We start from the raw sequence: 230,686 nt of genomic DNA, 5'->3' as shown, positions 1-230,686 counted from the left end.
CTGATGAATTAGCAGTAGATATTGTTCAGGAAAGCATGCTCCATGTCTGGCGATTAGGGACCAAACTTGAAACTGTCAATCATCTGGAAAGCTATATCAAAACCTTTGCAAAAAGAAGGGCAATTGATATGCTTCGCCGTCGTGCTGTAGAACAAAAGGCCGAAAAAACATTAGGCGGAAACTGGAAAGAAGAGCATAATGACACCGAAGAAGGAATTTTGCTAAGAGAAGGCCGAAAAATATTACAAGATGGTATTTGTTCTCTTCCTCCCCAACAACGTTTAGTTTATGAACTTTGTCAACAAGAGGGACTTAAATATGAAGAAGCCGCCCAACGACTGGGTATTTCTGCCGGCACAGTAAAAACTCACCTGAAACTTGCCATGAGATTCTTGCGGGAATACATTAAAAATCATAGCGATTTAGCTCCCTTGCTCATTATTTTCAAATTATTTTAATTTTTTTCAATTTCCATTACCCCGTTTCCTAATCCTGCACGACTTACTACAAAAGGGATATTAAATTGTTGTGACGTCCACATCAATTTTAAAACTGGAAAAATGGATCAGGATAGATTATCATATTTATTTGAGCGTTACCAGGCCGGACAGCTTTCGGAACAAGAACAGAAGGTTTGGTTGGAAGTATTAACTGACCCCAAACATCAGGAGGCCATTAATGAACTTGCCGAAGGTATTTTTGATCGACCCGATTTATTAAAATACCGGATGGAGGATGCTAAGGCAAAAGAGGTACTGGATCATATTCTGCTCCAGCCTCAGTTTTCTTCAACCCAAACTTATGTATTGTGGAAACGACTTGCGGGCGTTGCCGCCGCCATAACCTTTATTGCATTTGGGCTATACTTCTATAAATCTCAGGATCACAAACAGGGTGTTGAAACTGCAAAACATGTAAATGATATAGCGCCTGGAAAAATGGGCGCTACCTTAACGTTAGCAAGTGGAAAGAAAATTAAACTGAGCGATGCTCCTAATGGAGAAATTGCCAAAGAGTCAGGAATCAGCATTTCTAAAACTGCCGATGGACAGGTTATATATAAAGTAAATGCAACTCCTGCTGAGCTGAATAAGATCAATACATTATCCACAGCAAAAAGCGAAACCTATAGTTTAACCCTCCCCGATCAATCCAAAGTATGGTTGAATGCCGAATCGAGTCTTACCTACACCACCAATCTTCTAGAGAATGGAATACGACGGGTTAAGCTTTCGGGAGAAGCTTATTTCGAAATTGCCAAGGATAAAACACACCCTTTCATAGTGGAAAGTGATGGCCAGGAAGTTAAAGTATTAGGAACTCATTTCAATATTAACAGCTATGCCAACGAACCGGAGACTAAAACCACATTGCTGGAAGGAAGTGTTGCCGTTTCAACTTCGGAAGGAACAAAGCAGACTTTAAAACCTGGAGAACAGTCAACACTAAATCGTTCAGGCAAAATATCAGTGGAAACAGTAGATGTTGATTACGCTGTGGCCTGGAAAGAAGGTTATTTTCAGTTCGAGAATGAAAATTTAGAAAGCATCATGCGCAAAATTTCCAGATGGTATGATGTGGAAGTTGAATATAAAGACAATAAACTGAAAGAGCTGGTATTTGTAGGAACCGTGTCTAAGTACAAAAATGTATCACAGGTGCTGAAAAAACTAGAACTAACAAACGCCCTTCAATTTAAAATTGAGCAGAAAAGGATCATAATTAGTTTCCGCAACAAAAAGTAGGCATTCTTGAAAATCGATAATCAACCCTAAAATAGATAAACCATTAAACTCAATGTATGATTAAAGGAAAAATGTAAGTAAAAAAACGGAGTTAATAAGAGAAAGATCCGGAACGCTACCAACGTCCCAGATCCTTTGCTGATTTAACTAAAAAAGATTTTAACAAAATTTTCGAGTAACTGTGTGATGCTGCCAATCTGAAAAATAACAAGCACACACTTAAACCAGAATTATCCAAATGTATAAAATTTACACACAATTTTTATGTTGGCTTGCCCAACGTATGCTGTTGAACTTGAATTTGGTAGTACACCGAATCAGTGACGCAGACAGAAGAAAATGGATTATGAGAGCTAAACTCACTACTGTTTTATTAATTGCGGCAATGATGCAGGTAAGCGCTATGACGTTTGCCCAGCGGATTACCCTAAAACAAAACAATGTTTCATTAAGGCAAGTATTCAAAGAAATCAAGAAACAAACTGGTTATGATGTTCTTTATCAGAAGGAAACACTGAAGGATTCAAAACGTATTAATGTGCAGTTTTCGAATACCGCATTAAAAGAAGTGATAGAAAGATGTCTTGCCGGACAAAATCTTGATTTCACCATTGATGAGACAACTATTGTTATTAAAGAAAAGGAGCAATCCTCTTCCGTAGAGAATAGCATCTCCAATCTACTGCAGATAAGTGTTTCAGGTAAAGTGGTAGATGAAAACGGACTTGGCCTTCAAGGGGCTGTAGTAAAGGTAAAAGGAAGCTCAATATCAACAACAACCTCTATCAATGGAGATTTTACCCTGGCAAATATTGATGAAGGGGCCATTATACAAATTTCCTTTATTGGTTATATAACCCGCGAACGCAAGGCCGTTACGCAGTTAGGCACGATCAAAATGGAATTGGTGGTTGGCAAATTGAATGAAGTAACTGTCAATGCAGGGTATTATTCGGTTAAAGAAAGCGAACGTACTGGGAGTATTTCTAAAATCAACGCTAAGGATATTGAGAAACAACCTGTTTCAAATGTTCTTGCCACAATGCAAGGGCGTATGGCAGGAGTCGATATCATCCAGGATTCAGGAACACCCGGAAGCGGCTTTCAGATAAAAATACGGGGTCTCAACAGCCTACGGGAAGACGGCAATGAACCGCTCTACATTATCGATGGTGTGCCTTATTCTTCGGAAGTCATTGGATACTACAATACGACAAGTGGAATACCAACACCTACGAGTCCGTTGAACAGCATCAATCCCAATGATATTGAAAGCATAGAAGTCCTCAAAGATGCCGATGCAACCGCTATCTACGGTTCGCGCGGTGCCAATGGGGTAGTGCTGATTACCACCAAAAAAGGTAAGGCAGGAAAAACGAGCGTAACTGCTTCCGCATCTTCAGGAATTGGGAAAGTCACCAAAATGATCGATCTGATGGATACCCAGCAGTATTTGGAAATGAGAAGACAGGGTTTTGCCAATGACGGTGTTACCAACTATCCCGATTGGGCATATGATATTAATGGAACTTGGGATCAAAATCGTTATACCGATTGGCAAAAGGAACTTTTGGGTGGAACTGCTGTAATTGCCAATATGCAGGCGTCGGTATCAGGCGGTTCCGATTTAACCCAATATCTGATCAATGGTACCTACCACACTGAAACAACGGTACTCCCCGGTGATTTTGAGTATGATAAAGCAGCTGTACACTTTAGCATGAACCACAGGAGTGAGGATAATAAATTCAAACTCACTTTTTCAACAGGCTATACAGCCCAAGACAATTTACAACCAGAAACCGATATAAGCCGCACGGCTCGAAATCTGGCTCCAAATGCCCCTGCCCTGTATGACACCAATGGTAATCTTAATTTTGAAAACAGTACCTTCCAAAATCCATTGGCAGCGCTTCGTGGCATCAGTACTGCAAAAACTAATGATCTTATTGCCAATACTGTGCTGAGTTATCTGATGGCTCCAGATTGGGAACTCAAAGCCAATTTAGGGCTAACAGATATAAAGAATGCAGAACAGCGCCTCTTGCCATCGACTATGTATGATCCTGCCTATCATCTTGGAAGCAGCTACTCGGCGATGTTTTCCAACAATACCCAGAGAAAATCCTGGATTGTGGAACCGCAGCTTCGCTGGAGCCATAATTTCGGAATCAGTACAATTGATGTTCTGGTGGGTGGTACCGCGCAACAGCAAACTAGTTCACGGCTGTACCAGTTTGGGTTTGGTTTTGCCAGCAACAGCCAGATTACAGACATAGCCTCGGCCACGCAAAAATCCATTTATGTAAGTGATGAAACCCTATATAAATACCAAGCCTTTTTTGGAAGGCTCAATTACAATTGGGATCAAAAATACATTGTGAACGTAACGGGAAGAAGGGATGGTTCTAGCCGATTTGGCCCAGGTAAGCAGTTTGCAACATTTGGGGCTGTAGGCGCCGCCTGGCTATTCTCGAAAGAAAGTTTCCTAAAAGATAATGCAGTGCTGAGTTTTGGAAAGCTTCGGGCCAGCTACGGCAGTTCCGGCAGTGACCAAATAGGAGATTACCAGTATTTGGATACCTATATTTCCTCTGGTCTAAACTACAATGGTGCCATAGGTTTAGATCCCACTCGACTGTACAATCCGGATTTTAGTTGGGAAACCAATCGAAAACTGGAGACAGCAATAGAAATGGGGTTCTTCAGGGATCGCATATTTTTTACAGCCGCTTGGTATCGGAATCGGTCTTCCAATCAACTGGTAGGGATTCCTTTGCCAGGGACAACAGGATTTAGTTCTATTAACGCTAATTTAAATGCCACCGTTCAAAATATGGGGCTGGAATTTACACTGCGTACTCTAAATTTTGACCGCAACAGTTTTAAATGGACAACCAACTTTAATATATCGGCTCCCAAAAACAAACTACTGGCTTTTCCGGGACTCGAAGGCTCGACCTATTTCAACCGTTATGTTATCGGGGAATCGACAAGCATTGTAAAGACATATCAGTTAAAAGGGGTCAATCCACAAACGGGACTATATGAGGTGGAAGACTTCAATAAAGACGGTATGATTACCTCACTGGGAGACAAAAAGGTCATTATGGATCTTACACCGCAGTACTTTGGAGGTTTGGAAAATCAGTTTCAATACAAAAACTGGCAATTAAATTTTCTTTTCCAGTTTGTAAAACAAAAGAATTACATATATACTCCAAACGTTCCCGGTGGTAGTTTCTTCAATCAGAGTTCGGACATGACTAATGCATGGCAGCATGAAGGAGACCAGGTTCCTTTTCAGATGAATACATCGGGCGAAAATGGGGCAGCTGTAAATGCCTATTACAATTATTTGGACAGCAATGCCCCTATTGTGGATGCGTCCTACATTCGGTTAAAAAATATTGCGGTAAGCTATGACCTGCAGCTGCATGCCATCAAAGGGGTTCACTGTAAGCTGTCATTATTGGGACAGAATGTGTTAACATTTACCCCATACAAAGGGGGAGATCCAGAATTTAAATATACCGCATACCTGCCCCCTCTAAAAACAATTACCGCTGGCTTACAGCTTACGTTTTAACCTTAACAAATCTAGCCATGTTAAATACAACTATTTTAAAAAAATTACTTCATAAAAGTGTTAAAGAGATGAATAATAAAAGCTGTTTCCTGCTAATATTATGTCTGACACTTGGTGCCTGCGATAGCTTTGTGAAAGTGGATCTTCCCGCTTCGCAATTGTCGGCCAAAACCGTATTTGAAGATGCGGGAACGGCCAAAGCGGCTATGGCCGGATTGTATGCCAAAATGAGAGATGGCGGCTTGTTAACTGGAAATTTAAACGGTGTTTCCTGTAATCTTGGCCTCTACGCCGATGAATTTGATTACTACTACCAATATTCTGTCAGTAATTTTTATACCAATTCGCTATTTCCTGGTGAACTTGGGGTAAACGATACCTGGAATAGGAGTTACAATCAAATTTATAGTGCCAATGCGATTCTTGAAGGTTTGGACAATTCAACTACCATCGCAGCGGCGGACAAAAAACAGTTACAGGGGGAAGCCCTTTTTATAAGAGCCCTGCTTCATTTTTATCTAGTGAATCTCTATGGCGAGATTCCCTATATCAACACAACAGATCATCTACTGAACAGCAAAGTTTCACGAATGCCTGCCGATAAAATCTATAGCCTGATTGTAATGGACCTGAATAAAGCTGTTGAATTACTATCGGAGGATTATGTTTCATCTGAGCGCATTATTCCCAACCGCAGTACTGCCACAGCGTTTTTAGCACGGGTTTATTTGTATATGGGATTATATCCTGAAGCCTCGAATGCCTCCTCGGCAGTGATCAATAATCCACTGTATGTTTGGCAAACGGATTTGGATAAAATCTTTCTTAAAGAAAGCAGCACTACGATCTGGCAATTTATGCCAAACACCTCCGACAGCAATACTGCCGAAGGGAGCATATACATATTTACTTCAGGTCCGCCACCCATCGTGGGGATTAGGCCTGACTTGGTGAATTCTTTTGAAGTGGGAGATCAAAGAAAGACCCATTGGACTAAGGCGGTAACAGATGGGATCACGACTTGGTACCATGCCTTTAAATACAAACAGCAATCCACCACCCCGAGCTCTGTTGAGTATTCCATAGTGTTTCGTTTGGCAGAACAATACCTAATTCGCGCCGAAGCCAGAGCGTATCAAGGCAATCTAAGTGGAGCCAAAGAAGATTTAAACCTCATTCGAACTACAGCAGGACTTTCCAATACTACTGCGATTACTTTTGATGAGATTATAAATGATATTCTAAAACAACGTCGTTTTGAACTGTTCACAGAATTTGGACAGCGGTTTTTTGATTTGAAACGAACCGGAAAACTAGACGTGGTGCTATCTGCCTCCAAGCCGGGATGGAATACCACCGATAGTTTGTGGCCATTGCCTGCCCTTGAATTGAACTCCAATCCAAACTTGAATCCACAAAATCCGGGATATTAAAATCATTATAAAACCATGATTATATTCAAACGAAAAATTGACTTCGTAATCTCGAGTTTGGTGTTGGATCTATTTCTTTTAGTGTTGTTAGCCTGTCCCATACTGGGACAGGCACAACAAAAGAAGCCATTAAACGAAGACGATTACGGCAGGTGGGGAACACTGGAGGTAAAAGCCATTTCTGAAGATGGGAAATGGGCGAGTTATGCGATGCGGTATGAAAACCACAACGATACTTTATTTGTACAAAACATCGCTAAAAATAAAAGCTATGCCATCCCAAAAGGGACTGAGGGTAGTTTTGGAGGAGAGCAACTATTTGCATTCTTGATACCAGAGGAGTCCCAATTGAAAGTAATGCAGTTACAGACGGGCAATATAAAAGTATATGACAATGTCAGACGGTATGAATTGGCAAGTAACGGTCGGTACATTATCACTTTCAATAAAGGGTATAGTGAGAAAAGCTTGTTGAAGATATATAATCAAAAAGGAATAGCCATTGACAGTATCCTTGGAGTCACAGAATATGCCTTAAATGCAAGCAAAGATGCTTTAATTTTTGCCAGCAGGCTTCGGGAACATAGTGACGTTGGAATAATCTATTTTAAACAGTATTCCCGCGAAACGATATCGAAAGAAAATGCCGGCAAGTTTGCCAATTTTGTCTGGCAGCACAATGATAAGTCAGTTGCTTTTTTGAATGAAATTGACTCTGTCTCAAAAATAACTACGATTAATTATCTTAGAATTAGTGATAAGAAACTGTTTTCATTTGATTATTCCACTAAAGTAGGCTCAACCAAAAACATGTGCATCGGTTTCAAGAATTGGAACCAACCCCACGTCTCCTTTGATGGCACAAAAATTTTTTTTATGGTAGCTAAAAACAAGGATGCAGATTTACGAAACGATCCAAAAGCAGTCGAAGTTTGGAACGGCAATGATAAATGGTTGTATTCAGACAGGCAACGTCAGGAAACATGGGGGGATATTCCTAAACTGGCCGTTTGGTATCCTGAGACGGATTTCTATTCCCAAATAAGCGACAACGATTTACCTGAAATGATGTTGACTGGGCAACAGGATTATGCCATTACCTATAATAAATTTTCCTATGGCTTGCAGGCGAAATATTACGAGGAAGCGGATTTTTATCTTAGGAATATAAAAAACGGTTCCCAAAACCTGATGCTGAAAAAACAATCCGTTGACCCAAATCAAATGGGCTTTGATCCTTTTAGCAACAAAATACTGTATTTTAGGGAAAGTAATTGGTGGATATATGATCCTGTGGAAAAAACGCACACGAACCTGACCAAAAAGGTTACAACTAAATGGGATAATAACAGTTTAACCGATGCTCCCCATCAATTTGGAGCCTATGGCAATCCGGGCTGGAGCTCCGACGGAAAGAACGTTTTATTGTATGATGCCAATGATATCTGGCAGGTGGCTACTGATGGTTCTTCTTGCGAGCGACTAACCAGAGGACGGGAGAAAAACATGGTTTACAGGATAACTCCCATTGAATATGACTGGCGATCACAGAGTAACTACGACGGAAGGAAACCCACCATTTTCGATCTGTCCAAAGATCTGTTGCTCGAAGCAAGAAATACCGAAAACTGGTCAACAGGGTATTTTATTTACAATGCCCAATCGGGAGAGAAACCTTTGGTATATGAAGCCAGTAAAATAGATGAAATCCGCAAGAGTAAAAGCAGCAGTTATATTTTTCAGAATCAAACCTTCAATCAGTCGCCACGATTGGAATTCAGAAAGAAAAACGAGGCTGTTTCCAAAATTTTGTTTCAATCCAACAAGCAACAGAATGAGTATTCCTTTGGAAAATCAGAATTGCTGTATTACAGCAACAGTAAAGGTCAAACATTAAAAGCGGCGCTGTTTTATCCCGCTGATTATAATCCCACAAAGAAATACCCAATGGTGGTGCATATCTATGATGTGATGTCTGATGAACTTCATCAGTATGTCAATCCTAGTTTCTTGAACAGGGAGGGCTTTAATGTGACGAATTATACGCTAAATGGTTATTTTGTGTTAATGCCCGATATTGTATACCAGTTGGGAAACCCAGGAAGTTCGGCCGTTGATTGTGTAACAGCCGGAGTTAAAACGGTTGTCGACAAAGGTTTGGTGGATAAACATAAAATAGGTTTATATGGGCATTCTTTCGGGGGGTATGAAACCAATTTTATTATTTCACAAACTCCAATTTTTGCTGCTGCTGTTTCAGGAGCCGGAGTTAGCGACATCATTTCCTATTACTTTAATATCGGGAGGAATGGTCAATTTCAGACCGATATGTGGCGATTTGAAAACCAGCAGTTTCGTATTGGAAAGTCGCTGTACAAGGACAAAGAGGCATACTTAAGGAATTCTCCTATTATGCACGCAGAAAACATAATAACACCCCTGTTACTATGGGCAGGCAAAGATGACAGGATCATCCCCTGGAATCAAAGCATAACTTATTATCTGGCACTCCGAAAATTAGGGGTCAAAAATGAAATGCTGGTCTATCCTGATGAGGACCATTCATTGGAAAATCCAGAGAATCAAAAGGATCTCAGCAGACGAATGATGGCATGGTTTGACCAATTATTGAAAGGGGAAGCTAGGCTGGATTAGATCTATAAGGAGCTTCCTTTGAATAAAAAGAAGAACTGCATTGCCTTTCATTAAACGCGACGGGAAGCGAGCCACAAATTATCTTTAAAAGGGAGGCCAATTGCCTCCCTTTAGGATTTAAATTATATGAAGAAAGTCCTTATTCCATCGGGTTTTTTATTGACCTACCTGTTTGTTATCTACAGTTATCCATTCCGCAGGCTTTTCACCTTTCAAGTAATAATCAAACCACTCGTTGATGCGTTGCGTCAGGTCTTTTTGATTTTCCCGTTTCCACAAAGTGTGTCCTTCTTCAGGATAAACCAACAAGGTATGTGTTTTATTAAGCCGTCTTAAGGCCAGATAAAATTCCATACTTTGAAGATAATGGATGTGGCGGTCTTCTTCGCCAGTCCATCCCAATAGAGGAGTCTTTACATTTGCCGCCAACAAAACAGGAGAGTTTTTCAAATAACTTTCCGTATCCTCAAAGAGAGATTTGCCAATGCGTAACTGATCGTGCTCTGCACGATAAAAATCAGGAATCTTAAAAGTGACACCCACATAAAGATAACTACTAATGAGATCGGTCCAGGCAGAACCTGAAACCGCAGTCGCAAACCTATCGGTCTGGGTAATGATTAAATCTGTTTCATAACCTCCAAAGGAATGCCCAATAAGTCCAACTTTTTTAGGATCAACATCTCCTTTTGAAATGACAGCATCTACCGAAGACAGTACACATGAAGTGCCCGACTGCCCTACATTGGCAAGTTCAAATTCCATATCCGGAAGTAAAACGAAATACCCCTGGGTGACATAATTGGTGATGTTAAAACCATCCCCTGAATAAGAACTTGGGTTCTGGTAATCATTTAAATACTGGTATTGATGCTGATAGACATGCACTATCATGGGGTATTTTCTGCCCCTTTGATATTCAGCTGGATAGTAAAGAATGCCAGACAATTCCTTACCATTTACAGTATACCGTATCGGCTCAGCCGTACCCCAATAAAAGTGTTCCTGTTGGGCATTGGACTGTACAATTTCCTTTGGTGAGGTGGCATAAAACATAAGCCTTGGCGATACTTCATAACTTTGTTCCACGTACATGTAAGTATCATTGTTAGTTGCCTTGATAATCTGATTCACTTTCTTCTGCTCCCAAACCATAGGAACTACTCCATTTTTACGGCTCCATATACAGAATCCTGATGCCCCGGAATACCTGTCTTCAACACTCAAAATAATTTCGTTGTTTAACTCTAATGGTAGTTTTTTAGTGTCAATTTGATCTCTGTGATAGAGTGGTTCTGGAGTCATATCCTTAATTCGATATGTTCTTTGGATTTCCCTGCCTTTTGTAATTCGCTTTTTAATGTTGCCGTCAGGTGAGATTTGCCACAGATCATATTTATCGTACAGGATTATACTTTTGTCTTTCTCCGTCCATCCCGCCACACCATAAGGAGCAGGCTGTATTGGCATATCTTGATCCTGCCGAAAAAAAGATACCGGTATCGTTTTGGTGATATTGGTATGGGTGTCTTTTTCGACGTCATAGATCCACCAATTTCCTTCCTTGACATAGGCCAGAACTTTCCCGTCGGAGGATGGAACTGTTGAGTAGTCGCCTGAATATTTTTCGAGTACCAGTTTTCTTTTTCCGGTTGTCAAATCAACGATATACAGATCATACGGTCCATCGAAACTGTTTTGGGGCTCATAGACAACTGGATCATAAATAAAAGCATGTTTGTAATCTCCGCTAAGAAACCCTTTTGGAATTTTCCTGTCCGTAATCTGGATAAAGCGGTTGCTCTTCATAGACCATACCGCCATCTTATCACTCAGACTATATTGTCCATAAGTCTTCTTACGGTCAAAGACTTCTTTATCGGCAGCATTCCATACTTGTACGCTGCTTGGATCAATGGGGCGGAGCCTCTCGGAGTTTTCTTTGAGCCAGAAAAAAATGCGATCCCCATCATCCGATACTGTTAGCGTATTGGAGGTCACGTCTGAGATCTTCATATCTATGGGAAAGTTTGGTTGTGCCTTGGCATCAAAATAATTCAGCTTTTTGGTGACAGTACTATAGCTGAAAAGCTTAGGGTTATCAGATACATTTTGTATAAAGACAATAGTATTGCCTTTCCAGTTCAGATTTTGAAACGCACCATTACTACCTGAGGTAATGGTGCTTTTTTTTGTTTTTAATCCTAATTCTAAAAAACCGATTTCATTTTTACCAGTTGAATCTATAGCGTATAAGACTCCTTTGCGACTGGGTTCCAAACGCCAGGCATTTACATTGTGAATTTCTTCTACTGTATTTCCTTGTATATCTTGAACAACAAGATTATGTTTTTGATTAGCCTGTTTTTTCAGGATTAAGAGGAATTTTTCATTCTTTGAAAAAGCAAAATCAGTCACATCAGCTGTTTTTGTAATTACGCCGGTTGTCAGGTTTTGTACTAGTAATGTATCTCTGGCAATACAACCAAAGTAGGTTTCGCCATTAAAAACACCGTTTTTGGCATTTGGAAAACTATAGAGAGTGCTATTTTTTGTGCTTTTCACGAATAAGGTATCCTTTTTGGATTCGTCCCACCGTAAATAACTGGCCCAATTGCCATCATTAGACAGTTTTCTTGCCGTAAAATTACTCCAAAGAGCATAGTCGTCTTTAGTAAGCTGCTTATTGGGTTTATTCTGTCCCATTGAAGGAAAAGCAAGTAACAAAAAAATGAAACTAGAAAAGCCAATGAAAAAGTTTTTATAAACCAGGAGCTTGTCTGACAAGTAATTTATTTTAATAACCTGCATTTTGAGGTTCGAGATTTGGGTTAAGTAAAAGTTCAGATTCAGGCAGTGGCAGTAGTCGATCAGTTGACTTCCATTGTGGTTTGATTGGTGCTAACACCGCATCAAGTTCGCCAGTTCTTTTCAGGTCAAAAAAACGGTTTCCATATTCCGTAAAGAATTCCAGACGGCGCTGTTGAAGCACTTCCGCAATAATGTCTGCTGTGGTAACTGCATTTGAATTCCCTAGCCCTGCCAGATTGCGAATTTTATTTAAATCTTCTTTTGCACCAATAAGATCGTCCTGGTGCGCACGGGCTTCCGCTCTTATGAGATGTTGTTCAGCCATTCTCAGGACAATGGAATATTCCACAGATGTCCCTGTATTGGAAGCTTCTTTATATTTGTTCGCATGGTACCATGTATCAGTACCGTTTGTCACTGCTTTAATCCAATTTGATTTACGAAGATCATTATCACTAAACGCATCGATGAGCTGGTCACTAATTGCCACTGAAGGAGGTGGTCCTTCAACAAAAATAAATGTTCCTGCCTCGTAGGTATTGGCTCCTGCAATAGGAGGCATCAATTGCCAGATAGTAGACGGGCTATCTTTGCCGAATACAGTGCCAATATCTGAAGGCCAAACATATAATCCTGTTTGATTGAGCACAGCCGAAGCTGCATTCGATGCTTCATTCCATTCCTGTCTATAAAGGCAGACTCTGGCCAATAGTGCCTGGGCAGCCCATTTGTTCGGACGTACCCGATCTGCGCCTATGTATCCTTCAGGCAGTAATTCACTTGCCTTGAGTAAATCTGCCTTGATTTGTGCATATACCTCATTAATTGGCAGGCGATGCGCCACTTTGTTTTGCTGGTAATCTGTAGTTAGCAAACATGGAATGTCCCCAAAAGTATTAACGAGATAAAAATGAATTATGGCTCTAACAAACAGAGCCTCTCCCGTTAGTTGATTTTTATCGGAGATTTTCAGCGCATCAGATGATGCAACTCCTTCAATGATGGCATTGGCAGAGTAAATTTGATTATAGCTACTATTCCATAATTCAGCTATTTCCTGATCAGAAGCCAATAATGAATTCGTGTAGAAGTTGGACTGACCTGTGCCAGAAATTCCGTAATACATCAGTTCATCACTATAAAGTCCAAGTTCACATGAAATCCCCATAGGATAGCCTGTAAGTAACCCATGATCTCGGATATTTGCATAAATGTCAACCATGGCTGCATTAGCGGTGGTTTTGTCCTGAAACACATCTTTAGCTGTCAATTGCGAAGAGGGTAAGTCTACATTAGTAAAACTGTCACATCCCACCATTAAGAATAGCGCTATGAAATATATTGTCAATACTAATTTATTATCTTTCATGAGATTGATTTTAAAATTAAAAGGTGATTTGTAAACTTGCGGTAACTACTCGGAGAGGTGGCAAATAGCCCTCGGCGATTAATTCAGGATCCATTCCTTTATAGGGGGTTATCGTTAGCAGATTTTGCCCTTGCAGGCTAAGTTTGCATAAGATATTTTGGGTCCAGCTTTTTGGTACATCATAAGAAATGGAAACATTTTTTAAGCGTATGTAGGAAGCATCACCAATAGCGGCATCACTTTGAAAAAAGCGTGAGTTTGCGGTTCTTTTCTGCGTATTACTATTGCTGTAGGATTGATATGGCCCCAAATCGCCTGTACTCTGCCAATGTTCGGTAACGCCTTCGGGTTGATTAACCATAGTTCCAGGCATTCCCATTCTGTAATTTTCATTGGTAGCCTCCTGTTTTACAAATTGGAACAAAAAATCCAGTTGAATATTTCTGTAGCGTAGTTGGTTTTGAAATCCACCATAGTATTGTGGGCTTAAATTCTTTATAATTTGTTTATCATCTACAGCCGAAAATTTGCCGTCAACATTAAAATCTTCAAATTGATAAACTCCTGTATTTGGATTAAGTCCTGTATAGTGATAGACCTTTGTTATATTAATGGGTTGGCCAACTACATACTGGTATTTATAGGTGGAACCTTCAAGTCCAGGAAAGGAAAGCAACTTATTTTGTGCCCAAGTCAGGTTGAAAGTACTCGTCCAGCTAAAGTTCGTTGATCGGAAATTTGATGTTCGCAAGCTAAATTCGAAACCGCTGTTTTGGACCTCCGCATCTAAATTAGCCTGTATTTCCGAAAAGCCTGTTGTTCCAGGCAATGGTATTCCCACTAATTGGCTTGATGAGCGGTTGCGATACCAAGCCATGGTGGTAAATATCCGGTCGTTCCAAAATCCGGTTTCTAAAGCTAGCTCAAGTTTTTTATTGGTTTCCCAGCCAAAATCAGGATTAAAAAGGCGTGTAGGTTGTAGTCCGCCAATACCTTGATAAGTATTGCCAGAAGTGGCATAGGTATCCAAATATTGATAATCCCCAATCTGGTCGTTCCCTGTTATTCCGTAACTTCCACGTATTTTTCCAAAACTTAAGAAACTAAGATTTTCTTTTATGAATTTCTCATTTGAGAATAACCATGCTGCACCAATAGCACCAAAATTAGCATACTGTCTGCCTGGTCCAAATCGGCTTGATCCGTCCCTGCGTCCTGTGATATTTACTATATATTTTGAGTCCCAGTTCCAGTTTATACGCCCAAAAAAAGCTTGATATTTGTACACAGATTCATCACTGTTCAGAACATAGTGGTTAGTAGCAGAGGCTGGGTTTTCAATTAAACTATTACTTGCAAAACCTTCCGCCAGATTTACCAGTTGGTCGCCGTTTTGTTGTTGAAAAGTGACTCCTGCCAAAGCGTCTATTTTTCCTTTGCCAAAAACATGATTCCAATTGATTTGTGGTTCCGCAATCCAAGAATTCCGATTAACTGTATTTGTGAATAGAACTGACCTCTCGCTCCCCAACCCATAGGCTGGGTTATAGATTGTAGAAGGCTGTATATTATTTTGACTTTGCTGCAGATCGGTATAACCAAAGCTGGTCTTTGCTGTAAATCCTGCTCCTATGTCGTAGGAAAGCAATAAATTGGTGATCAGATCTTTTGTTTGTCCTTTAATTGTTCCTTCTAATTGGGCAAGAGGATTGTCAAAGGTGTTGTTTTCCCAGTTCAGGTTTCCCTCAGCATCATAAAGTGCGGGGGCATTTGGTACAAGGGTGATGGCAGTGCGGGTATAGTCTAGTGCGGGTAAGTTATTGCGTTGGATAGTGTATCCACCGGTAAAATTGATTTTAAATTTCTTATTCTCTGATTCGTGATTCAGATTGAAATGGCCATTGCCTTTAATATATTCAAAATCACCCGGAAGTACAGTAGTTTCCTTGCTGTAATTTCCACTTAAAAGATATTGGGTTTGTGAGTTACCTCCTGATACAGAGGTTTGCACGTTGGTGTAATTCGCAGTTCCTCCTATGAGTTCCTTTTGCCAGTTTGTATTTCGGTTTTGATCCCAAGTTCCGTTTACATCGTAGGCATTTGCGGGATAGTTGGTAACTCCATCATTGGCAAAAGCTTCTCGGCGCATTGCTAAATATTCAGGTGTTTTCATCACATCCATAAAATGGGCTACTTCGCCAAATCCCCTGGAGTAGTTAGCGCTAAAAGTGGCTTTGCCTTCTTTACCTTTTTTGGTGGTTATCAGTACCACACCATTAGCACCACGCGAACCATATATTGCTGTTGCATCAGCATCTTTTAATACCTCTATGCTGGCTACATCATTGGGGTTGATACTGTTCAAGGGGCTATTTTGACCCGGTATGTTGCCAGAGGTATACGTACTGCCAATATCCTGAGATGAATATGGCACCCCGTCGATGATGTACAGGGGGTCGTTACCTTCAAATCGAAGACTATTTTTTCCTCGGATTTCAATGGCGAAACCTCCTCCAGGCATTCCAGTGGTCTGTGTGACATTGACCCCTGGCAAACGTCCTTGCATTGTTGCAAGTACATTGGTCACTGGCTGCTTCTCTATCTCCGCAGCAGTTATTTTGGCAATACTGCCTGTGCGCTCGCTATCCTTTATCGAATAGTAACCAGCATTTACTGTTATTTCTTCAAGTTTATCCGATTTCAGAACTAATTGAATCCTATAGAAATTTTCAGTAACCGTTATTTCTTTGGTTTCATATCCTATGAATGAAATTACCAAAACAGCCTTCTTATCCACATTACTTAAAAAGAACTCGCCATTTTCATTTGTATTGGTGGCCATAGTTGTTCCTTTGATCTTTACATTGGCACCTTCCATCGGCATGCCCACCTCATTAAGCACAACACCACGTATATCAAAAGCGGTAAGGTGATCCATAAATCGTTCAAGCAAGGGAAATGTTACCTTGGTTACCACTACTGTTTTGTTAACCACCTCATATTCCAAAGGTTGTCCTTCAAAAACTTTCTTTAACACGTCATCAAGTTCAGCGTCTTTAACATCAAGGCTAACTTCTTTGGCATCCTGTAGTACCGTAGAATTAAATATAAAATCATAACCCGTTTGAGTACGAATCTGACTTAAAACATCAATTAGTGGTGCCTTCTTTTTAGATATAGTAATCTTCTGTGCAAAGGAACTTGCACTTACCTGAAGAATAGCCATGATTAAAATAAGAGTGGTTATTCTCATTATCAATAGGAATTTAGAAATACAGCGCGGTGGCTGCACCAATTTTTTTATGTAAAAACTGTACATTTGTTTAGCTTTTTAGTGATAGTGCCCTTGCATTTTCCAGATGATGGCACTATCCGATTTAAGAATATTTGAATTAATTATTCAATTAATCTAGGCTTAGTCATTCCAGCTCTAACTGGAATGACTATTTTGTTTTCAGATTAACTGTAAGTCAATTTTTTATTGCATTACAATTATCCTCCTTTCTTGAATTTTGAAATGAACACCTTCTGCTTGTTCAAGTAGTTTAAGCACCTCACTGATATTTTTATTTCTGGATATCTTGGCATAATAAACTTCATCGGTCACTTTACCTTCATATCTTACGTCGATATTATACCATCTCGATAGTTGTCGCATAATACTTTTTATATCCTCTCCTTTAAAGTTAAAGTCTCCATTTTTCCAGGCAATAACTTCTTCTATATCTGCATGTTGGTCAATTTGTATAGAATTACCTGATATATTTATCTGTCCCCCCGGCTTTAGTATTTGTGTACTACCTGTTGATTTTGCAACCACCCGAACAGAGCCTTCTAGCAAAGTAGTATGAACACTCATATCATCAGGATAATTGCTAATGTTAAAATGAGTACCTAAAACCTCAACAGTTTGTTCTTTAGATACAACTCTAAAAGGTTTAGTTTTATCCTTCGCAATTTCAAAATAGGCCTCACCTATGAGTTCTACTTTTCGCTCTTTGGTATCAAAAGAAGTGGGGTAAATTAAAATCGAAGCTGAGTTAAGCCATACTTTAGACCCATCAGAAAGTACTACTTGATATTGGCCTCCTCTTGGTATTTCTAGTTTGTTAAAAGATGGGGGAGAATCTTCATTTTGGGAGTCATTATACTTTAATAAACCGTCTGAAGTTTTATTCACACTGGTACCACCCTCGTTTGATAATAGTCCTGTTTTTGCTTCTTCTAAGGCAATTCTTTTACCATTGGCCAAGGTTAAAATAGCCTTATTACTTCCAGGTTTTACTTCTGCTAAGATTTTAGTATCCTCAGCAGTAATTTTTTTGTTGTGCTGATATAAATAAATACCACCACCAACGCTTAGGATAATGATTGCAGCTGCGGCAATTCGCCCAATAGATTTCCAAAGTGATTTAACCTTTGTTACATGAGAAATATCTTCTGTTAAGGATTTGAATTTTCGGAAGGACTCATTTACTTGAGAACTTGCTAACATATTCCCTAAACCATACACAAATCTCTTTGCTTCTTCAACGTCAGCTTGATTATTTGAATTTATATAGGCGTTCCACTTTTCAACATCGTGCGCGTTTGCATTGTAGCAATAATTGATGAATGTGTCATCTATTATAAGTTCTTCAATGCTATAAATCTTCTCCATCCTTTGTTTTTTTATAAGAGACGGAGGATGGAGTTCTTTTTACCAATGCTTTTTTTAAATAAACATAAATAAAAGTAAATCAGGGAGAAATTTGGAGTCTATGTTTTCATTTTCCATAATTTCTCTCATCTTTTTAATGCCTTCAAAAAGATTATTGTAAACACTTCGGGTGGTTAAACCGGTTCTCTCAACAATCTGTTCATTATTCAAACCTTCATAATACTTTAAAAAGATGGCAGTTTGACAACGAGGTGGTAATTGTTGAAACGCCTTTTCCAGCTTATTCTTTAATTCTACCCAGGATTGATTGTGCAAGATTCTGTCCTCAATAGAAGGATCTATTTCGTTTTGAAAGAGGTTTTGATTTAGATAGTTATATTTCTTGACATCTTCCCGATAATTATCAATTAACTTTCTTTTAAAAGAAGTTATCACGAATGACTTAACATTTTTTATTTCCTTAAAATTAATCTGCTTTTCTAGGAAAGCTAAAAAGGTTTGATTAATAATATCTTTCACAATATCCAGTTCAACACCCTGCTTTAAACCAACAAAAACCAAATAGTTATAATACTCTTTATATAAAGTATTTATAGTATTTGATTCAATGGTTTCATCAGGATTATTGCTTAAGACGTTCATTAACAATAGCATCTAAATGGTATAATTTCCTAAATAAAGTTTATTTATCATTCAAGGTCATAAAAGTATTACTATTTCTATCTTATTAAAATTTGATTTAAATGAATTCCCTTCTCAAAAAAAATACCCGGCACTTTTTAAAGTTAACCGGGATTTGATTTAGTGATATGAAAGAAAAGTTTTTGAATTATCAAAACCTATATCTAATAGACGTAAGGACTTCTCCTTTTTACCAACTCTTTTATTCTTTTTTATATTGATTTTTTCCATTCCAACTATTCTGCCTCCTAAAAGGTCTTAAAAACTGAATTGTTGACAAACTAGACACAGTTCTGTAAAGACAATCATTCTTTATTCGGCAAGGAACCTAGGCCATTTTCGGCCTGGAGCGGTAAGGCCTGCAGGCAAACTGGACGTAGTTCCGTCGGGAATATTCGGTCTGCTCTCGGTTCAACCGAGACGGAAGGCAAAAACTTTCATATCAATAAACCACACCCTACCTTACCCCCTATAAAACCCTTTCTTATGCATCACCGGCTCAGCCGGCAAATCAACCCTTATTTCAATCTCATCATACTCATAACAAACATCCTTCAGTACCTCTATCCTCCTGCCCCATTTCTTCGAATGTTTATTCTAAGTACAGAAAGGATTAAAAGTTATTTCCAGTTTTCTACAGAGTTAAAATAATACTAAAAATAGCACCTATAACTATTCCCATTCCTGCGCCTAAAGAAGTATTTCCAAAAAGAGCTCCAAAGGCTGAACCAAAAACGATTCCAAGACCAACCCACATGCCAAAACCATTTCCTGATTTGTTATCTCCAGTTTCTTTCACGATTGAAGTTTAGTTTTTACTTTTTTGTCACGTGTTTTGATAGTTACTGTGTTAGTCGTTACTATTACCGCCACGTTTTGCAGATTTGTAATGGGCGGGCTTTTCAGTACGAGTTTTCATTCGGAGAACCACACTTCCTCTAACCATGAAACTGTCTAAAGAGCCCCCCTATTTAAAATGTACTATTAGCAGTTTGTTTTTCTATTTTTTCAAAGGAAAATTAAACATCCAACGAATGCCATACTTGTCCAAACAGCAACCCCAAAGTGCTCCCCAAAATTGTTCTGCCAATGGTGCTAAATCAGTAGCTCCTTCTGATAGTGATTGGAATAATCTTTCTGTTTCTTCTCTTGTATCGGGCTCAAGACTAATTGTTGTGTTGTTTCCAATTTTTGTATGATGTCCCATACTTTCCAAATTGTCTGTACCCATAATTTCTACACCATTTAATGTAGGCAATGCTACATGCATAACTTTGTTTTTGTCTTCATCTGAAAGCGGTGGCATACCTTCTGGTGCAGGCATGTCGCCCATTTTCATGATTGGAGCAGAAAATTCAGTTTTAAAAACTGATTTGTAAAAGTTAAAGGCTTCCTCTGTTTTGCCTTGGAAGTTAAGATAGATTGATACTTTTGCCATGTTATTTGTTATTGAAATTTATTTTAAAATTGAGCTATTAATATTTTTTGCTGTTTATAATTTATTTGTCAATAATAATTTGTCTCGAGTTACCAAATCGTCCCTTGCAATGACAGCTAACGTTACAACTTGACGAAAGCCTGGTAATAATACCTGCGTCATTCTCCCAATAGGTAAAGTTATTAAATAGGTTTTTAGTTCAAAAATGCACAATCACCGTGCTTTGGGCAAGTGGTTGTTGATCAATGTTTTTATGGATACCAACCTAAATGAAGCATTTTAGATTTTATCTCAAATGGATAATTTCATAAAAGCCCCATAATTCAATATTCACATAAGGAACCTTGGCCAATTCCAGCCTGTGTGGCATGGTTAAAGGTGAATTGGATGTCCCGCTTCAACCGGGATCGGGAATATTCTGTCTGCCTGACCGCGGAAGGCAAAAGCTTCCATATCTCACAAATAAGAAGTAATAAAGTTGAACTCCACAAACCCTATGATCTATAAATGGCAAAAGCCCATCATTAAAAAAATGACAGGCATTTTGCGCACACCAAAATTGATTATATGAGAAGTTTAATCGGATTCAGTTTTACTAGTTTTTATTATCTATTGACAGAAAACACGTACTCACTTTTACTCTTATAAACTTCATCCGGCATAAGCACCGTTGAAGGAAAATTAGAATGGTTAGGTGAATCCGGAAAATGCTGTGTCTCCAGGCAGAAAGCGGTTCTGAAATTATCAGGACCATTGCGCAGTTTGTTCTTGCCCTGCATAAAATTGCCCGAATAAAACTGCAAGCCCGGCTCGGTAGTGTAAATACTCATTATAATGCCTGATTTATCGCCGCAAACTTCAGCAGCTGGCAATATCTTGCTTGGGTTCAATACATAATTGTGATCATAGCCCTTTCCAAATCGCAACTGGTCGTTAGTGGCGGAGATACAAAACCCGATCTTCTCAGCGATTCTGAAATCAAAGGGAGTACCTGTCACCGGTGCAAGCTCGCCACTTGGAATCAGGGTGGAATCAACCGGCGTATAACGGTCAGCATTGATCATTAGTGTATGATCCAGAATACTTCCAGAACCATTCAGGTTAAAAAAAGCATGATTGGTTAAGTTGACAATCGTAGGCTGATTGGTCGTTGCCTCATACGCTATCGTCAAGGCATTTGCCGAAGTTAGCACATAGGTAACCTTCGCATTCAGTTTGCCCGGAAACCCATTGTCACCATCAGGGGAGCTTAAGGTACAAACCAAGGTAGAATCATTTACTTTTTTCAGGGTCCAGTTTTGATACTGAAATCCTGTCTTACCTCCGTGAAGCGTATTCACCCCATTATTAATAGTAAGCTGATAAGATTCACCATTGAGCTTAAACTTTCCTTTAGCAATCCGATTGCCATATCGGCCAATGGTAGCTCCAAAGTAGGGTTCGGTAGCCTTGTCATAATCTGCAGGGTTTTCAAAACCGATTACAACATCCGTAAGGATCCCGTTCTTATCAGGTACTTTAAGACTCATCAGCCTGGCTCCGTTTTCACAGAATTCAGCCTGCATGCCTTGCTTATTTTCTATAAAGAAAACTTTATAACTTCCATCCCCATTTTTAGAATTTCCGTTACAGCTCATTAATGTAGCTGTCATTATGCAGAGGATTATAATTTTTATTTGATGTTTAAATGACTTCATCGTTTCTTGATTGTCTTAACTTACTCTCTATAAAAATCACAGGCTCCGAAGAGGGCGTCCGGAATCTCCACTTTCCAGATACCCTGACTAACCATCTCTCAATCGGTTATTACTTCAGAACATTTGATTACTACTTTTTACCAGCAGCTCAAACTATTTATGTTCATTGATCGCACCCTGAAAAGCAAGCTTTTCCTGTTCTGAAATACCTGCACCAAATTTCTCCAGGTAGGTTGTAGCAGCAGGCACAAACTCTGTCCATTTTTGTTCATTATAAAAAGTCACCGTTTTTGCTCTCAGGTACATTTCTTCGCCCGGCGCGCCGTATTTCATTACAGCATTACCAATCTCGTCCCAGCTGGCTTTCGCCTTCATCATTGGCTCCATATCCCCTTTAAAGATCATGTTCATCATGAGGATTGTATACATGCGATCACCTAAAACTTTCTTAAAGGCATCGGCATTGTCCTGCATAAATTTGAAACCCTGATCCTTGGTACTTTGACTTATTCTGGCTACCGTCCGCATGTCATCCTCTGGCAACGGTGTTTTTAACGCTTTAAAATACTCCTCAGTGAATTTAACCTTTCCTGCCTGGTCGCCGTTCTGACTGGCCATCATGATCAGTTTTTTCACAAATCCGATATCAGTTTTACCGGCAGCAAATTCATCCTGTGCATTTTTGTATAATATAGCCGGATCAGTTAAATCCGCATCAGTTGCTGTCACCTCAGGGATGGTTCCCATAACTGGATTTAAAGCTGCATGGATCTTTCTAAGTTCTGTAAAAGGGATTTTTACAATCTCCCGGTCATAGGTCATCAAACCATTTTGCTCGGTCTCCACATCAAAGGGTTGAGTATAGATAGAGCCCGACATACCCTCCTTCTGCAATTCCTCCAGCTTCTTGTTCATCCCCGCATATTTCAGTTTCAAGTCTGCAGGTTTTTCCTGTACATATCCCCAGGCTGCATCCGTACTCCACTGATGATCAGGAATAAACACTCCTATCCCTCCAAACTCCCCGCAAACCTGCGCTTTACCCTCCAACTTAATGGCATTCATTGGTTGCGGATAGCTGTGCACATCGGTCATATCGGCATTCACATAAGCATTGGGTGAAGGAGATCTTAATTGATCATTCACATACAAATTTTCACCACTATGACCATTCACAATACGTGTTGGATCCATTTGCTTGATCCAACTGGTCAGGCGCTCCTGGTCATACTGTCCCCATTTCTCATTAAATAAGACCCAGGTAGTAATAGAAGGAGAATTGTGCAGTTGTTGCAACATTTCTGCCCCTTGTTTTTCAAAAGCCTGCTTAGAACCCTCAGGCAAGCCCTGGTTAGGATTCACCATATCCTGCCAAACCAACATCCCCAACTTATCGGCGTGATAATACCAACGGGCAGGTTCTACCTTAATGTGCTTGCGGATGGTATTAAAGCCCATCGCCTTGATCGCTTTGATATCAAAGGCAAGTGCTTCATCAGTAGGTGCAGTATAAAGTCCATCCGGCCAGAAACCCTGGTCAAGCGTTCCCAAATTATAATAAGGTTGATTGTTCAGCATGATTCGCTCTACCCCTTTGCTATCCTTAGCCACAGAGATCTTACGCATACCGAAATAAGATTTCACGACATCCTTACCCAGTTTAGCCGTAAAATCATACAAGTAGGGACTGGCCGGAGACCACAGTTTCAGGTTTTTTACAGGAACCGAAATGATTTTATTAGCCATTCCTTTTATGGTCTTCCCTTCCACAGTCAACTCAACGGGTGATGAGGTAGCTGAATTGACTGTAATGTTCACCACCGATTTATCGACATCAGGATTAATGGTCAAACCGGTAATACTTGCCGCCGGAACGGTTTCCATCCATACCGTTTGCCAGATACCGCTGGTGGGTGTATAATATATATTTTGCGGGTTCAACACCTGCTTGCCATGAGGACCAATACCCTGATCAGATGGATCATAGACTTTCACCATTAACTCATTATCCCCTGCTTTCAATGCATCGGTGATATCAAACGAGAATTCAGTATAACCACCGGTATGACTGCCCACTTCTTTACCGTTCACAAAAACAGTGGCCTGCCAGTCAACCGCACCAAAATGAAGCAAGGTCCGCTCTGCTGCTTTGCTGCTCACATTGACGGTGCGTTTATACCATAAATTTTGCGTTGGCAATAGCATCTTCTTTACACCCGAAAGTGCTGATTCAATGGGGTAAGGCACTAATAGCTGCCCCTGAAAGGCAGAAGGTGTTGAAGCATCTTTTGCCGTAATGGCATAGTCCCACAAACCATTCAAATTCGTCCAGCTACTGCGTACCATTTGTGGGCGTGGATATTCCTTTAAAGCATTGGTAGGCGACACTTCCTTAGCCCAACGGCTTTGGATAGCTATTGGTTGCATTTTATAGCCCTCTTGTGCATATAAATGCTGCGAAAGCAAACATGCTGCTGTAAAAAATATTCTGATCAATTTCATTTCCATTAATTGATTAATTGGTTAATTATTTCTTGTATAGTATAAGTACTTATAGGTAAGATGAAACATCACTTGGCACTAAACTTATAAGTAAAACTGAACATAAAATATTGTTGCAAAACCGCCGATTGGGTATCCTCTATTATGTTCCCAACAGCCATCCTGCGTACGTTATTGTTTTGTTTAAGCAGATCGTAAACAGTGAGTTTTATTAAGCCCACCTTATTTCTAAAGAGTTCTTTTCCAATATTGGCATTCCACAGTAATGATCCTTTTTTGAACCCTTCGGGTGCCTGACTGTTATAATTATAACCGATAGAATTATCTAGTTGGAACACATTCGGCCATGTGATCCTCAGGTCGGTTTTTAAGCTTTGAATAACAAAATTTTGTTTGGGGATAGCATCAGTCTCGTAAGCTATACGGTTAATTATTGGCGAATAGCTTTGACTAACATCTATAATATTATCATAGTTATAAGTAGCTATTACTGAAGGGGAAAAGTCAAGGGAATTACTAATGGTATTTACACCATTTATAGAAGTAGTGTTGTGGCCTTGATTGGCATTTAAACCAAAAGTTATACTTTTTTGAACCGTAGGAGTCATCCAACTACGTTTAACTTGGGAATAAAAACGGAGCATGTTATTCCCATTAGCATTAATGAACGTATTTACCTGGCTTCCGTTTGCTTGATATTGTCCGGCAGATTGGATTTGGTTTTGTACTATCGTATAATTTAAACCTGTAAAAACCATTATGTTCTTAAATGGATCTATTAAGGTATAACCCAAATTAATGCTGTTATACAAAGCAGGCTTAAGATTTGGATTACCAATAACCACATTTAAAGGATTGCTATAGTCGGCTACCGGTTGCAATTGATTAATAGCAGGCTGTACCAAATAAGGAAGTACATCTAAACTTGCTCGTTGATACTTCGTTATTTGATAGCTGAGGTTTGCCGTTGGCAAAATGTTTGCACCCCGATACTTAAACTCCACACTCTCATCAAACAATTGATTATTAAGCTTGTACTGAATTAAACTAGCTCCTACCGTTGCTCTAAACTTTGCACCATCATAAGCTATTGACAGACCAGAGGTGGAAGTACTATTGTTACTTTCATAGGCAGTTGAGAGATCTGCATCAAATACTTCAGTACCCTCATCGCCGAGCTGATAGATACTTCGATCCATTTCATTCTTTTGCCATTTAATACCTTGTGAAAGAACGAGACCAATTTTTTTTGCCAGAGGCTCTGTATAAGAAACCTTAAACCCAAAATTGGAAATATTGCTATTTATGGCTTGCCGCTGATTTTGAATGGCGAGCGAATCGCTTTTCCCAGGTCTGTAAAAAGTATTTTGCGAATAGTTCAGATTATTTTGATTATCCCTGTTGACAGCGGGCTCTATATTTAGAGTAATAGAACGCCCCCGCTTTTTAAACCCATGAATAGCCATCCAATCTAAACTGTATAACAGGTAATTTTCGTTTCGTTGTAATTGCCCTAAACTATGGTTAAGACTTTCACCTGCAGAACCCGTGGTCGTCTGGTTACTTTCATTCTCAGCTTTCGTGTATCTGTTATCGAATGCCCCATTTAGCGACATGAATGTAGTTGGTTTAGGATTATACTCGAATTTCAAATCCGCGTGATGGGTATCGCCCCTATCTGTGGCAAGGGTACGATTACTCGTAAAAAATGAATTTGGCACTAAAAATTGTTGCTGCTCCCTTGTTGAAGACCTATCGGTAAAAGAGTTATTATAATTATAACTACTGGTTACCTTAAGATCTTTTTTCCAGGTATCACTATAATTTAAAGCCGCAAGTTTACTGTCGGTAATCCCATTTCCAGCATCAATCAATGTAAAGTTCTGACCAGGCATGCTCGAACCAAAACCTATTTTATTTACATTGTTGGCCGATCCAACTAAACCTAATTGTGTTTCCTTTCCAAAGCTGCTTAACATGCCTGATGTTTCGTATCTTTTGTCAGAACCAAGCCCACCGGTAACATTCGATACCGTTTTAATCCCGTTTTTCAGCTTTATGTTAAGCGTTTTGTCTTCGCCATTGGATTGCGCACCGGTAATGCTTTGTTCAATGGTTTTGGTATCCATTACCTGTATTTTGCTCACAATATCAGCCGGTAAACTCTGTAAGGTTATTTTCGGATCTGAACCAAAAAATTCACGCCCGTTTACCATTACCCTCGAAACCTTTTTACCATTATAGGTTAGTCCTCCACTGGGATCAATGCTCAATCCGGGCATTTTCTTTATCAGATCTTCTATTACGGCACCTTGTCCGGTTTTAAAAGCATTTGCATTAAATTCAACAGTATCGCCTTTCATTCGCACAGGCGTAACGGGTGCAAACACATTTACGGTTTGAAGCTCTATTCCGGTATTTAAAAGAATAATGCCCAAATCGCCATTTATTGGTTTTATACGTTTCACAAAAGGTGATGCACTAATGTGAGTGATCCGCAACACCAAACTATCGCTAATAACAATTTTTTTAAGCTTAAAAAAACCTTGGGCATCTGTTACACCCTGTGTTAATACTGTACCTTCTTTTGCTGAAATAGTGATCGTTGCCGCACTAATAGGGCTTCTATTGGCTGAATCCAGCACCTTGCCTTTTATTTCAACTCTTTGTTGGGCTACGGCCATACTCGTTAAGCATACCATAGCGATCAGGCTTACCACGAACCTTTTGCCAAAACTTCTACGTGTAAATTTCATTAGTTCTTAGTGGTTAGCGTGATCAATTTTAATAAACCTGGCCCAGGAGTTACCGGCTTGCCATTGGCATCTTTCTCAGCAGAAAGCTCTAATCCGTTTTCGATACCTTTTTTTACAGCCGGCACACCTTCTAACATCCATTTCGGTGCAGGCGCTCCTTTTAGATAATGGTCAAAAAATTGATCCATGCGTATAGTGTAATCTTTGGCAGCTTCTCCTAATACTCCATGAGTCTGGTTATCATATTGTAACAACCAAGCTCTTTTACCCAATCGGCGTAGGGAGAGGAACATTTCCAAACTTTGTGTAAATGGTACTGCTCCATCGCCTTTGTTATGCATCATGAGTAGAGGCGAGGTTACTTTATCGGCATTTAAGACAGATGTATTTTCTATAAACGCTGCTTGTTTATTCCATAAAGTGCCGCCCATTCTTCCCTGGCCCACCTCTTCATGATCCTGATTGGCATTTCCACCGTACCACAAATAGTTGTAGCCACTAATCAGATCTGAAACACCTGCCGCAGCCATAGCAGCAGCAAACATATTGGTGTGGGTTACGATATAATGGGTTTCATATCCACCAAAACTATGGCCCTGGATACCCATTTTAGTGGTATCAACCCAAGGGTAAACAGATAACATTTTCGCAGCTCCGGTAACAGCCTTCAATGCACTCTTACCTGGTTCGCCAACAGTATAATTAATATCAGGTGTATATACCAGGTATCCGTGGCTCACAAACCATGGGATATTAATTCTATCATTGGCCAATGCCGGTGCATGATAGAAATTCTTTTCATGGCTGCGTTTCTCGTAATAATCAAATATGATCGGGTATTTTTTAGCTGGATGAAAGTTCTCGGGCTTATAAAGAATACCTTGCATCGCCTCTCCATGCTCATCTTTCCAGCTCATTATTTCACTGGTTAACCAATTGTAATCTTTCTCAGGATAAGCATTACTTAAAGGCGTATACGTTTTAAAATCAGTAGTGATAAAAAAGTTGCGAGATTCGGCCGCACTTTGTCGGGTTGCGATCCAAACATTCGCATCACGAGCTTTCAATAATGGTGAGTTAGTTAAATATCCCCAATTATAGAGATATGGGCCCATTGTAAGCAGGGTCGGATCTTCTGTCTTATTTAATTTCAGATTGTAATAACCATTGTCCTTGTTATCCAAATTGAAAGCACACAACAAATAAATTCCTTTTTCATTGAGGTTTAAGGTTTGATCCTCAGCAAAGCGAAACACAATCCGGTTACGACGACCGTAGCCATTGGTCAGGTTTACAGGTTCTCTTTTTCCGGTAACATCAAACTTCCAGATATCACATTTATCATAAAGCAGAACAGCTTCATCATTCCCTATCCATGCAGCCACATCACCAAATTGACCCGGCTGTGGCGCAACATTGTCGTAGTCTTCATCAGGTTTAAGTGGAGCTACCTTGTCCGTAAGATTTACCGTTTTACCTGTAGCCAATTCGATAATAAAGCAATTCTGTTGATCCTTATCTCTCGCAATGATGTATTTACCACTTGGAGAAATGCCATGAAAGGTATCTAGAGCCAGATCAACAAAAGTGCGCTGACCGGTTCTCGTGTTTACCATATAATGTTTTTTCCCGGCACCTTTATTCCAATGGGCTTCATCTCCCATTCCGTTTTGGGTGGATAAGAAAATAAAATCATCTCCTTTTTCGCCTTTTACCGGCATCATCTTATCACCCTCTTGCTCCAATTGGATGATCTTTTTCGTAGAGAGATTTACTACCGCTCGTAATGGGACGTATTTTAGCGTTACCATGTACACATCAGGAGGAGTCTCCTCATACTGTTGCAATGACTGCAGCTTAACATCTGTATAGCTCCACACATCAACCTTAACTCCGGTAGCGGGTAAGGCAGTTGCCGGTTTCCGTTTTACGGTAAAGAAAAGTCGGGTATTGTCATTGCTGAAACGGTCGATCTGCTCTATGGCCATGCTGGTATCTACTCCCGCAGATTGGTTGTTCATTATTTTTGTGGCCTTGTTTTCAGCCATGCTGTAGGTATAAATTGTACGACCTATACCATTGCCCACCCTTTCGAGCACAGCAAAAGCCAGCTGATCTTCTTTCTTGTTAAATACATAATTGGTTGGGCCGAAACCTTTGAATATGGCACTTTGTTTACCTGTTCGAAGATCAACTAAGGATAACTGATCTTGTCCACCGCTATCCTTATCACCCGCAACACGTAATAACAAGTGGTTACCACTAGGACTAACCATAAAATCGATGATTCCAGTATAGGTTTGCTCTTTCCCGGTAGTCAGGTTACGGATCAATAAGGCTTTATCAGCAGTAGTTCTTCTAACCGCCAGATAGGATTGATTATCAACGCTAAAGATCTTGTATCCGCCCAAAATATTTGGAATGCTTTCTTTAACTGCACTGCCAAGTTGAACCAGGCAAAGGCTGTCTCGAAAGATAAAAATGGCAGTTTTGCTATCACTGCTAAATTCGGCGGCACTTCTGGTCTGGACTATTTTTTCCCACTGCCCATTTAGCTGCTTAATTACAAGTCTGTCATCCGGAGAATCATGATAAGGACTGCTCATTGAGTTATAAACGGCATACTTCCCATCATTGCTGATTTTAGCATTATGAACACTGGTCCAACTATCTAGTACATTAAAATCAACTGCTGGTTTTTGTGCAAAGCAATAGCTGATGCAAAAAAAGAGAAGCACTGTTAAATTTATTTTTTTCATACGGATAGGTGCTTTAATTGTTGATCGTTAAACCGGGCCCGGGCGTTACCGGCTTGCCATTAGCATCTTTCTCGGCAGAAAGCTCCAACCCATTTTTGATACCTTTTTCAGCAGCCGGCACACCTTCCAGCATCCATTTTGCAGCAGGAGCGCCTTTTAGGTAATGATCGAAAAACTGGTCCATGCGAATGGTGTAGTCTTTTGTCGCGGCCTCATTCAACAAGCTATGGCCTTCTCCATCATACTGTAATAACCAAGCCTTTTTGCCCAAACGACGTAACGATAAGAAAAATTCAAGCCCCTGTGTAAACGGTACGTTCCCATCGCCTTTGTTCGACATTAGTAGTAAAGGCGTAGTCACTTTATCGGCGTTTAGCACTGCCGAGTTTTCAATGTATTGTTCCAGATTTTCCCATAAATTACCGCCAACCCTGAGTTGTCCATGTTCTGTCATGTACTGCATGCTCACCGGACCGGAATACACATTGTATATGCTGATATAATCAGACACGCCTGATGCCGACATGGCCGCAGCGAAAATATTGGAATGTGTTACAATATAATTGGTTTCCAATCCCCCAAAACTATGTCCCTGCAAGCCCATTTTGGCCGTATCAACCCAAGGGTAAGACGAAAGCATTTTTGCTGCACCAACTACGGCTTTTAAGGCGCTTTTGCCTGCCTCTCCCTTTGCATAGTATACGTCTGGCGTGTACACAAGATATCCCCGGCTCACAAACAATGGAATATTGATCCTGTCTCTTGACAGTTCTGGCGAACGATAAAGGTTCATTTCATGGCTACGTTTCTCGTAGTAATCGAATATGATGGGGTACTTCTTATTGGGATCAAAATTCTCCGGTTTATAAAGCACGCCCTGCATCACCTTCCCATTTTCGTCTTTCCAGCTCATCAGTTCACTGGTTAACCAGTTGTAATCTTTCTCTGGATAAGCATTACTTAATGGTGTAAATGTTTTAAAATCTGTAGTCGTAAAAAAGTTGGCCGATTCGGCAGCGCTTTTTCGCTGAACAATCCAAAGGTTAGCATCGCGGGCTTTTAAAGGCGCAAATGCCGTTAAGTCTTTCCAATGGAACAAATATGGACCCATGGTAAGTTTTGTTGGGTTGCCAGGTTTATTTAATTGCAGACTGTAGAACCCGTTATCTTTATTGTCCTGATTAAAAGCACACAATAAGAGCGATTCGGTATCTTTTATCGGTGTGGTCCCATAATCTTTAACTATGCGAAGCATAATGTGATTACGGCGACCATAACCACCAGTGAGATTTACAGGTGCTCTTATACCTTCAGGATCAAGCATCCATATATCGTACTTGTCGCTCATTAAAATAGCACCATCATTGGCTGTCCATCCGGCGATTTCTCCAAATTCCGAAGGTTCTGGTTGTTCTCCGCTGTAATCTGTATTCACCTTGGGCAAGTGAATACTACCGGTCATATTAACCGTTTTACCAGTCCGTATATTTTGCACAAAGTAATCCTGCCCTGCCCTACCTTTTCCAATTACATACTTTCCCGCTGGCGATAAGCCTCGAAAGCCCATTAAAAGCAGGTCCAGGTTTTTACGGTTTCCTGTTTTAGTATCTATTTGGTGATAACAGACGCCAACACCACTATTCCAATAACCTTCTACCGCATCTCCAGTACCGGTACACACAAACAAATAATCATCTGTGATCGTTTCAGGGAAAAGCATGGGTTGATCTCCATCTTTTTCCAGATGGATAATCCCACCGGTTGCAAGGTTCGCTACCGCTGTGCATTCGCGATTATCTGACGCCACCAATGTAGGATCGACAGGATTTAACTGGTTCAGCTGTGACGATTGCAGTTTTACATCGCGATAGTTCCAAACATCCACCATTACGCCTGTAACAGGCTGTTTGGCAGCCGGTTTGGTTTTTACGGTAAAGAAAAGCCTGGTACCGTCTTTACTAAAGTTTGAAATGCGCTCAATCGCAAGAGTTGAGTCTATACCTGGTGATTGGCTGCTTATTGTTTTTACTGCACCGCCTGTTGCTGTGTATATATAAATTGCTCGTCCAATACCAATTCCTACCCTTTCCAAAACAGAAAATGCCAGTTTGTCTTCTTTTTTGTTGAACACATAATTGGTTGGCCCAAAACCTTTAAATATAGCTGTTTGCTTGCCTGTACGAAGATCTATCAGGGCTAATTGACTTTGCCCGCCACTATCCTTTCCACCAGCAAAATTCAACACCATTTTGCCGCCATCCGGGCTTAGCATATAATTAACTACACCTGTAAATAGTTGCTCTTTGTTGGTAACCAGGTTACGTATAATCAAAGGTTTATCAGCCGTTGCTTTTTGCAGGATCAAATAATGTTGATTTGCCAGGCTTAAAAACTTATATCCGAGTATGTTTGTTAGCTTTTCGACAGAGGAAGTACCCAGCTTAATCAGACAAATGGTGTCCTTTAGGATAATCGCGGTTCGGTTATCGTCGCTAAAGTCTGCAGGAAACCTTGATGAAAATGACTTTTCCCACTTACCGTCAAGCTGTTTTATGATACACCTGTCTTCAGGTGATGCCCGGAATATCGAATTGACTACACTATAAGTTGCGTATTTTCCATCGTTACTGATTTTGGCAGTACTCGCCGATTTCCATTTACCGATCACACTTTGGTCTACGGCAGGTTTCTGTGCAAAGCAAAAACTCGCACATCCAATCAATAACATTAATAATTTTAACTTCTTCATCATTGAATTATTTTATCGATTAAGAGACCTTTGCCAGGAGTTACAGGCTTGCCGTTTTCATCTATTTCGGTTGAGAGTTCTAACCCACTATCAATCCCTTTTTGCGAAGCAGGAATACCTTGCAGCATCCATTTTGGTGCAGGGGCACCTTTCAAATAGTGGTCAAAAAATTGATCCATACGCTGGGTATAATCCTTGGTCGCTTCGCCAATAATAGAATGAGCATGCCCATCGTACTGCAGCAACCAGGCTCTTTTTCCTAAGCGTCTCAGCGATAAGAACAACTCTAAACTCTGTGTAAAGGGCACACCTCCATCGGCTTTGTTGTGCATCATTAATAAAGGGGTGGTTACTTTATCAGCGCTTAATACGGCCGAGTTTTCTAAGTATTTGTCTTGGATATCCCACAGGTTGCCTCCCATTCTGCCCTGGCCAGTTTCTTCATGCTGTTGGTTGCTGCTGCCCGTATCCCATATATAGTTATAGGCGCTAACCGCATCAGACACGCCGGATGCTGACATTGCCGCGGCGAAAATATTGGTGTGCGATACAATGTAATTGGTTTCATACCCGCCAAAACTATGACCTTGTATACCCATCTTAGCGGCATCAACATAGGGCAAAGCCGATAACATTTTTGCACTGCCAATCAAAGCTTTAAGAGCACTATTACCAGGCTCACCAACCGTATAATGGATGTCGGGTGTATAGACCAGGTAGCCATGACTCACAAACCAAGGGATGTTGATATTATCCATAGCCATTTCGGCCTGGTGATAAACATTTTTCCTGTCGCTGAGCTTCTCGTAGTAATTAAATATAACCGGGTATTTTTTTGCCGGATCAAAGTTCTCCGGTTTATACAACACACCCTTCATGTCCCTGCCGTTAGCATCTTTCCAACTCATGAGATCACTGGTAAGCCAGTTGTATTTTTTTTCGGGATACTCTTTGCTTAAGGGCGTGAATTTTTTAAAATCGGAAGTGGTAAAAAAGTTGGCCGATTGGCTGGCGCTTTGCCGTTTAACGATCCAAACATTAGCATCCTTTGCCTTTACCGGTTTATCACCTCCGGCTATGTATGGCGAATAATATAAATACGGCCCCATAGTTAACAAGGCTGGATTACCCGGCTTGTTAAGCTGTAAAGTATAAAAGCCATTGTCTTTAGTTTCGGTGTTAAACGCACATAGCAAAATCGGTTCTGTTTCTTTTATAGCCTTTTTCGGGTCATCCTCTACCAAACGCAGCACGATCTTATTGCGGCGCCCGTAACCTCCGGTAACATTTACAGGCGGTTTTTTACCGGTAAGGTCCAGTTTCCATATATCATACTTGTCGTATAGTAAAGCGGAGGCATCATTTTCAGTCCAGGCGATAAATCCCAATTGTTCATGTGGCTTTGGCCCAACTCCATCAAAGTCTTCATCAATAGCTAACAGGGGCACATTAGCGTTAATATGTACTGTTTTACCGGTTACCTGGTCTATTGAGAAAAACTTATCTCCTCCTTTATTTGTCGCCATCATGTACTTGCCACCCGGCGATATCCCACGAATAGATAGTAAATCAAGATCAACCTTTGTTCTTTCACCTGTGCGGGTATCAACCTTATATTGCACTTTTGTAACACCCTTATTCCAGAAACTTTCACTGATGTCGCCCTCGGCTGTATAGGGGAACACGTAATTTTCCATTAGCTCATCAGGGAAAAGATGGCTTTTATCGCCAGGGATTTCCAAGCGAACTACGCGGCCTGTTGCCAAGGTTACTACTGCTTTTGATTCAGGAATACTGGAGTACTGCATCCAAAGTGGCAGAGGGCCACTTTCCAATAACTGCACCGTTTGTAATTTCAAATCACGGTAGTTCCAAACATCAACTTTTACCCCTTTGGCTTCCGAGGCTGGAGGACCTGGTTTTGATTTCATTGTAAAGAAAAGGCGGCTATCGTCTTTACTGAAATTGGTAATGCGCTCAATGGTCTCACCGGTTTCTATCCCGGGTGACTGATTGGCAACCACCTTTACCGCGCCCTTGTCGGCTGTGTAAATGTAAAAGGCATGTGCAAGTGCGCCGCCTGCTATTTCATATACCGAAAAGGCGAGCTTATCTTCTGCTTTGTTGAACACATAATTGGCTGGAGCAGTGCCTTTGAATATCACCACTTTTTTGCCGCTGCGCAGGTTGACCCATGTTAATTCTTCCTGACCACTATCTTTAGGACCAGGGGTACGCAATAACAATTTATCTCCGGCAGGGCTAACCATAAAATCGGTTATACCGGTAAAGCTTTGCTGTTTGCCTGTTGTGAGGTTACGTAGCAAGATCTCTTTTTCCATATTTGATTTCCGGATGACAACATATTGTTGTTTATCCAGGGTAAAGAGTTTGTACATTAATACACTGGTGATGTACTCAACAGATGACGTACCCAGTTTAATTAAGCATAAGCTGTCCGTTTGCTGTAAAAGAGCAATACGGCTATCACTGGTAAATTCAGCAAAACTTCTTGTTGGAAATGATTTTTCCCAGTTACCGTTAATTTGTTTAATAATGCATCTGTCTTTAACAGAGCCCCGAAACGGTGACGCTATCGCTGAATAAAATGCGTACTTACCATCATTGCTAATTCGGGAAGTATTAACTGTAGTCCAGTTATCGATTACACTGTAATCAAGAGCTGGCTTTTGTGCAAAACCATAGTTACCGCACAAAAACAATATAAATAGGATCGTAATTTTCTTCATGTCTATAGAGATTCCGGTCTTAATAATCCAACACCAGGTGTTATAGGTTTACCGTTGGCATCTTTTTCTGTTGAAAGTTCGAAGCCGCTATCAATTCCTTTTTTAGCAGCAGGAATACCTTCTACCATCCATTTTGGCGCTGGTGCCCCTTTCAGGTAATGATCAAAAAATTGGTTCATTCGGGTGGTGTAATCCATAGACACAGCCTCGCCATATAGTGAATGTGCCTGATCATCATATTGAAGTAACCAGCATGGTTTACCCAGTCTGCGCATGGATAAGAACAACTCCAGACCGTTAGAAAGAGGTATCACCTGATCATTCCGGTTGTTCATCATCAGCAATGGGGTAGTAATCTTATCGGCCCTTAATACCGCTGAACTTTCAATGTATCGTTCGGGATGTTCCCATAAGGTTGCTCCCATTCTTTCCTGTCCGCGCTCGGCAAAAGCCTGGTTGTTTGCACCACTACCCTTGCCATGCACATAGCTGTAACCACTAATCATATCGGCTATGCCACATGCAGAAACAGCAGCGGCAAACATATTGGTATGGGTGATGACATAATTTGTTTGCATTGAACCCCAGCTGTGTCCTTGTATACCTATTTTAGTGGTGTCAACATAGGGCTGTTTTGAGAGTAGTTCTCTTGCGCCGGTGATCGATTTTAGTGCACTTTCTCCTGATCTGCCTGGTATAGGATAACGTATATCTGGAGTGTAAACCAAATAACCCTGACTTACATACCATGGTATGTTTATGTTATCAGTTGATGCTTCCGGCAAATAGAACTTATGCAAATGATCCGTGAGTATTTGATAGTATTGGATAATAACAGGATATTTTTTAGCAGGATCAAAATTTTCGGGTTTGTACAATACACCCGGCATATTCGTACCGTCAACATCTTTCCAGCTCTTCAACTCTGAGGTAAGCCAGTTATAATTTTTTTCCGGATGAACCTCAGTTACCGGCGTAAAGGTTTTAAAATCGGTAGTTGTAAAGAAGTTCATCGACTCTGTTGTGCTCTCGCGACGGAGGAGCCAAACATTCGCATCTTTTGCTTTTACAGGCGGATCATTAGGATTGATGTAAGGCATGTAATACATATAGGGGCCCATGGTCAACAATTCAGGTTCGCCAGGTTTGTCTAGGTGTAAGTTGTAAAACCCATTATCGTGCGTAAGTTTATTATAGCCCGATAAAAGTATTGCTTCATTATTTTTAAAGGGACCAGTAACTCTTTGTGTTAAACCTAATTGAATACGATTTCGACGACCATAACCATTAGTAAGGCTTACAGGTGTTTTTTTAGCTTGAGGATCTATTTTCCAAAAATCATAACCATCAGAGATAATCAAAGCTTCATCATTTTCCGTCCAGCCTACAATACTTATTGCAGATGGTTTAGGTCCGGCACAATCATCTTCTTCATTCAATTTTGGAACAGGTAAACTGGCGGTTAAATTTGTGCCTTTGCCTGTTGCAGGATTTATTGAAAAAATATCAGGACTTTTGCCATCCGTACCAATTGTATATTTACCACCGGCTGATATCCCGGAAAAGATATATATCGAAAAGTCGATTTGCTTTCTTTCACCTGTTGTGGTGCTAACTGCATATTGAACAGGCACTGAAGTCTTGTTCCAGTACGCCTCGTCAAAATAGCCTGATCTTGTGTATGGAAACACATATTCATCTTCCAGACCCTCAGGCATAAACATAGTCTGGTCGTCTTCATTTTCAAGGCGCAGCACGCGTTTGGTATTCAGGTTTAGCACCGCGGTCAGTTCCTTTGAACCGGCTCCCATAGCTAACATAAATGGGTCGGGGGTGCTTTCCTCAAGCTGCATAGATTGCACTTTTGCATCGAGATAACTCCAAACATCAACTTTTACACCTGTAGCGGCGGCCGCCGGCGCGGGCGTTGGTTTCAGTTTTATAAAAAGTTTATTGCCGCCTTTATTAAAAAAAGTAATCCGTTCCAGGTTCATACCTGCTTCAACGCCCGGTGAATGGCTGTCTGCTACTTTTACAGTGCCAATACCACTTGTATAGCAATAAAAACCACGTTCAAGGCCATTCCCAACTTTTTCCATCCCACTAAAGGCCATTTTATTTTCTATCTTATCAAATACTATATTAGACAAGCCAATACCTTTGAATACTTCGGTCTTTTTACCGGTTTTAGGATCTAGTAAAACAAGTTGTTCAAGTCCGCCATTCTCTTTTGTGCCAGCAAAGCGAACTACCAGTTTAGTGCTGTTCGGGCTTACAACTATATCAACTACTCCTGTAAAACTTTGCTGTTTGCCTGTAGCCAGATTGCGCAATAGCATTTCATTGTCTGCTGCTTTTCTGGCCATCAGGTATTCCTGCTTGCCGGAACTAAACAACTTATACGTAATTACCTTTGGAATATATGCTATTGATGAGCCGCCTAATTGGACGAGCCACAAGCTGTCTCTTACCTGGCTAATAGCTAAACGGCTATCGGCAGTAAGTGTAACCTGTATCGATGGTATTTCACTTTTCCAGCTGCCATTAACCTGTTGAATTATCGTTTTATCTGTAGGAGCGCCATATATGCTGCTTGAAAGCACATATTTTACATACCGGCCATTATTACTAATCGCCCCGGAGCGCGTCATCGTCCAGTTTTTAAAGGTACTTTTATCTAAAACTGGTTTTTGCGCAAAACATGGCAAGCCCAGCAGCCCTAGCAGAGCCGTAAAATATAGTCTTTTCATGATTTTCAATTAGTTTTATTGAACGCCTTCGCCCCACGTAGGCTCACCCTTTTTCATTTTTTCGATGGTGGCCTTGTACGGATCTTCAAAAAATCCTTTTTTCAACTTGTAATATTTTTCTACAAAAGCCCGGTCTTGCGCAATGGCAAACTCTTCAGTAGCAATAGCTTCTTCCACCCTACCAAGTTTGTATAATAAGTTTGATTTGGTATCGTAGTATTGTACGTTGGGCTCTTCATCAAATTTTAATGATTGTTCGCTCCAACTCAGTGCTTTTTCTAAAAGCCACTTCTCATTGCTTTTTAAAAAGATCTCCCAAGCGGCAGCATTTACCTCAAATGATTCGGGAAGATTACGTTGCCCTGCTTTGTTAGGTTTTGGCGGGAATTTCTTTAAGTTTTGATCAAAAACTGCAGCGTATTTTTTCCAATCCTTTTGTGTTTTATAAAAACCAATTTGGGTTGATAAAACATACTTTTCTGCAAGTGTAGGATTATATTTTTTGCTGATGGTTGCTTGTATTGCTTTCCAATTTGGATTCAGATTAATAATTTTCCCATCCTTGTAGATATGATCATTTATTTCTTCATTATAAATAACCACTTTTACAACACTCGCCGCCCAACCTGGCATACCTAACACGCTATCAGCTAAGGCATGCTTTACCTTATCGGCATACATCAATTTAAAAAATCGATCTTTACTAGTAAGTCGACCTGCATTTCTGCTGATAAACTCCATATTGGCTTTAGTAAACAATTCATCATCACTTTTTTTGAAGAGGTAGTTATACATATAGTCGTTAATTAAGCTATCTCTAAGCTTAACATGACCCATATCATCAGCCGTGGCAATTAATGCAGGCATGATATCGAAATTCTTATCACCTTTTCTATAATTATTTACGGCGTTGGTATACTTGCTATAAAACTGCTCGTTTGGATTCAACGCATTATTTGCCAGCTTTAAAAAATCGTCCGGTGCTAAATACCCGGTTCCTTTATGCACAATGTTTCCATCAGGCGAGAAGAATAAATAGGTAGGCAAGGCCATAATCTTGTATTCTTTAGAAAGCTCTTCGGCAGTGGCATACCAGTTTTTAGTATGTTCGCTATCATTTGCTCCCTTATCTATCTGTGCTTTTACCGAGATAAATTTGCTGTTCATCACAGTCCCCACGTTCTCGGCCGTATATACTTCCTTATCCATTTGCTTGCATGGTACACACCAGGTAGCCATTACATCGATAAAAATGTATTTGTTTTCTGTCTTGGCCTTCTCCTTTAGTTGTTGTAAGGTTAACGTTTCTTCGAACTTTACACCTTTATCTTGTGCGATGCTCGCTGTAATTGCAAGCAACATCATAAGTATGATTGATCCTAAGGTTTTCATTTATACCAATTTTTCAATGGTTATAAAACTATCATGATATATTATGCTATTTATCATGGCAAATCATGATGATTTGTCTTGTTTATTTAAAATAGCCCGGTTATCACGGTATAATAACCGGGCTAATAATTATTAATAACCTGGGTTTGGAACTAATTTATTGTTCGCTTGCAGATCAAATAATGGTATTGGATAAAGAGCTTTTGTTGTAGCCCAAGTACTGCCTTTTAATAGGGCAGCTGCTGTCATTACCGCATCTATTTTGCCTGTTCTTTTTAAATCGAACCAACGGTGGCCCCATTCGGTGAACAACTCTACTTTGCGCTCCTGTAATATTGCGGACAGCAGTTCATCTTTGGTAGCTGCGGTTGTAGTTAATAAACCTGCTCTATTGCGCACAACAAGGAGGTCATTTTTAGCCTCTGTCAGCTTATTTAATTTCGCGTAAGCTTCTGCCCTGATTAAATATTGTTCAGCTAAACGCAATACGGTTGAATACTCGGAAGTAGGTACAAACTCAGACCCTATTTTGTATTTATTAGGATAATAATAGGTTGTAGCGCCTACCACTGCTGATCCAACCCAGTTCTCCTTGCGTTGATCACCAGCTTCAAAGCTATTCGCCAAACCATTGCTCATATAAACGATGTGCGAGAAATCGGGACCGGTAGCAGGTAATTTAAATATCATACCTTCGCCTGTATTGGCACTAAAAAAGCTACCCGTTGCCTGTATTTGCCATATCGATTCTTTGTTGTTTTTTACAAAAACGTTATTTAACGGTTCAATTCCGTATTGGGCGGTATTAGCAATAACTAGTGATGATTGTGCTACCGCATTGGCATAGTCTTCCTGATACAGGTAAGCTCTGGCCAATAAGGCTGTTGCTGCCCATTTGTTTGGCCTCACTCTTTCATCTGTTGCATTAAGCACATTGGCACCAACATAATCACTTTTCAATAAGCTTTGTGCCTCTTTTAGATCGGTAACGATTTGTGCCATAACATCATCCTTTGCAGTACGTGGAAGTTGTGCATTGGTTATGTAATCTGAGGTTAATATTAAGGGCACATCACCATATAGGTTAACCAAATGAAAATATAAAAACGCACGCATAAATTTAGCTTCGCCAAGTAATTGCGTTTTTACTTCCGGGTTTAACATGGTGGAATTATTTAAACCTTCAATAGCTGAATTACAGTTATAAACCAAGGGATAAATACTATTCCAAAACTCACCTCTTTCATTGTTTAAGGCATTTTGCCAATAGGCTCCAAGGGTTAAGTCTCCCGGGTTAAAAAGAGCAAGTTCATCAGCAGATAAGCCTACAAACACTGATGTTGTACCAATATTTGGCATTGAATAATCTGTTGAATTTAGCGTGCTCATTTTAGCTAATATCCCTGTTAATACGGCGGTAGCAGTGTTATTGCTGCTGTAAACTATAGTTGAAGTGGAGTTGGTATAGGGTGTATCTACTTCAATGAGGTTTTCGCACGACATTTGCACGGTACTGGTAAGAACCGTTAATGCCAATAATATTGTTTTCCTGCTATTTATATATTGTTTCATAACATGCTGTCTTTAAAATTTTATAGAACTGCGCGAACACCAAAGGTGAGAACTCTTAACGGAGGTAAAGAGAACTGGCTTTGGGTTTCAGGATCAAGGCCTTTGTACTTGGTAAATGTTAGCAAATTTTGCCCTTGAGTAAAGAAACGTAGATTTTGCATATGCCATTTATTACGCCAACTTTGAGGTATACTCCACGATAACGAAACATTTTCTAAACGGATGTAAGATGCATCGGTAAATACCACATCACTGAAGTTTGCAGCATAATAGTTCTGAAAAAACAGGCTGAAATTTTGGCTGTAACGCTGTATATTGCTTACGTCACCTTGTTTATGCCAAGCATTTAGTACATCAGCAGGCTGGTTACCGGTGTTCCCTGAAAATGCACCTGGCCTGTCACCTAAAATATTGGTATTCCTTCCTGTTTGTTTTACAAACTGAAACAATGCATCTAACTGGAAGCCTTTATAACTGAAGGTATTCTGTAATCCCCCATAAAATTTAGGATCAGTGTTAAATGGCAGGACACGATCTGTTCCGGCATTTGGCAAAGGTACCGTGTTGCCATCTTTATCAGCAAATACGTAAGCGCCGGTTGTTGGATCAACCCCTCTAAAGCCTAATACTAATTGCTGTGATAACGAACTACCTATCAGCAAATTACCGGCAGCAGAACTTTTGTCAATGTTTGGATAAGCAATCAGTTCATTTTTAGGAACGGTAAGATTCAATGAGGTTGACCAATTAAAGCCATTTCCCATTAAATTCATTGTAGTTAATGATAATTCCCAAGCTGTATTTTGTACGGTTGCATCGATGTTACGTACAACGACGTTAAAACCGGTAGAAACAGGCAGTCCGTAGTTACCCAACTGATTTGATGAACGATTACGGCTATAATTGGCATTAAGCAATACACGGTCCTTAAAAAAGCCCATGTCAATACCGAAATTTAATTTCTTAGTTTCTTCCCATTGTAATAACGGATTATATAATTGCGATGGTACTAAAGGATTTACACCAAGATATGGGTTAATTCCAAATGGTGTATTGTATAAGTCCATAAACTGGTAATCACCTATTTGGTCGTTACCAGTAGTACCGTAACTCGCTCTAAGCTTACCAAAACTCAAAAAAGAAGCATTCTTTTTGATAAATTCCTCGTTAGAGAAAACCCAGGCACCGGCTATAGAATAAAAGTTGTTGAATTGGTTTTCAGGTCCAAAACGGCTGCTTCCATCTCTGCGAATGCTTGCATTTACGAGATATTTATCACGAAAGTTATAGTTTAAACGACCAAATAAAGCATTGTATTTATAGGTTGCCGAAACCGAAGGAAAATAGTTGTTTAATTTTGCCGCCGCATGAACATCTTCTAATACCAGATCACTGGCATATCCTTCTCCACTAATCCTGTCACCGGTAGTATGTCGGTTTTCAAGTGTAGAACCCAGCATAGCCTCCAATTTACCTGCACCTATCAGGGCTTGATAATTCAGCTGAGGCTCAATGATCCAGCCTTGAATATTACTTTTCCCATACGTTGCACTTGGTGTTGAAGTTTTCTGAGCCTCAGGTGAGAGAGCACTTAAACGTCCTGAAGAAAATTCATCGGCATTTAAGTTGGTGAATCCAAAACTACTTTTAAGCTCCAGGTTACGCAACAATTTATAGCTCAAAACCGCGTTGCTTACCAGGTTGGTGGTTTTTACACGATAGATATTTTCATCAAAGGATAATGGATTTTCCCAGGTTGGCATTACCATACCAAAAATATTGGCTTGTTGCCAGTTCAATGAACCATCTGCATTTCTAAGAGCAGGCGCATTTGGCGCAAGTCTCATTGCCATACCAGTAAGATCGACCATAGGAATTTGGTTTTGATCGTACATATAGCTTCCGTTCAACTGAATTTTAAATTTTTGGTTGGTTGAAATATTGTTCAGATTGAAATGCAAAGAGGTTTTCCTGTCATTATCATCCGTTGGAAATACAGTGGTTTCGCTATGATACCCAGCTCCAGCTCTATAATTAATATTTGCATTACCACCTGTAACACTGGTTTGAAAATCATTGTAGTTTGCAGTACCTCCTAGTAATTCCTTTTGCCAATCGGTTTCTCTATTCTGGTCCCAGGCTCCATTAAGATCAAAATCAAAAAATCCTGGTCCGGGAAGACCATCATTTTTTAATGCCTCGTTACGCATTTGCAAATACTGTTTTGTATTCAGCAAATTCATACGCTTTGGAACTACACCCACACCACTTTGAAGATTCACCTCCACTCTGGTTTGTCCTGCTTTTCCTTTTTTAGTGGTGATCAATATTGCTCCATTGGCTGCACGGCTACCATAAATTGAGGTTGCATCAGCATCTTTCAATACATCGATACTCTCTATATCGCCGGGATTAATGAAACTTAAGGGATTACCTCCACCATACAAATTAATATCTACCGGATTAGGAGTTGAAGAGCCTAGTGTAGGTTGCAGGCCATTTACCAATTGTGAGGTATAAGGAACCCCATCAATTACATATAAAGGATCACTACCTCTAATCTGACTATTTTGCCCTTGCACGCGAACCTTTACCCCTCCACCTGAAAATCCTGTATTCTGAGTAACAATAAGTCCGGGTACACGCCCCTGCAATGCCAATAATGGATTACTAACCGGAGATTTGGCAATCTCTTCGGCTTTAACCGTGGCGATATTACTTGTGGAAAGACGACGGGAAGTGGTACCGTAAGCGATCACCTGAACCTCATCGAGTTTAGATTCACTATAGATCAAGGTGATAACAGCATCTTTTCTTGCAGCAAGCGCCTGCGCTTTGATCTCAGAAGTCTTAAAACCAAGAAAGGAAATAACGATTGTGGCATCCTCCGGAACAGATTTCAGTGAAAATGAACCATTCATATCCGTATTAGTGAATAGACTCATCCCTTTTACTTTCACTGTGGCGCCAGGTAGTGGTAAGCCCTTTTCATCAACCACTTTACCATTAACATCAATTTCTTTAATACGGACAATAAGCTCATCAATTAAATTAGGTTCCTTGATCTTTAAAGTCACATTTCCTGATTCGATATTGTAATCAACAGGTTGATTATCAAAGATTTTCTTTAGAGCGTCCTCGAAATCTACATTAGTGATATTAACTGTGACAGGTTTCGCCAGATTAAATACAGAACCCGGCACAATAAAGTCATAGCCGCTTTGCTTGCGAAGCTCAGTGATCACTTCTTTAAGAGGTGCATCAATTTTTGCAAGAGTAATTTTCTGCGCCATGCTAATGGCACTAACTTGCATCATAGTAGCGATTAGAATAACCGTGGTTAGTCGCATAATCAGCCAGATTTTATGAGATAAGCGACTCGCCTTACCCCGTTTAATGGTAATTTTTTGATACATTTGTCAAATTCTGGTTCATTGCATTTGCCTTCGGCCTCGTAAACTTGGGGCATTTGCGCTTTAGTTGATTAATTAAAAATGTGGCCAGTCTGAAACCAGGAGTATCCGCTTCTGGTTTTTTTGGCTCATGGGCTAAGCCTTTAAGATTGATTTCGTAATCGTTTTGTCATCTCTTGAATGATTTTAAGTGAACAAATCAGTTTAGTTTTCGTATTAACATTGGATGTAATAGTTTAGATCTGAATTATGGAAGCACATAAATCCTTCTTCCTTCAACCCTGAAGTGAACACTACCCGACGCTTCAAGCCTTGCCAACACACTGGAAACATTATCAAAACGAGACACAGAACCCCAAAAAGTTTCTTTAGTAATTTCCCCGGTATAAATCACTTCTACATTATACCATCTGCTGATGCTGCGCATAATTTCCTGAATACTCTGCTGCTCAAAAATGAATTTATTGTTCTTCCAGGCTACGGCTAGTTCAGCATCAACCGTTCTAACATGCAACTTTCCGCTTTGCGAAACTGCCTGATCTCCCGGTTTCAAAATTTCACTGTCATTTTCCGAAGTCAGTTTAATACTTCCCTCCAATAGTGTGGTTTTGCGAACCGGCTCATCAGCATAAGCATTCATATTGAAGTGGGTTCCCAAAACTTCCACTTCCTGATTGCCCGTCGATACGATAAATGGATGTGCTTTATCTTTGGCAACTTCAAAATAACCTTCACCGGTTAGCGTAACCGTACGTTTACCATTTTGAAGCAAATTAGTTGCATAGGTTAAACTTGAACCGGCATTTAACCAAACGGCCGACCCATCAGGCAAACGAACCTGATAGGTCTCTCCGTTGGCAGTTTTTATCGTATTTATTTTATTTTCATCAGAAGTATTTTTGATCTCGTAGACCAATTGCCCATCCGCAGCTTTAGTAATAATTACCCCCGCTTCATTTGCCAACTCACCATTAGTTGCTTCCGACAATCTGATCTTTTTCCCATTTGATAAAGTCAACGTAGCTCCTTGTTTTCCAGGAGCAATGTCATTCATGGCATAATTTGAGGAATTCTTCCCGCCCTCAAGCTTAGGTGACCTGTTAAAAAACCATACACCAATGGCAATGAAAGCCACAGCAGCAGCCGATGCTACCGCGTAACGGGGCCATAATCCAATTCGTTTAATTTTAATAGGTGCGGCGGCTTCGGTGCTTGTGAATATAAAGTTTAAGATTGTTTGTTTTTGTTCATCAGTTGCTTCCTTGCCAATATGATCCTGTTGATAGGCATCAGCCAAAAGGTCTTGAAGTTCATTAGTATATAAAGGATTGCTGGTGTAATCCCAAAGCTCATCAAGTTCATCAGGTGTAGCCCTGTTGTTAAGGTATAAGTTGAGTAACTCCTGAAGCCTGCTATTCATTTTCATCATCAATATTAATTTGGTTGAGATTTGTCTTAACCTTTTTTTAATATAGACACCAAACGCAATAGCTAAGGGTTAGTCCGGCAGTAATTTTTTTTTGAATTAATAGAATTTTAGCAAATTTTATTTGCTTAATGCCACAATAAGTAAAGGATAGAGTATGGCATTCTTGCGGAAATGTTCCCTGATTTTTGAAAGCGCTTTTTTCATATGAGCACGTACCGTTTCAGGAGAAATATTTAAAGCCTGAGCCGCTTCCTCATATTTTAGTCCCTCAATATGGCAAAGCTGATATACCAGCTTTTGCTGAGGAGCCAGGCTTTCTAATGCACCCTTTAAAACAAAAAGGGCTTGATTATAATCCAATTGCTGATCCGTAAGATTACAGGCAGTAGGATCTTCAAAATCTTCCGAATCAATCGGAACAACAGCAAGAGATTTTGCCTGACGGGCAATTTGACGCAACGTATTTAAAGCATGATTGCGGACAATCCTGCTCAGGTAGCCGCCAAAACTATCAACTTCTACAAGCTTCTCACGTACCGACCATATTTTCAGAAAAACATCCTGAACAATTTCTAAAGCAACATCTTCCGATTTTGTTAGCCTGATACTGAATAAAAAAAGGTTTTTGTGATAATGATTGAATAGTAACGTAAATGCACGCTGATCCCCTTCGGCAATTTTTGCCAATAACTCCTTCTCATTACTTAGGGGTTTTAATGTCATTATAGATAACTTCAATTTATGTTGGTAAGCGCAATGATAAAAATATTTAGGGAATAATAAGAACACTCCATCTCCAATATATTTTTTAAATTCAGTGGTTTATCAACAAACCACGTTCATCAAAATGATAGGTAGGCTTTAAAATCAATCAAATAATATGACCTTCACAACCTATTTATCCCAGCTTGAAGACATCTGTAAGGTTTGACAAAATAAACAACCTCATTTCTTGTTAAAGGCAAAAGCCCGTCATTAAAAAAATGACCGGTATTTTGCATATATCCTGGACAGTGGGCAAAACACTAAATAAATCACATTATACTTCATTTTCCGATTTGAATACTTCATCATCATTGGGATTAAATGGCCCCCCAAATTACATTCGGCTCTTAAAAATTGTCAGGCAAGCTTGATCTGTGTCTTTACTGTATTCACTGAAACATTCAGCTGATCAGCTATTTCGGCGTATTTCAACCCCTCGATATTGCTCATTAAGAATATTTTTCGGCGCTTTTCGGGAAGTTTATCAATAGCAGCTAACAGCTTTACTACACCTGCTCTTTTGGGTCAAGGGCGGCCTGCTCAAGAAAAGGATCAAAAGAAAAGGAATCTTCCGGTAACTGATCCTGGTATTTATTAAGGGTTTCTTTGGTTTTGAGGTAGTTTAAACTCTGATTTTTTACCGCCTTGTATTCATAAGCAAATGCGCATCGATTTTGCTGGTATCAGGTAAATTCCAAAGCTTAAAAAAAACTTCTAAACAATGTCTTTTTGTCACATCTTCATCTTTCACAAACGAGAACGAAAACTGACTAAGCCGTTTAAAATGCTGATGAAATAATGTTTTAAAATTATCTTCAAATAAAGACATGGTACTTTGGAATGGAAATCAGGATGAAAGCGCTAAAACTAAATATTCGGTTAAAAAAGAAAAAAATTCAAACAGTGCATTCTTTCGAAAAATAAGATGAGGTAAAAAGCAATAGCCATGAAATGCATTCATGGCTATGATCTATTTGTTGTAACTATGATTATCAGGAAACCTAATCTATTTTTTAGCCGGAGGCAGCAATACTTTGTTGATTACGTGTATGATACCATTTGAAGTGGAAATTGTTGCCAATATTTCGGCATCATTCACCATGATCTTATCTCCATGCTTGCTAATTTTCACTTTTTGTCCATTTACCTGTTCAAACTCCTGTCCATCCTGCAATATGGTAGTACCTAAAGAACCAACATAAGTATGATACTCAAGAATATTACTTAAATCGCTTTTCTTTTCAGGTTTCAACAATTCGTCAACTGTACCTTTAGGCAAAGCATCAAACGCTGCATTTACAGGTGCAAAAACGGTAAATGGACCAGCATTGCTTAAAGCATCCACCAATCCGGCTGCTTTAACTGCTGCCACCAGCGTAGTGTGATCTTTGCTTTTTACAGCCGTTTGTACAATGTTAGGTCGAGAGGTTTCATCCACTACTCCCGACTGCCCAACTGATTCGGTTGGAGCTGTACTTTCAGTGCTATTTCCTGCTTGTTTTTGGGGAGCATCACAGGCAATCATGCCTGCAGCAATGGTAATTAATAAGAAAGTTTTTTTCATTGTGAAATTAGTTTTCACCAAAACTATCTTAATAGTTACTAACGATTTATGATGAAAATCATGTTTTCAGGAATTGAAGCATGGAATATTTTAGCAAAAATTTAAGGTTGGTAATAAATAAACTCTTAGTTACAAATAAACCTTCCTTTTCAATATTCGTTACCCGGATTTTTAAACAGTACGGATTAAATTTGATCACAGGCCACAGTAAACTTCCTTCATTTGTAAGATTAAGAGACCTACAGCATAACTGAAGGAATACTAATAGAATAGTTAAAATGAAGTTCAACACCATTGTATAATCCGCCAATAACTCCCAATGTTATGAAGGCATTTTTTCCCGGTTTGCTGGTTTCAATTCTTCCAAAGTATTAAACTATAAATCCTATAGACTATGTAGTTTATGTAAATTATTTTCTTATGTTTGTTAGTACAGTAACTAATGTAGAACATATTTAAACTCACCATGAGAAGAAAAAACATTTACTTAAGCGCATTGAGCCTATTGCTTGCCTGGCAATCACAGGCTCAAACTAATCCGGAATTTAAAGGAAAGGTAGGCAAAACCTTGTCTGAATCGACCGAAAGCTGGCCGCAAACAGCCAAGGCTCCCAAGGGTGCTCCAAATGTGATTTGGATCTTACTTGATGATGTTGGCTATGGTGCCAGCTCATCATTTGGAGGCTTGGTCAATACACCAACTATTGATAGCCTTGCAAACAATGGCTTACGATATACCAATTTTCACACAACCGCTATCTGCGCTCCTACCCGCGCCTCTTTATTGACCGGTCGCAATCAACATGCTGCACACATGGGCGGATTTGCTCATCAAATTCTTTCAGCAGGATTTCCGGGTTGGGATGGCAGAATTCCTTCAAGTACAGGAACTGTTGCTGAAGTACTGAAAGAAAACGGCTATAACACATTTGCCGTAGGTAAATATGGTTTAACCCCTGATGAGGAAAACAACAGCGCCGGTCCCTATGATCATTGGCCAAGCGCTAAAGGTTTTGAGCATTTTTATGGTTTCCTTGGATCGCAAACCGACCAATATAAGCCCGACTTAGCCGAAGATAACGCCAAAATCACTCCAGATGGAAGACATTTAAATGAGCTCATTACCGACAAAGCTTTATTCTATCTTCAACGGCAACAAGCTGCTGCACCTGATAAACCGTTCTTCCTGTATTATGCACCGGGAGCAACACATGCCCCTCACCAAGTGTCGAAAGAATGGAGCGATTTATACAAAGGCAAATTTGATGAAGGATGGGACATTTACAGAGAACGGGTATTTGCCAATCAAAAGAAACTTGGTGTAATTCCACAAAATGCCGTATTGCCCGAACGCAACCCGAATATTAAGGCTTGGAACACCCTATCGGCTGATGAAAAGAAACTATATACCCGTTTTATGGAGGTTTATGCAGGATATTTCACTTACACCGATCATGAGATCAAACGTTTAGTAGATTACCTTAAAGCTTCGAAACAATTAGAAAACACAGTAATTGTTTTAATTTTGGGTGATAACGGAGCCAGTAAAGAGGGCACGCTTAATGGTGATGTTGACCGTCAGTTGTTTGCAAAACCATATACAGAAGCTGAAAACATTAGATACAACCTCGCCAAAATTGACGATATAGGATTGCCTGCTGGAACTGAGGCTAATTATCCACTTGGATGGGCGCAGGCAGCGAACACGCCTTTTAAATATTGGAAACAAGATGCGCACAGCGAAGGCGGGACCCATAATCCTTTAATTGTGTTTTATCCAAATGGAATCAAAGAAAAAGGTGGAATCCGCAATCAATATTCACATGTAAGCGATATTTTGCCAACCACTCTTGATATTACAGGAATTAAAGCACCTTCAGAAATCAAAGGAATCAAACAAGAACCAATTACCGGCTCATCACTGTATGAATCATTTGACAATGCTAAAGCAATTTCGAAGCATACCACACAATACTATTATATTTTTGGTTCTATAGGTATGTATAAAGATGGCTGGAAAGCGGCCTATGCCTTTAAACCATCTATAACCAATGGTTTATTGAATGACTTTAGTGTGGCTGATAAAACCAATAATACCTGGCAGCTTTATAATCTAAATGAGGACTTTAACGAACGCATTGACCTTGCTAAAAAGTACCCTCAAAAACTAGAAGAGCTTAAAGCTTTGTTTGATCAGCAAGCTGTAAAATACAACATCTACCCTTTGATAAATTGGGATGATGTGTCTAACAGAATATTAAAAGCTTACAGTCAATCACAACAACAAACTGAAACTGCTCCTAAAAAGTAACACTTAGGCTGCGCTCAGCGTGACAACTTAACGTTCCTTTTGAACACCAAACGCCTTGCTGGTTTGCAAGGCGTTTGGTGTTTTAAAGGGCTAGGATCTTTTGATTTTCAATACAGAATCTATTGATTTATTGAAAACGAAATTCTCATTTTGTAAGACTTTCGAGAACAGGAGCATTGGGTATTATTTTTCTCCTTCCAATTTCAAAGGAGTATCGGAACCATTACCCACATTGGTAACTTGAGTTATAAAAACCTTTTCCTTTTTAAAGACAACAGTGTAGGTGTAATTAAAAGGAGTTTCATAAGCATAGGTTTTTATTTCCAACGTATCTGGCGCTGTCCATGCATAAGAGGACTCCATTGGGAGGCTGTCTCCTTTTGCAAAAGAATTATACCCCAACGAAAGAGTTGAGGATTTGTCACCTTTGAAAATAGTTACAGATGGTGTTTTTGATTTTAGGTTAAACCTGATACTGGTAATATGCTCACCATTTGGAGCCATCGTATATGGTTTTTCAGAAACTGATTTGCTTATTGGTGAACTGGCTTCGCCTTTTACTTCCGAAAGTGACAATTTACTCAGTTTCGACTGCAAAGCAGTTTGAGTCTCTTTATTCTCGGGTAAACTCGATTCTTTCAAAGCAGGTAAGAGATGCTCCCAAACGAGATTCATAATAGCACCCATGTCTTTTGTACCCGAAGTTATGGCAAGCACGGCATCTTGCTCCGGGAAAACAATGCAATATTGTCCAAAAGCACCATCTCCGCGGTACAAATTATGTCGACAGCGCCAAAACTGGTAGCCATAGCCCTGATCCCAATCACTGTTAGGATTGCTGCCGTTAGAGGCCTGAAATGAAGTAGCTTCGGCAACCCATGTTGTAGGAATGAGTTGTTTTCCATTCCACATTCCTTTTTGCAAATACAGCTGTCCAAAATTGGCAATGTCTTGAGTGCGCACTTTTAATCCCCAACCGCCAATATCAATTCCATCAGGTGATTTCTCCCAGGTAGGATGCTCAATGCCCAATGGAGCAAACAAGCGAGGAGTCAAATATTCCAACAAGGTTTTACCCGAAACTTTTTGAATAATGGCAGATAGCATGAACGTTCCGGCACTGTTATACACAAAGTGAGTTCCCGGTTTAAATTCTACAGGAAGTGATAAAAAACCACGAACCCAACTCAATGTATCTTTAAACATACGGTCTGTCGCGTCCTCTTTATGCCCTGTACTCATCTTTAACAAATCGCGAATCCTCATTTCCTTTAAATTGTTTGAGGGATCTTTTGGGGTTTCATTAGGAAAAAATGAAATAATCGGATCGTTAATGTTTAATAATCCTTCAGACTGAGCAATGCCTATAGCTGTAGAAGTAAAACTTTTACTTAATGAAAATAGCATGTGCGGACTTTCCGGATTGTACGGATTCCACCATCCTTGTGCAGCCACTTTTCCGTGACGAATCAGCATAAAGCTATGCAGCTCATTTGGTCGCTGTTTCTCAACTGCTTCAACAAAATTTAAAATGGCTTGTGATGAAATGCCCACCGACTCAGGGCTTGCTAATGGCAGGTTTTGAGCATAACCCGATGTGATAATGATTTGTAAAAAGAAGAGAATAAAAAATCGTTTCATGTAGATCGTTATGGTTGTTTAGCGAAACTACAAATATTCTTAATTGTTAGGGAAGTTTTGAATCGAAGACGGTAAACAAAATTTCGATTTCCTTGCAAAGGCGAAGGAGGAACCCTATTTAGCTAACAATTGACTGATTCCAATTTAGACCTATTAGCCAATTGATATTATTAGGTAGATGAGTCCACCATTTCAACAAACATCCATTTACCATTACGTTTTTCAAAGTAACAATCAATGAAAATACCGTTCTCTACTCCTCTGTATTCAATCACCGCTTTATTTCCTTTAATCCGAATATGTTGCCTGTAACTGTCGTACTGTTTATTGGCACTTGATTCATCATAAGTAAAATCCATTTTTTGATACTCAGCCCGACTAATCTTCTTTTCTATTAAATCAAATTGTTGATCTGGATCAGCTGATCGCTCTCTGAACGGAAAAACAACTCTACTAACCTGAAATACTGAATCCTGATTAAAGTATTTTAAAAAGAGTTTGAAATCGGAGTCGACTTCTTTGGGAATCGAAGTTTGAGTAAAGTTGCCACCATTTTTATTAGAATTAAAGTAATTACAGCTAACCAATAAAATAGAAAACAAGGTAAGGATCAGGCATTTTTTCATATCCAAAGATATTATGTAGATAAAAATTACAAAAAGTCTGATAAAAAATAATAAAACAGCAGACCTTAATTAACAAGACTGATATAGAGCAGAAAGATTATTGTACCTATGAAAATATACTTTCTTATCCCATTGTACCTGTCTTAACTTCTCCGGCCCGTTTGTAATTGGCCATGATAACACCGCTTGATGTGACAATACTTTCTGTTAATGTAAATGCTGCGGGGATTGCGCTACCGTTAAAAAGCTTTTTCCCTTTACCAAGTGTCAAGGGATAGATCATGAGCCAGAGTTCTTCAACCAGGTCATGCTTAAGGAGTAGTTGAATGAGTACACTGCTCCCCCAAACATGGATATCAGCATCACCTGAGCTTTTGAGTTTTTCAATATCTGACAAACTGTGGAGAAAAACAGAGTTGTTCCAATCGGATGTTTTTCTGGTTGTTGACAACACATACTTTGTGACCTCATTGATACCAGGCCAACCATTAGCATGCTGCGGCCAATAGCCTTCCCAAATATCAAACGTTTTCCTGCCCAAAAGAAGATCCGCAGGTTTCAGTAGTTTTTCCATCGCCTTATCGGCATCTTGGTCGTAATAAGGTGCAACCCAACCACCATATTCAAAACTAGCTGAAGGATCTTCTTCAGGACCTCCGGGTGCTTGCATTACACCATCTAAGGTAATCATTGACAAAACTGTTATTTTTCTCATAGTAGTTTACCTCCTCAATTATAAATTTCGCTATTTAAGTTTGTTTTATGGAAGGTGAATGCGACAATCATAGGGGTCTTTTCTAATTCTTATTTACCTGTTCAACAAAAAAGAGACTGCCCTCTTCGAGCAGCCCCCACAACCAATTTAATCAACCAATTCCCACTGCTGTAGTAATTGGGGTATCTATCTAGTTCTACTATTTCAGTGAAAAACCAGCTTCTTTCACATCTCTGGAGTGTGTCCCAACAAAAACTTTAAATTCGCCAGGCTCCGAAACATATTGCAAGGCAGCATTATAAAACCGAAGATCTTGTTCAGTAATGGTAAACTCAACGGTTTTGCTTTCTCCCTTTTTCAGACTTATTTGTTGAAATCCTTTTAATTTCTTTGAAACCGGAGCAATAGATGCTACCAAATCCTGAATGTATAGCTGGACGGTTTCGACCCCATCATAATTACCGGTATTCTTTACATCTACTTTCACCTTTATTGATTCCCCCTTTCTGATGCTTGTTTTGTCAATTTTGAGATCTCCGTAACTAAACGTTGTATAGCTCAACCCATATCCAAATGGATATAAAGGTGAATTATCCGACAGATCTAAATATTTAGAGGTGAACCGATTATTAACATCATATGGGCGACCGGTGATTTTATGATTATAATAAATAGGAACCTGGCCAACATTACGAGGGAAAGTAGCAGTAAGCCTTCCCGATGGATTATAATCCCCAAACAACACGTCGGCAATGGCATTACCCGCCTCATGCCCTCCAAACCAAACATCCAAAATGGCATCTACGTTTTCATTCTCCCAACTCAAACTTAACGGACGACCATTGAACAACACCAGCACCACCGGTTTGCCGGTTTTTACCAATGCTGCTAAAAGTTCCCGCTGACTTTCAGGAATATCAATTGAAGTGCGGCTGGCGGCTTCACCGCTCATATCGGCGGCTTCACCAACGGCGGCCACAATTACATCCGCCTGTTTAGCAATAGACAATGCCTCTTCGAGCATTTGCTGAGGCGAACGCTTATCGATCTCAATTTCAACACCGAAAGTATTTACACGATGTGCAAATCCTGTATCGTTGCTAATATTAGCACCTTTGGCATATAACACTTTGGCCTTATCTCCAACTACATTTTTCAAGCCCTCAACAACTGTAACAGAGGTTTGCCAGTCGCCCGAAACAGCCCAAGTACCCAACATGTTTCGTTTACTATCAGCTAAAGGACCAATTAAAGCAATGGTTCCTGTCTTTTTCAAAGGCAACACCTGATTTTTATTTTTCAGGAGTACAAATGATTTAATGGCGGCTTCACAGGCGAAGTTTCTTAACTGGGGATTTAAAACTTCTTTTACGGAGCGCTGCTCGTCGATAAATTTATAAGGATCGGTAAATAGCCCCAGTTTATACTTAGCTTCCAAAATACGGCGGCACGAAAGGTTAATATCCGCTACAGAAACCTTACCTTCATTAACCGATTTTTTCAAAGTGGTAAGAAAACCCTCTCCCACCATATCCATATCCATTCCAGCTTTTACCGCCAATGCCGATACTTCCTGCAAGTTTCCCATGCCATGCGCAATCATTTCGTTAACCGAAGTATAATCAGAAGTTACCATTCCTTTAAAGCCCCATTGCTTGCGCAAGACATCGGTTAAAAGCCATTTATTACCAGTTGCAGGCACTCCATCCACCTCATTGAACGAAGACATTACTGAACCCACTCCTGCTTCCACTGCAGCTTTGTAAGGAGGAAAATAGAACTCATACATTTTCTGGTGACTCATATCTACGGCATTGTAATCGCGGCCTGCTTCAGCAGCTCCATACAAGGCAAAATGCTTTACGCAAGCCATCAGTTTATCATTACCGGCATAGGTATTATCGCCCTGGTAACCTTTTACCATCGCTTTTGCAATTAATGAACCCAGGTAAGGATCTTCGCCCGAACTTTCGGCTATACGTCCCCAACGAGGATCGCGGGCAATATCAACCATGGGAGAAAACACCCAGTTCAAACCATCGGCCGACGCCTCCCTGCCTGCTATTTGTGCGCTTCTTTCTATCAAATCCAAATTCCAGGAAGCTGACAATCCCAAAGGAATAGGGAAAGTGGTTTTATATCCGTGGATAACATCAGAGCCAAACAGCATCGGTATTTTTAACCGTGATTTATTCACCGCCAGTTCCTGTGCCTTGCGAATTTTCTCGGTTCCGATAATACCAAACATGCCGCCGACATTACCTTTCACAATATTATCTTCAACGCCCTGGCTTACTACTGCTCCGGTTAAAATTCCTCCTCCGGGTGTCACCAAATTAAGCTGGCCTATTTTTTCGTCTAATGTCATTTTCGACATAAGGCTGGTGATAAAAGCATCCATGCTTTTTGTTTTATCCTGCGAAGGTTTTTGCTGCGCATGGGCAACAAAAAAACAGCAGGTAAAACCAATCAATAACCCAATCGTTTTTTTCATATGTTTTTAATCCTTTAGGTAAACTATTTAACCTCCATTACCGGTGTTCTTGCCGACACACCGTTTTCGTTGATCGCCTCAATTGTGAAATAATAAGGAAGATCCTTGTCCATCCCTTTGAAATAATACTCACTGGCACTATGCACCATAATACAGTTGTACAGTTTATCAGGGGCTGTTCCTACATAAATATTATAGGCATAGGCATTTTCAACCAGCTGCCATTTAAGCCATGCGCTACGCTTATCCTTTTCGGTTCTAAGCACGATAAAGCCCTTAACAGGATTGGGTTTAACGCCATTTCCATTGCCAAAAACCCGCAAACCGCTAATGGCAAACTTGCCTGTTGGCATGTGTATATTTTCTAGTTTAATAAAGCGTGTTTGCACAGGCTTTTCCAGCTCCACATATTCATGAGGCACATCTGTTTTGTTGGCGCTTTTATCAACTAAAAGACTCCAGCTTTTTCCATCGTTCGATTGATAGATCTTATATTGATGATAGGTCCCTTGTTTTTTACCCAGGAATGATGAATCAACATCCTGATCGCCATAGTTAATTTGAATGGCTCTTACCGTTGAAACCTCGCCTAAATCGGATTGAATCCATTCACCCTTGTTGGCGGTTTTGGCACTCCAGTAGGTTTTCAGATTTTCATCAACCGCATAATTGGCTGAATAAGCAGCCAGTGAAGAAGAAACCACCACCGGTTTATTATAATTAAGCAGCATCCAGCCGGTAAAACTACTTTTCAGATGATCGGCTTTTGCTGTTGGCAAATAAGTTGGATAATCGCCGAATGCGGCATCCATGTACATAACATCATCCTTATCAAAACCGGCAGGCCAAATGCCAATTCGGCGTTCGAAATTATTTTTAACAGAAAGCACAATGGTCGACACGTGCCAGTAGTTATCCCAAGCATCCTGAAAGGTTGCTCCATGTCCGGCTCCTCTTGCAAAACCGCCTGGTTTATAGCTAAATGGCATAGGCTGAGGCGTAAAAGGCCCTAAAGGACCGGTTCCTACCACTACCCCATCGGCATAACCGCTAAATTCAGTTCCGGGTGCTCCATATTGCAGGTAGTATTTACCATTGTGCTTGGTCATCCAGGCTCCTTCAATAAACGGATCTAAAAAGGTGTCATCGAGGTACTCTCCGAAACGCTGCCAGCCATATTTCCAGGGTTCGAGCAGGTACATTTCCTTACGGGTTCCAATAGGCTGAAAAGTCTTTCTGTTTAACTCAATACCATACAATGGATAACGATTACTGCTGCCATTATACATGTACAGCTTCTGGTCTTCATCGATAAAGAAACCGGGATCCCAGCCGCCAATTTCAAAATTGTGCACCGCTTCTTTCCAATCATTGGCTTTAGGATTGGTGCTCATCCAAATTGGAAAATTGGAAGTATAAGTTGATCCGAAAACCAGCAAAGTATCTCCCTGCACCCAAACTGCCGGGGCGCACAGATCATCATATACTTTATGCTCAGGGCGAAGGAATGATTTAGAGATAAATTTCCAGTTTAGCATATCACTACTCCACCAATAGCCCCATTGATTAGTAGAAAACAGGTAGTAATCACCTTTGTACCGTACTATAACCGGATCAGCAGTTGCCCTATGACGGCCCGCTTCGGCAAAGTTTGGAATGGGCGTATAACCGTAATCAATGTTTAGTGGATTACAATAGGTTTTTTGCTTTTGCTGAGCCACTGAAATACCTGCTACCTGCATCAACAGCCACAATATCAGGTATGTCTTTAGGTTCTTCATATTTAGTTTAGTTGGTTGGTTTTAATGCAGGACTTTCAAAGCCCAGTTTTTTAAGTCCACGTTGTACTTCAGGACAGCTCATGAACAGTTTCCAGAGTAAACCGGTACGATGATTTTCAATCATCACTACTATTGGCCCTTCATCTATTGCCAGGTAGGACTTGGCATACCAGTTTTCGGTTTCGTTAAATGCGTCGACAAAGCCATAATCACCCCAAATTTTATCGCCTAAATCATAATAAAAATGCTTGAGTGCTTTCATTGAATATTCGGGCGTATAAGGAAAGGATGACAATGCCCCTGTAGGTGTAATTACGCCCAGATCTTCGGTGGGCGATTGAGCACCATACCCTAAATGATTATCGCTGGCGGTTAAGCCCCAACAGTTTTCACCATAGCCTTTAAATTTCTTCGGATTAGCAAGGCAATAGGCACGATTGATCAACGTATGATTCTTATTCTGTTCCCAGTAATCAGCGTATTTATCTTTTAAACCACGAGGATCGAGCCCAAGAAACGAGTAGTGCGCAAAGAATAATGGACCACCATAGTCGAAACCTAAAGGAAGTTTAATATTGTAGAAAGTTTTACCGTTTTTGAAAAAATTACTTTGAGCAAAGCCCTGATGATAAACCGCCGCCGAAACCGGATAACGATCGGCCGAAGCTGCCAGCACATAGGTGATCAGTGTTTCATTGTATCCTCTTAACGGAAAGTTCATGGCCCAACCATTATTTGGGCTCCAGTGCCAGTACAACACTTCTTCGCCTCCTCGGGTAAACCAGTCCCACTCAATCTCGTTCCAAAGCCAGTTTATTCGGTTCCGTAACTCAGATTCCACCTTGTCTTTACCATTAAAATACTGACGTACACAAAGCAAACCTTGAAACAAAAAGGAAGTTTCCACTAAATCACCTCCGTCGTCTTTACGGCCAAAAGGAATAACCTTACCTGTTTCGCCATTCATCCAATGCGGAAAAACTCCATGAAATGAATTGGCCTTTGCCAAAAACTTCAGCATTTTCAGCATATGCCTTGCAGCGGTATCACGAGCGATCCATCCTCTTTCAGTAGCCACAATGAGAGCCATCACTCCAAAACCAGTGCCTCCGGTAGTGACAACTTCGGCTCCATAATCAAACGAGGTATTGCTCCGCTCTCGAGCCATGCCGCTCACCGGATGAGCAAAATCCCAAAAGTATTTGAAGGTTTGTTGCTGAACTTTATCCAACAGCTGATCGTCGGTTAGTTGAGTACTTTTCGACTGACTTTTTTGTGCCTGAGCGGTTGAAAAAGAAAACAGGATCAATATTATGAGTAGCTTTTTCAAGTGTGATTACAGATTAGGGCTTTGAAAGCCAAGGTTAACTAAACCGGTTTTCACTTCCGGACAACTCATCAGTAAGTTCCAAATCAGTTTACTCCGATGGTTCTCAATCATTACGATCATCGGCCCTTGGTCAATGGCCAGGTAAGAATTTGAAAACCATCCTTGCTTTAAACTGAACGAATCGTAAAAACCATAGGTACTCCACAACTTATCGCCTAGTTTATAATAGAAAAAGCGCAGGGCCGCCATTGATTCAGTTGGCGTATACGGCAATGATGAAACGGCTGCTGTTGGTGCAATTACACCTACATCATTGGTTGGCGAGCTGGCCGTATAACCATTAGGAATATCACTCGCAGTAAGTCCCCAGCAAGTTGAACCATAACCGTAATTATTCAATGGGTTGGTTACACAATATTGATAATTGATTTTAGTATGATTTACCACCTGCGTTTGATAGTCGGCATAATTATCTTTTAATCCGTTGGGATTAATTCCCAAAAACGAATAATGCGCAAAAAATAACGGACCTCCATAAGCGGGTCCTAAAGGCAGCGTAATGGTATAGTATGCACTGCCATTTTTCATGGCTCCGTTCGCTGCCCATCCTTCATCATAAACTGTCTTTGGCACACTGTAGGTGGGTGCAGAAGCTGCCAACACATAGGTGATCAGGCATTCGTTCCAACCTTTTATCGGCATATTCATATCCCAGGCATAATTAGGGCTCCAGTGCCAATACAATACATTTTCATTATTCTTTCTGAACCAGCTCCACTCCACACCATTCCAAAGCACATTAATTTTATCCCGAAGAGCGGTTTCTTCTGTACCGGTTCCATCAAAATATTGCCGGGCAACTAACAATCCCTCGATCAAATAAGAGGTTTCCACCAGATCGGCCCCATTATCTTTTGTACTAAAAGGAATTACAGCACCAGTAGCGCCATTCATCCAATGCGGAAAGGCACCATGAAACTTTTCTCCTTTAGTAGTTAGAAAATCTACCATTTTAGTTAAACGGGTAAGAGCTTCCTGCCGGGTGATAAAGTTGCGGTTAACCGCAGCTACAATAGCCATTACCCCAAAACCAGAACCGCCAATGGTTACCAAATCTCCTGAAGTATTCCGCTCGCGAGCCAAACCACTTGTGGGATGGGCAAAATCCCAGAAATATTTGAACGTTTGTTTTTGCACCAGCGTTAACAGTTCATCGTCGGTAAGCTGCGGAAATTTATCAGAAGCATCGTATGCAGTCATTAGATCAACAGCAACGGCCGTTAACAACTTTCCTTTATCTTCTGCTGTAAGGTTAGTGGTAGCCCCAACCACAAACTTGGTCAGGTAATTTAAATTCATACTTGGCTGAATTACCAGTGTCGTGTTGCCATTTTCAAAGCTCAGTGTATAAGGGACAGCATTTCCTCCCGCATCTTTGAACACAAGCCCATTGGTAGCCGTATTTTGAGCTATTGGCTTTGAAAATGTAAGCTTCACAATCGGTTTTTCATTTACACCCATATAGCTAAAGCCGGTAAATACTCCATTAACTGTTAAACTCACAAAATTAAATGATGATGGAGGTGGTTCTGGCGGGTTGCTCTCACTGCTATCATTACAAGAGTAACCCACCATTAACACACACAGAACCCATAAAATAAATTTGTACTTCATTGGGGTATGACTTAACGCCCTAGCGATTCGAGTTTATAAATCGAATTAACATCCGATTCGGCTAAGGCCTTATTATAAATTCTGAATTCATCCAATGCTCCCGAAAAATTGGTTGCCCAATCTTGTGGAGTTCCCCCTACGTTTAAGCTCGGAACGGTTTGGAATTGGAAAGCACCAAAAGCGATCTTAGAGGCATTTACAAATTTGAGTAGGCCATATGGGATATCGTGCGTTGCCGGATCATCGCCATGTAGTTTGGGCCCTTTTGTCCCTTGTGGGTTACCGGCCGTATTTACTCCTATTTGTTTTCCGTTAACATATACATTGTAAATAGACTTATCTCCATCATATGTAGCGGCAATATGAACCCACTTATTTACAGCTGCACCAAACTTGGTATCGGTAAACTGGCCTTTCCATACCACATTATCATTGTTCATATGTATCTTAAAGAAAAGGCTATCAACATTTGGCACCCCGTTTTGGATATAAGGTTCGATATAGATATCCAGGCTACCCCAAAAATCCTTACTGTTATTAAGGGCAAAAATTCCGGTTGCTTTTGAGGCTTGGGCTGTATAGGCCCAAAAAGTAATGGTATAGCTCGTTAAAGCTGGAAGAACCGTACCTGCATCGTTAATTACCGCATATCCGTTTGCTGCACCCTGAAATGCCTGCCCTTTTTTACCTGTAGCGTAGGTAATATTTGTTGGGGTAGCTTGCAAACTGCCGGCACTATCGGTAAGGCTATTTTCAAAGGCCCAATAGCCAACTAAATTATCAGGAGAAATTTCACGGACGCTGTTGTAACCACCGATAGGTTTCTCGGGTGCGTATTCATCATTATGGTCTTCTTCACAAGAGCTTAAAATCAAAACTCCGGCTATAAGATATATCGACTGTTTAAATAGATTTCTTTTCATAAAATTTCAGTTTGAAAAAATTAATTATAACCGATGTTTTGAGTTAAAGCGCCTGCACTTTTATCTATTTCATTTTGAGGGATCGGCATCAGTTCATTTTTACCTTCCTTAAAACCCTTAGTACTGAATACGGCAAAACCTCTTCCCTGGCGAATCACATCAAAAAAGCGGTCGAACTCCATAGCCAATTCCACCTGGCGCTCGTGGTAAATAGCATTCCGCAACTGATCTTGATTAGTAGTGGTTACATCAGGTAAAATAGCAGCATTGCCCCCTCTTGCCCGCTCTCTAACTGCATTTAACGAAGTAAGTGCCTGCGGAGAATTTCCCAACTCGTTAGCCGCTTCGGCATTCATCAATAACACTTCGGCATAACGAATTACCCTGATGTTTTGATCTTCCCCTTCGTTTTGTTTGAAAGGAACCGTAAAGGGAACGTATGATTTTTGGTTATAACGAGGATTGTCGCCTGTTGGAGCTACAGCATCACCTTCGGGGGTTGTTTCGCCTCTGAAAATAATTGTGGCATCCTTACGTGGGTCATCGGCTTCAAAAGCATCTACCAATGCTTCTGTTGGAACGTTAAAGCCCCAGCCGCCACCACTTTGAGCGCGTACACCCTGAACCTGAGAATACTGACTGTTAGACGCTCCCTGAATACCTGGCAAACTCTGGCATTGGATCTCGAACACCGATTCGGTGCTATTCTCATTTGCTATTCTGAATAAGGCTTCGAAATTGGGGAACAAGGAATAACCCAAACCCATTACCTGGTTGGTGTAATTAAGAACATCGTTCCATTTTTTCTGATACATGGCCACTTTTGCGTGCAAAGCCAAGGCTGCTCCTTTTGTTACCCTTCCCACATCGGTTGCCGGATAATTTGGAGGAAGTACTGAAGCAGCATCGGTTAGATCTTGCTCTATCGCCGCCCAAACTTGTTCTTTAGGCGTACGTGGTATATTGAAATCTACATTGCTTTTTGGCAATGATAATCGCAAAGGCACATCACCAAAAGCGCGAACCAATCGAAAGTAATTGTAAGCCCGAACAAACTTAGCTTCGGCTATATAACGGGCTTTCAAATTGGCATCCATATTAATGGGAGGGATGTTCTCAATCACCTGGTTACAAAGGTTGATACTTTGATACTGTCCTGTCCAAAAATCCTGGATTTGCCCTTCTGAAGCGGTATATGTAAAATTATCAAAGTTGTTGAAGAAAGTAGCGTCGCCCGGGCTACTGCCTTTTTCAGCCTCATCCGCAGGAACACTTTCAATCGCAATAGCAGCAAATGCCACCTGGTTCCAAACCCTTAAATTGGCATATATAGAATTCACAGCTTTAGTTGCATCATCTTGAGTAACAAAAAATGCTTCGGCTTCTTCCTTTGCCTGTGGAGGGACATCTAAAAAATCGGAACTGCAGCTTTGAAAAACCAAACCAGCGGTAATAAAAATGGCCAGTAGGTTTTTGGTAGATATAAATGAATTAGTTGTAAAGTACATGGTCTTGATTTTTAATGTTAAAATGTAACGTTTAAGCCAAAATTGTAGGTTGCATATAAAGGATAAACCCCACGGTCAATACCTGTATTAATGGTTTTTGGAGTACCTCCAACATCATTTTTTGCTGTGCCTACTTCCGGGTTAAAACCGGTATAGCTAAAGAAAGTGATCGGATTCTGAGCGTTAACATATACTCTTACCTTCTGCATTTTCCATTTCGAAATTAACTTGGTATCAAAAGTGTAACCCAGTTGAATATTGCGGATCCGGAAATAACTACCATTTTCAACATACCATGAATTAGGAACATAATTTTGTCCGCCACCAACATTGGCTGATGGATAAGAATTGGAGGTTCCTGCACCATGCCAACGGTTATTATAAAAATCTTCACTGTAATTCTCAGAACCGAAACGAACTCCTTTGTTCGCATTATAAATATCAACACCGGCCACCCCTTGAAAATCAACAGCCAGATCAAAAGCTTTATAAGCAAAGCTGGTATTAATACCATACATGTATTTAGGATTTGGATTGCCGATCACCTCACGATCGCGGGCATCAATGATACCATTGCCATCCTTATCATGATATTTGAAATCACCCGGACTTGCATCAGGTTGAGCTGAAGCGGCTACTTCAGCATCATTTTGGAAGATGCCATCTACCACCAATCCATAAAATTGACCAATAGGTTCACCCTGTACAGTTATTGTGCTTAGCTGCCCGCCTGTTGCAGCATCACCACCAGCGTAAATTGGATTTTCGCCCGACTCTACATTCGTTACCTTATTATTATTGATACTTAAGTTTGCGTTTAATGAATAGGTAAAATTTGATTTGTTTCCATCTTTCCAACCTAAACTAAACTCAAAACCCCTGTTTCGAATATCAGCCTGGTTACCTATAAGCTGCGAAGAAGTAGTTCCTAAAGATGTTAACACTGGAATTGGGAAAATGGCCCTTTCTGTAGTACGATTATACCAATCGAGCTCGGCCGTTAACCGGTTATTCATGAACGCACCTTCAATGGCAAAGTCGGTACCGTTACCCCGCTCCCAAACAAGCACAGGAGGAACAATTGAAGTAATATTTGCCCCGGTATAAGGCAATCCGCCAAACACCGCGGTAAATTCAGGTTTTTGGTCAACAGTTAAGGTAGATATATTGGTTTGAATACCTGAGTTCCCTACAATACCCCAACTTCCTCTTATTTTAAGTTCATTGATAAAGTCGAATTTCTTCATAAACTCTTCCCTACTGATCACCCATCCAATACCTACCGAAGGGAAATATCCCCATTTATCATCTTGAGAAAATTTAGAAGAACCATCCGCTCTGAACGAAGCATTCAATAAGTATTTATCATTATAAACGTAATTAATACGACCAAAATAGGATTGGGCCGTTGATAAGTCGCCGCCATCTTTAAGCGTACGGGTATCGTTATCGCCAAGTGCTAAATAAATATCACCTGAAGTACTATTAGGCACGTTACGTGCTGAACCTTCTATGAAATAGTTTTTATAACGTTGAGCCGAAAGACCTCCCAAAAGTGTGAAGCGGTGTTTATCTAGCGTCTTTTCATAGGTAAGGGTGTTTTCCCATATCCAGTTATTATTTTCATCCTGGTTTATGGTCAGCAAGCTTATTTGATTATACTGGGTATGAGTGGCAGCCCCTAGCTCGGTATCATAATTATAAACCGGGTTATAGGTCCTGCGGTCGATTTCATTATATTCGGCCCCGAAGTTAGTTTTGAAAGTAAGGCCCTTTACTATATAAAATTCAGCAAACGCACTTCCGGTAATTCTTCTCCCTTTAGATTCTTGTGTAAATACATCCAGTTGAAGTGCGGGGTTACTAGGAACGTTTCCTACGGGATAATCAGCAGGATCTCCCCAGGATCCATCAGCATAACGTACCGGAACTACCGGAGCGGCAGTTACAGCTTTATAAATAATATCGTCGGGGACATCAGTTGATTTCTTGTTTTCTAAGATGGCGTTATACCCTATTTTTAAAAATTTTGTTGCCAGAATATCGTTTTGCAGACGAGCGGTTATTCTATCGTATTGATTCTTCTCTACATTTCCTCCCTGTCCAAAATAGCCAATAGAAAAATTGTAAGAAGATTTTTCAGAGCCACCGCTTACAGTTAAATATTGGTTGGTGGTAAATGAATTTCTGGTAACCGCAGTCATCCAATCGGTTCCGTTGCCGAAAGCGTCGGGATTGGCAAATGTTGGAGTGTTATTCAGCTCATTTATTAAAGTAGCATATTGCGAAGCATTGGCCATTTTAATAGTATTATTAATGGTTTGCAGCCCCACATAGCCATTATAGGTTATTCGTGTGTCTCCTTTACCTCTTTTAGTGGTAATCAGCACAACTCCATTTGAAGCGCGTACACCATACATCGCTGTACTGGAAGCATCCTTTAAAATATTAATTGATTCGATATCCGATGGATTTAGGAATCCGATGTCATTATACCAGGTTCCATCCACCACATACAGCGGATTTGCGTCACCATACACCGTTCCCAAACCCCGAATACGAATTTGAGGCGAGGTTCCGGCAGAACCTGAATTAGTAATTTGCACACCCGCAACCTTTCCCTGTAAGGCACTTACTGCGTTAGGCACCGATTGTTTGGAGATTTCCTCACCTTTAACCTGTGCTACAGCACCGGTAACATCCAGTTTCTTTTGAACCCCATAACCTATCACAACAACCTGTTCCAAGGCCGTACTGGTTTCAATAAGCTGAACATTTAAGGTACTTCCGGTAACCTGAACTTCTTTGGTTTGGAAACCCAAATAACTAAATACAAGGGTATTGCCAACACTTGCCTGAAGAGAAAAACTTCCTTCGGCATTGGTTTGGGTACCTTTGTTAGTTCCTTTAACCGAAACGCTTACAGCAGGCAAGCCAAGACCTTGCGCATCGGTCACTTTCCCGCTTACCGTAATTGCATTTTGGGCTAATGCAAAATTTACGAAAAGGAAACAGAGGACTATCCCAAACAGGCTGTGGGTAAATAATCTTTTCATAGTTGATAAATCAGTTGTTAATAAATCAGTTTATAGATTGATCGTACTATAAATTTGGGGGAAGATTTGCATGAAACATAATAAAGCACTTCTACATTAATACGTCATCAAAAAACAAAAATGGCCTCATTATTAATAAAGAGGCCATTTTTAGCTGTTTATCTCATACAGAGTTGCTTTATCCACTTAGTATGCCACAAGAAAAAACTCAACTTAGTGTATGCTTTACAATTTGTTTATGAGAGGTAATGATGTAGTGATTATTGCTCCATGAGATACTCAGCCAGATTCTTATCATGTGGCAAATTCAGCTTTTTACGCAACCTGTAGCGCCTGATCTCCACTCCTCTAACCGTTATATTGAGCAGTGATGCCATTTCCTTACTGCTCATATTCATTCGGAGGTAAGCGCAAAGTTTTAGATCATTTGGCACCAGGTGAGGATGGGCACTTTTCAATTTTTTAAAGAAATTACCCTGCGCCTCATTAAAACTATTCTCGAAAACATTCCAGTCACGTTCATCATTCATCCCCTCGTCTATAACTTTTTGTATTTTCTTGAGCTGGTCATACGAAAGCAAATTACCAGATGTGTCAGTAAGGTTATGTATTTCATCCCTAATCTTTTCCAGTAATTCATTTTTGTAAACAATATTCATGGTGGTGTTCGCCATCTCCCTCTTTTTACTTGCTAGATCAGCTTCCAGCTGTTCCTTTTGCAATTGAGCAATCTTGCGTTCATTCGCTAAGGCTTCCTGCCGGCGAAATTCTTCTTGTTCCTTTTGCAATTGTTCCTGAATTTCGAACTGATGCTTAGTCAATTTCCTGAAATACAACTTCCTGAATCTTAATATCGCAATAATACCGACAAGTAAATAGATTAACCATGCCCACATGCTCGCATACCATGGTGGTGAAACTTTAAAAGTAAAAACTGTTATTTTGGTGATTAAACTCCCTTTCACTTGTGCTCTTACCATAAACTTGTAAGTACCATAAGGCAGGTTGGTGAAATCTTTTTGGGTTTGAATGCTCCACTCAGACCAATCTCCTGAATACCCTTCCAGAAAATATTGATACATAACATTTCCTTTTTGAAAATAAGGAAGCGCATAAGAAATACGGATATTATTCTGACTGTGGGGCAATACGATGGTGCTTGCTAAACTATCAGTTTCGGCAATGGTCGTAATCTTATCGGTCGCGTTTTCGATCTTACGAATAAGAACCTTTGGCAGTAATGCTTTTTTGGAGCTATCGTTGCTCTCATTGTAAAGCACAAAACCATCATCAACACTTATCAAATAAAGCCAAGGATTAATTCGGTTAATGTTTTCGTAATACTGCACCATATGCCCATTGAGCATATTGAACTGAACTGAATCAATACTTACTTTACCCGGTACCGAAAAGTTGGCCAGCGCTACTTTTCCATGATTTACCAACCAGTAACGCTTGCCTTCGGCAGTTATGATCTTATTAGAGGAAGCGAAAGAACCCAGCAATGCATTTAACTCAACGTAGGGTTTAAACCTGTCCGAAATATCATCATAAACATAAAACCCCTTGTCGGACGAAAACACTATTTTACCCTCAAGGCTAAACACATTTACATTGTAGCTGCTAGGAAGCCCTTTTTTTGCATCGAAATAGGTAACTGTTGTTGCCAATAACAAATCGGCTGAAAGCGTAACCTTGTAAATGCCCTTGTAGGCATGACTCACCCATAACTGTCCACGGGCGTCTTGCTCAATATATCTGGAGGGCTCTCCAAAACCCTTTAACTGGTTAAGAAGCTGCCAGTTCCCAGCAGCATCTTTACGATAAATGGCGATGCCGGTATAATTTCCCTGGATGAGATAATTAGGGTTTGAATTAAGCTTTTTGATTACCCATCCGCCATTTATGGATGAGATCTTTTGAAGCGAACCATTATTTACCAAAAAAGTTCCTTCATTACTTCCGCTGAAAAGTTTACCATCAATTAGTGATAGATCCCAAACCTGTCCCTGAGAGTTAGGAATAAATTTAAAATCGAAGTTGTGGAAACTGTTACCAGAAACAGGCCATGGGCTATAAAAAAGGCCCTGGTTGGTACCTATGTAAATTTTATTCTGATGGATTATACTTGAATAAACTGTTCCAAATTGTCCTGCCTTATCAAAATAAAAATATAGCGAAGAATTCAGTTCAATACGATCAATACCATTATCCAATCCGGCCCATAGATTCTGGTATTCATCTGTATATAAACTTAAAACCGTATTATTTTGCAGCCCACTGGATTTATTAATACGCTGAATTACATTACCCTGTTCATCGATAATAATAATACCGTTGAGAATAGTTCCATAAGCCACATATTTATCAAAAAGAACGGTTCCATTATTCAGCTGATATGTTTTCAGAAAATCATCAGCCTGCGTTTTCCAAGGTTTAACCTCATTATTCTCATAAACAAAGAGCCCATTTTTGGCTGTTCCAATTATAATTTTTGCACCAAAAGCAAGTACTGATAACACTCCCGACTGACCAATTTCTTCAGTACCTTTTATTAATTCGAGCGCATGATCTTTCAATTCGTATAAACCATTGGCAAGCTTTTGCGCGAAATACCTGTTTCCTACCTTAAACAAAAACAAATAAGGCTCCTTAGCATTCACCACCGTTATCCTGCCCTTTTGATAGATATATATACAGTCGAACGATTGAAAAATCACCTTGTCGGCATCAACATAGATCTTCCATACTTCACCATTAAGCGGATTGTTTTTAGGAATTAAAGAAATTAACGAAGTATAGCCAAACTTACCTTCGGCATTGTAGGTCCAGTAGCCAAACTCTCCAAATCCACCGGTATAAACCTTATTCTGATCCGTTGCAACACTACGCACAATTACATTATTGGGCATTTTAAACAGCTGCCAGTAACGGCCATCGAAGCTGAGCAAACCTTCGGAATTACCATAATACATTACGCCATTCTTCCCCTTGGCCACCGACCAGTTTTGATTTCCAGCCTGGTAGGTCAATTTGGAGTAATTTTCAACAAAGGGGACCCCTATTCCATTGATATTGGTGGCAAAACCTGAAGTATATACGAGTTGGAAGAATAAAATGAGGAAGCAAAAGCGACGTAGAGTACACTGCATAATTCTTGCAAAATTTGGTAAGATGATAAATTGGTATACCGTAAAATAAGAAAATGTTTGCTTATCTAACTTCTAAGCTTCAATCAAAATAAATACCCCTGCAATACATAAGCTTGCAAGGGCATTTATAAAGGGTCTTTATTTATGAATTATTCCAAATTAACACCTGCTTTTTTCAGTTTCTCCTGAACGTAGGCAACAAACTTATCGCGTTTTTCAGTACCCATAATTGCGTCGAGTTGAGCGCTTCGAGCGGCGGTAGCGAATTCGGCTAATTTCTCTTTATCCTCATCTGTTTTTCCGTAGCGATCGATTCTATCGAGGGTAGAAAGATAGCAGGCATTAACGTTATCAATATCAGTTAACTGTGTTGGGGTCATGCCCAATGTGGTTTTCAGGTAATTTTGATTATCAGCCCTAAATGCCTTGGCTTTTGAAACTTTTTCTTCTTTTGAAAGATCTGCCCATTTCTTTTGGGCACTGGCAACCTGAATACTAGCAAGTGCAATAATCAATAAGAGCGCAATTTTTTTCATAATCGTTTAATGTTTAAAAGTACAGGAATTTAATTTTTACCATTTGTAATGTTTGATAAAAGATACTGATTTTTAAACACTAGCCAAACTGTTTACCCCAAAGTATGCTGTAATTTATGCTTGCTTTTGATTTTTTAAATTCCCAACAACTTGCTCAATTCTACAGTTTGAATTTCATACTTAGGATAGAAATCTGCTGAATTCATGTAGTTGATCAACGATTGATAGAATTGTAAACCTTCTGGATTTTTTAGCAGTTCAGGCAATTGCGACATGCACACCAACAATTTTCCATCGCCAACCTTAAACTCGAACACCAAACCTAATTTATGGTTCCGCTCAAGGTTATCAATCACCTGAACAATAGGCCGGTAATTCTTGTTTAAATCATCCAATATTAGTGCATTACTGGCTTTTATGATCGAGAACCATTGCCAGTTGGTATGTGAATCGGTTGGAAAGGATTTAAAAATTGGATGCTGCGGATCGGCTAAAATACCCAAAGTACCCGGAGAAACGGGTTTCTTGGCCCATTCACTAATACCTTTAAACATTCCCCAGTTCCAAAATTCAGGCGGAAATAATCCTGCAACACTATTTTTCTTAACATCAGCTGTTTGCGGGAACAATAACATCTTAGCTCCAGCCTTCAGTTTGGTCATTGCCTCATCTGTTAATCTGTTAACAACGGTCACGTTTTCTGAAACAGGAATCGTCTTTAATTCCGGATAAACCCAAATAGGATACGAATTGGTATAATGGCCATTTTTTACCGACAAGTTAATAGTTAGCCTCTCCGGTTTGGTTATCTCCGAAAGCAGGAAACTCACATTTGCTGCATTAGTTAAACCTCCAACATCAATTTTCAAATCATTCAATATTCCCTCTTTCAATACAACACCACTGCTGTTTTTAATTTGCCAATGAAGGTCATTCACAGATTTATTGGAATAATTGGCAACCACTATATCTGCGGTAAACGTTTCCTTATTGGTATAACAATACTTCGGAAACTCCAACAACACTACCACATCATTACATGAGTTAAGCCAATCCTGCTTGCTGATCACATTTTTGCTATCCATAAATGCATCCAGAATACCAACTAGCGCTGTTCCCTGCCCCGGAAAATCCTGCAGATCGAGCAGTTGAAACCCTCCAAATCCTTTGGTTCTGATAGCAGCTTCCATCTCAGCTTTATAACACAATGCCGACCATGCTCCAGAAGCCTTTTGAAAAGCCAGATCCTGATCGAGCATTCCGGCCTTTTTCAAACGGTCCCTGAAAACCATCAAATTTCGGGCTTCCAATACCCCGGTGTATTTTTTGATCTCGTTGAAATCAGGATATATCTGATACTGCCCTATTTCATGGCTCACTACCGGAATTTTGATCTTAGAAACCGCATAATCAAAATTCACATTTGTTGAAGGCAGTTGAGTATTCAGAATTCCGCCATCACGCGAATCAACAAAGGCATGCGTTAAACGAGTATGGGTTAAGGTAGTATCTCCGGCAGAAGGAGTTCTTGCTCCTAAGTAAAAATCGGACATTGACGCCGGCTCATGATAACCGATGTAAATATTCGACCCTTCGGTATATAAAGGTCGGCTATCATAGGCCTTTAGGGTTTCTATATTCTTTTGGACTTTATCGAGGTTACCGCCTAGCTCATTTCCATGCGAAAACATAACAAAAGATGGATGATTGGCGTAACTTTTCAGCATCGCCTTACCCTCTTCAAGAAGCATGGTAGCTAGCGAATCGGTGTTCAACTCACCCCAAAAAGGAAGTTCCGGCTGTAAATAAATCCCAACCTGGTCTGCAGCTGTAAAAGCGGCTTCCGGCGGACAATAAGAATGAAAACGATAATGATTGATGCCGTATGACTTAGCTATTTTCAGCACATGTAACCAGCCTTCCACATCCATTGGCGGGTGCCCAGTAAGTGGAAAAACACAGGCCTCATGCTTACCTCTTAAAAAGGTTGTGCGGTCGTTTATGGTAAACTGAGTGCCCTTTACAGCAAACTTGCGCATTCCAAATCTAACCGACTGAGCATCTTTAGATTTTCCGGTAGAAACAATGGCCGTGAGTTTATAAATAGGTTGTTGATATTCATCCCACAGATCAAGGTCTTGACTTACATCATAGCTTAACTCAACAACATTGTCAAGCTTTATAGTTTGTTTAACGGTTTTTAACTGTTGAACCTTTCCATCTTTTTGTTTCTCCACTAACAGATCAACCGTAGCATTTTTTAAACCAGATGGATTATCTATTTCCAGCTTAATAGTAAAGCTTTTGTTTTCGATATGAGGGAAAACCTGAAGCTCGGTTATATGAGTTTTGGCTGAAGCTTCTAAATACAACTTACCAATGATACCATTCCAGTTGGTTTGCGTGTCATCTGAATAAATATGTACGTTTCCGTAGGGAGTCAGTTTTAATGAGTTATCAATGCGAATGGTAATAAAGTGCTCGCCGGGTGTCAGGTATTTGCTCACATCAAAACTCTGTGCCGATTGAAGAAGTGTTGAATTTCCAACTAACTGATCATCTACCCAAATCATCGAAGATTTGGTTCGCTCCAAAAACAACTCTACATAGTGGTTTCCAAACGATTTAGGAATGGTTACTTTTTTCCGATACCAAGCCGCGCCTTCATAACGATAGACCCTGTTCAAATGCATCGTACTGGTGTCTTTATTCAGAAAGCCTTTATGAGCCTCATCAGTAGTTTGTGGGAGCTTGATCGCTTCAGGAAGATTTTTCGAAAACCACTTTTGCTTAACGCCCGCATTGGCTGTATCTAATACAAATTGCCATTCGCCACTTAGTTCAATCCGTTCGCGATAGCTTTGTGAATCGTTTGTTTTTTTATTCTGAGAAAAAGAGGAATGAATGGAAAATACAAGAGCCAGTAATACGAAAGTAAATCTCATCAGTAAAATGTTGTTGTTAAAGGTTGAAAGCCTTAGATAGCTTAACTACAAAAGGTCCAAATTAATACTCCACCTGAATATTACCTTATGATATTTTAACCTTTAATGGGCTTTTTTTGCAGTTGAACGATTACTCACCCGTTGTTTGAAGTGTTTAAGCAACACATACCCTAAAAAATAAATTGGCCGCTAACCCGGAAACTGAATGTTAAAGCATTGTGCGAAACTATTTGCTTTTCGCGCTAAGTAACCAAACTATCTACCCCTAGGTCGGATCATACTCGACGTATACTAGACGCATACTAGACGTATACTAGACGTATACTAGACGCATACTAGACGTATACTATCCTTGACCAACTCTATTGCTGCTGCTCAAGTTTTGTGAAAGCATAAGGTAAAGCTCCACCCAAAACTTGCTTTGATGGTATCGCATTTTGCGATACCATATCTACCACCACTTTTTCGGCTGGAGTTCTGTCTTTTTAGCTCGAGTTTTATTGTTTAGGTTGCTATTTTGTAACCACTAACCAGTATTTCGCACGCGTTGCAAACGCGAGCTGGGCATTTAAGACTACTAGGGGTTATTCTGCTTGGTAGAAAAATCAATAAATTATCCGATCTTATCAATAACTCTTTCAGGTGGATTATATAACCTTTGTTGATTCTGTTTGCATTCTAAGTAAAATTGGTTGTAGGCTTCTTCCATTTGATCCACATGGCGCCCCCCCTGATATTCTTTTAAGTATACCCGAGCTACCGGTTTAAAGTTCTCCAGGTAGTCAAGCAATGTTACGCCGAAAAAAATCTGGAAAGGTATTGAATGAGTCCGTTTTAAAATATATTCTAGTCCACTTACAAAATGTACCTTGTTTAAATGCATAGAATATAACCCAGCCTGGGGATAAATACCTAACATTATTGTTGGATCATGAAGCAGCTCAGCAGCATAATTTAACGATTCAATCATTTTTCTTGACTTTTTGTTTATTGAAAAACAACCTACATATTTCAATATTGGAAACGCTTTTAGCTGCGCCTCGATCACCATCGCTTTTAATTCCTTTTTTAAAATCGTTCGGCAAATACGATGCAGAATTGCCCCATCATTAAAGCTATAATGATTCATTAACATTAAGCAAGAACGATCCTGTTCTACCTTCAGTTCACCAATAAACTTTATAGAAGCAAAATGACGCAAAACCCAACGCTCTACATTTTTTGCGGTTAACCATTTAATAATTTTATTGGGTGTATCTTTAATCATAATTATTAATCTCTCGTATTGGCAAATCTTTCCGTTAATTCTTCAAAATTTATGGTCTATATCCATGGTGGTAAAATTAGTTTTTTTAAGCCATCTGGAAAAATCAGCAGCAATCGAAGTCAAAAACCACGCCTTGTGTTTTCCAAATAAGAATAGGGTTTCAATATATAATGTTCTATCGAGTACAATTTTTAAAGAGTAAGATTTGCCTCTCATTTGCTCAGACCAGATGAGTTTGTAACTTTGCCATTATCCCTATATCAACTCCTTTATCCGTATTTGATATACGAACTGATCTCAACTAAAACTACTATAAATTATATACACAAGAATGCCAATCATACAATCCTATTATCGTCCTCCAGCTTACCTATTCAGTGGGCACCTGCAAACCTTAGCCCCGGTTTTTGGAGTAAAACGAGACAATACACTTTATCAAACTGAAAAACTAGAATTGCCAGATGGGGATTTCTTAGAGCTCGATTGGATTCGTGGTGGTAATGACAAACTAATGATCCTCTGCCATGGCCTAGAAGGCAATTCCAGAAGTCATTATGTGCAGCAAATGGCAGTACATTTTAAGGCACTTGGATGGGACATTCTGGCAATACATGCTCGGAGTTGCGGACGAGAAATGAACCGTTTACCAGTGCTTTATCATGGCGGATCTACTAAAGACATAGAGGCTGTTGTGATGAAATACGCTGAGAACTACAGTTCACTTGTGCTTGTTGGATTTTCATTAGGCGGCAACATGGCACTAAATTTTGCAGGGAGACACAGTATACCCACAAATCTACGAGCCGTTGTAGCCTTTTCTGTACCCTGCGACTTATACAGATCTGAGAAGAAAATTGACCGATTGGTTAACCGCGTCTTTGCTCGAAATTTTTTGAACAAACTAAAAAACAAAGTGCGCAAATTGGAAATTCACCACCCCGGTATATTCGATGTAAATGCACTGGATGAAATGAAGTCGATACAAGCATTCTCCGCAAATTTCACTGCCCCATTTTCTGGCTTTAACTCGCTAGATGATTTCTATTCAGCGGGCAGTTGCATAAATTCTCTAAAGAAGATCAGTATCCCGACTTTAATTGTGAATGCTCAAAATGATCCATTTTTGTCCAACAACTGTTATCCTATCGATTTGGCAAGAACATCTGATCATATATTTCTTGATATGCCTAAACGAGGAGGTCATTCTGCGTTTCCGATTTCTACTTCCGAATCTTGGATGCCAAATAGACTAGAGAAATTTCTTAAGGAAGTTGTGAAGGATTCTTATTGATGTATCCACTCAGATAATAGGTACACAAAAAACCAATAAAGCTCGAGCGTAGGTTCGAGCTTTATTGGTTGGGTTGCTATTTGTGTTACAAACACCAGCGTATGTTTCGCACGCGTTGCAAACGCGCGCGAGCGGGGAAATTCAAGATCCATCCCAAAATGACCCGAGTATGGTCGGCCTCATAGCCGGCCGAGGCCTAGGTACTTTTTTCTTGACAAAAAAGTACCCAAAAAGTCAAGACAAAACGAAGCTCCCTCCCACAGGCCCGATCCATGGCCCGCCGTTTTGTCTTCCCTGCGTTCCCAAAAACCTATCGATTTTATTTATACTAAAATATAAAACGTAAATACACGCTCATCTTTTAATAAATGAGCAAAACAATTCAATATTCACGTAAGGAACCTTGGCCAATTCAGGCCCTTGCGGTGAGGCATGAAGGGGAATTGGACGCAGTTCCATCGTGAATATTCGGTCTGCCCGACCGCGGAGGGCAAAACGTCCATAACTGAACAATTACAAATGGATAGCATTAGTTATCTCGAATCAGTTTTTAATAAAACGTCCTTAATAATCTTTCTCCTTAGAAACAATCACATTCAAACCAAAAAAAGGGAGCATTAATGCCCCCCTCGTTGGTTATTGATTTAGGTTATGAAATGATCTTTCGTCTTTTAGTAAAATAAACAGTTTTTAGTCGGCTTTTACTTTGGCTAATAGTTCATCTAATGACAAACCTTCGCCTACTACTGTACCTTTTGAATCAAGCAAAAACATAGTAGGAATCGCTCTAACTTTCCAGGCGTTGGCGGTGGTTCCTTTATCTAAAAAACTAGGCCATGGCAATTGTTCTTCGCCTTGAGCTTTTACCCAATCAGCCTCTTTTTTATCAATTGAAATACTCACAATTTGCAAACCTTTATCGTTTAATTCGGCATAAGCCTTTTTCAAATGCGGAATGGATTTTCTGCAGGGATTACACCATGATGCCCAGAAATCAACCAATACATATTTATGACCTTTTAATAAAGAAGCTAAATCCGTATTTCCCTCTCCTTTTATATCTAGCAATGGTGCCGATTTTCCTTTAAAACCTTCCGGATCAAGCTCCTCTTTCAGTATTTTTCCGTAATAACTATCCTTTGCCTGTTGCGAAAGCATCGTATACAAAGGTTTATCATCCGGACGGAAATAACTATAAAGATCTAGTGCGAAAAACGGACCCCACCAGGTTTCTTTATTATCACTGATTATTTTAGAGATAGTTTTCCCGGCCAAATCAAAAAAAGCACTTTCCCGGGCTTCCAATTGCTTATAGGCTTCCGATTCTTTTAAAGATTTCACCAAAACGGTGTCTTTACTTTTATGAGCGGCTTCTAATTTTCCATTTATGTCTTTATTGGCCTTATCGTTCGCATAATAAATAGAATCCAGTCGCTCACGTGGCGCTCTTTTTTGCAGAAACTGAGTATGAGCAGCACTGCCTTTCACCACCATACTCTCAAAAGAATAGAATTGATTCTCACCATTCCCGGAAAGTTTAGCATGGCCGCTAAGTGTAATGTTACCATCCTGAACCATTAGAGCATAAACACCGTATGCGTTTGCTGTTTTTATATAAAACAAGCGCGGTTCTGCCAAGTTTCCTTTAAAAGCAAATTTCCCTTGAGCTACTACAGCTTCAGCCACAGGCTTTTCATCTTTGTGTGTGGCCCCCGGGATCAGTTCCATTTTGGTGCCATCAGGCAATCCTTTTATGGTGGCTGTAATGGTATAAGGTTTTTGCTGTCCAAATACATTGGTTATGCTTAGGCAAATGATCAATGCCAGGCAAACACTTTTTATATTGAGTTTCATAATCAATCGCTTTAAAATTTTACTTGTTTACATTTTGATTGAGGGTTCCATTTCCCGGGTTTTTAATAGCCCCTTGCGGGAATGGCATTGTCCACATATGCGATGTTGGGGAAAGCGACAGGTTGCTTCCATTCTCGGTTTTACTTAAGGTTTTTGCATAATCAGGATCTTTATTCAATCGGCGCATATCAGCAAATGGCGTAATGCCCAAAATAAGTTCATTCCCTTTTGTGCGTTGAATTAGTTTTACCGCCTCTTGTGTGGTTGTGGCTGTCAGATCAGCATAATAGGAAGAAAGAATACGCTTTTTACGCACGGTATTTAAGGTGCTCATGGCGCCCGTAATATCTCCCTTTCGAGCCAAACATTCAGCCTTGATTAAGTAAACTTCGGTAGTGGTCATCCCTCCATAATTGAAAAAACCACGGATAATACTTTTGCAGTAAGTATCAGCCCCAACAGTTCTTACTTTCCAACGGGAAGCGAACTTAGCATCGCCTTGTTCAAAACGGGTAGCCCGATCGGTTCTGATGTTGGTTTCATTGCCTGCAAAATAACTAACACCGTGGCGGAAATTGTAATTTTCAACATAGTCATAACCCATTGGCGATGGAGCATTTGTATAGACATTGGGTTGCTCTATTTGCGTTTTATATTGATTATAAAATGCTGTCCAGTCGAACAATTTATCATTTTGCGCTAAGGCTTGATTAGCTGCCGCCAGCGCCTGATCGTACTGCCCCATTTGCAAATGAACACGAGCCGAAAGCGCATATGCCGCTCCTAAATTTGCGTGTAAAATGGTAGCTCCTGCAGCCCTTAAATCTGGAATAGCTTCTTCAATGTCCTTAAGTATAAAAGCGTAAATTTCTTTAATACTCACCTGGGTATAAGGCGCTCCAATATCTGCACTGGTAATAAGGGGAACTGAAAGTTTACTTTCAGCATTACCTTCCTCATACGTATCAGCGTAGTAGTTGGCCAGTACGAAATAGTTGGTTGCTCTTAAAAATTTAGCCTGTGCTATCAACTGCTTTTTATCAGCTTCAGTTGCCTCGGTTGCTTCTGCGGCATGCTCAATGATCAGGTTACTGGTGGAAATAGCCATATAACTGTTGTAATAGGTTCCTTCATCACTGTTATTAAAAGCAATACGATCGGCATCTTCCTGCCAGAAATAATTTGCGCTGTATAATTTGTAATAATTTAAGTTTGAAGTCGATTCGAACTTATCGTTCAGCAAGAGTGTAGCTTGAGTAATATCTGTACGCTGATTACCATACTCGTCGCGCAAAAGGGCGTCGAAATCAGCTAACGTAGTGGGTATTTTTTCACCTTTGGGCACAATTTCCAAAAAATCATTACAGCTGCTCAGGCAGGCTACCATAAGCACCGCCATAATTTTTATAGTGACTGATAGTTTCTTTTTCATCTTTTGATTCATTTTAATGATTCTCAACTAACCTTTAAAAGTTCATGTAAACTCCCCATACATAATTTGGAGAACGGAAACCATCTAACAGGTACTTAGCCGTTTCACTTTTAGCAATAGTAAAGAGGTTCTCGGCATTAAACTGTAAGCGAACATTAGAGAGTGCGGCTTTTTTAGTGAGTTTCTGAGGAAGTGTATAGGCCAAAGAAATATTACGTAAACGGATATTAGATGCATCTAATACATTGATATCAGCATTACGATAGATCTCATAGCTATCACTGCTATAATTTGGATCTTCTGCAAAAACGGCTCTAGGCACATCCGTTTTGGCTTCATCTCCCGGGCTTTTCCATCTGTTCACAATGTCTTTGTTTACCGGGCCGATTTGTGAAACGTAACTAAACACCGCGCTGTTATAACTGTTACCTAGCATTGGCAGAAACGAGTTCCTCATTTTATGACCGCCTTCAAATGTCAACAAAAACGAAAAAGTGAAATTCTTATAATCCAATAGGTTGTTAAATGAACCTGAATAAGTAGGAACGGTTGAACCACTGTAAACGATCGACTCTAATGAACCCGGGGAATACAACATTTTCTCTCCATTTTCATTATACACCTGTGGAAGTCCATCTTCGCTTAATCCGGCCCAACGATAGCTGTAAATGGCCTGATATGGATTTCCGATACGAGGATAGGCCTCCGGATAGTCCAATTGAAGAAAATATACAGGCGCTTCAACATTCACATAGGTAACCTCGTTTTTATTGTGTGCATACTGCAGGGTGGTATTCCAACGAATGTTGCTTTTCCGAATAATATCAGCGGATAAGGAAACCTCTACCCCTTTGTTCAACATTTCCCCATTGTTAATTGAATAGGTTGAATAGCCGAAACCTTCCGTAGGAACTCCCATGGTGTTAGCTAACAGGTTTTCGCCTTTCTTAGAATAAAAATCAATTGATCCTGTTAAACGATTTTGGAAAAATCCATAATCAACACCAATATTGGTAGTACCTGTTTTTTCCCATGAAAGCAATGGATTTGGACGAGCAGAAATTGACCCTTGCAATCCTCCAACGTTATTATTCGCATAGTAATATGCCGTCATATAGGGAGCTGCATCTTTAGCGATATTACCGCTTATACCATACGAAGCGCGCAGTTTTAACAGGTCAACCCATTTCACATTAAAGAATGCTTCCCGATGAATATTCCAGCCAGCGCCTACCGACCAAAGCGGTTTATTTTGATATTTAGAATTGGTACCCCAAAGGTTTGAGCGGTCCCAACGAATACTCGCAGTTGCTAAATAGCGGTCGTCATAAGAGTAACCCGCATTTGAATATAAGGACACGAATCGGTTAACGGTTTCACGCTGAAGAGCAATATCAGAAGATGAAAAGTATTGTCCACCCAAAATTGCTCCATCAACATTTGCCAGTTCTTTGGCATCAATCAGGTCGAATGATAAAACCGTAGGATCATAATTGTAAAGATTGCCTGATTTGTATTCCAATTTGGCATTTCTTATTTCGGAACCTACAATAGCCGTAAGATTATGCTTCTGGCCAAAAGTTTTATCTACGTTAAACTGCTGACGGAAATTATAAGATGAGGTATACTGATTTTGATCCTCGAATATATTTCCATAAGGAAGATTATAATTAAAACCCTTATCGGCTGAATAGCTGGCAAAACCATTTACTCTGTTTCTTACGTAATAAGAATTTTTATTATACAACTGGTTCAAACGATCATTACCAAACTCATACTGGAACGTAGGACTAAATGACAACCATTTGGTGATATCTGCCTTTAGCTTAATGAACGAGCGATTGCTGTAGCTTTTGCTTTCACCTACATTCATCTGCTGCTCATCCAAGGCATTGATATCCATGTTATACAAATTATAGTCGTTGATCAATGACATGGTATTTGCGCTTAAGCGCGATTCGGCTGTTGAAGTAAAATGACTGCCATCAGCATTTACCAGGCGGTCATAAGCCTGAAACGAATATCCCGGTGAAAGCGTTGAATAAGATTGTCTGTTGGTTTTACCATAGTCGAAATAATTGCTTAACTCAAGGGTAAACCACTTATTGAAAAAAGTAGTATTCTTAAGATTCAGCCCCAATGATTCATTATCGGAGTATTTATCTTCGAATTTGTTGTTGCGGTAAGTAACTGAAGAGTAAAGCGAATTTTTATCTGTAGCGTTGGCAATATTCAGGTTATACTGCTGAAAAAAAGGATCACGTTTACTGTAATTTTTAACGTCATCGTAATATTGATAACCTCCTGCAGATAACTGATTAAGCTTTGTATCCAGCTCTGTTGTTGATAAACTACCTGAATAATAACGAAGTAAGGAATTAATGCCCTGACTTGGATAAACAGCGTTTTCTAACAGTGAATTCGCATAGTCAGCAGCTCCAGAACCTTGTAAATTTGGGTTATTGGCAGCCCATTCTTTTTCCAATGCAACTATATCCGCAGAGTTGGTAATATTATTGGTATATAACTTATACGGCGACATGGTAAATGTGCTGGAGAAAGAAACCTGCGGTTTTCCTTTTTTACCTTTTTTGGTAACAATTACCACTACTCCATTTGCTGCACGGGCGCCATAAATTGATGCCGCCGCGGCATCTTTAAGCACGGTGATCGTTTCAATATCCTCGAGGTTTAAACCAGGAACGCTTTCCTCAATATTCCCTGATGCACTGTAGCGAGTATTTTCCACCGGAAAGCCATCAATCACATAAAGAGGAGTGGTAACGCCGTTCATTGAAGTAGTTCCCCTGATCACACCATTATTATAGCCGGGTATACGACCCTCCAGCAAGGAGTTTATATTGCTTAATCGCTGATGCTCCAGCTCTTTAGCAGGAACGCTTGAAAAAGAACCGGTTACACGCTCTTTAGGAATGGTTTGATAACCAGTAGAAACCGATACTTCTTTTAACTCATTTTGATCAATAGCCAGGAAAAGAGTACCCAGGTCTTTTGAAGCCTTTACTTCCCTGGTTTTATAACCCAAAAATGAAATAATGAGCACTGCATTTTCATCAACATTGCGTAAGGTAAACTCACCGTTTTCGTTCGCTGAAGTTTGAATTGAAGTTCCCTTTACCTTGATTACAGCTCCCGACAAAGGAATACCCATATCATCGGCTACTTTTCCGGTTACATCAATTGTAGCTACCGGACTTACAATTGTTACTGCATGTGGAGCCGGTTTCTTTTTTACGAGTACTGTATTGTTGTTAATGCTGAATTCAAAAGGCTGGTTTTTGAAGATCTGCTCCATTACCTCTTTTAACTCTACATTTTTAACATCCAGGGTTACTTTACCGGCGCGTTTTAAAATTGAGTTGGTGACAACAAAATCATAACCGGTTTGATCGCTTATCTTATCAAAAACAGTAACTAGTTCAGCATTTTTTACAGATAATGTAATTCTCTGTGCATAAGTGCTTGCACTGACTTGCATTATCGCTGCGAGTACAAGCAAAAATGTTAGCTTCATAACTCTCCATGGTTTGTGCTGTGAACGGATATCGCACAGCAGTTGGGTGCAAATTTTGTACATTTGTTCAGTTAGGGTTGATACCATATGCCTTGTATTTTCCAGATTCGCGGCATTAAATGGTTAGTTGATACTTATATTAACCATTACCATCCTTACATAACCAGTCCGATTGCCGTCGGGCTGGTTTTTTAATATCATCAGTTTCAAAGATTGACTCAGGTGTGGTACGGTTAACTTATTACTCACAAAAAGTTATACTCATTCGTAGTATTATTCCATTACCGTAACCCTCCTTCCTTCAACTTTAAATTTCACGGCATTAGAATAACTTAACATATCCAATACCTCATTCATATTTTTGTATCTCGAAATATTCCCGCTAAAACGTTCCTCTGATATTTTCCCTTCGTAATTCACTTCAACATCATACCACCTGCTAACCTTCAGCATTATTTCATCTATACGTTCTTCATTAAAGCGGAAATAGCCGTTTTTCCAGGCCATTGTTTCTTTAAGATTAGCAGTGATTATTTCTGCATTAGTCGCAGTTAAAATTGATTGCTGTCCCGGCTTAAGCAGATGTGCATTTCCATTGGCTCTTACCTTCACAGAACCTTCAAGAAGCGTGGTTTTCACAGCGCGTTCATCAGTATAGCTATTAACATTAAAATGCGTACCCAGTACCTCAACCTCCTGACTTCCTGATTTTACAATAAAGGGATGGGTTTTATCTTTTGCCACTTCAAAATAAGCCTCACCAGTAAGTTCAACTGTACGGTGTTCAGAACCTGCAAAAGAAGATGGGTAGCTTAATTTAGTGGCTGCATTTAACCAAACCAGGGTACCGTCAGGCAAGCGCAGCTGGTAGGTTCCTCCTTTGGGAGTTGATAGCGTATTCATCACCACTGCATTTTTTTCATCAGTGGTGGCATAGCTGATTTTACCTTCGCTGTCTTTTGTGATTACTGCATTTTGCTGGTTGGCAATTACTCCGTTCTTGCGGTCGTTCAAAACAATGGACGAGCCATCGGCCAAGGTTAGGATAGCCTTGTTTCCGCCGGGAACAATTGTATTTTCTTTATTGGATGCCAAATCGATATTAGTGGTAATTGATTTTCTGGTTAGAAAATATCCACCTGCAATAATTAAAGGAAGAACAATACAAGCTGCTGCCAACCATTTCTTAAGGCTGATAGTTTTTGCGCCTGAAGCATGTTCAATATTTCCAGGTTCCAAGCCTGCCTTTGCCAAAGTAGCTTCCCATATTTCATCTTTCAACAGAAAAAACGATGCTTCTTCTTCCGTAAGACGCTGGTTGGCTTGTTCATGATGGTACCATTGTTCCAGCAGTATCTGTTCATCTGCGGAGGCTAGTCCCTTGTTATATTTCTCAAAAAGTTGTTGTGCTTCCTGACGAGTCATACTCTTTCTGTGTTTTAAGTATAAAACAGTTGAGTACGGCCTATGGGGTAGATGAGTTTAAAAAAAATTAATATTTTTTTTACAAGCAGGCATTTAGCGCCTATCGGAGAAAAAGAAGTATAGCTGTTGCAGTTGGAATTCCGTTAATTTTAGGACGAAGAATGCGCAGCGCATTTTGAATTTGCTTACGCACGGTTTGATCGGAGATATTGAGTTTTGAAGCAATTTCTTTGTGTGAAAGATTCTCCTTCCGACTTAATTCAAAAATCTCACGCATTTTAGCAGGTAAATTTTGGATCTCAGCATCAATAGCTTTGATCAATTCTTTTTCGTCTAATCGTTGTAGAATAGAGATATCGGTTTCGGAAACAAATTTCATCACCGAAGCTACATAGTCATTTTTAACCTTATTCTGCTGAATGAGATTAAACACCCTGTTTCGGGCCGCAAGGTACAGGTATCCGGATAGTTTGGTTTCGGCATTTATATCTTCAGCTTTAAGCCAAAGTGAACTGAACAGATCCTGAAGCAAGTCTTTTGATTCCTCCTGGCTCCTCAGCATTTTGTAAACATGGGCATACATGGCTGCCCAATAGCGATTATAGATTTCGGTGAATGCCTCCTGATCGCGCCCCTTTAGCATGGCAATAAGCTCATTATCTGTTCGATCTTTATATGGAGTCATTTCGCTGAAATTGAAGGAAACGAATTAACAAAAAAATAACTGATATTCTAAACCACGTATTAATCAAGAAACGAAGGCCAATCGTAAATTTTTTTAAAAAATTGCAATTTATTTAAAGAACCAAAGCTTATGAATCATACCAAAAGATATTATAAGTGTACTTAATCCGAATAAATAATAAAACAGGTTTCTCCTCCTAGCTCGTGCGCGTTTGCAACGCGTGCGAAATACTGCAGAAGATAATTACTGTACTATCTAAAAACAACATAACCACCTTGTCTACAAAAGATGGTTTTGCTGTTACTTTTATCACTCTTTATCGGGTCCCAGACCCTCGGTTTCATATGCAGTCGTAAGTCATCGCTACGCTAAGACTTACGACAACGCAGGTTCTGTAAATGCTTTGGATAACTTTCTTCTAGCACCCCAACTTGAAGTCGCATTTTGCGACTTCAAATCTGTAAATTCTTCTTCAGTTAACTCAAACATAAAATCTTCAGGAAAACGGTCGATATTACGTTTAACCTGTTCGTTTAACCTTCTGGTTTCTACAGCATACAGCTCGGCCAAATCTTCATCCAGCATAACTTTATGATCCCGAATCAGGTAAATTTTGCTCATTACTACTTCATCAGGTATGGCTACAGTTTTGGTAGATTTATTATTCATAGTTTCTCATAAATATTTTCAATAACGCAAACCTCCATCTCAATATCTCATTTTTCCCCAATCTGCTTTACAATAAAGGAAAAAATATAACGAAATTGAATAGTCATTAAGATTTTACAGTTTAACCAAGGAAAGTATCGTTGGTTCTCTTTTTACAGAACTAAAAGAACTCTACATTTGTGCCATGAATTCAGACAACCTAACTGATGAACAAAAAGCGGTTATTGAGAAAGTAGGCGTGATGTACCAAAAAACGGGTCTGTCTCCTGCCGCCGCAAGGATTCTAAGCCTGTTAATGGTTGTAGATGAAGCTGAATTGACTTTTGAAGAGATCTGCTCGGCTTTGCACCTTAGTAAAAGTGCGGTGAGCACTGCTATAAATTCGCTCTTATTAATGGAGCGTATTGATTTTCACACTAAGCCTGGCGATCGGAAACGCTATTTTTTCGTCGATATGCTTAAATACCAGAATTTGAACGAAGGATTATTGAAGCGTATTTCCAATGCTTCGATCATGTATCGGGAAATTCTTTCCATAAGGTCAGAAGCAAATCCAAAATACAATGCCGATCTAAAAAGTATGATTGAATTTACAGACTTTTTATTCCAGGAGCTTTCTGAGGTCTTCAAAAAATGGAAAAAGGATCAGTAATATTTTTCCCTACTTGTTCTTGAACCATAGAACATAACAAAAAGAAATCAATATCCCTAATTAACCAAACACATATATCAAATTATACATCAATGGAACAAGAGTCAACACCCAAAAAATCAACGAATAAATTAGTGGTGATCGGAATTATTGTAGGGCTATCTCTAGTGATTGCAGGGGTTATGATCTTTACCGGTTCAAATTATGAATCTACTGACAATGCACAGCTGGATGGAAATCTATATTCAATACGTGCAGGTGTAACAGGGTTTGTCAAAGAACTTCGCTTTGCCGATAATCAAAAGGTAAAAAAAGGCGATACGCTCCTTGTATTTGATACGGACGAACTTAGTGCAAAAGTTCTTCAGGCCCAAGCGGTGCTGCAAAATGCAAAAGCTAGCTTGTCGGTATCAAAGAATACTGCTTTTGCCGGAAGTAAAAATGCCACCGCCTCGCAAAAAACTGCCGAATCGAACCGTCAGGCTACTGCGGCTGCTAAAGCAAAACTAAATAAAGCACAGCTAGACCTTGAACGCGTAAACAAACTGTTAGCGGTTAAGGGTGCTACACAAGAGCAGGTTGAGAATGCACAAGCCAACTTGCAGATAGCTCAATCGGAATACAAAAAAGCTATTGACCAGGAACAGTCTTCATTAGCTACCTCGCAAGGTGCCAAGTCGCAAGCAGAAGCCAATACGGGCCAGATCGGTTTATCAAATGCGCAAATCAGCCAGCGAGAGGCAGAACTAAAAGTGGCGCAGAAACAATTGTCTTATGCCTATGTAATTGCTCCCTGCGACGGTATTGTAACAAAGCGCGCTTTTAACCTTGGGCAATATGTAACAGTTGGTCAGTCATTGTGCGTTGTGGTTGATGTTGAAAATCACTGGATCAGTGCTAATTTCAAAGAAACTCAAATAAAACAAATGAAAATCGGCAGCAAGGTGGAGATCAAATTGGATTCATATGCTGATTTAAAACTCACCGGCAAGGTAGAATCATTTGGCGGCGCAACAGGGGCAAAATTCTCCTTATTGCCTCCGGATAATGCTACCGGCAATTTTATTAAAATCACCCAGCGTGTGCCGGTACGCATTACTATTGATAATTTTCCTGCAGATAAGAAGTTCGAGATCTTCCCAGGCTTAAGTGCTTTTGTTAAAGTTAAAGTAGACTAAACATGGAAGACAAATTATCTGAAAATGATGCGGCTAATGCCAGCGGTAATACAGCTGCAGCAAAGGCAAACCGCATTGTTTATCCGGTTGGTATTGAAAAATGGGTACTTGTAATCACTGCAATTTCCTGCGCCATACTTGAACTTATAGACACTACGATTGTGAACGTAGCGTTGCGTGAGATCAGTGGTAATATTGGTGCTACGCAAACGGAGATCGCCTGGGTGGTTACGTCCTACGGTATTGCGAATGTGATTATCATTCCTTTATCAAGTATGCTATCGAACCTGTTCGGTCGGAAAATCTATTTTACCGGCTCTGTTATCATTTTCACTGCAGCATCATTAATGTGCGGTCTGTCCAACAGTTTGTGGGTGCTTGTGTTCTGGCGATTCGTTCAGGGAATTGGCGGTGGCGGTTTGTTATCCACTGCTCAATCCATCATTATGGGCGCTTTTCCTCCAAAAGAACTGGCAACCGGTACGGCAATTTTTGGTGTGGGCGTTATCCTTGGACCAACATTCGGTCCGGTAATGGGTGGTTTTATTACCGATAACTTTTCGTGGCATTGGATCTTCTTTGTGAATATCCCTATCGGCGTGATCGCAGCGATGCTTTCATGGAGATTTGTCACTGATATTCCGGGAGTAGAAAAATTAAAGAAAATTGATTGGTGGGGAATTGTATTTCTGGTCATTGGCATTGGCTCTCTTCAATATGTGTTGGAAGAAGGTCAGGCAGAAGACTGGTTCACCAGCCATGAAATTGTATTTTTCTCAATTACTGCTTTAGCCGGAATAGTCGCGTTTGTCATCCGTGAACTATCCATCAGCTACCCTGCAGTAAACCTGCGCCTCTACAAAAGCTTTAACCTGGCGGTGGGTAATATGATGAACTTTGTCATCGGAATGGTGATCAACGGTTCGGTGTTTATCTTCCCATTGTTCACGCAAGTAGCTTTAGGATGGACGGCAACCAAGCAGGGAGCCTTCATGATTCCGGGTGCCTTAGCTACCTCTGTTGGTATGATGGTGGTAAGCCGTTTTATAAATAGAGGAGCAAACCCCAAACACATTATGCTCGGAGGCCTTTTCATGACCTCACTGTTTCTCATTTTACTCTCCTTTTCAGGACCAGATTCTAACGAAAGCAATTTTTTCTGGCCATTTATTTTAAGGGGAGTTGGAGCTGCATTTATGATGATGCCAATTCTCGGATTGGCAGTTGCCGGCTTGCATGGCAAAGAACTGGCACAAGCAGCAGGTTTGTCGAACATGCTTAGGCAAATGGGCGGTGCCGTAGGAATAGCCATCATTAATATTTACCTCGATAGGTCTAATGCCGACATACACGGAAACCTGATTTCTCATATTTCGACTTATAATGATGCCACCAACGAACGTCTTGGCGCATTTACACAAATGTTCTCACAAGCTGGTTACAGTACTGATGGAGCTTCACAAGCAGCATATAGCATGGTAAACGGCATTGTAACCAAACAGCAAATGTTGGTAAGCTACAATCAAGGCTTCGGAGTGTTGGGCGTTGCCGTTCTGTTTTGTATACCTATCATCTTGCTGATCAGGTATAATAAAAAAGAAAAGTTGCAATCTGTTAGTGACCATTAATAAACCTCAAATAGATTTATGATGAAAAGAATTTTATCAATTATATTAATCCTGAGTTCAGTTTCAGGATTTGCACAACAGGGAGGTCAAACTCCGATTACATTAAACCTGCAACAGGCAGTAGACTTAGGACTGAAAAACCGATATGATATTCAATCCAAGAAATACAATGTAGAACTTAGTCAAAGCGAAGTTTCCAAATCAAAAAAAGAATGGATCCCGGAAGTTTCATCTTCCGGAAGCGTGATCTATAACACGCAAATTCAGCAAGCTTATATACCGCCAGGCTTTTCTCCTAGCGGCGAACCGGCATTGTTCCCATTCTCGCCTGATAATCACACGTCTTTTAGTTTGGAACTAAACCAGCCTATTTTTAAACCTGGAATTGGGACCGATGTAAAAATTGCGAAAAACAATGCGGCCATTTCCCAGGAAAAAATCAGAGCGGATGAAGACATCATCAAAGAACAAATTACGCTCGCTTATTTTAACGTTACCCTAAAAGGGCTGCAACATAAGGTAGCCACCAATGAGGAAACGCGTTTTAAGGAATATGCTGATTTGGCGGAAGGAAAATTTAAAGCCGGCTCTTTAATTGAAACGGACAATATGAAGGCTAAGCTGGACTATGAGAACGCCAAAGTTGAAACTCAAAAAGCAAAACAAAATTATGGCTTGGCTTTATCCAAATTGAAATATCAAATAAACGTTCCTGAAAATACGGAGCTTACATTATCAGAACCGTTAGATTCTTCCAGCTTGGGTAAACTCAATGAAAAAGCGTTGGCCAATGCAGACGTTAGTAAGCGTACCGAAATAAAACAACTGATGTTACAACAAGAAGGTCTTAAGCTTGAATTGGATAAAACAAAGCAAGCGGCTATTCCTACGGTTTCATTTGTTGCCAACTTCACGGAACACTTTCAATATTCCAATTTTGATTATAGTTTAGGCGAATGGTGGACTCCCTATAGCTTTGTCGGCATAACGTTTAAAGTTCCAATAACTTCCAACTTTAAAAACCACAATACTATTCAGGAGAAAAAAATAAAACTCACTCAAAACGAATTGGATCTAAAGCAAAAAACAGCTGATGTGAGTTATGAGATTTTGAAATCGAGTACTGAAGTTGCCAATGCACAACAAAACATGCAGGTAACCAAAAGCAATTATGAGCTTTCACAGAAAATCTATGGCTATCAGAAAGCGCAATATGGCTTAGGCTCTCGCCCATATGGCGATCTTTTGGAAACTGAAAGATCATTAAGGCAATCGGAACAAAGCTACCTGCAAGCCGTTTATGATTATTTAGTTGCCAGTGTTAATTATCAGAAAGCGATAGGTAATTTTTAATTAAGAGATCAGGTTTTAGTACCGAAAACACAACGTATACGTTAACAATAAAGCTCGAGCCTTGGTTCGAGCTTTATTGTTTTTGATGCTATTTTGTGATACAAACACTAGCCTATGTTTCGCATGCGTTGAAAACGCGCGCAAGCTGGGCGAGCTGGGGTTTTGCTGTTACTTTTATCACACCTTATCGGGTCACAGACCCTCGGTTTCATTTACAGTCGAAAGTCCTCGCTACGCTAAGACTTTCGACAACTGGTGCAGAGGTACTCGAGCTCCGTTTGCTTTAGCCACTTAGGGCTAATAATTTTTAGTTATAAAAATTTACTTTTGAAACCTAAACCTAATATGAATGAAATTCTACTTATTAATTCTGGGACTATTTATCTCCATAAACCTTTTTGCACAAACAAGTGAAACCAAGCTGCCGCAAAAATTTGCAGTGCTTAAAGGAAAAGTAAAAAACAACAAAGAGCGGGAATGGAATATTTGCTTAACCGGTTTTTTTGACAATATTATTCAGGCTATCTCAATTGACAAGAAAGGCAACTTTGAGACAAAAATTAAACTTACAGACGAGTATAATGATGTTTACCTCTACTTAAATAACGAGGCTTATATTCAATATTTAAGACCTAATGATACTTTAGACATTAATTGGGATGCTAAGGATTTTAAGAACAGTTTTGAAATTAAAAGTGCAAACTCAATACGCAACAGGGAAATTCAATTATTAATGGGTTTGCATAAGGAATTCAGAGTGGATTTCTTTAAGCTGAATAGAGAATTATATGAAACCAAATCTTCCGACTCAGTAAAATTTTCAAAAATTAATACATTTTATAATCGAGAAATTAACTTTTTGGTAAAAGACGGAATCATAGAAGCCACTAATAAAATAGCCTGTGATATTTATTTTAGATACACTACTTTATTACAGAGACTAAGGCTTTTACCAAGATATTGCCTGAAAAGCACAATTCAAGACAATTTTGGGGTTATGGTTTTTGATAAGCAACAGGAACCATACAAGCTATTTTCATCATGGTATTTTAAAGACTCTTATGAATACAGAGAGTACTTATTTAATTGTATTCGTTTTTCCAATCCATTCTCCAACACAACAACTGGGGTAGACTCACAGTACGCTCAAAAAAGCGTACCCTTCACACCTTGTTGGGATGACTACTACCGCGGTCTAGCAAATATTTCTCTTTATGAAATACGCGATTGGTACTTAACTAAATGTATAATATTTGGCTTTAATCATTACGCGTTTGACGAAGCAGAAGCTGTTTACAAAGATTTTTTACCTCGAGCCCAAACCAAAGAGTATGTTGATACTCTGAATGCTTTCTATGCGAAGGTTAGTATGCTTAAACCGGGAAGTGTTGCCCCTAATTTTACACTTAGAAATGATAAAGGTCAAATGGTATCTCTTTCAGACTTTAAAGGAAAGGCGGTTTACATCGATTTCTGGGGAGTGGGCTGTGCACCATGCGTATCGGATATAAAAACTCACGTTCCTGCTTTGCATGAAAAGAACAAAGACAAAAACATTGTATTCCTGAATATTTGTATAGATGCTGATGAAACTACCTGGAAGTCGAACATCAACAAGCTTAATTTACATGGTGTAAACTTGTTAGCTGAAGGCGGGGAGAACCACCCGGTTTCTAAAACTTATGGAATTAATGCTGTACCACATTATATCTTGGTAGATAAGGAAGGGAAAATAGTGAACAATAATGCTCCACATCCATTTGAAAAAATAAAATTGGAAAAAGCTTTGGATGAAATTTTGGCAAATTAAGCATGAACACCCTGCTCGCGTGCGTTTGAAACACGTGCGAAATACTGCTTAAAAATTAGGTAATTGCTACCGAAAAAACCATTAAGACCCTAAAACAATAAAGCTCGAGCCTAGGTTCGAGCTTTATTATTAGTTTCTATTTGTGTTACAAACACTAGCCTATGTTTCGCACGCGTTGCAAACGCGCGCGAGCTTGAGCAAGCTAAAGGAACAGGAGTTAATCTACTTTCTCTTCACCTTTGGTAGCGGCTTCAACAATATCTCCCTTGGTAAAAAGAACTGCCTTTAAAATAGTTCGCCATTCGGGTTTCTTACGAAGAAGAAATTCAAGATCCATCCCAAAATGTTTCATTTCTTCTTGTTGTGCATTTTGCATGATGGCCTTGGCTTCTTTATTTTTTTCAACCGATATTCTTTGTTCGTACCAGCCAATAGCCTCAGCTTCTTCAGTTAATGAGGTTATCATTCGGGCAAACGTTCTGGTTGCTTCAGAAAGTTCTTGCGGTGGTTCATGATATTGATCAAATCCCATAACTTTTTTTAGTTTAAGATAATTTACAAAAAACCAAAGACTTAACTACACTGTTCGCACGCGTTTGCAACGCGTGCGAAACACTGCTTAGAGATTAGGTAATTGCTACCGAAAAAACCATTAAGACCCTAAAACAATAAAGCTCGATCATAGTTTCGAACTTTATTGTTTGAGTTTACATTTTGTGATACAAACACAAGTTAGTATTTCTCAGGTGTTGCTGAAGCAGGCGAGCAGGGGAATCTTAGTTGTCACCAGAGGCCAGTAACTCGTCAAGGTTTTCTAAACCGGCAGTAAATCCTTCTTTGAAGCCCATCTCAATGATCTTTTCCAAGTCTTCTAATTGCTCATATTTTATTTCAATGTTTACTAAAGTATTATCATTGTAATCATTGAATGAGTTACTCCAAAATGACTGTGGAAAGTCCTGGTTGATAGTTCCTGCCGCATCACAAAATGCATCTAATCCGGCATAGCTTTTTAGTGGAACAATTTTATGAAAATCAGCACGACACCAGAATTCTTCATTATCGGGACTGACCATTGCATAAAGCCAATATCCACCTTCTTTAAAATCCATTGTTTTGGTTTTTGCCCGGTAAGGTTTTGGTGCCCACCATTTATCTAACAATTCACTTTGAGTCCAGGCTGCCCATACTCTAGACAATGGAGCTGCAAATTCTCTCTTTACGTTAATGGTTTTGTTTTCCTTGTCTACAGAAAAATCAAATGTTAATACGGTTTTCATTTTTCATCAGATTTAGTAGTTGATAATATATTGTCGAGTTCATTGAATCGATCTTCCCAAATTTTCCTGAACTGCTCCAGCCAGCTATCAATCTCTTTCATTTTCGAGACCTCAAGACGATAATAAATCTCTCTTCCAGCTTGCTGCTGACTAATAAGCTGGCATTCGGTTAAGATTTTAAGATGCTTTGAAATAGCCTGGCGTGTGGTGTCAAAATGTTCGGCCAAAGCGTTAGGGGTCATTGCCTGTAAAGCAATCAGGGCGATAATGGTTCTTCGGGTAGGGTCAGCTATTGCCTGAAATATATCTCTTCTCATCTTTTAAATAATTATGAAACCATTCAGTTTCAAATATACATGCAACCACTTGGTTTCGCAATAGTTTTTTCTTTTTTTTAAAAGAATAAGCAGAAGATAAGGGATGTAAAATATACTATTTAATGAGTGGCTTGGACACAAGTCCATGCTCATCGTGTTTGTAAAGTGTGCGAAATATTGCTTAGAGATTAAAGAGTTAACCCAAAACACCATTTAACCCTTAAAACAATCAAGCTCGAGCATAGGTTCGAGCTTGATTGTTTTGGATTTTCAATTATGTGTTATAAGCATAAACTGTTTTATCGCTATGTATGTTGAATTATTCAAACAATTAAAGCATTAGAGCTTTACAAATTCAACTCTCCTATTTTGCGATTTCCCCTCGGAAGTAGTATTATTATCAACCGGAAGCAACTCTCCTTTTCCATCGGTTTCCATTCGCCCGGCCTCAATTCCAAACTCAGTACTTAAGGTCTTTTTTACTGATGCTGCACGGCGTTTCGAAAGATCAAGGTTTTTAGCCTCTTCACCATCGCTGTCGGTATGGCCAATGACTTTTACCTTTACCGCCGGGTTTTCCTTTAAAACTGTAGCCATTTCTTTTAACACTCCATATGATTCGGCCTTTATTTTATCTGAATTCACATCGAACAAAATGCCAGTGGTAACAAACTTACCTTCCGTGATCAACTTGGTTCGCATATCAGGAGCTCCTACAGCAAATTTTATATTCGACAAATAATGCCCCATCTGATGATCCTCCTGAATACCTGAAGTTATTTCAAAGTCTAGCCGGTTAAATATTTCACCAGGCGGAACCGCTTGAGGGATATCATATACCTTTTCTCCTTCTATCCATAGGCGGAAACGCTGCTTTTGCACCCAAATAGCAACGTGAAATGGGCGACCAAAATAACTTCCCAGCTTTTGTAAGCGTTTTGGTTCATTCATAAAGTCAGTCATACCGTTTTTATGACTTTCCAACTTTATAACCGAGCTTCCTTCCTCTCCCGGATCAATAACAACCGCCACATCAGCCGGGCTCGAAAAGTCCTGCAGATATCTTCTTCCGTCTTTATCTTCCTTTGACGAATTAAAAAGCTTAATTATCATTTCGGGATAAACAGAGCCATCGTTAGGGAATGTTAATAACATATCAAATTCAACGGTGTAGTTCTCAGCCTGGTTTTTAATAACCGGCGAAACATAATGACTGGTATGGTACATCCGTAGCCATCTGCCGGCTTTGCCTTCCAGAGTAACCGCCTCGCCCCTGTTATTTGTGGCCCATTTCAATGGAAATTCACCAATAACATCCTGGGCGAAATCTTCAGCATAAACAATCTGATCGCCCGGGATAAAATCATAACGCGAGAAACTTTTAACGTCTCTGTTTGCTGTGGAAGTGTTTTCTGTAGTGTTACTAGCCTGGATCGTTTCACTTTTGTTTTCACTTTGTTTTTGCGTTCCAGCCTTGGCCTCTTCTTCCACTTTATCCAAACCTTTATCCATTCCTTGATCTACCTTTTGATCGACACGGTTTTTAGCTTTTTGCTTAAATCGATCAAGAAGCTCACTTTGAGCAAAGCCAACATTCGGAATTAACAACATGCTTAAAACACATGCTGATAAAATTATAATCTTTTTCATACCCTGATTTTTTTGTAGTTGTTCATTTCAAAATAACAGGTAATAAAATCGGGATACATCAGTAGTAAGCAGTAGTTGACTAATTACGTATTAGTACTTAATTGAATATGATTCTCGGAAAAACTATTGAAATGAAAGGTTTATAAGCCGTTTCCGTTTGTTTTCAGTTATTCAAATAAAATTTTAGTAGAGATAATTAAGCTGAAAATAAGAAGAACAATGACCGCTTATAAAAGAGATATTGTGAAGCTGATTGCAAAGAACAAAGCATCAGTAAATTACTGATGCTTTGTTTATCGGTTTACAAATAACTGCAACTTTCGATTTAAACCTAAACAAAAGCTAAAATTTTCGGTTTAGCAAATGAGGCCATTAGAGGAACTCTCATTCAAGCATTAAAAGTTTTTTGACTTTAACACATACTGAAATGGGAAATACGTTGGGATATGATCGATTTCCATTATGCCAACTCCGTCCATTTTTACAATTCCAAACTGTGGATGTACATAAAAATTCATATGCAATTTAGTATCTTCAGAAGTGGTGTAATGTACTTTCACACAGTTATTAAACGTTCCTGCAGTAGTAGTCACTGATTCACCAACAGAGGTAACCTTATTAGTGGCTGTAACCTCTGTTTGATTATCATCAACTGCCTTTATAGTCCAAGAGTCCCCAACCTTGCAATCCTTTTTGTAAAGAATAAGGTTTAATCCTCCCTGCCCTTCCGACATGAATGAAAATGCCCCATCTGCTTCATGCCAAAAAACTTCAAAATCACCTCCCATAAACCAGTTCACCTTAAAGTATCCGTTATTTTCTTTTGAAAGGATCTTGTATTTAACAATGCCCGTAGCATCAACGGCAGTGTAATCGTAGATCCATTCATTACCTACTTTTAGAAATGCAAGGCCATTTGAATTACCATCCGGCTGCTGAGGCTGAGGATTATCATTATCATCATCTTTGCTGCAACCACTAGCTGTTGCTAACAATACTCCAGATATCAGGAGAATAAATAAAGATTTAAGTTTCATAAAAGTTGTTATTAGTTCTGAGATTAATTAATAAGTTTTAAGATGAAGCAAAGGTATTTCGAAGGGCAAGACAATTTATCCGTACGACTTCGGACTTATTCAATTACGTAGAACTACTGATGAGGGGTGCTGAGAAGTTGGAGTTGGGTGTAAGATATTGACAAATAGCCATTAGCTTTTGGTTTAAGCGTTGCGCCTTGGGGGTTATATTTTAACGCAGAGACACAAAGGAGCTGAAGTTTTATAAATGATAAAAATTGATTGTATGAGAATAACGATGTTATTAAAAAACTTCGGGTGAAGCTCCCCGTTGATCGCGCGTTTACAATCCGTGCGAAATACTGCTTAGTAATTAGGAAGATGTTACCGAAAATAAAATTTATAACTTAAACGAGTGCGAGCTAGTTCCCTAAACTCTTAAAGCCTAATTCGTTTACTTTCTCTCCCCAAAAGTTCATCTATGCACTCACATGCCTTTTCAAATCGTTCAGTCCAGTTTCCTTTTATTTCAACATAGTGGATATTGATTGCATCCAAAACTTGCCGGTGGCTTAGGTCTAATTGACGGCGCTCTTCCACAACCAACCTGGTTCCATCCTGAAAATAAGCTACATCATTATTAAGGTATAAGTAGAGATAGGCCTGGTTCGCCTGAATTATATCCTCATCAACCTTAAGCTCCTTATTAAATATAAACCGGGAATACGATTTGGTAATATGAATATCGGTGTCAATAATAACGAGTGCATTATCTCCTGCTACCGCATCGGTGATCCTTTTTGCATGTTCATTTGCAACCCAAACCAAATCTTCATATACTAAAGCTTTGGAATCTGGTATCAATTCTCTGCCTGCTTCAGCAACAACTGAACAAGCATAATGCTGGGCAAGTTTTTCAGCCAGTGTTGATTTCCCTGTAGAGTCAGTTCCTAACAAAACCACCTTAACACAAAAAAAGGGCTTTGCCCCTTTTGAAAGGAAACTCCAATTAGCCACTATATTATTACGTATTGCCGTTGCCGAAACAGGTACGGCTTTTCTTTCCCTATCAAAACATATGTGTTGGATACCCATAAATTCGGCGACATAATCGCCATATGGTTCAGAAGTGATGAGTAAACTATAGTCAGGAAGAATATTTTTAAAGTGATCGGACCAAATTTTGGAAACCTCCCTCGATGAAGCGGAAGTATTGGGCAATTCGTTTTCGTTGTAGTTAACGATCCTGATTTCCAGATTCTGTTGATCAAAAAAACTTTCTTCAATCCAGTTTTTTCGTAGGTTACCATCAATGGTTTCTTTATCACTACAACAGACCAAGACCGTTAAAAAGTCGCACTTGCTGAGTGCAAACCGAATAAGCGCTTCATGACCGGTATGAAAGGGCAAAAATTTACCAAAAACAAAAGCCTTAACCATGTTTCATTTGTTTGTTCCAAGTATACACTCCTGCTCGCGCGTTTGCAACGCGTGCGAAATACTGCTCAAAGATTAGGAAGTTGTTGCCGAAAATAAAATTTATAGGCCAAAACAATAAGGTTTCAGATTACCAATTTGCATTAGCACATTGCCATATCTCCTTTTCTTTAAAAGAGAAAACGCCTTTTTCTTTTGACTTGGAAACATTTATCATGGCTTGTGCTAATATTTCGGTTGAGAGTGGCTTTTGGGCTAGAAAAAGTCCCATTTTGTTGAGAAACTTTATAACCTTCAGGCCAATAACTTCAGCAGGTCGATCACTGTTTTTACGTTCTAATAGTGGAGGGTTGAAAATGATCAATTGTGGAAAGGATAATTCCTTTATAGCCTCTTCCAGCTGACCTTTCATTCTTGAGTAAAAAATACGAGAATCAGGGGAGGCATATGCTGCTGATACCAATACGTAGCTAGTTACATTGTTTTCGCGAGCGACTTTGGCAAAATTGTATTGGTAATCGTAGTCGATTTTCCATTGAGCTTCTTTACTGCCGGCCGTTTTAAGGGTAGTTCCCAAACATGAAAACAAAACATCGCCTTTCACAAGATCTTTCCATTGTTCAGGTTGATCAAAATCGATAACATGAACCCTTAGCTTAGCATGATGAATGGAAGAGCTACGTCTAACAAAAATATCCACCTGATCAAAAGCATCATCCGTTAATAGCTTATTTAACAAGTCATTGCCAGTAGCTCCGGTAGCTCCTAAAATTAATGCTTTCATGTTTAGGGTTGATGGTGTTTAAATTGAATTTCGGCCTGTTTTATATGAATATTGTGTGTAAGTATTAATTATCCCTTCACTAGCGCGTTTGCAACGCATGCGAAATATTGCAATTAAAAAGATTTGGCAAATGTTGTGCAAATTTTGCATGATTTACCCTGTTTTGGAAAGATGAATTCAAATGAAAAAGGCATAATCTATTTTAAATCAACTCACCTCTCCAAAACCTGCTTCTTTCTTTGGTAATATTTGCTGAAGGATCACTCCTGCTATAGCGGCAAGTCCAACCCCATGAATGGACCCATAGATCCCGATCGGGATTCCGAAACCACCTATACCAATCGTAAGTATCGTTGCTACAATAACCAGGTTTCGGTTTACAGAAAGATTTACTTTATTATCGATCAGCATACGCAAACCACCTGATGCGATTACGCCGAATAATAACAGCGAAACTCCGCCCATTACCGCATTCGGAATCGACATGATGACCGCGGAGATCTTACCGCAAAAACTGAAGGCAATTGCCAGTATAGCAGCTCCTGCAATTACAAAGACGCTATACACCCTCGTTAAGGCCATTACCCCTATATTCTCACCATAAGTGGTATTGGGTACGCCGCCAAGCATTGATGAGATCCCAATTGCTGTAGCATCGCCTAATAAGGATTTATCGAGCCCGGGATCCTTTATAAAATTCTTTCCAGTAATTTTTCCCAATAAGGTTACATTTCCAACATGCTCAGAAATCGGGGCAATAACTACAAAAATAACTGCCGTTACAGCTGCCCATGAAAACTCGGGAACATAATCTTTGAAAGGCACTACAATATTGGGAACCGCAAACCAATTGGCTGCCCTAACTGCAGAAAAATCAACCAGCCCTGCAGAAGCCGCAGCCAGGTAACCAAAAATAATTCCCATTAACACCGGAATTAATCCGAAGAAACCTTTTACGTAATTCGTAAAAAAGATTGTTATCGCTAAAGTAAAGATCGCTACTAAGGTATATCCCCAATCGAAATGCCCGGTATTCAGCGTTGCCATATTAACGGCTGTAGGTGCCAAGCTCAACCCTATTACAATAACAATAGGACCAGTAACTACCGGTGGAAGTAATTTAACGATCTTTTCTATCCCAACGCCCCGAACAATAAGTGCCATTACAACGTAGGCAATGCCAATCACTAAACACCCCAGCATTTGAGCGCCTACCCCCTTTTCGGCCAAAGCGATAAAAGGCGTAATGAATGCAAATGAAGACCCTAAGTAAATGGGAATTTTCCCTTTGGTAATCGCCAGGTAGGCCAGTGTACCCAGTCCGCTGGTTAGCAATGCAACGCTTGGATTTAAACCAATGAGCATCGGCACCAGAATGGTTGCACCGAACATTGCGAATACATGCTGAATACTAAAGGTAAGCCACATCCCTGGGTTAGGCCTTTCGTGTACATCAAGTACCGGTTTTGTTGTGGTTTCTGGTATTACAACTTCCTCCTGGGAATTCGTTTGGCTATCAAAAATATTTTTCATTCGGATTGAATTAAAACCTTTTTAAAATTTAACACCATTCCTAATGATTGATGGAGTTAAATTGTAACAGGCAAAAATAGAAAGTTCTTATTTACCCTAACTTATCTAATATCAAGAAGTTAATCCAATTTAAAGAACAATAAATTACATCGGAGCCCACAAAAACAAAAACATGCAGCAAGGATTAATACGAATCAAGTATATACTAAATGCCATCCCATTGGTGATGGCTTTTAGTTTACTATTCAAAATCAAAATATGTTAATCATAGCATTTAATTTGCCATTAGCTCTTCTATTTTCTGATGCAAGGCTTCACCTCGTAAGTTCTTTGCCACAATTTTTCCTTCTACATTAACCAAAACTAACATTAAATCACAATGGCAAAATATTATTAAAGTAAGATCAATCATTTCATTGCGAAAAATTCAAATTTATTGCGATGGCTAAAATCTCCTATCCTATTGTCTAACAATTTCTTATACTTGCACCCGCAAAAATGAAGGTATTGGAAGAGGTAGGACTAGTTAGCATTCCAGACAGCGAACTACTACAAATTTTTAAGGATGGCGACCGCAGGGCATACGAGCAAATTTACAAACGCTATTGGGGGATACTGTATGTATATGCCCGTAAAATTCTTTCTGATGAGGACGATGCACAAGACATTGTTCAGGAAGTTTTTACTAATCTCTGGTACAAAGGCTCTGAATTGACTATTTCAACTTCGCTTTCTTCCTACTTATACACTTCGGTTAGATACAAATTTTTTGACCTTTTAGATCATAGAAAGTTACGCACCAACTATAAGGAGTACCTTCAACAGTTTATTGAAGATGGCGAGTACATTACCGATAATCATTTAAGGGAGCGTGAGTTTGCGGCTGTTATTGAAAAGGAAGTTGCACGTTTGCCTGCCAAAATGCGCGAGATTTTTGAGTTGAGTCGTAATATTCGTTAGCAAAAACAAGTTGTTAGAGAATTTTAAATCAGAAAAGAAAGGATTCAATATCGGTTCTGGTGGAGTGCGAACTCCTGTATTTACAGGTAACGTTTCTGAATTCTCATTTGGAAACATGCAACCTGTAAAGGATTTAGAAGTTTCATTAATGGGAAGCAGCGGACCTCAAAGCGATAACTGGAACCCTGGCTTTGATGCATCAATAGGCATTAAATTGATTAGTAAGTACAATTTCACTATAAACTTACCTAAGAGTGAGATCTTTTTCTCACCAAACAAAAGCTTTGCAAACTAAGTGGCTCGAGGAAGTTTTCATTCAATCACCCAAGTCAAAAGCAAATCCAATCGTATAATAAACAACGCCCTTTACTTTTAAAGGGCGTTGTTATTAATGTTTTTAGTTACTTTTTAAATCGACAGTTACTTTGATTATTTCGCCCTGGAATGTAAAAGGCACTTCATAGTCTCTGCTTACTGGCGTACCAAAATCTTCTCCTACATCTAAAGTTTCGTCCGCTGAGAAACGACTAGGAACTGTTTTTTCTATATTTCCTTCCGCCACTTTCTGACCATCAACCAATATTGTAGCTTTTGCTGGTTTTCCAACTCCCCCACCTGAATAATCAAAATTTAAAACAATAGTATGTTTGCCGGCAGTTAATGCAGTTGGAGACTGGATGGTCCATTTGTGATTCGGATAATGAGAAAATGCATATGAGAAAGTTGGTTTCCCTTTTTGCAACATCAATGCTAACCCTGCAAAATATCCTCCTTGTGTAATAATCATACCTTCTTGTCCAGCTTTAACATCCACTTCGGCCGTAATACTGAAAGAGGTATTTTTCATATTTGGAGCCATTCCTTCAGTAATACGTGAAGTACCTTCATGGAATACAAATTGGGTTCTGCCTTTATTTAGATTAGGGCGATTTTCCGGGTTTACCCTATCAATATAACGATCATCAAAAGGGAATACTTTATATTTTTCAGCTTCTTCCATAAAAGCTGCCTGCATTTCTTTCAGCTTTTCAGGATTTTTTGCCGCAATATCATTTGATTGTGTAAAATCTTTTGTAAGGTCATATAACTCCCATTTATAGTCCTTTACAGGGTCTTCTGATGGTACAGGATGACCTTGCCAAGGTAAATTTCTAGGTGTTGTACTTGCCATCCAGCCGTCTTTGTAGAAAGCCCTGTTGGCGATCACTTCAAAATACTGAGTTTTATGTGTTTCAGGAGCATTTGCATTGTCAAAAGAATATACAAGGCTTTTTCCTGCCATAGGTGTTTGATCAAAACCGTCTACTTTTGTGGGTTGCGGGATACTTGCCGCTTCAAGAATGGTTGGAACAATATCAGTAATGTGTGTAAATTGACTACGAATCTGACCCACTTGTTTAATTCTTGCTGGCCATGAAATAACCATTCCGGTGCGACTGCCACCTAAATGCGAAGCAATTTTTTTGTCCCATTGGTAAGGCGTATTCATAGCATGTGCCCAGCTATGTGAATAATGTTCAGCCATCCAGGGTCCGCCAAATTCGTCTAAGTTTTTCAGCATAAACTCTTCCGTATCCACTTCTCCATTTACCATAATACCTATTTCACTTGTCAATCCCTGACCAGTTGGATCTTCCGCACTGGAACCGTTATCACCCATTATAAAAATGACCAGTGTATTGTCATACTGTCCTAAGTCTTTAATTGACTGGATAATTCTTCCAATTTGATAATCACAATAAGCCAGCATTCCTGCATAAACTTCCATTTCTCTTGCCGCTACCTTTTTCATACCAGGGCTGAGTTTATCCCATTTTTGATAATCGGCAGGTGTTGGTGCTAATTTTGCATCCGCAGGAATAATTCCTAATTTCTTTTGATTCTCGTAGGTTGCTATCCGTTTTTTGTCGAACCCCTGGTCAAATTTTCCTTTAAATTTTGCAATCCACTCTTTAGGTGCCTGATGTGGAGCATGTGCCGTTCCTGGTGTATAATAAGCGAAAAAAGGTTTATTAGGCGAAACGTTTTTTTGCGTTTGTATCCAATGTATAGCATGATCAGCCAAATCCTTATCTAAAATATAATCCGGATCTACTTTACCATCTTTAAAATAGGGGTCAACAGGCTTTGTTCCTTCAAATAAAGCAGGTCTGAACTGATGTGCGTCAGCCCCAAGGAAGCCATAAAAATATTCGAAACCTAAACCGGTAGGCCATAAGTTAAAAGGCCCTGCTGGTGTTGACTGCCAGTCGGGGACATTATGATTTTTACCAAACCAAGAAGTACCGTAACCATTGTCGGTTAAGATTTTACCGATAGTCGCCACGCTACGCGGTACTAAACTATTGTATCCTGGAAAAGGTGTTGAGAATTCCATAATGATCCCGGTGGCTGCAGTATGATGGTTTCTACCCGTGATAAGCGCTGCTCTTGAAGGAGAACAAACGGCCGTGGTATGAAAGCGGTTATACTTTAATCCATTTGCTGCCAGTGCATCAAAATTTGGAGTGGGGATTGGACCGCCAAAAGTAGAAGTTGCCCCAAATCCAACGTCATCAATCATGATTAATAATACGTTTGGAGCACCCTCAGGTGCACTGATTTCTTTTGGCCAGTCAATGGGGTCTGAACTCTTAATTGTAGGTGCGACCTTACCTACTTTTTGATAAGGTTCAATAGGTAAAATTGTTCTGTCGGGCCAATTCTTTTGTGAAGGATCTACCTGAGCAGATACCTTTTGAGGTATGCCCCAAAACAGGCATAAGATAAAGAGCGCAATATTTTTCTTGATTGTTGCAGTTAGAGAGAGCTTCATATATTTATCTATTAGTACGGGTTTTAAAGAGGTTATTCTTATTCATGAATCTTCAGCTTTTAAAGAATCGGCAGATACCTGTGTACTCCCATCAAAGTCTTTAGCTGTAGTATTGAGGCTATACTTAAATTTATAAAAAAACAAGAATTTATTGATTTCCATATGCTTACAATTCCAAATTAATCATCGATAGAGTTGTTTTTATTCTACAGGGATAATTAGCCATTCTACCCAAACCATCTTTTGAAGGCAAGTTTTTTTGACTCCGGTTCGTAGTATAACTTAATTTGCTTAACCCCATTAATCAATAGTTCCCATTCTTTGCTTTTAGCTTCGAGAAATGACTGTAATGAACTTTAATTAACCATTGTTAGAAGACATTTGGTTTTTACTTTTTGGAAAGAAAAAGCAGCTTGTTTTTTTTGTAGTTACCTGATTATTAATTAATTTGAATAATACCAACAATAAAATAGTCGGTTAAATTCTACTGTATAAACTATCTTTAACTATGGTAAGAAAGATACCATTCGTTCAACGAGAATAAGGAATTTAACTCCTACAAACCTCATTACTGTTTTTTTAATTGCGCTCTCTCATCGTCTCTACAACAGACCTCTCCGGTTGCAGTTACCTAAAAAGTAAAAAGGCATTTAATCCCCCATGAACTAGCTGTTTTTTCGTTTGAATTACTACCCAGATTCATGGTCTCAATATGTGTGATTTTTTCAATGGGGAAACAGATTTCAACTCAACAAAACGAATACAATATGAAAGCCAATACAATTACAACATTTAAGAAAAGTCTGCCTTTTATTCTCTTTTGTATTTTTATAGGCATCGCTCAGAAAGTATCCGCACAGGCAGATCCGCGAAAAGTTAGGGAAGAAAACTTTAAAGGCACCATCAAATTGGATGTCCGGGATTCAAAAGCTGATTGGGACGCATACACACCTAAAAAAGCTCCGGAAGGTTCACCAAATGTACTCTTCGTTTTATATGATGATACCGGGCTGGCGGCCTGGTCGCCATTTGGCGGAGGCATTAATATGCCCACACTTCAAAAACTAGCCGATAACGGGTTAATCTATACTCAATGGCATACTACAGCACTTTGCTCACCAACCCGTTCTACCTTATTGACCGGTCGTAATCATCACCTTACTGGTAATGCCGCCATTACGGAGGCTGCTAATGGGTTCCCAGGCGCCCATGGTCGTATACCCGAACAATGCGCAACCATTGGACAGATACTGCAGGATAATGGTTGGAGTACGTTCTGGATCGGGAAAAATCACAATGTTCCGGAACAGGACGTGGCTTCGGGTGCAAGTCGTAAACAATGGCCCTTACAATTAGGTTTCGATCGTTACTATGGTTTTCTGGGAGGAGAAACCAATCAGTGGTATCCCGATCTGGTTGAAGACAATCATTTTACAGAAGCTAAATACGGACCTGAAGAGGGGTATCATTTGTCCAAGGATTTGACGGATAAAGCATTAGAATACATTCGCGACCAAAAAGCTACCAATCCATCTAAACCATGGTTTATGTGGTTTTGTCCTGGTGCAAATCATGCACCACATCATGCTCCTGCCGAATACATCGCCAAGTACAAAGGTAAATTTGATGAAGGTTATGATGCGTATCGAAAATGGGTGCTTCCACGTATGATCGAAAAAGGAATTATCACCAAAGGCACTGATCTTACAAATTTTAACCCATTACCACCAAATGTTGCTGTTGCCGGCGATTTTGTTCGGCCGTGGAATGAGTTAAAGCCAGATGAAAAGAAATTATTCTCACGTTTGGCGGAAGTGTATGCAGGTTTTTCGGAATATACCGACGCACAGGTTGGCCGTATTATCGATTATTTAGAAAAAACCGGTCAATTAGAAAATACCGTTGTGATTTATGCGGCCGATAATGGTGCTTCAGGAGAAGGTTCACCTAATGGCTCGGTGAATGAAAATAAATTCTTTAATGGTTATCCGGATGAGTTATCAGAGAATTTAAAATACATCGATAAAATGGGCGGGCCTGATACTTATGAACATTATCCAACAGGATGGGCTGCAGCCTTTTCCACTCCATTTAAAATGTTTAAAAGATACAGCGAATATGCCGGTGGTACTTGTGATCCATTAGTAATCTCATGGCCGAAAGGCATTAAGGCCCATGGCGAAATACGAAATCAGTATCATCATTCTACCGATATAGTTCCAACTATATTAGATATCTGTGGTCTTCAAATGCCAAATGTGTATAGAGGTGTTGGGCAGTACCCACTTTCAGGGGTATCAATGCGTTACACATTTGATGCTAAACCCGATGATCCTACTCAAAAGCATATTCAGTATTATGCCATGTTGGGTACCCGTGCCATTTGGAAAGATGGATGGAAGGCTATAACCTTGCATGCTCCACTTTCGAGCAAAGGACATTTTGATCAGGATGTATGGGAGTTATATAATACAAATGTTGATCGTTCAGAATCTAAAAATCTGGCAAAGGAAAATCCTGAAAAACTAAAAGAATTAATAGCTGCCTGGAATGATGAGGCCGATAAAAACCTGGTATTACCATTGGATGACCGCACCGCGGTAGAAGTATTAGGTGTTGAACGACCAGCCGAAGAAAAGGCTCGTGAAAGATATGTTTATTATCCAGGTACTGCTCCAGTGCCGGAAGGTGTGGCTGTGAATTTACGTGGCCGTTCTTATAAAATAGTAGCTGATGTAGAGATTAAAGAGGCTACCGCTTCCGGTGTACTCTTCGCCCATGGCTCACGTTTTGGTGGTCACACCCTATTTATCAAGAACAAGAAACTCTATTATGTATATAACTTCCTTGGTATTAAGCCCGAACAACAACTGGTTTCTTCTATTGAACTGACTCCTGGAAAATACACACTTGGTATGGAGTTCATTCGCGAGAAAACCGGTGAACATGGAGAGCAAATAGGAAAAGCAAAACTATACATTAATGACAAAGTAGTGGCTGAAGGACCAATGAAGACACAACCCGGTAAGTTTACCCTTTCTGGCGATGGTCTTTGTGTAGGCTATGATAGCGGCGATGCGGTAAGCAGTGAATATAAAACTCCCGGTACTTTTAAAGGAGGAACAATTTTAGGAGTAGGAGTTGATGTTGGAAAAGAACAATACATCGATTTACAGAAGGAAGCAGAAAGAGCTTTAAAAAGAGATTAGCTGTTAAAGGTATTCATCAATCCGGTACTGCGATAAGCTTTTGTAGTATTGTATAGATGGATAATTTACGAGTGCCTAAAAAAACAAAAACTAGCAGCAAAATACCTCGCTACTAGTTCAGATTGCAATTTATTTATTGGTTGACCCTAAATGATTTTGTTCAGGATCAACCAATCATCAAAGAAATTTTAATTACCGATGTCTTCCGCCGCCTCCGCCTCTTGAGAATCCACCACCCATCGATGATGGTCTGCTAGAAGGCATGGAAAAACCACCAGAAGGACGATTAGAAGTTCGGGTTGAAGGAGAAACTCCACTTGATGGGCGATAGTTTGTTCCTGTTGAAGGACGTGTTGAAGCTGTTGCAGCTCTGTTTGATGTGGATGCTGCAGGACGAGTGGAGGCCATACGATTTGAAGAGCGGTTACTGTTAGTATACCTACCGTTATTCATGTTATTACTCACGGTATTCGACCTCATTTTATTGTTATTGTAATTATTGAAGTTATTACGGTTATTAATAATTACTGTATTTCCTCCGCCATAATGTCCTCCATGGTAACCATGATGATGATAGTAATGGTTATGGTGATAAATACCGACCGCCATTACACTAAAGGCGAAAAAATATGGAGGGTAATACCCGTAATAATAAGGCGGATAGTAAGGCACATAGGCCGGTGAATACACGTATTGTACAACAGGTATTGTTTCAACTACAACGGTTGTTGTTGCCGGAAGATTTACTGTAACAGGATTATCACCCGTGTACGCTGGATTAGCTGTAACTGAGGCCACTGCGGTAGGACTTGGCTCTACCACATAATTTTTCCCATACAGCTCTTCATCACCAACAATTTGAAGGGTAGTTTTTTTATCCTTGTTTTTATCCAATAAAATTACCGCAACATCCTGCGTTTCGGTTTTACTGACATCCACCCTCAGAATAAATGAAAATGAATCACCGTTTTGCTTGGTAACCACTTTAATAAAATCGGCTTTTTTATCCAGATTCAAATCCAGATTATTGACACCTGTTCTTTGTTCATTCAATGATTTCTCAAAGTCCTCAATGGTTTTTGACTTTTGAAACAGTGTCAATACGGCGTATAGATTCAAATTGTCGCCCGGCAAACCAAGTTCCTTGCCTTCTTCCTGCGAAAACGCAGGCGGACTTAAGAAACTGATCGCTATTACAAAATAGATTGAAAGGAACTTCCTCATGATATGATCTAAGTTAGTAGAGGCTTATACCATTTAACCAATTCCTGAAGGTTAACAATCAACCCTGATTGATGGAATTAGAAATGTATTTAGCATCTATTGTTTGAGGAAAACTTATACCATGAGTGATTAAGAGTTTGTTTAAAGTTTTAGTAATGGAGATAAAACCGAGCAGCAATATCTCCATTGTAAACCAATTATTAATTCGTCAAAGGTAGACTTGAAATTCTGACAAAACATTGATTTCAGTCAAATTATAACCTAAGTATTAAATGGATAACCCTGGTAGAACTTTTACAGGCTTGCGAAATGAACCGCTCATAAAAAGACCCTAAGGCTGGTGAAGCATTAGGGTCCTTGTCAAAATAAAATAAAACAAATGAAAACAATCCCTTGCTTTAAGCCGGGGGCAAACATTTACTTGTCAGGTAACAAAAGTAGGCTTGTGATTCTGATAAAACATTGATTTTAATCAAATTATAAGCAAACATTAAGCTGTAATTCAATCAGAGAGCTTCTTCAAAGTTCAACTTTATATATTCTTTTGAATGCTTTAAAAAACCATTAAAATCAACCAACATTCGTCCCAAATCAAGCTCATAGAACTCTGGTTCGTTATTCAAATTATTATAATGAAGAGTAAATGCATAAACAGCAGGACTTTCATCACCACTACGAGAAAGAGTTTGAGAATTTATAAATGAATGCTTGAAACAATTAGAGATTTTATTCACTGCTCCTAAAATTTCCTTAAACTCTTCAAACTCTCCATTAAAAGACAATTTTGATTTTAAAAACCCATCGATTGAATTCAATCTGATTTTTTGCGAAAAAGTTTTTCGTTGCTTAAAATCTGAAAGAATTGAAATCAGTTGAATTAATTCATCTGCGGTCTTCCTAAGAAAATAGAAAATATGTTCAATAAGAAATTTCTCTCGGTAACTTCGATCAAGAGTTGTGTGAGACACCTGCCTTACTGCATAAAAATGGGCATAAAGGGTTAATATAATGTCATTAAGGTATTCTATTCTTGTTACAATTTCCATCCAACTCACATTCAAATTTCCGTAGGGAGTTTCAGTAGGGAGCTTTAGAAATAGATCTTCATTAAAGTTTGATCTATATTCTTTTAAAGCTTCCATTATTGGAGGATTTATGGAGTTTTTCATTTGTATAAGATTATAATTTAATTGTAAATGGTTATTAATCGCATGCGAGAAATGAAAATAAAACAAGAACCTAGAAAAACAAAACTGGCAGCAAGAACATTCTTGCTGCCAGTTAAAAATGCGTTTATTATTAGCCTGTTTGTTAGTTTAGAAACAAACTTTGTTAGCTATTAATTATGCCCTAAAGCCTCACCATTTTCATACTCAATGGTAACATTGTTTAGTTTACCGTTAAACTTAAACGGCACGCTGTACTTATCTGAAACCGGAGAATTACGGTCGGCGCCAACGTCAATACCATCTTTATAGATCGCAATTCTTCCTTCTGCTGCCACTATAGTTCGCTCCGCTACTTTCTGACCGTTGATGTAGATCGCTTCGGTACCGGCACTGGCATTTCTGTCTTTTTTATCGCTTGGAGCAACGTAATTAAGCTCGAACTTAAGTTTTACCTTACCTGTTGGAACCGGAATAGATGATTCCAGATGTCTGATAATGGTACCCGTGTTATGAGCAGAGTAAAACTTACCGTCTTTTATAAACAAGCTTAAGCCATCAAACTCTGATCCGGTGGCAAAAAGAACTCCCTGATCACTGTTCGATTTGATCTCTACATCCGCCGTAATCGTAAACGGATCATTCTGGAACTGTGGCCCGCTGTAGGTTAAAATCTGATCGATTCCCGGATATAAAACCACCTTTTTACTTAATCCATATGGACTGCGTTCTCTTCCTCCTGCACTGTGCCCCAACGCATAATCGTTCAATGGAAACACATTGTACTTAATAGCTTCTTCGTCAAACAGTTTTTGCAGCTCTTTTAATTTTTCAGGTTGTTTAGCAGCCAAGTCAATACGTTCGTTGAAGTCTTCATTCAAATTATATAACTCCCATACATCTTTACTAAAATCAGCACCCGACTGGTGGAAAACGGACGCCTTCCAACCATCTTTTACAATTGCTCTTTTTCCAAAAAGCTCATAATATTGAACCGTATGGCGATTTGCCGCATTCTTGTCTTTTAGTGAATAGGCTAAGTTGGTTCCTTCAATTGGTTTTTGCTGATACCCTTTAATAACCTCTGGAACTTTCGCTCCTGCAAGCTCATAAATGGTTGGAGCAATATCAATAACATGGCCGTATTGGTTACGGATTCCTCCTTTTTCAAACCCTCCATTTGGATAATAAACGATAAATGGCTGATGGGTTCCGCCTTCGCTGTTTGGATCAGCTTTCCATAAGCGGAAAGGCGTATTTGTTGCCTGGGTCCAACCAGCGGGCGCATCCTGAAAGGAATGCTCGGTACCCATTTTGTCGATATTCTTATAAAGTTCGGCTACCTGTTTTTCTTCATCAAGGCTAGAAATGTAACCATTAAAGCTTCCGTTACGCGGACTGTGGCTCGAACCATTATCGCCAATACTTACTAAAATTACAGTATTATCAGCCTGACCAATTTCTTTAATATAGTTAACAATGCGCCCAAATTCATAATCAGCATGCGTTAAGAAACCTGCATAAACCTCCATATAACGAGCATATACTTTCTTTTGTTCAGGAGTTAAGCTTTCCCAGGCCTTTACTGTAGGATCACGCTCCGGTAAAACAGCATCCTTCGGAATAACACCTAACCTTTTCTGACGCGCGAAAGCTTCTTCTCGGTACCAGTCCCAACCTTTATCAAACTTTCCTTTATACAAATCGCTCCATTTTTCATCAACCTGGTGAGGTGAGTGGATAGCTCCTGTAGCAAAATACAAGAAGAACGGTTTTTCAGGAGAAATCGATTTTTGATTGGCAATATAGCTGATCGCTTTATTGGCCAGCAAGGTGGTAAGGTGCGTTTTGTTTGGCTCAACATCCACCACTTTGGTATCCTCGTACAAATTCGGGTGATATTGATCAGTATGTCCTAACTGAAAACCATAAAAATGATCAAAACCACGGCCAACAGCCCAACGGTCGAAAGGACCATTAGAAGTGATTTCATTCAGTGGCGCTACGTGATATTTGCCCACTGCAAAGGTGTTATAGTTGTTCTCGTGAAGCACTTCGGCAATGGTAGCTTTATCGCCAGGCATTATTGCATCATAGCCAGGGTATCCGCTGGAGCTATAATTTAATGTACCCATGTGAACCGAGTGGTGGTTACGGCCGGTTAGCAATGCTGCCCTTGTAGGCGAGCACACACCCGTAGAATGGAAGTTTGTATAGCGTAAACCATTATTAGCCAAACTATCCAGAACAGGTGTTTGCATTAAACCTCCGAAAGCACTTGCGGTTCCATACCCGGCATCGTCAATTAAGAAAACAACCACATTAGGAGCTCCGGCAGGCGCCTGTTTTCTTTCAGGATGATACTCTACCGATTCGGCAGTAGTCCGACCTACTTTTCCTTTAAAATTTGGATCAGAAGTTAATTTCTGTTCACTCTGGCCATATGCATTCAGCATTACTGATGATGCCAGAAGCGCCGTAAATCCGGCTTTTTTATATCTGTTATTCATGAGAAGATTTTTCTATCTTTATTAATTTTCACCATTAATTACCAACCCGAATTTTGAGTAAGCTTCGGATTACGGTCAATTTCACCCTGAGGAATTGCAAACAGGTAATGCTTCGGGGTCACATTGTTTTTGCCCACCAGCTTCAGGTTCTTCACCAAAATCCCCCTTCCTTCCGGCCCCACTCCTGTCGCTTCGGTTCCAGTTTGTCGTATAAGATCAAAGAAACGCTGATACTCGGCCACCAGCTCCAAACGACGATCCAGGTAAACTGAATCGCGGAACTCATCTTTCGTTAACCCTGTTGTCAGATTATCTAAGCCCGCTCTTTTTCTGATCTTATTCAATGAAGTATAGGCTTTTTCAGTAGGACCATTCAGCTCATTCTCTGCTTCGGCATGAATCAACAATACTTCAGCAAAGCGCAATACATTGGCATTGGCATCCGACTGACCCGAAGTTGGATAGTTAGGATCCCAGTTTTTATTAATGTAAGGAACTGAATCGCCGGGGGCATTTAGGGTAAAATATTTCTTACCATCGGTAGGGCTCGTATAGGAAGTAACAAACGAAACCCGTTTTCTTTTATCCTTATTGGAAAACAGCTTATAAACACTGAAGTACTTATCAGTTCCAACGGTATAAAAAGCCACCTGGTTACCATATGAACCTTTTATGCCCGGCACTCCTGAACGTATGTCGCTGGAGGTAACCAAATGTCCGGTGCTGATGGTGCTGCCTTTTATTTGGGCTGAGAAAATATGTTCCCTTCCGTTTTTGTAGGCCGGAAGAAATACCTGCGAATAATCATCGAATAACCCATAACCATAAGAACCGTTGATCACTTCCTCGGCAAGCTTAACTGAATTAGCCCAATCTCTCTTAGTTAGATACACCTTCGACAATAGAGCTTTTGATGCACCTTCTGTAGCTCGTCCGGCTTCACCGGCTGCTCCATTTTTAAAGTAATTCGCCGCATCTTCAAGGTCTTTTATGATCTGAGCGTATACTTCAGAGGTCGGGGTTCTGGGAACCTGAAGTTCGGCAGTTGTTAAGCGGGTTTGATCAGTCAGTAACAACGGCACATCGCCATACAGGCGTACCAGGTTAAAATAATACAACGCACGTAAAAAGGTAGCTTCGCCCAATAAGCGGCTTTTCAGCTTCGCATCCATTTCAATTGCAGGAATACGTTCAAGTGCAATATTTGCTTTGTTAATGCCTTCGTAATGCTCAGTCCAGATTTGTTGGATACGCAAATTGGTAGAGGCGTGGGTAAGTTTGGCGAAAGCCCTTACTTCTCCGTTTGGAGAACCCGGTCCGGCATCCATATCATCGGTCATAAAATCCAGACCAGTATAAAATAAACGGTTATAAATGGGTTGCGCTCCCACCTTATTATCAACCAGCGGATAATAAATAGCGTTTACCGCCGTAACTGCATCCTTGGCTGTTTTATAGAATTGTTCCGGCGAAATAAAGGATTCAGGACTTTCATTAAGATCAACACAACTCGTGAACCCTATACTCAATGCCGACAGTAGAATTAATGTCTTTTTCATACTAATAAATTTTAGGTAACAGGTAGATCTTTACAGTGTCAAGCTAATTCCAGCTATAAACGATTTCGCATTTGGATATGCACCGCGGTCCATACCAGAGCTAAGCGAATTTTGTCCGTTTGTGCTTACTTCCGGATCATATCCCGAATAATTGGTCCAGGTGTACAGATTCGAACCTGTTACATAGATTCTGGCCGATTTAAACTTCGCTTTTGAAATAAATCGTGCCGGTAGCGTATACCCTAATGAAAGTGTCTTTAAGCGAATGAAGGAACCATCCTCAACAAAACGATCGGAAATGGTTACCGCCGGATTTTCAATGGCTTTATGAACATCGGTAATGGTATTGGTAGGTGTCCAACGATTTAAAAGCGAAGAAACAGCTCCAGTATATCCTGTTCCTAATTCTAAATTGGCACGTGTCCAGTTAAAGATCTTGTTGCCGTATGATGAATTGAAGAAGAAGAACAAATCAAAGTTTTTATACCTGAAGGTATTACTAACACTTGCCAAAAACTTAGGTTGTGCGCTCCCTACAATGGTACGGTCGGCATCCTGGGTGATCGCTCCATCCTTATTAAGGTCCTTGTATTTTTGTAAACCAGTAGCAGGATCAACACCATCGGCCACGAGGGTATAAAACGCACCCACCGATTCGCCTACCTTTATAATTTGAGTTGGCAGTGTAGTTGGGCTAGCCGGGTCGGTTACAAAGAAATAGTTGGCACCACCAAGGCTTTCAATTTTATTCCGATTTACCGAAAGAAGAACATTCGTACTCCAATCAAATTCACCACGAATATTTGCTGTTTTAAGCCCCAACTCAACACCTCTGTTTGCAACTACTCCAAGGTTTTGAAAAGCACTGGTAACGCTCGACGAAAAAGGAACCGGAACTTCTAATAATAGATCTGAAGTGCGTTTATAATAAACATCCGAGGTTAATTGAATACGGCTGTTGAACAATTCAAGGTCGAAACCAAAATCATATTGTGCCGTTTTTTCCCAGGTTAAATTCGGATTCTCAAAGCTGCTTGTAGCCAAACCGTTTACAAGGGTGTTACCAAAGCTATATTGGAAACTTCCCAATCGGGCAAGTGAACGGTAAGGATCGATCTCCTGATTACCGGTAAGACCTGCACTTAAGCGAAGTTTCAATGAACTGATCTGCCTGATATTTTTCAGAAATTCTTCATTAGATGCATTCCAGGCAAATGCTGCCGAAGGAAAAGTTCCCCATTTATTGTTTTTGCTAAAACGAGATGAACCATCAGCACGTGCGGTAAGCGTTACTAAATACCGGTTATCATATCCGTAGTTCACACGAGCCAGAAATGACTGAAGGGCCCAATCAATACTTGCACTGGAAGGAGCAACCAACACGGTTCCACCACCAATGTTATTATAGGTAAATTCATCACTCACAAAGTTGGAAGCACCTGCTATGTAAGTTTCAGTTCTTGATTTCTGTTGAGTATTACCAATAAGCAGGTCGATTGAATGTTTGCTATTGAATGTTTTTCGGTAGTTAAGCGTATTCTCATTTAACCAGTTAAGCGTTCCCAACGAACCGATAGAAGCGTTACCACCTGGCGAGCTTTCGAAAAGCGTAGAAGGCAAATACCTGTTTTGCTTATTGTTTACTATATCCGTTCCCAGCGATACTTTAGCAGTAAGGCCGTCAAGAAGTCTATATTCTGCAAAACTGTTTGCTAAAAAGCGGGTTGTTTTTGTTTCATTGCTTTGCAGGCTTAAGGTCGCAATCGGGTTGGCTACTGTTGAACCAAAGCTACTATTTACTGAGAAATTTCCGGTTTCGTCACGAACCGGAACAACCGGAACCATTGACAAAATATTAGGAACAATGCCGCTTGGAGCTACAACCGCTTCCGATAAACTTGCATTTAAGCTAACACCCAGTTTAAAGTTGTTAGTAACATCATTATCGAGATTTAATTTTCCTGAATATCGATTGAATCCAGTATTCAGAATAATACCATCTTGTTTAAAGAGGCTTCCTGAAAACAAGATCTTTGTTTTTTCATTGCCTGATGAGATGGAAAGACTATGACTTTGCATTGGTGCTTCGCGAAAAGCTGCTGCCTGCCAGTCAGTTCCTTCACCCAGATTATCCAGTTGTTCTTGAGTATAAAACGGAGCTTTTCCGGCATCTTTTAATGCATCATTCTTTAACAATCCCCATTGCTGAGCATTTAAAACACCTATTTGTTTGGCTTTTTGCTGAACTCCATAATAACCGTCGTAATTGATCGAGAACCCGCCTTTATTACCACGCTTAGTAGTAATAATGATAACCCCATTTGCTCCTCTTGAACCGTAAATGGCCGTTGCAGAAGCATCTTTTAGAACATCAATTGATTCGATATCCGATGGATTTATACCCGATAAAGGGTTTATCGGCGGACCTGTGGTTACACCGGCATCAGTGGTAGCATCAGCATTATAAATAGGAAATCCATCGATCACATACAAAGGCTCGTTACCTGCATTGATAGAAGTTCCTCCGCGAATACGGATTGAAACGCTTCCTCCAGGTGCACCACTCGATTGGGTAACTTGTGCTCCAGCCACCGCCCCTTGCAAGAGCCTGTCTGGAGAAGCAGCCGGTTGAGACTTTAAATTTGCCGGTAACGAAGAAACTGATCCTGTTAAATCGCTTTTCTTTTGTGTACCATAACCAACCACAACTACACTTGCCAGTTGATAAGATGCTTCTTTAAGTTCAATAGTGATTGGCCCTTCGTTTACCGCCACCTCCTGGGTTTCGTAACCGACAAAAGAAACGATCAGTGTAAAAGGAAGCTTTTGTCCTGTTAAAAACTTGAAATTACCGTTAGCATCGGTAGAAGTAGCATGAGTAGTACCTTTGATCTGAAGAGTTACACCAGCAAGTGATTCCTTAGTTTTTGCATCAGTTACTTTACCTGCAAGTGTTGCATTAATAATAGGCTGTTGCTGTGCCTGGGCATTTATGGTTTGAAAAAGTGCTAAAAGAATAAATGCTGTTAATTGGAATTTCTTCCTGAGTTGCTGGAGAATCCAATTTTGCCGCACTGATATACTGCGTGACCACAAAATATCAGGCGGAGAAATACGTGAGAGAAAAGCCCGTATGGCTTTCGCTATTTTTTGCATACTTTTATGTTGGTTGAAATTTTACAGATTGAAAGAGGTGCCAACGCCAATTGAAAACCTTTTTCATTGATTTGAACCTTTAGGGGATGCTCTTAGCATCCCCTTCGATTTATGTTAAATACCTTTGATCTAATTCACCCTCCTTTTTTATTGATTCCCTTATTTTATTGATAAATGCCTTATGGATTTTCTTCAAAAAGACCTATTCAGTAGATTGTTTGTCTTATAGTTAATAATCATTAATCAAATGTATAAAATTCTATTTAAACTTTATACTCTATAGATTAAATAGATTATATAAATTATTTAAAACTAATTGCTAATAAATAGGTTATAATTAAAAAATATTTAAACCAGGAAGATATGTGGTTGGTTAAAAGCTTTTTTAAGCTGATTTTAGGGAATCTCGGAACTCAAAAAGGCAGTGAATTTGGCGGGAACTATGGCCCTATTGGCTGAATTTTCTGAAGTAAGAAATGAAAATTTTGAAACTTTTAAAGTCTATATTAATCCAGCTATAGCTATTAGCTAGAGGCTAATAACTAGTAACTAACATCTACTATTGAAGCACTAATTTTTGCCTTTCCGCATTTCGTTCAAGCATTAGTTTATAGGAGTAATAATATTTAATAATGTTTCTGACATAGGTATTGGTTTCCAGACCAATCTTTTCGGAAGAAATGATTTCTACATTATTAAGCCATACATCCGGATTCAGCCCGCGTTCTGCAGTCAGTCTGCGCAGATTTGAGATTCTTTCGGGACCGGCATTGTAGGAAGCGAAGGCAAATAGTGATTTATTAAAGGCATCGAAATGTGCATCTTTAAAATAGCGGGTCATAAGTATCTGCATGTACTTGGTTCCGGCATGAATATTAGATTCTACAATTCTAATATTTCCAACTTTCATTGATGCGCCCGTACGCGGCATAAGCTGCATAACACCAATTGCTCCTACCGGACTACGTTTACTTTGATCGAGCTGCGATTCCTGAAATCCCAATGCAGCCAGCATCAAAGGATCAAAACCATATTCTTCACCGTATTTTTCAAACAAATTCATTACCTGGGTATAGCGTTTTGCGTTATCCGAGTTGGTTGGATCTTGCAGGTGCTTTACATTCTGATAATATTTTTTTAGACGATATGGCATACTGGCAAGCGGTTGTTCATAATCATAATAGAATTCCTTCAATTCATCAGTTAGCAAAGGACTGTTTTTCCGAAACGCACAGCCTATGTAGCTGCCCTGGCGAACCGCTGCCTGTTTGTTAATGCGTATATTGGGTAAAATTTGAGACCACATTCTGGCCATCCAATCGTCAATAATGATTAGTTTTATAATACCTGCATCAAGCATTTCCATTAGATCTTCATCCTCAAGATCCTCAGAAACAATTTTCAAATTAATGGGCATTTTACCTTTTGCGGTAAATTCAAAGTTTAACTTTTGCAAGCTTTCATAGTAACTCGAAGATTTACGTACATGGATCGTTTTTCCACTCAATTGAACTAATGATAAAATGGGTGGATCTTGATTACGATTAAGTACCAATTCTGATACGCTGCCTTGTTCTTTAGGAGCCACAAAATCAACGTGCCTTAAGCGTGCTTCCGTTGCAGTAAGATTTCCGGCGGCTATATCACCTACTCCCAAAATCAGGTTCTTAAGTAATTTATCTCTGGAAGTGGGTACAAAAACAACCGTAAATGGGATGCTATGCGGCTTCTTAAAATACTTTTTGTTAAGATACATTTCAAACTCCCTGAAATTGTCCGCTGTAATTCCGCGCTCCCGTCCTTTGTCATTAAAGAAAAGGGTTCGGCTGTAAGGAACTAATACCCGTATGATCCGTCGTTTTTGCATCGTATCAAAATCACCTACATACAATTTATGGGCTTTACGAAGACTGTTAAAAAAAAGATCAGATTGATCAGAAGAATTGGAGGTTATTATTGAATCCTGTTCATCGGCCATTGCTGTAGGGCCTTTTTTTTCTCTTTGGGTTGAGTTATTACATGAATCAATCAACACAACAAGCAACAATAGTGTGATTAAAACTCTCATAGCATTCATATGGCAAGGATGTGGATTTGCCTGGATTTATAAACATCCAACTTAATTTACGGAATTAAAATGAATATATCTTGAGGAGTAAAAATGGTGAATGGCCGGAATGGAAAACCCAACTCATAATGTAGAATTTCATTCTTTAATACACTAACAATCAATATTTAATCATCATTTAGCAAACGCTAAAGCTATTTTTTCACTGGCATAAATATTTCAGAGATCTTCTAAAACATAAAACCATGGCAACAAGAAAACACATCGCAAAGGTTAAAACCCAAATTAACGTGCCGGTCGATAAAACTTGGGATGCATTGGTAAATCCGCAGATGATTAAAAAATACATGTTCGGCACAAGTGTCAACTCCGACTGGGTAGAAGGAAGCAAAATTACCTGGAAAGGCGAATGGAAAGGAAAACCATATGAAGATAAAGGTGTTATTCTTCATTTAAAACCTAACGCTGAACTTCAATACAGTCATTTCAGCCCGCTTTCGGGCCTCGAAGACAAAGAAGAAAACTACCATATAGTTACTATTCATTTAAAAGAAAAAGACAAGCATACTTCTCTCTCGTTAACTCAGGACAATAACGCATCAAAGAAAGAACAGGAACATTCAGAAAAAAACTGGGATATGATGTTGATGTCACTCAAAAAACTACTCGAAGAAAGCAGCTTCTAATTAGAAAAAGCAGTATATTGATTGTACATCAATTCATAATTTTATGGGAAAGTTTGTAACTAAAAAGGGAAATGATGGCCAATATTATTTCAACCTTAAAGCCGACAATGGGCAAATTATTTTAAGCAGTGAAGGCTACAGTTCTTCCTCGGCAAGAGACAATGGAATTGAATCGGTAAAAACTAATGCCACAAACGACGACCGTTTTGATCGTAAAACCTCAAGCAATGGCAAATACTATTTTAATCTAAAAGCTGTCAATGGTCAAACTATTGGTAAAAGCGAGTTATATGAAAGCTCATCTGGTCGTGATAATGGAATTGAATCAGTAAAGAAAAATGCTCCCGACGCTACGATTGCGGAGGAATAGATACAAAGTGTTTAAAAACAAAAAGGTGAAGCTGTGGCTTCACCTTTTTGTTTTTAAGGTTATCATTTCTTCCTGTTCAACCAAACTCTTTGAACCATGGAATAAATACCTTTTTTAGTTTTGTTCGATTTCCTTCAAACTATCCATTTTCTTATAAGCTAAGAATCCTTTGATGTCTTCAAAGTGCTCACGGACACGTTTATTACCAAACTCGAATACTTTATTTACCAATCCATCTAAGAAGTCCCGATCATGGGATACCAAAATCAGGGTTCCATCAAAATCCTTCAAAGCATCCTTGATAATGTCTTTGGTCTTCATATCCAAATGGTTCGTCGGCTCATCCAGAATCAACACATTTACGGGTTCCAACAGCAATTTAATCATAGCCAAACGCGTTTTCTCACCACCCGAAAGCACCTTAACTTTTTTTGTGGTATCATCACCACTAAACATAAAGGCACCCAAGAGGTCTTTGATCTTAATCGTTCCATCGCTTAACGGAATCTGATCGATAGTTTCGAATACGGTTAAGTTCTCGTCCAGCAAGGCGGCCTGATTTTGGGCAAAGTACCCAATCTTGGCATTGTGCCCTACTTTTAACCCGCCGGCAAAATCAATCTCGCCCATAATGGCTTTGATCATAGTCGACTTACCTTCACCATTTTTACCTACAAAAGCTACTTTTTCACCTCGTTCAATCACCATCGATGCTTTTTCAAACACAACATGATCTCCATATGTTTTGGTCAACTCTTCCACCATTACCGGATACTGACCAGAACGAGGCGATGGAGGGAATTTCAATCGCAATGCCGAAGTATCCACTTCATCGATCTGAATGACCTCAAGCTTTTCAAGCATCTTCACACGCGATTGCACCTGCAGCGTTTTTGAATAAGTGCCCCTGAATCGGTCTATGAATTCCTGGTTGTCTGCAATAAAACGTTGTTGCTCCTCATACGCTTTCAATTGATGCACCCGACGATCAGCACGCAGCTGCAGATAATGACTGTATTTAGCTTTATAATCATATATTCTGCCCATGGTAACCTCAATGGTACGATTGGTAATATTATCTACAAAAGCACGATCGTGCGATATCACCATCACCGCCTTTGCCGAGTTGATCAAGAAATCTTCCAACCATTGTATACTTTCAATGTCCATATGGTTGGTAGGCTCATCAAGTAAGATAAGATCAGGTTTCTTTAACAGGATTTTAGCCAACTCTATACGCATGCGCCATCCACCCGAAAACTCAGACGTTTGACGAGTAAAATCCTCTCGCTCGAAGCCTAAACCTTTTAGCACCTTTTCTACCTCTGCATCATAATTAGTCTCTTCGATCGAATAAAATTTCTCGCTCAATTCCGACATGCGCTCGATCAGCTTCATGTAGTCATCACTTTCGTAATCGGTACGAATAGTAAGCTGCTCATTCAACTCGTCCAACTCTTTTTTCATCTGGTTTACCTCTTCGAAAGCCTTCATCGTTTCTTCAAAAACGGTAACGTTATCTTGAGTAAGCAAATGCTGAGGCAAATACGCAATTACCGCGTCTTTGGGACCACTTACATTACCTGAAGTTGGCTTAGCTGCATTTGCAATAATCTTTAAGATGGTTGACTTGCCTGCGCCATTTTTACCCATCAGGGCAATCTTATCATTCTCGTTTATCGAAAAGGTTACGTCGCTAAACAGGGTGGTTCCGCCAAATGAAACGGATATGTTATTTACATTAATCACTGTATGGAAAAATTGAATTGGCCGCAAAGATAAAAGAAAGATTAGTTGCTTTAAGTAAAAGCTGCAATGAAGTGTCAGCAATTCGTAAATAGAATTTAATCAACCGGATTCAAAAAAGCCCAATACTTAAAATGAGTATTGGGCTTTTTACAAAGTTTACCGCACAAAGCGTTAGACTTTCGGTGGTTTTTAGGTTCTTCTACGGATCGCGATTGTGCTACAAATTCTCATTCAACAAAGCCAAAATATCTGTTTTTAAGGCAGGATCACTTGGTCTTTTCGCCTTATCATCTCTTACTCTTCCCTGCTTATCAACCAACACATAATGCGGAATTCCTGCTATTTGAAATTTGGCAGCCAGTGCATTGTATTCATTATTGTTTAAAAGGAAATGTTCACCGTGAATACCTAATTCAGCAATTACAGATTTCCACGTTGTCTCTTCGGATCGGCCTCCCAAGTAAAGAAACACTACATCTTTCCCTCTCAGTTCTTCGTGTAATTTCTTAGAGTCAGGCATTTCATCACGACATGGCCTGCACCAGGTAGCCCAAAAGTCAACATAGATAACTTTTCCTCTGTATTTTTCAATCAGTTTTTCAAAAATGTTGTCCGATGGGGTGGCCAAACTTATTGTATTAAGATTAGCCTGAGACGGAATCTTAAAGTTGTTGAGTTTATCCAGCCCGGTTTTATATTCAGCTAAAATTTTTTGTTTGATTTTATCATCACATACTAATTTTTGAAATAAGTCGATTTGATAGGCAATTTTATCGCTGTATTTACTTTTTATTAAATGGTAAGTGTAGTTGGAAAGCAAAATATCGCGGAAATAGCATTTGCATAATGAAGCATAATGAGTCAAATCAGACGATACTGGTAATAATCCTAGGTTTTTTTCAAATACTCGTTTAATAATTAGTGTGTCACCAATGTTTAAAGTTGAGGGTGTATTATTCTGTGTTTTAAGCTTTAGCAATACTACTTTTTCCTCCTCTGTAATTGATTTATCATTGGTGAGTACTCTGTCTATCAAATCACTGAGTTGTGGCGGCTCATTGTTTTTTTTCTGATCCCGCAGCAGTTGACTAGTATACATTGAGTATTCATGAATATAGCTTCCATAATCACTGCAAATAGATGCTTCAGGATCGTTTAAAGAAAAGCGTTCAAAAAAGTCAAAGTAATCGGATTTGGGGCTAATGTTGGGTTTATGAAGCCAACGATAACGCATTAAATCATCGGCGCAATTATATTGCAACTGGTGCTTCGCCCAACAATTAAATAGTTCTGTTGTTTTATTTTCCTTAAGGAACTGATGTAAAAACGCGCTTTCTTCCTCCAGTAAATTGTATCTGTATTTCTTAAATGATGCGGCTGAGCTGTCACTTTGATATCCATTTAAAACGGCCCATCTGTTGCTGTTCTTAAAATTTAATTTAGCCATGTAGGAAGTAAGAATATTGTTTGTTTCGGCTCCATCCCCACTAAATTTTAGAGAGTTACTGAGGTTATCAGCATCAATGGAAACATAAACCTTATCACCCGGACTCACAATTAATGAAAAACCATCAAGGTAGCGGACTAAAATTCTTTGTGGCTGGTCTTTAGGGAAGGAAAGACTAAATGTTCCATCCGGTTTAATAATAGCATTATAAACCAATTGATCATCCAGAACAATGTCATTTACATAAAACTGAATACTATTATTTTCTTTCAGGTATTTCTCAAAATTTTTGATTTTTCCTGAAACGGTTACGCTGTCTTGCGCGAAAGTAATGAAGGGTAAAATTAAAGCTAATAATAGTATAAACTTTTTCATGAATGATTTAATGGATGCTGGTGGTTTAATTTAATTTTTTGCCTAACGATGAGTAAAAATAGCATTAATATTTAAAATGATTTCTGTTAAATAATTAAAACACACTATTAGTTAAATAACTTAATTCATATCGAAAGAATGTATGATTATTGAGATAGGAAGGACTATTTGGGGAAGATTTGAAGCAGGTAGACATCCAATCCGTCCCATGAAAACACAAAACCCTTGCAAGAATTAACTTACAAGGGCTTTATACTTTTCCAGTACCCGGAGCCGGAGTCGAACCGGCACGGTTTCCCACAGGTGTTTGAGACCAGCGCGTCTACCAATTCCGCCATCCGGGCATTTTTAAAGGCTTTGTTGCCAAATCCTTTTCCTTAATTGCGGGTTGCAAATGTATGCAGCTTTTCTTGAATTCGCAACAAATATTTGCTCTTATAATAGTTGTCCTTGATTTTCAGCAGGATATTTTTTCTTTCTTCTTCAGAAAGCGTCTCAAAACCATTGGTAAGCTCTTTTAATTCCTCGGTTAAAACCTGATCTAAGCTACGCACCTGTTCTTTTATTTCGGCTATTTGCTGTTCATCTTCATTAAATTCCAACTCCATCAGCATTTCATTAATGTCCATCATTTCCATTAAAAAGGCTTGTGGCAATTGGTGCTTCTCCCCTTCTTGGATCAAATTATTTAATTCAAGAATATATTCCAATCGTTTAACCGGGTGGCTGAGCACTTTAAAAGCATTGTTGTTCTGCGTTGAAAGCTCAAGTACTTCATTTTGCTTTTCTTCCGACTCATTCACATAAAAATCGGGATGATACTCTTTGCTCAAAGCGTAAAACTTCTTTTTCAGCAAATTCTCATCAGGATGAAAAGAAACAGGAATATCGTAGAATTGGAAATAGTTCATTTATGAAAATACAATAAGCTTGAGATCTACAAAGGCCAGTAACAGGTTGGCTGAAATCTTATCAGGAGTGGCAAAAAAAAATTGAGATATGTGAAATTTCCATCACATATCTCAATTAATAAAAACTTTATTTCGTGAATACTTTAAACAAATCGTTTCCGAAAGCAAACACCATTAAGCCAATTAAAATAACAAAACCTACAACTTGAGCTCGTTCCATGAATTTATCGCTCAATGGTTTTCCTTTGATCATTTCCACGATAAGGAAAACAGCATGACCACCGTCAAGCGCCGGAATAGGCAACAGGTTCATAAAGGCTAAAACCAATGAAATTAAACCGGTTAAGGTCCAGAAATTAATCCAATCGAAAGTACCGCCGTAAATCTGTGCCATTCCAATTGGACCTTGAACTGCTTTTGTTGCTTTAACTTCACCCCGTATAATTTTACCAAAACCTTTTGTTTGGTCAACCAAAGTTTGCTTTGCACGTTCCGCACCAATTGGCAAGGCAGCTCCCAAACTAAACTTATCTACTTTAAAGTTTAAACCTACAGGTTTCTGACTAAAACCAATTTTACCTTCATTAGTAACTTTTACAGGTAATTTAAGGTCTTTACCCTCCCGTATTACCAAAAGCTCTGCTTTTTTGTCTTTACGAGCAGCTAAAGCAGTTTGCACCTCATCAAAAAAAGAAATCTTAACCGAATCGATATACTTAATTTTATCGCCACTTTTTAAACCGGCCTTATCAGCATTACTGCCAAGCTCCACCTGATCCACAACAAAAGCGGTACGTGGCACCAGAAATGCATTTTTTCCACCGTCAGTTTCAGAAACCCGTTCAATAAAGTTTGCTGGAATATGAATAGAAGTATCCTGTCCGTTGCGATCAACGGTAAGGTTAATATTTCCAAATAAAACCTTTGGACTAATTAAGTCATTAAAGCGCTCAAACGGTTTTCCATCAATGGCAGTAATTTTATCGCCGGTTTTAAGTCCGATTTCTTTAGCCAGTTCAAGGGCAACAATACCATTTTTTGCTTCAGAATTTGGCAGATAGGTTTCTCCGTATTTAAATGTTAACATCCAGAAGATGAAAATACCTACCAAAACATTTACAAAAACACCTCCCAACATTACAATTAAACGCTGCCATGCTGGTTTAGAGCGAAACTCCCAAGGCTGAGCAGGTAATTTCATCGCCTCCACATCCATCGATTCATCAATCATTCCGGCAATTTTTACATACCCTCCCAATGGCAACCATCCTATACCGTATTCTGTATCTCCCTTTTTAAAGCTGAAGAGCTTCACTCCCCAGGCGTCAAAAAAGAGATAAAATTTTTCTACTTTAATTCCGAAAGCGCGGGCTGCCAAATAATGCCCCAGCTCGTGCAATACCACCAAAATCGAAAGTCCGGCCAACAATTGGGCCGCCATGATTAATCCACTCATTATAGCGTTAAAAATAAGTTCAAAATTAAAAAATATATCCCAACAAGCTTAACTTATTAATTCCAAAGCTTTTATCCGGGCTTCTTTATCCGTAAAAACATAATCTTCGTAGCTTGGTTTGGCTACTTTGGTCACTTTTTGCATACATTCTTCAATAACATCCGACATCTGCAAAAAGCCGATCTTCTCCTTCAAAAATGCATCCACTACTATCTCGTTGGCAGCATTTATGACACATGGGCAGTTTCCACCTATTGCCAAGGCATCAAAAGCTAGGGCAAGATTACGGAAAGTTTTAATATCAGGGGCTTCAAAAGAAAGATTTGCGAAATCGGCAAAGCTAAAACGAGGAAAATCGTTTTTTATTCTTTGTGGATAGGCCATGGCATATTGAATGGGCAACTTCATGTCAGGCAAGCCTAATTGCGCTTTTAAGGAACCATCGGTAAACTGCACCAAGGAATGCACAATTGACTGTGGATGTACTACTACTTCAATCTGGTCAATTGCAAGATCAAACAGCCATTTAGCCTCTATTACCTCTAAACCTTTATTCATTAGGCTGGCAGAGTCGATAGTAATTTTGGCACCCATACTCCAATTTGGATGTTTCAACGCTTGTTGTTTGGTAACATGCTGAAGTTCCTGAATTCCCTTTCCTCTGAATGGCCCACCAGAGGCAGTAAGAATTATCTTTTCAACAGGATTATTTTCTTCACCCACCAAACATTGAAAAATGGCTGAATGTTCAGAATCTACCGGCAGGATATTTACATTATGGGCTTGGGCTAATTCAGTAACCAAATCACCTGCCACCACCAATGTTTCTTTATTGGCCAATGCAATGTCTTTACCGGCTTTTATAGCGGCAATTGTAGGTTTTAAGCCTACATACCCAACTAAAGCAGTCAACACCATATCTACAGAATCAAAGGCAACCACTTCTGATAAGGCTGGCTCACCTGCCAATACTGAAATTGATGTTGAGGCAAGAGCCTGCTTAACCAACTGATATTTGGTTTCGTCGGCAATAACTACGGCACGGGGATTAAATTTTAATGCCTGTTGAATCAACAATTCCGCATTGCCATTAACCGTTAAAATTTCAGCCTTAAACTTATCAGGATTTGCCTCTATAACCGCTAATGCCTGCGTACCAATCGACCCACTCGATCCTAAAATTGCGATACGCTTAATATTGTTAAATTGATTCATTGTTAAATTGTTGAGCCTTTAAACAAGGTTCAACTTAATTTTTATGTTGCTGCAATAGGGTTAGTATTGCTAAATTGTTTTATTGATAAATTGATTTTCTGAAACCGTTCACTGTTTCAACTTTTCGTTTGTAAAGCGAATCAAATAATAAATTTCTTTGGGTAAATCTTGTAATGAACTATAAATAAATTGATACTCTTCTTCTGAAATTAATTTCCTGATTCTCGATTTTTCATTCCAGTCCAAACATTCCTTAACAGATCCCAAACTGTAATAATAGAACTTTATTTTATCTTTCTTATGAAATCGTCCAAAACCTTCTCCAATATTTGCAGAAACTGAATCCACTGCCGAAACAAATTGTTTACCAACGGTGTCTTTTGCAAAATAGTTCCATTTAATTACAAGTTCCCAAACGCAGTTACTTAAGTGAAATGCTTTCTTTTAAGCACTAATATCATTCAATGTTAAATAATTCTTTTCCATTCTGTACGATGTATGTTTATTAAGATAACAATACATCAATACATCAATTTAACACTGAAAATGTTTATTTCACATAAGCACCCAGCTCATCAGCTATTGCCCGGTCATTGGATAAACGAGGTACCTTATTTTGGCCACCAAGCTTACCTTTTGATCGCATATAGTTTATAAAGGCGTCTTTATCCATATCCCTGATCTTCAAACTCTGCAATACATTGCCTTCTATCAGATCAAAGTAATACACATTTTTTTGCTGCATTAGCTGATCCACTTTTACTTGAAAAGCCCCCAGATCCCTTGGCTTATGCTCTCCGAATTCAACAAACCATTCATGAAAAGGTAAACCTCCCTCCGGGTCATTAACCTGCGGCGCAACAGTAAATTCAACCACATCAACCCCTTCTTCTTTTGCTACCTTCATTAGTGAATATTCAACTTCCTCCCCTATCACATGTTCCCCAAATGCTGATATAAAATGTTTAATACGTCCAGTAACCAGTATCCGGTAAGGATTCTTTGATACAAACTTAACTGTATCGCCGATGCTGTATCCCCATAAACCAGCATTGGTATTAAGAACGATGGCGTAATTTTTATCCAATTCCACGTCTTTCAACCAAACTCGACCAGGGTTTTGGTTAAAATATTCATCCACCGGAATAAACTCGAAGAAAATACCCGCATCAACATTCAGCAATAAGCCTTTTTCTTTTTGTGAATCCTGAAAAGCGATAAAGCCTTCAGAAGCCGGATAGGTTTCAATGGAATCGATACGCTTACCAATGCTTTTTTCCAGTTTAGCCCGATAAGGTTCGAAATTCACTCCTCCGTAAACAAACAAGCCAAAGTGGGGAAATACATCTTTTATCGCCTTCCCTGTTTTGGCTGTTAATCGATCAAAGTACATTTGAACCCATGGGGGAATCCCTGAAATCAGGGTCATATCCTCATTCGCTGTTTCTTCAACGATGGCATCTACTTTTTGCTCCCAATCGTCAATACAATTGGTTTCCCATGAAGGAAGGCGGTTTTTCTGCAGATATCCAGGAACGTAATGCGCGGATATACCCGATAAACGTCCAACCTGTATACCATTTTTCTCTTCCATTTCTGGACTTCCTTGTAGGAAAATCATCCTCCCATCCACAAATTTAGCCTTACCGGTTTCGGCAATGTAAAGCAGTAACGCATTTCGCGCAGCATTTACATGCTCAGGCATTGATTCTTTTGAAATGGGTATATATTTTATTCCAGAGGTAGTTCCTGAAGTTTTAGCAAAATACAAGGGTTTTCCTGGCCATAAGATATTGCTGTCGCCATGAACAACCTTTTCGATATAAGGTTTTAATTGTTCATAATCGCCAACCGGAACCTGTTTCTTAAAATCATCATACGATTTGATGTTTTTAAAACCGTGTTCCAGCCCGTAAAGTGTACCCGAAGCATCGGCAACAAGCTTATGCAGCCATTTTTCCTGCAAATCAACAGCTTGCGAATTCCATTTACGAATTTTCTTTGCCGTGTACCATGCCAAAGGTTTACTTAAGAGAGATTTAAGACCCATAGGTGGCAAATATAGATGTTAAAGGTGAAGATGATTAGCGTTGGAACAAAATTTCGGCACAAAATGAGTTCCTTTTGGATCGAATTTTCTGCCATAGAGATTGCTTAAAACAGTTCCTTTAATTTGTTTACAAAATACTCCCACGAATATTTTTCCTTCTCCTGATCGATATTATTGGCAAATTCATTTTCAAGGTTTAGCGAATAAAAACGATTGATAGCCACAGCAAGCTCCGTACAATTTTCAGGAGAAACAATGAAACCTGTTTTTCCATCAATAACAACTTCACTTAATGCTCCAACCCGGGTACTGATCATAGGCCGGTTATAAAAATAAGCGATCTGTGAAATGCCACTTTGTGTAGCGGAAACATAAGGCTGAACTACTAAATCTGAAGCGCAGAAGAAATAACGAATATGTTCATTAGGCACATATTTAGAAACCTGAATTACATCAGCCTGTATCCCCAATTGTTTTATTTGCTCCTGATAGGGCTGCTCGTCTTCATAATACTCACCAACCACTAACAGTTTTACCTTTTGTTGCTTCAATACTTCCGGCATTGCATCTAATAAATAATGCAGCCCCTTATATTTCCTTATAAACCCAAAAAATAAAATTGCTTTATCCGACTCAATATCAATATCATAAAGTTCTTTAAGCTGATGCTTGGCTTCGGCTTTATCAATCGTTTCACCAAAAGTATTGTAAATAGGATGTGGTGAATTACGATAAGGCTTGTCTTTATTGAACTTTTTCAAGTCATTCTCAACGCTATCACTTAAGACCATAAAACCATCAACCTGCCAAAACAATATTTTGGTCAGCAGATTTTGACCGGGTTGCTTTTCATGCGGAAGGATATTGTGGCAAATGAGTAGGATTTTAGTTTTACAAAACCTGTTTATAAAGAACGCTATTTTAGCATAACAGGGAGCAAAAAAAGGCATCCAGTAGGAGAATATCACAGCATCAGGCTTTTGCCGTGCTATTTTAATTCCCGTACTTATCCATGAAAAAGGATTAAGAATATCGATCAGACGTTGGTTCTTTTCAGGTGGAATTCCAAACACATCCTCTCCTTCTTCAAACTGGCTTTTACCAGGAAACAGAAAGTTTGGATACTGTCGTTTAAAGTTCACCATGCTTACTTCATTATCTTTAGAAAGTTGCTGAAACAAAATAGACTGACTTTGAGCAATTCCACCGCGATAAGGGTAAGCCGGACCAACAAGGATGATTTTCATTAATTTGGGAATTTGAAAATTTGAGAACTTTCTAATTAGAACTTCTTGTTTTCTATAAATGCAAAAATTTGAAAATGGGTAAGCAGATTTACCCGCTTATTCCATTTTCAAATCATCACATTTTCAAATTAAAACTACACTTCTTTTTCTATATGATATGCGTTACGTTCCGGCGCATTTCTTGAAACCAATTCAGCTAAAAACCCAGTTAAGAATAACTGTGAGCCTATAACAATAGCAATAAGTGCTATATAAAATAAAGGATTGCTGGTAACATCACGATAAGGAATATGACGCGCAATTGATATCAGTTTTTCAGCAATAAGCCAAATGGTAACAAAGAATCCGATAAAGAAACTCAACACGCCCATTGATCCGAAAAAATGCATTGGACGCTTTGAGAATTTACCGACAAAGAAAATCGACAACAGATCAAGGAACCCATTGATAAAACGACTCATACCAAATTTGGTGGTTCCGTATTTGCGTGCACGGTGCTCTACTACCTGCTCTCCGATCTTTTTAAAACCGGCCCACTTGGCAATAACAGGTACGTAACGATGCATTTCACCGTAAACTTCAATGCTTTTTACCACATCATGGCGATAAGCCTTTAATCCGCAGTTGAAATCATTTAGTTCAATGCCCGACATTTTGCGAGTAGCCGCATTAAAAAATTTGGTAGGAATTGTTTTGGTTAATGGGTCGTAACGTTTTTTCTTCCAACCTGAAACCAGATCATATCCATCGTCAACAATTCTACTGTACAAACCTGGGATTTCATCAGGGCTATCCTGCAAATCGGCATCCATAGTAATTACTACTTTACCATTAGATGCTTCAAAACCTACATTTAAAGCCGCTGACTTTCCGTAATTACGACGGAACTTGATACCACGAACATTTTCGTTTTTCTTCTCCAACGCTTCAATTACCTGCCAGGTTTTGTCAGTACTTCCGTCATCAATAAAAATCACCTCGTAGGTAAAGTTATTCTCCTGCATTACACGAGCAATCCAGGCTTCTAACTCTGGCAACGATTCATCTTCGTTATATGATGGAACTACTACTGAAATATCTTTCATTATAATTTATTGATCTTCTTAAAAACAAAGTCCCGCTTTTAGGGCGGGACAAAAATATAAAAGTTCTTAACAAAAAATGATTATTGCGCGCCAAACATGGCCTTCTCTTTTTTAAGAATAAAAGCCACTACCAGCGAAACTATAAAGCCTGAAAACAGTGAAACAACAACCCCAATGGTTCCCATCATCACTGGTGTCATAAATTTCTTTGAAATATTAATAGCCTGATCTACTTGCTCTTGAGATTGCCCATTCTCAAGCATTGATTTTTCTTGTGCAGCAAAAATTTGATTAACAAGATCCGGATCGATATACTTAAACAAAACAACTGAATAAATTGCACCAATGATCCCACCAATAAGGGCGATTAATGTCCCGCAACCTAATCCTCTACCATAAGTTATGTAACCACCTAGATCATGATCTCGATGATACTTAATTCCAAACCAAATAGCAGCAATGTAAATTACATATTGAACATAATAAAGCTTAGAATCAAGTGGAACACTCATTGTATACATGATTAATGAGAAAATAATAATTCCCAAACCCATGTAAAGCCCGTACTTAAGCGCTGTTTTTAAAGGAGAAACAAATGGACCATTGATAAATTGAGAATCTTTTTCAAACTGTGAATTCATAGATTTTAAAGTTTTTAAAGTTTAGTTGATTTTTACCGGCAATTCCGATAAGCTATAGTTGTAAACAAGTATAGCAAAAAGAGCGGCTGTATCAAATGATTTATTTGATGCATTTTTCAAATAATCTTCCAAATCATCTATCTCCGGTTCGGTTTCATTGAAAAAGCTCATCAATACATAAAAAAGATCTTTCAAAGGAGCGGTTTCATCTAGTTTTTCTGTTGTTTTGGCAATTTCGGCATAAGTACTTTCCACTAACATCTGGTGGGCCACCACATCTTCATAAATTTCCAGTTCTTCCTGAAACTCTTCCTCCTCAATCAACAAAAACTCTTTTAAATAATCCGAAAGTTCCGGACCTATATTTTCCATGTCACATTCGTGCAGGTATAAGAACAGATTTAGTAATTCGGTACCACGATCAATGGTATCGTCTTCAATTTTCAGCCATTCGGGCGATTCCAAGTAATCATCATCCAAACGCGTAGCATCCGACTGAAAGAAATTGATCAATAGTAAATCAAAGAAGAATTCGCGTAAAGGTTCAAAGGCGGGCTCATCGTCAAAAGCCTCGTCCATTGCCTTCATCTTTTGGTTAAAATCTTCTCCTTCTGAAAATATTTTTACCAGTGTATTGTAAAAAGATACACTTTGATCATCTGCTGAGAATGTAGCAGGGATTGAACCTGACTGGCCAATTTTATATCCGGCCAAAGCAGCTTTGAGCGCTTGTTGAACTTTTTTATCCATAGTATAAAAATGTTGAATTATGAGCAATGCTTAAAAAGCTTATGCTCATAAAGAATGGTTTTTAATTGATTTTTAATTGCCCGTTATTGAAAATTGCGAAAGCCTTTCCTTTCAACTCTTTACCAATAAAAGGAGTATTTTTTGATTTTGAACGAATGTTTTCTGATGCGAGTGTCCACTTGTGGTCTGGATCAAAAATAGTGATGTTCGCTTTCTTATTAAGGTCAACAACCGGAATTTCCAGATTTAAGATTTCACGTGGGCTGATGGCCAAGGCATCCACCATTTCTTCTAAAGCCAGCACTTTTTCGCAAGCCATATTAAATACTGCATAAGTTGTTTCCAGTGAGGAAATACCAAAAGCTGATGTTTCAAACTCCTGATCCTTGAATTCAATTTCGTGAGGAGTATGCTGCGAAACCACAGCATCAATAACACCTTCTTTTAAACCGGCTTTTAATGCTTTAATGTCATGCTGCGAGCGTAAAGGTGGTTTAACCTTATAATTGCTATCGAAACCCATCAATACCGAATCATCCAACAATAAATGATGAGCCGCTACATCGGCCGTAACCTGCAAGCCTTTTTTACGAGCTGCGCGAATCAGCTCTACACTTCCGGCAGTTGAAACGGTAGTGAAATGTATTTTTCCGCCTGTATATTCAGCTAAAAAAATATCACGGGCCACCATCAGTTCTTCAGCCATATTCGGAATGCCCTTCATACCCAAATATGTGGAGGTAACTCCTTCATTCACTTTCGCCTTTTCAGCTATAGAAGCATCTTCTGCATAAGAAATCACCAAGCCGTTAAAAGCTAAAGCATACTGTAATGAACGCATCATTAAGCCTGCATTCTGAACCGGCTTATTACCGTCAGAAAACGCAACAGCCCCCGATTGGGTCATGTCATACAACTCTGCTATATCCACACCTTCACGTTTAACGCTTAAACTTCCAATCGGAAACACATCAACAGCTTGTCCTTTAGCCCTGTTTTTCAGGTATTCAATTTCTGATTTTGAATGTAAAGGAGGATTGGTATTCGGCATAACCGCTACTGCGGTAAAACCACCGGCCGCTGCCGCTGCGCAACCACTATTAATATCTTCCTTGGTCTCCAATCCGGGATCACCAAAATTAGCATGCATATCCATCCACCCAGGTGAAACAAACTGTCCTGTGGCGTCATACAACTCAGCTCCCTTAGCCTCAATTTCCGAATCAATTTGAACGATTTGCCCCTTGTCGATTAAAATATCTTTTACCTGTCCGTTAAAACTTGAATTAGGATCGACAATGGTGGCGGATTTTATTAAAAACTTCATTTAATTGTTGTTTTAATTATTGGATTGCGCGTTTCGGGTTCAATAACTCCTAGCCCGAATTCCTTAATATTATATAGCTTTCGGCTGTAACTTTTCGAAATACCTGATCAGCAAAGCTTCGGCTCCTAAAAACAATAAAGCAAGCCATATACAGTATTTCCATAGCTTTTTACCCGAGTTTTCAACTTGAATGGCTTTCCCTACCGCATCAGCCGGAGCATTGAGCACCGCAATATTTCTTGTACCTAAAACTTTTTCTAATTCATTCGCTGAAAAGTAGCTGAGATCAGATTCGGAACGGTCGTAATTGAAAGCAAAACAGGCAAGCAGCTCATTTCCGTTCGCAAAATTATAAATTCCATCTTTTTTTACCTGATCATCGATATAGAGATTTGTATTCGATTCATTATTTCTGATATCAGGAATGAACTCCATATCCTTATTTTTCAGCTTATAATCATTGTGTTCGGATGGCGGAAGCTTAACTGTTTCGAGCAGAGAATTTTTTCCAATGGTATAGTATAAGGGATAGCGCTGATTACCCAGCAAGGCTATTTTATACATCATAGGAACAAAAATGGCATGACGCGGGAGATTCGTTGTACTATCATCAAGCGGAACTGCCGATAAGTAAACCCTGCCAAGACCCGACTGCGTTTTACTTAACAAAGATTTTCCACCTTGCATACTTAACAAAGTTTCTTTTCGACTTGTACTGGCAGCCTGCGTGTTGAAGGATCTCTTAACGAAAGGTAAGTCAATATTTTGCGGAATAGTCTCAAACAGTCCAGAGAAAACATCCGACTGCAGATTAATTTTATCTGCTTTATTGGCAACCTGATCAATCGCTCCCAGCTTTTCAGCGTTAACAGTTCCCAGGAAATTATTATAACTATTGATATCAGATGAAAAATCCGGGAAAATTAAAACAGAGCCTCCGGTTTGAACAAATTTGGAAAGTTGCTGAGATAATCCTCCGGAAATGGTACTTAAGCGGTCTAAAACCACCAAACGCTGACGCGGAATCAACTCATAATCTATTTGTGTTTCGCTATTTCTTAGGGTTTGAAAATAGTCGTCGGTTTGAAAAACCGTTTGCAGGTAATTGTTGGCTTTGGCTCCGTTAATGATCAGCACATTTACTTTCTGATCAATTAAGTAAGAAAAATACAGTTTATCATCAAATGTAACCGGAAAATCGGTGAGTTGAATCTCACCCTGCTGCCAGCCGGCCCCATCGGGCTTATAAGTAAGAGTATCGGTTGCTGAAGCTTTTGCCTTTACCGACAGGCTGCCGATCGCCTTTTGCATCTTATTTACAAACAGTTTCACAGGAACATTATTAGCATCTTCATCTGTGAAGTTTCTCACTTTTACAACCAATTGCTCTGTTTCACCAGCTTTATGAATTGGAGATATGAACCAAACACTATCGACCGAAATATTTACTGTTTTTGTTTCTTCAACAGGAATAGCTGTTATTTTAAGCGTTGTATCCAAGGCAAGCTTTGCTTCATCAATAATATTTCGTTGGAAATCGGAGATGAGATACGATTGCTTTATTCCTGTTCCTGAAGAGAACAACAAGTCCTTTTGACGGGCAATAACTTCATCCACCCTTCTTTTATTCGGACCGATCTTTATCTCATCAATCATTTTCAGGAATTCCTCCCGATCGATCAACCGTTGATGTTTCCCTTCAAAATCATTGGTAAGCAATTGGTAACGATCGTTTAACCCTGCAGAAGCTGCAATACTACGGGCTTTTCGTTTCGCCTCGTCCAGCAAACTTCCTTCGTTGTTCCGAGCGTCCATACTGTATGAATTATCAATATAAACGCTGTAAACATGTTGCCGGCCGGCGGTTACGGCTTTACCTTGCGGCACAAAGGGCTGAGCAAAAGCCAGCACCAAAAAAGCAATGGCCAATATGCGGCAAGCCAGAATGAGCAGGTGCTTTAAACGCGAACGCGAATCGGTTTGCTGTTTGATCTCTTTCAAAAAACGGACATTGGTAAAAGGTACCCGCTTGAATTTTCGAAAGTTAAATAAATGAATAACAATGGGTATGGCTATAGCCGAAAGAGCAAAAAGGAAAGATGGATAAAGGAAGTTCATCAAAAACCAAAAATAGTAATTTACCTGAAATGTCAACTACCGTTTTGCTGTGTTTTGACGTGATTTTACCAAAAATCTTTTCAACGAATCCAACAGAATGGAATCATAGCCATAAATATCCGTATAAACCTTCACCGTTCCGTTCGAATCGGGCACACAGGTATAATAATCGATAAATAACGGCCATGAATTTTTAATGGTTATCCAACGGGTTTGACGGCCTACCGTTTGCTGATGCGCCAGTTTCCGCTCATACCGGTTCATTTTTAAGGTGTCGATGGGCGGAAATCCTGTTTCAATCCTTATCTCATCATACATCTTAGCGCTTTGAATTAAAACCCTGGCAAAATTCAATGGATCGGCAACGCGCACACAACCATGACTTACAGCACGATTATCTTTTTTAAAGGCCATTTTATTGGGAGTATCGTGCAGATAAATACTCGATTTGTTCGGGAAGTTGAATTTAAACTTGCCCAGAGCATTTCCATCCCCGGGATCTTGCTTAAAACTGTATGGAATATTATTGGGATTAACACCTTCCCAATCCACTTCTGTGGGATCAACCGGTTTACCCTCTTTGTTGTAAACCCTGATTCCACTGCTTACCAAATAGTATGGATTTGCTCTTGACTTGGCTAAAATCTCTGTTTGCGCTATAGAATGAGGGATGTTCCATTTAGGATTAAGCTGAATATTATTGAGCTTACCATACATGATCGGCGTTTCATGATTTTGCGGCTTATCTTCTACCTTGTGCGATTTCAAATAAACGGCCTTCTTTATATCGTAATCATCAACCCTTTTTTCACCCACACACACTTTCATGCTCAATTGTGTTTTGCCACTATCAACCACAACCAGGTAAAACGAAGGAATATTCACACGCACAAAACGTCCAGAATCAACCGGTATTTGCCAACGGTAACGCTCCATGTTCAATACAATTTTCGCTCTTAAATCAGCATTTGAACAAGTATCTAAAGCATTTTGCAGCACCAGGTATTCTTTACGCACTGGCTGTATTTTTTGAAGCAACGCGGTCCAGTTTTCCGAATTCAAAATAGCATATAGCGAGGAATCTGTAGGCTTTTCAACAGGAATATAATAGCGGGCATAAATTTGAGAAGGATTAACACAACCATACTTTACTTTGGAGGCATAGGAAATGAATGCATTGGCTGTGAGAACCTGCAATTGTGCAATTACTTTGTACAATTGTGGTAAGGAATCAAATTTCCCTTGGTAAAACAGTTGCTTTAGCGAGTCAATTTTATCAATATTAAAAAGTTGTGGATCGATACCATGTCTATATGATTGACTAAGGTATTTTTCCAAAGTGTCGATATGCCGACGCTGCATTAAAGAAATAAGCCATACTGTATCATTAGCATTTTTCTCATTTAAAAAACGCTTTAGAACTTTTGAGTTGAATAATTTAAGCTGTTGTTGTTTTACCTCTTTTTTTACAGCTACATTAAATGCGGCAGTGTCAAACTCTTTGTACTTTTTATCCTTAAACAGTTCAGCCAGGTAAACGCCCGTTGCCGATGGTTTTTTCCCACAGCCTGATAAAATCAACAGTAAAACTAAAAAGGATGCCAGACCAAAATTGCGCAAAAAAACCAGGCTGGACTTATTTAGGAAAGAAGTTTTCAATAAGAATAGAAAGTTTAGTAGATAATCGGCCAATAAATGCAGGCACAAAAGTAAAGTTTTTACAATTGAAAACCCGTTAATTCTCTTAAACAGTATCATGTATTTATAACTTATAAACCCTGTGCCAAGTTTTCAAATTCACACTCAATTAGCCACTTTTTTATTTTATTTTAAAATTATTCTTGGAATTATGTAGAGTATCACTTTACTTTGTGCATCCACTTCCAAAAGTGTTAATGATAACTAAACAACATATCGCCCTGCATCATCATACCCATCTTCATCATGGGCATCACCACCATTGTGCCTAATCGCAGCGAGTTTTAGTATCAATCCAAAAATAATAAATCACACATTTTAACATAAAACTGCGGTTGGCTTAATACAAACAAGCAATAGGCTTATTGTATACTCCAACCACTAGACACTTTATATGAAAACTATAAAAATTGCTATCCAGAAGTCGGGCCGATTAAACGAAAAATCGGTTGATCTGCTCAAAAAAAGCGGTTTGAGCTTTGAAAACTATAAGAGCTCATTGATCTCTCCTGTTAACAATTTCCCTTTGGAAATATTGTTTTTGAGGGATGACGATATTCCGGAATATGTACAAGATGGCATAGCCGACCTGGGAATTGTTGGAGAAAATGTAATAGCCGAAAAAGAAGTTGATGTTACTTATCTACAGAAATTAGGTTTCGGTAAATGCAGTCTCAAATTAGCAATAGCCAACCACAGTGATATAAATGTGCTCGCCGACCTGAACGGCAAATCAATAGCCACCTCCTACCCTGTTATTCTCAATAATTTTTTACAAGAAAATAATATCAATGCCGAGATCCGCGAGATCAGTGGTTCAGTTGAGATATCAACTAACCTGGGCTTGAGCGATGCTATTTTCGATATTGTTTCTACAGGCGGTACATTAAAGAGCAACGGATTAAAGCCTTTTGCTGAGGTGATGCGTTCTGAAGCGGTATTGATCGGGAAGAACGGAATAGCCAAAAACCCTGTGGTTTTTGAATTATTACAGCGTATCCAAAGCGTTTTACGGGCCGAGCAAACAAAATATGTGGTGATGAATGCTTCAAAAGAAAACCTGCCAGCTATTTTAGAATTACTGCCGGGTATTAAAAGCCCAACAATAGTTCCTTTAGCTACTGCCGATTGGGTGGCTGTTCACACGGTAATTCCGGAAAAGGATTTTTGGGATAAGATCAATCGTTTGAAAACTGCAGGCGCCGAGGGGATTGTGGTTTTACCAATAGAGAAGATTATTTTATAAACAATGAACGAATGACTGCATGATCGAATGGGAGAATAAACTTTCATTTCTATCATTCCATCTTTCTAACATTCCATCCTTCTATCATTTCTTGTAATGCTAAAAACATATAATTACAACGAATTAAGTGACCCACAGCTTAAACAGCTTATCACCCGAAACGCTGATTCATCCAACGAAATCGGTTCGGTGGTTGAAGAGATCATCAGCAATGTAAAAGCAAATGGTGATAAAGCTTTATTTAACTACGCTGAAAAGTTCGACAAGATCAGCCTTTCTTCTTTATTTATTGGATTTGAAGAAATTCAGGAATTAGCTGCCCAGGTTGAAGAACACGAACAAAAAGCACTTGAAAAAGCCTTTTACAATATTCATAAGTTCCACATGGAACAGCTAAAAGATGAAGCGAAAGTAGAAACCACCATCGGAGTTACTTGCTGGAGAGAATTACGACCTATTGAGCGGGTGGGTTTATACGTACCCGGAGGTTCGGCAGTGCTGCCAAGCACATTCTTAATGCTTGGGATTCCTGCAAAAATCGCAGGCTGCAAAGAAATTGTGGTGTGCTCACCTCCGCAGAAAAACGGCTCTATTAATAGTTATATTGCTTATTGTGCGCTGCTTTTAGGCATTAAAAAAGTTTACCTGATTGGAGGCGCGCAAGCAGTGGCGGCTATGGCTTATGGTACCGAAAGCATTCCTAAGGTTGATAAGATCTTTGGTCCCGGAAATCAGTATGTAACCAAGGCAAAAACAATTATCCAAAGTACAACCAATACGGCTATTGATATGCCGGCTGGACCTTCGGAAGTTCTGGTAATTGCTGACAATACAGCAAATACCGCATTTGTAGCAGCCGATTTACTGGCCCAGGCAGAACACGGTGCAGATAGCCAGGCCGTTTTGGTAAGTAATTCGCAGCAATTGATCGATGAAGTGAACCAACAGTTACAACTTCAGCTGAATGAATTACCTCGTAAAGAAATCGCGGCTAAAGCAATTGAAAACTCTTATGCAATTATAACCTCGGACCTGCAGCAAGCCATGCAATTTAGCAACATGTATGCGCCTGAACACCTGATCATTGAAACGGATAATTATGAATCACTGATTCCTGAAATTATAAATGCAGGCTCTGTTTTCCTCGGACATTTAACTCCTGAGTCGGCCGGCGATTATGCTTCTGGCACCAACCACACCTTGCCTACTTCAGGATATGCTCGCAGCTATTCAGGTGTATCGGTAGATAGTTTTGTAAAAAAGATCACTTTTCAACATATTTCTAAAGCCGGGATTAAAAACCTGGGTCCTACTGTTGAAATACTGGCCGAACTGGAAGGTTTGAAAGCGCACGCGAATGCCGTGACAGTTAGAATGAGAGAATTATAGAATTATAGAATGAGTGAATTAATGACTGGTTATTTTATCATTCACTCATTAAATCCTTCAATAATAATTTAACACATGACCACAATAGATATTAACTCGCTTTTACGAGAAAACATAAAAAAACTGGTTCCTTATTCTTCTGCTCGCGATGAGTTTAGCGGTGAGGCCAGTGTTTATTTGGATGCCAACGAAAACAGTTTTGGCTCACCTTTGCCTACTGCTTACAATCGTTATCCCGATCCGCTTCAATGGAAATTGAAAGAAAAGATCAGTACCATCAAGGGGGTTCCTCCTCAGAATATTTTTGTAGGCAATGGCTCAGATGAAGCGATCGACCTTTTATTCAGAGCTTTTTGTAATCCGGGAGTTGATAATGTGATCATCGTTCCACCAACCTATGGCATGTATGAGGTATCAGCCAACATTAATGATATCAACCTGAAAAAAGTCAACCTTCTCGACAACTTTCAGTTAGATCTGGAAGGAATTGCTGAGGCAATAGATAAGAACACTAAGATGATCTTCATTTGTTCTCCAAATAACCCAACCGGAAATTCAATTGATCGCCAGGATATAGAAACGGTGTTAAGCCATTTCGAAGGTATTGTGGTAATTGATGAAGCTTACATCAACTTTTCACGTCAGAAAAGCTTTATTCAGGAACTAACGGAGTACTCAAACCTTGTTGTATTGCAAACCCTTTCGAAAGCATGGGGTTTGGCGGCTTTACGCGTGGGAATGGCTTTCGCCTGTCAGGATATTATTGATATTTACAATAAGGTGAAACCGCCTTATAATATGAGCCAGGCTACACAAGAATTGGCTTTAGAAGCGCTAAATAACATTGAGCAGGTAAACGTTTGGATTAAGGAGACGGTTACTGAACGCAATAAATTATCAAAAGAGCTGGAAGAAATATCAATTGTCGAAAAGGTGTATCCTTCTGATGCCAACTTCGTTTTGGCTAAGATAAAATACGCTGATTATTTATACGACTTTTTGGTTGATCGAGGAATCATTGTCCGTAACCGATCGAAAGTGGTTTTATGCGACAGTTGCTTACGTATTACCGTTGGTACTCCGGCAGAAAACGAGGCTCTCATTAAAGCTATTAAAGAATTTGTTATTTAACCTAAGCCATAAACTGCACCTAAGCATAATATGAAAAAAGTATTATTTATTGATAGAGATGGAACCTTGGTTGTTGAGCCTGCAGATGAGCAGGTAGATAGTTTTGAGAAACTGGAGTTTTATCCAAAAGCATTTGAATACATGGGTAAAATTGCCCGTGAGCTCGATTTCGAACTGGTAATTGTTACTAATCAGGATGGTCTTGGAACAGCATCATTACCTGAAGAAACCTTTTGGCCAATTCAAAACTTTATCATTAAAGCATTTGAAAACGAAGGTGTAAAATTCAGTGGTGTTTACATCGATAGAACATTTGCTAAAGACAATGCGCCAACTCGTAAGCCAAATACCGGCTTATTAACTGAATTCTTTGACACTACCAAGTATGATCTGGCAAATTCATTTGTTTTGGGTGACCGGATCACGGATGTTCTGTTAGCAAAAAACCTGGGTGCAAAAGCCATCTGGTTAAATGAAAACAGAGGGTTAGGTAATGGTGAGATCAAGGATAAAGCCGAAGAGCTTAAAAACTTCATTGCGCTTGAGTCAACTGATTGGGCAAAAATTTATGAGTTTTTGAAACTTGGCGAACGTACAGTGAAACATGAACGTAAAACCAAGGAAACGGATATTACCATCGAATTAAATTTAGATGGAACAGGCAAAGCCGAAATTTCAACGGGCATCCATTTCTTCGATCACATGTTGGAGCAAATTGCCCGTCACGGATCCATCGATTTAAAAATTAAAACCATTGGCGATTTACATATTGATGAACACCATACCATTGAAGATACCGGAATTGCGTTGGGAGAAGCCTTTGCAAAGGTTTTAACCGATAAGCGCGGTATGGAGCGTTATGGCTTTTGCTTACCGATGGATGATTGCCTGGCGCAAGCAGCCATTGATTTTGGCGGCAGAAACTGGATTGTTTGGGACGCTGATTTTAAACGCGAAAAGGTTGGCGAAATGCCTACCGAAATGTTCTTCCATTTCTTCAAGTCATTCTCTGATGCATCAAGAAGCAATTTGAACATTAAAGCAGAGGGCCAAAATGAGCACCACAAAATAGAAGCTATATTTAAGGCCTTTGCAAAAGCAATAAAAATGGCGGTTAAAAGAGATGCAAATAATCTCTCGTTACCAAGTACTAAAGGAGTATTGTAACCCCTACCCCCTAAAGGGAACTTTTGACTATTTCAGATATTTTAAATTCAGAAAAAGTGATTGAAGAAATAAAAGAACAGCAAGCATCAACCAATTCCCCCTTTAGGGATCTGGGGGGCATCGGTATTGTTAACTACGGAGCAGGAAATATCTTTTCGCTTTGCAGTGCACTTGATCGCCTGAGTATCAGCTATAAAATTATCAACACTGTATCAGATTTTGATACTTGCGAGCGTTATATCATACCGGGTGTGGGACACGCTAGTCCGGCCATGAAACAACTGAATGCCACCGGTTTAATTCCTTTGCTAAAGCAGACTTCAAAGCCTGTTTTAGGAATATGTTTGGGAATGCAATTACTTTCAACATTTTCTGAAGAGGGTGAAACGCCATTGTTAGATATCATCCCAATTAAAACATTGAAGTTCACCGATAAGAGCCTTAAAATACCCCACATGGGCTGGAACAGTGTAAATGCGGTAAATGTGGCCACACTTTTTAAAGACATTGAACAAGGCAGCTATTTCTATTTTGTACATTCATTTTATCTCGAAAACAGTAGTGAATATAGCTTAGCCACAAGCGATTACGGATTAACATTCGCTTCATCAATACAAAAAAATAATTATTTTGGAGTTCAGTTTCACCCCGAAAAATCGGGTAAAGCCGGTGAGCAGCTATTACTGAATTTTGCAAAATTGTAAGTGTAGTAAATGAGTAAATTTCAAAAACTAATTAATAAGATACTTTCAGGGAATTCAGATAACAACATTGATTTTGATGATCTTGTAAAGCTTTTATTAAAATTGAACTTTATTCAAAGAAACTCTGGAGGAAGTCATTATATATTTTACAAAGAAGATATTTCAGAAATAATCAACTTACAGCCTAAAGATGGCAAGGCAAAACCTTATCAGGTTAAACAAGTAAGAGAATTGATTACAAAATATAAACTCTTAAAAGATGAAAACTAAATATGAAATAATTATCTACTGGAGCGAAACCGATAATTCATTTATTGCAGAAGTTCCGGAATTGCCTGGATGTATGGCTGATGGAGAAAGTCATCAAATGGCATTAGAAAATGTTCATATAGTAATTGATCAATGGATTGAAACAGCCAAAGAGCTTGGAAGACCTATTCCTGAGCCTAAGGGTAAATTAATATTTGCTTAAAACTAAAAAACTTAAACATGTACGTTATACCTGCAATCGACATCCTGGACAAAAAAGTTGTACGCCTTCGTGAAGGGAAATACGACGATAAAACTGTTTATGATGTTAGCCTGGAAGAAATGCTTGAAAAATACATTTCGGCAGGAACTCAGTTTGTTCATATTATTGACCTTAATGGCGCTAAAGGCGACTTCAGTAATCAGCAATATGTTTTAAATGCTATCAAAAAATATGATATAAAAGTCCAATATGGCGGTGGGGTGCGAAGCATAGATAAGGTGAAAGAATTATTAACCATTGGATTTCACCGTGTAATTGTAGGCACCCAGGCTATTACCGATCCTAGTTTTTTGGAGAACCTAAGCAAAGAAGTATGCGGACAATATCAGTGCTCTGATCAGGTGGTTGTTGCTATTGATGTTTTAGATGAGGTGATCAAGTATTCAGGTTGGATGGAGTCTTCGCCTATTAAGCTAATGGATTATATTGACCGCTGTACCAACCTCGGCTTTTTCCGCTTCTTATGTACCGACATTGCCAAAGACGGTAAACTTACCGGCAGCGGTGTTGAACTATATAAAAAACTGTTAGATCATAAGCCATTCATCAAATTAATAGCTTCAGGCGGTGTTAGTTCTATCCATGATTTGGAAGAACTGAAAGAAATTAAATGTGAGGCAGCTGTTGTTGGCAAAGCTATTTATGAAGGTAAGGTTAGTATCGAAGAAATAAAACACTGGAATTTACAGTCGTTAGTTGCGTTGTAAGGCCCCTAAATCCCCTAAAGGGGACTTTGCTATTCTAAGTGTATGAAAAACGAAATGTTTATGGGGGCTAAGGGGATAAATTTCATTAATGCTAAAAAGCATAGAACGAGTCCTACTGAAGCAGAATCTGTTCTCTGGAATTACCTAGCAAAGAATCAATTAGGAGTTAAGTTTCGACGCCAACATCCTATTGCCAATTTCATTGCAGATTTTTATTGTCATGCGGCTCGATTAATTATTGAAGTAGATGGTTCTATTCATAATAATTCCGAACAAATCTTATATGATCAAGAAAGAGATAGGGAGCTTTTATTTAATGGAATTAGAACAATACGATTTACAAATAATCAGGTGATTAAACAAACTGAAAAAGTGATTGAAAAAATTAAAGAACATATAGCAATTGCCAATTCCCCCTTTAGGGGGCAAGGGGGCCTCGCCAAACGTATAATCCCTTGCCTCGACGTAAAAGACGGAAGAACTGTTAAGGGGATAAATTTCGTAGAACTTCGTGATGCCGGAGATCCTGTAGAATTGGCCATACAATACTCTGAACAAGGAGCTGATGAATTGGTTTTTCTGGATATTACAGCCACCCATGAGAAACGAAAAACCTTAGCCGAGTTGGTAAAAAACATTGCCCGTAACATTAACATTCCTTTTACCATTGGCGGAGGTATCAACGAGTTGGCTGATGCTGATCTCTTGTTAAATGCAGGCGCTGATAAAGTATCTGTTAATTCAGCAGCTGTTCGTAACCCTCAATTAATTAACGAATTTGCTGATAGTTTTGGGAGCCAGTTTATTGTAGTTGCAGTTGACACCAAAAGGCTAAACAATGGGCATATCGTTCATTTAAACGGAGGTCGTTTGCCTACCGAATTGCAAACACAGAATTGGATCAAAGAAGTACAAGATCGGGGTGCCGGCGAGATCCTTTTAACCAGTATGGACCACGATGGTACTAAGAACGGTTTCGATTGTGAGCTACTAGGCGAAATCAATCAATGGCTGACCATTCCATTAATTGCCTCAGGTGGTGCCGGAAATATGGAGCATTTTGCTGAGGTATTCAACAAAACAAATGTTGATGCTGCTTTGGCTGCTTCCGTATTTCATTATGGCGAAATACTAATCCCCGACCTAAAAGCGGAGTTAAAGAAACAAGGTATTGTAGTGAGATAAAATAATTATATAAAATTTCGCTTTAGCAGTTAACAAAAAACATGATCGATTTTTCAAAAGATATAAACGGATTAGTTCCTGCCGTTATTCAGGACAGCCAAACACTTGAGGTTTTAATGTTAGGTTATATGAATACCGAAGCATATGAAAAAACCAAAGACGAAAATAGGGTTACTTTTTTTTCTCGCTCAAAAAATCGCTTGTGGACCAAAGGTGAAGAGAGTGGCAATTTTTTAAATGTGGTAAGTATTCATGAAGATTGCGATAATGACACCATTTTAATCAAAGCCAATCCGATGGGCCCAACTTGCCATACCGGATCAAGAAGCTGTTTCTTTACCGAATACAATCAAAACTTCATCTTTGAACTGGAAAACATAGTAAAAGATCGTTTCGAAAACCCTCAGGAGGGCTCATATATTAACAAACTACGCCAAAAAGGCTTAAATAAAATTGCCCAAAAAGTTGGTGAAGAAGGTGTTGAAACGGTTATTGCCGCACTGAATGAAACACGTGAAGATTTAATTAACGAAGCTTCTGATCTTGTTTTCCATTTAATAGTTTTGCTTCGCGAAAAAGGGCTTTCATTAACTGAAATTGCTCAAAATCTAGAAAAAAGACATAAATAGTTGATAGCCCATAGTCTATAGTCCATAGAAATTCCCGAGGGCTATAGATTATAAACTCTTTTCCACCAATAAATATGCCCGAAGTTAAACTAAAAGCCCTTTTACCAGGCCATCGAAACCCTATTTTTACAATTGAGAACTCCCAGAAAGAACATATTTTCTTTACAGGTGGAAATGACCTTGGCGTAGTTGAATGGAGTTTAAAAAAGATGGGATTTGTTAAGGTACTTATGCCTGTTCAAAGTTCAATCTATGCCCTTCATGCTCCAACATTTGGCGCTAATATTTTAGCAGTCGGCGAGCGAAGAGGCAACGTTTCTGTTTTTGATTTTGAAGAGCAGAAAGTAAAGGCTGTATTAGCTTTTCATACCAAACCTGTATTCGATATAAAATCTTCAAAACGTTTAAATCAGCTATACACAGCTTCTGAAGATGGACAGCTTGGTATTTGGTCGTTAGACAATTTCGAAAAGATCTATTCAATAAAGATCTCCGATCAAACGATACGAGCTATTGCCATTAGCCCTGATGAAAAACACATGGCATTGGCCGGAAAAGACAATATTATTCGAATTTTTGACATGGATGATTTTTCATTATTAAAAGAAATCCATGGCCATACCATGCCCGTATTTACCTTGCAGTATGCACCGGATGGAAATTATTTGATTTCGGGATCACGAGATGCTCAGTTGAAAATTTGGAATGTGGGCTCTGAATATGATCTGAAGTTTAACATTGCTGCCCATATGTACGCTGTCAACCATATTGCTTTCCATCCAACACAGCCTTATTTTGCTACTGCCAGCATGGATAAAAGCATAAAAATATGGGGTAACAACGACTTTAAGCTTTACCATAAAATAGATATTTCTAAAGAGGCAAGCCACAGCAAATCAGTAAATAAGCTTATCTGGAACACTTATAACAATGAGCTGATTTCGGTTAGTGATGATAAACTGGTAATGGTTTGGCAAGTAAGTTTTTAAAATTATTTTTTTAGTTATTGGTAAAAAACACTCTTTTTACCTACTAATCGTAAATAGTTAAACTAACTTGCATTCATGATAAAAAAATCATTCCCCTTCCTTTTGGTTTTATTTACCATTATGAATTTCACATGGGCACAAACCAAACATTTCGATGTAAACAATTTATCATTGAAATTAACGCTCATTGAAAATGATCAACCCCGAAGATCATCAAAATTCGAACTTAGCTTTACCAATAAAGGACAAGAAAGCTTCCCTGCAAATGGATGGACGCTTTATTTTAATGGAAACATTTCAAAGATGGAGGCACCGGAATTAACGGCTTCATTAGTTAATGGCGATTTTCACAAGATCATTCCAACAGATAAATTTAAAACCATAGAAGCCGGTGCCACACAAAAGATCATACTTAGTACCAACCGCGAAATGGATAATTTCAGCGAGGCTCTATCCGGTTTTTACCTGGTTTGGGATAATGCTCCTAAACAAGGCTTCAACATTAAAGATTTCGAGTTTATTTCAACTGTAGATAATAGTGTGAAAGAACTTGCTATTTCAAATGTCGCTTTTAAGGATAATCAACTAATAAAAGATATAGCAGCCGAGAAGCTCAATAAAATATTTCCAACTCCCCTAAGTTATAATGAGACAAAGGGTTCGTTTACCATTAATGGCAGCACCACTATTTTCAGTTCAAAGGTATTCGAAAACGAAGCCATTCTATTTAGTAATGATCTAAATTCAATTTTAGGTAAGAAGTTAAAAATTGATACCGAAGGTAAGGGTAAAGGAATTATCCTTGATTCTGATCCGGGTTTAGCCAAGGAAGCTTATAAACTGTTGGTTACTAACGAAACAATTAAAGTTACAGCCTCTTCCCCTGCTGGTATTTTCTATGGATTACAATCACTTAAATCATTAATCGACCCTGACTATTGGAGCCATCCATCAACAGAAATAATTATTAAGGGAGTGGACGTAAGTGATGAACCTCGTTTTGGTTTCAGAGGCTTTATGATGGATGTAGCGCGTAATTTCCAGCAAAAGCAGGAAGTGCTGAAATTGATTGACGCAATGGCGCTTTATAAGTTTAACACCCTTCATTTCCATTTTAGTGATGATGAAGGCTGGCGCATTGAAATACCAGCATTGCCCGAGTTAACAGAAGTAGGATCAAAACGTGGTCATACACTCGATGATAAAAAGAACATTGTACCGTCTTATGGTTCAGGTGCTGATGTTAACAACACCAGCGGAAGCGGCTATTATACCAAAGCTGATTTCATTGAAATTTTGAAATATGCAGACGCACATCATATTGCTGTAATTCCTGAGATTGAAACGCCGGGCCATGCTCGCGCAGCTATTAAATCAATGGATGCCCGATATGAGCGTTTGATGAAAGAAGGTAAAAAAGCCGAAGCTGAAGAATTCTTATTACGAGATTTAAATGATGAATCGGTTTATCGCTCAGTACAACACTGGAACGATAATGTGATGAATGTAGCCTTGCCATCAACCTATAAGTTCCTTCAAACGGTTGTTGATGAACTTGCTAAAATGTACAACGAAGCCGGTGTCCCCTTAAAATCGGTTCATTTTGGTGGTGATGAGGTTCCCCGTGGTGTTTGGACTAAATCTCCCGCTGTTCAGCGCTTGATGGAGAAAAATGAAAACATTAAAAGCACCGATGATCTTTGGTATTATTACTTTGAAAAAGTAAACGACTTGCTCAAATCGCGTCAACTTTATCTTTCTGGTTGGGAAGAAATAGGTATGCGAAAAATCAGAAATGAAGGCGGGGTCCGATACATTGCCAACACCGAATTTGCCAATGAGAATTTCCACACTGACGTTTGGAACAATGTAGCCGGAACCGGAAATGAGGATTTGGCCTATCGTTTAGCAAATGCTGGTTATAAAGTGGTATTAACCTGTGTTACTAATTTCTATCTTGATTTAGCGTACAACAAGAGTTTCAAGGAAATTGGTCAAAACTGGGGCGGTTATCTTGACATCAACAAACCATTCGATTTTATTCCTTTTGATTACATGAAAAATATGAAGGAAGATGATCGTGGAGAACCTTTAAACAAAGAGATTATCAAGGGAAAGACTCCTTTAACAGAAATTGGAAAACAAAACATTGTGGGCATTCAAGCTCCCCTTTGGAGTGAAATGATCAAATCACCTCAACGTTTTGAATACTTGCTGTTTCCTAAACTGTTAGCGGTAGCCGAAAGAGCCTGGGCAAAAGATCCGGATTGGGCAAACGAGCCTTCGCCTGAAAAAGCTTCGGAGCTTTATCAGCAAGCCTGGTCGGAATTTGTAAATATAATTGGCAAAAGAGAATTACCACGTTTAAATAAATATGCTGGAGGGTTTGAATATCGAATTCCAACTGCAGGAACATCGGTTATAAATGGAAAGATTGAAGCCAACGTTCAAATTCCGGGACTGATCATCCGTTATACCATTGATGGAACTGAGCCTACACAACAAAGTAAAATCTACACGGAACCTGTTCCTTATAAGAAAACTGTGATCTTTAAAGTATTTAATAGCGAAGGCCGCTCTGGAAACTCTATAAAAATAAGCCGACCATAATAGAAAGCTTACAAAGTTCTCAAAGTCGCCGATAGCAAATCTCCCACGCTTTATCTATCGGCGACTTTGCATTTGTCTTCTATTGCTTTGCATGCTCAAAAATATTAACTTATGGCATGTGCCGAATGCTTGCCAAAGTTAGTCTAACTCCAACGTCTATTTTAGATGAGATGTTGTTATGCCCCTACTCGATGCATTACCTTTCGAAAAACGGCAAAATGGCTGAAGATCCGGATACGCATGGCGAACATAATGATGGCTGCGGAATCGCATTTGTGAAAAATGGCCAGATTGAGATTCATAAGCGTGATAAGCAACACACATGGGATAACTCCTATAAACTGATCGTTGAAAATGTTCAATCACAGTTATTCATTGTTCACAACCGGAAAGCTTCCAAAGACCTTCTAATTGATGAAAAGCGTTCCCATCCCTTTTTTTACCATTCATTTGCATTTTGTCATAATGGAAGCATCCACTCCTTAATGGATGATGCAATTGATAATGGAGTTACCGACACTGAGCTTTTTTTAAAGGAACTTGTTGACAAGGCAGAAAATACTTCATCACAGGGCATATTTAATTCCTTAAACATCCTTGCCAATAAATATGAATTCAGTTCGCTAACCAGCTTATTAATGAATAACCATGAGTTATTTGCCTGGCGCATTTATAACGACAAGAATAAAGAGCGCGCAAAACGCTTTGAAGAGTACTATACACTATGGATGAAAAAAAACGAAGGCTCAGTGGTTATTGCCTCTGAGCCTTTAGATAATGAGCATTGGGAAAAATTACCCAATTATATATTTCTGCATTTAAAGCCTTCTACCGACCGCATTGATCAATTCAGAAAACACATCACCATAAACAAATAATTTCGTTCGATTACAATAAACGCTTAATAATTCTCAGTTTATGGGAGTATTGTTGTGTTTCGTTATTGAATATTCCCTGATGATCTAGTGAATCTATCCGAACTTTGCCTGAGGCATGAATGATCTCATGATTGTTTAACAAAATACCAACATGGGTAATTCGTCCTTCCGCATTGTCAAAAAAGGCAAGGTCACCCAGTTTGCCCTCAGCTATAAAACTCACCAACTCGCCTTGCTCAGCCTGTTGATAAGCATCTCGGTTCAATTTTATTCCTAAAATTTTAAAGCAAACCTGTGTAAAGCCTGAGCAGTCGATACCTAAAATTGATCTACCACCCCATAAATAAGGCGCGTTCAAAAACATTCTGAACAAGCTTTCCATATTCTTGCGGGGATAACTATCGGTAACATAGGCTTTACCTTTGAAGTAGTATTTTTCGCCACCTAAAAACACCGTGTCTCCTCTGAATAAAGGTAAAGTAGAACCCGGAGAAAGGTAATGCGAATGGCCCAAGGCATTGGTAAGAAAATTAAAAGGGGAAGTACAGACATAAGAAAAGGTGTTCTCCATCTCATTTAGTTCTTCCTTCTCTAAACCCGAAAATTGCTTGGAGCTAATCCATCCTTCGTAATCATCATATGAAAGATGTATACGGGTCCAGTTATCTTTCTGTTCCAAAACTTCAAATGTTTCTCCAAACAGCAATTGGGAAACTATTTCACTTTTGTCGCTAGGTTCTGCCCTAAGTGGGATCACGCTTAAATTACAAATACCGTAAGGCGTGTTCAGGTCAGGACGCGACTGTAAAAGATCACCTTGATAGTTTGTTGTCATTTTAATTGACTTTAGATTAACAAAAATAAGAAAAGGGAAACTGTTACCAATCTCCCTTTTAATTTTTTATCAAAGCGAATAATTAAGTTGAAATTATTCAGCGTGAAGCCATTCTTTTTTAGCTAAAAGTTCTTCCTGTGATTCGCGAACATCTTCATCATCAACGCAACAATCTACTGGACAAACAGCTGCGCATTGAGGTTCATCATGGAATCCAACGCACTCAGTACATTTATCAGGAACGATATAGTAAACTTCATCAGAAATAGGAGCTTGTAATGCGTCGGCATCAAGCGAAGTTCCATCACCGAAATCTATTAAACCTTTTAATTCTGTACCTTCAGAAAATTTCCAAGAGGCACCTGCATCATAAATGGCATTATTTGGGCATTCCGGCTCACAAGCCCCGCAGTTAATGCATTCTTCAGTGATCTTAATTGCCATATAGTTAAAACTTAGATGGGTTTTCTTAATTTTGCTGCAAATATAACATTTCAAGCGCGATTTCGTTTCGAAAAATATCAATAAATATGCCGCAACTTTCAATTAATGATACTATAAAGGCTTTTGCCGCATTAGGTGAATACCTGACTAATCCAAGTGATGACCTTAATGATTTGATAAATAGTGCAGTTTATCACAATAGCTGGTTTACCGAAGAATACACATGGGAGGCGGTTTTATCAATTGGTAAATCTTTATCTGAAAGCAATTTAACAGCCTGGCTTAATAATTACAAAGAGCCTTTTGAACAAAAAAGAACTTCGAAAACGGTTGGTTTAATTCTGGCAGGAAACATCCCTATGGTTGGTTTTCATGATGTGATATGTGTACTGATTGCAGGCCATAAAGCCCAAATTAAGCTTTCATCAAACGACAAAAAGCTTATTCCTCATATCTTAACAAAGTTAGTGGAGATAGAACCTGCTTATGCCCAAAATTTTGAGTTTGTGGAAAGACTGAATGGTTTTGATGCTGTAATTGCTACCGGAAGTAATAACAGTTCCCGCTATTTCGAATACTACTTTGGTAAGGTTCCTAATATCATTCGCAAAAACCGTAATTCGGTAGCTGTGTTCAACGGAACCGAAACTCCTGAAGATTTTAATCAATTGGGCAAAGACATTTTCTCGTACTTTGGTTTAGGCTGCAGAAATGTTTCAAAACTTTATGTACCTGCGAATTACAAATTCGATGCTTTTTTTGAAGGCATTGAGGCCTATAAACCGATTATCAATTTTCATAAATACGCCAACAACTTTGATTATAACTTAACCTTATTGATGATGAATCGCGTTCCGCATTTTGAGAACCATTTTATCATGCTAAGTAATAACACGGCCTACACCTCTCCTATTTCTGCCTTATATTATGAAGAGTATGCCGACGAAAAATCATTGGAAGAGCGATTAAAAGCTGATGCCGACCAAATTCAGTGCATTGTAAGTAAAAACGGACACTTTAAGGAAAGTTTAGCTTTCGGACAGGCGCAACAACCAGATCTTTGGGATTATGCTGATGGAGTTGATACGATGGAGTTTTTGTTAAGTATATAACTTTGAGTGGATGGTTTTATAGAACTATTGATAAATTGAAATTGCAATACAACAATTTAACAATATATCAATTCATTCTAATTTGAAATCTTATTTTTGAAGCAAACCTTTAAATAAGCAATAAATTGTACATTTTAAAAGTTAAAGGCGTAGCCAAAATTCCTGACTATATTCAATTGCGTGATGATAAGTTTACTCTTTTAGCTTATTTTCGTGTTGACAGACCTGAAAAATCACTGGAAAAAATTGGTTTAGGTGATAAGCAGGAATATATCTTAAACCTTGTTAAAGACTTACCTTTCGGAAAAATAGTAAAACTCGAAATCTGATGATCCAGAACGTAATAAAACTTGAGAACGTAGACATTTACCAGCAGAAGCATCTGGTTTTATCAAATGTTTCATTGAATATTGATAAAGGTGAATTTGTGTATTTAATTGGTTCTACCGGCAGCGGTAAAAGTAGTTTATTAAAGATCTTGTATGCCGATTTAAATATGCAGCAAGGTCAGGGAATGGTTGCCGGCTTCAACTTAAAAACCATAAAAGACAGTGAAGTTCCTTTTTTACGTCGTAAGTTGGGCATTGTTTTTCAAGACTTTCAACTATTGACCGACCGTACAGTTGAACAAAATTTTCAGTTTGTATTAAAGGCAACCGGCTGGAACAATGACAAATCTATGCAAGATCGCATTTTGGAATCGTTGGATAATGTGGGTATGCGTTCCAAATTAAAAAAATTCCCTCATGAGCTTTCAGGAGGTGAACAACAACGTATTGTTATTGCCCGTGCATTGTTAAACCATCCGGAAGTAATTCTAGCCGATGAGCCTACAGGTAACCTTGATCCGGATATTTCAGCGGAAATATTATTACTGTTAAAGAAAATCACTGAAGCAGGAACAGCAGTGTTAATGGCCACTCATGATCATTATACCATAGCCAAGTTTCCACAACGAATCATTAAATGTGAAAATGGTAAGGTTGTGGACAATGCTGTACTTTCGCTTTAGGTATTAGTTGTTAGCGATTGGCTTTTAGATGTTAACTTTTGCGATTAGCTGTCAGTAAAATACTCATAGCTAACAGCTATTTGCTAAGAACTGAATACAAGTAACTGCCAAGCTGTCGGTAATCTTGTATTGGCAATGTTTTTGACAAATCGGTCTTAATTAAAAACACTTATCAATCAACTTGAACTATGTTGAAAAATAAGAAGAAAAATATGGAGAATAAAGATAATCAGGTGCACGAAGAATTTATAGACAATACTGCTAATGCAGCAGAAGTACAGGAAAGCATGGCAGTAGCCGAAGAAATTGCTTCTCCGGAAAAGGTATTAAAAGATGAGTTAGATCTGGCGAATGAGAAATACCTGCGTTTATATGCGGAGTTCGACAATTTCCGTCGTCGTACATCCAAAGAACGTGTAGAGCTGATTCAAACTGCAGGTAAAGACGTAATTAAGTCGATGTTACCTGTATTAGACGATTTCGATCGTGCCTTAAAATCATTTGAAGGCCGTGAAGATGATCCAGCATTAGAAGGCATCAAGCTTATAGCCAATAAATTTAGAAATACACTGGTGCAACAAGGTTTAAAAGAAATGGAGGCTATAGGCCAACCTTTCGACGCCGAAGTGCATGAAGCAATCACCAATATTCCTTCTCCTACTGAAGATATGAAAGGTAAAGTTATTGATGTGGTTGAAAAAGGATATTTCCTTCAAGATAAAGTTATTCGTTACGCAAAAGTAGTGGTAGGAGCATAACGCATGTCAACCAAGAGAGATTATTACGACATATTAGGTGTATCAAAATCGGCGAATGCTGATGAGATAAAAAAGGCTTATCGCAAGATGGCTATAAAATATCACCCGGATAAAAACCCGGGCGATAAAGAAGCCGAAGATAAGTTTAAAGAGGCTGCAGAAGCTTATGAAATATTAAGCAATGCGGAAAAACGTCAGCGTTACGACCAATTTGGTCACCGCGCAAGTGCTGCGGGCGGTCAAGGTGGTTATGGCGGTGGACACATGAACATGGATGATATTTTCAGTCAGTTTGGAGATATTTTCGGTGGTGCACATCCTTTTGAAAGTTTCTTTGGTGGCGGTGGTGGTTCGCGTAGCGGTGGCCGCAGAGTTCCAAGAGGCTCAAACCTGCGAATTAAAGTTAAGTTAACGCTTGAGGAAATTGCTAATGGCGTTGAAAAGAATATAAAAGTTCAGAAACAAGTAAGCTGTAACACCTGTAGCGGAAGTGGTGCCAAAGGTGGTTCATCTTTTAAAAGTTGTTCTACTTGTGGCGGTAGTGGTAGTGTACGTCGCGTAACCAACACCATTTTAGGACAAATGGCTACCACCAGCACCTGTCCAACTTGTCATGGTGAAGGTCAGATCATTACCGACCGTTGTACTTCTTGTCATGGTGAAGGTGTTGTAAGAGGCGAAGAGACTTTAAAGATCAACATTCCAGCCGGAGTAAGCGATGGTATGCAACTATCACTAAGCGGTAAAGGAAATGCAGCTCCAAGGGGTGGAATGCCAGGTGATTTGATCATTTTGATTGAAGAAATTGAACACGAAACCCTTAAGCGCGACGGCAATAACATTGTTTACGATTTGTATCTGAGTTTTATTGATGCCGCTTTAGGCACTTCAGCTGAGATCCCTACAATTGATGGAAAAGCCCGTATTAAAATTGATCCGGGAACACAAGCCGGTAAAATTTTACGATTAAAAGGTAAGGGAATTAAAGAAGTAAACAGCTATACACGTGGTGATCAATTGGTGCATGTTAACATTTGGACTCCTAAGGCATTATCATCAGAAGAAAGAGCCTTGTTGGAGAAACTAAAGGAATCACCAAACTTCAAGCCTAATCCAGGTAAAAATGAGAAAAGCTTTTTCGAGAAAATGAAAGAGTTCTTCGAATAAAATATTAACACAATTTGTTAAACCCTTTTGTTAACGCAAAAGGGTTTTCTTTTTTAATGCATTCGGGCAGCAAGCTTATTCCCAATCTTTACAAAATACTTTTCATAGTAATAAACCAGCCTGCCAAGTAAAACAGAACTTAACAAAACAATTAATAGAATTTGCCAGAATTCGAATTTTACCTTATGCTGAACTAAGTATTTATTCAGGTAGAAGTAAATAAAAGGATGAAGTAAATACACCGAAAAGCTAATGGAAGCAAGCCAATCGCTCCAATGATTTAACCATTCGGCTTTAAACTTCACCTTTAAGTAAAAATAAAACACGATTAAAAACACGCTTACAGAGAGTAGTACTCTGTTTAACCCGGTGACCAATGCAACGGTATGATCTTTTACCGTGTAAGAAATATATCCAGAGAATACAAATAATAACAATCCGATTAAAAGATACCCCCAATGTTTTTTAACCGCTGAAACCTTGGCCATTAGCACTCCCAACCAGAAAAAAAGAAAATGATTTAAAGGGTAACAATAAATTTTCCAGGCTGATGCTAGTTTTAGATAAGGTTTGATCCATATAGCTATAACGACTAAACAGCCAATTAATAAAAAAAGCATAAGAAAATTTCCTGCTTTGCTTCTATTTGACCAAAAGATCATAAATGGAAAGAACAGGTAAAAGAAAAATTCCACTCCTATTGACCAACCACCGGTAATTAGTGAAAGTTGGGGATCAACTATTCCGAACAGCAAGGTAAAATTAGCCAACAGCGAAATCAGCAAATCCAGGTTAAAAACTCTCGAATACACCCATATCGACAGTAGGCAAAGCAAAAAATACAGTGGAGCAATTCGGAAATAACGTTTTAAAAAAAAGATTTTCAGGTCAGCAACTTTTAATGAATTGAACTTTTCGAAATAAGTATAACCCATGCTAACGCCACTTAACATATAAAAGAGCTCGACCATATATAAACCTAATTTTTGTGTAAAATAGGTACCGCCGTCAACCAAACTCCGGTGCTGCCAAACAGAAACATGGTAAAAAACAATCAGCAGAGCAGATATACCTCTAACTGTGTCCAAGCTATAAATTCGTTGTTTTGCCATACGTAAACTTCCACAAATATGTTGATTTTCAAATAGATAAAGAAAATTTACTTTAATTAATTTTCTTTTATAAATAATTTATTTTTTGAATAATGTATTATATTTGGCTATTGACATCATTATATTTCGCTTCTCTGCAGTTTAAATATAGACCCATTTGATGCCAGTTTATGAGGAAAGTTTACATCCTAATTCTTACTTTTTTAATCCTCCGGGTTTCGTCTGTCCATGCACAATCTGAAACATACCAATCGTTGATCAAAATTGCTGATTCACTATACAGGATAAAAGAGTATAAGAAATCAACTTATGCCTTTTCCTGGGCCTTTAGAGTGAATAGTTATCGAAGCACATTAAAAGACAGGTATAATGCAGCCAAAGCCTGGTCGATGAACTTTACTCCAGATTCAGCTTTTTATCATTTACTAAAAATGGCCAAGCAAGGTAATTTCAGTGATTATGATAAGTTGGTGAATGATCCCGCTTTTACGCCTATTCATTTAGATGCCCGTTGGAATCATTTAGTTGGAATTGTTAAGGTAAATTCTGATAAAACAGAAGCGAACCTCGATCAGACTTTAAAAAAGCAGTTAGATACAATTCATGACAATTTAATTTACTGGCACCGAAAGTTGGATAGCTTAAAACATCATGATCCCAAAAACAAAATTGCTTTCGAAAAACTCAATAAAACAGTTACGGCAAAAGATTCACTTTACAAGGATATCATCACGGATATGTGGAAATCCATTGGCTGGGTTGGGCAAAATGTGGTTGGTAAAAAAGGTCGAGATGCCCAGTTCTATTTATTGAAATATGTAAGTCTGTACACACAAAAAAAATACCTTCCATTGTTTAAAAAGGCTGTAAAAGAAGATTTTGCTACTTTAGAGCAAATGGCGGTCATTGATGATATAATGGCGATAAGACAAGGAAAAAAACAGATTTACGGAACGCAAGTAGGATTAGATGCTAAAGGAAATTATTTCTTACAACCTGTAGAAGATCCATCAAAAGTAAATCAGCTCAGAGCTGAATTAGGAATGCAGCCTTTGAATGAATACCTGAAATCATACGGTTTAAGCATTTAAATCTTATTACTTTTATATAAAAAGGTTGCCAATAACATTGGCAACCTTTTTAATTTGTAACTAATAGTAAGTCAAAGTTTGATTACAAAACTTTAAATTATAACATTTTCAAGCCATATTTTCTTAAATTCATGCTTTAAAAGACTCTAAATGTTAAGCATACGCAACATCGTTAAACAATATGCAAATCATACTGCGTTAAGCGGAGTAAGCATAGAAATTGAAAAAGGCAGCGTATTTGGGTTATTAGGACCCAATGGCGCCGGAAAAACATCCCTTATCCGAATAATAAACCAAATAACAGCACCCGATAGCGGAGAGATCTATTTCAACGGCGAAAGACTTTCGCAGAAACACATTTCTAAAATAGGTTACTTGCCCGAAGAGCGCGGATTATACAAGAAAATGGAAATTGGCGAGCAAGTACTTTATTTGGCCCAATTAAAAGACCTGAGCCGTTCTGAAGCATTAAGCAGAGCCAAATACTGGTTCGAAAAACTGGAAATTCAGGATTGGTGGCATAAAAAAGTGGAAGAATTATCAAAAGGCATGCAACAAAAGGTTCAGTTTGTGGCAACCGTTATGCATAAGCCTGATCTGTTAATTCTTGACGAACCATTTTCTGGTTTCGACCCAATTAATGTAGACATTATAACACGTGAGATCCTTGAATTAAACAAACAAGGAACAACAATCATCTTCTCTACACACCGCATGGAGTCGGTTGAGGAGTTGTGCGATTCGATCGCTTTGATAAATAAGTCTCACAAAATATTGGATGGAAGGGTGAAGGAAATCAGATATAACTACCGGAGCAACTCTTACAAGGTCTCTTATAAAGGAAACTTACCTTATTTAAATGGCAGTGCGAACAACATATATGATCAATTGAACCATTCTGCCGACGATTTACATCAACATATCACTGTAAAATTAAAAAACGAACACAGTGCAAATGACTTGCTAAAGTTTTTATTGCCGCATATTAACATCGAAGGTTTGGAGGAGATCATTCCGAGTATGCATGACATTTTTATTTCCAAGGTAAAAGAAACAGGCGGCATATTACCCGCAGAACTTCAATAATTAAGCAATCAGAAATCTATTATGAACAAGATATTACTTATTATCGGCCGCGAATACCTTACGCGCGTTCGAAAAAAATCATTTATCATTTTAACAATAGTAGTTCCATTGCTTATAATGCTTATGTACGGTGGAATTTTTGCATTGGTGGTGAAAGGCGATGAATTAAGCGGCCCCAGAAATGTAATTGTGATTGATGAAAGCGGTGTTTTCAAGAATAAATTAAAAGAAGACAAAACCGTTAAGTTCTCGTACCTGGATGGCACCATTGAGGACGCAAAAAAAATTGTCAAATCAGGAGATAACGCTTACTTGTTATACATTCCAAAATTTGAAGGTTACCAGCCGCATAACATTGAGTTGATGTCTAAAAAACAGGCGGGACTTGGTTTTAGTTCTAATATTGAAAATCAACTTGAAAATGTGATCCGTGATAAGAAATTAACTGAAGCGGGAATTGAGCAGAAAGTGCTTGATAACTTAAAGACCACAGTTTCAATAGACACCAAAAAACTAACTGATAAGGGTGAAGAAGCGGGAAGCTCAGGTGCAGCTTTTGGCGTAGGTATGGCTGCTTCTATCCTCATTTACATGTTCATTTTCTTGTACGGTGTTCAGGTAATGCGTGGAGTTATTGAAGAAAAGACCAATCGTATTATTGAAGTGATCATATCATCGGTTAGGCCGTTTCAGTTAATGATGGGTAAGATAATAGGCGTTGCACTTGTTGGCCTGACTCAATTTTTACTGTGGGTGATTTTAACCTTTACTATAGGATCGATTGCCATGAAAGCCTTGGTACCAGAAGACACCAAAAACAAGATCGAGCAAATGCAGAAAAACCCTGGTGGAATGTCAAAAGCTACCCAGCAAGCTGATAACCCTGCAGCCAAAGTATTTGAAGCCTTAAATACGGTACCTCTTGGCTTAATCCTGGGATCTTTTATATTTTATTTCCTGGGAGGATATTTATTGTACAGTGCAATTTTCGCTGCCATAGGGTCGGCAGTAGATAATGAAACCGAAACACAACAATTTATGATGCCGGTAACAATTCCGCTCATCTTTGCCTTTATCTTTTCGGTTAATTTTGTTGTGAATAATCCAGATAGTCCTATTTCGTTCTGGATGTCGATGATCCCCTTCTTCTCTCCTGTTGTAATGATGGTACGCATACCATATGGCGTCGCCCCTTGGGAACTTGCTCTTTCAATGGCACTTTTAGTGGCAGGTTTCTTTGGAACTGTTTGGTTGGCGGCACGCATTTACCGTACAGGCATTTTGATGTATGGCAAAAAAGCGAGCTGGAAAGAGCTAGGGAAATGGTTGTTTTACAGATAAGGAAGAAGCTTAAAAATCAATAATTACAAAGCACTATCAAGCCATTCGGAATTTAAAAACGAATGGCTTTTTTATTTTTATTAGAATTTAATTGATATAACTATTTGCCAATAAAATCTGCAGAGAACATAAAATAGCGTTTCTTGTTACTTATCTTTGTTCAACCGTAAAAACCATTAATCACCATCAATAGCTTACTTTCAATGAGACTTGCCGTAATCGATATGGGAACTAATACTTTTCATCTTTTAATAGCTGAACTAAAAAACGGCTTTATGGCTGAAGTGTATAAGGAGAACATTGCGGTTAAATTAGGCGAAGGGGGCATTAATAAACGAGTGATCATTGACTCTGCTTTTGAAAGAGGAATAAAAGCGGTAAAGCATTTTGAAGAGAAAATCATCGACTATCAGGTTGAGGCTTTAAAGATTATTGGCACTTCTGCACTCCGCAATGCTAAAAATGGAAATGATTTCGCCCTAAAAGTTAAAGAAATAACAGGCTACGAGGTTGAAATTATTGATGGCGACAGAGAAGCTGAGTTTATCTATTTGGGCGTAAAAGAAGCGATAGAACTTCATAACCACAAATCACTGATAATTGATATTGGCGGGGGAAGTGTAGAATTTATTATTTGTGATGATCAGCAAATGTTTTGGAAACAAAGTTTTGAAATTGGCGCTTCCCGGCTTATCCAAAAATTTCATTTAAGTGACCCTATCACAAGAGAAGAAATTATAGAGATGGAAGCTTATTTCGAAGAAACACTGGCCAACTTATTCTCAGCGGCCGAGGCAATTAAAATAGACCAGATCATTGGTTCTGCAGGTTCTTTTGAAACCTTTGCCGATATGATCGGACATCGTTTTCATACTCCTGAATTGATTGACGAACTCACCACTTATGAGTTTAATATGAGTGAATTTGAGGCGATTTATGAGCAACTGATCCATTCTACCCACAAACAGCGTTTGCAAACTCCAGGCATTATTTCCATGCGTGTTGACATGATTGTGGTAGCTGCTATTCTAACTAATTATGTTAGAAGGAGATTAAACGCTTCGAGAATGCATTTATCCACTTATGCCTTAAAAGAAGGGGTAATCTCAGAGATGGCCAGGGAAGTTAAAACCTGCTAGATTAAAGCCATCAAATGTTTGTATAATTTCTCGGTAGGTAGTCCCATCACATTCGTATACGAACCTTCTATACGCGATATTTTGTTCATCCCTATCCACTCCTGTATTCCGTATGCACCTGCTTTATCATAAGGTTGGTAAGTATCGATGTAAAAAGCCGTTTCTTCATAACTAAGCTTCTCAAAGCTCACTTTAGTAATATCATAAAACGAAATGATCTGATGATTTCTAAGAATGGAAACGCCGGTAATTACATCATGAGTTGTACCCGATAGAATATTTACCATTTTAATAGCCTCTTCCCTATCTGCCGGTTTACCTAAGATCTGATCATTGATGCAAACAATCGTATCGGAAGTGATGACCACTTCATCGGTAATGCTATCGTCAAAAGCCCTGGCTTTCTTTTCGGCTATAAATACGGCTACTTCTTCAGGCTTTAAACCCTCAGGAAATGATTCATCAACGTCTTTTAAAACTACTTTAAAATCGAAACCCATAAGTTTAAGCAGTTCCTGTCTGCGTGGCGATTTTGAAGCCAATATTATGTTTAAAGAAGATCTCATTGGATGAATAAAAATGAATTTAATTATAAATCTGAATTTCCGTTTTGCTACCAAACGAAACCTTGCTGATCGTCGGACCAGTTGCCTTGAACTTTCATTACTTTTTCAATCACATCTCGTGCACAACCTTTCCCTCCCGGTATTGGTGAGATATAATTGGATATTTGTTGGATTTCGGCAACTGCGTCATTAGGACAAGCGGCAATGCCTACTTTTTGCATTACTATAAAATCAGGAATATCATCGCCCATGTACAAAACCTGCTCCGCATCAATTCCATTATCTTTTAGCAGTTTTTCGAAAACCTCGATCTTTTTGCCAGTACCTAAAAAGATATCTTTGATACCCAAACCTTCTAAACGTTTGCGTACGCCTTCTGATTTTCCACCTGATATTACGACTACATTATAGCCTTTTTTAACAGCTAATTGCAGGGCATAACCATCTTTAATATTGAAGGTTCGTAAATGATGTCCGTCATCGGTAACCAATACCGAACCATCTGTAAGAACTCCATCAACATCAAAAATAAGGGTGGTTATATTTTTTAGCTTAGGTAGAAAACTCATTATACAATTTGAAAATCAGTTAATTTGATAATTTGAAAATGAATTAACCCATCTTCAAATTATCAAATTCTCAAATTTATTATTGATTATCTCTCCACTCGTAAACCCAGGCACTCTGAATTTGCTCCAAATGGCCCTCATTACAATCTTCACGTTTACTGCTGAAATTTGGAATAGATAAAACCCATTCCATCAGATCAGTAAAGCGAATACGATAGATCTTCGACTCGTCAAAATCGTCGCCAAACTTTTCGTACAACCCCATTGCAATATCTTCATAATCTTTCCAGTGAATTGGCAAAGCGTATTTTTCGTCTTTCATGCTATTTTTAACTAATACTTAATAAAACTAAAATCTGATTTTAATGTCCCATAAAACCTGACTGGTCAGGAACCAATACTTCAATATTACCGTCAATTATCACACACTGGCAACCTAAACGGGAAGTAATACGTGGATTTACCGCACGATCAATAAAGTCTTCTTCTTTGTCAGAAATTTCCTGAATATTCTCCATGCCATTAACAACATATAAATGGCAAGTACTGCAGCCACAAACGCCACCGCAATTATGTTGTAGTTCAATATTATTATCGAGTGCAACGTCTAAAACCGACTCGCCTTCTGCAATTGAAAGCTCAATAGGCTCTTTCCCTTTCTCTTCGAAATTAAATTTTACTTTATAAACGTTCATACGCCAAAATTAAAAAAATGTAACCATAGCACTGTTATTTGTGAAAAGATTTAACAATACTATCGGATAATAACTGATAAATATATTGTAGGGACTGATTGTTTGACAATAATTGTAAATGTTTGGTCATAACCTCCTGATCGTTTCTCCGTGCCGGACCAGTTTGCCCATCATGCGGATTAACCGATTGAACTTTTAGAGCCGTTTCAAGAATCAGTGGTTTCAACGCCTCGAAACTAAGATTGTGTTCTTTTAATAAGCCTTCGGATAGGTCATACAAATGATTTACAAAATTACAGGCAAAAACAGCTGACAAATGCAGCATTTTGCGTTGCTCGAAATTAGTGCGCGTTACAGCATTGGAAATGCTTTTGGCAAGTTGTTCAATGGTAGCCAGTGATTCATCATCAGACGCTTCAACAAAAAAAGGAATGGTTGAAAAATCGAGCAAACGTTGTTTGGAAAAGGTTTGCAGCGGATATAAAACCCCATAATAATTAGAAGCTTTTTGTAAAACCTCCATGGAAACGCTGCCAGCAGTATGCACAACCAGCTTATCATTCAATTGAAGTTGACCGGCCAATGCCTCTATAACATCATCTTTAACAGAAATAATGTAACAGTCTGCTTGATGGGTTAATTCACTTAAAGTAGCTGTTGCCTCGCACCCTAATTGCTCAGCCAATTCAAGGGCACCTTGTAAACGATGGTTAAAAACCTGAACCATTTGATGGCCTGCAGCTTTTAAAGCAAAAGCAATGTTTGTAGCCACATTTCCTGAACCAATAAATGCTATTTTCATGCGAGGGTAAGGTGTTTTTAGCTGGTCAATTCGAAAATTAAAAGAGCAGAGATAAAAGTCTGTTTAACAATTATCTCCGCTCAGGTCCCGCTAAATATTAATTAAGCCACTTGACGGGCATTCTTTTCTTTATCTTTTGAAGAAGTTAGTTCCTTGATACGGCGTGAAATGGCGAAAGCAAAACCAATAACCATAATAATGGTTCCGCTCCACAGAAAATTAATGTAGGGAAACACAATGGCTTTCATAATGATGTAATCTTTCTGTTTGCCAGGTTTCTTTAGCATCACCATTTCAAATTTATGCTCTGCAGGTAAAACATTCACAAATTTGAATTTCAAGCCAAACTCATCCATTTTTTTTGCAAAGCTGAATACCGAATTATTTTTGATAAGATAGACAGGTTCAATAGCCGTAACCTTGTGATCATCATTTCCTACAATTTCAAGCTTTAAGCCAATCGCAAGATCATTGCCCGAAAGCGGAATATCCTTTAATTGTGCATTGCGATTGATCCCTTTTACGATAACCTTTCCTTCATCAAAGAAAATAGTATCACCAATACTTACCTTATACGAAACAGGTTTTTCATACTCTTCATCATCATTATGGCCCTCATGCGATTCATGCTCATCAGCCGATTCTTTTTTAGGCACCGAACTTACGTGGGTATAAATATCGTGGGTTAAATAATGGCGGGTATCTGGTGAAGCCACCAAACCCATTGATGGATTCTGCTGGCCTAAAGGATACAGATCAAAGCTTTCTTTAACCTGATTGTTCTCGATCACTTTATAATTTACGCGGTAATAGGTATTTACACCTTTAGTTGAATCGCCCAAATAAGTAACAGTGTAGTTATTTATTTTCATCGGCTCGTTTTTCCACAACAAAATATTCTCGCGCTTATTTTTAGCATCGAACTGCGACCCGTAATCAAACCCGGAAGTATTGATAGAAATAACTTTATTTTGAGAGGCCGCTACAACCGCGCCGATTAGCATTAAACCAAAACCGATGTGCGCAATAGCTGAACCTGTTAGCTTATACTTCCCTTTAATGGCATCACTCAGCACATTTAAATTTGCCAACACTCCAAAAACAGCAGCAAAGATCAACACGACAAACAACCAGTTAAAATTCTCACTGCCATTAAATCCTTCTCCAAATACGGTTTTCAAACCGCTAAATAAAGTGAAATAAGAAATGATAGCCGTAATTATGATACTCATCAAAAATGAAACACCTGTGCTGATCCAGAATTTGCCAGTATCAGATTTTTTGTATTTCATAAATTGAGAGAAACCCAAAAGGATGGCTACAACTATAGCAAAAGGCATTTGCCATTGGTTATAAAACGCTACTGGTTCTAATGGTGGGGCTATATTGGTTCCAAATACTTTATTGATTACTGGAACTGAAGTAAAACCAATTACCTGCAAACACGACAATGTCATTACCAAAGCGCCAATGAACATCCAAAACTCACGGGAATAAATGTTTTCTTCTTTTTCGGTGAAAGGCATTTTCTTCCAGCGAACAATAATCAAAATAACGCTGATCACTAAAAAGACAACCAGGTAAGCAACCAACTGTCCCATCATCCCCAAATCGGTAAATGCGTGAACGGAGGTTTCGCCCAAAATACCGCTACGAGTTAAGAACGAAGCGTATAAAACAAGGATATAGCTTATAAGCGTTAAGAATAAAGCTGTAAAATATGAATGGCCTGTGTTTTTGAAAATGATCAGAACGTGTACGGCTGAGATCATCGTTAACCATGGAATCAATGAGGCATTTTCAACCGGATCCCATGCCCAGAAACCACCAAAGTTAAGCGCTTCGTAAGCCCAAAAAGCCCCCATAATTATACCTGCTCCTAAAACCATTGAAGCGGCTAAAGCCCATGGAATAGCTGGTTTCGTCCATTCGTTAATGCGTTTTGTCCACAAACCCGCAATGGCGTAAGCAAACGGTGCTACCATTGAGGCAAACCCAAAGAACAGTGTTGGCGGGTGAATAACCATCCAATAGTTCTGTAGCAAAGGATTTAAGCCTTTTCCGTCGGTAATATATTTTACCAGATATTCCGGATCTTTAAAGATCGGAGCATCCTGCATAGCTTCCCTTAACAATATAAAAGGCGAGCTGCCAATGCGATGGCCAAAGATTTCAATACCAAGCAGCATTGAAAGAATGAAAACCTGAGAAAGGCTGATCACAGTCATTACACTGTCTTCCCAATCCTTTGCAGTTCGCATAATGATATTACCGATCACCAATTGCCAAAACGCCCATAAAAGGAAACTACCTTCCTGACCTTCCCAAAAACAAGAGATCATGTATTCAACCGGAAGTGTTTTTGAAGAGTGTGACCAGGCGTAATTATATTCAAAATAGTGATTATAGATGATGTAGAACAACGAAGCAATAATTCCGATTACCGCCACCGACTGTATGCGGAACGACCAACGAGCAATTTGTCGCCATGACAAATCATTTTTGTCTTTTACCGTTTGAAAATAATAAGCAACCGTTGATAAAAGGGAGGCGCCAAAAGCCAATACAATAAAAAACTGGCCTAATTTACCCGGAAGAAGGTGTTCTCCTACGAATTGAATATCCATCTAAGATCTGAGAAGTGTATATAAAAAGAGTTAATAGCTTTCTTGGATTTACCCAGGGCTATTAAAACAGTTTATTTTAAAATTATAATGAAGTTGATTTTTTTACTGAAGAGAATTCCTTCATGTCGGCTTGCTGATCCGTATATTTTGAAGGGCATTTCATTAAAATTTTTGAAGCATGAAATTCGTCACCAACCATTCCCCCGGTAAGTACAATTTGCTCTGATTTTTCAAAATCCTGAGGTTTAGTTCCAAAGAACACCACTTTACACTCAACACCCTTATTATCAATAGCATAGAAGCTGAAATAATTAGCATCTTTAATCGGATCGTAATGCTGAGGTTTGGTTTTTACCAGGTGACTCACCACATGAAGCTCTTTAGTTGTTTCTTTGGCTTCACTGAATGTGGCGTAAGTACTCGAATTACCATATGTAGATACAATAATCGCAATGGCAACGGCAATGATAATAATCCCTACAATATGCGTCTTTTTCATTAATAATCAATGATTTATAAAGTTGCGCAAAGATACGTTTTTTTGCCTTGTAAAACCGACTGGTTAGCGGATTTTGTTACATAGATTTTAGTGATGAACAATTGATTTAATGTATGGATTACGGGTTGCGAATTTCGGGTTGGGAGTTGAAGTTTATTGTTTTAAATATTGGTTACGGATTGCGAGTTGCGAGTTGAGATTTTATTGTATTAAATATTGATTATGGATTACGGGTTACGAATTTAGGGTTAGGAGTTGAGGATTATTGTTTTATTGATAAACAATACTGCTATATCAAATAACACATTAATAAAACACTAACCAGAACTCGCAATTCGTAACCCACAACTCGAAATTCACCACCCGCAATTCTTAACCCGAAATTCGAAATTTACAATTCGCACCCGAACTGTTAACCCGATTTTTACGGAAAAATGCCCAAATTTTTATATGAAACTGCCACACGATCAATGGCGCAGACAAAGGCAGCCACTCGTAAATCGGTAATTTTCTTGTCGGCCAGTTTAATATCCCGAATTTCATGATAAGCCCTGATCATTGTTTCTTCCAAGCCAGAGTTTACCAGTTCAAGCTCTGAAGCTCCCTTCACAATCGTTGTGCGTTGATCGGCAGTAATAGACTGACCGGTGATTCGCTCCACCATATCCACCATATTACGCGCAGCATTTTCTTCAAACCGTTTGTTCATTCGGCCGAAGGCTACATGAGACAAATTTTTCAGCCATTCGAAATAGGAAACCGTAACACCTCCGGCATTAGCATACATATCGGGTACTATCAGGCCTCCAGCCTTTACAAATATGCCTGCAGCATCAGGTGTAGTTGGACCGTTGGCTCCCTCTACTATAATTTTAGCTTTAATGTTTTTGATATTCCCCTCGTGCAGCTGATTTTCCAGCGCCGCCGGAATAAGAATATCGCAGTCCTGCTCTAAACCCTCACTGCTATTTTTAAAGTTTTTCGCCTTTTTATAATTTAAAATAGAACCTGTTTCTTTACGGTGCCTCAACACATCATCAACATCCAGCCCTTTTGAGTCATAAATAGCGCCCTCAAATTCGCAAAGACCAACAATAATTCCCCCGGCTTCCTGAACGAACTTTGCCGAATAATATCCAACATTTCCTAAACCCTGAACAATTACCCGTTTATCTTTAATCCCTGCAGATAGTTTCAGTTTTTTCATATCCTCGGGAACATTAACACACTCGCGGGTTGCAAAAAAAACACCCCGACCGGTAGCTTCCCTCCTTCCCGCAATACCGTATTGGGCTATGGGTTTACCTGTTACACAAGCATTCGAGTCGATTTGTCCGGGGTTATAAGATTGGTAGGTATCAACGATCCATGACATTTCACGTTCGCCTGTTCCATAATCAGGAGCAGGAACATCGATGCCAGGACCAATAAAATTCTTTTTAATTAATTCAGAAGTATAACGCCGGGTAATGTTTTCCAATTCCCTTTCGTTATAATTTTTAGGATTTACTTTTACACCTCCCTTGGCTCCCCCAAAAGGCACATTCACTATAGCGCATTTATAGGTCATCAGAGCCGCCAAAGCCTTTACTTCATCTTCACTAACGAATTCGCTGTACCTTATTCCTCCTTTTGTTGGCAGTTGGTGATGAGAATGCTCAACCCGCCAGGCTGATATCAATTCGAACCCGTTATTCTTTCTAATTGGAAACTGAAAAGAATAAATGCTGGTGCATTTACGGATCATTTCAAGAATATCTTTAGGGTGATTGGTAAAGGAAGCGGCGTGATTAAAATAGTCACACACATCATCCCACAAACTAATTTCATGGAAGGATGTCTTGATGGTTTTCTTAGACATAGATTAAATGATTGGGTAATCTTAAAAATAAAGAAAGCCAAACACTTCAGCAATAAATACTTAAGCATTTGGCTATATATTATCTTCAGGGCGACAATTGATCAAACAATTGCCCTTAGCATTAAAACTTTATTCTCAAACTACCACAGCTTGTTTTTCTATTTTCTCTTCAACTATTTTAAACCTGATTTTCAAATAGTTGGGTTAAACATTAGGATGATTCTAATCACTTATATGCAACTAGAATTTCAACAGCGAATATTTCCAAACCTCATTTCAGCTTAATTTCTTAGCTGATTATGGTCTTTTTCAAGCTTAGAAAGTTTTTTGTCGATAGAGAACAAGTAAAAAGAAATACCGATAAAGATGATCGTAATAACACCTACTACTACGTAAATTTTACCTGATCCACGCATTTCATCGGCCATTTCCACCGTTCCGTTATTTTGAGCAAACGTTGCAATAGAGATCAACATTAAAACCAGGCTCAATATGTATTTTTTCATTGTTGTTTAATTTATAAGAGTGATGAGAGCAATAGTTTTAATTTATTTTGAAAGGAAATAATTCTCCATTTTTCTTATTCTGAAGCGGAGCTGTTTAATCCAAAAACCGATCAATATCCAACCGATACAAGCCGGATAAAATACCATACGCATATTTCTATCAAGATCGTAGCTACCAAAACCAGGATTTCCGCCATTTCCAGGGTGCAATGAGTCGGTCATCCGAGGCAATACAAACACCAAAACGATCATTACCGGAAAGGCAAAAATGTTGTAAACGGCTCCGATACGGGCACGCTTCTGCTCTTCATCCAACGAACCTCTTAAAACCAAATACGCCAGGTAAATAAGAATGGCTATTAATGCAGAGTTTAACTTCGGATCAGTTGTCCACCAGGTACCCCAGGTAAATTTAGCCCAAAGTGAGCCGGTCAATAAACCCAAAATACCAAAGATCACACCTACGTTTACTCCTTCCACCGCTCTTAAGTCATCCTGTTCATTACCACTTTTCAAATATTTCACACTGTAAATCACCGATGATAAAAACAACATGATCATTGTAAACCACATCGGAACGTGAAAATACAGATTGCGAATCGATTCATGCAGAATGGCTAAATGCGGCACTTTAAAAAGTAAACCTGCAATAATTGTGTAGATGATAAACACTACGGCCAGTAGTTTCCACCAATTCTTCGTCATATAGTATTATTTTATTATGAAAGATGACGCATTGGTCATCTTCCGGTAGAGATTAAACTAATTTATTCTCGCCAAAGATAAGGAAAGAGCAATAAAGATGTGGCTGATATAATTACATTAATGCCCAGTAAAAGCACGATTTCATCAACACTCACTGATCGGTCGAGTCCATCCATGGCATTTTTTGAGAGTTTAATAATGGCCATTAACACCGGAATTACCACCGGAAAACTTAACACCGCCATTAAGGTGGCATTATTGCCTGCTTTTGAGGCAATAGCCGAAATCATGGTAAATGAAGTGGCAAAACTCAAACTTCCGATCAATACACTCACAAGGTATAAGGGTACATCGCCTATGGTATTCCCAAAAACCACATTATAAAAAAACAAGGCAATTACCGATAAAGCGATCATCAGCAAAAAGTTATAAACGATTTTAGAGATGATGATAGCTTGCGGGCTTACCAATGTATAGTAATAGAGTTGCCGGCCTTTGCTTTCGTTCATAAAGCTTTTGGCTACCGCATTAATAGCTGCAAACAACATTATGATCCAAAAAAGGGCATTCCAGGTTACCGGTTCAACTTTTTTAAAGGATTGATAACAGATAAAAACGGTGGAAGCAATGTAGAGCAAGATTCCATTGATGGCATATTTCGAGCGCCATTCGAGCACCAGTTCTTTTTTTATTAATGATCGTACCTGGGAATATAAAGTCATTTAGAAAATTAAATCGGCCAAAAATATTGAATTAACCTCATTTTGAAAAATGCCCCTGATCAACGAAACGGTAGAATCAAAGAATTTATATTATTTTGCGCAAGAAATTGAACCTACATAGAATGAAAAAACTGCTCTTCCTTTTTGTTTTTTTACTACCATTGACTGTTTTGGCTCAGAATGCACCAGCCAAAACATCCACAAAAACAACCGTAAAGAAAACCACTAAACCTGTCGATACAACGATAAAAAAACAAGCTGCAAAAGCTGTTGACTCAACCTTAAAGCCTGCTGTAAAGAGCACACAGGATTCTGTAAAAAAATCAACTGCTAAAAAAACAGCTAAACCTGCAGATTCTTTAGCAAAAAAATCAGCTGTAAAACCCAGTTCAAAAGCTGCAGATTCATTAAAGAAGGCCACTGCAAAAAAAACAGTTAAACCTGTAGATTCTTTAACAAAAAAATCAACTGTAAAAGCTACTGATTCGTTAAAAAAGTCCGCAGCCAAAAAATCGGTTAAGGGAACGGACTCTTTAAGTAAAAAATCAACTGGTAAAAAAAGTGTCGCTGTAAGTGATTCTACCAAAAAAGCCGCTATTAAAGGTGCAGGCAGACCTTTGGATTCACTGAGTAAAAAATCAGCAACAGCCAAAAAAACAAAGGCAATTGATTCGCTTTCAAAAAAAGGCAATCTCAAATTATCACCTAAACAGCTCGATTCGCTGAAAAAAGCATCCACCAAAAAGAACGTAAAGGCTACCGACTCTGCGAAAAAAGCTTTGGCCAAAGGGGAAAAACCACCAGTGATAAAAGGTTGGTTTGAGATATCAGGGGCCGATTCTACTGATTTAAAAGAATCACTACTGAAAAAAAATAGTGAAGAATGGTTTACGACCTGGTTCGCACCATTAAATGATCGGTATCCTACCTTTAAAACCTCAGTACCGGATAGCATTAACCAATCTATAGGTTACTATAGCGGCCATGGTTCAAATGCTTTTGAAGATCAACTAGCTCAAAACCGAACCAGTAAGATTAAAATGGATTATAAAACCGAGGTGCGTGTGAAAGGAAAAGTTTATCAATACCGGTTTTATGACTTTAAGATAAAATCAACCTTAAGCCAAAATGGTAAAGTAATTAGTGAAGAAACGATTACTGATATTGACGAAGAAAAAGAAAAGAACCGACAAGCAAAGGACCAGTACAAGGCTTGGCGCATTAAACGGGTTCAGGATGAAATGCAATTAATATTGGATAGTTTTCAATCAATTATGCTTCAAACTCCTCAACGCTTGAATTCATTTGAATAAGATTAAAGTATTTAGAAAAGTAGAAAGTCCGGATAAACCGGACTTTTTTGCTTTTCAATTAACTATTATTTAGCTGTTTCGTTTTCATTTGCATTGTAAAACACAAACTGGTTATCAAACACATCCAGTTTGATTTTTGATTCTTTTTGTACTTTACCTGCCAAAATTTGTTTTGAAAGTTCATTCAAAATGCGTTTTTGAATAACACGTTTTAATGGCCGTGCTCCAAACTGCGGATCATAGCCCAATTGAGCCAGCCAATCAAGTGCATCTTCGCTCGATTCCATTTCAACTCCAATTTCCCGCAATGTGCGCTGAACACTGGCAAACTGAATGCGAACAATCTCCCCGATCTCGTCTCTGCCAAGCGGTGTAAACATCACTACCTCATCAATGCGATTTAAAAATTCAGGACGAACACTTTTCTTCATCAGTTCGAAAACCTCATTTTTAGTTCGGGCAATCACTTCGTCCTTATTGAACTCATCCATCTCAAGGAAACTTTCCTGGATGATCTGCGAACCAATATTTGAGGTCATGATGATAATAGCGTTTTTAAAATCAACCACCCGGCCTTTATTGTCTGTTAAGCGACCATCATCCAGCACCTGCAACAGAATGTTAAACACATCCGGATGAGCCTTTTCAATTTCATCGAGCAAAATAACCGAATAAGGACGACGACGAACGGCTTCCGTCAATTGTCCGCCTTCATCGTACCCAACGTATCCAGGAGGCGCCCCAATCAAACGGGAAACAGCATGGCGTTCCTGATATTCCGACATATCAATTCGAACCATATTATGCTCATCATTAAACAGGATCTCCGCCAAAGCTTTTGCCAGCTCAGTTTTACCCACACCAGTGGTTCCCAGAAAAATAAAAGAGCCAATTGGACGGTTTCGATCTTGTAAACCAGCCCTGCTTCTGCGGATGGCATCAGCTACGGCTTCTATCGCTTCTTCTTGTCCTGCCACACGTTTATGCAACTCTTCTTCCAAGTGAAGCAGTTTTTGCTTCTCACTTTCTACCAGCTTGGTTACCGGAATACCGGTCCAACGAGCAACCACACCTGCAATATCATCGGCATTAACTTCTTCTTTAAGCATACGCTGACCATGCTGCATTTCATCCAGCTTTTGATTCAGCTCTTCAATTTGCTTTTCAGTTTCAGGCAGTTTTCCGTACTGAAGTTCCGAAGCATAAGCAAAATCGCCGTTACGTTTGGCTTGTTCTACAGCCAGCTTATAGCTCTCAAGGTCTTTCTTTTTGGTTTGAACTTCCTCCACCAAATCTTTTTCACCTTGCCATTTAGCTTTCAGATCGTTGCGCTGTTCGCTTAAATTGGCTATTTCTTCATTCAAGCGAACTAGTTTAGGCTCATCATTCTCACGCTTAATGGCTTCCCTTTCAATTTCGAGCTGCATGATCTTACGATCCAACTCATCCAATGCTTCGGGTTTCGAATCCATTTCTAAACGTAATTTTGCGGCAGCCTCATCCATTAAATCGATGGCTTTATCCGGTAAAAATCGATCGGAAATATAACGTTGCGAAAGTTCAACTGAAGCAATGATGGCCTCATCTTTAATTCTAACTTTATGATGAGACTCGTAACGTTCTTTAATACCTCGCAAAATTGATATCGCATCTTCACGCGACGGTTCTTCAACCATCACCTTTTGAAAACGGCGTTCGAGCGCTTTATCCTTTTCAAAGTATTTTTGATATTCATTTAATGTAGTAGCTCCTACAGAACGTAATTCACCACGAGCCAAGGCTGGTTTTAAAATATTAGCTGCATCCATGGCTCCTTCTGAAGCTCCAGCGCCCACCAATGTGTGAATCTCATCAATAAACATGATGATCTCACCATCGGAACCCTGCACCTCTTTAACCACTGCTTTTAAACGCTCTTCGAACTCTCCTTTGTATTTTGCACCAGCGATCAGGGCGCCCATATCAAGTGAATAGATCGTTTTAGACTTAAGGTTTTCAGGAACATCACCATTTACAATACGATGAGCGATACCTTCGGCGATGGCTGTTTTACCCACACCAGGCTCCCCGATAAGAATAGGGTTATTTTTAGTTCGGCGCGATAAAATTTGAATCACACGACGAATTTCTTCATCACGTCCAATAACCGGATCGAGTTTACCCTGCTGCGCCATTTCATTAAGGTTTTTGGCGTATTTATTTAATGCATTGTAAGTGGCTTCTGCATTTTGGTCGGTGACACGGTTACCTCCTCTTAGCTGGTTTATGGCTTTTTTCAGGTCCTTTTCGTTTACCCCTAAATCCTTTAATAACGATGCTGTTTTATCATTACCACTTAACACACCTAAAAGAATGTGTTCAATTGAAACAAATTCATCATTAAACTCTTTTAAATAAGAATTGGCCTTTTGTAAAGCCTTTGTAGCATCATTTGATAAATACAAACCACTACCCGTTACTTTTGAAAACGATTGGATTTGTTCATCGAGCCCTGTCTCCAGGCGTTGAATATTTACATTTAATTTTTTCAGAAGATAAGCGGCAATGTTCTCATCTACCGACAAAATACCTTTGAGTAAATGAGCCGATTCAATAGACTGCTGTTGAAAGCCCATTGCAATCTCTGAAGCCTTATTTACAGCTTCCTGTGCTTTAATTGTGAAGTTGTTAAAATTCATAAGTTAAATCCTCGGAGAAAGGTTTATCAAAGAATTAACCAAGCAAAGAATAGTAAAGTTAATCAGAAAAATTATCAGGTAAAACCAATCCATAGCGACAATTTGTCGGTTCAATTTGTTGAAAACATGATTTTTTTTCAGGATGTTATGAAATATTAAGCCTGAAAAGATTTATAAACAATTCATTCTACTGTTTATTTTATTAAAGTAATTAAGTAGATTTAATAACCTAATAAACCCTAAATATTACCTATAAACTCTAAAAATTCACTTTATGAAAATTTACGCTCTCTCTCAACGCATTCTAAGCGGAATGTTGGTTGCAAGCTTATTGTTTGGATGTTCTAAACAAGATGAAGTTCAGAAAAAAAATGCGCTTAATGTCACGAAGCAAAACAATCAACTACAATCATTAACAGCCGGCAAAACTTCTTCTAAAGCCTATGAATTCACCAATAATTTCATTTTAATAGCACAAAGCACGAATAGCTTACCCGTTAATATTGAGAGTGAAATTCAAAAATCAGGAGGGAAATTTAATGGAAAGCTGAATAAGATCGGGCTTGCCTTTGTCAGCTCTGATGATTCGGATTTTATCAACAAAGCATCGAAGATCAAAGGTGTACAGGCGGTAATTCACGATATCAGGGCCCAATGGTTTGACCCTAATGAAAATGTAGTTTCGCAAGAACTTGTTGCTGAATCTCATACAGGTTTTCCTTCCCCAGATGATGATTTCTACTTCCCGTTGGAATGGGGTATGTTAGCGATTGACGCCAAAGAGGCCTGGGCAAAAGGGTACAAAGGTAATGGAGCCACCGTTGCGGTACTAGACGGAGGTTTTGACCTGGATCATCCGGATCTTGCTCCTAATATCAATCTTGGTATTAGCCAAAATTTTGTTCCGGGAGAAACATTGGAATTCGCCTCAGCCAGTCCATTTAGTCACGGAACCCATGTTGCCGGAACAATTGCTGCTGCTGATAATGCATTTGGCGTAATTGGAGTGGCTCCCCAAGCCAAATTAATGCTTGTTAAAGTTTTAAGAGATTCAGGTTCTGGTGATTTTTCATGGCTGATGCAGGGAATAATTTACGCGGCAGATAATGGTGCAAATGTTATTAACATGAGCCTTGGAGCTCTTATTCCACATCATTTTCAAGAAAAAACACCTGATGGTGTTATTAATGAAACGAAAGAAATTCAACAGCTTTTAGTTGCCATGAACCGGGTAACAACTTATGCCTATCAAAAAGGAGTAACCATAATTGCCGCCGCAGGAAATGATGCACTTGATTTTAACCATTCAAAAGACCTAGAGCATTATCCTTCCAATTGCTCGCATGTGATCAGCATTTCAGCTTCATCACCTATTGGCTGGGCTAAGAATTTTGCAACTGACTTAGATGTACCAACCACCTACACCAATTTCGGCACCTCAGGAGTAAGTCTGGCAGCACCAGGTGGAGATATTTATCCATCAGTTACCGGAAATTGTACCGTGGTAATTGGAGCGCCATGCTATGCCTTCGATTTAGTATTTAGCACAGGCAACAATTCATGGTACTGGAGTGGAGGAACAAGCATGGCCTCACCACATGCCGCCGGAGTTGCAGCATTAATTGTTGGTAAATACAATGGTAATATTTCGCCAGCTCAGGTTGAATCAATCTTAAAACGCTCAGCAGATGACAAAGGAAAACCTGGAAAAGATGATTATTTCGGTAGCGGAAGGGTAAATGCCGGAAAAGCAGTTGACCTTTAAAACAGTTGGTTTACTATAAAAACAAGGGCCAAAGATTAATCATTGGCCCTTGTTTTATACTTGAAATAATTTAAAAACGATTATTGTCCCCATTGTGATGGGTTTTCTCTCCACTGGCTTAGGTTATCTAATTGCGACTCAGCAATGAAACCATTCTTCATGGCCGTTTCAATTAAAACATTGTAATTACTCAAGCTATGAAAAACACATTTTGCTTCTTTAAATGCTTCTTCAGATTGAGCAAAACCATAACTAAAAATAGATACCAAACCGGCAACGTCGCAACCTGCGGCACGTAATGCTTCAACTGCAGCTAAAGAGCTTTTTCCTGTTGAGATCAAATCTTCAACCACCACTACGCGTTCTCCTGGTTTTAACTCACCCTCAATCATATTGCCCATTCCGTGCTTTTTAGCTTCTGAGCGAACATATGCAAAAGGCAACCCTAGATCTTGAGCTACTAACACTCCTTGCGGAATACCTGCAGTAGCTACACCTGCAATGGCTCCAACAGAACCAAATTCTTCATTTACGAGACTTGTTAACTGCTGACGGATGTAAGTGCGAACACTTGGGTGTGATAACGACACACGGTTATCACAATAAATTGGCGACTTCCAGCCCGATGTCCAGGTAAATGGATTATCGGGTTGCAATTTTATTGCTTTAATTTGCAGTAAAAACTCTGCAATCTTTACAGCGGATTCATTCTTTAAAGACATGGCGCAAAGGTATATAATTTATATTAAGGACACACCCCTTTTTCTTATTCAACCCGATGATTTACCAAAAGATACAATATTATTTTCTGTAAATGAAGATAATATAACCAAAGAGATAGAAAAAATTTTAGAGGAAAAATCCACTCAATCACTAGTATTAAAATCTGATTCTCCGGAAAAGGCCTTGAAAAATTTAATGGAAAAACTCTGCTATATAGAAGCTGCCGGAGGCTTGGTTAAAAATAAAAATGAAGAATATTTATTCATTTATCGGTTAAATAAATGGGATTTGCCAAAAGGTAAACTCGAAAAAAAAGAATCAATTATTGAATGTGCCGTTCGTGAGGTAGAAGAAGAATGCGGCATTACTATTAATTCAGTATCCCATGAATTGCCATCCACTTTCCATATATATAAATTAAAAGGCGAACTGGTTTTAAAAAGAACTTATTGGTTTGCAATGAATTACAACGGAAACCAACAATTGGTACCACAAACTGAAGAAGACATTGCTGAGGTGAGATGGTTAAAGAAAGAGCAATTTAACATGGTTATTGAAAACACTTATCCGGCTATAAAAAGCTTGATTAAAGACATTTAGAAATAATTACTATATTCGGTAATTGAACTAACCTTTTGAAAAACATTAGTAATATTTTTCCTTATCATTTTTAACTACTATGAACAAGCTCTTGGGGATACTTGCGGTTTTACTTATTAGCCTAAACGCTCACGGCCAGATTACCTACTTAGACATTAACTACAATGAAGTTAAGGACCAGTCATTAGCAACCTACAAAATGGAGATTACCATGACTGATTCAATTGCCGGAATAAAGAAAATATGTAGTATTGATGGAAAACCAAGATCGGAAGAGTCATTTTCCAATTTAAAAAAGATGACTTTATCTGGTGTATCAAAATATTGGTTTAACAGCGGCCAACTTAAAGAAGCGGTAAGCTATAAAGAAAATCAATTAGATGGTGAAGTAACTACCTATTATAAAAATGGTCAATTGAAACGCAAGGATGTTTACAAAATAGACTCCCTTATTGAAGGTCGTTGTTATGATTCATTGGGAGTGGAAAAAGCACATACCTTATTTCACAAACGTCCACAGTTTCCGGGAGGCATCTATTCTTTAACGAGTTATTTGCAGCGAAATTTAAAATATCCTTCTTCATCTCGTAAAAAAGGAATTGAGGGAAAGGTAATGGTTCGATTTACGATTAACCCTACAGGATTGATAACAGGAGCTTATATCAAACAAGGAATAAATAATGAGTTGGATAATGAAGCGCTTCGAGTGGTAAACTCATTACCTAATTGGGAACCAGGTATTCACGATGGAGAATACGTTAATTTTCAATTTGTACTACCAGTAATTTATAAGTTGAATTAATTCAAATCATAAGCATTTATCTATTTAAAAACGATTACCACTGTTCCGGCAATAATTAATGCCGCCCCAATTATAGTTTTAAGGGTTAAGGTCTCTCCTAAGAATAATGCTGCTAACAGAATGGTCAAGGCTAAACTCGATTTATCAATAATTGAAACCTGCGAAACATTGCCAATTTGCAGTGCTTTAAAGTAAAACACCCATGACAAACCCGTTGTTACTCCGGAAACAATAAGAAAAAACAGGTTCTGCTTTGAAATCATATTGATCCCCTTAGCCTCACCCCTTGTAAAAACGATCAACCATATCATAATTAAAACCACAATAGTTCTGATCGCAGTTGCCAGATTTGAATTCACATTAGCAATCCCCAGCTTGGCAAATATTGCCGTAAGCGAAGCGAACAAAGCGGATAATATTGCATAGAAGATCCACATAACAGAATTAAGGTTGTTGTTTATTAAAAATAGTAAAAGAAAGAGTGGAATATTAGGGATTGGCAATTAAAAACCTTTGAACTTTCACCTTTAACAAAACGTATTTTCTACCTCTGCAAGATACCCTATTATTGTATTTTTGGCCGTTTTAACCAAAACCTAGTTTTAAATAAGAATAATGGAGAATTTCAAAATCAGAGAAGGTGGATTTAAAGAGATAAGGAACGCTTTACTTATTAAAGCAATTCCAATTTCATTATTGGCTGCATCCGCAGGTTTGGCCATAAGTCATTTCAATTCGAATGGGCAACCAGATGACGTAAATGTATTGCCATATGTAATTCCAATGATGTTAGCAGCAATGGCATTTGGGCTCTATCGTGGAGTTAATAGACAAAAAGTAATTTTCGACAGTTATAAACTCTCTGTTGATGATCTAAGCATTGTAAGGGAGCAGCATAATACACCAACTATAACTATTGATAACAATGAGTTAACTGAAATAATAAAAAAATCTGATGGAGGTTTTGTCATTAAAGGGAATTCAGCAGTAAATGTAATTGCAGTCCCTGCACAAATTAATGAAATTGAAAAACTTGAAAAATTACTGGCCGAAAAAAAACCTATTTCAACTCAAAGCAATGAATCCTTTCTTCAAAAATATAACCGCATACTTTCTTTATTTACAATTGGCTTAATGGTGATTGTTTACACAGACAAAGACAAAATAGTTGTAGGCATTTGTGGAACGGTTTTATTAATGCTTTTAGGGTATTCTTTCTATGAAACCCAAAGAAGTAAGAACATTGACAACAAGACAAAAAAAGGAATGTGGTGGCTGATTTTAGTAACCGCTTCGATTATTGGGGTTATGTATTTCAAACTAACAACTTAAGGATATTGATAATTCAAATTGGGGGCCAATGACCCATAATAAGCGTAAATTTAAATGTTTTACCTACGTTTTACCCTAAAACAAAAAACACCTGTAAAATATTAGTTTACAGGTGTTTTTTGTTTTAATGTTGTGCCCAGGGCGAGACTCGAACTCGCAAGGGTATTCCCAACGGCTTCTGAGACCGCAACGTTTACCAATTTCGCCACCTGGGCGCCTTTGAAATTTACTCATGGCGAAAACCTGAATAAATTGTGCGCGGAATGAGATTCGAACTCACACGCCCTGCGGGCGCCACCCCCTCAAGATGGTGCGTCTACCAATTTCGCCATCCGCGCGTGGGGTTGCAAATATATAAACTCCCTTTTATTAGAAAAACACTTTCTTGTAATCTATAATGCCTTTTTTCGCATTTTCTGCTATCACCTACAGGCTATTTTCTGCAAAAAACTATTTATCAATAAGTTGTAATCAATTGTTCAATTTAAAAACAAAGGATTGAAACCAAAAAACATTCCCACAAATTACCGTTTAAGCATCTTAAATTTTAAATTTAAGAATGAGTTACGCTGAAAAGAAAAAACAACGTTCGGATTTTGTCCGGATTTTTCCCTGGGTGGTGGTTTTAATTTTAGGTATTTTATCAATGCGTACCTGCGGAAAGAATGACTCCAGCTCTACTACAGTGCACAACGTTATACTCGAAAAAATTGAATCGCTCGGCAAGCTTGAATTGGTACGTTATAAGTTTAAAGACATTGTAGAGCATGAAATGATACAACAGTGGCTGCCTGATCCTAAAGCCTTATTGATCGTAAGTGGAGAAGCCGTGGGATGTATTGATCTGACAAAAGTTACCAAAAACGATATATCCACCAATGATACTGTTTTAACCATTCAGCTCCCTCAGCCCGAACTTTGTTATTATAAGATCGATCACAAGAATTCAAAGGTTTATCAAACCAGCTATGCTTTTTTAGTGGAAGCCGAACTGGTTGATCAAGCCTACAAAAGCGCCGAGGCGCAATTGAAAACCACCGCCCTTAAAGCCGGGATTTTAGAGGAAACCAAAATTAGCGCACAAAAAGTACTTACTCCATTTTTTGCCGCTTTCGGTTACAAAAAAGTTATTTATCAGTACAAAAAATAAGGCAGAATTGTTAAATCCTGCCTTCCATATATCAAGTTGTATTTCTGATGCTAGCTGCCAAACAATCCCTTTAATTTATCCATTATTCCGCCTCCCTGATCTCCCTCCTGCTGGTTAAACAATCCCGTAATGTCATCTAATGAAAATTTACCATCACTACCCTTTAACTGGGTTAGTACATTGTCGAAATTTACTCCTTCAGTTTTGCCGCCTGTTAACGAACTAAAAATTCCGTTGATATTAAAGCTCGAATCATTGGGATCATTGGTTCGGTTCACCAAACCACTCAACACCTGTGGCACCAATGTAGCGGCTATCCCCTGCGCTTTAGAAGAATCGAGCCCGAACTTTTCCATTAGTGACCCGGCAACACTAGCCATGGCGTTATTAGTAACAGGACTACCATTCCCAACTCCACTGCCTCCACCGCCAGTAAACATACTTAAAACATTGGATAAGCCTCCACCTGTTACCTGGTTCTGTAAACTGTTAAAAATTGAACCTGAAGCAGCTTCTATTGCAGCATCGTTATGTTCATTCGGAATATCCGGATTTTGCACTATGGCATCCCCCGCATATTGCTTAACAAGGTTTAAAAGATTATCGAGCATAACATTAGATTTAGATTATGAATTTAGTGATTGTTTTCGATTTTTGCCTCGCAAAGCATCTGGATTATGGAAGATTTAATCAAAAGAATTTCGAAGGCCGTTGGCAAAAAGGAAGTAGTAAAAATCAGCTCAGAATTGGTTAAAAACAACGTTTCTATAATGGAACTCATCGACCTTACCTTTTATCATGAGAAAGAACCTGCTTTTAGGGCCGCTTGGATCCTTGAACAGATTGCCTTAAACCATCAATATCTATTTATACCCTGGTTAAGTTACTTTTTAAGTCGCTTACCACATGTTAGCAATGAAAGTTGCAAGCGACATTACGCTAAAATAGCCGAGGAATACACCCGGAATTTTCATAGCAGAAAAATAAACAATGAAATTAGATCATCTCTTGAACAAACAGATTTAGAACCGGCTATAGAGGCTTTATTTGATTGGCTGATTGATCCGAAAACAAAAATTGCCGTAACAGCTTTCGCTATGGAAACCTTATATAACCTTAGTTTTAAATTTCCATGGATCAAAGATGAATTGGAAGAACAAATTCATTTTTTAATGAAAAATGGATCCGCTGGGATCCAATCAAGAGGAAAAAAAATACTTGCAATGCTTAAATAGGCAATTGACTAAGGCGTTAACTCGAAACTCAAAATATCACCTTCCATTTCAGAACTATTTTCTGTATTACAGTAAACAATTAATTGATCGGACCTGAATTCGAAATCAAATAATTTTTCATCCAGCTTATATTTTGAAAAGGTATCATTTTCGTGTTTTCGCATTAAATAAATTTTAGGCAATTTATTGTTTGTAAATTTTATAGGAATATTTTTCAGATCAATGCTTAGCACATATCTGTTTGGCGAATAATTGTCCCACTTAACATTACTTAACACAAAATTATCCTTGCCTTTTGCTATAAGAGAAGTTATGTACACCGTTTCAGGAAGCTTTATTTTATGGTTCTTGTGCTTATAACATCCTCCAAAAATCAATATTGAATAAAGTATGATAACTGTAAAAAAAGGTCTTATAAGTTTCATAATTATTGACTGTTGATCCTTCAAAGATATTCAAGTTAAAAATTATAATCATAAGTACAAATACGTGATTATTAATAACTAATAAAAAAGGTGGCCAATTGTAAAGCGGATACATTATTCACTCCAAATATTAACCTTTTTTTAACAACTAGTTTACCTACGAAAAGACATTGATCGCTTTTGAGGAATTTTATACCCTAAAAATCTTTATTTTCGGACCTGCTAAACAAGAGTGAATTTTTCGAATGCTAAAAAGATTACTGCTGATAATTATAATAGGGATAGTATGCACCCTTGCTTATGCCCAAGATTCATTAAATAATATCATTCCAAAACCGGTTGCCGTTAAATCTTTTCCAGGGCATTTTACCTTAACCTCCGATGTCTTTTTAGTTTATAATAATGACAGCAGTAAATCTGTTGCTCAGTTCTTCAAAGAGACGATCGCTGTTTCAACAGGAATTTCTTTTGAGCTGATTCACGAAAACCAATTTTTAGGCAAACAAAAATCTATACGTTTTTATTTATCATCACTTAGAGATTCAACCCTTGGCAGCGAAGGTTATAAACTGCAGGTAAACGCCAATTGCATTGAAATTACAGCAAATACAGCAGGAGGGCTTTTTTATGGAATGCAAAGCCTGGTTCAATTATTACCTGCCGAAGTAATGTCTGCAAAAACAAAATCCGGAGTAGCTTGGACGATCCCTTGCGTTGACATTGTTGATTATCCTCGTTTTGCATGGAGGGGCATGATGCTGGATGTTTGTCGCCATTTTTTCCCTAAAGAATATATTAAAAAATACCTCGACAATATGGCCCGGTACAAATACAATGTTTTTCATTGGCACCTTACCGACGACCAGGGATGGAGGATTGAGATCAAGAGTTTTCCAAGGTTAACGCAAATTGGCGGCTGGAGAGCACCAAGAATGGGTGAATGGTGGACCCAAACCCCACAAGCAGATGGCGAACAATCAACCTACGGTGGTTTCTATACAAAAGAAGATGTAAAAGAGATTTTGGATTATGCCGCTGCAAGAAATATTACGGTTCTGCCCGAAATTGATGTTCCCGGTCATTCATTAGCCGCCTTGGCTGCTTATCCCGAATTATCATGCTTTGGGGGCAATTTTAAACCGAACGTTGGTGACAAATTCTATAAAAAAATGGAAAATTCTTTGTGCATTGGCAATGAATGTTCTTTTGAATTAATGGACTCGGTGTTAACCGAAATTGCAGCCATGTTTCCGGGCAAATACATTCATATTGGTGGCGATGAGTGTTATAAAGGATATTGGGAGAAATGCCCTAAATGTAAAGCACGCATGAAAACCGACAGTATTTCATCGCTCGAGGGTTTGCAAAGTTATTTCATACACCGAATGGAACAGCTGGTAATTAGCAAAGGCAAAAGAATGATTGGCTGGGATGAGATTTTAGAAGGAGGCCTTGCTCCGGAAGCAACGGTTATGTCGTGGCGGGGACTTAAAGGAGGTGTTAATGCCGCCAACATGGGCCATAATGTAATTATGACCCCCGATAAATATTGTTATCTGGACCTTTACCAGGGCGATCCGGATGTGGAGTATAAAACCTACTCCATAAATCGTTTAAGTACTACTTACAGCTTAAATCCGGTTCCAGAAGGTATTGACAAGAAATTTATTTTAGGTGGACAAGCGAATGTTTGGACAGAAAACATCCCCAATACCCGTCATCTTGAATACATGGTTTGGCCAAGGGCCTTTGCCGTTTCCGAAGTATTTTGGACACCACAGGAAAGCCGCAACTGGCATGATTTTACCCGTAGAATGGAAACACATTTTACACGCTTTGACCAGGCTCAGATCAATTATTCGCTAAGTTCGTTCGATCCGGTGATACGGGTAAATAAAAACAATGAGGGTAATTACCTAATTAGTGTAAACACTGAAGTTAGTGGACTCGATATTTATTATAGCTTCGAGGGCCCGGATCCGGACAGTTTCTACCCGCTTTATTCGCAGCCCTTAACTATTCCAAAAGGAGCCGACACCTTTAAAGCCGTAACGTATAGAAACGGTAAAAAAATTGGTAAGGTAGTTAGCCTTAAAATGAAAGACCTGGATAAACGGATTCGCCAGGGCTATTAATTTTAGATCTTTTATAAGAGGAATTTCTCTCCTGGCAAATAAATATCCAACTTCAAGCCTTTGGAACCCATTTTATGATTTTGTATTGTTTTTGATTTAGTTGGATTTTGATACACCAACACCTGCGAATCGCCAATAACCTCGGCCCAACCATTTTTCACTAAAATGGCAGTTGATTCATCAATACCTATCGCTTTTTTTCCAGGGTATTCAATCACTATACTTAACAAACGGTTATGCCGACTTCTGATTAAAAAATGCTGATCGATAATTGCCGATTGCAACAACCCCAAGCCTTCCTTTATCTCAATATTTCCGGCTTCTATTGATTGCGCTGTCGACTGATAATCGGGATGTAAAATTTCATTTCCAGTGATCATTTCTTTGCTCATTACTGCGGCTCCGGCACTGGTACCGGCAACTAATGCACCGTTAAAATAAGCTTTTACAATTGCTTCTTTTACTGGCGTTCCATTCAGCAGGCTCATAAAACGACTTTGATCGCCCCCCGGCAAATAAATAAACTTTGCTTTTGAAATTGAATCTACTGCAGCGTTACCTAAAGGTTTATTTGAAGTAAAGTTAAAATTGATGGTTTTAAGTCCTGCTTTTTCAAATTGCTGCTTTGCAAAATAATAAGCTGAATCTGGTTCTTCGCTTGCCAAAGGTAAAATGGCCACATAATCCGTTAAACCAACATTGGCTTCAGTTATCATTCGGTTAATGAGAGCTTCAGATCGTTTCCCTCCACCTATTATAAATAATTTGCCTTTGGATTTAACTGATTGAGCTGTACAAATGGTTGATAGAAACGCCAAAAGAGCAATGATCAATAAACTTTCTTTCTTCATATAGGAAAAATAAAGTTTATTAACCTTTACTCAAAAAACTGCTCGCTAAAATTTACAAAGAATAGTTCCTCTGTTGAACGACTCACCGCCGTATACAACCATCTTAAAAAGTCGGTATTTACCATTTCTTCAGTCAGATAACCCTGGTCAACAAAAACGGCTTTCCATTGTCCACCCTGGGCCTTATGACAAGTTACCGCATAGGCAAACTTCACCTGCAAAGCATTATAATAAGGATCTTCTTTTAATTTCTGAGCTCTTTCCCGTTTATTGGAAATATGTTTATAGTCTTCGCTAACGGCTTCATACAACCGTTTACTGTCGTTAAAGTTCAGGTTAGGGCTTTCTGAAGTAAGCGTATCTAATAAGATCTTACAAGTAAGTTCCGGTTCATCCGGGTAATCCGGAAACTCAAGTGTGACCTCTGCAAAGCGAAATCCATACAATTCAGAGGTTCCTTTAATTCTGCGGATGCGACCAATATCGCCATTGGCAATAAATGCATGGTTTGATTCATCCGGAAGCCAGAAATAATTATTCTTTACCACCATTAGGTAATCACCGGTTGATATTTCCTCCTCCCTATACAAAATCCTCCCCCTGATTTGCTGATTGAATAAATTAGCACCTTTGTTCGACCGGGTAATGATCAATGTATCCTCTACACCGTATTTATCATATGCATAATTCAATCCTTCCACCATGCGCTCACCATTCATCCGGTAGGTATCGGTATAACCCTTAGTCACTATTTTCGGAAAGGTTTCAATTTCATCACTTATCAATTCTCTGATACGGGTAGCATTTTCCAAAATTCCTGATTGCTGTTGTTGACGAAGCACTTCTGTTAATTCCACATCTTTAACCTCCAGATTATAATGTCCTTCGAGATACTCTTTGTCTAAAGCCGGGCTATAGGTAAGACCAACCGGAGGTAGCTGGGCGGTATCACCTACCAAAATGAGTTTACAGTTCTTTTGATTGAATACGTATTCGAGCAAATCAGTTAACAGGTTTTGACCATAAAGATCAGGCCCATCCGTTTGCTGGTTAGAGATCATAGATGCCTCGTCCACAATAAAAATAGTATCGGTATGCGGATTAATCCCTCTTGAAAACCCTGAAACAGGGCTGGCGGCATCACGTTTCCGGTATATTTTTTTATGAATAGTGAAGGCTTCCTTACCGGCATAAGAACTGATCACCTTTGCCGCCCGGCCTGTGGGTGCCAGCAAAACCGATTTCAGCTTATACATTGGCAACAATTTAACCAATGCACTCACCACCGTAGTTTTCCCCGTTCCGGCATAGCCCCGAACAATAAACACCGAATTATTGCTTCGACGGAGCAAAAACTCATCGAGATCTCTGAATAACTCCTGTTGCTGAAAGGTGGGCTGGTGCGGAAAAACTTTTTCTAAAACGGTTGAATCGAGCATGGACGGGAAAATTAAAGTACGAAGGTAGAAGTATAATTTTAGAAGGACGAAGGAGGATGTACGATTTTAAATTTACGAAGGTAGAAGTACAATTAAAGTTAGATTGTAGAAGTACGATTTTAGATTGCCCCGCATACCACACTTCCCACTTTCACTCTAAAATCGTAAATCCGAAATCATACTTTGTACTTTCCAATTCCTACTTTGTACTTCTTACTTTGTACTTAAATTGTATTTTTGTCGGAATTGTCCTAAAAATATGCAGCAGAACCTTCAGCAATTTAAAATAATAGATAAATCGTTTAAAATTAAGCAAACAACTAAGTATCATCTTACTATAAAGTTTACTGAAACAGGTTTAAACTATTGTATCTATGACCCTGCGACACAGCGTTACGTGGTGCTTTCGAACCATGAAAACCTGAGCCCCTTTACGTATGATAAGGAGATTGCTGCTGATGAGTTATTAAAACTTCCGTATGCAAAACTCAGGATTATCGTTCCTTCAGATGAACATACCATTATACCTAATGAATACTTTGAGCAGAAAAATCTTAACGATTATGTTTCGTTAAACTTCAGCAAAAAAGAAGGGCGTGTAATGACCAATGATATTCCATCGTTAAATGCCACGCAGATCTTTACGCTTAATGAGAAAATTGAGCAAATCATCCATAAATATTTTGAAGGGGCTTTGATCTTTTTTGAAGGGACTCCACTCCTTGAGGGATTGATCAGACAAAGCAGTCATACCGAAAAACAATTGCTGTACATCCATGTAGTTAAAAACTGCTTGCAAATGGCCGTTTTCGACAATGGTAAATTGCAGCTTTATAATCGGTTTGAGTATAGGTCGGCTGAAGAGTTCATCTATTTCCCGCTTTACGTTTGTAATACGTTGGGATTGGATCCTAAAGATTTACATGTATTTATGCTTGGAGCCATCAGGCCGGGCGATGACAGTTATAGACTGATACATGAACATTTTCGTCGCATCAGCTTTGGCGAACTTTCAAAAGAACTATTTTTCAGCAAAGTGATGACGCAAATTCCGCAACATCGTTTTTATTCATTGCTTAATATTGAATTATGCGCATAATTGGCGGAAAGTTAAAGAGTATACGGTTGCAGGCTCCCAAAAATCTTCCTGTTCGCCCTACAACCGATATTTCAAAAGAATCGCTTTTCAATATCCTTTTTAATCGCTTTAATTTTGATGAAATAAGCGCGCTCGATCTTTTTGCCGGCACCGGAAATATTTCGTTTGAATTGGCTTCGAGAGGATGCCCGGCAGTCACTTCAGTTGATAAATTCCCCGGTTGTGTTGAATACATTAAACGCACCGCTGCCCAGCATCAACTTACAGCTATAAAAACCTATAAAGCGGATGTATTTAAATATTTAGATTTAGAAAATGTTCAATACGATTTGATTTTTGCCGATCCGCCTTACGATATGCCCAACCCTGAACGAATAGCCGAAAAAGTCTTTGAAAGAAATCTATTAAAAACGGATGGACTTTTGGTAATTGAGCACGCTTCGCAGGTAAACTTAGAAAATCAGCCTAATTTTTCATGGGCAAGAAAATACGGGCAATCAACTTTTAGTTTTTTTGAGGTTACAGAACCGATTAAAGAATAAATAATCTTCGAAGAATATCATGAAAATAGCTTTATTTCCAGGCTCGTTTGACCCGATTACCATTGCACATCTGGACATTGTTAAACGCGCCATGCCTTTGTTCGACAAGGTGGTTATTGGCATAGGTTTAAACAGTTCGAAACCTTCATTTTTATCCCCCGAAAAACGTCAGGAACTTGTACATGCCGTTTTTAATTATGATCCTAAAATCGAAATTAAAACCTATGAAGGTTTAACCGTTGATTTCTGCGAAAAATTAGGTGCACAATACATGATCAGAGGCATACGTTCGGTTGCCGACTTTGAGTATGAGCGTGCTATTGCACAAATTAATGCAGCCATGAAACCCGAAATAGAAACCATATTCATTTTAAGCAAGCCTGAATATTCGGCCATTAGTTCAACCATTGTGCGTGATATTTTGAAAAACAATGGCGACGTTAGTCCTTTTGTGCCTCAAGAAGCAATGAGGTTCTTATAAAATACCCATATAAAACCAGCTATCTTATGACTCCAGTTTTTTCTACCGAAGTACCCAGTCCTGCCGGACATTACAACCAGGGAATGGCTGCTCATCAATTTATTTTTATATCCGGACAATTACCAACCGGCTTTCCTGCCGAAACTTCGTTAGAAGAACAGGTGAAAATTGCTTTACAACGAGTTATAGCCATTGCTGAAGCGGGAGGAAGTTCGATAGAAAAGATTGTAAAAACTACCGTTTATATTGCTGATGTAAATGATTGGCCCGCGGTAAATGCCGCCTATGCCGAATTCTTCGGACCAAATAATAAACCAGCCCGCAGCATTGTGCCGGTTCCGGCACTTCATTATGGTTATAAGGTAGAAATTGAGGCTATTGCAGCGATTTAATGAACGTTTATTTTATAAGCGGCTTAGGCGCAGACAAACGGGTATTTGATAAATTATCACTACCAACCAATTTCCAAATACATCATATTACCTGGATAGAGCCCTACCCAAAAGAGCCAATTACTGATTATGTAAAGCGTTTAAGTTTACAAATCGATACTTCAAAGGCATTTTGTTTGATTGGCTTGTCTTTCGGTGGAATTATCTTATCCGAATTATTAAAAGTTGTCTCACCCCAAAAAGCTATCATTATTTCAAGTGTAAAATCAACAATTGAGTTCCCTTGGTATTTTAGGTTTGCAGGTAAACTCAAATTACACAAACTCATCCTTAGCCCATTACTTAAATCAGCTAATTGGTTTTCATTTAAATTATTTGGTCTACAATCATTGGAGGAGCAACAACTGTTCAAAGATATTTTAAACGATACAAGTACTAATTTTATGCATTGGGCCATTGATAAAGTATTGACCTGGCGGCATGAAAATCCATCAAAAGATATCATCCATATTCATGGAACAAGTGATTTAATTTTGCCTTACAAATTGATTACCGCCGAGTTTACAATTAAAAATGGCGGTCATTTTATGGTTTATAATCGCGCTGTTGAGGTCTCTTCTATCTTAACAACTATAATTAATTGATAAAACAAAAATTCGTAATTCGTAATTCGTAATTCTAAAATCTAACTTTATTCCATGCTTCAATTTATCTGTTCTGTAACCGGCAAAAAATATCCTGTTAACATTCCGCGTTGGCGTAGCAATGATGGCCATTTATTGGATCTGGAGTTTGAAGCAAAGTTTGATTTGGAAAAAATTAAGGATCGAAAACCGAATTTATGGCGTTACCTGGAAGCTTTACCCATTACCAACGAAAATTCAATTGTCAGTTTTGAAGAAGGATTCACTCCTCTAATACCCATTGATTTTGACGGTAAACAAGCTTTCATTAAACAAGAGCAACTTTTCAGCACAGGCTCCTACAAAGACCGGGGTGCTACCGTCTTAATGAGCTTCGTCAAAGAACTAGGTATCAAAAAAGTAATTCAGGATTCCTCTGGCAATGCCGGATGTGCTATAGCTGCTTATGCTGCTAAGGCAAATATTAATTGTCGAATTTATCTTCCGGCCGATACCGCTGAAGCCAAAATAGCTCAAATGCGTATGTATGGAACCGAAATTGAACGCGTACCCGGTAGCAGGGAAGACACCGCTGCAGCCGCCTTAAAAGCCGCTGGATCCACTTTTTATGCCAGTCATTGCTATAACCCATTCTTTTACCAGGGAACCAAAACCTTTGCTTACGAAGTTTGCGAACAACTAGGCTGGACGGCTCCTGATGCGGTTGTAGTTCCGGCAGGAAATGGCACCCTTTTAATTGGCTGCTATATTGGCTTCAATGATTTACTAAAAGCTGGAATTATTGATAAACTTCCAAAAATTATAGCGGTTCAAGCAGAGGCCTGCTCTCCCCTTTCGCAAGCATTTAATAAAAGTTTGAATACTTACAATGAAGTACCAACAAAACAAACTTTAGCCGAAGGAATTGCTATTGCTACCCCGGTAAGAGGCAATCAATTATTAAAAATGGTGCTGGAGACTAAAGGGAAATTCTATTCAGTAACAGAAGAAGAAATAAAGGATTCATTACTGTATTGCGGCAAAATGGGTTATTATATTGAACCAACTTCTGCCGCCACAATTGCAGGACTCAGAAAATACCTCACTGAGCAGCCAGCAGAATTGGTAGTTTCGTTATTTACCGGGCATGGACTTAAATCAACCGATAAAATATTGAAGATTCTTAAAGAGAGTTAAGATATAAGAACCATGATATAAGACTAAATGCGATATCAGCAACTCCATTCTATACTCATAGTTCTTGGTTTTTGTATCCTGATTCTTATCTCTTGGCTCTTGTCTCTTGAATCTCTAAAACTTATCTTCGAGCCTGAAAAACACACACAAAAGCTTTAATGGAAAACCAGGACAAGAAAAGAGATCGTATAATTGAAATTGCCTTAAAACGTTTTGCTCATTATGGGTTGTCAAAAACAACGATGAATGAAATTGCCGATGATCTCTCGATGTCGAAAGCGTTGTTATATTATTATTTTCCGGATAAAAATGCGCTGTACTCCACGGTTATTAATCAGTTGTTTGAAGTGCATGCCATTGAGATTAAGAAAGAAATTGACCAATCAGCTTCCAGTGCCGAGGCGTTGAGTATTTATTTACGGAAACGGCACGAGTTCATCAAAAAATACTACATCCTTTTGGAGTTTAATAAGAGTTTCAACAAGGAGAGTTTTGCTCAAAAACAAAACTCATTTTCAACCATCAGAGCCAAGGAAAAATCGTTTTTAACAAATATTTTAGCTCAGGGAATCCAATCAGGTGAGTTTAAGATTGATGACCCGGAGAAAACCGAAGCCCTCATCTTTGATGCCTTACTAGGAATCCGTTTCGTAGTACTTGAATATAATAATTCGCCTCAACCCGATGACGAACTGTTTAACACCATTCTCGAAAAACAACAACTCCTTTCCGACTTGATCATCAGAGGATTAAAAGCCTAGTGAAGTACGAAGTTAAAAGTACAAGTTTAGAAGTAGAATTTTAGAATTACGATTTTAGATTAAAGCAGCTCCTAAAATCCGAAATCTAACTTCCATTTGTACTTTGTACTTCTTCCTAAATTCACAATCCAAAATCTAACCTCCCTTTGTACTTCTCACTTTGTACTTCTAAAATCTCCACTCTAACATCTAAAATCATCCTAAAATCTTCAATCCAAAATCTAACACCACCTTGACTTTTCAACCTAAATAGTCAGTAAGTAAATACTTCGTTACAAATGGAAACATTTTTGGAAATGAAAGTTTCCTAACTGTATATTTGACTATTAATTTCAAAAAGTCAGAAAGTAAATGAGTCAAATTGAAATACAGGATGACAAGCAAGAGCTGATTGTAGACGCGGCGTTAAAACGCTTTGCCCACTTCGGCCCTTCTAAAACAACCATGAATGAAATAGCTGATGATTTACGCCTTTCAAAGGCATTGATCTATTACTATTTCCCCGATAAAGCGAGTTTATTGAATGCCGTTCTGGAAAAAATCCTGAATAACTATTTCCTTGAAATTGAATGTGAGGCCAATCATTCCAAAACGGTTGAAAAAGCACTCTACAACCTTATCGCAGTTCGTCACGATTTTTTCATGAAGTTTTTTTTCAACATGGGCTTGAACAGAAACTTTTTGGAAGGCAATAAAAATTCGCTTGATGAAGTAGCGGCAAGAGCAATAAAACGAGAGAAAGCATTTGTTGCTACACTATTGGAGAAAGCCAATAAAACCGGAGAATTATCAATCACCAACACTGAGGAACAGGCGGATTTGTATATCGATTTGATGAAAGGAATTAGGTTCAGCTATGTAACTCCGGGAGCCTGCACTCCGATAATTGACGAAGACCTTTTAAAGGAGATCAACCATAAAACACGTTTAATGACCGAACTTTTTGTTAAAGCACATAAAACTCCAACCAAGCACTAAACATGGTAAAAGACAAAATTATACAAACAGCAGAAAAGCTTTTTACGGCTTACGGAGTAAAAAGCATTAGCATGGACGAAATTTCGGCAAAGGCAGGTGTTTCTAAACGTACCATTTATGAGCAATACAAAGATAAATCGTCAATAGTAAATCTGTTGATGAATCAGATTTTGCTGAACTATCAAATCGCTTTAGACAAATGTAAAATTGAAGCCCATGATGCAGTAGAGGAGAATTACATCGCATTAAAATATATCGAACAATTGGCTCTTGCCATCAATCCAAGTTTCACTTACGATATAAAGAAATACCATCCGGAATGCTGGAAAGAGGCTACATTCTTCAAAAACTATATCCTTAAGAACACCATACGCGATAATATCGAACGTGGTATTAAAGAAGGCTGGTTCAGAGAGGATATTAATCTTGAGATCATGACAGAGCTGAGGTTACTTGAAATCGATGCATTGTTCAACCCGGAAAACAGCGTTCTTCAGCAAAAAAAATTAAGAGAGGTAGCACTCGCCCATACAGAACATTTCATGCTTGGTATTGCCACCTTGGAAGGAAGAGAATTAATTGAACACTATATCAAAGAAGCATAATAAATAATGAAAAGAATAACCGGCATTTTACTGCTTTCATTAAGCATTTTAGGCTTTAAGGCTGAAGCGCAAAACAATGAACTGAGCCTTAAAGACTGTTTAAAGTACGCATTAGCCAATAATCAAAGGCTGGCTTCAACGAAATTGAATGAAGAAAGCGGACGTTATAAAACGGACGAAATAAGGGCACAGGCACTTCCGCAAATTAATGCAAATGCAAACTTTACCGACAATGTGCTCAAACAACAAATGGTGTTACCTGGCGAACTTGTAGGCAGACCGGGATCGGTAATGGCTGTTGAAGCAGGTACTACTTACAATGCCAGTGCAGGCGTTGAATTGAACCAACAATTATTTAACCAACAGGTATTTACAGGTTTAAAAGCGGCAAAAAAAAGTGAGCAATATTATCAGCTGAGTACCGCTATGAGCGAAGAAGAAGTGCTGCAAGGCGTTTCTAAACTTTACTATACTGTTTTGGTGGCTCAGCAAAAAATAGATGTTATTGATGCAAATATTAAACGAGTAGAACAATTGGTAAAGACTACTACTTCACAATACCAAAACGGTTTGGCAAAAAAGGTTGACCTCGATCGCATTAAGGTAAATCTGACCAACCTGAATACACAACGAATAGAACTTACCAATACCATTACTTTACAAACCAATCAGCTGAAATATGCTATGGGAATGCCTATTGAGCAAACAATTGCATTACCAAAACTTGATTTAAAAGCCATTGAAAGGCAGTCGGCTGCTACTTTGGCCCTTGATCAGTTTAATATTAACAACCGTACTGAGTTTAAATTATTGGATAAACAAGGTGAGCTGTTGCAACTACAGCGCAAGGCTAATATTTCGGAGTATTATCCAACGGTTTCCCTGTTTGCCAACTATTCATACAATGGTTTAAGCAATGAATTCGATTTGTATAAATCAGGAGGATCAGCCACATGGTACGATATGTCATCTGTAGGCCTAAGAGTTCGTATTCCAATTTTTGATGGATTTGCCCGTCGTTCTAGAGTAAATCAAACGAATGTAAGCATTAAACAACTCGATAAATCGAAAGAATACACCAAACTGTCGCTAAACATGGCTTACGAGAATTCAAAAATTCAGCTTAAAAACAGCCTGAATACCATTGCTTCTCAAAAAGAAAATGTGGCTTTAGCTGAAGAGGTGTATAAATCGAGCCAAAATAATTACAACCTGGGTTTGGCTGATTTAACCGACCTGCTGGCTGCTGAGGTTTCGTTAACTGAAGCCCAAAACAATTACTCTCAGGCTTTATTGAACTACAAAATAGCTGAGATCGAACTTATTAAATCAAACGGAAATTTAAGAACACTTTTAAACTAAGACTATAATGAACAAGAAATATTTCATCTACGGAGCTGTTGTCATTGCTGCATTTGCATTGATCAGCTGGAAATTAAATACAAATAAAAAACTGAACGAAGAAAAAACAGCCATTGTACAGCAAGGTGCTGCAATCATTCCGGTTCAGGCTGAAAAGGTGATAAAAGCCACATTTGCTCGCAATTTCGTTGCCAATGGTACTTTTGCCCCTGTTCATGAGCTTTCATTTGTTTCTGAAAACTCTGGTCGTATTACTTCATTATTAGTTGACGAAGGCAGTTTTGTAAGCAAAGGACAAGTAATAGCACGCATTGATGCTGAAATTTTAAACGCTGATGTTCAGGCAGCTCAAACCACTTTAGATCAATTGAGAAAAGATCGTGAGCGTTTTGAAAGTGCTTTACAAACCGGCGGTGTTACTCAAAAACAAGTTGACGATATCAACTTCCAAATCAGACAAGCAGAAAGCCGAATGGTTACCGCTCGTCGTAAAATGACCGACACGCAGATTAAAGCGCCTATCTCAGGTATCATCAATAAAAAATATGTAGAGTTAGGTTCTTACCTGTCTCCGGGCACTAAATTATTCGACATTGTTGATGTATCAACCTTAAAACTGAATGTTACCGTACCTGAGGCTCAAGTGGTAAACTTAAAATTAAACGGCAAAGTAACTGTTGACTGTAAAGTGTTCCCTGGAGCTGTGTATGGTGGCAAAATCACTTTTATCGCGGCCAAAGGCGACAACACATTGAACTACCCTGTTGAAATTGAAGTAACCAATTTAAAAGATCAGCAAATTAAAGCGGGTATGTATGGTACAGCTAATTTCGATGGACTTCAGTCTACTCCAGGCATTCTTATTTCTCGTAACGCTTTTGTGGGTGGTGTAAACAGCAATCAGGTATATGTTGAAGAAAACGGGGTTGCCAAATTACGCAAAGTAGTTGCGGGTCAAATCATGGCCGAAAAAGTGGTAGTTGAAAGCGGCCTTAACGAAGGAGAAACTGTAATTACCAGCGGCCAGATCAACCTTAACGATGGAAGCAAGGTAGAGGTTCAGAAATAAAATAAGAGGATTGCAAAAATAGTGGGTGTTTCACGCCCCTATTCAATCAATCTCTCATTCAATCATTCTTTCATAAACATAGATGAAAATTACAGAAGTATCGATTAAAAGGCCAACCTTGGTGGTGGTAATTTTTACCGTCCTCACCCTTATGGGTCTGCTTAGCTACTTTTCGTTGAACTACGAATTGTTACCTAAGTTCTCCTCGCCTACTTTAACCATTTCTACCGTGTATCCTGGAGCTTCTCCTAACGAGGTGGAAAATACGGTGACGAAGAAAATTGAAGATGCGGTGGCATCCATGGAAAATATTAAAAAGATCACCTCTCGTTCGGTGGAAGGTGTATCAATTGTTACCGTTGAATTAACCAGCAATGCAAACGCCGACATTGGCTTGCAGGAAGCCCAACGTAAGATAAATGCGATCTTATCAAAACTTCCTGATGATGCTAAAACACCGGCATTGAATAAGTTTTCGTTGGAAGATTTACCGATCATGACCTTAGCGGCTACCGCCAAAATGGATGGAGCCCAGCTATATGACCTGATCGACAAACGTATTCAACCAGCTTTATCACGTATTCAAGGGGTTGCGCAGGCGAACCTTATTGGTGGTCAACCTCGCGAAATTCAGGTAAGCATTAATGCCGACCGGTTAAAAGCCTATAACCTTTCAATTATGCAGGTTACGCAGGCTATCAAAGGTGCTAACCTTGATTTTCCAACCGGTAAGATCAAAAACACCGATAACCAGGTACTGATCCGTTTAGCCGGTAAATTTAAAACCGTAGATCAGTTGCGCAACATGGTGGTTTATAATGCACCGGATGGAGCACAGATCCGTTTAAGCGATATCGCTGATGTTCAGGATGCTCAAAAAGATGCCGATAAACTGGCTCGGGTTGACCGCCAAGGTGCCATTGCCATTCAAATTCAAAAGCAAACGGATGCCAATGCCGTAAACGTTAGTAAAGGCATAAAAAAGGCAATCGCTCAAATTGAAAAAGATTACGCTAAGGAAAACCTGAAGATCAAAATAGCTAACGATACTTCTGACTTTACACTGGAAGCAGCTGATTCAGTTATTCACGACTTAATCCTGGCGATTGTATTGGTAGCTGCTGTAATGTTACTGTTCTTGCATAGCATTCGTAATGCGCTGATCGTAATGGTATCAATCCCTGCATCATTGATTGCCACATTCATTGGAATGAAAATGATGGGTTTCTCTTTAAACCTAATGTCATTAATGGGTCTTTCATTGGTGGTGGGTATCCTTGTTGATGATGCGATCGTGGTATTGGAGAATATATATCGCCACATGGAAATGGGCAAAAACCGGGTTAAGGCAGCTTTCGAAGGTGTAAAAGAAATCGGTTTTACGGTTACATCCATTACGTTGGTTATTGTGGTAGTGTTCTTACCAATCTCATTAACCAATGAGCTGGTGTCAAAGATCCTGCGCGAGTTCTGTGTGGTGGTAATGATCGCAACCATGTTGAGTTTGTTCACCTCATTTACAATTGTTCCTTTATTATCATCACGCTTTGGTAAACTGGAGCATCTAACCAGGAAAACAGCATTTGGCCGTTTTATTTTATGGTTTGAAGCGCAATTAGATAAATTCACCGCTTGGATAACCGGTATTTTGGAATGGGCTTTAGCTCATAAACGCAGAACCATTGCGGTGGCGGTAGCCTTATTGATCGGTTCGTTTATGCTGTTAACTAAAGGATTTATTGGTGGTGAGTTTATCGCTCAGGGCGATCGTGGACAGTTTATTGTTCAGTTAGAATTGCCAAAAGATGCCTCGGTTGAGCAAATGAACAAAGTTACTGCACAAGCTGAACAGTTTATTGCTTCTAAAAAAGAAGTAATGTCAATGATTACAACAGTAGGTCAAAGCAGTGAAGACGGTTTTGGTGCATCACAGTCTACAGCGTATAAATCGGAGATCACCGTGATGCTGATTGATGCCAAAGAACGTAAAGATCCATCTGACATTTATGCGGCCAAACTAAAAAACGAACTGTTATCAAATCTTCAGGGTGTAAAAGTGAAAACCACTCCTGTGAGTATTTTAGGTACTGCTAACCGCGCTCCTATTGATGTGATCGTTATGGGTGCTGATTTAGACAGTGCGATGGCTTTTGCAAAAACAGCAATGGCCGAACTAAAAAACCTCAAAGGTTCTAAAGATGTTAAGCTTTCGGTTGAAGAAGGTAATCCGGAAATCAATGTTCAGGTTGACCGTGATAAAATGGCATCCTTAGGATTATCGATGGATGCTGTTGGAGGTACCATGCAAATGGCCTTCAGCGGAAATACAGATGCTAAATTTAGTCAGGGTGAATATGAATACGATATCAATGTTCGCTTTGATGATTTCAACCGTAAGAGCATTGAAGACGTAGCGAATATTACTTTCGTAAACAAGCAGCAACAATTGGTTAAACTATCGCAGTTTGCCTCTATCACAGAAGCATCAGGCCCAAGCCGTTTAGAGCGTCGGGATAAGAGCACTTCGGTGTCGGTTCAGGGTCAGGTTGTTGGTCGTCCGTCAGGAACTATTATCAGCGAGTTAAAAGCAAAACTTGATAAAATGCCTAAGCCAACCGGTGTAAGCTTTATTATGGGTGGTGATGCTGAAAATCAGGGCGACTCATTCAGCACTTTAGGAATTGCCTTATTAATTTCAATTGTGATGGTTTACCTGATCATGGTGGCCTTATACGACAGTTATGTTTATCCGTTTGTGGTTATGTTCTCCATTCCGTTGGCCTTGATCGGTGCTTTATTGGCACTTGCATTGACCAACAACACGCTGAACATTTTCTCTATTATGGGTATCATCATGCTAATTGGTTTGGTGGCCAAAAACGCCATCCTTATCGTCGACTTTGCTAATCAAGCTAAAGCGGAAGGTAAATCAACCAACGAAGCACTTATTGATGCGAACAACGCTCGTTTACGTCCTATTCTGATGACTACCATCGCCATGGTAATTGGTATGCTTCCTTTAGCGCTGGCAACAGGCGGTACAGCAGCCATTAAAAATGGTTTAGCCTGGGTAATTATCGGGGGGCTGATCAGTTCGATGTTCTTAACACTAATTGTGGTTCCGGTGGTTTATAAAATTATTGACATGTTCCTGACCAAATTTGGTTTCAACAAAGGCAATAATCATATCATTGAACAGTTATATGAAGATGAGAGTACTAAACATCCGCATAAGCATACATATGAGGATGATCTAGTGGTTCATTAAAGGTTTCTTTAGTTTAAGTGGTTAGTTTAGCCTCTCCTGATTTCAGGAGGGGCTTTTTTATGAGTAATCAGAGGCTTTTCCTGAAAAAGTACTAAACTAAAATTACCAAAGCTTACCGTAATAAATCAAAACACCCTGAAATCAAAAGCAAACGGAGTAGTTTTAAACCTTACTTGTTGAAATTGTTCATGCTTGGCATGTATAAGAAAGTTATATTCATCAGACATAACACAAGAAGGCACCTGTAAAATAAGCGATTCATTGGCTTCATACCAATCATCACCTAATCTTCGTGTATAATAAAGATTAGTACGCCAGTTTTTTGGAAGCTGATCTTCCTTCAATACTAAACATGAATAATTCGCTGGCAACTCAATGGTAAGCAAATAATAATCGGCGCTTGGAAGAATTCCACCCATATGGACCAGGTTTTCCATGCAGGCTAAAGCTCTGCTCTCAGACGCATATTTAACATAAGAGCCACCCAAATTCCACCGGCCCTCCACACTGGCATTGTTTATAACAGGGTTTCTGCTAATTCGGTAAATGTTCATTAACAATGCAAGTAGATGTGAATATTAAAAATCTCCGGATTTAATACGGTTAAGTTCTTTATTAACTTCATCAATGCCTGAAATTGCATTTAAAATAGTAAGTGGAATTTCTCCATATAAACCATAAGAGGGCTGACGCATCCATTTATTGAACTTATCATAGCTTCCAAAAGTGTCAAAGCCGTTTCCCCATAGATCAATAAGCTTTAAAAGCCTTTCAGAATCAGAAACATTTAACTGCTTTTGTTCTTTACGATAAATATTAAAGGTTCTAAATGACGAATCAAAAATGTATTCTGTTTCTTTTTGAGTTAAGCCTGCAATTCTTATCAAATCAAAAAGTCGTTCAATCGGTAAACCATCCTGCGAAAGCTTTAAAACATAGTAGCCCTTATCATGGATTTTCTCATGAACAGTTTTCAGGAAATCTTCAGTATTGATTTCATAAGCCACCAACTCTTCTGCAACTATAGAAATTGCTTCTTCATCAGCAGTTTTATAAGGTGCGGGAGTACTGCTTTTTGGTTTTCTTTCCATAAGGCTTTCATTTTGAGAACTTAAAACAAGATACAATTTTTCTTAAGCATTAAGAATTTTTTCACCATCTTTCCCTCCTATTCTAGAATCATTCTTAAATTATTTGTTTGTATCTTGGAAACGAGATATTCATACCTAAGACTATGATTATTAAAGATTTGCTCCATAAGCTGGAATCATCCACCCATCCAATGGCCGGCGCTCTTCATGCCGGTGAAAATTTCAGAGTATTAGTGGTGACCTTTAAAAAAGGAATGATATTAAAGGAGCACAAAGCCCATTTACCAAGTCGCTTAACTGTTGTAAACGGCAAGGTTATTTACAAAGAAAGTGATAAGAACATTGAGTTGGCACGTTATGATTATACTGACATTCCGGTTGAAATAATGCATACAGTAGAAGCACTGGAAGATTCGGTTTGTTTTTTAACCCAAGGGTGAGCCAATCCTTCTTACTAAATTATTTATATAATTTCTATTTTAGGGGTGTCATCATTTAAAATATGAAATTAACTAAAGTCATTTTTCCGTTTTTAGCCCTAAGCGGACTTTTTCTTTTTCCTGCATTTACCGATCACTCGTCTCCACCAATTAATATTACTGGTCTTTGGGCCGATTCAAACTCAACCAATTTCAGCCATTGCTATGCTATCTTTTCTCAGGAAGGAAATAAGGTAAAAGTGGCTCATTATTTGGAGTTTAAGGGAACACCAATGGTTGAAATAGGCGAAGGAAACATCACAGGAAACAAGGTTGACTATAAAGTAAAGGTTACCAAGGCTATTCCCGGATGGGCACTTTCTGGAGAACATATTTTAGAGTTAAGCCCTGATGGTAATACGCTGCGAGGCATTTACAAAGATGAGCAAGGAAATACGGGACCTATGGTGTTCAAAAAATTAAGACCCTAAAATGATCACTCGTTTACTGTTCTTCTGTCTTCTGTGCATGCTTTCTCTTGCTGAAGCCGGCGCACAAACTGTTGAGTTTCCAATACATCATAACAAAGTTGTGTTTTCCGATACCGTATTTGTAAACAACGTTTCAAAAGATTCGATATATGCCAGGGCAAAAAACTGGGTATTGAAATGTTTCCCGGCTCAAAACACTTCGTTTAATGATAACAATAGAACAGACAGCTTGATTGAGGCCAATGGATCACTTGAATTCAATCAAATGGACCTTCATAATTTAAACAAGGTTATTTTTGAATATAAGATCCATATTGATGTATACGACAATGCTTATGCTTATAAAATTGACAAATTTAAAGGCAGGCTGTATGAAAAATCGCAATACACTTCCAATTCGGCGGCAAGGATATGCATTGAGGAGGATTATGCTAACTATTTAAAGAATAAACGCAGTACCGACTATACGCGTAGGGTTAAGCAATTTTACAAGCTGATTAGTCAGCAGATCGAATCATTTAATACTGCTTTGGAGGTTGAACCGGAAGATAAGTATCAGCGCGGACCGCATTTAGAGTAATTTACATCGAAAGAACAAGACCATCATAAGCCAGGTCAATTCCTTTAGGCAGTTCCCTTTCCAGGTCTTCATGTTTACCTAAGCGATGGCTGATATGGGTAAAATAAGTTTGTTCAGCTTTAATTTCCTTTGCAAGCTCAATAGCTTCTTCCAGTGTCAAATGCGAAACATGACTTTCTCGTTGTAGTGCATTCAACACCAAAACCTTAGTCCCTTTCAACTTCTCTTTTTCCTCATCCTTAATGGTTTTCATATCGGTAATGTAGGAAAAATCGCCAATGCGAAATCCAAAAACAGGCAGTTTATAGTGCATTACTTCGATAGGTTTAAACTCGATGCCATGAACAGTAAAAGGTTTGTTGCCAATTTCCACCAAATTCACTTTGGGAATGCCCGGATATTTTATGGAAGCGAAAACGTAAGCAAACTCCCTTATCACGGCTTCCTGAACCCTCGGTGCAGCAAAAACATCCATCTCCCTGTTTAGCTTAAAGTTAAAAGCCCTTACATCGTCCAAACCGGCAATATGATCTTTGTGCTCATGTGTAAAAACAATGGCATCAAGTTTTTTCACTCCGGCCCTAAGCATTTGGTAGCGAAAATCGGGACCGCAATCAATAACCACCGAAGTACTGTTCCATTCTACCAAAATAGACGACCGCAAGCGATTATCGCGCTTGTCCGTTGAAACACAAACGGCACAATCACAAGCTATGACAGGCACTCCCTGTGATGTTCCCGTTCCTAGAAAAGTTATTTTCATTTGTTCGTATTTCAGGTTATGAGATACATGTTAAAACTTGTAATAGATAACACGCAACTCGAAACTCACAATTCATAAACCACTTATTCTAAGTCTAATTTTATCTGCTTCAGACTCAAATAAAAAGCCTTTTGTTTTTCATCAAGCAAACTTTCATCCGCTCTCACCTGCTTTACAATTTCAACAAGGGCATTGATCTTTTGTTCAAGCGTAATAAACTTATTTACCACTACCACTTTGGTTGATTGCAGCAAACAGGCACCCGATTTAAAATTTCCTTTTTCGTACCTAACCTTGTATTCAAGGTCACGTAATAAGGTTTCCAATTTTTCAAGTGTATGGTTCGTTATATTCAGCATGAAGATAGCATCAAGTTAAAAGGTTAGTTGAATGATAGCAAGAATAATTAACCTTTTCTTTCATCATTCTTAGCTCTTTAAAAAAATAATCCCAAAGCTAAATTAGCATTTGGGATTAAATTTCATATTAATTACACTTAATGATTAGCGTAAATCAACCACATCTACACCCGGATATTTTTTCTTATCAAAAGCAAAGAAAGAATCGTCTACTTTAGGGTTTTGTACAAAAGTTTTCACCTTATAGGTGTAGCGATTTCCGTTCTTATCAAAAATCTTGATCTGCTTTAATTGCTTAAGCTTTTTATCAACTGTAAGTTCAATTTTCGAAAACTGTTTAGTTGCTAAAGGAACAAGGTCAATTAGTTGAACAGTACTGGCACCATCCTTCTTCTCACCTTTCAACATATATTTATAACCTTTTTCATAAATGGTGAAGATCTGGGTTGGATTTAAGCTTTCACCGTTTTTCTCTAAGTTATTAATTTGTAATTCTTTAGTTTCCTTTAAGTAAGTGTAAGAAAGCTTGCCATCACTAAACAACTCTGTTCCACCTAAAATTACTTTGTATTTATTTGATTTTTGTTTGATATACAAAGTACCGTTTTGAGTTTCATTGATTTTTTCAGAAGGATTTTCGAGCGTATACGAGAAATCAGTTTTTAAACCATCCAATGAACGGTATTTGGCACTTACACCGGTTAAGATGTCTTTTGCCTGTTTTTCAGCTGGCGATTGCGCAAATGCAGCTACTGAAACAATTATCGCCAAAGCCGAAGTAAAAAGTGTTTTTTTCATTATTAATTTTATTCTATCAGAGTATATAGACTTATCACAAGTCGTGCCGTTTAAAATGAAGGGCAAATTTAACTATTCTAACTATTTTCCGTTTAAAGTATTGAGATATTGTTCCAGTGAATATTCATCAGGATAAAGCACTTCCCTTGCCTTGCTTCCTTCAAAAGGACCGACAATTCCGGCGGCTTCTAATTGGTCAATAATCCGCCCTGCACGGTTATACCCCAACTTTAACTTACGCTGAATCAACGAAGTAGAACCTTGCTGGTGAATAACCACCAAACGTGCGGCATCTTCAAATAAAGCATCACGGTCACTTGGGTCGAAATCTTTAACTGAACCTTCTCCATCCTCACCAACATATTCAGGCAGTTCATAAGCGCTGGTGTACCCTCTTTGCGACCCAATATATTCACAAATTCTCTCCACTTCCGGTGTGTCAAGGAAAGCACATTGCAAGCGTATTAAGTCGGAGCCCGTAGAAAACAGCATATCACCACGACCAATTAACTGATCGGCACCACCGGCATCCAGAATAGTTCTCGAATCGATTTTAGCCGTTACCCTAAAGGCTAAACGCGCAGGGAAATTGGCCTTAATGATACCTGTAATAACGTTTACTGAAGGACGCTGGGTAGCAATTACCAAGTGAATACCAATTGCCCGGGCCAATTGAGCCAAACGCGCAATAGGTGTTTCCACTTCCTTACCCGCTGTCATGATCAGATCGGCGAACTCGTCAATAACCAATACGATGTACGGAAGATAACGATGGCCATTTTCTGGATTCAGTCTTCTTGAAACAAATTTCTGATTGTATTCTTTAAGGTTACGTACCCCGGCATCCTTTAATAATTCATACCGGTTATCCATCTCAATACACAATGAATTCAATGTGTTGATCACCTTCTTGGTATCAGTGATAATAGCGTCTCCCTCACCCGGTAATTTGGCAAGAAAATGTCGTTCAATCTTCTTATAAAGGGTTAACTCAACTTTCTTCGGATCAACAAAAACAAATTTTAACTGCGAAGGGTGCTTTTTGTAAAGTAAAGAAGCAATTAAAGCATTGATACCAACCGACTTACCCTGACCTGTAGCACCTGCCATCAGCATGTGTGGCATTTTAGCTAAATCGGCAATAAACACCTCATTAGAGATTGTTTTACCCAAAGCAACCGGCAAATCCATTGTTGAAGCCTGGAATTTTTCCGTCGCCATTACCGAACGCATCGATACCAGTTCAGGATGCTGATTTGGCACCTCAATACCAATAGTTCCTTTGCCCGGTATTGGAGCAATGATACGAATACCCAATGCCGCCAAACTCAAGGCAATATCATCTTCGAGATTTTTGATCTTGGAAATACGAACTCCCGGAGCCGGAATAATTTCATATAATGTAACAGTTGGACCAATGGTAGCCTTGATCTTGTCAATCTCAATACCGTAATGGCCAAGTGTGTCTACGATCTTATTTTTATTGGCCTCAAGTTCCTGCTGATCAACATGAATTTTATTCGAGCCATGATGATCCAGCGAATCAATAGTTGGATATTTATACGAAGCCAAATCCAGCGTAGGATCAAACTCTCCATGCTGGCTAACCAAGTCTTGTGCTAACTTCTCTTCCTCTGTATGTTCAATGCTTAGCTCTAGCTCTTCTTCAGTAGGCTCAATCGGCATAACAGCAGGCTCTTCAGGCTGTTGAACATGGGTAAATTCAATTTCTTCGGGAACATCCTCTACTACCGGTTCTGTTTCGAGGGCGACCTGATTATTGGTTTCAAAATCAATTGTTTTAACTTCCGGTGTTAACTCCTCTTCCAAATAAGCAAGGTTTGGTTTTATTGGACCATTGGATGATGAATATTCGCGACGCGGAGTAAAATCTATTTCTTCTTCTGTTGCCAGATCATCAAATTTATTCCTACGAGGAAGATCAGCTGGGGGGGCAGTTAATGGCTTTTGCTTTGGAGAGAAATCAGGATTGAATGCAATGATCACAAACACGAGACCTGCAAAAACCAAAACACCCAAAACGCCTGTTTTACCCAGGGTAGCTCCCAACCAATTATTCAACTGAAATCCGAATACGCCTTCGAGAAAATGAGGCATTGGATTAAAGAAACTGTTAATGTAACCTGCAAAAACCGAAAGGAATACCAAAAAGAAAAAAGCATATGCAAGCGATTTTACAATAGGCAAAACGGCCACTTTAAACAAGAGCCTGTATCCTATTACAAAAAACACGAAAACAAATACAAAAGAGGCAACACCAAACCATTTGTAAATAAACTGGTGAGCAATCATCGCTCCCCATAAACCCATCCAGTTTTCAACCGGGTGTTCTTGCGGAGTAAATATTTTATTCCATGACATTTTCATCACCACGCTCTGATCTTCATCCCATGTTAAAATATATGAAGTAAAAGCAACCAGAAAATAAATGGAAAGAATGAGTAAAAACAAACCGGTTATCTTGATCAGTTTTGGATTAACTTCAGGTAAACTGAAAAACGGTTTCTTTTCCTCCTCTTGCTTTGGCGGATACTTGATCTTTGGTTTTTGGCTAATTTTCTCGGCCTCAGGATCTTTAATCTCGTTTCTAAAACGATTCGTACGTTCTTGCATCAGAAAAATATATCTCTCAAAGATAACGAGCCATTATAAAGTAGCAAATAGATTTTTGGTAAAGAAAAGCTGGTTTGAGAATTATTTTGTTGTAAAACAGATGAATTTACAACAGTTGATTGGGCTGGATGATGTTTAATAGGTCCATGATTAGTATTAGCTAATCATGGACGCTGATTTATATTTTAATTCAATACTTTTTCTGCCAGTTCCTTAAAGTCGATACCATCGAAATTTCCGGAACTCATCAACAAAAGATTTGTATTTAACCAGTTTTGATCCAACAGGTATTTTTCGAGTTCTTGCGAGTTGGTAAAAACCTGAACATTGGCTGAATTAAAAGCACTTTTAACCTGCTCTTCTGTGATTGGTTCAAGTTTTTTATGTTCAATAGTATGATGGTTGAAATAAACCAAGGCCACATCCGCGGTTGCCATGGCTCCATCATATTCTTGTAAAAAGGTTTTATTTAAGCTGCTGAATGTATGCAGTTCCATTGCAGCAATTAACTTACGATTTGGGAACTGCGCTTTCATGGCTGCTGTAGTTGCCTTTAATTTTGATGGAGAATGGGCAAAATCTTTATAAACAGCAGTTGTTTCATTTTTGCTAACCAGTTCCAATCGTTTAGCCGCTCCCTTAAAACTCGAAATTGCGTTATAAAAATCGGCATTGCTTACACCCAACTTATTACAAATTAAGCGGGCGCCATTTAAGTTCATCAGATTATGCTCACCAAAAACTTCCAGTTCCACTTTACCTTGTTCGGTATTCAAACTGGTAACTCCATTAACAACCTCATGCTGTGGTAATCCATATCCTACAGTTTCAAAAACAGGATTCGCATAATGAGCTACTAATTTCTTTAATTCATCATCAGCCTCGCAATAAGCCAAAAAGCCATTAGGCTGAATGGTATCGAGAAATATCTTAAACTGTTCTACGTAATTCTCAAAAGTTGGAAATACGTTTATATGATCCCAGGCAATACCACTTAAAATTGCAAGGTTGGCTTTATATAAATGGAATTTAGGTCGACGATCGATTGGAGATGACAAATATTCATCGCCCTCTATAATAATCACAGGTGCATTTTGTGTGATGCGCACCATGGTATCAAAACCCGCCAATTGAGCACCCACCAGATAATCGCAATCAATATTGCATTGGTGCAAAACATGCAAAATCATGGCTGTAATGGTTGTCTTGCCATGGCTGCCACCAATTACTACGCGAATCTTATCTTTTGACTGCTCGTAGATATATTCGGGATACGAATAGATTTTAATGCCTAATTCTTTCGCCTTAATTAACTCCGGATTATCGGCACGGGCATGCATCCCTAAAATAACGGCATCTAACTCGGCTGTGATCAGCTCCGGTTGCCAGCCCATTTGTTCGGGCAATAAGCCCATTGCAGCCAATCTTGATTTGGAAGGCTCGAAAACCTCATCATCAGATCCGGTTACCTTATAGCCTTTTTTATGGAGGGCAATAGCCAGATTGTGCATCGCACTACCGCCAATAGAAATAAAATGTACGTTCATGTTTTTGCAGGAATTGCGAGCGAAATTCGGATTTATTTATTCAAAAACAAGAGATAGAATGATTAATTATCCAACAATCGGCGATGATAGGAAATCTGCCCCAGGTGATACGAAAGATGCATTACCAGGTGAACAATCAAAAATTCAACTGATGTTTTTTCAGTGAAAACCAATATTGGGTATTCTTCTTTTAACTGCTCAAAGGAAATCTTGTCCAAAGATTGATCGACAACAGTTATCGTACAATCAATCATTGAAAAAAGCTCAGCCAGGGGAACATTTTTTTGAGAAAACTCCAGCTCCCGGTTTCTAACATAACCGCTGCCTCCCAAAATATTTCCTATATAATGGTTTAAGTTTCCTATCAAATGCAGGCAAAGGTTACCGGCAGAATTGGCAATGGCTCCATCTGTTTTCCAGATATTTTCTTCTTTACGATAAGCCTCTATTTCGGCCTTCAGCTTTAAAAGATCCCGGGTATATAATGCTTTTAGGGTTGGTAGCATATGAAGTATCTAATCCGCTTATTTCACAAACTTGGCAGCAACCCAATTATTGCGTGTATAATGACTGATATATTTCAGATCATATTTGGATGCTTCTTCTTGTATTATAGGCAAATCAGGAACTTCATAAAAGCCGCTCATGATCAGCTCACCTTCATCTTCCAGCATTTCGGCATACCTTGCCATGTGTCTGATCAAAATATTGCGATTGATATTGGCTAAGATCAAATCAAAACCAGAGTCATTCACCTCATCAATATCGCCCAGCTCCGATGTTATATTATCCGTTTCATTTAATTGAGCATTTTCTACAGTACTCGAAACGCAAACAGGGTCAATGTCGACTGCTAATAGTTCTTCTGCGCCTAGTTTTGAAGCAAGGATAGCCAGAATACCAGATCCACAACCCATATCTAAAACCTTTTTACCTTCTACTTCTGATTGCAATAAAAACTCCGACATCAGATAGGTGGTTTCGTGGTGACCGGTACCGAAAGCCATTTTAGGATCGATAACAATTTCCAAAGGAAATTCATCAGATTTTGAAGGATGAAAAGTTGCCCGGATATGAAGCTTATCTCCCACCGTAACCGGTTCAAAATTGCTTTCCCATACTTCGTTCCAATTTTTCTGAGGAATTTCATTAATGGCATACGAAAACCTAAACTGTTCAGCATAATGCGCCAGTTGGTCTTTTAAAGCAGTTTCGTCAAATTTATCAGCAGGTATATAGGCCTTAAAACCTTTATCGGTGTCTTCAAATGTATCGAAATCTATTTCAGATAATTCGGCAATAAGCAGGTCTTTAACAAACCCTTCAGGGTCGTTAACAGTGAAAACGAGTTCGAGATAATTCATGGATATTGAGAGCATAATTTAAATTGTAAGCACTTGGTCACGTTAAATTGCCCACAAGATATTCATCTTGTTGGTATTAACAAAAATAAAATCACTGATCCCATCCATAAACAATGAACAGAATCAGTGATTTTAAACAATTATTTGATTACGAATTAAACGTTTTGATGATGTCGGTAAAGTCGCGAGATTTTAATGACGCACCACCGATCAATCCACCGTCAATATCTTTTTGCGAAAATAAAGAGGCGGCATTTGATGGATTACAGCTTCCACCGTATAAAATGCTTACACTTTCAGCAGTTTCTTCATCATAACCTTCAGCAATCAGCTGGCGGATATAAGCATGCACTTCCTGAGCCTGCTCCGGAGTGGCGGTTAGGCCTGTGCCAATGGCCCAAACTGGCTCATAAGCAATAACAACCGTTTTAAATACACTTTTGATCAGGTGATATAAGCCCTCTTTTAACTGCGATTTGATCACATCGAAATGAATGCCTTGCTCACGCTCCTGCAATGTTTCACCAACGCAGAAAATTGGAATCAGTTCATGTTTTAAGGCTAGGTCCACTTTTTTAGCCAACTGACTGTTGCTTTCTGCAAAATACTGGCGACGCTCAGAGTGGCCTAAAATCACGTAATCAGCACCAATTGACTTTAACATTTTTGCAGAAACCTCACCCGTGTAAGCTCCCGACTCTTCCCAGCAGCAGTTTTGGCCTGCAAGTTTAATTTTATCAACAGCACTAGATCCGGTTTTCCACTGATCCAGAGCATAAATATTAGTAAATGGCGCAGATACAATAACAACTGCATCATTGCTTACCTCATCGGTAACCATATTGGCAACTTCAGAGATTAATTTTAACGATTCTTTTAAATCGTTATTCATCTTCCAGTTTCCGGCAACAATTTTCTGTCTCATTATTAATAGAATAGTTTGTGTGTTCTTGTGTGAGTAAAAATGAATTCAAGTATACGCTTTTCAACAGCATTGAACTCGGTTTTTTTTGTTTGCATCATTGCAGAAGCCGCTTTACAAAATTTTTCAAAGTCGAACTCAGCGGTAACTTCGTTCTGCAACCAACTAAAATCGGTTACAAATTTAGGAGGAAAACCCATTGTTGCAATACTGCATCCCAATCCAGTTACTGTACCTGTATTAAGCATGGTGTTTATTGCAGTTTTTGTATGATCGGCCATGATCACGCCATATTTCATCAGATTCGTATCCCTCAAACTGCCTGTAGCGTAGCTCCAAACCTTAACATTTCCAAAATTATTTTTCAGGTTAGAATTATTGGTATCCGCTCCCATATTGCACCATTCCCCAATCACCGAATCTCCCAGGTAACCATCATGGCCTTTATTTGAATTACCTATAAAAACACAGTTTTTCAGCTCTCCGCCTACAACTGTATTAGGACCAAGGGTAGTTGCTCCATAAATTTTCGCTCCCATCTTAACCACGGTACCTTCGCCTGCTGCAAAAGGCCCCCGAATCATGGCTCCTTCCATAATTTCGGCATTTTTACCTATATAAACAGGTCCTGTTTGGGTGTTAATGTAAGCAAACCCCACCTTCGCTCCTTCCTCGATAAATAACTCATTTCCTAAAATATGGGCCTCAGTTGGAAACCGTTGTGAGTTTTTGTTAGCCGTTAAACGTTTAAAATCATCCCGAATCGCTTTATCATTGAACTGGAATATATCCTCCGGAAAACGCAGACTATAAAAATCTTCGCTATAATTATCAAAGATTGAAGTAAAATTGAAAGAGGCAAACTGCTCCTTTGTAACAAAGGCCGCAATAAGCAACTCATTATGTCCAATACATTCTCCAGGTTTTAATTGCTGAATATGTTTTACCAAAAGATCATTTGGAATAATGGCCCCATTGATAAATACATTGTCTTCCTCTAAAATCAATGGGAACTTTTCCTGTAAATAATCTTCCGTAAAGGTGGATAGCTGTTGCTTAAGGAGTGTTTCCCATTTTTGGCGAATGGTGAATATCCCTATTCGCAGATCGGCAATAGGACGGGTAAAAGTAAGAGGCAGCAATTGTCGACGAATTGTTTTATCATCGAACAAAATATAGTTTCTCATTATTCAAAAATAAAAAACCTTAAGGAGTAAACTCATAAATAAATTGTTATCAACTTTTATTTATGAGTTGGCAAAAGTCCACAAAAAAAGTCTGTTGAATTCCTCCAACAGACTTTTTATATCAGGTAAACCGAAACTATTTTTTAGCGTAACGGTTTTTGAATTTATCGATACGACCCGCAGTATCAACCAATTTCATCTTACCGGTATAAAACGGGTGAGATTTATCAGAGATCTCTAATTTTACTAACGGATATTCGTTTCCATCTTCCCAAACGATGGAATCACGAGTGTCAACAGTTGATTTGGTAAGGAATGCGTAATCGCACGACATATCCTTAAATACTACTAATCTATAATTTTTTGGGTGGATATCAGCTTTCATCTTCGCACTTATTTTTAAATGAGGTGCAAATATAGATACATCTATCTTATTGTGCAAATTAAAATTAATAATTATTCTGTACTTATCATCTATAGAAGCCCGATGTGATTCAACTGTATCTTAATTTGCTTCTTGGAGCAAAAAAAGCTAAATTCAAGTTAAGACTGTTTAAAGAACCTTGCAAGACTCATTCCTTTCCTTCATTTTTCATCACATTATCTTTCACCATTAGAACTACTGACTTTTTGCAACGATAAATCATTAGCCAAAAGTTATGAAAAACCGCTCTCTACTAATATTATTTTTTATAATCGGGCCCGTTTCTTTATTTGCTCAAACAGATGCACAGTTTAGCCAATACATGTTTAACGGTATTTATATCAACCCGGCATATGCAGGCTATAAGGAACAGTTAAACATGCACATGTTTTTCCGCTCACAATGGACCGGCGGATTGGAAGGCAATCCTGAAACATTCACCTTTGCGCTGGATGCTATAGCCAACAACAACAATGTGGGCCTGGCAGTGAATATTGTCGGCGACCGCGTTGGTGCAGAAAGTTCTCTGGCCGGTTATCTTAACTACGCCTATCGGTTAAAAGTAAGCGAAACGGGAAGACTGGCTTTTGGTTTAGGATTAGGCATTGCACAATATGCAATTGACGGGAGCCAATTAGACCCAAATGAACCCGTTGACCCCTCCGTTCCACTTACTAAACAGAGTGTAGTGGTGCCCGACTTTCGGGCAGGAATATTTTATACTACCGACCGATTTTACGGTGGTTTTTCGGCTGATAACATCATCAGCCAATACATGAATTATACAAAAGACCCTTCCATACTTGTCCCAAAAAAATACCCTCATTTTTATTTAACCGCTGGCTGCCTGATTCCCCTATCTCAATCGATTGTATTAAAACCATCAACCCTGTTTAAAGTAGAGCAAAAAGCACCCTCAACCTTAGACCTTAATGCTTTTGTATTGTTTTACGACAGGGTTTGGCTAGGAGCATCGTACCGTACAGGGGTTATGTTCCTTGGAAGAGAAAATTTACAGAGTGACTTAAACATGAATAATGCTATTGCCGCATTAATTGAAATATATGCTACCGACAGGCTGCGGATTGGTTATGCCTACGACTTTTCGCTCTCTGAGTTTAAAAATTACAACTACGGAACGCATGAGATCTCTTTAGGTTTTTCATTCATTCCAAAGAAAATAAAAATGCTTACACCAAGGTATTTTTAACAATTACGGGACACCGATAATGAGATTGCTCTACTTATATGCTTTGTTAACAATTTGCCTGGCAGTAAATAAGGTTAACGCCCAGGCTGTTTTACGAGAAGCCCAGCGCCAGTCGGAATTATTAAACTATCAGCAGGCCATCCACTTATATGAAAAAGCCTTTAACAAAAAGAAAACGATTGCTTCCGCACGGGGTTTGGCCGAAAGTTATCGCCAGTTAAATGAATACACGCTTGCCGAAACATGGTATGCCCAAGTAGTAGAAATGAAAGAAGCCCAACCAGCAGATTTTCTTTATTACGCCGAATCATTAAGAAATAATGCCAAATATGATAAGGCTAAAGAATGGTACAAAAAACATCAAACCGAAGCAGGAAAAGACGCCGTTCCAAATATCGGCAGTTTGATAGCTTCATGCGATTCGGCAAAATACTGGATGCTTAAGCCGGTTAACTATGATTTTACTCACGACACCTTATTGAACACCCCGCAAAGCGATTGGGGAGCTGTTCCCTATAAAAATGGCATCGTTTTCACGTCCGACCGAATTATTGACCCCAATTACATGAAAGATAAGCGCTTTTTGTTTTTCAATGTAAACAACAACTTGAAGAAGAATTACTACGGCTGGACTGGCTTACCGTATTTAAAATTATTTTATGCAGAAAAAACAGCAAATGGCTGGCAACAAGCCATTCCGTTTTCAGATAATTTGAACGGACCTTTTCACAATGGCCCGGCAACCTTCTCGGCCGATAAAAAGGAGGTATTCTTTACACGAACCCGTGGAATTACTGACAGTAAAAATTACACTCAAGACCCTCGATTACAAAAAGATTACACCATCAAACTTGAAATATACTCCGCTAAATTTGATTCAATTACCAACACCTGGACTGAACCTCAACCCTTTGTGTATAATGCTCCCTTGCAATATTCAGTGAGTGATGCCTGCCTAAGTAATGATGGTCAGTTTTTATACTTCTCTTCTGACATGCCGGGCGGTGTGGGCCAGTCGGATTTGTATTATTGTAAAAAGCTTAATGATGGAACCTGGGACAAGCCGGTTAACCTTCGGCAGCTAAATTCATGGGGAAGTGAACGTTTCCCAACATCAGATCAAAACAACAATTTATATTTTGCCAGCAATGGTTGGGGCGGAATGGGCGGCTTGGATATTTTTATTTCGAAATATAACAATGAAACCACCAAATGGAACCCGCCGAAAAACCTGGGCTATCCGCTTAATACTCATCAAGACGACTTCGACATTGTTTTTACTGTTGGGGGCAAAAGTGGTTATTTATCCAGCAACCGTACAGGCGGAAAAGGCTCCGACGATATCTATGAGTTTAGGAAGAAGGAGCTTCATTTTAAACTGAAAGGACTAGTGATAAATAAGAAAACGCGTGCCCCCCTGAAAAACTCAAAAATTAATCTTTGCAATCAGATAAACGGCGCTAACCTTGAAACTACGACAAATGAAAAAGGGGAATTTGAATTTCAGTTAGAAGAAAACAACAACTACTCTGTATCTGCAGAAACGACAAACTTTCACATTGCCCAAAAGGATAGCATAAGCACTATCGGTTATGCTGATTCTAAACTATTTTCTGTCCAATTAGAACTCGATTCTATTGTTATAAATCAGCAAAAGAACCTCAAGTTTAAGAATATTTATTTCGACTTCGACAAGTTTAATATCAGAAAGACTGCGATCAAAGATCTTAACCAATTGGTTCAGGTAATGAAAAATAATCCAACCATGTCAATTGAACTTAGAGCCCATGCTGATTCAAGAGGATCGGACAGTTACAATTTGGCTTTAAGCAAAAAAAGAGCGCAATCAGTAATAAATTATCTAGTTACCAAAAAAATCAATAAAAAGCGTATCAAAGCCAAAAGTTATGGAGAATCGCAGCCGGTAAATAATTGCAGAGATGGCGTTAAATGCACTGAAAAAGAATTTCAACAAAACCGAAGAGTGGAGTTTTCTATTTTAGGTCATTAACCGCCCCTGGTCATTCAAATAATTTACAGCAACATATCACTATTCAACAATGCCTTCTGCAATATTTGAAGGATTGGTTGAAAGTGAAGTATATACATTTTTTTTAGTTTGAGGATGGAGGTAAGTGGCAGAAACTGCTGAGGCTCCATAACCGATCACATAAAACTTTGCCCCCTGAGCTATACCTAATCCGGCAATATCATTCTTATTAAGGTCGACTTTAAAGGATCCGTTTGTAACGATTAAAGGCACAGGTGGTGAATAGCTGTAATTTGTCGAAGAAACATCACTGGCTCCAAAAAACAACCGGACCCATCGATCATCAGCTGTCACGGGTGAAATATCACCTTCTATTTCATACTTTTCTCCAGCCGTATTAAACTTCACTGTAAGGTTGCTTAACCGCGTGGTTGAAAACATAGAGAGTTTAACCCCATCAATCCCCGACTGACGCTGCCCATGCTCATGTTGATAAACCCAATATGTATCGTATCCGCTTTTACTAAAAAAAACATCGTACTTACCTGGCGCCACACTTAATATTTGAATATTTCCACTATTGTTGGATGTGCCTGTTCGTTTTGGCTTTACATTATCAATGGTCATTGACACGCCATTAGCGGGTTTAATCTCATTACCCAAATCATCAAAAAGCTGCACCTTGGCACTTAAATTATCAATGGGAGTTCCATTGGAAGGATCATTAGTACAACTGTAAATCAGTAATAAAGGAATCGCAAGTAAATAAAGCAGTTTCATGTAAATTCAGATCTATGAAAAACGGATAAAGCATCATATGCTTTTAATTTACAAAAACTACTTTACTCTTATAACTTAAAATTGAGATTAGTTAAAACAAAACTGGTCTTAGGAGCATCACAAATTGGGCAGCAATAAGAGTCAGGTAAATCATTAAAAGTAGTGCCTGGTAATACATCCCCTATTTCGTCGCCATAAGTGACATCATAAACACTAAGGCACTCTTTACATTGGTAAACTTCTACTAATTCATCATCCTCTTCCTGTTTAACTTCTTCAATTTTAAAATGCTGGTTAAAGTCATTATTTAAACCCTTCTCTTCATAATAAAATCGACTTAATTCAGCCAAATATTCATCCATATCGGTTAACAGCACCCGGCTTTTATAAACAATGTAGTTTTTGGAGTTGGCATTAAAATTTGGAGTATATAAAATATCGAAGCGATCAGACGTTTTCGTTTTTGACTTTCTAACGTTATGCAGTTTTTTAATAACAACAGAGCCAAACAAGCCGGTACGAGGCTGGGTTTTAATGGCAAAGCATAAGCCATGCGTTTTCAAATCGATACTATCGAATCTGCGGGCCAGGTATTTTTTTATGGTTAGGCCTTCGGCCGAAAGATCTTCCACCTGCCAATTCAGCTCATTGGAAGCATGTCGAACATTAATCTGATGCTTACCTAAAATATAACTCCAGTATTTTTGATCCTCCGGCTCAATGCCTTTAACAATGATCGATTTCCAGGGAGTAGTATAAATACGACCAATTTTGGTTTTAAGGCAGATCGCACATATATCTTTTAAAAAGTCGATAGAAAAAAGTTCATCGCGTCGATAAACGCCCAGCCATATCTTTTTTCCGTAGTTATTAAAACCTTCGTAATACGGCAAGGCAAATTCAGGCATTTCCAATTCTTCCTCCGTTTTACGAAATGCAAAATTATGCTCCCTCTCGATCAACGCCTGTAAAAACTCCCCGTTAGCATTTGTTTTTTCGTAAAACAATTCTTTGTTGGCTAAAATGGCTGATTCTATGGCTTTAGCTAACTTTGCAATATCATCAGTATAAATCAATCCATCCCACTGATAATTCACCGAAACTTTAGGAAATCGAATGAACAAATGCCAATAATTAGGAACAGCGCTTGAAATAAAATTGATATTTCCGGTAAAAAAAGGCACCAGGGTTTGAGTGCTGTCAACCAAATTAATTTTCAGTTGAGGTCGATAATCAAATGAATCCAGCACATCCGCGTAAACACCTTCGGTAAGCCAGTCTGGCTGATTAAACACTTCATCAGTTACATAAGAGCTTACAATATTGGGGTATTCATCAAAATCGATCTCATAAAACAAACCCGAATTATCGAGCTCTGTTACAATTTCAGAAATTTTTGAATGCGGCAGGTTTATATACAATTGCTGCCGTACGCTCATTTGTACCTCTTTTACACCAACAACTTCAGCCGCCTTAACAATTGTCCGCAAGTCGCCGGCCGAAAGTATTCCTCCGGGCAAATTGATTTTTACCGTGCTTTTTTTACTTGCCATATTAAACCTCCTCTGCTATTTGAGCCATCAGTTCATCTAATATTTGTTGTACTTGCGGCCGACAAGAGCCACAGCCGGTTCCGGCACCTGTAACAGAGCATACCTCTTTTAGCGTTACACAGCCTTTTTTAATCTGCTGCTGAATATTACCTATACCCACACTATTGCAGCTGCAAACCAGCTTGCCTATAACCGGTTCGGTGGATTTACCGCTTCTTAACAGGCTCAACCGTTTTTCGCTTAATTCGGTACCATTTGCAATGAGCCCTTTGTACTCTAAAAACTCATTTTTATCACCTATTAAAATGGCGCCTACCAATTTATCTTCGTGGATGATACATTTCTTATAATACCTTTTTGCAAGGTCCTTAAATACGATCTCCTCATAATTATCATCATTTGGCGGACATTCAACCATACCCATACTGCAAAGGTCAAACCCATGAACTTTGATAATATTCATTAACAATGTTCCATCGTAGAAACTGGCAATATCGCCGTTCAGGTAATTGGCAACTACTTCAGCCTGTTGTTCTGCCCCGGCAGTTATTCCGTAAAGCATATTGTTAAACTCAGCGATCTCACCTATGGCAAAAATATTTTCATCGGAAGTTTGTAGGCGCTCGTTCACAATAACACCTCGTTTATGTTCCAAACCGCAATCTTTGGTAAGTTCAATATTAGGGGTGGTACCAATTGCATATACAATCGCATCGCAATTAATCGTTCTGCCACTTTTCAACCTTATTCCGGTTACTTTAGTTTGACCATTTATCACCTGCACTTCATCGTTATAGTAAATATCGCAGCCCTGATCAATCATTTCTTCATGCAGCAGCATGCTACCAATGGTATCGAGCTGCCGGTCCAAAAACCTCGAACTGCGCTGAATAATAGTAGGCTTAACATTTACCTCTGTTAATGATGCCGCCAATTCGAGTCCCAGCAAACCTCCGCCAACAATTACAACCTGTCCGCCTTTGGGCAAATAATTAATAAAACTGTCTGCATCTATTCTGCTGCGCATGGTAAATATTCCTTCCAGGTTTGGGAGGTTTTTAGGAACAGAAGGGCGGCTTCCTGTAGCCACCAGCAATACATCGTAGTCCGTAGCCTCGCCATTCGAATCGGTTATAACTTTGTTCACTCGATCAATATGTACAACCTTAACCCCTTTTCTAAAATCAATCAGGTAATCAGGTTCTTCATCTTCTTTCATTTTTATCAACTGCTGCCAGCTTTGCGCGCCCGAAATATAATCTGGCAACATCACACGGTTATAAAACGGAAACTTCTCCGCACTGAAGATCACGATCTCATCCGTTTTGTTCAGCTCGCGGTACGACTTAACAAAACCAAAGGCACCCGCTCCTGCGCCAATTACAACAATGCGTTGTTTTGGCTTACTGTACTTACTAACCTTAACTGCACAAAACTTAAAATCAGGTTCTTTAGAAACAGGATCCACCAAGTTGTTGGTAAGATTATTTGCCCGGTTTAAATCACTATTGAGCACTTTACCCCAGTGCATAGGCAAAAAAACTACTCCTCTTTTTAATGCATTGGTTAGAGAAGCTTTTATTTGCACTTCTCCCCTTCTGGAGTTCACCGATACGATGTCTCCATCTTTTATCTGTAATGAAGCGGCATCATCAGGATGAATTTCCAGTAAAGCTTTGGCCAGATGTTGCTTCAGCTTATTCACCTTACCGGTTTTGCTCATGGTGTGCCATTGGTCGCGGGTACGGCCAGTGGTTAGTATCAAAGGAAAATTGTCATCAGGTTGCTCACTTGCAATTGCGTCACCTACCGAATGAATAATCGCTTTTTTTGAAGGTGTTAAGAAACGATGATCCTCAAACAAGCGTTTCGATTCCGTTTGGATTGAATCTTTTGGAAATGGCCATTGCACCGTTTTCAATCCTTTGATCAATTCATAATTTAATCCCGATACATCAATGGAGGTACCGGAAGTTAAAGCGGCATGTTCTTCATACACGTCAGCATCATTTTTAAAATCGAAACCTGAAAAACCCATTTTTTGTGCAAACCGACAAATAATCTCCCGATCCGGCAGGGCTTCGCCAACCGGTTCCAAAACTTTAGCGAGATGACTGATGCGACGTTCGGAGTTGGTCATAGTACCCTCCTTTTCCAACCAGGCGGCTGCAGGAAGAATTACATCAGCATACGCCAGCGTTTCCGGCTTATTGCTAATTTCCTGAACCACCACAAATTTTGCTTTTTTAAGGGCTCGCTCAGCCTGCCTAACATCGGGCAGGCTTACCAACGGATTGGTACAAATGATCCAGATCGCTTTTAGTGAACCATTTTCAAGGGCTTCAAACATTTCCGTGGCTGTAAGTCCCGGCTTTTCAGAAATTGCAGCTCCTCCCCAAAACTCCTGTATTTCTTTACGATGCAAAGGATTATTCAGGTTACGGTGAGCCGGCAAAAGATTCGACAAGCCACCTACCTCTCGTCCACCCATTGCATTGGGCTGGCCGGTTAATGAAAACGGTCCTGAACCTGGCTTCCCAATATGTCCGGTGATAAGGTTAAGATTGATCAAACTCAGGTTTTTATTTACGCCAATAGCACTCTGATTTAAGCCCATCGTCCACATGGTTAAAAAACCCTTCGCAGCACCAATATAAGCCGCCGTTCTTTTAATATCATTTAGGGACACCCCACAAATTGAAGCTGCTTCAGCAACTGTACGTTCAAAAACCTGTTCCTTGTAACGTTCAAATCCTTCGGTATTATTTTTTAAAAATTCACTGTTTATCCGGCCATTCTCAATTAACAAACGACCAATAGCATTATTCAGCGTAACATCGGTTCCGGGGTTTATCTGCAAATGAATATCGGCAACAGAACAACTGTCAGTTTTGCGGGGATCCACAACAATTATTTTCACATTTGGGTTGGCTGCTTTATGCGCCTCCACCCTGCGCCAAATAATCGGATGACACCAGGCCGGATTGGCACCGGTTACAAAAAAGCAGTCGGCGTGTTCAATATCATCATAGCAAACAGGAACACTATCTTCGCCCAAAGCCATTTTGTAACCCACAACAGCACTACTCATACATAAACGAGAGTTTGTGTCAATATTGTTGCTGCCAATAAAGCCTTTTATAAGTTTGTTAATTACATAGTACTCTTCGGTAAGACATTGCCCCGAAACATAAAAGGCAACCGAATCAGGACCATACTTATCAATAAAGGTTTTAAAAACTGCTGCTGTGCGATCGAGGGCATTGTCCCAACTGACGCGTTGCAATGGCATATTTTTATTAAAACGCATTTGCGGGTAAAGCAACCGATCGCTGCGATCGTTTACGGTGTAATGTAAGTTCATGCCTTTACTGCAAAGCATTCCCTTATTTACCGCGTGGTCAGGGTTTCCCTCAACATCTACCTTCCCATTTTTAGTTACACTTGCCAGAATACCGCAGCCAGTGCCGCAATAACAGCAAGTAGTTTCAAAGGTATTTTTCTTCTTTTCCGACATAGTACCCAAATTTCGTTTTCAATTATTTTGTTATGCTCCGGCCATCTTGCTATCCAAAACGTAATCTTCGCTTACCTTAGGTTTAGCAAAACGAGTAAATAGCACCAAACACGACACAGCAATAACTACATAACCTATATAAACAAATGCCTGTTCGTAGCTAATCGACTCTGATTTAAACAGAAATCCGAATAACATACCTCCAACATTCCCGCCCGCGCCAACAATACCGCTTACCAAACCCACATTTTTTTCATTTACAAAAGGTGTGATAGAATATGTGGCACCATTTGCCATTTTAAGGAACATGGCAAAACCAAGCATGGAGATAATCGCCATTACTAATGATCCTGCCTGTGCAAAAAGAATAATTCCCACTCCTTCTAACAGCAGCAAACAGGCAAGTAAAATACCTTTACCCCTTATTCCGAATTTCAGGTTCACCTTATCGGCGGCAATGCCACCTAATGCTCTTGCAAACAAATTCATAAAGCCGAAAATACCTGCCCAAAAACCGGCAGATGATTGAGAAAGGTGAAATGAATCGGTAAAGTGGAGAGCGGCAACTCCATCGAAAGTGATTTCCATACCAAAGCAAACTGAGTAAGCCAATGCTAATGACCACACTCTCCAATCGGCTAAAATGCTCCAATCGGTTTTCGAAGAAGTTTTATGTGTTCTGTTAAGTTCGCTGAAATTACCTTCGGGTGTATCGGTTGTGTAGTTATAATATAGGTAAGCCATAACCAGGAGCAACACCCCAGGAAAGATCATTGCATAGCGCCAGGCTTGTGATGAAGTATAACCGAAACCAACGATCATGGCAAAGATCAGTGGCATTAACATGTTGGTTACTCCACCGCCCAAATTACCCCACCCCCCTGCAACAGCATTTACCGTTCCTTTAATTTTGGGGGCAAACATTATCGAAGTATGAAACTGGGTAATAACGAACGAAGCTCCAATTACACCAATAGCCAACCGGAACAATAAAAACGTAGTATATGAATGGGCTAAACCCACCAACATCACCGGTAATGAACCAATGATCAATAAAGTAGTATACGTTTTCCTTGGGCCCCAGGTATCACACAGTTTACCTATAATTAACCGGGCAAAAATAGTAGCCGAAACAGCCGCTATAATTGTATTACCCACCTGTGCTTTAGACAAACCAAGATCGGTTCGAATAGTTGGCATTAAAGGAGCCAGTCCGAACCATCCGAAGAAACAAACAAAAAAGGTTAACCAGGTGATATGGAACGTTCGCATTTGAACGCCTTTAAAGGAAAATATATTCAGTTTTGTCAGGGGTTTTGTGTTGAAGTTTTCCATGTTGATTTTTTTGAGGTAATTAATTAGGAGGGATTATTATTTGACGGACGCTTGCTTGCTGAAAATAAACTCAGGCTTTATACTGACCGACAGATAGGCCCACTGCGCCGTTTTATCGAAGTTTGCTGTTGGCATCGTGGGAGATTGCCCTTTAGCATATGGCATGGCATCGGTTGCAAGCATAACTGAGTATCCAAAATCGAGCGTGGTGAATTTATTCAGGTTGCAACTTGCTGTTAAGTCAAACTCATCGCCCAGATTTTTTTGTGTGGTAGCGGCCATTTCATTGGCTACCTCAAAATGGTGGTAATCCAAAGCAACTGAGTAGATCTTTTCGGTGAACTTAGATTTGATGTAAGCATTTTTTAATCCCTGCGCCGGAGAACCGGTTGCTGCGTAGAAATAATCCATGTAGCCCCAAAACTTGTGCGGGGTTCCGTAAAGCGGATCAAAGCGTTTGCTTTCTGTTGATGGGGTTGAAGCTTTATTTCCTGATAAATAGTCGAAACCAGGACCGATGCTAAATCGGCCTTTATTAAAAGTGGCAAATACACTGTAATGATAGGCATTCAGATCACGGTCATCACGATCTTCTCCCGACTGTTGGTAGTAATTCAACTGAAGCTTAACCGTACTTTTATTAGCTGTTATCGGAAAGCTTTGCACAGCCATAAGCCCATAAGTTAAGCGACTGGAAGAACCTTCAACATCGAAATATCTGCCGTACACAACACCTCCGTTCGTTTCAACGATGGCGGCGCGGTACTTTCCAAACTTATCATTAAAGAACAATGCCGAAAGCTTGGTATTGTTAAACGATTTGCTCAGGTAAACACTGGCAAACTTTTTATAATCCTGTGTGCCCCCGTTTGTTGTGGGCGGATTGGTGTACGTGGGATTTCCATTGGCCGCACTATTTCCCGAAGCATTGGTTAAAGGGACCATTCCCTCGGGCGTAGGTACCAGCACTCCCTGATCATTTTTTATATACTGCGGAACATTACCGGGAACATAATTGTTACCCGACATTTTTTCGCTGTTTTGATTATAGGCATAGCCTAAATCGAGTTGCCAGCCTTTATGAACAGCTTTTAGTAAAGCCATGTCGAATCGACGGCCTTGTTGCGTCCAATCGAGGTTGCCAATTAATCGGGCATCATCATAGATCAGTTCCTGACGACCAATTTTAAATGAAAGAAAATCTAGGAGCTTGAACTGGTTGGAAGTATCGGCTTTATTCGCCAAAATAACTTCGGCCCAACCTTCGTGCAACATCAGCTTATTACCATCCGAATTGCTAATGGTTGAAGCATCTTGTCCCCATACCCTCACATCCTGAATACTGCCTCCCACCACCAAAAAATTCCACTTATACCCAAAGCCTAAGCGGGTTCGTTGCGAAATAAAGTCGGCTGATTGAGCACTGGAAGGTAAAAGATTGGAAAAGCCATTTCGGTATTCAGCGCGTGCCCGTAGTTGTGCATTTAGCGTCAATTGGGCGAAAGAATTTGTAGTTGCTGAAAAAATCAGAATGAGAACAAAAACGGCAGCAAATAATCTATTTTTTAAATACATTTGGCACTGGTTTTAAGTAATTAACAGATCTTGAAACTTATTTCCCCAATACAGACTGCAATTCTGGGTTGGGGTTTTTCTTTTCATCAGATCTTTATTCCAAACTCACATATACCTTCCCGTTTTCAACTTTAATCGGATATACTTTTATTTCTAACTCATCATTACTGAGGCATTTTCCGGTTTGCAGTGAAAAGGTATTCTTATGAAACGGGCAGGCCACTTTAGGTTCACAGTTATCGCCGGCGCTTCCTATCATTCCCCTCGAAAGCACCATTTGTTGTTTATGAGGACATAAATTTTGAGTTGCATACCACTCATTTCTTCTTGCAAAGTTGAAAACGGCAATTTGTACATCTTCAACTTTTACACAGGCTCCTCCATTTTCGGGAATATCAGTGGCATCACACACCATAACCCATTCACAGGCTGTCATTACATCTTGATTCATAGCAGTAGTTTTTTAGTTAACAGAATTATCAATTACCATTGAGTAGCCATTACCTGGTCTCTTAATGGTTCGAAAGAAACGGTAGGGTCCTTTACTTCAGGTGCATTAACAAAATGGCTGAATTTCTTTTTCATCTCATCGTTTTCCACCACTTCGAGCCACTCGCATTTGTAGTTTTTGATCAGTAATTCCATTTCGGCCTCCAACTCTTCAGCAACGTTCAAACTGTCATTCACTACCACATTCTTCAAATAGCTCATTCCACCTTCCATCTTATTTAACCAGGTTGCGGTACGGGTTAGCGGATCAGCAGTTTTGATATAGAACATCAGAAAGCGATCGAGGTATTTGATACAGGTTGCGCTATCAATATCGGCAGCCAGCAATTGAGCATGCTGCGGTTTAGAACCACCATTACCACATACGTACAGATTCCAGCCTTTTTCAGTGGCGATAATTCCAAAGTCTTTTGATTGTGCTTCGGCACACTCGCGGATACATCCGGAAACGCCGCCTTTTAATTTATGCGGAGAGCGTAAACCCTTGTAGCGATTTTCAATTTCAATGGCAAATGAAACACTATCATGTAAACCAAAACGGCACCAGGTACTTCCAACGCAACTTTTTACGGTACGCAATGATTTACCGTAGGCATGGCCACTTTCAAAGCCTGCATCTGTAAGTCTTTTCCAAATCAATGGTAAATCATTCAGATGTGCACCGAACATATCGATACGCTGACCACCGGTAATTTTGGTATAGAGGCCAAATTCTTTTGCGACTTCACCGATTACGATCAGCTTTTCGGGAGTTATTTCACCACCTGCAATACGAGGTACTACCGAATAAGTACCGCCTTTTTGAATATTTGCTAAAAAACGGTCGTTACTATCTTGTATAGTGGCTTGTTTTAAAATCAGATCATTCCACAGGCTTGCTAAAATACTGGCAACAGCAGGTTTGCACACTTCGCACCCGTCACCTTTTCCAAAAGTATCCAGCACCTCATCATAATTTTTAATATTGTTTATTTTGATGAGATCGAGCAGTTCCTGGCGCGAAAAGTTAAAATGCTCACAAATTACATTTTTAACGTATTTGCCATTTTCCTTCAGCGTTCCATTGATCAGGTCTTTCACCATTGGTACACAACCACCGCAACCGGTACCTGCTTTAGTGCATTTTTTCATACCATCAATGGTGGTGATCTCCTGATCAATTACCGCCGAACAAATAGTACCTTTTGTAACGGCTTCACAAGAACAAATAAGAGCATCGTCAGGTAAACTTATTACACCAGCACCTTCAGCAACCGCACCTCCCCTGACTCCCAATATCAGGTCCTCAGGATTTGGAGGCAACACGATCTTGTTGTTTACTGTTTGCAATAACATATTGTATGCTTCAGCATCACCTACCAAAACGCCTCCCAACAGGTGTTTCCCATCTGTAGTCATATTAATACGTTTGTAAACACCTTTGTTAGAATCTTCCAATACAATGGTCTTACAATCAGGCTCGCAGATAAACGGATCTCCAAAGCTGGCCACATCCACACCAATTAATTTAAGTTTGGTGCTCATATCATAGCCTTTAAATCTTTTTTCAATATCACATAAATGTGAAGCAACAATGTCGGCCATTTCATATCCGGGAGCCACCAGCCCGTAGATCATTCCATCAAACAAGGCACACTCGCCAATTGCGAATACTTTTTCATCAGATGTTTGCATGAACTCATTTACCACAATGCCTCCTCGAGGACCAACCTCTAAACCGCATTGTTTTGCCAATTCATCACGCGGGCGAATACCTGCCGAAATCACCAGCATATCCAAACTCATTATAGTATCGTCGGCAAACTGCAAGCCTGTAATTTCTTCATCCCCTAAAATTTTAGAAGTATTTACATTCAGGTGCACCTGCAGGCCAAGTTCTTTTAATTTATTTTGAAGCAACTTACTGCCGTTTTGGTCGATTTGACGCGGCATTAAACGAGGGGCAAACTCTATTACATGAGTTTCTTCAATGCCCAGGTCTATTAAGGCTTTAGCGGCTTCCAATCCTAAAAGTCCACCACCCATAACCACACCTTTTTTAGCAAACTCAGCATGTCTGCTCATTGCCTCCAGGTCTTCTATAGTTCGATAAACAAACACACCTTTTTTATCAATACCCGGAAGATTAGGAACAAACGGTGCCGACCCGGTTGCCAGAATTAAATAATCATAAGATTGAATGAGGCCTTTTGAAGAGTAGATGGTTTGGGTTTCGCGGTTAATTTCCTTTATTGGATCGCCAAGGTGTAGCGTTATGTTATTGTCGGAGTACCAGCTGATGTCAGCCATGCTAAGATCATCAGCTGTCTTCCCGGAGAAAAATTCACTTAAATGAACCCGGTCATAGGCAACTCTCGGCTCCTCTCCAAAGACAATTAAATTAAATCTATTGGATTTGGCCAGTAATTTTTCACAAAACTTATAACCAACCATCCCATTTCCAACAATTACTATATTTTTTGTAGATATTTCGGACATATTCAGTTATTTTTTAGTTATAAAAGAGAATTTTTATCTGATTTCATATGTTTTTATATCGATTATTACTAAAACGTTATAAAAAAGTAAATATTAAAGCAATTATATGATGTTAATTATGATTTACAATTGCTTATTGATGTAAAAATAAAATAAAATATCTTTAAAATCATAAAAAAATTAAAATAAAATATTTCAATATGCTATTTTAGCCAAATAAACAGAGAAAACAAATACGTTTATTTACAGTTTTATCAATAACACTTAAACAAAAATTGATTTTACTGAATTTTTCATACAAAAAACTAGAAAACACATGAATTCAGGAGCAGAATTAACAATTATTGGCGCAGGACCTGGCGATCCGGAGCTAATTACACTAAAAGCGGTAAATATTTTAAAGAAAGCAGACGTAATTTTATATGACAACCTGATAAATCGGGTTTTACTGAATCATGCTAAAGATGATTGTGAAAAAATTTATGTGGGCAAACCTCCTTATAAAGAATACACCCCACAAGAACGAATTCATGAGCTCATAAAAGAAAAGGCCATTAACAACAAACTGGTTGTACGCTTAAAAGGTGGAGATCCCTTTATTTTTGGGCGGGGAATGGAAGAAATCATCTTCGCGAGACAAAACGGAATCAAGGCAAACTACATACCCGGAATAACCAGCATGCTGGCAGTAGGAATGTCAGACATTACACTAACACACCGAGGCATCAGCGAAGGTATTTGGATCATTACTGGCACTAAAAAAGATGGCTCATTATCAAAAGATATTCAGCTGGCCATGCAAAGCAATACCACTGTGGTTATTTATATGGGAATGAAAAACCTGCCAGCCATTGTTAACGAATGCATTAAATGCGGAAAAGGTGAAACTCCTGCTGCATTAATACAGCACGCATCCTTACCTCATATGAAAATTACCAAAGGCTGCATAAAGGATCTTGAATCACTTGCAAAAGAGCGCGAGATCTCTCACCCTGCATTAATTGTTATAGGAGAAGTAACCAAAATAGAGACCCAATTTGCAGTTTAATCGATTATCATTGTATATTAATCCACAGTATCAAAAGAGGTAGTATAAATGAAGAAAAGTAAAGATCTGTGCGATGTAAAAAGTTGTTTTTTATGTTCATTATGCGTGAAAGAATGGCTACCGGCTGTAGAAATTCATAAAAAAAACCTTGACTATAAAAAAGGGGAACTTATTTTCGGTGAAGGTGATGAGGTAAAAGGCATTTATTTTATTTATAAAGGAAAAGTCAAGGTTCATCAAAAATGGGGAGATGACAAAGAACTAATCATCCGATTTGCAACATCAGGAGGAATTTTTGGACACCGGGGAATTGGCAAAGAGAAGAACTACCCAGTTTCAGCAACGGCATTAGAGCCCACTACCGTTTGTTTTATTGAAAAAGAATTCTTTTTGTCTTCATTAAAAGTTAACCCCACATTAATGTTTGAACTAATGATGTTCTATTCAAATGAATTGCAGGAATCAGAAAAAAGAATGAAAGACCTTGCACACATGTCAGTAAAAGGAAGGGTAGCAAGCTGTCTTCTATCTTTAAAAAACACCTTTGGGTTGGATGAAGAGAATTTTCTGGATGTTACTCTTAGCCGACAGGATATCGCTTCATTTTCCGGCACTACCTATGAAACCGCTTTTCGGGTAATGAATGAACTGGTTACCGAAAATTCGGTTAAGGTAATCGGCAAAAAGATAGCACTCTTAAATACTGAACACCTGCAAAACGTAATTGAACGCGAGTCGAAATAAGATAATCAGCTAAAAACCCTTAAAAACCAAAGCATCCTCAACTCTGCTAAAAAGAACTATGAATTAAACTTAAGCCTTTTTCATATTCAACGGCTTAATAAGCTCCAATAAGCACCTAAAACTTTTCATTTAAAAACCGTAGCATTTTCTAAACAATTAAGCACTAGCAATAGCAGATCAAACCTAGGGAGAAAAAATAAGAAAAAACGCAGAAAGACAACACTCCTAACTGCTTTTCATCTAAAAACGATCGCAAGTTGTACAATGTGGCATAAAATTATCAATACTGTTAATATAATTTAACAATATAAGGTGGTTTTTAGAGGGTAGGATAAGTAATTAAATGATCACTTAGTAAAATTTGCGCTTATGAGAAGGACAAAAAAAGAATTCGAATTCAAAACTAAACATGCTGTAATTTTCGCCATTGTTGCCATTTTCTTTATGGTAAGTTCGTTCACTAAATGGTAATTCAAAGCAAAGAAATGCATCAGTTACTCACCTGATAGTAAAAAAATGAGCTGCCCAATAAACCAGGCAGCTCATTTTTTATTGTATTCCATTTATAATCATCCAGATCAGTTTCAGAATTGCAGTTTCGGCAGAACCAAAACTGTTTAAACAAAAAAGCCCAACCATTTTCATGATTGAGCTTTTTCCGTCGGGGTGGCAGGATTCGAACCTACGACCTTCCCGATCTATCGAGACTGCGATACGGTTCAAAAATCATAAAAAACAAAAAAGCCCAATCATTTTCATGATTGAGCTTTTCTTTTCCCGTCGGGGTGACAGGATTCGAACCTATGACCTTCCCGATCTATCGGAACTGCGATACGGTTCAAAAATCATAAAAAACAAAAAAGCCCAACCATTTTCATGATTGAGCTTTTCTTTTTCCGTCGGGGTGGCAGGATTCGAACCTACGACCTTCCCGATCTATCGGGACTGCGATACCGTTCAAAAATCA

Annotated in this window: 175 protein-coding genes, 3 tRNA genes and 2 pseudogenes (1 of these 180 cut by a window edge); 67 read left to right on the top strand and 113 right to left on the bottom strand. The window is 39.0% G+C overall.

Annotation, left to right across the window (positions count from 1 at the left end; genetic code table 11):
• From C3K47_RS05245 to C3K47_RS05225, 5 genes are all read left to right on the top strand, one after another.
• Positions 1 to 458, top strand: the 3' portion of a protein-coding gene (locus C3K47_RS05245; RefSeq protein ID WP_103788062.1) for an RNA polymerase sigma factor. It extends 133 nt beyond the left edge of the window; only the last 458 of its 591 coding nucleotides appear in the window; the start codon falls outside the window, past its left edge; the stop codon is at positions 456 to 458.
• 102 nt (positions 459 to 560) lie between these two features.
• On the top strand, positions 561 to 1,745 hold the full coding sequence (locus C3K47_RS05240; RefSeq protein ID WP_103788061.1) for a FecR family protein: 1,185 nt from the start codon (positions 561 to 563) through the stop codon (positions 1,743 to 1,745).
• 346 nt (positions 1,746 to 2,091) lie between these two features.
• Entirely contained in the window at positions 2,092 to 5,334 is a 3,243-nt protein-coding gene (locus C3K47_RS05235; RefSeq protein ID WP_207765238.1) for a SusC/RagA family TonB-linked outer membrane protein, read from the top strand.
• A 17-nt stretch (positions 5,335 to 5,351) separates the two neighbouring features.
• The gene (locus tag C3K47_RS05230) at positions 5,352 to 6,767 is read left to right on the top strand and encodes a RagB/SusD family nutrient uptake outer membrane protein (RefSeq protein ID WP_207765237.1); all 1,416 of its coding nucleotides are present in this window, start codon (positions 5,352 to 5,354) and stop codon (positions 6,765 to 6,767) included.
• A gap of 15 nt (positions 6,768 to 6,782) precedes the next feature.
• Positions 6,783 to 9,422: an alpha/beta hydrolase family protein gene (locus C3K47_RS05225; RefSeq protein WP_103788060.1), complete on the top strand. Its 2,640-nt coding sequence runs from the start codon at positions 6,783 to 6,785 to the stop codon at positions 9,420 to 9,422.
• A 156-nt stretch (positions 9,423 to 9,578) separates the two neighbouring features.
• Here the strand turns inward: C3K47_RS05225 and C3K47_RS05220 are convergent, their stop codons facing one another.
• The 21 genes from C3K47_RS05220 to C3K47_RS05115 form a co-directional block, all read right to left on the bottom strand.
• Positions 9,579 to 12,233 (bottom strand): S9 family peptidase, encoded by a 2,655-nt coding sequence (locus C3K47_RS05220; protein ID WP_103788059.1) that lies wholly within the window; start codon positions 12,231 to 12,233, stop codon positions 9,579 to 9,581.
• The gene (locus C3K47_RS05215; protein WP_103788058.1) at positions 12,220 to 13,602 is read right to left on the bottom strand and encodes a RagB/SusD family nutrient uptake outer membrane protein; all 1,383 of its coding nucleotides are present in this window, start codon (positions 13,600 to 13,602) and stop codon (positions 12,220 to 12,222) included. Before C3K47_RS05215 ends, C3K47_RS05220 begins: the two co-directional genes overlap by 14 nt.
• Positions 13,603 to 13,618: 16 nt before the next feature.
• Positions 13,619 to 16,855, bottom strand: a complete 3,237-nt coding sequence (locus C3K47_RS05210) for a SusC/RagA family TonB-linked outer membrane protein (RefSeq protein WP_165784636.1) — start codon at positions 16,853 to 16,855, stop codon at positions 13,619 to 13,621.
• Between the two features lie 225 nt (positions 16,856 to 17,080).
• On the bottom strand, positions 17,081 to 18,262 hold the full coding sequence (locus C3K47_RS05205) for a FecR family protein (protein ID WP_103788056.1): 1,182 nt from the start codon (positions 18,260 to 18,262) through the stop codon (positions 17,081 to 17,083).
• 54 nt (positions 18,263 to 18,316) lie between these two features.
• On the bottom strand, positions 18,317 to 18,904 hold the full coding sequence (locus tag C3K47_RS05200; RefSeq protein WP_165784635.1) for an RNA polymerase sigma factor: 588 nt from the start codon (positions 18,902 to 18,904) through the stop codon (positions 18,317 to 18,319).
• A 673-nt stretch (positions 18,905 to 19,577) separates the two neighbouring features.
• Positions 19,578 to 19,742, bottom strand: a complete 165-nt coding sequence (locus C3K47_RS05195) for a glycine zipper family protein (protein ID WP_103788054.1) — start codon at positions 19,740 to 19,742, stop codon at positions 19,578 to 19,580.
• Positions 19,743 to 19,943: 201 nt separating this feature from the next.
• Positions 19,944 to 20,381, bottom strand: a complete 438-nt coding sequence (locus tag C3K47_RS05190) for a VOC family protein (protein ID WP_103788053.1) — start codon at positions 20,379 to 20,381, stop codon at positions 19,944 to 19,946.
• A gap of 605 nt (positions 20,382 to 20,986) precedes the next feature.
• Positions 20,987 to 22,033 (bottom strand): aldose epimerase family protein, encoded by a 1,047-nt coding sequence (locus tag C3K47_RS05185; RefSeq protein WP_243392492.1) that lies wholly within the window; start codon positions 22,031 to 22,033, stop codon positions 20,987 to 20,989.
• Between the two features lie 198 nt (positions 22,034 to 22,231).
• Entirely contained in the window at positions 22,232 to 24,580 is a 2,349-nt protein-coding gene (locus C3K47_RS05180; RefSeq protein WP_103788182.1) for a glycoside hydrolase family 2 protein, read from the bottom strand.
• A gap of 68 nt (positions 24,581 to 24,648) precedes the next feature.
• Positions 24,649 to 26,046 (bottom strand): outer membrane beta-barrel protein, encoded by a 1,398-nt coding sequence (locus tag C3K47_RS19860; RefSeq protein ID WP_394341679.1) that lies wholly within the window; start codon positions 26,044 to 26,046, stop codon positions 24,649 to 24,651.
• 1,289 nt (positions 26,047 to 27,335) lie between these two features.
• Positions 27,336 to 30,095, bottom strand: a complete 2,760-nt coding sequence (locus C3K47_RS05170; protein WP_103788050.1) for an alpha/beta hydrolase family protein — start codon at positions 30,093 to 30,095, stop codon at positions 27,336 to 27,338.
• Positions 30,096 to 30,108: 13 nt separating this feature from the next.
• On the bottom strand, positions 30,109 to 32,847 hold the full coding sequence (locus C3K47_RS05165; protein ID WP_103788049.1) for a S9 family peptidase: 2,739 nt from the start codon (positions 32,845 to 32,847) through the stop codon (positions 30,109 to 30,111).
• The gene (locus C3K47_RS05160; protein WP_103788048.1) at positions 32,844 to 35,594 is read right to left on the bottom strand and encodes an alpha/beta hydrolase family protein; all 2,751 of its coding nucleotides are present in this window, start codon (positions 35,592 to 35,594) and stop codon (positions 32,844 to 32,846) included. The genes C3K47_RS05165 and C3K47_RS05160 overlap by 4 nt, the downstream gene beginning before the upstream one ends.
• Positions 35,595 to 35,596: 2 nt before the next feature.
• Positions 35,597 to 38,344 (bottom strand): alpha/beta hydrolase family protein, encoded by a 2,748-nt coding sequence (locus C3K47_RS05155; RefSeq protein WP_103788047.1) that lies wholly within the window; start codon positions 38,342 to 38,344, stop codon positions 35,597 to 35,599.
• Between the two features lie 15 nt (positions 38,345 to 38,359).
• Positions 38,360 to 39,736 (bottom strand): thioredoxin fold domain-containing protein, encoded by a 1,377-nt coding sequence (locus tag C3K47_RS05150; RefSeq protein ID WP_103788046.1) that lies wholly within the window; start codon positions 39,734 to 39,736, stop codon positions 38,360 to 38,362.
• Between the two features lie 132 nt (positions 39,737 to 39,868).
• On the bottom strand, positions 39,869 to 41,308 hold the full coding sequence (locus C3K47_RS05145) for a RagB/SusD family nutrient uptake outer membrane protein (protein WP_103788045.1): 1,440 nt from the start codon (positions 41,306 to 41,308) through the stop codon (positions 39,869 to 39,871).
• A gap of 20 nt (positions 41,309 to 41,328) precedes the next feature.
• On the bottom strand, positions 41,329 to 44,724 hold the full coding sequence (locus C3K47_RS05140) for a SusC/RagA family TonB-linked outer membrane protein (RefSeq protein WP_103788044.1): 3,396 nt from the start codon (positions 44,722 to 44,724) through the stop codon (positions 41,329 to 41,331).
• A gap of 244 nt (positions 44,725 to 44,968) precedes the next feature.
• A complete protein-coding gene (locus C3K47_RS05135) occupies positions 44,969 to 46,141 on the bottom strand; it encodes a FecR family protein (protein ID WP_103788181.1) in 1,173 nt (390 codons plus the stop codon).
• Between the two features lie 126 nt (positions 46,142 to 46,267).
• Entirely contained in the window at positions 46,268 to 46,873 is a 606-nt protein-coding gene (locus tag C3K47_RS05130; RefSeq protein WP_103788043.1) for an RNA polymerase sigma factor, read from the bottom strand.
• A 399-nt stretch (positions 46,874 to 47,272) separates the two neighbouring features.
• Entirely contained in the window at positions 47,273 to 47,416 is a 144-nt protein-coding gene (locus C3K47_RS19785) for a sigma factor-like helix-turn-helix DNA-binding protein (RefSeq protein ID WP_103788042.1), read from the bottom strand.
• A 505-nt stretch (positions 47,417 to 47,921) separates the two neighbouring features.
• On the bottom strand, positions 47,922 to 48,479 hold the full coding sequence (locus C3K47_RS05115) for a fasciclin domain-containing protein (RefSeq protein WP_103788040.1): 558 nt from the start codon (positions 48,477 to 48,479) through the stop codon (positions 47,922 to 47,924).
• A 466-nt stretch (positions 48,480 to 48,945) separates the two neighbouring features.
• Between C3K47_RS05115 and C3K47_RS05110 the strand changes: the two genes are divergently transcribed.
• Entirely contained in the window at positions 48,946 to 50,790 is a 1,845-nt protein-coding gene (locus C3K47_RS05110; protein WP_103788039.1) for an arylsulfatase, read from the top strand.
• Between the two features lie 183 nt (positions 50,791 to 50,973).
• Here the strand turns inward: C3K47_RS05110 and C3K47_RS05105 are convergent, their stop codons facing one another.
• The 14 genes from C3K47_RS05105 to C3K47_RS05035 form a co-directional block, all read right to left on the bottom strand.
• Entirely contained in the window at positions 50,974 to 52,431 is a 1,458-nt protein-coding gene (locus C3K47_RS05105; protein ID WP_103788038.1) for a serine hydrolase domain-containing protein, read from the bottom strand.
• Positions 52,432 to 52,601: 170 nt separating this feature from the next.
• Complete coding sequence (locus C3K47_RS05100; protein ID WP_103788037.1) at positions 52,602 to 53,057, bottom strand: DUF4348 domain-containing protein; 456 nt, start codon at positions 53,055 to 53,057, stop codon at positions 52,602 to 52,604.
• Between the two features lie 124 nt (positions 53,058 to 53,181).
• Positions 53,182 to 53,772 carry a dihydrofolate reductase family protein gene (locus C3K47_RS05095; RefSeq protein WP_103788036.1) on the bottom strand — a complete coding sequence of 197 codons (591 nt, stop codon included), beginning with the start codon at positions 53,770 to 53,772 and terminating at the stop codon, positions 53,182 to 53,184.
• 199 nt (positions 53,773 to 53,971) lie between these two features.
• On the bottom strand, positions 53,972 to 56,266 hold the full coding sequence (gene bglX / locus C3K47_RS05090; RefSeq protein ID WP_103788035.1) for a beta-glucosidase BglX: 2,295 nt from the start codon (positions 56,264 to 56,266) through the stop codon (positions 53,972 to 53,974).
• A 23-nt stretch (positions 56,267 to 56,289) separates the two neighbouring features.
• Complete coding sequence (locus C3K47_RS05085) at positions 56,290 to 58,047, bottom strand: family 43 glycosylhydrolase (RefSeq protein ID WP_103788034.1); 1,758 nt, start codon at positions 58,045 to 58,047, stop codon at positions 56,290 to 56,292.
• 7 nt (positions 58,048 to 58,054) lie between these two features.
• Entirely contained in the window at positions 58,055 to 59,377 is a 1,323-nt protein-coding gene (locus C3K47_RS05080; protein ID WP_114324628.1) for a glucoamylase family protein, read from the bottom strand.
• Between the two features lie 6 nt (positions 59,378 to 59,383).
• Positions 59,384 to 61,051, bottom strand: coding sequence for a glucoamylase family protein (locus tag C3K47_RS05075; RefSeq protein ID WP_103788033.1), 1,668 nt, complete (start codon positions 61,049 to 61,051; stop codon positions 59,384 to 59,386).
• 11 nt (positions 61,052 to 61,062) lie between these two features.
• Positions 61,063 to 61,974: a LamG domain-containing protein gene (locus C3K47_RS05070; RefSeq protein ID WP_103788032.1), complete on the bottom strand. Its 912-nt coding sequence runs from the start codon at positions 61,972 to 61,974 to the stop codon at positions 61,063 to 61,065.
• Between the two features lie 20 nt (positions 61,975 to 61,994).
• Positions 61,995 to 63,482 (bottom strand): RagB/SusD family nutrient uptake outer membrane protein, encoded by a 1,488-nt coding sequence (locus C3K47_RS05065; protein WP_103788031.1) that lies wholly within the window; start codon positions 63,480 to 63,482, stop codon positions 61,995 to 61,997.
• Positions 63,483 to 63,499: 17 nt separating this feature from the next.
• Entirely contained in the window at positions 63,500 to 66,538 is a 3,039-nt protein-coding gene (locus C3K47_RS05060) for a SusC/RagA family TonB-linked outer membrane protein (protein WP_103788030.1), read from the bottom strand.
• A 260-nt stretch (positions 66,539 to 66,798) separates the two neighbouring features.
• The gene (locus tag C3K47_RS05055) at positions 66,799 to 69,690 is read right to left on the bottom strand and encodes a triple tyrosine motif-containing protein (RefSeq protein WP_103788029.1); all 2,892 of its coding nucleotides are present in this window, start codon (positions 69,688 to 69,690) and stop codon (positions 66,799 to 66,801) included.
• Between the two features lie 149 nt (positions 69,691 to 69,839).
• Entirely contained in the window at positions 69,840 to 70,226 is a 387-nt protein-coding gene (locus tag C3K47_RS05050; RefSeq protein ID WP_103788028.1) for a hypothetical protein, read from the bottom strand.
• A 134-nt stretch (positions 70,227 to 70,360) separates the two neighbouring features.
• Positions 70,361 to 73,171 (bottom strand): sugar-binding domain-containing protein, encoded by a 2,811-nt coding sequence (locus C3K47_RS05045; protein ID WP_103788027.1) that lies wholly within the window; start codon positions 73,169 to 73,171, stop codon positions 70,361 to 70,363.
• A 613-nt stretch (positions 73,172 to 73,784) separates the two neighbouring features.
• A complete protein-coding gene (locus C3K47_RS05035; RefSeq protein WP_103788026.1) occupies positions 73,785 to 74,438 on the bottom strand; it encodes a 1-acyl-sn-glycerol-3-phosphate acyltransferase in 654 nt (217 codons plus the stop codon).
• Between the two features lie 331 nt (positions 74,439 to 74,769).
• Here C3K47_RS05035 and C3K47_RS05030 point away from each other — a divergent pair, with 331 nt between their 5' ends.
• Positions 74,770 to 75,729, top strand: a complete 960-nt coding sequence (locus C3K47_RS05030) for a YheT family hydrolase (protein ID WP_103788025.1) — start codon at positions 74,770 to 74,772, stop codon at positions 75,727 to 75,729.
• 690 nt (positions 75,730 to 76,419) lie between these two features.
• Here the strand turns inward: C3K47_RS05030 and C3K47_RS05025 are convergent.
• From C3K47_RS05025 to C3K47_RS05000, 6 genes are all read right to left on the bottom strand, one after another.
• Positions 76,420 to 77,583 carry a TlpA disulfide reductase family protein gene (locus C3K47_RS05025; protein WP_103788024.1) on the bottom strand — a complete coding sequence of 388 codons (1,164 nt, stop codon included), beginning with the start codon at positions 77,581 to 77,583 and terminating at the stop codon, positions 76,420 to 76,422.
• Positions 77,584 to 77,602: 19 nt separating this feature from the next.
• Positions 77,603 to 79,015: a RagB/SusD family nutrient uptake outer membrane protein gene (locus tag C3K47_RS05020; protein WP_103788179.1), complete on the bottom strand. Its 1,413-nt coding sequence runs from the start codon at positions 79,013 to 79,015 to the stop codon at positions 77,603 to 77,605.
• 34 nt (positions 79,016 to 79,049) lie between these two features.
• Complete coding sequence (locus C3K47_RS05015; RefSeq protein ID WP_243392490.1) at positions 79,050 to 82,550, bottom strand: SusC/RagA family TonB-linked outer membrane protein; 3,501 nt, start codon at positions 82,548 to 82,550, stop codon at positions 79,050 to 79,052.
• Positions 82,551 to 82,823: 273 nt separating this feature from the next.
• Positions 82,824 to 83,975, bottom strand: a complete 1,152-nt coding sequence (locus C3K47_RS05010) for a FecR family protein (RefSeq protein ID WP_103788023.1) — start codon at positions 83,973 to 83,975, stop codon at positions 82,824 to 82,826.
• A 100-nt stretch (positions 83,976 to 84,075) separates the two neighbouring features.
• The gene (locus C3K47_RS05005; RefSeq protein WP_103788022.1) at positions 84,076 to 84,660 is read right to left on the bottom strand and encodes an RNA polymerase sigma factor; all 585 of its coding nucleotides are present in this window, start codon (positions 84,658 to 84,660) and stop codon (positions 84,076 to 84,078) included.
• A gap of 375 nt (positions 84,661 to 85,035) precedes the next feature.
• On the bottom strand, positions 85,036 to 85,329 hold the full coding sequence (locus tag C3K47_RS05000; RefSeq protein ID WP_103788021.1) for an ORF6N domain-containing protein: 294 nt from the start codon (positions 85,327 to 85,329) through the stop codon (positions 85,036 to 85,038).
• A gap of 184 nt (positions 85,330 to 85,513) precedes the next feature.
• Here C3K47_RS05000 and C3K47_RS04995 point away from each other — a divergent pair, with 184 nt between their 5' ends.
• The 5 genes from C3K47_RS04995 to C3K47_RS04975 all read left to right on the top strand — a co-directional run bounded on the left by C3K47_RS04995 (position 85,514) and on the right by C3K47_RS04975 (position 91,950).
• The gene (locus C3K47_RS04995) at positions 85,514 to 85,981 is read left to right on the top strand and encodes a GbsR/MarR family transcriptional regulator (protein WP_103788020.1); all 468 of its coding nucleotides are present in this window, start codon (positions 85,514 to 85,516) and stop codon (positions 85,979 to 85,981) included.
• A 92-nt stretch (positions 85,982 to 86,073) separates the two neighbouring features.
• The gene (locus C3K47_RS04990) at positions 86,074 to 87,159 is read left to right on the top strand and encodes an HlyD family secretion protein (RefSeq protein ID WP_103788019.1); all 1,086 of its coding nucleotides are present in this window, start codon (positions 86,074 to 86,076) and stop codon (positions 87,157 to 87,159) included.
• Positions 87,160 to 87,161: 2 nt separating this feature from the next.
• On the top strand, positions 87,162 to 88,787 hold the full coding sequence (locus C3K47_RS04985) for a DHA2 family efflux MFS transporter permease subunit (RefSeq protein ID WP_103788018.1): 1,626 nt from the start codon (positions 87,162 to 87,164) through the stop codon (positions 88,785 to 88,787).
• Positions 88,788 to 88,805: 18 nt separating this feature from the next.
• The gene (locus C3K47_RS04980) at positions 88,806 to 90,140 is read left to right on the top strand and encodes a TolC family protein (protein WP_103788017.1); all 1,335 of its coding nucleotides are present in this window, start codon (positions 88,806 to 88,808) and stop codon (positions 90,138 to 90,140) included.
• Positions 90,141 to 90,489: 349 nt separating this feature from the next.
• Positions 90,490 to 91,950, top strand: a complete 1,461-nt coding sequence (locus C3K47_RS04975; RefSeq protein ID WP_103788016.1) for a TlpA family protein disulfide reductase — start codon at positions 90,490 to 90,492, stop codon at positions 91,948 to 91,950.
• 217 nt (positions 91,951 to 92,167) lie between these two features.
• Here C3K47_RS04975 and C3K47_RS04970 read toward each other — a convergent pair whose 3' ends face one another.
• The 8 genes from C3K47_RS04970 to C3K47_RS04935 all read right to left on the bottom strand — a co-directional run bounded on the left by C3K47_RS04970 (position 92,168) and on the right by C3K47_RS04935 (position 99,967).
• Positions 92,168 to 92,482, bottom strand: coding sequence for a ferritin family protein (locus C3K47_RS04970; protein ID WP_103788015.1), 315 nt, complete (start codon positions 92,480 to 92,482; stop codon positions 92,168 to 92,170).
• A gap of 244 nt (positions 92,483 to 92,726) precedes the next feature.
• The gene (locus tag C3K47_RS04965; protein ID WP_103788014.1) at positions 92,727 to 93,230 is read right to left on the bottom strand and encodes an SRPBCC family protein; all 504 of its coding nucleotides are present in this window, start codon (positions 93,228 to 93,230) and stop codon (positions 92,727 to 92,729) included.
• A complete protein-coding gene (locus C3K47_RS04960) occupies positions 93,227 to 93,547 on the bottom strand; it encodes an ArsR/SmtB family transcription factor (RefSeq protein ID WP_103788013.1) in 321 nt (106 codons plus the stop codon). The genes C3K47_RS04965 and C3K47_RS04960 overlap by 4 nt, the downstream gene beginning before the upstream one ends.
• 339 nt (positions 93,548 to 93,886) lie before the next feature.
• Complete coding sequence (locus tag C3K47_RS04955; RefSeq protein WP_103788012.1) at positions 93,887 to 95,197, bottom strand: OmpA family protein; 1,311 nt, start codon at positions 95,195 to 95,197, stop codon at positions 93,887 to 93,889.
• A gap of 395 nt (positions 95,198 to 95,592) precedes the next feature.
• Positions 95,593 to 96,234, bottom strand: coding sequence for a hypothetical protein (locus C3K47_RS04950; RefSeq protein WP_103788011.1), 642 nt, complete (start codon positions 96,232 to 96,234; stop codon positions 95,593 to 95,595).
• A 417-nt stretch (positions 96,235 to 96,651) separates the two neighbouring features.
• Positions 96,652 to 97,653: an AAA family ATPase gene (locus C3K47_RS04945; protein ID WP_103788010.1), complete on the bottom strand. Its 1,002-nt coding sequence runs from the start codon at positions 97,651 to 97,653 to the stop codon at positions 96,652 to 96,654.
• A gap of 127 nt (positions 97,654 to 97,780) precedes the next feature.
• Positions 97,781 to 98,434: an NAD(P)H-binding protein gene (locus C3K47_RS04940; RefSeq protein WP_103788009.1), complete on the bottom strand. Its 654-nt coding sequence runs from the start codon at positions 98,432 to 98,434 to the stop codon at positions 97,781 to 97,783.
• A gap of 207 nt (positions 98,435 to 98,641) precedes the next feature.
• On the bottom strand, positions 98,642 to 99,967 hold the full coding sequence (locus C3K47_RS04935; RefSeq protein WP_103788008.1) for a uracil-xanthine permease family protein: 1,326 nt from the start codon (positions 99,965 to 99,967) through the stop codon (positions 98,642 to 98,644).
• A 498-nt stretch (positions 99,968 to 100,465) separates the two neighbouring features.
• Between C3K47_RS04935 and C3K47_RS04930 the strand changes: the two genes are divergently transcribed.
• Both C3K47_RS04930 and C3K47_RS04925 read left to right on the top strand, forming a co-directional pair.
• Positions 100,466 to 100,927 carry an RNA polymerase sigma factor gene (locus C3K47_RS04930; RefSeq protein WP_103788007.1) on the top strand — a complete coding sequence of 154 codons (462 nt, stop codon included), beginning with the start codon at positions 100,466 to 100,468 and terminating at the stop codon, positions 100,925 to 100,927.
• A gap of 10 nt (positions 100,928 to 100,937) precedes the next feature.
• Positions 100,938 to 101,222 carry a hypothetical protein gene (locus C3K47_RS04925; protein WP_103788006.1) on the top strand — a complete coding sequence of 95 codons (285 nt, stop codon included), beginning with the start codon at positions 100,938 to 100,940 and terminating at the stop codon, positions 101,220 to 101,222.
• A gap of 102 nt (positions 101,223 to 101,324) precedes the next feature.
• Here C3K47_RS04925 and C3K47_RS04920 read toward each other — a convergent pair whose 3' ends face one another.
• Positions 101,325 to 103,742, bottom strand: coding sequence for an arylsulfatase (locus C3K47_RS04920; protein ID WP_103788005.1), 2,418 nt, complete (start codon positions 103,740 to 103,742; stop codon positions 101,325 to 101,327).
• Between the two features lie 767 nt (positions 103,743 to 104,509).
• On the opposite strand from C3K47_RS04920, the gene C3K47_RS04915 reads away from it, so the two are divergent.
• Positions 104,510 to 106,951, top strand: coding sequence for an arylsulfatase (locus C3K47_RS04915; protein WP_103788177.1), 2,442 nt, complete (start codon positions 104,510 to 104,512; stop codon positions 106,949 to 106,951).
• A 192-nt stretch (positions 106,952 to 107,143) separates the two neighbouring features.
• On the opposite strand, the gene C3K47_RS04910 is transcribed toward C3K47_RS04915, so the two are convergent.
• The 6 genes from C3K47_RS04910 to C3K47_RS04885 form a co-directional block, all read right to left on the bottom strand.
• Positions 107,144 to 108,175 (bottom strand): hypothetical protein, encoded by a 1,032-nt coding sequence (locus tag C3K47_RS04910; protein ID WP_103788004.1) that lies wholly within the window; start codon positions 108,173 to 108,175, stop codon positions 107,144 to 107,146.
• 506 nt (positions 108,176 to 108,681) lie between these two features.
• The gene (locus tag C3K47_RS04905) at positions 108,682 to 109,317 is read right to left on the bottom strand and encodes a hypothetical protein (protein ID WP_133159330.1); all 636 of its coding nucleotides are present in this window, start codon (positions 109,315 to 109,317) and stop codon (positions 108,682 to 108,684) included.
• A 197-nt stretch (positions 109,318 to 109,514) separates the two neighbouring features.
• Complete coding sequence (locus C3K47_RS04900; protein WP_103788002.1) at positions 109,515 to 111,851, bottom strand: arylsulfatase; 2,337 nt, start codon at positions 111,849 to 111,851, stop codon at positions 109,515 to 109,517.
• Positions 111,852 to 111,889: 38 nt separating this feature from the next.
• Positions 111,890 to 113,410, bottom strand: a complete 1,521-nt coding sequence (locus C3K47_RS04895; RefSeq protein ID WP_103788001.1) for a RagB/SusD family nutrient uptake outer membrane protein — start codon at positions 113,408 to 113,410, stop codon at positions 111,890 to 111,892.
• Between the two features lie 30 nt (positions 113,411 to 113,440).
• A complete protein-coding gene (locus tag C3K47_RS04890; protein WP_103788000.1) occupies positions 113,441 to 116,566 on the bottom strand; it encodes a SusC/RagA family TonB-linked outer membrane protein in 3,126 nt (1,041 codons plus the stop codon).
• Between the two features lie 559 nt (positions 116,567 to 117,125).
• On the bottom strand, positions 117,126 to 118,643 hold the full coding sequence (locus C3K47_RS04885) for an MltF family protein (protein WP_207765235.1): 1,518 nt from the start codon (positions 118,641 to 118,643) through the stop codon (positions 117,126 to 117,128).
• Between the two features lie 236 nt (positions 118,644 to 118,879).
• Here C3K47_RS04885 and C3K47_RS04880 point away from each other — a divergent pair, with 236 nt between their 5' ends.
• A complete protein-coding gene (locus C3K47_RS04880; protein WP_103787999.1) occupies positions 118,880 to 119,320 on the top strand; it encodes an SRPBCC family protein in 441 nt (146 codons plus the stop codon).
• Positions 119,321 to 119,363: 43 nt separating this feature from the next.
• A complete protein-coding gene (locus C3K47_RS04875; RefSeq protein WP_103787998.1) occupies positions 119,364 to 119,690 on the top strand; it encodes a YegP family protein in 327 nt (108 codons plus the stop codon).
• A 114-nt stretch (positions 119,691 to 119,804) separates the two neighbouring features.
• Here the strand turns inward: C3K47_RS04875 and C3K47_RS04870 are convergent, their stop codons facing one another.
• From C3K47_RS04870 to C3K47_RS04800, 15 genes and pseudogenes are all read right to left on the bottom strand, one after another.
• Positions 119,805 to 121,439 carry an ABC-F family ATP-binding cassette domain-containing protein gene (locus tag C3K47_RS04870; protein ID WP_103787997.1) on the bottom strand — a complete coding sequence of 545 codons (1,635 nt, stop codon included), beginning with the start codon at positions 121,437 to 121,439 and terminating at the stop codon, positions 119,805 to 119,807.
• Between the two features lie 217 nt (positions 121,440 to 121,656).
• Positions 121,657 to 123,261: a TlpA family protein disulfide reductase gene (locus C3K47_RS04865; RefSeq protein WP_103787996.1), complete on the bottom strand. Its 1,605-nt coding sequence runs from the start codon at positions 123,259 to 123,261 to the stop codon at positions 121,657 to 121,659.
• 264 nt (positions 123,262 to 123,525) lie between these two features.
• Positions 123,526 to 123,605, bottom strand: a tRNA-Leu gene (locus C3K47_RS04860).
• Between the two features lie 33 nt (positions 123,606 to 123,638).
• Positions 123,639 to 124,172 carry a Fe-S protein assembly co-chaperone HscB gene (gene hscB, locus C3K47_RS04855; RefSeq protein ID WP_103787995.1) on the bottom strand — a complete coding sequence of 178 codons (534 nt, stop codon included), beginning with the start codon at positions 124,170 to 124,172 and terminating at the stop codon, positions 123,639 to 123,641.
• A 127-nt stretch (positions 124,173 to 124,299) separates the two neighbouring features.
• Positions 124,300 to 125,628: an RIP metalloprotease RseP gene (gene rseP, locus C3K47_RS04850; RefSeq protein WP_103787994.1), complete on the bottom strand. Its 1,329-nt coding sequence runs from the start codon at positions 125,626 to 125,628 to the stop codon at positions 124,300 to 124,302.
• A gap of 48 nt (positions 125,629 to 125,676) precedes the next feature.
• The gene (locus C3K47_RS04845; RefSeq protein ID WP_103787993.1) at positions 125,677 to 126,843 is read right to left on the bottom strand and encodes a 1-deoxy-D-xylulose-5-phosphate reductoisomerase; all 1,167 of its coding nucleotides are present in this window, start codon (positions 126,841 to 126,843) and stop codon (positions 125,677 to 125,679) included.
• Positions 126,844 to 126,951: 108 nt separating this feature from the next.
• Positions 126,952 to 127,275: pseudogene (locus C3K47_RS04840) on the bottom strand (four helix bundle protein); the annotation flags it as partial.
• 118 nt (positions 127,276 to 127,393) lie between these two features.
• A complete protein-coding gene (locus C3K47_RS04835; RefSeq protein ID WP_103787991.1) occupies positions 127,394 to 128,893 on the bottom strand; it encodes a GH3 auxin-responsive promoter family protein in 1,500 nt (499 codons plus the stop codon).
• Between the two features lie 104 nt (positions 128,894 to 128,997).
• Positions 128,998 to 130,140: a glycosyltransferase gene (locus tag C3K47_RS04830; protein ID WP_103787990.1), complete on the bottom strand. Its 1,143-nt coding sequence runs from the start codon at positions 130,138 to 130,140 to the stop codon at positions 128,998 to 129,000.
• A 134-nt stretch (positions 130,141 to 130,274) separates the two neighbouring features.
• A complete protein-coding gene (locus tag C3K47_RS04825) occupies positions 130,275 to 131,225 on the bottom strand; it encodes a glycosyltransferase family 2 protein (protein WP_103787989.1) in 951 nt (316 codons plus the stop codon).
• Positions 131,226 to 131,305: 80 nt separating this feature from the next.
• Positions 131,306 to 131,866 carry a DUF4199 domain-containing protein gene (locus C3K47_RS04820; RefSeq protein WP_103787988.1) on the bottom strand — a complete coding sequence of 187 codons (561 nt, stop codon included), beginning with the start codon at positions 131,864 to 131,866 and terminating at the stop codon, positions 131,306 to 131,308.
• A 21-nt stretch (positions 131,867 to 131,887) separates the two neighbouring features.
• A complete protein-coding gene (locus C3K47_RS04815; protein WP_103787987.1) occupies positions 131,888 to 132,616 on the bottom strand; it encodes a hypothetical protein in 729 nt (242 codons plus the stop codon).
• A 61-nt stretch (positions 132,617 to 132,677) separates the two neighbouring features.
• Entirely contained in the window at positions 132,678 to 133,943 is a 1,266-nt protein-coding gene (locus C3K47_RS04810) for a dihydroorotase (RefSeq protein ID WP_103787986.1), read from the bottom strand.
• 69 nt (positions 133,944 to 134,012) lie between these two features.
• The gene (locus C3K47_RS04805) at positions 134,013 to 136,061 is read right to left on the bottom strand and encodes a vWA domain-containing protein (RefSeq protein WP_165784634.1); all 2,049 of its coding nucleotides are present in this window, start codon (positions 136,059 to 136,061) and stop codon (positions 134,013 to 134,015) included.
• A gap of 36 nt (positions 136,062 to 136,097) precedes the next feature.
• Positions 136,098 to 137,681, bottom strand: coding sequence for a L,D-transpeptidase family protein (locus tag C3K47_RS04800; protein ID WP_165784633.1), 1,584 nt, complete (start codon positions 137,679 to 137,681; stop codon positions 136,098 to 136,100).
• A gap of 472 nt (positions 137,682 to 138,153) precedes the next feature.
• Between C3K47_RS04800 and hisG the strand changes: the two genes are divergently transcribed.
• From hisG to C3K47_RS04735, 14 genes and pseudogenes are all read left to right on the top strand, one after another.
• Positions 138,154 to 139,005 carry an ATP phosphoribosyltransferase gene (hisG, locus tag C3K47_RS04795; RefSeq protein ID WP_103787983.1) on the top strand — a complete coding sequence of 284 codons (852 nt, stop codon included), beginning with the start codon at positions 138,154 to 138,156 and terminating at the stop codon, positions 139,003 to 139,005.
• Positions 139,006 to 139,101: 96 nt separating this feature from the next.
• Positions 139,102 to 140,394: a histidinol dehydrogenase gene (gene hisD, locus C3K47_RS04790; RefSeq protein ID WP_103787982.1), complete on the top strand. Its 1,293-nt coding sequence runs from the start codon at positions 139,102 to 139,104 to the stop codon at positions 140,392 to 140,394.
• A gap of 75 nt (positions 140,395 to 140,469) precedes the next feature.
• Positions 140,470 to 141,525 carry a histidinol-phosphate transaminase gene (gene hisC, locus C3K47_RS04785; protein ID WP_103787981.1) on the top strand — a complete coding sequence of 352 codons (1,056 nt, stop codon included), beginning with the start codon at positions 140,470 to 140,472 and terminating at the stop codon, positions 141,523 to 141,525.
• A gap of 30 nt (positions 141,526 to 141,555) precedes the next feature.
• Complete coding sequence (gene hisB / locus C3K47_RS04780) at positions 141,556 to 142,692, top strand: bifunctional histidinol-phosphatase/imidazoleglycerol-phosphate dehydratase HisB (RefSeq protein WP_103787980.1); 1,137 nt, start codon at positions 141,556 to 141,558, stop codon at positions 142,690 to 142,692.
• A 59-nt stretch (positions 142,693 to 142,751) separates the two neighbouring features.
• Complete coding sequence (gene hisH, locus C3K47_RS04775; RefSeq protein ID WP_243392496.1) at positions 142,752 to 143,396, top strand: imidazole glycerol phosphate synthase subunit HisH; 645 nt, start codon at positions 142,752 to 142,754, stop codon at positions 143,394 to 143,396.
• 9 nt (positions 143,397 to 143,405) lie between these two features.
• Positions 143,406 to 143,666, top strand: coding sequence for a type II toxin-antitoxin system HicA family toxin (locus C3K47_RS04770; RefSeq protein ID WP_103787979.1), 261 nt, complete (start codon positions 143,406 to 143,408; stop codon positions 143,664 to 143,666).
• Positions 143,656 to 143,868 carry a type II toxin-antitoxin system HicB family antitoxin gene (locus tag C3K47_RS04765; protein WP_103787978.1) on the top strand — a complete coding sequence of 71 codons (213 nt, stop codon included), beginning with the start codon at positions 143,656 to 143,658 and terminating at the stop codon, positions 143,866 to 143,868. The genes C3K47_RS04770 and C3K47_RS04765 overlap by 11 nt, the downstream gene beginning before the upstream one ends.
• Positions 143,869 to 143,885: 17 nt before the next feature.
• Complete coding sequence (locus tag C3K47_RS04760) at positions 143,886 to 144,635, top strand: 1-(5-phosphoribosyl)-5-[(5-phosphoribosylamino)methylideneamino]imidazole-4-carboxamide isomerase (protein WP_103787977.1); 750 nt, start codon at positions 143,886 to 143,888, stop codon at positions 144,633 to 144,635.
• Between the two features lie 42 nt (positions 144,636 to 144,677).
• Positions 144,678 to 145,022: pseudogene (locus C3K47_RS19705) on the top strand (endonuclease domain-containing protein); the annotation flags it as partial.
• Positions 145,023 to 145,037: 15 nt separating this feature from the next.
• Positions 145,038 to 145,820, top strand: a complete 783-nt coding sequence (gene hisF / locus C3K47_RS04755) for an imidazole glycerol phosphate synthase subunit HisF (protein WP_243392495.1) — start codon at positions 145,038 to 145,040, stop codon at positions 145,818 to 145,820.
• Positions 145,821 to 145,861: 41 nt separating this feature from the next.
• Positions 145,862 to 146,449 carry a bifunctional phosphoribosyl-AMP cyclohydrolase/phosphoribosyl-ATP diphosphatase HisIE gene (hisIE, locus tag C3K47_RS04750; protein ID WP_103787976.1) on the top strand — a complete coding sequence of 196 codons (588 nt, stop codon included), beginning with the start codon at positions 145,862 to 145,864 and terminating at the stop codon, positions 146,447 to 146,449.
• A 74-nt stretch (positions 146,450 to 146,523) separates the two neighbouring features.
• Positions 146,524 to 147,438, top strand: a complete 915-nt coding sequence (locus C3K47_RS04745) for a WD40 repeat domain-containing protein (RefSeq protein WP_103787975.1) — start codon at positions 146,524 to 146,526, stop codon at positions 147,436 to 147,438.
• A 75-nt stretch (positions 147,439 to 147,513) separates the two neighbouring features.
• The gene (locus C3K47_RS04740; RefSeq protein ID WP_103787974.1) at positions 147,514 to 150,048 is read left to right on the top strand and encodes a family 20 glycosylhydrolase; all 2,535 of its coding nucleotides are present in this window, start codon (positions 147,514 to 147,516) and stop codon (positions 150,046 to 150,048) included.
• 125 nt (positions 150,049 to 150,173) lie between these two features.
• Complete coding sequence (locus C3K47_RS04735) at positions 150,174 to 150,926, top strand: class II glutamine amidotransferase (protein WP_165784632.1); 753 nt, start codon at positions 150,174 to 150,176, stop codon at positions 150,924 to 150,926.
• A gap of 10 nt (positions 150,927 to 150,936) precedes the next feature.
• Here C3K47_RS04735 and C3K47_RS04730 read toward each other — a convergent pair whose 3' ends face one another.
• Both C3K47_RS04730 and C3K47_RS04725 read right to left on the bottom strand, forming a co-directional pair.
• Entirely contained in the window at positions 150,937 to 151,761 is an 825-nt protein-coding gene (locus C3K47_RS04730) for a C40 family peptidase (protein ID WP_103787972.1), read from the bottom strand.
• Positions 151,762 to 151,854: 93 nt separating this feature from the next.
• Entirely contained in the window at positions 151,855 to 152,205 is a 351-nt protein-coding gene (locus tag C3K47_RS04725; RefSeq protein WP_103787971.1) for a 4Fe-4S dicluster domain-containing protein, read from the bottom strand.
• An 86-nt stretch (positions 152,206 to 152,291) separates the two neighbouring features.
• Between C3K47_RS04725 and C3K47_RS04720 the strand changes: the two genes are divergently transcribed.
• From C3K47_RS04720 to dnaJ, 5 genes are all read left to right on the top strand, one after another.
• A complete protein-coding gene (locus C3K47_RS04720) occupies positions 152,292 to 153,317 on the top strand; it encodes an aldehyde dehydrogenase family protein (protein WP_103787970.1) in 1,026 nt (341 codons plus the stop codon).
• A gap of 125 nt (positions 153,318 to 153,442) precedes the next feature.
• The gene (locus C3K47_RS04715; protein WP_103787969.1) at positions 153,443 to 153,646 is read left to right on the top strand and encodes a fructose-6-phosphate aldolase; all 204 of its coding nucleotides are present in this window, start codon (positions 153,443 to 153,445) and stop codon (positions 153,644 to 153,646) included.
• Positions 153,646 to 154,329, top strand: a complete 684-nt coding sequence (locus tag C3K47_RS04710; protein WP_103787968.1) for a cell division ATP-binding protein FtsE — start codon at positions 153,646 to 153,648, stop codon at positions 154,327 to 154,329. The genes C3K47_RS04715 and C3K47_RS04710 overlap by 1 nt, the downstream gene beginning before the upstream one ends.
• Before the next feature lie 188 nt (positions 154,330 to 154,517).
• Entirely contained in the window at positions 154,518 to 155,087 is a 570-nt protein-coding gene (locus C3K47_RS04705; RefSeq protein ID WP_262508175.1) for a nucleotide exchange factor GrpE, read from the top strand.
• A 3-nt stretch (positions 155,088 to 155,090) separates the two neighbouring features.
• The gene (dnaJ, locus tag C3K47_RS04700; protein WP_103787967.1) at positions 155,091 to 156,254 is read left to right on the top strand and encodes a molecular chaperone DnaJ; all 1,164 of its coding nucleotides are present in this window, start codon (positions 155,091 to 155,093) and stop codon (positions 156,252 to 156,254) included.
• 53 nt (positions 156,255 to 156,307) lie between these two features.
• On the opposite strand, the gene C3K47_RS04695 is transcribed toward dnaJ, so the two are convergent.
• Complete coding sequence (locus C3K47_RS04695; protein WP_103787966.1) at positions 156,308 to 157,366, bottom strand: acyltransferase family protein; 1,059 nt, start codon at positions 157,364 to 157,366, stop codon at positions 156,308 to 156,310.
• 170 nt (positions 157,367 to 157,536) lie between these two features.
• On the opposite strand from C3K47_RS04695, the gene C3K47_RS04690 reads away from it, so the two are divergent.
• From C3K47_RS04690 to C3K47_RS04675, 4 genes are all read left to right on the top strand, one after another.
• A complete protein-coding gene (locus tag C3K47_RS04690; RefSeq protein WP_103787965.1) occupies positions 157,537 to 158,457 on the top strand; it encodes a DUF6624 domain-containing protein in 921 nt (306 codons plus the stop codon).
• A gap of 150 nt (positions 158,458 to 158,607) precedes the next feature.
• Entirely contained in the window at positions 158,608 to 159,543 is a 936-nt protein-coding gene (locus tag C3K47_RS04685) for an ABC transporter ATP-binding protein (RefSeq protein ID WP_103787964.1), read from the top strand.
• A 21-nt stretch (positions 159,544 to 159,564) separates the two neighbouring features.
• On the top strand, positions 159,565 to 160,884 hold the full coding sequence (locus C3K47_RS04680; protein WP_103787963.1) for an ABC transporter permease: 1,320 nt from the start codon (positions 159,565 to 159,567) through the stop codon (positions 160,882 to 160,884).
• A 203-nt stretch (positions 160,885 to 161,087) separates the two neighbouring features.
• Positions 161,088 to 162,023, top strand: coding sequence for a Ppx/GppA phosphatase family protein (locus C3K47_RS04675; RefSeq protein WP_103787962.1), 936 nt, complete (start codon positions 161,088 to 161,090; stop codon positions 162,021 to 162,023).
• Here the strand turns inward: C3K47_RS04675 and C3K47_RS04670 are convergent.
• From C3K47_RS04670 to C3K47_RS04615, 11 genes are all read right to left on the bottom strand, one after another.
• The gene (locus C3K47_RS04670) at positions 162,020 to 162,589 is read right to left on the bottom strand and encodes a Maf family protein (protein WP_103787961.1); all 570 of its coding nucleotides are present in this window, start codon (positions 162,587 to 162,589) and stop codon (positions 162,020 to 162,022) included. The genes C3K47_RS04675 and C3K47_RS04670 overlap by 4 nt on opposite strands.
• Positions 162,590 to 162,636: 47 nt before the next feature.
• The gene (locus C3K47_RS04665) at positions 162,637 to 163,158 is read right to left on the bottom strand and encodes a KdsC family phosphatase (protein WP_103787960.1); all 522 of its coding nucleotides are present in this window, start codon (positions 163,156 to 163,158) and stop codon (positions 162,637 to 162,639) included.
• A 79-nt stretch (positions 163,159 to 163,237) separates the two neighbouring features.
• Positions 163,238 to 163,480, bottom strand: coding sequence for a Fe-S cluster assembly protein IscX (gene iscX, locus C3K47_RS04660; protein ID WP_103787959.1), 243 nt, complete (start codon positions 163,478 to 163,480; stop codon positions 163,238 to 163,240).
• Between the two features lie 40 nt (positions 163,481 to 163,520).
• Entirely contained in the window at positions 163,521 to 163,853 is a 333-nt protein-coding gene (locus tag C3K47_RS04655; protein ID WP_103787958.1) for a 2Fe-2S iron-sulfur cluster-binding protein, read from the bottom strand.
• Positions 163,854 to 163,887: 34 nt separating this feature from the next.
• Positions 163,888 to 164,655, bottom strand: a complete 768-nt coding sequence (locus C3K47_RS04650; protein WP_103787957.1) for a Rossmann-like and DUF2520 domain-containing protein — start codon at positions 164,653 to 164,655, stop codon at positions 163,888 to 163,890.
• 101 nt (positions 164,656 to 164,756) lie between these two features.
• Positions 164,757 to 167,282, bottom strand: a complete 2,526-nt coding sequence (locus tag C3K47_RS04645) for a heme lyase CcmF/NrfE family subunit (RefSeq protein ID WP_103787956.1) — start codon at positions 167,280 to 167,282, stop codon at positions 164,757 to 164,759.
• An 82-nt stretch (positions 167,283 to 167,364) separates the two neighbouring features.
• On the bottom strand, positions 167,365 to 167,781 hold the full coding sequence (locus tag C3K47_RS04640; protein WP_103787955.1) for a cytochrome c maturation protein CcmE domain-containing protein: 417 nt from the start codon (positions 167,779 to 167,781) through the stop codon (positions 167,365 to 167,367).
• Between the two features lie 424 nt (positions 167,782 to 168,205).
• The gene (locus C3K47_RS04635; RefSeq protein WP_207765234.1) at positions 168,206 to 169,642 is read right to left on the bottom strand and encodes a Glu/Leu/Phe/Val family dehydrogenase; all 1,437 of its coding nucleotides are present in this window, start codon (positions 169,640 to 169,642) and stop codon (positions 168,206 to 168,208) included.
• A 281-nt stretch (positions 169,643 to 169,923) separates the two neighbouring features.
• Positions 169,924 to 170,148, bottom strand: coding sequence for a CcmD family protein (locus C3K47_RS04625; RefSeq protein ID WP_103787953.1), 225 nt, complete (start codon positions 170,146 to 170,148; stop codon positions 169,924 to 169,926).
• Positions 170,149 to 170,190: 42 nt separating this feature from the next.
• Positions 170,191 to 170,853, bottom strand: coding sequence for a cytochrome c biogenesis protein CcsA (gene ccsA / locus C3K47_RS04620; protein WP_103787952.1), 663 nt, complete (start codon positions 170,851 to 170,853; stop codon positions 170,191 to 170,193).
• Positions 170,854 to 170,915: 62 nt separating this feature from the next.
• Positions 170,916 to 171,575, bottom strand: coding sequence for a heme exporter protein CcmB (locus C3K47_RS04615; protein WP_103787951.1), 660 nt, complete (start codon positions 171,573 to 171,575; stop codon positions 170,916 to 170,918).
• Between the two features lie 122 nt (positions 171,576 to 171,697).
• Here C3K47_RS04615 and C3K47_RS04610 point away from each other — a divergent pair, with 122 nt between their 5' ends.
• On the top strand, positions 171,698 to 172,888 hold the full coding sequence (locus C3K47_RS04610; RefSeq protein WP_103787950.1) for a hypothetical protein: 1,191 nt from the start codon (positions 171,698 to 171,700) through the stop codon (positions 172,886 to 172,888).
• A gap of 65 nt (positions 172,889 to 172,953) precedes the next feature.
• Here the strand turns inward: C3K47_RS04610 and clpB are convergent, their stop codons facing one another.
• Positions 172,954 to 175,566: an ATP-dependent chaperone ClpB gene (gene clpB / locus C3K47_RS04605; RefSeq protein WP_103787949.1), complete on the bottom strand. Its 2,613-nt coding sequence runs from the start codon at positions 175,564 to 175,566 to the stop codon at positions 172,954 to 172,956.
• 274 nt (positions 175,567 to 175,840) lie between these two features.
• On the opposite strand from clpB, the gene C3K47_RS04600 reads away from it, so the two are divergent.
• Entirely contained in the window at positions 175,841 to 177,331 is a 1,491-nt protein-coding gene (locus C3K47_RS04600) for a S8 family peptidase (RefSeq protein WP_207765233.1), read from the top strand.
• Positions 177,332 to 177,411: 80 nt separating this feature from the next.
• On the opposite strand, the gene pyrE is transcribed toward C3K47_RS04600, so the two are convergent.
• Positions 177,412 to 178,053 carry an orotate phosphoribosyltransferase gene (gene pyrE, locus C3K47_RS04595; protein ID WP_103787947.1) on the bottom strand — a complete coding sequence of 214 codons (642 nt, stop codon included), beginning with the start codon at positions 178,051 to 178,053 and terminating at the stop codon, positions 177,412 to 177,414.
• Between pyrE and C3K47_RS04590 the strand changes: the two genes are divergently transcribed.
• Together C3K47_RS04590 and C3K47_RS04585 are read left to right on the top strand one after the other, a co-directional pair.
• A complete protein-coding gene (locus C3K47_RS04590; protein ID WP_103787946.1) occupies positions 178,052 to 178,654 on the top strand; it encodes an NUDIX hydrolase in 603 nt (200 codons plus the stop codon). The two genes, pyrE and C3K47_RS04590, sit on opposite strands and share 2 nt — an antisense overlap.
• Before the next feature lie 79 nt (positions 178,655 to 178,733).
• Positions 178,734 to 179,456: an energy transducer TonB gene (locus tag C3K47_RS04585; protein ID WP_103787945.1), complete on the top strand. Its 723-nt coding sequence runs from the start codon at positions 178,734 to 178,736 to the stop codon at positions 179,454 to 179,456.
• Between the two features lie 20 nt (positions 179,457 to 179,476).
• Here the strand turns inward: C3K47_RS04585 and C3K47_RS04580 are convergent, their stop codons facing one another.
• Complete coding sequence (locus C3K47_RS04580) at positions 179,477 to 179,893, bottom strand: EamA family transporter (protein WP_103787944.1); 417 nt, start codon at positions 179,891 to 179,893, stop codon at positions 179,477 to 179,479.
• A 178-nt stretch (positions 179,894 to 180,071) separates the two neighbouring features.
• On the opposite strand from C3K47_RS04580, the gene C3K47_RS04575 reads away from it, so the two are divergent.
• Positions 180,072 to 180,788 (top strand): hypothetical protein, encoded by a 717-nt coding sequence (locus C3K47_RS04575; protein WP_103787943.1) that lies wholly within the window; start codon positions 180,072 to 180,074, stop codon positions 180,786 to 180,788.
• A gap of 133 nt (positions 180,789 to 180,921) precedes the next feature.
• On the opposite strand, the gene C3K47_RS04570 is transcribed toward C3K47_RS04575, so the two are convergent.
• Positions 180,922 to 181,003 (bottom strand) — tRNA-Leu (locus tag C3K47_RS04570).
• Between the two features lie 40 nt (positions 181,004 to 181,043).
• Positions 181,044 to 181,126: transfer RNA gene (locus C3K47_RS04565), tRNA-Leu, on the bottom strand.
• 221 nt (positions 181,127 to 181,347) lie between these two features.
• Here C3K47_RS04565 and C3K47_RS04560 point away from each other — a divergent pair.
• Complete coding sequence (locus C3K47_RS04560; RefSeq protein WP_103787942.1) at positions 181,348 to 181,938, top strand: DUF4230 domain-containing protein; 591 nt, start codon at positions 181,348 to 181,350, stop codon at positions 181,936 to 181,938.
• A 50-nt stretch (positions 181,939 to 181,988) separates the two neighbouring features.
• On the opposite strand, the gene C3K47_RS04555 is transcribed toward C3K47_RS04560, so the two are convergent.
• Positions 181,989 to 182,549 carry a DUF937 domain-containing protein gene (locus tag C3K47_RS04555; protein WP_103787941.1) on the bottom strand — a complete coding sequence of 187 codons (561 nt, stop codon included), beginning with the start codon at positions 182,547 to 182,549 and terminating at the stop codon, positions 181,989 to 181,991.
• A 66-nt stretch (positions 182,550 to 182,615) separates the two neighbouring features.
• Here C3K47_RS04555 and C3K47_RS04550 point away from each other — a divergent pair, with 66 nt between their 5' ends.
• Positions 182,616 to 183,173: a hypothetical protein gene (locus tag C3K47_RS04550; protein ID WP_103787940.1), complete on the top strand. Its 558-nt coding sequence runs from the start codon at positions 182,616 to 182,618 to the stop codon at positions 183,171 to 183,173.
• Positions 183,174 to 183,181: 8 nt separating this feature from the next.
• Here C3K47_RS04550 and C3K47_RS04545 read toward each other — a convergent pair whose 3' ends face one another.
• The gene (locus C3K47_RS04545) at positions 183,182 to 183,598 is read right to left on the bottom strand and encodes a hypothetical protein (protein ID WP_103787939.1); all 417 of its coding nucleotides are present in this window, start codon (positions 183,596 to 183,598) and stop codon (positions 183,182 to 183,184) included.
• Positions 183,599 to 183,843: 245 nt separating this feature from the next.
• On the opposite strand from C3K47_RS04545, the gene C3K47_RS04540 reads away from it, so the two are divergent.
• Positions 183,844 to 185,733, top strand: coding sequence for a beta-N-acetylhexosaminidase (locus C3K47_RS04540; RefSeq protein WP_103787938.1), 1,890 nt, complete (start codon positions 183,844 to 183,846; stop codon positions 185,731 to 185,733).
• Positions 185,734 to 185,744: 11 nt separating this feature from the next.
• On the opposite strand, the gene C3K47_RS04535 is transcribed toward C3K47_RS04540, so the two are convergent.
• On the bottom strand, positions 185,745 to 186,584 hold the full coding sequence (locus C3K47_RS04535; protein ID WP_103787937.1) for a cyanophycinase: 840 nt from the start codon (positions 186,582 to 186,584) through the stop codon (positions 185,745 to 185,747).
• Between the two features lie 26 nt (positions 186,585 to 186,610).
• Positions 186,611 to 188,023, bottom strand: coding sequence for an ATP-dependent DNA helicase (locus C3K47_RS04530; RefSeq protein WP_103787936.1), 1,413 nt, complete (start codon positions 188,021 to 188,023; stop codon positions 186,611 to 186,613).
• A 259-nt stretch (positions 188,024 to 188,282) separates the two neighbouring features.
• Between C3K47_RS04530 and C3K47_RS04525 the strand changes: the two genes are divergently transcribed.
• The 12 genes from C3K47_RS04525 to C3K47_RS04470 all read left to right on the top strand — a co-directional run bounded on the left by C3K47_RS04525 (position 188,283) and on the right by C3K47_RS04470 (position 200,400).
• Positions 188,283 to 189,122 (top strand): DUF3822 family protein, encoded by an 840-nt coding sequence (locus C3K47_RS04525; RefSeq protein WP_103787935.1) that lies wholly within the window; start codon positions 188,283 to 188,285, stop codon positions 189,120 to 189,122.
• Entirely contained in the window at positions 189,113 to 189,664 is a 552-nt protein-coding gene (locus C3K47_RS04520; protein WP_103787934.1) for an RsmD family RNA methyltransferase, read from the top strand. The genes C3K47_RS04525 and C3K47_RS04520 overlap by 10 nt, the downstream gene beginning before the upstream one ends.
• Positions 189,665 to 189,683: 19 nt before the next feature.
• Positions 189,684 to 190,145, top strand: coding sequence for a pantetheine-phosphate adenylyltransferase (gene coaD / locus C3K47_RS04515; RefSeq protein WP_103787933.1), 462 nt, complete (start codon positions 189,684 to 189,686; stop codon positions 190,143 to 190,145).
• Positions 190,146 to 190,171: 26 nt separating this feature from the next.
• Entirely contained in the window at positions 190,172 to 190,537 is a 366-nt protein-coding gene (locus C3K47_RS04510) for a RidA family protein (protein ID WP_103787932.1), read from the top strand.
• Positions 190,537 to 191,181, top strand: coding sequence for an alpha/beta hydrolase (locus C3K47_RS04505; RefSeq protein ID WP_103787931.1), 645 nt, complete (start codon positions 190,537 to 190,539; stop codon positions 191,179 to 191,181). Before C3K47_RS04510 ends, C3K47_RS04505 begins: the two co-directional genes overlap by 1 nt.
• Positions 191,182 to 191,235: 54 nt before the next feature.
• Positions 191,236 to 192,357: a threonine synthase gene (locus C3K47_RS04500; protein WP_103787930.1), complete on the top strand. Its 1,122-nt coding sequence runs from the start codon at positions 191,236 to 191,238 to the stop codon at positions 192,355 to 192,357.
• 158 nt (positions 192,358 to 192,515) lie between these two features.
• Positions 192,516 to 193,118, top strand: coding sequence for a TetR/AcrR family transcriptional regulator (locus tag C3K47_RS04495; protein ID WP_103787929.1), 603 nt, complete (start codon positions 192,516 to 192,518; stop codon positions 193,116 to 193,118).
• 351 nt (positions 193,119 to 193,469) lie between these two features.
• The gene (locus tag C3K47_RS04490) at positions 193,470 to 194,096 is read left to right on the top strand and encodes a TetR/AcrR family transcriptional regulator (RefSeq protein WP_103787928.1); all 627 of its coding nucleotides are present in this window, start codon (positions 193,470 to 193,472) and stop codon (positions 194,094 to 194,096) included.
• Between the two features lie 2 nt (positions 194,097 to 194,098).
• Positions 194,099 to 194,701 (top strand): TetR/AcrR family transcriptional regulator, encoded by a 603-nt coding sequence (locus C3K47_RS04485; RefSeq protein ID WP_103787927.1) that lies wholly within the window; start codon positions 194,099 to 194,101, stop codon positions 194,699 to 194,701.
• A 6-nt stretch (positions 194,702 to 194,707) separates the two neighbouring features.
• Entirely contained in the window at positions 194,708 to 196,063 is a 1,356-nt protein-coding gene (locus tag C3K47_RS04480) for a TolC family protein (protein ID WP_103787926.1), read from the top strand.
• Positions 196,064 to 196,070: 7 nt separating this feature from the next.
• On the top strand, positions 196,071 to 197,132 hold the full coding sequence (locus C3K47_RS04475) for an efflux RND transporter periplasmic adaptor subunit (protein ID WP_103787925.1): 1,062 nt from the start codon (positions 196,071 to 196,073) through the stop codon (positions 197,130 to 197,132).
• An 82-nt stretch (positions 197,133 to 197,214) separates the two neighbouring features.
• Entirely contained in the window at positions 197,215 to 200,400 is a 3,186-nt protein-coding gene (locus C3K47_RS04470; RefSeq protein ID WP_103787924.1) for an efflux RND transporter permease subunit, read from the top strand.
• Positions 200,401 to 200,525: 125 nt separating this feature from the next.
• On the opposite strand, the gene C3K47_RS04465 is transcribed toward C3K47_RS04470, so the two are convergent.
• Together C3K47_RS04465 and C3K47_RS04460 are read right to left on the bottom strand one after the other, a co-directional pair.
• The gene (locus C3K47_RS04465) at positions 200,526 to 200,954 is read right to left on the bottom strand and encodes an RES family NAD+ phosphorylase (protein ID WP_103787923.1); all 429 of its coding nucleotides are present in this window, start codon (positions 200,952 to 200,954) and stop codon (positions 200,526 to 200,528) included.
• Between the two features lie 24 nt (positions 200,955 to 200,978).
• Complete coding sequence (locus C3K47_RS04460) at positions 200,979 to 201,491, bottom strand: antitoxin Xre/MbcA/ParS toxin-binding domain-containing protein (protein ID WP_103787922.1); 513 nt, start codon at positions 201,489 to 201,491, stop codon at positions 200,979 to 200,981.
• 143 nt (positions 201,492 to 201,634) lie between these two features.
• Here C3K47_RS04460 and C3K47_RS04455 point away from each other — a divergent pair, with 143 nt between their 5' ends.
• The 3 genes from C3K47_RS04455 (at position 201,635) to C3K47_RS04445 (ending at position 202,981) form a co-directional block, all read left to right on the top strand.
• Positions 201,635 to 201,931 carry a cupin domain-containing protein gene (locus C3K47_RS04455; protein ID WP_103787921.1) on the top strand — a complete coding sequence of 99 codons (297 nt, stop codon included), beginning with the start codon at positions 201,635 to 201,637 and terminating at the stop codon, positions 201,929 to 201,931.
• 62 nt (positions 201,932 to 201,993) lie between these two features.
• Entirely contained in the window at positions 201,994 to 202,401 is a 408-nt protein-coding gene (locus tag C3K47_RS04450) for a hypothetical protein (RefSeq protein WP_103787920.1), read from the top strand.
• 1 nt (position 202,402) lies between these two features.
• Positions 202,403 to 202,981: a DUF4468 domain-containing protein gene (locus tag C3K47_RS04445; protein ID WP_103787919.1), complete on the top strand. Its 579-nt coding sequence runs from the start codon at positions 202,403 to 202,405 to the stop codon at positions 202,979 to 202,981.
• Between the two features lies 1 nt (position 202,982).
• Here C3K47_RS04445 and C3K47_RS04440 read toward each other — a convergent pair whose 3' ends face one another.
• The 10 genes from C3K47_RS04440 to C3K47_RS04395 form a co-directional block, all read right to left on the bottom strand.
• Positions 202,983 to 203,744: an MBL fold metallo-hydrolase gene (locus C3K47_RS04440; protein ID WP_103787918.1), complete on the bottom strand. Its 762-nt coding sequence runs from the start codon at positions 203,742 to 203,744 to the stop codon at positions 202,983 to 202,985.
• A gap of 83 nt (positions 203,745 to 203,827) precedes the next feature.
• Positions 203,828 to 204,103: a hypothetical protein gene (locus C3K47_RS04435; RefSeq protein WP_103787917.1), complete on the bottom strand. Its 276-nt coding sequence runs from the start codon at positions 204,101 to 204,103 to the stop codon at positions 203,828 to 203,830.
• 144 nt (positions 204,104 to 204,247) lie between these two features.
• Entirely contained in the window at positions 204,248 to 204,901 is a 654-nt protein-coding gene (locus tag C3K47_RS04430) for a LolA family protein (protein ID WP_103787916.1), read from the bottom strand.
• An 81-nt stretch (positions 204,902 to 204,982) separates the two neighbouring features.
• Entirely contained in the window at positions 204,983 to 207,535 is a 2,553-nt protein-coding gene (locus C3K47_RS04425) for an FtsK/SpoIIIE family DNA translocase (RefSeq protein ID WP_103787915.1), read from the bottom strand.
• A gap of 185 nt (positions 207,536 to 207,720) precedes the next feature.
• Positions 207,721 to 209,082: a UDP-N-acetylmuramate--L-alanine ligase gene (locus C3K47_RS04420; protein WP_103787914.1), complete on the bottom strand. Its 1,362-nt coding sequence runs from the start codon at positions 209,080 to 209,082 to the stop codon at positions 207,721 to 207,723.
• Between the two features lie 62 nt (positions 209,083 to 209,144).
• Entirely contained in the window at positions 209,145 to 209,588 is a 444-nt protein-coding gene (locus C3K47_RS04415) for a DUF1572 family protein (RefSeq protein WP_103787913.1), read from the bottom strand.
• An 18-nt stretch (positions 209,589 to 209,606) separates the two neighbouring features.
• Complete coding sequence (gene prmA, locus C3K47_RS04410; RefSeq protein WP_103787912.1) at positions 209,607 to 210,446, bottom strand: 50S ribosomal protein L11 methyltransferase; 840 nt, start codon at positions 210,444 to 210,446, stop codon at positions 209,607 to 209,609.
• Positions 210,447 to 210,594: 148 nt separating this feature from the next.
• Complete coding sequence (gene tpiA / locus C3K47_RS04405; protein WP_103787911.1) at positions 210,595 to 211,371, bottom strand: triose-phosphate isomerase; 777 nt, start codon at positions 211,369 to 211,371, stop codon at positions 210,595 to 210,597.
• A gap of 2 nt (positions 211,372 to 211,373) precedes the next feature.
• Positions 211,374 to 212,555 carry a putative sugar nucleotidyl transferase gene (locus tag C3K47_RS04400; protein WP_103787910.1) on the bottom strand — a complete coding sequence of 394 codons (1,182 nt, stop codon included), beginning with the start codon at positions 212,553 to 212,555 and terminating at the stop codon, positions 211,374 to 211,376.
• Positions 212,556 to 212,691: 136 nt separating this feature from the next.
• Positions 212,692 to 212,940, bottom strand: coding sequence for a type B 50S ribosomal protein L31 (locus tag C3K47_RS04395; RefSeq protein WP_103787909.1), 249 nt, complete (start codon positions 212,938 to 212,940; stop codon positions 212,692 to 212,694).
• Between the two features lie 274 nt (positions 212,941 to 213,214).
• Here C3K47_RS04395 and C3K47_RS04390 point away from each other — a divergent pair, with 274 nt between their 5' ends.
• Positions 213,215 to 214,189, top strand: coding sequence for a PorP/SprF family type IX secretion system membrane protein (locus C3K47_RS04390; protein WP_103787908.1), 975 nt, complete (start codon positions 213,215 to 213,217; stop codon positions 214,187 to 214,189).
• Between the two features lie 19 nt (positions 214,190 to 214,208).
• Positions 214,209 to 216,200: an OmpA family protein gene (locus C3K47_RS04385; RefSeq protein ID WP_103787907.1), complete on the top strand. Its 1,992-nt coding sequence runs from the start codon at positions 214,209 to 214,211 to the stop codon at positions 216,198 to 216,200.
• 39 nt (positions 216,201 to 216,239) lie between these two features.
• Here the strand turns inward: C3K47_RS04385 and C3K47_RS04380 are convergent, their stop codons facing one another.
• From C3K47_RS04380 to nirB, 7 genes are all read right to left on the bottom strand, one after another.
• The gene (locus C3K47_RS04380) at positions 216,240 to 216,959 is read right to left on the bottom strand and encodes a carboxypeptidase-like regulatory domain-containing protein (RefSeq protein ID WP_103787906.1); all 720 of its coding nucleotides are present in this window, start codon (positions 216,957 to 216,959) and stop codon (positions 216,240 to 216,242) included.
• A gap of 68 nt (positions 216,960 to 217,027) precedes the next feature.
• A complete protein-coding gene (locus tag C3K47_RS04375) occupies positions 217,028 to 218,512 on the bottom strand; it encodes a rubredoxin (protein WP_103787905.1) in 1,485 nt (494 codons plus the stop codon).
• A 1-nt stretch (position 218,513) separates the two neighbouring features.
• Positions 218,514 to 222,029: a nitrate reductase gene (locus C3K47_RS04370; RefSeq protein WP_103787904.1), complete on the bottom strand. Its 3,516-nt coding sequence runs from the start codon at positions 222,027 to 222,029 to the stop codon at positions 218,514 to 218,516.
• Between the two features lie 30 nt (positions 222,030 to 222,059).
• Positions 222,060 to 223,364, bottom strand: a complete 1,305-nt coding sequence (locus C3K47_RS04365) for an MFS transporter (RefSeq protein ID WP_103787903.1) — start codon at positions 223,362 to 223,364, stop codon at positions 222,060 to 222,062.
• Positions 223,365 to 223,400: 36 nt separating this feature from the next.
• Complete coding sequence (locus C3K47_RS04360) at positions 223,401 to 224,939, bottom strand: alginate export family protein (RefSeq protein ID WP_103787902.1); 1,539 nt, start codon at positions 224,937 to 224,939, stop codon at positions 223,401 to 223,403.
• A 94-nt stretch (positions 224,940 to 225,033) separates the two neighbouring features.
• The gene (gene nirD, locus C3K47_RS04355) at positions 225,034 to 225,390 is read right to left on the bottom strand and encodes a nitrite reductase small subunit NirD (protein WP_103787901.1); all 357 of its coding nucleotides are present in this window, start codon (positions 225,388 to 225,390) and stop codon (positions 225,034 to 225,036) included.
• A 32-nt stretch (positions 225,391 to 225,422) separates the two neighbouring features.
• On the bottom strand, positions 225,423 to 227,927 hold the full coding sequence (gene nirB / locus C3K47_RS04350) for a nitrite reductase large subunit NirB (RefSeq protein ID WP_103787900.1): 2,505 nt from the start codon (positions 227,925 to 227,927) through the stop codon (positions 225,423 to 225,425).
• 316 nt (positions 227,928 to 228,243) lie between these two features.
• On the opposite strand from nirB, the gene cobA reads away from it, so the two are divergent.
• On the top strand, positions 228,244 to 228,975 hold the full coding sequence (cobA, locus tag C3K47_RS04345) for a uroporphyrinogen-III C-methyltransferase (protein WP_103787899.1): 732 nt from the start codon (positions 228,244 to 228,246) through the stop codon (positions 228,973 to 228,975).
• A 48-nt stretch (positions 228,976 to 229,023) separates the two neighbouring features.
• The gene (locus C3K47_RS04340) at positions 229,024 to 229,719 is read left to right on the top strand and encodes a Crp/Fnr family transcriptional regulator (RefSeq protein WP_103787898.1); all 696 of its coding nucleotides are present in this window, start codon (positions 229,024 to 229,026) and stop codon (positions 229,717 to 229,719) included.
• Positions 229,720 to 230,686: the final 967 nt, after the last annotated feature.

This window comes from Solitalea longa (genome assembly GCF_002920915.1).
Classification (GTDB): Bacteria; Bacteroidota; Bacteroidia; order Sphingobacteriales; family Sphingobacteriaceae; genus Solitalea; species Solitalea longa.
This window is presented reverse-complemented; position numbering and strand designations above follow the sequence as displayed.

Bases quoted from the DNA above. Each gene is read 5' to 3' on its own strand.
- C3K47_RS04905 (WP_133159330.1), bottom strand. From the start codon at position 109,317: ATGGAAGCTTTAAAAGAATATAGATCAAACTTTAATGAAGATCTATTT.
- C3K47_RS04370 (WP_103787904.1), bottom strand. From the start codon at position 222,029: ATGTCGGAAAAGAAGAAAAATACCTTTGAAACTACTTGCTGTTATTGC.
- C3K47_RS04835 (WP_103787991.1), bottom strand. From the start codon at position 128,893: ATGGGTCTTAAATCTCTCTTAAGTAAACCTTTGGCATGGTACACGGCA.
- C3K47_RS04865 (WP_103787996.1), bottom strand. From the start codon at position 123,261: ATGAAAAAGTTTATACTATTATTAGCTTTAATTTTACCCTTCATTACT.
- hisB (WP_103787980.1), top strand. From the start codon at position 141,556: ATGAAAAAAGTATTATTTATTGATAGAGATGGAACCTTGGTTGTTGAG.
- C3K47_RS04560 (WP_103787942.1), top strand. From the start codon at position 181,348: ATGAGTTACGCTGAAAAGAAAAAACAACGTTCGGATTTTGTCCGGATT.
- C3K47_RS04585 (WP_103787945.1), top strand. From the start codon at position 178,734: ATGAACAAGCTCTTGGGGATACTTGCGGTTTTACTTATTAGCCTAAAC.
- C3K47_RS05095 (WP_103788036.1), bottom strand. From the start codon at position 53,772: ATGAGAAAAATAACAGTTTTGTCAATGATTACCTTAGATGGTGTAATG.
- C3K47_RS04950 (WP_103788011.1), bottom strand. From the start codon at position 96,234: ATGAAACTTAAATCTTTATTTATTCTCCTGATATCTGGAGTATTGTTA.
- tpiA (WP_103787911.1), bottom strand. From the start codon at position 211,371: ATGAGACAGAAAATTGTTGCCGGAAACTGGAAGATGAATAACGATTTA.
- C3K47_RS04960 (WP_103788013.1), bottom strand. From the start codon at position 93,547: ATGAGAAGAGATATATTTCAGGCAATAGCTGACCCTACCCGAAGAACC.
- iscX (WP_103787959.1), bottom strand. From the start codon at position 163,480: ATGAAAGACGAAAAATACGCTTTGCCAATTCACTGGAAAGATTATGAA.
- C3K47_RS04695 (WP_103787966.1), bottom strand. From the start codon at position 157,366: ATGGCAAAACAACGAATTTATAGCTTGGACACAGTTAGAGGTATATCT.
- C3K47_RS04645 (WP_103787956.1), bottom strand. From the start codon at position 167,282: ATGGATATTCAATTCGTAGGAGAACACCTTCTTCCGGGTAAATTAGGC.
- C3K47_RS04450 (WP_103787920.1), top strand. From the start codon at position 201,994: ATGAAATTAACTAAAGTCATTTTTCCGTTTTTAGCCCTAAGCGGACTT.
- C3K47_RS04385 (WP_103787907.1), top strand. From the start codon at position 214,209: ATGAGATTGCTCTACTTATATGCTTTGTTAACAATTTGCCTGGCAGTA.
- C3K47_RS05165 (WP_103788049.1), bottom strand. From the start codon at position 32,847: ATGATGAAGAAGTTAAAATTATTAATGTTATTGATTGGATGTGCGAGT.
- C3K47_RS05020 (WP_103788179.1), bottom strand. From the start codon at position 79,015: ATGAAAAAGAAACTATCAGTCACTATAAAAATTATGGCGGTGCTTATG.
- C3K47_RS04720 (WP_103787970.1), top strand. From the start codon at position 152,292: ATGCCGCAACTTTCAATTAATGATACTATAAAGGCTTTTGCCGCATTA.
- C3K47_RS05085 (WP_103788034.1), bottom strand. From the start codon at position 58,047: ATGAAGAACCTAAAGACATACCTGATATTGTGGCTGTTGATGCAGGTA.
- C3K47_RS04535 (WP_103787937.1), bottom strand. From the start codon at position 186,584: ATGAAGAAAGAAAGTTTATTGATCATTGCTCTTTTGGCGTTTCTATCA.
- C3K47_RS04910 (WP_103788004.1), bottom strand. From the start codon at position 108,175: ATGAGGAAGTTCCTTTCAATCTATTTTGTAATAGCGATCAGTTTCTTA.
- C3K47_RS05230 (WP_207765237.1), top strand. From the start codon at position 5,352: ATGTTAAATACAACTATTTTAAAAAAATTACTTCATAAAAGTGTTAAA.
- rseP (WP_103787994.1), bottom strand. From the start codon at position 125,628: ATGAGTGGATTAATCATGGCGGCCCAATTGTTGGCCGGACTTTCGATT.
- C3K47_RS05160 (WP_103788048.1), bottom strand. From the start codon at position 35,594: ATGAAGAAAATTACGATCCTATTTATATTGTTTTTGTGCGGTAACTAT.
- C3K47_RS04760 (WP_103787977.1), top strand. From the start codon at position 143,886: ATGTACGTTATACCTGCAATCGACATCCTGGACAAAAAAGTTGTACGC.
- C3K47_RS05000 (WP_103788021.1), bottom strand. From the start codon at position 85,329: ATGAATAATAAATCTACCAAAACTGTAGCCATACCTGATGAAGTAGTA.
- C3K47_RS04415 (WP_103787913.1), bottom strand. From the start codon at position 209,588: ATGCTACCAACCCTAAAAGCATTATATACCCGGGATCTTTTAAAGCTG.
- C3K47_RS04340 (WP_103787898.1), top strand. From the start codon at position 229,024: ATGAAGAAAAGTAAAGATCTGTGCGATGTAAAAAGTTGTTTTTTATGT.
- C3K47_RS05010 (WP_103788023.1), bottom strand. From the start codon at position 83,975: ATGACTCGTCAGGAAGCACAACAACTTTTTGAGAAATATAACAAGGGA.
- C3K47_RS04550 (WP_103787940.1), top strand. From the start codon at position 182,616: ATGGAAGATTTAATCAAAAGAATTTCGAAGGCCGTTGGCAAAAAGGAA.
- C3K47_RS05135 (WP_103788181.1), bottom strand. From the start codon at position 46,141: ATGAATAGCAGGCTTCAGGAGTTACTCAACTTATACCTTAACAACAGG.
- C3K47_RS05185 (WP_243392492.1), bottom strand. From the start codon at position 22,033: ATGACAGCTACATTAATGAGCTGTAACGGAAATTCTAAAAATGGGGAT.
- C3K47_RS04470 (WP_103787924.1), top strand. From the start codon at position 197,215: ATGAAAATTACAGAAGTATCGATTAAAAGGCCAACCTTGGTGGTGGTA.
- C3K47_RS04480 (WP_103787926.1), top strand. From the start codon at position 194,708: ATGAAAAGAATAACCGGCATTTTACTGCTTTCATTAAGCATTTTAGGC.
- C3K47_RS04820 (WP_103787988.1), bottom strand. From the start codon at position 131,866: ATGAATTCACAGTTTGAAAAAGATTCTCAATTTATCAATGGTCCATTT.
- hisD (WP_103787982.1), top strand. From the start codon at position 139,102: ATGCTAAAAACATATAATTACAACGAATTAAGTGACCCACAGCTTAAA.
- C3K47_RS05115 (WP_103788040.1), bottom strand. From the start codon at position 48,479: ATGAAAAAAACTTTCTTATTAATTACCATTGCTGCAGGCATGATTGCC.
- C3K47_RS04420 (WP_103787914.1), bottom strand. From the start codon at position 209,082: ATGAACGTACATTTTATTTCTATTGGCGGTAGTGCGATGCACAATCTG.
- C3K47_RS04545 (WP_103787939.1), bottom strand. From the start codon at position 183,598: ATGAAACTTATAAGACCTTTTTTTACAGTTATCATACTTTATTCAATA.
- C3K47_RS04900 (WP_103788002.1), bottom strand. From the start codon at position 111,851: ATGAATAACAGATATAAAAAAGCCGGATTTACGGCGCTTCTGGCATCA.
- C3K47_RS04920 (WP_103788005.1), bottom strand. From the start codon at position 103,742: ATGAAGCTCTCTCTAACTGCAACAATCAAGAAAAATATTGCGCTCTTT.
- C3K47_RS04440 (WP_103787918.1), bottom strand. From the start codon at position 203,744: ATGAAAATAACTTTTCTAGGAACGGGAACATCACAGGGAGTGCCTGTC.
- C3K47_RS04705 (WP_262508175.1), top strand. From the start codon at position 154,518: ATGTTGAAAAATAAGAAGAAAAATATGGAGAATAAAGATAATCAGGTG.
- C3K47_RS05155 (WP_103788047.1), bottom strand. From the start codon at position 38,344: ATGAAAAGACTATATTTTACGGCTCTGCTAGGGCTGCTGGGCTTGCCA.
- C3K47_RS04555 (WP_103787941.1), bottom strand. From the start codon at position 182,549: ATGCTCGATAATCTTTTAAACCTTGTTAAGCAATATGCGGGGGATGCC.
- C3K47_RS04600 (WP_207765233.1), top strand. From the start codon at position 175,841: ATGAAAATTTACGCTCTCTCTCAACGCATTCTAAGCGGAATGTTGGTT.
- C3K47_RS04640 (WP_103787955.1), bottom strand. From the start codon at position 167,781: ATGAAAAAGACGCATATTGTAGGGATTATTATCATTGCCGTTGCCATT.
- C3K47_RS04845 (WP_103787993.1), bottom strand. From the start codon at position 126,843: ATGAATCAATTTAACAATATTAAGCGTATCGCAATTTTAGGATCGAGT.
- prmA (WP_103787912.1), bottom strand. From the start codon at position 210,446: ATGAATTATCTCGAACTCGTTTTCACTGTTAACGACCCTGAAGGGTTT.
- C3K47_RS05215 (WP_103788058.1), bottom strand. From the start codon at position 13,602: ATGAAAGATAATAAATTAGTATTGACAATATATTTCATAGCGCTATTC.
- C3K47_RS04810 (WP_103787986.1), bottom strand. From the start codon at position 133,943: ATGAAGTTTTTAATAAAATCCGCCACCATTGTCGATCCTAATTCAAGT.
- bglX (WP_103788035.1), bottom strand. From the start codon at position 56,266: ATGAAAAAAACGATTGGGTTATTGATTGGTTTTACCTGCTGTTTTTTT.
- pyrE (WP_103787947.1), bottom strand. From the start codon at position 178,053: ATGTCTTTAAAGAATGAATCCGCTGTAAAGATTGCAGAGTTTTTACTG.
- C3K47_RS04380 (WP_103787906.1), bottom strand. From the start codon at position 216,959: ATGAAACTGCTTTATTTACTTGCGATTCCTTTATTACTGATTTACAGT.
- hisC (WP_103787981.1), top strand. From the start codon at position 140,470: ATGACCACAATAGATATTAACTCGCTTTTACGAGAAAACATAAAAAAA.
- C3K47_RS04540 (WP_103787938.1), top strand. From the start codon at position 183,844: ATGCTAAAAAGATTACTGCTGATAATTATAATAGGGATAGTATGCACC.
- C3K47_RS04915 (WP_103788177.1), top strand. From the start codon at position 104,510: ATGAAAGCCAATACAATTACAACATTTAAGAAAAGTCTGCCTTTTATT.
- C3K47_RS04460 (WP_103787922.1), bottom strand. From the start codon at position 201,491: ATGGAAAGAAAACCAAAAAGCAGTACTCCCGCACCTTATAAAACTGCT.
- C3K47_RS04985 (WP_103788018.1), top strand. From the start codon at position 87,162: ATGGAAGACAAATTATCTGAAAATGATGCGGCTAATGCCAGCGGTAAT.
- C3K47_RS05225 (WP_103788060.1), top strand. From the start codon at position 6,783: ATGATTATATTCAAACGAAAAATTGACTTCGTAATCTCGAGTTTGGTG.
- coaD (WP_103787933.1), top strand. From the start codon at position 189,684: ATGAAAATAGCTTTATTTCCAGGCTCGTTTGACCCGATTACCATTGCA.
- C3K47_RS04500 (WP_103787930.1), top strand. From the start codon at position 191,236: ATGCTTCAATTTATCTGTTCTGTAACCGGCAAAAAATATCCTGTTAAC.
- C3K47_RS04650 (WP_103787957.1), bottom strand. From the start codon at position 164,655: ATGAAAATAGCATTTATTGGTTCAGGAAATGTGGCTACAAACATTGCT.
- C3K47_RS04980 (WP_103788017.1), top strand. From the start codon at position 88,806: ATGATGAAAAGAATTTTATCAATTATATTAATCCTGAGTTCAGTTTCA.
- nirD (WP_103787901.1), bottom strand. From the start codon at position 225,390: ATGAATCAAGATGTAATGACAGCCTGTGAATGGGTTATGGTGTGTGAT.
- C3K47_RS04665 (WP_103787960.1), bottom strand. From the start codon at position 163,158: ATGAGTTTTCTACCTAAGCTAAAAAATATAACCACCCTTATTTTTGAT.
- C3K47_RS05145 (WP_103788045.1), bottom strand. From the start codon at position 41,308: ATGAAACAATATATAAATAGCAGGAAAACAATATTATTGGCATTAACG.
- C3K47_RS04510 (WP_103787932.1), top strand. From the start codon at position 190,172: ATGACTCCAGTTTTTTCTACCGAAGTACCCAGTCCTGCCGGACATTAC.
- dnaJ (WP_103787967.1), top strand. From the start codon at position 155,091: ATGTCAACCAAGAGAGATTATTACGACATATTAGGTGTATCAAAATCG.
- C3K47_RS04830 (WP_103787990.1), bottom strand. From the start codon at position 130,140: ATGAAAATCATCCTTGTTGGTCCGGCTTACCCTTATCGCGGTGGAATT.
- C3K47_RS04445 (WP_103787919.1), top strand. From the start codon at position 202,403: ATGATCACTCGTTTACTGTTCTTCTGTCTTCTGTGCATGCTTTCTCTT.
- C3K47_RS04875 (WP_103787998.1), top strand. From the start codon at position 119,364: ATGGGAAAGTTTGTAACTAAAAAGGGAAATGATGGCCAATATTATTTC.
- C3K47_RS04485 (WP_103787927.1), top strand. From the start codon at position 194,099: ATGGTAAAAGACAAAATTATACAAACAGCAGAAAAGCTTTTTACGGCT.
- C3K47_RS04495 (WP_103787929.1), top strand. From the start codon at position 192,516: ATGGAAAACCAGGACAAGAAAAGAGATCGTATAATTGAAATTGCCTTA.
- C3K47_RS04805 (WP_165784634.1), bottom strand. From the start codon at position 136,061: ATGAACTTCCTTTATCCATCTTTCCTTTTTGCTCTTTCGGCTATAGCC.
- C3K47_RS04765 (WP_103787978.1), top strand. From the start codon at position 143,656: ATGAAAACTAAATATGAAATAATTATCTACTGGAGCGAAACCGATAAT.
- C3K47_RS04670 (WP_103787961.1), bottom strand. From the start codon at position 162,589: ATGAGATCTTCTTTAAACATAATATTGGCTTCAAAATCGCCACGCAGA.
- C3K47_RS04890 (WP_103788000.1), bottom strand. From the start codon at position 116,566: ATGCAAAAAATAGCGAAAGCCATACGGGCTTTTCTCTCACGTATTTCT.
- C3K47_RS04625 (WP_103787953.1), bottom strand. From the start codon at position 170,148: ATGAAAAAATACATATTGAGCCTGGTTTTAATGTTGATCTCTATTGCA.
- C3K47_RS04740 (WP_103787974.1), top strand. From the start codon at position 147,514: ATGATAAAAAAATCATTCCCCTTCCTTTTGGTTTTATTTACCATTATG.
- C3K47_RS04635 (WP_207765234.1), bottom strand. From the start codon at position 169,642: ATGTCTAAGAAAACCATCAAGACATCCTTCCATGAAATTAGTTTGTGG.
- C3K47_RS04675 (WP_103787962.1), top strand. From the start codon at position 161,088: ATGAGACTTGCCGTAATCGATATGGGAACTAATACTTTTCATCTTTTA.
- C3K47_RS04975 (WP_103788016.1), top strand. From the start codon at position 90,490: ATGAAATTCTACTTATTAATTCTGGGACTATTTATCTCCATAAACCTT.
- C3K47_RS04680 (WP_103787963.1), top strand. From the start codon at position 159,565: ATGAACAAGATATTACTTATTATCGGCCGCGAATACCTTACGCGCGTT.
- C3K47_RS05220 (WP_103788059.1), bottom strand. From the start codon at position 12,233: ATGCAGGTTATTAAAATAAATTACTTGTCAGACAAGCTCCTGGTTTAT.
- C3K47_RS04575 (WP_103787943.1), top strand. From the start codon at position 180,072: ATGGAGAATTTCAAAATCAGAGAAGGTGGATTTAAAGAGATAAGGAAC.
- C3K47_RS04615 (WP_103787951.1), bottom strand. From the start codon at position 171,575: ATGACTTTATATTCCCAGGTACGATCATTAATAAAAAAAGAACTGGTG.
- C3K47_RS04475 (WP_103787925.1), top strand. From the start codon at position 196,071: ATGAACAAGAAATATTTCATCTACGGAGCTGTTGTCATTGCTGCATTT.
- C3K47_RS04400 (WP_103787910.1), bottom strand. From the start codon at position 212,555: ATGAGAAACTATATTTTGTTCGATGATAAAACAATTCGTCGACAATTG.
- C3K47_RS04360 (WP_103787902.1), bottom strand. From the start codon at position 224,939: ATGTATTTAAAAAATAGATTATTTGCTGCCGTTTTTGTTCTCATTCTG.
- C3K47_RS04885 (WP_207765235.1), bottom strand. From the start codon at position 118,643: ATGAATGCTATGAGAGTTTTAATCACACTATTGTTGCTTGTTGTGTTG.
- C3K47_RS04525 (WP_103787935.1), top strand. From the start codon at position 188,283: ATGCAGCAGAACCTTCAGCAATTTAAAATAATAGATAAATCGTTTAAA.
- C3K47_RS04455 (WP_103787921.1), top strand. From the start codon at position 201,635: ATGATTATTAAAGATTTGCTCCATAAGCTGGAATCATCCACCCATCCA.
- C3K47_RS04520 (WP_103787934.1), top strand. From the start codon at position 189,113: ATGCGCATAATTGGCGGAAAGTTAAAGAGTATACGGTTGCAGGCTCCC.
- C3K47_RS05035 (WP_103788026.1), bottom strand. From the start codon at position 74,438: ATGATTAAAGATACACCCAATAAAATTATTAAATGGTTAACCGCAAAA.
- C3K47_RS04815 (WP_103787987.1), bottom strand. From the start codon at position 132,616: ATGGATAAAAAAGTTCAACAAGCGCTCAAAGCTGCTTTGGCCGGATAT.
- C3K47_RS05205 (WP_103788056.1), bottom strand. From the start codon at position 18,262: ATGGAGAAGATTTATAGCATTGAAGAACTTATAATAGATGACACATTC.
- C3K47_RS04935 (WP_103788008.1), bottom strand. From the start codon at position 99,967: ATGAAAAATATTTTTGATAGCCAAACGAATTCCCAGGAGGAAGTTGTA.
- C3K47_RS04375 (WP_103787905.1), bottom strand. From the start codon at position 218,512: ATGGCAAGTAAAAAAAGCACGGTAAAAATCAATTTGCCCGGAGGAATA.
- C3K47_RS05055 (WP_103788029.1), bottom strand. From the start codon at position 69,690: ATGCAGTGTACTCTACGTCGCTTTTGCTTCCTCATTTTATTCTTCCAA.
- C3K47_RS04655 (WP_103787958.1), bottom strand. From the start codon at position 163,853: ATGAACGTTTATAAAGTAAAATTTAATTTCGAAGAGAAAGGGAAAGAG.
- C3K47_RS04430 (WP_103787916.1), bottom strand. From the start codon at position 204,901: ATGAAAAAAACACTTTTTACTTCGGCTTTGGCGATAATTGTTTCAGTA.
- C3K47_RS05060 (WP_103788030.1), bottom strand. From the start codon at position 66,538: ATGAAAAGATTATTTACCCACAGCCTGTTTGGGATAGTCCTCTGTTTC.
- C3K47_RS05140 (WP_103788044.1), bottom strand. From the start codon at position 44,724: ATGTATCAAAAAATTACCATTAAACGGGGTAAGGCGAGTCGCTTATCT.
- C3K47_RS04725 (WP_103787971.1), bottom strand. From the start codon at position 152,205: ATGGCAATTAAGATCACTGAAGAATGCATTAACTGCGGGGCTTGTGAG.
- C3K47_RS04435 (WP_103787917.1), bottom strand. From the start codon at position 204,103: ATGCTGAATATAACGAACCATACACTTGAAAAATTGGAAACCTTATTA.
- C3K47_RS04530 (WP_103787936.1), bottom strand. From the start codon at position 188,023: ATGCTCGATTCAACCGTTTTAGAAAAAGTTTTTCCGCACCAGCCCACC.
- C3K47_RS05130 (WP_103788043.1), bottom strand. From the start codon at position 46,873: ATGACATTAAAACCCCTAAGTAATGAGAAGGAGTTATTGGCAAAAATT.
- C3K47_RS05240 (WP_103788061.1), top strand. From the start codon at position 561: ATGGATCAGGATAGATTATCATATTTATTTGAGCGTTACCAGGCCGGA.
- C3K47_RS04770 (WP_103787979.1), top strand. From the start codon at position 143,406: ATGAGTAAATTTCAAAAACTAATTAATAAGATACTTTCAGGGAATTCA.
- C3K47_RS05180 (WP_103788182.1), bottom strand. From the start codon at position 24,580: ATGAAATTGATCAGAATATTTTTTACAGCAGCATGTTTGCTTTCGCAG.
- C3K47_RS04490 (WP_103787928.1), top strand. From the start codon at position 193,470: ATGAGTCAAATTGAAATACAGGATGACAAGCAAGAGCTGATTGTAGAC.
- C3K47_RS05105 (WP_103788038.1), bottom strand. From the start codon at position 52,431: ATGAAACGATTTTTTATTCTCTTCTTTTTACAAATCATTATCACATCG.
- C3K47_RS05170 (WP_103788050.1), bottom strand. From the start codon at position 30,095: ATGAAAAAAATAAATTTAACAGTGCTTCTCTTTTTTTGCATCAGCTAT.
- C3K47_RS04505 (WP_103787931.1), top strand. From the start codon at position 190,537: ATGAACGTTTATTTTATAAGCGGCTTAGGCGCAGACAAACGGGTATTT.
- C3K47_RS05100 (WP_103788037.1), bottom strand. From the start codon at position 53,057: ATGAAAAAATGCCTGATCCTTACCTTGTTTTCTATTTTATTGGTTAGC.
- C3K47_RS05005 (WP_103788022.1), bottom strand. From the start codon at position 84,660: ATGACTCCATATAAAGATCGAACAGATAATGAGCTTATTGCCATGCTA.
- C3K47_RS04610 (WP_103787950.1), top strand. From the start codon at position 171,698: ATGAAAAAACTGCTCTTCCTTTTTGTTTTTTTACTACCATTGACTGTT.
- C3K47_RS04425 (WP_103787915.1), bottom strand. From the start codon at position 207,535: ATGCAAGAACGTACGAATCGTTTTAGAAACGAGATTAAAGATCCTGAG.
- nirB (WP_103787900.1), bottom strand. From the start codon at position 227,927: ATGTCCGAAATATCTACAAAAAATATAGTAATTGTTGGAAATGGGATG.
- C3K47_RS04690 (WP_103787965.1), top strand. From the start codon at position 157,537: ATGAGGAAAGTTTACATCCTAATTCTTACTTTTTTAATCCTCCGGGTT.
- C3K47_RS04955 (WP_103788012.1), bottom strand. From the start codon at position 95,197: ATGAAAAAGATTATAATTTTATCAGCATGTGTTTTAAGCATGTTGTTA.
- C3K47_RS05150 (WP_103788046.1), bottom strand. From the start codon at position 39,736: ATGAAAACCTTAGGATCAATCATACTTATGATGTTGCTTGCAATTACA.
- C3K47_RS05030 (WP_103788025.1), top strand. From the start codon at position 74,770: ATGCCAATCATACAATCCTATTATCGTCCTCCAGCTTACCTATTCAGT.
- C3K47_RS04745 (WP_103787975.1), top strand. From the start codon at position 146,524: ATGCCCGAAGTTAAACTAAAAGCCCTTTTACCAGGCCATCGAAACCCT.
- C3K47_RS05025 (WP_103788024.1), bottom strand. From the start codon at position 77,583: ATGAAACTCAATATAAAAAGTGTTTGCCTGGCATTGATCATTTGCCTA.
- C3K47_RS04990 (WP_103788019.1), top strand. From the start codon at position 86,074: ATGGAACAAGAGTCAACACCCAAAAAATCAACGAATAAATTAGTGGTG.
- C3K47_RS04930 (WP_103788007.1), top strand. From the start codon at position 100,466: ATGAAGGTATTGGAAGAGGTAGGACTAGTTAGCATTCCAGACAGCGAA.
- C3K47_RS05015 (WP_243392490.1), bottom strand. From the start codon at position 82,550: ATGAAGCTAACATTTTTGCTTGTACTCGCAGCGATAATGCAAGTCAGT.
- C3K47_RS04685 (WP_103787964.1), top strand. From the start codon at position 158,608: ATGTTAAGCATACGCAACATCGTTAAACAATATGCAAATCATACTGCG.
- C3K47_RS05065 (WP_103788031.1), bottom strand. From the start codon at position 63,482: ATGTACTTTACAACTAATTCATTTATATCTACCAAAAACCTACTGGCC.
- clpB (WP_103787949.1), bottom strand. From the start codon at position 175,566: ATGAATTTTAACAACTTCACAATTAAAGCACAGGAAGCTGTAAATAAG.
- C3K47_RS05050 (WP_103788028.1), bottom strand. From the start codon at position 70,226: ATGAAAAAAATTGCGCTCTTATTGATTATTGCACTTGCTAGTATTCAG.
- C3K47_RS04730 (WP_103787972.1), bottom strand. From the start codon at position 151,761: ATGACAACAAACTATCAAGGTGATCTTTTACAGTCGCGTCCTGACCTG.
- C3K47_RS04590 (WP_103787946.1), top strand. From the start codon at position 178,052: ATGGCGCAAAGGTATATAATTTATATTAAGGACACACCCCTTTTTCTT.
- C3K47_RS04735 (WP_165784632.1), top strand. From the start codon at position 150,174: ATGCTTGCCAAAGTTAGTCTAACTCCAACGTCTATTTTAGATGAGATG.
- C3K47_RS05110 (WP_103788039.1), top strand. From the start codon at position 48,946: ATGAGAAGAAAAAACATTTACTTAAGCGCATTGAGCCTATTGCTTGCC.
- C3K47_RS04965 (WP_103788014.1), bottom strand. From the start codon at position 93,230: ATGAAAACCGTATTAACATTTGATTTTTCTGTAGACAAGGAAAACAAA.
- C3K47_RS05070 (WP_103788032.1), bottom strand. From the start codon at position 61,974: ATGAAAAGAAATCTATTTAAACAGTCGATATATCTTATAGCCGGAGTT.
- C3K47_RS04880 (WP_103787999.1), top strand. From the start codon at position 118,880: ATGGCAACAAGAAAACACATCGCAAAGGTTAAAACCCAAATTAACGTG.
- C3K47_RS04940 (WP_103788009.1), bottom strand. From the start codon at position 98,434: ATGAAAGCATTAATTTTAGGAGCTACCGGAGCTACTGGCAATGACTTG.
- C3K47_RS04895 (WP_103788001.1), bottom strand. From the start codon at position 113,410: ATGAAAAAGACATTAATTCTACTGTCGGCATTGAGTATAGGGTTCACG.
- hisIE (WP_103787976.1), top strand. From the start codon at position 145,862: ATGATCGATTTTTCAAAAGATATAAACGGATTAGTTCCTGCCGTTATT.
- C3K47_RS04825 (WP_103787989.1), bottom strand. From the start codon at position 131,225: ATGAAAGATATTTCAGTAGTAGTTCCATCATATAACGAAGATGAATCG.
- C3K47_RS05210 (WP_165784636.1), bottom strand. From the start codon at position 16,855: ATGAGAATAACCACTCTTATTTTAATCATGGCTATTCTTCAGGTAAGT.
- C3K47_RS04395 (WP_103787909.1), bottom strand. From the start codon at position 212,940: ATGAAAGCTGATATCCACCCAAAAAATTATAGATTAGTAGTATTTAAG.
- C3K47_RS04390 (WP_103787908.1), top strand. From the start codon at position 213,215: ATGAAAAACCGCTCTCTACTAATATTATTTTTTATAATCGGGCCCGTT.
- C3K47_RS19860 (WP_394341679.1), bottom strand. From the start codon at position 26,046: ATGGCTATTCATGGGTTTAAAAAGCGGGGGCGTTCTATTACTCTAAAT.
- hscB (WP_103787995.1), bottom strand. From the start codon at position 124,172: ATGAACTATTTCCAATTCTACGATATTCCTGTTTCTTTTCATCCTGAT.
- C3K47_RS05235 (WP_207765238.1), top strand. From the start codon at position 2,092: ATGAGAGCTAAACTCACTACTGTTTTATTAATTGCGGCAATGATGCAG.
- hisG (WP_103787983.1), top strand. From the start codon at position 138,154: ATGAAAACTATAAAAATTGCTATCCAGAAGTCGGGCCGATTAAACGAA.
- C3K47_RS05045 (WP_103788027.1), bottom strand. From the start codon at position 73,171: ATGAGATTTACTTTCGTATTACTGGCTCTTGTATTTTCCATTCATTCC.
- C3K47_RS05200 (WP_165784635.1), bottom strand. From the start codon at position 18,904: ATGAACGTCTTAAGCAATAATCCTGATGAAACCATTGAATCAAATACT.
- C3K47_RS04580 (WP_103787944.1), bottom strand. From the start codon at position 179,893: ATGTGGATCTTCTATGCAATATTATCCGCTTTGTTCGCTTCGCTTACG.
- C3K47_RS05190 (WP_103788053.1), bottom strand. From the start codon at position 20,381: ATGGCAAAAGTATCAATCTATCTTAACTTCCAAGGCAAAACAGAGGAA.
- C3K47_RS04970 (WP_103788015.1), bottom strand. From the start codon at position 92,482: ATGGGATTTGATCAATATCATGAACCACCGCAAGAACTTTCTGAAGCA.
- C3K47_RS04945 (WP_103788010.1), bottom strand. From the start codon at position 97,653: ATGGTTAAGGCTTTTGTTTTTGGTAAATTTTTGCCCTTTCATACCGGT.
- C3K47_RS04995 (WP_103788020.1), top strand. From the start codon at position 85,514: ATGAATTCAGACAACCTAACTGATGAACAAAAAGCGGTTATTGAGAAA.
- C3K47_RS04365 (WP_103787903.1), bottom strand. From the start codon at position 223,364: ATGGAAAACTTCAACACAAAACCCCTGACAAAACTGAATATATTTTCC.
- cobA (WP_103787899.1), top strand. From the start codon at position 228,244: ATGAATTCAGGAGCAGAATTAACAATTATTGGCGCAGGACCTGGCGAT.
- C3K47_RS05075 (WP_103788033.1), bottom strand. From the start codon at position 61,051: ATGAAGTACAAATTTATTTTATGGGTTCTGTGTGTGTTAATGGTGGGT.
- C3K47_RS04710 (WP_103787968.1), top strand. From the start codon at position 153,646: ATGATCCAGAACGTAATAAAACTTGAGAACGTAGACATTTACCAGCAG.
- C3K47_RS04465 (WP_103787923.1), bottom strand. From the start codon at position 200,954: ATGAACATTTACCGAATTAGCAGAAACCCTGTTATAAACAATGCCAGT.
- ccsA (WP_103787952.1), bottom strand. From the start codon at position 170,853: ATGACGAAGAATTGGTGGAAACTACTGGCCGTAGTGTTTATCATCTAC.